General features: G+C 55.7%; 199 protein-coding genes, 1 pseudogene and 1 riboswitch (2 of these 201 cut by a window edge). Of the genes and pseudogenes, 110 read left to right on the top strand and 90 right to left on the bottom strand.

What is annotated here, in order from left to right; all coding sequences use genetic code 11:
• The 3 genes from HALTITAN_RS01445 to HALTITAN_RS01435 all read left to right on the top strand — a co-directional run.
• Positions 1 to 773, top strand: the 3' portion of a protein-coding gene (locus tag HALTITAN_RS01445) for a LysR family transcriptional regulator (protein WP_009286034.1). It extends 151 nt beyond the left edge of the window; the window shows 773 of its 924 coding nt (coding positions 152-924); its start codon lies beyond the left edge, outside the window; its stop codon occupies positions 771 to 773.
• 190 nt (positions 774 to 963) lie between these two features.
• Positions 964 to 2535, top strand: a complete 1572-nt coding sequence (locus HALTITAN_RS01440; protein ID WP_009286033.1) for a Re/Si-specific NAD(P)(+) transhydrogenase subunit alpha — start codon at positions 964 to 966, stop codon at positions 2533 to 2535.
• Between the two features lie 16 nt (positions 2536 to 2551).
• The gene (locus HALTITAN_RS01435) at positions 2552 to 3994 is read left to right on the top strand and encodes an NAD(P)(+) transhydrogenase (Re/Si-specific) subunit beta (RefSeq protein WP_009286032.1); all 1443 of its coding nucleotides are present in this window, start codon (positions 2552 to 2554) and stop codon (positions 3992 to 3994) included.
• A 213-nt stretch (positions 3995 to 4207) separates the two neighbouring features.
• Here the strand turns inward: HALTITAN_RS01435 and HALTITAN_RS01430 are convergent, their stop codons facing one another.
• Both HALTITAN_RS01430 and HALTITAN_RS01425 read right to left on the bottom strand, forming a co-directional pair.
• A complete protein-coding gene (locus tag HALTITAN_RS01430; RefSeq protein WP_039857441.1) occupies positions 4208 to 5710 on the bottom strand; it encodes a sensor histidine kinase in 1503 nt (500 codons plus the stop codon).
• The gene (locus HALTITAN_RS01425; protein WP_051051791.1) at positions 5707 to 6423 is read right to left on the bottom strand and encodes a response regulator transcription factor; all 717 of its coding nucleotides are present in this window, start codon (positions 6421 to 6423) and stop codon (positions 5707 to 5709) included. The genes HALTITAN_RS01430 and HALTITAN_RS01425 overlap by 4 nt, the downstream gene beginning before the upstream one ends.
• A gap of 175 nt (positions 6424 to 6598) precedes the next feature.
• Here HALTITAN_RS01425 and HALTITAN_RS01420 point away from each other — a divergent pair, with 175 nt between their 5' ends.
• The 6 genes from HALTITAN_RS01420 (at position 6599) to katG (ending at position 14072) form a co-directional block, all read left to right on the top strand.
• Complete coding sequence (locus HALTITAN_RS01420; RefSeq protein ID WP_051051790.1) at positions 6599 to 6937, top strand: pentapeptide MXKDX repeat protein; 339 nt, start codon at positions 6599 to 6601, stop codon at positions 6935 to 6937.
• A gap of 65 nt (positions 6938 to 7002) precedes the next feature.
• On the top strand, positions 7003 to 7884 hold the full coding sequence (locus HALTITAN_RS01415; RefSeq protein ID WP_051051789.1) for a cytochrome b/b6 domain-containing protein: 882 nt from the start codon (positions 7003 to 7005) through the stop codon (positions 7882 to 7884).
• Positions 7877 to 8677, top strand: coding sequence for a molybdopterin-binding protein (locus HALTITAN_RS01410; protein ID WP_051051784.1), 801 nt, complete (start codon positions 7877 to 7879; stop codon positions 8675 to 8677). Before HALTITAN_RS01415 ends, HALTITAN_RS01410 begins: the two co-directional genes overlap by 8 nt.
• Before the next feature lie 180 nt (positions 8678 to 8857).
• Complete coding sequence (locus HALTITAN_RS01405) at positions 8858 to 10624, top strand: ABC transporter transmembrane domain-containing protein (RefSeq protein WP_009286030.1); 1767 nt, start codon at positions 8858 to 8860, stop codon at positions 10622 to 10624.
• 28 nt (positions 10625 to 10652) lie between these two features.
• Positions 10653 to 11651, top strand: coding sequence for an aldo/keto reductase (locus HALTITAN_RS01400; RefSeq protein ID WP_039857439.1), 999 nt, complete (start codon positions 10653 to 10655; stop codon positions 11649 to 11651).
• 267 nt (positions 11652 to 11918) lie between these two features.
• Positions 11919 to 14072, top strand: a complete 2154-nt coding sequence (gene katG / locus HALTITAN_RS01395) for a catalase/peroxidase HPI (RefSeq protein WP_009286028.1) — start codon at positions 11919 to 11921, stop codon at positions 14070 to 14072.
• A 426-nt stretch (positions 14073 to 14498) separates the two neighbouring features.
• On the opposite strand, the gene HALTITAN_RS01390 is transcribed toward katG, so the two are convergent.
• Positions 14499 to 16949, bottom strand: a complete 2451-nt coding sequence (locus HALTITAN_RS01390) for a DUF3604 domain-containing protein (RefSeq protein WP_152419210.1) — start codon at positions 16947 to 16949, stop codon at positions 14499 to 14501.
• Between the two features lie 119 nt (positions 16950 to 17068).
• Here HALTITAN_RS01390 and HALTITAN_RS01385 point away from each other — a divergent pair, with 119 nt between their 5' ends.
• The 4 genes from HALTITAN_RS01385 to HALTITAN_RS24410 are packed head-to-tail and all read left to right on the top strand — an operon-like array spanning position 17069 to position 20746.
• Positions 17069 to 17995 (top strand): tripartite tricarboxylate transporter substrate binding protein, encoded by a 927-nt coding sequence (locus HALTITAN_RS01385; RefSeq protein ID WP_039857438.1) that lies wholly within the window; start codon positions 17069 to 17071, stop codon positions 17993 to 17995.
• A complete protein-coding gene (locus HALTITAN_RS01380) occupies positions 17992 to 18468 on the top strand; it encodes a tripartite tricarboxylate transporter TctB family protein (protein ID WP_039857435.1) in 477 nt (158 codons plus the stop codon). The genes HALTITAN_RS01385 and HALTITAN_RS01380 overlap by 4 nt, the downstream gene beginning before the upstream one ends.
• An 8-nt stretch (positions 18469 to 18476) precedes the next feature.
• On the top strand, positions 18477 to 19982 hold the full coding sequence (locus tag HALTITAN_RS01375; protein ID WP_039857432.1) for a tripartite tricarboxylate transporter permease: 1506 nt from the start codon (positions 18477 to 18479) through the stop codon (positions 19980 to 19982).
• Positions 19979 to 20746, top strand: coding sequence for a GntR family transcriptional regulator (locus HALTITAN_RS24410; RefSeq protein WP_009286024.1), 768 nt, complete (start codon positions 19979 to 19981; stop codon positions 20744 to 20746). The genes HALTITAN_RS01375 and HALTITAN_RS24410 overlap by 4 nt, the downstream gene beginning before the upstream one ends.
• Positions 20747 to 21065: 319 nt before the next feature.
• Here the strand turns inward: HALTITAN_RS24410 and htc1 are convergent, their stop codons facing one another.
• From htc1 to HALTITAN_RS01350, 4 genes are all read right to left on the bottom strand, one after another.
• Positions 21066 to 23051, bottom strand: coding sequence for a methyl-accepting chemotaxis protein Htc1 (htc1, locus tag HALTITAN_RS01365; RefSeq protein WP_039857430.1), 1986 nt, complete (start codon positions 23049 to 23051; stop codon positions 21066 to 21068).
• A 201-nt stretch (positions 23052 to 23252) separates the two neighbouring features.
• Positions 23253 to 23909, bottom strand: a complete 657-nt coding sequence (locus HALTITAN_RS01360) for a nucleotidyltransferase family protein (RefSeq protein ID WP_051051780.1) — start codon at positions 23907 to 23909, stop codon at positions 23253 to 23255.
• Positions 23899 to 24867, bottom strand: coding sequence for an XdhC family protein (locus HALTITAN_RS01355; protein ID WP_039857429.1), 969 nt, complete (start codon positions 24865 to 24867; stop codon positions 23899 to 23901). Before HALTITAN_RS01355 ends, HALTITAN_RS01360 begins: the two co-directional genes overlap by 11 nt.
• Positions 24867 to 27137: a xanthine dehydrogenase family protein molybdopterin-binding subunit gene (locus HALTITAN_RS01350; protein WP_009286022.1), complete on the bottom strand. Its 2271-nt coding sequence runs from the start codon at positions 27135 to 27137 to the stop codon at positions 24867 to 24869. Before HALTITAN_RS01350 ends, HALTITAN_RS01355 begins: the two co-directional genes overlap by 1 nt.
• Before the next feature lie 209 nt (positions 27138 to 27346).
• Here HALTITAN_RS01350 and HALTITAN_RS01345 point away from each other — a divergent pair, with 209 nt between their 5' ends.
• Entirely contained in the window at positions 27347 to 27826 is a 480-nt protein-coding gene (locus HALTITAN_RS01345) for a MarR family winged helix-turn-helix transcriptional regulator (protein WP_022521534.1), read from the top strand.
• 44 nt (positions 27827 to 27870) lie between these two features.
• Here the strand turns inward: HALTITAN_RS01345 and HALTITAN_RS01340 are convergent, their stop codons facing one another.
• The 4 genes from HALTITAN_RS01340 to HALTITAN_RS01325 are packed head-to-tail and all read right to left on the bottom strand — an operon-like array spanning position 27871 to position 31354.
• The gene (locus HALTITAN_RS01340; protein ID WP_027957174.1) at positions 27871 to 28536 is read right to left on the bottom strand and encodes an N-carbamoylsarcosine amidohydrolase; all 666 of its coding nucleotides are present in this window, start codon (positions 28534 to 28536) and stop codon (positions 27871 to 27873) included.
• 50 nt (positions 28537 to 28586) lie between these two features.
• The gene (locus HALTITAN_RS01335) at positions 28587 to 29336 is read right to left on the bottom strand and encodes a maleate cis-trans isomerase family protein (protein WP_445533562.1); all 750 of its coding nucleotides are present in this window, start codon (positions 29334 to 29336) and stop codon (positions 28587 to 28589) included.
• Positions 29337 to 29378: 42 nt separating this feature from the next.
• Positions 29379 to 30197: an alpha/beta fold hydrolase gene (locus HALTITAN_RS01330; RefSeq protein ID WP_009286020.1), complete on the bottom strand. Its 819-nt coding sequence runs from the start codon at positions 30195 to 30197 to the stop codon at positions 29379 to 29381.
• Entirely contained in the window at positions 30194 to 31354 is a 1161-nt protein-coding gene (locus HALTITAN_RS01325; RefSeq protein ID WP_009286019.1) for an FAD-dependent monooxygenase, read from the bottom strand. The genes HALTITAN_RS01330 and HALTITAN_RS01325 overlap by 4 nt, the downstream gene beginning before the upstream one ends.
• Positions 31355 to 31817: 463 nt before the next feature.
• Here HALTITAN_RS01325 and HALTITAN_RS01320 point away from each other — a divergent pair, with 463 nt between their 5' ends.
• The 5 genes from HALTITAN_RS01320 to HALTITAN_RS01300 all read left to right on the top strand — a co-directional run bounded on the left by HALTITAN_RS01320 (position 31818) and on the right by HALTITAN_RS01300 (position 38182).
• Positions 31818 to 32306: a (2Fe-2S)-binding protein gene (locus HALTITAN_RS01320; RefSeq protein WP_039857427.1), complete on the top strand. Its 489-nt coding sequence runs from the start codon at positions 31818 to 31820 to the stop codon at positions 32304 to 32306.
• A complete protein-coding gene (locus HALTITAN_RS01315; RefSeq protein ID WP_236614913.1) occupies positions 32299 to 35310 on the top strand; it encodes a c-type cytochrome in 3012 nt (1003 codons plus the stop codon). Before HALTITAN_RS01320 ends, HALTITAN_RS01315 begins: the two co-directional genes overlap by 8 nt.
• A 21-nt stretch (positions 35311 to 35331) precedes the next feature.
• On the top strand, positions 35332 to 35520 hold the full coding sequence (locus tag HALTITAN_RS01310; RefSeq protein ID WP_022521540.1) for a hypothetical protein: 189 nt from the start codon (positions 35332 to 35334) through the stop codon (positions 35518 to 35520).
• On the top strand, positions 35513 to 37021 hold the full coding sequence (locus tag HALTITAN_RS01305) for a sodium:solute symporter family protein (protein WP_022521541.1): 1509 nt from the start codon (positions 35513 to 35515) through the stop codon (positions 37019 to 37021). The genes HALTITAN_RS01310 and HALTITAN_RS01305 overlap by 8 nt, the downstream gene beginning before the upstream one ends.
• 129 nt (positions 37022 to 37150) lie before the next feature.
• The gene (locus HALTITAN_RS01300; protein WP_039857426.1) at positions 37151 to 38182 is read left to right on the top strand and encodes a 2,5-dihydroxypyridine 5,6-dioxygenase NicX family protein; all 1032 of its coding nucleotides are present in this window, start codon (positions 37151 to 37153) and stop codon (positions 38180 to 38182) included.
• A gap of 54 nt (positions 38183 to 38236) precedes the next feature.
• Here the strand turns inward: HALTITAN_RS01300 and HALTITAN_RS01295 are convergent, their stop codons facing one another.
• From HALTITAN_RS01295 to HALTITAN_RS01285, 3 genes are read right to left on the bottom strand one after another with little or no spacing between them, the layout of a single operon-like run.
• A complete protein-coding gene (locus HALTITAN_RS01295; RefSeq protein ID WP_009286015.1) occupies positions 38237 to 39172 on the bottom strand; it encodes a 5-oxoprolinase subunit C family protein in 936 nt (311 codons plus the stop codon).
• Entirely contained in the window at positions 39169 to 39873 is a 705-nt protein-coding gene (gene pxpB / locus HALTITAN_RS01290) for a 5-oxoprolinase subunit PxpB (RefSeq protein ID WP_039857937.1), read from the bottom strand. The genes HALTITAN_RS01295 and pxpB overlap by 4 nt, the downstream gene beginning before the upstream one ends.
• A 44-nt stretch (positions 39874 to 39917) precedes the next feature.
• The gene (locus tag HALTITAN_RS01285) at positions 39918 to 40670 is read right to left on the bottom strand and encodes a 5-oxoprolinase subunit PxpA (RefSeq protein WP_009286013.1); all 753 of its coding nucleotides are present in this window, start codon (positions 40668 to 40670) and stop codon (positions 39918 to 39920) included.
• 392 nt (positions 40671 to 41062) lie between these two features.
• On the opposite strand from HALTITAN_RS01285, the gene HALTITAN_RS01280 reads away from it, so the two are divergent.
• The 4 genes from HALTITAN_RS01280 to HALTITAN_RS01265 all read left to right on the top strand — a co-directional run bounded on the left by HALTITAN_RS01280 (position 41063) and on the right by HALTITAN_RS01265 (position 45213).
• Positions 41063 to 42046: a LysR family transcriptional regulator gene (locus HALTITAN_RS01280; RefSeq protein ID WP_009286012.1), complete on the top strand. Its 984-nt coding sequence runs from the start codon at positions 41063 to 41065 to the stop codon at positions 42044 to 42046.
• Between the two features lie 36 nt (positions 42047 to 42082).
• Positions 42083 to 43066: a TRAP transporter substrate-binding protein gene (locus tag HALTITAN_RS01275; protein ID WP_027957166.1), complete on the top strand. Its 984-nt coding sequence runs from the start codon at positions 42083 to 42085 to the stop codon at positions 43064 to 43066.
• Positions 43067 to 43234: 168 nt separating this feature from the next.
• Positions 43235 to 43798 (top strand): TRAP transporter small permease, encoded by a 564-nt coding sequence (locus tag HALTITAN_RS01270; RefSeq protein ID WP_027957165.1) that lies wholly within the window; start codon positions 43235 to 43237, stop codon positions 43796 to 43798.
• Positions 43799 to 43908: 110 nt separating this feature from the next.
• Complete coding sequence (locus HALTITAN_RS01265) at positions 43909 to 45213, top strand: TRAP transporter large permease (RefSeq protein WP_009286009.1); 1305 nt, start codon at positions 43909 to 43911, stop codon at positions 45211 to 45213.
• An 89-nt stretch (positions 45214 to 45302) separates the two neighbouring features.
• Here the strand turns inward: HALTITAN_RS01265 and HALTITAN_RS01260 are convergent, their stop codons facing one another.
• Complete coding sequence (locus HALTITAN_RS01260; RefSeq protein ID WP_230804376.1) at positions 45303 to 46385, bottom strand: HDOD domain-containing protein; 1083 nt, start codon at positions 46383 to 46385, stop codon at positions 45303 to 45305.
• A 196-nt stretch (positions 46386 to 46581) separates the two neighbouring features.
• Between HALTITAN_RS01260 and HALTITAN_RS01255 the strand changes: the two genes are divergently transcribed.
• The 9 genes from HALTITAN_RS01255 to HALTITAN_RS01215 all read left to right on the top strand — a co-directional run bounded on the left by HALTITAN_RS01255 (position 46582) and on the right by HALTITAN_RS01215 (position 57733).
• Positions 46582 to 49257 (top strand): bifunctional diguanylate cyclase/phosphodiesterase, encoded by a 2676-nt coding sequence (locus HALTITAN_RS01255; protein ID WP_039857934.1) that lies wholly within the window; start codon positions 46582 to 46584, stop codon positions 49255 to 49257.
• Between the two features lie 102 nt (positions 49258 to 49359).
• Positions 49360 to 50085, top strand: coding sequence for an HAD family hydrolase (locus tag HALTITAN_RS01250; protein WP_009286006.1), 726 nt, complete (start codon positions 49360 to 49362; stop codon positions 50083 to 50085).
• Entirely contained in the window at positions 50078 to 50788 is a 711-nt protein-coding gene (locus HALTITAN_RS01245; RefSeq protein ID WP_050712999.1) for a UTRA domain-containing protein, read from the top strand. The genes HALTITAN_RS01250 and HALTITAN_RS01245 overlap by 8 nt, the downstream gene beginning before the upstream one ends.
• A gap of 116 nt (positions 50789 to 50904) precedes the next feature.
• On the top strand, positions 50905 to 51939 hold the full coding sequence (locus HALTITAN_RS01240) for a putative 2-aminoethylphosphonate ABC transporter substrate-binding protein (RefSeq protein WP_009286004.1): 1035 nt from the start codon (positions 50905 to 50907) through the stop codon (positions 51937 to 51939).
• Between the two features lie 46 nt (positions 51940 to 51985).
• Positions 51986 to 53110: a putative 2-aminoethylphosphonate ABC transporter ATP-binding protein gene (locus HALTITAN_RS01235; RefSeq protein WP_081742640.1), complete on the top strand. Its 1125-nt coding sequence runs from the start codon at positions 51986 to 51988 to the stop codon at positions 53108 to 53110.
• Positions 53107 to 54801, top strand: coding sequence for a putative 2-aminoethylphosphonate ABC transporter permease subunit (locus HALTITAN_RS01230; protein WP_009286002.1), 1695 nt, complete (start codon positions 53107 to 53109; stop codon positions 54799 to 54801). Before HALTITAN_RS01235 ends, HALTITAN_RS01230 begins: the two co-directional genes overlap by 4 nt.
• Before the next feature lie 63 nt (positions 54802 to 54864).
• Complete coding sequence (locus HALTITAN_RS01225) at positions 54865 to 56025, top strand: 2-aminoethylphosphonate--pyruvate transaminase (RefSeq protein ID WP_009286001.1); 1161 nt, start codon at positions 54865 to 54867, stop codon at positions 56023 to 56025.
• Entirely contained in the window at positions 56025 to 56843 is an 819-nt protein-coding gene (gene phnX, locus HALTITAN_RS01220; protein ID WP_009286000.1) for a phosphonoacetaldehyde hydrolase, read from the top strand. Before HALTITAN_RS01225 ends, phnX begins: the two co-directional genes overlap by 1 nt.
• Positions 56840 to 57733 (top strand): EamA family transporter, encoded by an 894-nt coding sequence (locus HALTITAN_RS01215; RefSeq protein WP_009285999.1) that lies wholly within the window; start codon positions 56840 to 56842, stop codon positions 57731 to 57733. The genes phnX and HALTITAN_RS01215 overlap by 4 nt, the downstream gene beginning before the upstream one ends.
• Positions 57734 to 57834: 101 nt before the next feature.
• On the opposite strand, the gene HALTITAN_RS01210 is transcribed toward HALTITAN_RS01215, so the two are convergent.
• The 11 genes and pseudogenes from HALTITAN_RS01210 to HALTITAN_RS01165 form a co-directional block, all read right to left on the bottom strand.
• Entirely contained in the window at positions 57835 to 58596 is a 762-nt protein-coding gene (locus tag HALTITAN_RS01210) for a hypothetical protein (protein WP_039857423.1), read from the bottom strand.
• A gap of 328 nt (positions 58597 to 58924) precedes the next feature.
• A complete protein-coding gene (locus HALTITAN_RS01205) occupies positions 58925 to 59866 on the bottom strand; it encodes a tetratricopeptide repeat protein (protein WP_009285998.1) in 942 nt (313 codons plus the stop codon).
• Positions 59867 to 60140: 274 nt separating this feature from the next.
• A complete protein-coding gene (locus tag HALTITAN_RS01200) occupies positions 60141 to 60542 on the bottom strand; it encodes a hypothetical protein (protein WP_039857421.1) in 402 nt (133 codons plus the stop codon).
• 121 nt (positions 60543 to 60663) lie between these two features.
• Positions 60664 to 61392: an RHS repeat-associated core domain-containing protein gene (locus tag HALTITAN_RS24405; RefSeq protein WP_009285997.1), complete on the bottom strand. Its 729-nt coding sequence runs from the start codon at positions 61390 to 61392 to the stop codon at positions 60664 to 60666.
• 144 nt (positions 61393 to 61536) lie between these two features.
• On the bottom strand, positions 61537 to 62169 hold the full coding sequence (locus tag HALTITAN_RS01190; protein WP_009285996.1) for an ankyrin repeat domain-containing protein: 633 nt from the start codon (positions 62167 to 62169) through the stop codon (positions 61537 to 61539).
• Entirely contained in the window at positions 62147 to 65773 is a 3627-nt protein-coding gene (locus HALTITAN_RS25885) for an RHS repeat-associated core domain-containing protein (protein ID WP_236614923.1), read from the bottom strand. Before HALTITAN_RS25885 ends, HALTITAN_RS01190 begins: the two co-directional genes overlap by 23 nt.
• A gap of 102 nt (positions 65774 to 65875) precedes the next feature.
• A pseudogene (locus tag HALTITAN_RS25880) lies at positions 65876 to 67900 on the bottom strand (type VI secretion system Vgr family protein); the annotation flags it as partial.
• Positions 67901 to 68102: 202 nt separating this feature from the next.
• Complete coding sequence (locus HALTITAN_RS01180; RefSeq protein WP_039857419.1) at positions 68103 to 68846, bottom strand: sulfite exporter TauE/SafE family protein; 744 nt, start codon at positions 68844 to 68846, stop codon at positions 68103 to 68105.
• A 102-nt stretch (positions 68847 to 68948) separates the two neighbouring features.
• Positions 68949 to 69755, bottom strand: coding sequence for a 5-deoxy-glucuronate isomerase (gene iolB / locus HALTITAN_RS01175; RefSeq protein WP_009285994.1), 807 nt, complete (start codon positions 69753 to 69755; stop codon positions 68949 to 68951).
• 86 nt (positions 69756 to 69841) lie between these two features.
• The gene (gene iolG, locus HALTITAN_RS01170) at positions 69842 to 70837 is read right to left on the bottom strand and encodes an inositol 2-dehydrogenase (protein WP_039857417.1); all 996 of its coding nucleotides are present in this window, start codon (positions 70835 to 70837) and stop codon (positions 69842 to 69844) included.
• Positions 70838 to 70880: 43 nt separating this feature from the next.
• The gene (locus HALTITAN_RS01165) at positions 70881 to 71744 is read right to left on the bottom strand and encodes a MurR/RpiR family transcriptional regulator (protein WP_039857416.1); all 864 of its coding nucleotides are present in this window, start codon (positions 71742 to 71744) and stop codon (positions 70881 to 70883) included.
• Between the two features lie 238 nt (positions 71745 to 71982).
• Here HALTITAN_RS01165 and HALTITAN_RS01160 point away from each other — a divergent pair, with 238 nt between their 5' ends.
• The 9 genes from HALTITAN_RS01160 (at position 71983) to HALTITAN_RS01120 (ending at position 83387) form a co-directional block, all read left to right on the top strand.
• Positions 71983 to 72933, top strand: coding sequence for a sugar ABC transporter substrate-binding protein (locus HALTITAN_RS01160; RefSeq protein ID WP_009285993.1), 951 nt, complete (start codon positions 71983 to 71985; stop codon positions 72931 to 72933).
• Between the two features lie 54 nt (positions 72934 to 72987).
• Complete coding sequence (locus HALTITAN_RS01155) at positions 72988 to 74118, top strand: ABC transporter permease (RefSeq protein WP_009285992.1); 1131 nt, start codon at positions 72988 to 72990, stop codon at positions 74116 to 74118.
• Between the two features lies 1 nt (position 74119).
• Positions 74120 to 75010, top strand: a complete 891-nt coding sequence (locus HALTITAN_RS01150; RefSeq protein ID WP_027957147.1) for an ATP-binding cassette domain-containing protein — start codon at positions 74120 to 74122, stop codon at positions 75008 to 75010.
• 9 nt (positions 75011 to 75019) lie between these two features.
• Complete coding sequence (locus HALTITAN_RS01145; protein WP_039857415.1) at positions 75020 to 75817, top strand: TIM barrel protein; 798 nt, start codon at positions 75020 to 75022, stop codon at positions 75815 to 75817.
• Positions 75818 to 75917: 100 nt separating this feature from the next.
• On the top strand, positions 75918 to 77876 hold the full coding sequence (locus HALTITAN_RS01140; protein WP_009285990.1) for a bifunctional 5-dehydro-2-deoxygluconokinase/5-dehydro-2-deoxyphosphogluconate aldolase: 1959 nt from the start codon (positions 75918 to 75920) through the stop codon (positions 77874 to 77876).
• Position 77877: 1 nt separating this feature from the next.
• On the top strand, positions 77878 to 79725 hold the full coding sequence (iolD, locus tag HALTITAN_RS01135) for a 3D-(3,5/4)-trihydroxycyclohexane-1,2-dione acylhydrolase (decyclizing) (protein ID WP_039857414.1): 1848 nt from the start codon (positions 77878 to 77880) through the stop codon (positions 79723 to 79725).
• A 31-nt stretch (positions 79726 to 79756) separates the two neighbouring features.
• Positions 79757 to 80659: a myo-inosose-2 dehydratase gene (gene iolE, locus HALTITAN_RS01130; RefSeq protein WP_039857413.1), complete on the top strand. Its 903-nt coding sequence runs from the start codon at positions 79757 to 79759 to the stop codon at positions 80657 to 80659.
• A 28-nt stretch (positions 80660 to 80687) separates the two neighbouring features.
• Positions 80688 to 82190, top strand: a complete 1503-nt coding sequence (locus tag HALTITAN_RS01125) for a CoA-acylating methylmalonate-semialdehyde dehydrogenase (RefSeq protein WP_009285989.1) — start codon at positions 80688 to 80690, stop codon at positions 82188 to 82190.
• A gap of 75 nt (positions 82191 to 82265) precedes the next feature.
• Entirely contained in the window at positions 82266 to 83387 is a 1122-nt protein-coding gene (locus HALTITAN_RS01120) for a Gfo/Idh/MocA family protein (RefSeq protein WP_039857411.1), read from the top strand.
• Between the two features lie 67 nt (positions 83388 to 83454).
• Here the strand turns inward: HALTITAN_RS01120 and mgtE are convergent, their stop codons facing one another.
• The 3 genes from mgtE to HALTITAN_RS01110 form a co-directional block, all read right to left on the bottom strand.
• The gene (gene mgtE / locus HALTITAN_RS01115; RefSeq protein ID WP_009285988.1) at positions 83455 to 84810 is read right to left on the bottom strand and encodes a magnesium transporter; all 1356 of its coding nucleotides are present in this window, start codon (positions 84808 to 84810) and stop codon (positions 83455 to 83457) included.
• A 116-nt stretch (positions 84811 to 84926) separates the two neighbouring features.
• Positions 84927 to 85073: a hypothetical protein gene (locus tag HALTITAN_RS25700; protein ID WP_169331544.1), complete on the bottom strand. Its 147-nt coding sequence runs from the start codon at positions 85071 to 85073 to the stop codon at positions 84927 to 84929.
• 123 nt (positions 85074 to 85196) lie between these two features.
• Positions 85197 to 86213, bottom strand: a complete 1017-nt coding sequence (locus HALTITAN_RS01110) for a 1-aminocyclopropane-1-carboxylate deaminase (protein WP_009285987.1) — start codon at positions 86211 to 86213, stop codon at positions 85197 to 85199.
• A 203-nt stretch (positions 86214 to 86416) separates the two neighbouring features.
• Between HALTITAN_RS01110 and HALTITAN_RS01105 the strand changes: the two genes are divergently transcribed.
• Positions 86417 to 86923 (top strand): Lrp/AsnC family transcriptional regulator, encoded by a 507-nt coding sequence (locus HALTITAN_RS01105; RefSeq protein WP_039857409.1) that lies wholly within the window; start codon positions 86417 to 86419, stop codon positions 86921 to 86923.
• Positions 86924 to 86930: 7 nt separating this feature from the next.
• Here the strand turns inward: HALTITAN_RS01105 and HALTITAN_RS01100 are convergent, their stop codons facing one another.
• The 7 genes from HALTITAN_RS01100 to hemP form a co-directional block, all read right to left on the bottom strand.
• Positions 86931 to 87305 carry a YbaN family protein gene (locus HALTITAN_RS01100; protein ID WP_039857407.1) on the bottom strand — a complete coding sequence of 125 codons (375 nt, stop codon included), beginning with the start codon at positions 87303 to 87305 and terminating at the stop codon, positions 86931 to 86933.
• Between the two features lie 111 nt (positions 87306 to 87416).
• A complete protein-coding gene (locus HALTITAN_RS01095; protein ID WP_039857406.1) occupies positions 87417 to 88178 on the bottom strand; it encodes an ATP-binding cassette domain-containing protein in 762 nt (253 codons plus the stop codon).
• Entirely contained in the window at positions 88172 to 89212 is a 1041-nt protein-coding gene (locus tag HALTITAN_RS01090; protein WP_051051776.1) for a FecCD family ABC transporter permease, read from the bottom strand. Before HALTITAN_RS01090 ends, HALTITAN_RS01095 begins: the two co-directional genes overlap by 7 nt.
• On the bottom strand, positions 89209 to 90132 hold the full coding sequence (locus HALTITAN_RS01085) for a heme/hemin ABC transporter substrate-binding protein (RefSeq protein WP_051051775.1): 924 nt from the start codon (positions 90130 to 90132) through the stop codon (positions 89209 to 89211). Before HALTITAN_RS01085 ends, HALTITAN_RS01090 begins: the two co-directional genes overlap by 4 nt.
• Entirely contained in the window at positions 90129 to 91184 is a 1056-nt protein-coding gene (locus HALTITAN_RS01080) for a ChuX/HutX family heme-like substrate-binding protein (protein ID WP_039857403.1), read from the bottom strand. The genes HALTITAN_RS01085 and HALTITAN_RS01080 overlap by 4 nt, the downstream gene beginning before the upstream one ends.
• A gap of 31 nt (positions 91185 to 91215) precedes the next feature.
• Positions 91216 to 93192, bottom strand: coding sequence for a TonB-dependent receptor domain-containing protein (locus tag HALTITAN_RS01075; protein ID WP_009285986.1), 1977 nt, complete (start codon positions 93190 to 93192; stop codon positions 91216 to 91218).
• A gap of 119 nt (positions 93193 to 93311) precedes the next feature.
• Positions 93312 to 93494 (bottom strand): hemin uptake protein HemP, encoded by a 183-nt coding sequence (gene hemP / locus HALTITAN_RS01070; protein WP_022521613.1) that lies wholly within the window; start codon positions 93492 to 93494, stop codon positions 93312 to 93314.
• 193 nt (positions 93495 to 93687) lie between these two features.
• Here hemP and HALTITAN_RS01065 point away from each other — a divergent pair, with 193 nt between their 5' ends.
• Positions 93688 to 95823 (top strand): PhoX family protein, encoded by a 2136-nt coding sequence (locus HALTITAN_RS01065; RefSeq protein ID WP_039857400.1) that lies wholly within the window; start codon positions 93688 to 93690, stop codon positions 95821 to 95823.
• A gap of 108 nt (positions 95824 to 95931) precedes the next feature.
• Here the strand turns inward: HALTITAN_RS01065 and HALTITAN_RS01060 are convergent, their stop codons facing one another.
• Positions 95932 to 96267 (bottom strand): hypothetical protein, encoded by a 336-nt coding sequence (locus tag HALTITAN_RS01060; protein WP_039857399.1) that lies wholly within the window; start codon positions 96265 to 96267, stop codon positions 95932 to 95934.
• 187 nt (positions 96268 to 96454) lie between these two features.
• On the opposite strand from HALTITAN_RS01060, the gene HALTITAN_RS01055 reads away from it, so the two are divergent.
• The gene (locus HALTITAN_RS01055; protein WP_039857398.1) at positions 96455 to 97348 is read left to right on the top strand and encodes a LysR substrate-binding domain-containing protein; all 894 of its coding nucleotides are present in this window, start codon (positions 96455 to 96457) and stop codon (positions 97346 to 97348) included.
• 15 nt (positions 97349 to 97363) lie between these two features.
• Here HALTITAN_RS01055 and HALTITAN_RS01050 read toward each other — a convergent pair whose 3' ends face one another.
• The 3 genes from HALTITAN_RS01050 to HALTITAN_RS01040 form a co-directional block, all read right to left on the bottom strand.
• Entirely contained in the window at positions 97364 to 97852 is a 489-nt protein-coding gene (locus tag HALTITAN_RS01050) for an Lrp/AsnC family transcriptional regulator (RefSeq protein WP_039857397.1), read from the bottom strand.
• Positions 97853 to 97917: 65 nt separating this feature from the next.
• On the bottom strand, positions 97918 to 98562 hold the full coding sequence (locus HALTITAN_RS24400) for a hypothetical protein (protein WP_051051773.1): 645 nt from the start codon (positions 98560 to 98562) through the stop codon (positions 97918 to 97920).
• Between the two features lie 31 nt (positions 98563 to 98593).
• Complete coding sequence (locus HALTITAN_RS01040) at positions 98594 to 99886, bottom strand: aspartate aminotransferase family protein (RefSeq protein WP_009285984.1); 1293 nt, start codon at positions 99884 to 99886, stop codon at positions 98594 to 98596.
• A 284-nt stretch (positions 99887 to 100170) separates the two neighbouring features.
• Between HALTITAN_RS01040 and HALTITAN_RS01035 the strand changes: the two genes are divergently transcribed.
• Entirely contained in the window at positions 100171 to 101097 is a 927-nt protein-coding gene (locus HALTITAN_RS01035) for a 2-hydroxyacid dehydrogenase (RefSeq protein WP_009285983.1), read from the top strand.
• Positions 101098 to 101161: 64 nt separating this feature from the next.
• Here the strand turns inward: HALTITAN_RS01035 and HALTITAN_RS01030 are convergent, their stop codons facing one another.
• The 9 genes from HALTITAN_RS01030 to HALTITAN_RS00990 all read right to left on the bottom strand — a co-directional run bounded on the left by HALTITAN_RS01030 (position 101162) and on the right by HALTITAN_RS00990 (position 113098).
• Positions 101162 to 102622: an NAD-dependent succinate-semialdehyde dehydrogenase gene (locus HALTITAN_RS01030; protein WP_039857395.1), complete on the bottom strand. Its 1461-nt coding sequence runs from the start codon at positions 102620 to 102622 to the stop codon at positions 101162 to 101164.
• Between the two features lie 63 nt (positions 102623 to 102685).
• Positions 102686 to 104347: an ABC transporter ATP-binding protein gene (locus tag HALTITAN_RS01025; RefSeq protein ID WP_039857394.1), complete on the bottom strand. Its 1662-nt coding sequence runs from the start codon at positions 104345 to 104347 to the stop codon at positions 102686 to 102688.
• 4 nt (positions 104348 to 104351) lie between these two features.
• The gene (locus HALTITAN_RS01020; RefSeq protein ID WP_009285981.1) at positions 104352 to 105260 is read right to left on the bottom strand and encodes an ABC transporter permease; all 909 of its coding nucleotides are present in this window, start codon (positions 105258 to 105260) and stop codon (positions 104352 to 104354) included.
• The gene (locus HALTITAN_RS01015) at positions 105257 to 106213 is read right to left on the bottom strand and encodes an ABC transporter permease (RefSeq protein ID WP_039857393.1); all 957 of its coding nucleotides are present in this window, start codon (positions 106211 to 106213) and stop codon (positions 105257 to 105259) included. Before HALTITAN_RS01015 ends, HALTITAN_RS01020 begins: the two co-directional genes overlap by 4 nt.
• A 103-nt stretch (positions 106214 to 106316) precedes the next feature.
• Positions 106317 to 107957: an ABC transporter substrate-binding protein gene (locus HALTITAN_RS01010; protein WP_009285979.1), complete on the bottom strand. Its 1641-nt coding sequence runs from the start codon at positions 107955 to 107957 to the stop codon at positions 106317 to 106319.
• A gap of 129 nt (positions 107958 to 108086) precedes the next feature.
• Entirely contained in the window at positions 108087 to 109361 is a 1275-nt protein-coding gene (locus HALTITAN_RS01005; RefSeq protein ID WP_039857392.1) for an NAD(P)/FAD-dependent oxidoreductase, read from the bottom strand.
• A 34-nt stretch (positions 109362 to 109395) separates the two neighbouring features.
• On the bottom strand, positions 109396 to 110070 hold the full coding sequence (locus HALTITAN_RS01000) for a haloacid dehalogenase type II (RefSeq protein ID WP_039857391.1): 675 nt from the start codon (positions 110068 to 110070) through the stop codon (positions 109396 to 109398).
• 168 nt (positions 110071 to 110238) lie between these two features.
• Positions 110239 to 111570 carry an NAD(P)/FAD-dependent oxidoreductase gene (locus HALTITAN_RS00995; protein WP_039857389.1) on the bottom strand — a complete coding sequence of 444 codons (1332 nt, stop codon included), beginning with the start codon at positions 111568 to 111570 and terminating at the stop codon, positions 110239 to 110241.
• Between the two features lie 52 nt (positions 111571 to 111622).
• Positions 111623 to 113098, bottom strand: a complete 1476-nt coding sequence (locus HALTITAN_RS00990) for an aldehyde dehydrogenase family protein (protein ID WP_009285977.1) — start codon at positions 113096 to 113098, stop codon at positions 111623 to 111625.
• Positions 113099 to 113363: 265 nt separating this feature from the next.
• Between HALTITAN_RS00990 and HALTITAN_RS00985 the strand changes: the two genes are divergently transcribed.
• Both HALTITAN_RS00985 and HALTITAN_RS00980 read left to right on the top strand, forming a co-directional pair.
• Positions 113364 to 114233, top strand: a complete 870-nt coding sequence (locus HALTITAN_RS00985; protein ID WP_051051771.1) for a GNAT family N-acetyltransferase — start codon at positions 113364 to 113366, stop codon at positions 114231 to 114233.
• Positions 114234 to 114247: 14 nt separating this feature from the next.
• Positions 114248 to 115543 carry an amidohydrolase gene (locus HALTITAN_RS00980; RefSeq protein WP_039857386.1) on the top strand — a complete coding sequence of 432 codons (1296 nt, stop codon included), beginning with the start codon at positions 114248 to 114250 and terminating at the stop codon, positions 115541 to 115543.
• Positions 115544 to 115646: 103 nt separating this feature from the next.
• Here HALTITAN_RS00980 and HALTITAN_RS00975 read toward each other — a convergent pair whose 3' ends face one another.
• The gene (locus tag HALTITAN_RS00975; protein ID WP_009285976.1) at positions 115647 to 116492 is read right to left on the bottom strand and encodes an alpha/beta fold hydrolase; all 846 of its coding nucleotides are present in this window, start codon (positions 116490 to 116492) and stop codon (positions 115647 to 115649) included.
• A 401-nt stretch (positions 116493 to 116893) separates the two neighbouring features.
• Positions 116894 to 117532 (bottom strand): NAD(P)-dependent oxidoreductase, encoded by a 639-nt coding sequence (locus HALTITAN_RS00970; RefSeq protein WP_039857385.1) that lies wholly within the window; start codon positions 117530 to 117532, stop codon positions 116894 to 116896.
• Between the two features lie 110 nt (positions 117533 to 117642).
• On the opposite strand from HALTITAN_RS00970, the gene HALTITAN_RS00965 reads away from it, so the two are divergent.
• On the top strand, positions 117643 to 118548 hold the full coding sequence (locus HALTITAN_RS00965) for a LysR family transcriptional regulator (protein ID WP_009285975.1): 906 nt from the start codon (positions 117643 to 117645) through the stop codon (positions 118546 to 118548).
• Here HALTITAN_RS00965 and HALTITAN_RS00960 read toward each other — a convergent pair.
• On the bottom strand, positions 118545 to 119243 hold the full coding sequence (locus HALTITAN_RS00960; RefSeq protein WP_236557379.1) for a FadR/GntR family transcriptional regulator: 699 nt from the start codon (positions 119241 to 119243) through the stop codon (positions 118545 to 118547). The two genes, HALTITAN_RS00965 and HALTITAN_RS00960, sit on opposite strands and share 4 nt — an antisense overlap.
• A gap of 276 nt (positions 119244 to 119519) precedes the next feature.
• Between HALTITAN_RS00960 and HALTITAN_RS00955 the strand changes: the two genes are divergently transcribed.
• The 6 genes from HALTITAN_RS00955 (at position 119520) to HALTITAN_RS00930 (ending at position 125401) form a co-directional block, all read left to right on the top strand.
• On the top strand, positions 119520 to 120515 hold the full coding sequence (locus HALTITAN_RS00955; protein WP_009285973.1) for an asparaginase: 996 nt from the start codon (positions 119520 to 119522) through the stop codon (positions 120513 to 120515).
• Positions 120516 to 120592: 77 nt separating this feature from the next.
• Positions 120593 to 121594: a TRAP transporter substrate-binding protein gene (locus HALTITAN_RS00950; RefSeq protein ID WP_022521621.1), complete on the top strand. Its 1002-nt coding sequence runs from the start codon at positions 120593 to 120595 to the stop codon at positions 121592 to 121594.
• Between the two features lie 62 nt (positions 121595 to 121656).
• Complete coding sequence (locus HALTITAN_RS00945; RefSeq protein WP_039857381.1) at positions 121657 to 122178, top strand: TRAP transporter small permease; 522 nt, start codon at positions 121657 to 121659, stop codon at positions 122176 to 122178.
• A gap of 15 nt (positions 122179 to 122193) precedes the next feature.
• Positions 122194 to 123468 carry a TRAP transporter large permease gene (locus HALTITAN_RS00940; protein ID WP_009285971.1) on the top strand — a complete coding sequence of 425 codons (1275 nt, stop codon included), beginning with the start codon at positions 122194 to 122196 and terminating at the stop codon, positions 123466 to 123468.
• A 40-nt stretch (positions 123469 to 123508) separates the two neighbouring features.
• On the top strand, positions 123509 to 123976 hold the full coding sequence (locus HALTITAN_RS00935) for a RidA family protein (protein ID WP_027957123.1): 468 nt from the start codon (positions 123509 to 123511) through the stop codon (positions 123974 to 123976).
• A 24-nt stretch (positions 123977 to 124000) separates the two neighbouring features.
• The gene (locus HALTITAN_RS00930) at positions 124001 to 125401 is read left to right on the top strand and encodes an amidase (RefSeq protein ID WP_009285970.1); all 1401 of its coding nucleotides are present in this window, start codon (positions 124001 to 124003) and stop codon (positions 125399 to 125401) included.
• Positions 125402 to 125414: 13 nt separating this feature from the next.
• On the opposite strand, the gene HALTITAN_RS00925 is transcribed toward HALTITAN_RS00930, so the two are convergent.
• The gene (locus tag HALTITAN_RS00925; RefSeq protein WP_027957121.1) at positions 125415 to 126464 is read right to left on the bottom strand and encodes a LacI family DNA-binding transcriptional regulator; all 1050 of its coding nucleotides are present in this window, start codon (positions 126462 to 126464) and stop codon (positions 125415 to 125417) included.
• A 182-nt stretch (positions 126465 to 126646) separates the two neighbouring features.
• On the opposite strand from HALTITAN_RS00925, the gene ltnD reads away from it, so the two are divergent.
• From ltnD to HALTITAN_RS00875, 10 genes are all read left to right on the top strand, one after another.
• A complete protein-coding gene (ltnD, locus tag HALTITAN_RS00920) occupies positions 126647 to 127582 on the top strand; it encodes an L-threonate dehydrogenase (protein ID WP_009285968.1) in 936 nt (311 codons plus the stop codon).
• A gap of 1 nt (position 127583) precedes the next feature.
• The gene (gene otnK, locus HALTITAN_RS00915) at positions 127584 to 128882 is read left to right on the top strand and encodes a 3-oxo-tetronate kinase (protein ID WP_009285967.1); all 1299 of its coding nucleotides are present in this window, start codon (positions 127584 to 127586) and stop codon (positions 128880 to 128882) included.
• Positions 128879 to 129538, top strand: a complete 660-nt coding sequence (otnC, locus tag HALTITAN_RS00910) for a 3-oxo-tetronate 4-phosphate decarboxylase (protein ID WP_027957118.1) — start codon at positions 128879 to 128881, stop codon at positions 129536 to 129538. Before otnK ends, otnC begins: the two co-directional genes overlap by 4 nt.
• A gap of 28 nt (positions 129539 to 129566) precedes the next feature.
• A complete protein-coding gene (otnI, locus tag HALTITAN_RS00905; RefSeq protein WP_009285966.1) occupies positions 129567 to 130364 on the top strand; it encodes a 2-oxo-tetronate isomerase in 798 nt (265 codons plus the stop codon).
• A gap of 63 nt (positions 130365 to 130427) precedes the next feature.
• Positions 130428 to 131390, top strand: coding sequence for a D-erythronate dehydrogenase (gene denD / locus HALTITAN_RS00900; protein WP_039857379.1), 963 nt, complete (start codon positions 130428 to 130430; stop codon positions 131388 to 131390).
• Positions 131391 to 131494: 104 nt separating this feature from the next.
• Entirely contained in the window at positions 131495 to 132514 is a 1020-nt protein-coding gene (locus HALTITAN_RS00895) for a TRAP transporter substrate-binding protein (RefSeq protein ID WP_051051768.1), read from the top strand.
• A gap of 60 nt (positions 132515 to 132574) precedes the next feature.
• Complete coding sequence (locus HALTITAN_RS00890; protein WP_009285964.1) at positions 132575 to 133138, top strand: TRAP transporter small permease; 564 nt, start codon at positions 132575 to 132577, stop codon at positions 133136 to 133138.
• Positions 133135 to 134412: a TRAP transporter large permease gene (locus HALTITAN_RS00885; protein WP_009285963.1), complete on the top strand. Its 1278-nt coding sequence runs from the start codon at positions 133135 to 133137 to the stop codon at positions 134410 to 134412. The genes HALTITAN_RS00890 and HALTITAN_RS00885 overlap by 4 nt, the downstream gene beginning before the upstream one ends.
• A 63-nt stretch (positions 134413 to 134475) precedes the next feature.
• Positions 134476 to 135933 carry an aldehyde dehydrogenase family protein gene (locus HALTITAN_RS00880; protein WP_051051765.1) on the top strand — a complete coding sequence of 486 codons (1458 nt, stop codon included), beginning with the start codon at positions 134476 to 134478 and terminating at the stop codon, positions 135931 to 135933.
• A gap of 28 nt (positions 135934 to 135961) precedes the next feature.
• Positions 135962 to 136834 (top strand): NAD(P)-dependent oxidoreductase, encoded by an 873-nt coding sequence (locus tag HALTITAN_RS00875; protein WP_039857376.1) that lies wholly within the window; start codon positions 135962 to 135964, stop codon positions 136832 to 136834.
• Positions 136835 to 136847: 13 nt separating this feature from the next.
• Here the strand turns inward: HALTITAN_RS00875 and HALTITAN_RS00870 are convergent, their stop codons facing one another.
• On the bottom strand, positions 136848 to 137516 hold the full coding sequence (locus HALTITAN_RS00870) for a TetR/AcrR family transcriptional regulator (RefSeq protein ID WP_039857375.1): 669 nt from the start codon (positions 137514 to 137516) through the stop codon (positions 136848 to 136850).
• Positions 137517 to 137616: 100 nt separating this feature from the next.
• Here HALTITAN_RS00870 and HALTITAN_RS00865 point away from each other — a divergent pair, with 100 nt between their 5' ends.
• Together HALTITAN_RS00865 and HALTITAN_RS00860 are read left to right on the top strand one after the other, a co-directional pair.
• On the top strand, positions 137617 to 138777 hold the full coding sequence (locus HALTITAN_RS00865; protein WP_009285962.1) for an efflux RND transporter periplasmic adaptor subunit: 1161 nt from the start codon (positions 137617 to 137619) through the stop codon (positions 138775 to 138777).
• On the top strand, positions 138764 to 141871 hold the full coding sequence (locus tag HALTITAN_RS00860) for an efflux RND transporter permease subunit (protein WP_009285961.1): 3108 nt from the start codon (positions 138764 to 138766) through the stop codon (positions 141869 to 141871). The genes HALTITAN_RS00865 and HALTITAN_RS00860 overlap by 14 nt, the downstream gene beginning before the upstream one ends.
• Before the next feature lie 129 nt (positions 141872 to 142000).
• Here HALTITAN_RS00860 and HALTITAN_RS00855 read toward each other — a convergent pair whose 3' ends face one another.
• Positions 142001 to 142762, bottom strand: coding sequence for an SDR family NAD(P)-dependent oxidoreductase (locus HALTITAN_RS00855; RefSeq protein ID WP_022521639.1), 762 nt, complete (start codon positions 142760 to 142762; stop codon positions 142001 to 142003).
• Between the two features lie 223 nt (positions 142763 to 142985).
• Here HALTITAN_RS00855 and HALTITAN_RS00850 point away from each other — a divergent pair, with 223 nt between their 5' ends.
• The gene (locus tag HALTITAN_RS00850; protein WP_217920541.1) at positions 142986 to 144332 is read left to right on the top strand and encodes an aspartate aminotransferase family protein; all 1347 of its coding nucleotides are present in this window, start codon (positions 142986 to 142988) and stop codon (positions 144330 to 144332) included.
• A 21-nt stretch (positions 144333 to 144353) separates the two neighbouring features.
• Here HALTITAN_RS00850 and pdxR read toward each other — a convergent pair whose 3' ends face one another.
• The gene (gene pdxR, locus HALTITAN_RS00845) at positions 144354 to 145856 is read right to left on the bottom strand and encodes a MocR-like pyridoxine biosynthesis transcription factor PdxR (RefSeq protein ID WP_039857911.1); all 1503 of its coding nucleotides are present in this window, start codon (positions 145854 to 145856) and stop codon (positions 144354 to 144356) included.
• Between the two features lie 301 nt (positions 145857 to 146157).
• On the opposite strand from pdxR, the gene HALTITAN_RS00840 reads away from it, so the two are divergent.
• From HALTITAN_RS00840 to HALTITAN_RS00825, 4 genes are all read left to right on the top strand, one after another.
• The gene (locus HALTITAN_RS00840; RefSeq protein WP_009285958.1) at positions 146158 to 147015 is read left to right on the top strand and encodes a transporter substrate-binding domain-containing protein; all 858 of its coding nucleotides are present in this window, start codon (positions 146158 to 146160) and stop codon (positions 147013 to 147015) included.
• A gap of 65 nt (positions 147016 to 147080) precedes the next feature.
• Positions 147081 to 147722 carry an amino acid ABC transporter permease gene (locus HALTITAN_RS00835; RefSeq protein WP_039857373.1) on the top strand — a complete coding sequence of 214 codons (642 nt, stop codon included), beginning with the start codon at positions 147081 to 147083 and terminating at the stop codon, positions 147720 to 147722.
• A 24-nt stretch (positions 147723 to 147746) separates the two neighbouring features.
• On the top strand, positions 147747 to 148412 hold the full coding sequence (locus tag HALTITAN_RS00830; RefSeq protein WP_039857371.1) for an amino acid ABC transporter permease: 666 nt from the start codon (positions 147747 to 147749) through the stop codon (positions 148410 to 148412).
• The gene (locus HALTITAN_RS00825) at positions 148405 to 149172 is read left to right on the top strand and encodes an amino acid ABC transporter ATP-binding protein (RefSeq protein ID WP_039857369.1); all 768 of its coding nucleotides are present in this window, start codon (positions 148405 to 148407) and stop codon (positions 149170 to 149172) included. Before HALTITAN_RS00830 ends, HALTITAN_RS00825 begins: the two co-directional genes overlap by 8 nt.
• A 29-nt stretch (positions 149173 to 149201) precedes the next feature.
• Here HALTITAN_RS00825 and HALTITAN_RS00820 read toward each other — a convergent pair whose 3' ends face one another.
• From HALTITAN_RS00820 to HALTITAN_RS00790, 7 genes are all read right to left on the bottom strand, one after another.
• Positions 149202 to 149963, bottom strand: coding sequence for a M15 family metallopeptidase (locus HALTITAN_RS00820; protein ID WP_197029743.1), 762 nt, complete (start codon positions 149961 to 149963; stop codon positions 149202 to 149204).
• Positions 149964 to 150012: 49 nt separating this feature from the next.
• Entirely contained in the window at positions 150013 to 151287 is a 1275-nt protein-coding gene (locus tag HALTITAN_RS00815; RefSeq protein WP_039857366.1) for a TRAP transporter large permease, read from the bottom strand.
• A complete protein-coding gene (locus HALTITAN_RS00810) occupies positions 151284 to 151775 on the bottom strand; it encodes a TRAP transporter small permease (protein ID WP_051051763.1) in 492 nt (163 codons plus the stop codon). The genes HALTITAN_RS00815 and HALTITAN_RS00810 overlap by 4 nt, the downstream gene beginning before the upstream one ends.
• Before the next feature lie 113 nt (positions 151776 to 151888).
• Positions 151889 to 152923, bottom strand: a complete 1035-nt coding sequence (dctP, locus tag HALTITAN_RS00805) for a TRAP transporter substrate-binding protein DctP (protein WP_009285955.1) — start codon at positions 152921 to 152923, stop codon at positions 151889 to 151891.
• Positions 152924 to 153049: 126 nt separating this feature from the next.
• On the bottom strand, positions 153050 to 153976 hold the full coding sequence (locus HALTITAN_RS00800) for a LysR family transcriptional regulator (RefSeq protein WP_009285954.1): 927 nt from the start codon (positions 153974 to 153976) through the stop codon (positions 153050 to 153052).
• 67 nt (positions 153977 to 154043) lie between these two features.
• A complete protein-coding gene (locus HALTITAN_RS00795; protein WP_009285953.1) occupies positions 154044 to 155306 on the bottom strand; it encodes a D-amino acid dehydrogenase in 1263 nt (420 codons plus the stop codon).
• Positions 155307 to 155467: 161 nt separating this feature from the next.
• A riboswitch (glycine riboswitch) is annotated at positions 155468 to 155569 on the bottom strand.
• 116 nt (positions 155570 to 155685) lie between these two features.
• Entirely contained in the window at positions 155686 to 157359 is a 1674-nt protein-coding gene (locus HALTITAN_RS00790) for an isovaleryl-CoA dehydrogenase (protein ID WP_039857365.1), read from the bottom strand.
• A gap of 244 nt (positions 157360 to 157603) precedes the next feature.
• Between HALTITAN_RS00790 and HALTITAN_RS00785 the strand changes: the two genes are divergently transcribed.
• The 3 genes from HALTITAN_RS00785 to HALTITAN_RS00775 all read left to right on the top strand — a co-directional run bounded on the left by HALTITAN_RS00785 (position 157604) and on the right by HALTITAN_RS00775 (position 158946).
• Positions 157604 to 157897, top strand: a complete 294-nt coding sequence (locus HALTITAN_RS00785; protein WP_027957100.1) for a hypothetical protein — start codon at positions 157604 to 157606, stop codon at positions 157895 to 157897.
• A 21-nt stretch (positions 157898 to 157918) separates the two neighbouring features.
• Positions 157919 to 158215 (top strand): YciI family protein, encoded by a 297-nt coding sequence (locus HALTITAN_RS00780; RefSeq protein WP_022521652.1) that lies wholly within the window; start codon positions 157919 to 157921, stop codon positions 158213 to 158215.
• Positions 158216 to 158418: 203 nt separating this feature from the next.
• A complete protein-coding gene (locus tag HALTITAN_RS00775) occupies positions 158419 to 158946 on the top strand; it encodes an HPP family protein (RefSeq protein ID WP_022521653.1) in 528 nt (175 codons plus the stop codon).
• Positions 158947 to 158948: 2 nt separating this feature from the next.
• Here HALTITAN_RS00775 and HALTITAN_RS00770 read toward each other — a convergent pair whose 3' ends face one another.
• Positions 158949 to 159521 (bottom strand): gamma-glutamylcyclotransferase, encoded by a 573-nt coding sequence (locus tag HALTITAN_RS00770; protein WP_009285951.1) that lies wholly within the window; start codon positions 159519 to 159521, stop codon positions 158949 to 158951.
• A 130-nt stretch (positions 159522 to 159651) separates the two neighbouring features.
• On the opposite strand from HALTITAN_RS00770, the gene HALTITAN_RS00765 reads away from it, so the two are divergent.
• Both HALTITAN_RS00765 and HALTITAN_RS00760 read left to right on the top strand, forming a co-directional pair.
• Positions 159652 to 160506 (top strand): sirohydrochlorin chelatase, encoded by an 855-nt coding sequence (locus HALTITAN_RS00765; RefSeq protein ID WP_039857363.1) that lies wholly within the window; start codon positions 159652 to 159654, stop codon positions 160504 to 160506.
• Positions 160507 to 160620: 114 nt separating this feature from the next.
• Entirely contained in the window at positions 160621 to 162210 is a 1590-nt protein-coding gene (locus HALTITAN_RS00760) for an ABC-F family ATPase (protein ID WP_022521655.1), read from the top strand.
• Between the two features lie 30 nt (positions 162211 to 162240).
• On the opposite strand, the gene HALTITAN_RS00755 is transcribed toward HALTITAN_RS00760, so the two are convergent.
• Both HALTITAN_RS00755 and HALTITAN_RS00750 read right to left on the bottom strand, forming a co-directional pair.
• Positions 162241 to 162843 carry a cell division protein ZipA C-terminal FtsZ-binding domain-containing protein gene (locus HALTITAN_RS00755; RefSeq protein WP_039857361.1) on the bottom strand — a complete coding sequence of 201 codons (603 nt, stop codon included), beginning with the start codon at positions 162841 to 162843 and terminating at the stop codon, positions 162241 to 162243.
• A gap of 40 nt (positions 162844 to 162883) precedes the next feature.
• Complete coding sequence (locus HALTITAN_RS00750; RefSeq protein ID WP_235270518.1) at positions 162884 to 163147, bottom strand: TspO/MBR family protein; 264 nt, start codon at positions 163145 to 163147, stop codon at positions 162884 to 162886.
• Positions 163148 to 163363: 216 nt separating this feature from the next.
• Here HALTITAN_RS00750 and HALTITAN_RS00745 point away from each other — a divergent pair, with 216 nt between their 5' ends.
• Positions 163364 to 164245 carry a helix-turn-helix transcriptional regulator gene (locus HALTITAN_RS00745; RefSeq protein WP_009285949.1) on the top strand — a complete coding sequence of 294 codons (882 nt, stop codon included), beginning with the start codon at positions 163364 to 163366 and terminating at the stop codon, positions 164243 to 164245.
• Here HALTITAN_RS00745 and HALTITAN_RS00740 read toward each other — a convergent pair.
• Both HALTITAN_RS00740 and HALTITAN_RS00735 read right to left on the bottom strand, forming a co-directional pair.
• The gene (locus HALTITAN_RS00740; protein ID WP_009285948.1) at positions 164214 to 165713 is read right to left on the bottom strand and encodes an aldehyde dehydrogenase; all 1500 of its coding nucleotides are present in this window, start codon (positions 165711 to 165713) and stop codon (positions 164214 to 164216) included. The two genes, HALTITAN_RS00745 and HALTITAN_RS00740, sit on opposite strands and share 32 nt — an antisense overlap.
• Complete coding sequence (locus tag HALTITAN_RS00735) at positions 165710 to 166957, bottom strand: M20 family metallo-hydrolase (RefSeq protein ID WP_009285947.1); 1248 nt, start codon at positions 166955 to 166957, stop codon at positions 165710 to 165712. Before HALTITAN_RS00735 ends, HALTITAN_RS00740 begins: the two co-directional genes overlap by 4 nt.
• A 154-nt stretch (positions 166958 to 167111) precedes the next feature.
• On the opposite strand from HALTITAN_RS00735, the gene HALTITAN_RS00730 reads away from it, so the two are divergent.
• The 3 genes from HALTITAN_RS00730 (at position 167112) to aguA (ending at position 171066) form a co-directional block, all read left to right on the top strand.
• The gene (locus tag HALTITAN_RS00730; RefSeq protein WP_009285946.1) at positions 167112 to 168518 is read left to right on the top strand and encodes an aminotransferase; all 1407 of its coding nucleotides are present in this window, start codon (positions 167112 to 167114) and stop codon (positions 168516 to 168518) included.
• 74 nt (positions 168519 to 168592) lie between these two features.
• Positions 168593 to 169939, top strand: coding sequence for a Na+/H+ antiporter NhaC family protein (locus HALTITAN_RS00725; RefSeq protein ID WP_039857355.1), 1347 nt, complete (start codon positions 168593 to 168595; stop codon positions 169937 to 169939).
• Positions 169936 to 171066, top strand: a complete 1131-nt coding sequence (gene aguA / locus HALTITAN_RS00720; RefSeq protein ID WP_051051761.1) for an agmatine deiminase — start codon at positions 169936 to 169938, stop codon at positions 171064 to 171066. Before HALTITAN_RS00725 ends, aguA begins: the two co-directional genes overlap by 4 nt.
• A 73-nt stretch (positions 171067 to 171139) precedes the next feature.
• Here the strand turns inward: aguA and HALTITAN_RS00715 are convergent, their stop codons facing one another.
• Positions 171140 to 172258 (bottom strand): alkene reductase, encoded by a 1119-nt coding sequence (locus HALTITAN_RS00715; RefSeq protein WP_039857354.1) that lies wholly within the window; start codon positions 172256 to 172258, stop codon positions 171140 to 171142.
• Positions 172259 to 172440: 182 nt separating this feature from the next.
• On the opposite strand from HALTITAN_RS00715, the gene HALTITAN_RS00710 reads away from it, so the two are divergent.
• Complete coding sequence (locus HALTITAN_RS00710) at positions 172441 to 173196, top strand: FadR/GntR family transcriptional regulator (RefSeq protein ID WP_027957091.1); 756 nt, start codon at positions 172441 to 172443, stop codon at positions 173194 to 173196.
• A gap of 20 nt (positions 173197 to 173216) precedes the next feature.
• On the opposite strand, the gene HALTITAN_RS00705 is transcribed toward HALTITAN_RS00710, so the two are convergent.
• The 5 genes from HALTITAN_RS00705 to HALTITAN_RS00685 all read right to left on the bottom strand — a co-directional run bounded on the left by HALTITAN_RS00705 (position 173217) and on the right by HALTITAN_RS00685 (position 178536).
• Positions 173217 to 174476 carry an allantoate amidohydrolase gene (locus tag HALTITAN_RS00705; protein WP_083868645.1) on the bottom strand — a complete coding sequence of 420 codons (1260 nt, stop codon included), beginning with the start codon at positions 174474 to 174476 and terminating at the stop codon, positions 173217 to 173219.
• Between the two features lie 52 nt (positions 174477 to 174528).
• Complete coding sequence (locus HALTITAN_RS00700; protein ID WP_039857353.1) at positions 174529 to 175230, bottom strand: DUF1028 domain-containing protein; 702 nt, start codon at positions 175228 to 175230, stop codon at positions 174529 to 174531.
• A gap of 18 nt (positions 175231 to 175248) precedes the next feature.
• Positions 175249 to 176643, bottom strand: a complete 1395-nt coding sequence (locus HALTITAN_RS00695) for a YfcC family protein (protein ID WP_051051759.1) — start codon at positions 176641 to 176643, stop codon at positions 175249 to 175251.
• Between the two features lie 172 nt (positions 176644 to 176815).
• Positions 176816 to 177187 carry a hypothetical protein gene (locus tag HALTITAN_RS00690; protein WP_027957087.1) on the bottom strand — a complete coding sequence of 124 codons (372 nt, stop codon included), beginning with the start codon at positions 177185 to 177187 and terminating at the stop codon, positions 176816 to 176818.
• A 161-nt stretch (positions 177188 to 177348) separates the two neighbouring features.
• The gene (locus HALTITAN_RS00685) at positions 177349 to 178536 is read right to left on the bottom strand and encodes a M24 family metallopeptidase (RefSeq protein ID WP_039857351.1); all 1188 of its coding nucleotides are present in this window, start codon (positions 178534 to 178536) and stop codon (positions 177349 to 177351) included.
• Between the two features lie 366 nt (positions 178537 to 178902).
• Between HALTITAN_RS00685 and HALTITAN_RS00680 the strand changes: the two genes are divergently transcribed.
• Positions 178903 to 180195, top strand: coding sequence for an NAD(P)/FAD-dependent oxidoreductase (locus tag HALTITAN_RS00680; protein ID WP_009285941.1), 1293 nt, complete (start codon positions 178903 to 178905; stop codon positions 180193 to 180195).
• Between the two features lie 197 nt (positions 180196 to 180392).
• Here HALTITAN_RS00680 and HALTITAN_RS00675 read toward each other — a convergent pair whose 3' ends face one another.
• Positions 180393 to 181781, bottom strand: a complete 1389-nt coding sequence (locus HALTITAN_RS00675; RefSeq protein WP_039857349.1) for a glutamine synthetase family protein — start codon at positions 181779 to 181781, stop codon at positions 180393 to 180395.
• A 266-nt stretch (positions 181782 to 182047) separates the two neighbouring features.
• Between HALTITAN_RS00675 and HALTITAN_RS00670 the strand changes: the two genes are divergently transcribed.
• The 5 genes from HALTITAN_RS00670 to HALTITAN_RS00650 all read left to right on the top strand — a co-directional run bounded on the left by HALTITAN_RS00670 (position 182048) and on the right by HALTITAN_RS00650 (position 188157).
• The gene (locus HALTITAN_RS00670; RefSeq protein ID WP_035538738.1) at positions 182048 to 182854 is read left to right on the top strand and encodes a gamma-glutamyl-gamma-aminobutyrate hydrolase family protein; all 807 of its coding nucleotides are present in this window, start codon (positions 182048 to 182050) and stop codon (positions 182852 to 182854) included.
• Between the two features lie 35 nt (positions 182855 to 182889).
• Positions 182890 to 184266 (top strand): aspartate aminotransferase family protein, encoded by a 1377-nt coding sequence (locus tag HALTITAN_RS00665; protein WP_009285938.1) that lies wholly within the window; start codon positions 182890 to 182892, stop codon positions 184264 to 184266.
• A complete protein-coding gene (locus HALTITAN_RS00660) occupies positions 184266 to 185765 on the top strand; it encodes an aldehyde dehydrogenase (protein ID WP_009285937.1) in 1500 nt (499 codons plus the stop codon). Before HALTITAN_RS00665 ends, HALTITAN_RS00660 begins: the two co-directional genes overlap by 1 nt.
• Positions 185766 to 185987: 222 nt before the next feature.
• Positions 185988 to 187442: a Na+/H+ antiporter NhaC gene (nhaC, locus tag HALTITAN_RS00655; RefSeq protein WP_009285936.1), complete on the top strand. Its 1455-nt coding sequence runs from the start codon at positions 185988 to 185990 to the stop codon at positions 187440 to 187442.
• A 163-nt stretch (positions 187443 to 187605) separates the two neighbouring features.
• Positions 187606 to 188157, top strand: coding sequence for a cupin domain-containing protein (locus HALTITAN_RS00650; RefSeq protein WP_027957081.1), 552 nt, complete (start codon positions 187606 to 187608; stop codon positions 188155 to 188157).
• 74 nt (positions 188158 to 188231) lie between these two features.
• On the opposite strand, the gene HALTITAN_RS00645 is transcribed toward HALTITAN_RS00650, so the two are convergent.
• The 3 genes from HALTITAN_RS00645 to HALTITAN_RS00635 all read right to left on the bottom strand — a co-directional run bounded on the left by HALTITAN_RS00645 (position 188232) and on the right by HALTITAN_RS00635 (position 191170).
• A complete protein-coding gene (locus HALTITAN_RS00645) occupies positions 188232 to 188972 on the bottom strand; it encodes a sulfite exporter TauE/SafE family protein (RefSeq protein WP_009285934.1) in 741 nt (246 codons plus the stop codon).
• An 11-nt stretch (positions 188973 to 188983) separates the two neighbouring features.
• Complete coding sequence (locus tag HALTITAN_RS00640) at positions 188984 to 189664, bottom strand: transglycosylase SLT domain-containing protein (protein WP_039857347.1); 681 nt, start codon at positions 189662 to 189664, stop codon at positions 188984 to 188986.
• Between the two features lie 87 nt (positions 189665 to 189751).
• Positions 189752 to 191170 carry an aminotransferase-like domain-containing protein gene (locus HALTITAN_RS00635; RefSeq protein WP_009285932.1) on the bottom strand — a complete coding sequence of 473 codons (1419 nt, stop codon included), beginning with the start codon at positions 191168 to 191170 and terminating at the stop codon, positions 189752 to 189754.
• A gap of 278 nt (positions 191171 to 191448) precedes the next feature.
• Between HALTITAN_RS00635 and HALTITAN_RS00630 the strand changes: the two genes are divergently transcribed.
• Genes HALTITAN_RS00630 through gabT form a run of 3 tightly spaced genes read left to right on the top strand, consistent with a single transcriptional unit; the run spans position 191449 to position 195644 of the window.
• Positions 191449 to 192864, top strand: coding sequence for an APC family permease (locus HALTITAN_RS00630; RefSeq protein WP_009285931.1), 1416 nt, complete (start codon positions 191449 to 191451; stop codon positions 192862 to 192864).
• A 45-nt stretch (positions 192865 to 192909) separates the two neighbouring features.
• A complete protein-coding gene (locus HALTITAN_RS00625) occupies positions 192910 to 194361 on the top strand; it encodes an NAD-dependent succinate-semialdehyde dehydrogenase (RefSeq protein WP_009285930.1) in 1452 nt (483 codons plus the stop codon).
• Between the two features lie 11 nt (positions 194362 to 194372).
• On the top strand, positions 194373 to 195644 hold the full coding sequence (gabT, locus tag HALTITAN_RS00620) for a 4-aminobutyrate--2-oxoglutarate transaminase (RefSeq protein ID WP_039857345.1): 1272 nt from the start codon (positions 194373 to 194375) through the stop codon (positions 195642 to 195644).
• A 105-nt stretch (positions 195645 to 195749) separates the two neighbouring features.
• Here the strand turns inward: gabT and HALTITAN_RS00615 are convergent, their stop codons facing one another.
• The 3 genes from HALTITAN_RS00615 to HALTITAN_RS00605 all read right to left on the bottom strand — a co-directional run bounded on the left by HALTITAN_RS00615 (position 195750) and on the right by HALTITAN_RS00605 (position 197709).
• The gene (locus HALTITAN_RS00615; RefSeq protein ID WP_009285928.1) at positions 195750 to 196547 is read right to left on the bottom strand and encodes a helix-turn-helix domain-containing protein; all 798 of its coding nucleotides are present in this window, start codon (positions 196545 to 196547) and stop codon (positions 195750 to 195752) included.
• Between the two features lie 133 nt (positions 196548 to 196680).
• Positions 196681 to 196977 carry a hypothetical protein gene (locus HALTITAN_RS00610; RefSeq protein WP_039857343.1) on the bottom strand — a complete coding sequence of 99 codons (297 nt, stop codon included), beginning with the start codon at positions 196975 to 196977 and terminating at the stop codon, positions 196681 to 196683.
• A gap of 9 nt (positions 196978 to 196986) precedes the next feature.
• Entirely contained in the window at positions 196987 to 197709 is a 723-nt protein-coding gene (locus tag HALTITAN_RS00605) for an AzlC family ABC transporter permease (protein WP_051051757.1), read from the bottom strand.
• Between the two features lie 498 nt (positions 197710 to 198207).
• Between HALTITAN_RS00605 and hmuQ the strand changes: the two genes are divergently transcribed.
• On the top strand, positions 198208 to 198510 hold the full coding sequence (gene hmuQ, locus HALTITAN_RS00595; protein WP_022521683.1) for a heme-degrading protein HmuQ: 303 nt from the start codon (positions 198208 to 198210) through the stop codon (positions 198508 to 198510).
• Positions 198511 to 198569: 59 nt separating this feature from the next.
• On the opposite strand, the gene HALTITAN_RS00590 is transcribed toward hmuQ, so the two are convergent.
• The gene (locus HALTITAN_RS00590) at positions 198570 to 199496 is read right to left on the bottom strand and encodes a 1,4-dihydroxy-2-naphthoate polyprenyltransferase (RefSeq protein ID WP_039857341.1); all 927 of its coding nucleotides are present in this window, start codon (positions 199494 to 199496) and stop codon (positions 198570 to 198572) included.
• Positions 199497 to 199638: 142 nt separating this feature from the next.
• On the opposite strand from HALTITAN_RS00590, the gene HALTITAN_RS00585 reads away from it, so the two are divergent.
• The 4 genes from HALTITAN_RS00585 to menH are packed head-to-tail and all read left to right on the top strand — an operon-like array spanning position 199639 to position 203995.
• Entirely contained in the window at positions 199639 to 200142 is a 504-nt protein-coding gene (locus HALTITAN_RS00585; protein WP_039857339.1) for a DoxX family protein, read from the top strand.
• A gap of 28 nt (positions 200143 to 200170) precedes the next feature.
• Positions 200171 to 201496, top strand: a complete 1326-nt coding sequence (locus tag HALTITAN_RS00580) for an isochorismate synthase (protein ID WP_009285925.1) — start codon at positions 200171 to 200173, stop codon at positions 201494 to 201496.
• 5 nt (positions 201497 to 201501) lie between these two features.
• Positions 201502 to 203253: a 2-succinyl-5-enolpyruvyl-6-hydroxy-3-cyclohexene-1-carboxylic-acid synthase gene (gene menD / locus HALTITAN_RS00575; protein ID WP_085947136.1), complete on the top strand. Its 1752-nt coding sequence runs from the start codon at positions 201502 to 201504 to the stop codon at positions 203251 to 203253.
• Positions 203243 to 203995, top strand: a complete 753-nt coding sequence (gene menH, locus HALTITAN_RS00570) for a 2-succinyl-6-hydroxy-2,4-cyclohexadiene-1-carboxylate synthase (protein WP_039857332.1) — start codon at positions 203243 to 203245, stop codon at positions 203993 to 203995. Before menD ends, menH begins: the two co-directional genes overlap by 11 nt.
• A 6-nt stretch (positions 203996 to 204001) precedes the next feature.
• Here the strand turns inward: menH and HALTITAN_RS00565 are convergent, their stop codons facing one another.
• Entirely contained in the window at positions 204002 to 205471 is a 1470-nt protein-coding gene (locus tag HALTITAN_RS00565) for an anion permease (protein WP_009285924.1), read from the bottom strand.
• Positions 205472 to 205736: 265 nt separating this feature from the next.
• Here HALTITAN_RS00565 and frdA point away from each other — a divergent pair, with 265 nt between their 5' ends.
• The 7 genes from frdA to HALTITAN_RS00530 are packed head-to-tail and all read left to right on the top strand — an operon-like array spanning position 205737 to position 212352.
• Entirely contained in the window at positions 205737 to 207524 is a 1788-nt protein-coding gene (frdA, locus tag HALTITAN_RS00560) for a fumarate reductase (quinol) flavoprotein subunit (RefSeq protein WP_022521692.1), read from the top strand.
• Complete coding sequence (locus HALTITAN_RS00555; protein ID WP_009285922.1) at positions 207521 to 208273, top strand: succinate dehydrogenase/fumarate reductase iron-sulfur subunit; 753 nt, start codon at positions 207521 to 207523, stop codon at positions 208271 to 208273. The genes frdA and HALTITAN_RS00555 overlap by 4 nt, the downstream gene beginning before the upstream one ends.
• Positions 208274 to 208285: 12 nt before the next feature.
• Positions 208286 to 208681 carry a succinate dehydrogenase/fumarate reductase transmembrane subunit gene (locus tag HALTITAN_RS00550; protein ID WP_027957065.1) on the top strand — a complete coding sequence of 132 codons (396 nt, stop codon included), beginning with the start codon at positions 208286 to 208288 and terminating at the stop codon, positions 208679 to 208681.
• Positions 208682 to 208698: 17 nt separating this feature from the next.
• Positions 208699 to 209094 carry a fumarate reductase subunit FrdD gene (frdD, locus tag HALTITAN_RS00545; RefSeq protein WP_231500587.1) on the top strand — a complete coding sequence of 132 codons (396 nt, stop codon included), beginning with the start codon at positions 208699 to 208701 and terminating at the stop codon, positions 209092 to 209094.
• 47 nt (positions 209095 to 209141) lie between these two features.
• A complete protein-coding gene (gene menB, locus HALTITAN_RS00540; RefSeq protein ID WP_009285921.1) occupies positions 209142 to 210002 on the top strand; it encodes a 1,4-dihydroxy-2-naphthoyl-CoA synthase in 861 nt (286 codons plus the stop codon).
• A complete protein-coding gene (gene menC, locus HALTITAN_RS00535) occupies positions 210002 to 210946 on the top strand; it encodes an o-succinylbenzoate synthase (RefSeq protein WP_009285920.1) in 945 nt (314 codons plus the stop codon). The genes menB and menC overlap by 1 nt, the downstream gene beginning before the upstream one ends.
• The gene (locus HALTITAN_RS00530) at positions 210943 to 212352 is read left to right on the top strand and encodes an AMP-binding protein (protein ID WP_009285919.1); all 1410 of its coding nucleotides are present in this window, start codon (positions 210943 to 210945) and stop codon (positions 212350 to 212352) included. Before menC ends, HALTITAN_RS00530 begins: the two co-directional genes overlap by 4 nt.
• A gap of 13 nt (positions 212353 to 212365) precedes the next feature.
• Here the strand turns inward: HALTITAN_RS00530 and HALTITAN_RS00525 are convergent, their stop codons facing one another.
• The 5 genes from HALTITAN_RS00525 to HALTITAN_RS00505 are packed head-to-tail and all read right to left on the bottom strand — an operon-like array spanning position 212366 to position 217724.
• The gene (locus HALTITAN_RS00525) at positions 212366 to 213766 is read right to left on the bottom strand and encodes an amidase (RefSeq protein WP_009285918.1); all 1401 of its coding nucleotides are present in this window, start codon (positions 213764 to 213766) and stop codon (positions 212366 to 212368) included.
• A 2-nt stretch (positions 213767 to 213768) separates the two neighbouring features.
• Entirely contained in the window at positions 213769 to 215058 is a 1290-nt protein-coding gene (locus HALTITAN_RS00520; RefSeq protein ID WP_009285917.1) for a Zn-dependent hydrolase, read from the bottom strand.
• 18 nt (positions 215059 to 215076) lie between these two features.
• On the bottom strand, positions 215077 to 215931 hold the full coding sequence (locus tag HALTITAN_RS00515) for a FadR/GntR family transcriptional regulator (protein ID WP_039857328.1): 855 nt from the start codon (positions 215929 to 215931) through the stop codon (positions 215077 to 215079).
• A gap of 11 nt (positions 215932 to 215942) precedes the next feature.
• Positions 215943 to 217466, bottom strand: a complete 1524-nt coding sequence (locus tag HALTITAN_RS00510) for a sodium:solute symporter family protein (RefSeq protein WP_009285916.1) — start codon at positions 217464 to 217466, stop codon at positions 215943 to 215945.
• A gap of 15 nt (positions 217467 to 217481) precedes the next feature.
• A complete protein-coding gene (locus HALTITAN_RS00505; RefSeq protein WP_039857326.1) occupies positions 217482 to 217724 on the bottom strand; it encodes a hypothetical protein in 243 nt (80 codons plus the stop codon).
• 325 nt (positions 217725 to 218049) lie between these two features.
• Between HALTITAN_RS00505 and aptA the strand changes: the two genes are divergently transcribed.
• From aptA to HALTITAN_RS00485, 4 genes are all read left to right on the top strand, one after another.
• Positions 218050 to 219423 carry an omega-aminotransferase AptA gene (gene aptA, locus HALTITAN_RS00500; protein ID WP_039857325.1) on the top strand — a complete coding sequence of 458 codons (1374 nt, stop codon included), beginning with the start codon at positions 218050 to 218052 and terminating at the stop codon, positions 219421 to 219423.
• Positions 219424 to 219454: 31 nt separating this feature from the next.
• Positions 219455 to 220951 carry a CoA-acylating methylmalonate-semialdehyde dehydrogenase gene (locus HALTITAN_RS00495; RefSeq protein ID WP_009285914.1) on the top strand — a complete coding sequence of 499 codons (1497 nt, stop codon included), beginning with the start codon at positions 219455 to 219457 and terminating at the stop codon, positions 220949 to 220951.
• Between the two features lie 94 nt (positions 220952 to 221045).
• Positions 221046 to 221666, top strand: a complete 621-nt coding sequence (locus HALTITAN_RS00490; protein WP_039857323.1) for a TetR/AcrR family transcriptional regulator — start codon at positions 221046 to 221048, stop codon at positions 221664 to 221666.
• A gap of 39 nt (positions 221667 to 221705) precedes the next feature.
• Positions 221706 to 222161 carry a nucleotide triphosphate diphosphatase NUDT15 gene (locus HALTITAN_RS00485; protein ID WP_039857320.1) on the top strand — a complete coding sequence of 152 codons (456 nt, stop codon included), beginning with the start codon at positions 221706 to 221708 and terminating at the stop codon, positions 222159 to 222161.
• Positions 222162 to 222167: 6 nt separating this feature from the next.
• Here the strand turns inward: HALTITAN_RS00485 and HALTITAN_RS00480 are convergent, their stop codons facing one another.
• A complete protein-coding gene (locus HALTITAN_RS00480; RefSeq protein ID WP_039857889.1) occupies positions 222168 to 222638 on the bottom strand; it encodes an Lrp/AsnC family transcriptional regulator in 471 nt (156 codons plus the stop codon).
• 125 nt (positions 222639 to 222763) lie between these two features.
• Here HALTITAN_RS00480 and HALTITAN_RS00475 point away from each other — a divergent pair, with 125 nt between their 5' ends.
• Entirely contained in the window at positions 222764 to 223726 is a 963-nt protein-coding gene (locus tag HALTITAN_RS00475) for a nucleoside recognition domain-containing protein (RefSeq protein WP_039857318.1), read from the top strand.
• Here the strand turns inward: HALTITAN_RS00475 and HALTITAN_RS00470 are convergent.
• A complete protein-coding gene (locus HALTITAN_RS00470) occupies positions 223709 to 224335 on the bottom strand; it encodes a LysE family translocator (RefSeq protein WP_009285911.1) in 627 nt (208 codons plus the stop codon). The genes HALTITAN_RS00475 and HALTITAN_RS00470 overlap by 18 nt on opposite strands.
• Positions 224336 to 224899: 564 nt before the next feature.
• Here HALTITAN_RS00470 and HALTITAN_RS00465 point away from each other — a divergent pair.
• From HALTITAN_RS00465 to HALTITAN_RS00455, 3 genes are all read left to right on the top strand, one after another.
• Positions 224900 to 225532 carry a hypothetical protein gene (locus HALTITAN_RS00465; protein WP_039857316.1) on the top strand — a complete coding sequence of 211 codons (633 nt, stop codon included), beginning with the start codon at positions 224900 to 224902 and terminating at the stop codon, positions 225530 to 225532.
• 23 nt (positions 225533 to 225555) lie between these two features.
• On the top strand, positions 225556 to 227487 hold the full coding sequence (locus HALTITAN_RS00460; RefSeq protein WP_039857314.1) for a flotillin family protein: 1932 nt from the start codon (positions 225556 to 225558) through the stop codon (positions 227485 to 227487).
• Between the two features lie 167 nt (positions 227488 to 227654).
• Positions 227655 to 229381, top strand: the start of a protein-coding gene (locus HALTITAN_RS00455; protein WP_009285908.1) for a DNA repair ATPase. 3193 nt of this gene lie beyond the right edge of the window; only the first 1727 of its 4920 coding nucleotides appear in the window; the start codon lies at positions 227655 to 227657; the stop codon falls past the right edge of the window.

The following is a 229381-nucleotide window of genomic DNA, read 5'->3' as shown; positions in this document are numbered from 1 at the left end:
ATCCGCTGCTAGTGCGCACCGAAAACGGTATGCAGCCGACACCCCGGGCACTCGCGCTGCTGCCCGTGGTGCAACAGGCGCTAGCGATGCTTCGACAAGGTCTTGCGCCCCCCGCGATGTTTACGCCTGCCAACAGCACGCGACGCTTTACGCTCGCCACCACGGATTACTTTGAAGAGGTCATGTACCCGCTCTTTTTAAGTCAGCTGCTGGCCTATGCGCCGGGCATTAGCTTTTCCATTGAGCTGATTACCCCAGATGTGCTGAGTGAGGGGCTGGAACAGCGCCAAATTGATATGGTGGTAGGGCTGGATAGCCAAAGCGCGCTGCCAAGCGGCGTGATTCAGACTCCCTGGATGGATGAGGAGCTGGTCTGCTTGGCTGCTACCCATAATGATCGCGTGGGCGATGGGCTGAATATTGGTCAGTTTGCGAATGCGCTCCATGTGGAGCTGGCGGATATTAGCGGACTGCGCCCCAGTAATATCGACAGCTGTCTTGTTCAACACGGCTTAACCCGCCGGGTCATCTCTAAAAACCTCAACTATATCGCCGCGGCACGGGTGGTGGCGCTGACGGAAGCGATCATGACGCTCCCACGTCAAATGGCTGAACGGTTCGTTGCTATGCTGCCGGTGCGTTTGGTGGAGCCGCCTAAAGAGCTCCCCGCACTAAAAATGACGTTGATTCAGCATGGGCTCTATGCCAATGATCCTGCTAACAGGTGGCTCTACCAGGTGCTTACTGAGTTTGCTAACGACTTTAGACGTTAAGGGAACCATCATGCACACTAGTGGATGTTGTAATTAAACAACCCTGTTGTATCAAAGGTTGAATAGTATCTGGCAGCCACCCCGTTAGATCCTAGACTGCTATTAAGGCGTTATCACGGACGCCGTTAAAGGTGCAGGGCCCATTGAGCAACTGCGGCACTGCAATAAGGTTAAGCAAGGGAGAACAAGAGTGAAAATAGGCGCACCGAAAGAGAGTGCCCGGGGGGAAGCGCGCGTCGCGCTGACCCCTGAGAGCGCGAAGCAGATCCAAAAACTGGGCCACGAATGCTTGGTAGAAACCGGCGCTGGCTTGGCAGCGGGCTTTAATGACGACACTTATCGTGATGCAGGCGTTACCGTTGTGGACGGGGCTGATGCGCTCTGGAACGACGCTGAGGTGGTCATTAAAGTCCGAGAGCCCTCTGATGAAGAGGCCGAGCGGCTGCGGGAAGGCCAAACCTTGATTGCCTTCTTCTGGCCAGCGCAAAACGAAGCGCTGCTGGAAAAGTGCAAGTCCCAGGGCGCCACCGTTATTGCTATGGACATGGTGCCGCGTATTTCACGGGCGCAGAAAATGGATGCGCTCTCCTCCATGGCCAATATCGCTGGCTACCGGGCGGTGATAGAGGCGGGCAACAATTTTGGCCGCTTCTTCACTGGTCAGGTAACGGCGGCAGGTAAAGTGCCCCCGGCCAAGGTGTTGGTCATTGGCGCTGGCGTGGCGGGATTGGCGGCGATCGGCACGGCCACCAGCCTGGGCGCCGTAGTGCGCGCCTTTGACGTACGCCCCGAGGTCTCTGAACAAATCGAATCCATGGGCGCAGAGTTTCTGTTCCTCGATTTCGAAGATAGCCAGGACGGTTCCGAAAGCGGTGGCTACGCCTCGCCCTCAAGCCCGGAGTTCCGCGAAAAGCAGCTTGAGTGTTTCCGCGAGCAGGCGGCCGATGTGGACATCGTGATTACCACCGCGCTGATTCCCGGCAAGCCCGCACCTAAGCTGTGGTTGGAAGATATGGTCGAGGCCATGAAGCCGGGCTCGGTGGTGATCGACTTAGCGGCTGAGAAAGGCGGCAATTGCGATCTCACCAAGCCAGACGAGCGGGTGGTGTCGGATAATGGCGTGGTGGTGATCGGCTACACCGACTTCCCCTCGCGCATGGCAACGCAATCATCGCTTCTCTACGCCACCAATATCCGCCATATGTTGACCGATCTGACGCCCGAGAAAGACGGCGTGATCAATCATAATATGGAAGATGACGTGATTCGTGGCGCTACGGTGACTCACGGTGGCGAAATCACCTTCCCGCCGCCGCCCCCTAAAGTGAAAGCGATTGGCGCGGCCAAGCCGAAAAAGAAAGAGAAGGAGCCCACGCCGGAGGAGAAAAAAGCCGCCGAGCATGCGGCGTTCAAGGCGCAAACCAAGCGTCAAATCGGATTGCTGGCTGTCGGCGGTGCGCTCATGCTGCTGCTTGGCCAGGTGGCGCCGACCTCATTTATGCAGCATTTTATTGTCTTTGTGCTGGCCTGCTTTATCGGCTTCCAGGTGATTTGGAACGTGAGTCATTCGCTGCATACGCCTTTAATGGCGGTGACTAACGCGATCTCGGGCATCATTATTCTCGGTGCTATTTTGCAGATTGGCACGAGTAGCGTGATCGTGGGCATATTAGCGGCGATTTCGGTGCTGATCGCGTCAATCAATATTGTGGGTGGCTTCCTGGTGACACGCCGGATGCTGGCCATGTTCCAAAAATCTTAAGCGGCGGAGAGACGATATGTTAGGACAAGGATTCGTATCTGCCGCGGCAATCGCGGCGAGTGTGCTGTTTATTCTGTCGCTGGGCGGCCTGAGTAACCAAGAAAAAGCCAAACGAGCCGTGTGGTACGGCATTGTGGGCATGGCGGTGGCGGTGTTCTTTACCGCTTTAGGCCCGGGTATTGGCGGCTACTGGTGGCTGATTCCGATGATGGTGATTGGGGCAGGCATCGGCGTGTACGTAGCGGGCAAGGTCGAGATGACCGAAATGCCCCAGCTAGTGGCGGCGCTGCACAGCTTTGTCGGTTTAGCCGCGGTGTTTGTGGCCTGGAGCGCGGACTTAGAGCGCCGCCGAGTCATGGCGGCGCAGGCAGTGGATGGCGCCGCACAGGAGTTTTCCGCTTTTGCCGCGCTGGTGGCCACCAAGGCCCCAGACGAACTTACCTTTCTGCAAATTGAGGTGGTTTTCGCCATCTTTATCGGCGCGGTGACCTTCACCGGCTCGGTAATAGCGTTTGGCAAGCTGGCAGGTAAAGTCGACGGTAAACCACGCCAACTGCCTGGCGGCCATTTGCTCAACGCCGGGGCGGCCGTGCTGTCACTGCTATTGGCGATTTTGTACCTCAACGGCGCAGGCTTCTGGACGCTGCTAGTGCTCGCAGCGCTGGCATTCTTTATTGGCTACCATCTGATTATGGGTATTGGCGGTGCCGATATGCCGGTGGTGGTCTCCATGCTCAACAGCTACTCCGGCTGGGCGGCGGCGGCGGTCGGCTTTACGCTCTCCAACGACCTGCTGATTGTCACCGGTGCGCTGGTGGGCTCCTCCGGTGCGATTCTTTCTTACATTATGTGTAAGGCGATGAACCGCAACTTCGTCAATGTGATCCTAGGCGGCTTTGGCGGCAGCACTGGCCCCGCGGCGGAGATCGAAGGCGAGCAGGTGGCGATTGACGCCGGGGGTGTAGCGAGTGCCCTGAACGATGCCGATAGCGTAATCATCGTACCGGGCTACGGCATGGCAGTGGCCCAGGCGCAAAGCGCAGTGAGCGACCTGGTGCGTAAGCTACGTGCAGCGGGCAAAACTGTGCGCTTCGGTATCCACCCGGTCGCGGGCCGCTTGCCAGGGCATATGAACGTACTGCTGGCAGAAGCCAAGGTGCCTTACGATATCGTGCTGGAGATGGACGAAATCAACGACGATTTCCCCACCACCGACGTGGTGATCGTGATTGGCTCCAACGACATCGTGAACCCTGCGGCCGAGGAAGACCCCAATAGCCCCATCGCTGGTATGCCGGTATTGAAGGTATGGGAAGCCAAGCAGGTGTTCGTCAGCAAACGCGGCCAGGGCACCGGCTACTCCGGTATCGAAAACCCGCTGTTCTTCAAAGAGAACACGCGGATGTTTTATGGCGATGCCCGGGATAGCCTGAATACACTGCTGCCGTTGATTGATTAGGCCTTTGCAACTTTTAGCTACCCATGCAACTTGGCTACCCATGCAACTTAGCTAGACGCTAGGTTACTAAGAGCCATTAAGTACTGAGCCCGCGAGCAATCGCGGGCTTTTTAGTTGCGCGACTGCCCATGGGGCGATGTCAATCAGTTCAGCGTCCATGTCGCGTTTCTCCAGCGTATTGACCGCATAGCGGGCGAGTCGAATGCCAACTCGTCAGCCCGGACGGATCGCCCTCTCATCGAGTATCGTCTTCGGCAGCGTGAACCAGATACAGGTGCCTTTTCCCGGTTTGCTCTCGATGACGAGTTGGGACTCGTGGCGCTTCAGCACTTCGGAGACGATGGCGAGTCCCAGCCCGGTGCCTTCACCCCGCTCGCGCCCAATCGTGGTGCGATAGAAGCGCTGTGAGATGAGGGGGATTTCTTTTTCGGGGATGCCGACACCGGTATCTCTGACCCCGATCTTGAGCCGGGTATCGTCGAACTCGAGAATCCGGATCGAGACCGTGCCGCCGGTGTTGGTGGCGGTGATGGCATTGTCGACCATATTGGTCAGCGCGTGATCGATCAGTTCGATGTCGGCGGAGACCTCGGCTATCGCCGCCTGGTTTTCCACACGAAGCTCGATGCCTTTCTCCAGCGCGCGAGGGTGAAATTTACCCAGAATGTCGTTGGCCAGTTCGGCGAAGGAGAACGTGCTTGGGCATAGCGGTCGGCCAGCGATATTGGCGCGAGACATCTGCGAGAGCTGGTCGGCCAGCTGGGCCAGTCGTTCCACGTTGGCGCGAATGGCGTCCAGACCGCTGCGTGTTTCATCGTCGAGAGGCCTGCGATCCAACTGCTTGGCATAGCCCAACAGGGAGGTCATCGGCGTGCGGAATTCGTGGGACAGGTTGGCGATGAGTTCCCGACGCTGGCGGTCGGTATCGTGCAGCGCCTCGACCTGGGCTTCGATGGTGGCCGCCATGTCGTTGAAGGCACGCCCGACCCGGCCGATTTCGTCGTCGATCGACTCGGGACTGCGCTGCCGGTAATCGCCCTCGGCAAAGTGTTGGACGGTGCGGGTCAGCCGGGAAAAGCGTCGCGTCAGAAAAGCGAAGAGGGCCAGCCCCACCGCCAGCGTCAATGCCAACGCCACGCAGCCTGCGATGAGCAGCGTGCGCGAGATGCTGCTCGTTTGCCAGATGTTGGCCATCGAGACGTCTGTGTTCGCCTCCAGTTGCACCATCAGATAGCCCGATTGCTGCTGTGGGCCGTAGGTGATCGGGGCAACCGAAAAAACGCCCTCGTCGCCCCGGCAGGGCATGTCTGCGTAGACCGGCAGCATGGGCATGTCGGAAAGCAGTTCGTCGATAGCACCCCGGTCGATCCGGCGGCCGAGTCCACAGCGGTCGGGGTCGTAAGCGCCAACCACCGTGCCGTCAGTGTCGAGCGCGTAGAGCGAGAGCGCCGGATTGATGGTCATGACCTGCTCTACGGCCGCTCGAGTCGAGGGGGCGTCGACGCCGTCGTCGAGCGAATCCTGCAGTACGCGGGTCAGGTGATGGGCCATGTCGATCTCATTGCGCTGCAGCCATTCGCGTCCCAACTGGTTGAACTGATCGACCGCCACCAGCGTGGTCGTGGTGGAGAGTGCGATCATGCTCACCAGATAGACGAACACGATGCGCGCGAACAGGCTGCGGTAGGTTCTGCGCAGCGATTGGCCGAGGCTCATGGGGCGTTCTCGTCGGAGGCTGATGCCGGGGCGTCGGTGAACCGGTAACCGGTGCCCCATACGGTGAGAATGTACTCGGGCCGCGCCGGGTCTGGCTCTATCTTGCTGCGCAACCGATTGATGTGCGTATTGACGGTGTGATCAAAGCCGTCGAATTCCGGGCCCCATACGGCATCGAGCAACTCGCTGCGGGAAAATCCCTTACCAGGGTGGCGGGCAAAGAACACCAGTAGGGCGAACTCCCGGGTCGTGAGTTGAATCATGTTTCCGTCGAATTTGACGCTGTAGCCGTCGATGTCGATCTCCAGCGCCTTTATCTTCATAAGCGTCGACGACGTACGCGCCTCCATCGCCTTTCGACGACGCAGAAGCGCTTGGATTCTCGCCAATAGGATGTCGGTGTCGAATGGCTTGGTGATGTAGTCGTCGGCACCGATTTCCAGACCGACGACCACGTCCCGCGTTCCGGCGAGCGCCGTCAGCATGATGATCGGAATGGTGGCGTCGTGAGTGCGAATGTCTCGACACACGGCGAGACCGTCGATGCCCGGTAACATCAGATCAAGAACGACGAGCGAGGCATTCCGCCATCGATGCAAGGCTTCTTCCCCGGTCGAAACCCAGGTCGGCTGATGGCCCGCCTGTACGAGAATGCTCGTTAATAGCCGACCGATATCGGGATCGTCCTCGACGCAAAGTATCGGGCACGACATATCGGTTCTCCTTTAAGTGAGCTGTGAATCCTAGCCCAGTGTACCTCGTCAATCATCACGGAAACGTTATCACCGAACGTTATGATTCCGTGATGATTGAGCTGCAATTCCTGTTTATCTTGGGCAAGCCGTGTCGGACCGGACACGGTTTGCCTAGATAAATCAGGAGAGCATCATGACCCGCACGACACCCAAATATCTACTCGCCTTGAGTGCTGTACTGCTGAGCGGCGGCCTTGCCTTCACCACGCTCGCCAGTGCCCAGACCGACAATATGTCCCAGGACTCGATGAGTCAGGACGGCATGAGCCACGACGATGGCATGAGCCACGACGACGGCATGAGCCACGACGATGGCATGAGCCACGACGATGGCATGAGCCACGACGATGGCATGAGCCATGACGATGGCATGAGCCACGACGATGGCATGAGCCACGACGACGGCATGAGCCACGACGATAGCATGAGCCATGACGAAATGAGCAGCGACTCCATGGAGCATGCCAACTAAAAGTTGCGGTCCGGCAACCAGGCGCTGTCTGGTTTGCCGGACGCCTTCGTTTCGAGGTCAATATCATGTCTGAGTCTGTCAAAGCTACGATCGATAGTGACTCGACCGGTAATGTGCCCGGTGCGCCGGCCACACGAGTGATCAAACGACATACGTTGGCGACTCGTCTGTGGCATTGGACGAATCTCGTCTGCCTGATCGTGTTGCTGATGAGCGGTTTGCAGATATTCAATGCACACCCCGCGCTTTATTGGGGGGAGCAATCCGATTTCGCCAACCCTTTCATCGCGATACATGCGCGCACCGCCGAAGATGGCGAGCGCATGGGCGTGGTTCGCATCGCTGGGCAGGCGTTTGACACCACCGGTGTACTGGGGCTTTCCGATGACAACGGCCAGCTACGCGAACGGGCCTTCCCCCGCTGGGCGACGCTGCCGGGGGACAAGTGGCTGACGATGGGGCGCAACTGGCATTTTCTGGCTGCGTGGATCTTCGTGCCGCTGGTTGTCGCGTATCTGCTCTATACCCTGCTGGTGCCCCAACGACGACGGGCGCTGTTTCCAACGTGGGTGCAGTTGAAGAACATTCCGCGGACGCTACTTGATCATGCGCGGCTGCGTTTTCATCACGAAGCTGACTACAACGGTATCCAGAAGCTGACCTATCTTCTGGTGCTGTTCGGGTTGCTGCCAGTCATGATTCTGTCGGGGCTGACCATGGCACCCAGTGTCAACGCCGCCTGGCCGTGGCTCACCGAACTTTTCGGCGGACGACAGAGTGCTCGCACCTTTCATTTTCTCTGTGCAACAGCCCTCATTGGCTTTTTCATCGTGCACATCGCGCTGGTACTGGTATCCGGCGTTTTCAACAACCTGCGCTCGATGGTAAGCGGTCGCTACCGTATCCAGGTAGAAGCGCATGACGGATCGGAGCCTAGGCATGACTGACTCAAACACCAGACTCTCGACATCACCAGCGCCTGACCGCGCTCGACGGCGACTACTGGGTGGCCTGTGCGCGTTGGGGGCTGGCACCTTCCTCACCGGTTGCGATCGACTGTCGGAAAGCGCGCCCGTGCGCGCGGCGCTGAGTAACGTCGAGCAACTCTCTTACAAGGCCCAGCGTCTGATCGCCTCGCGCCAGGCACTCGCCAAGGAGTTCGACGAGAGTCAGATCGCGCCGGTGTTTCGTCCCAATGGCACCACCAACCCGCAGGAGGATTACTATCGTGCCTGGGTCGAGAATGGATTCGCCGACTGGCGTCTGACCATCGACGGTCTGGTCGAAGAGCCGATGACGCTGTCATTGCTGGCGCTTCGGGAAATGGCCTCACGAACCCAGATCACTCGTCACGATTGCGTCGAGGGTTGGAGCTGTATCGGGCAGTGGACCGGCGTTCCTCTGGCGGATCTGCTTGATCGGGTGCGTCCGGCAGATACCGCGCGCTTCGTGGTTTTTCACTGTGCAGATCACACCTACGGTGGGTCGGATCTGTATTACGAGAGCCTCGACATGATCGAGGCGTATCATCCGCAGACGCTGCTTGCCTACGATCTCAACGGCGAACCGCTACCGGTGGCCAATGGGGCGCCGATCCGTCTGCGCGCCGAGCGTCAGTTGGGTTACAAGCAGGCCAAGTACGTGATGCGCGTCGAACTGGTGGAAAGCTTCAAACAGCTCCACGGCGGCAAGGGAGGATATTGGGAGGATAGGGGGTATGACTGGTGGGCGGGCATCTAGGCGATGACCGCCGAGCGCTTGAGGGCTTCACTTTAGGCTCGTCGTACAATCTTTAACATGCTATCTGTTGCCTGAGGTCCCGATACTTCCGCTCGACGGCTGGGCCGACTAGATTCTGTGCAGGGTACTGCTACTCCTGCTATGGTCGAATACCCCCTTATGTATTGAGCAATCGCTACTATGAATCAACGCCCCAATCCCCGAGTGCTGCTGCGTTTGTTGGGTCTACTGCGCCCCTACCGCACGCGGTTGGCTCTGGCTGGCCTAGCGCTACTCATGGCATCGGGAAGCGTGCTACTGCTGGGTAATGGGCTGCGCTTAATCATCGACCGCGGTTTTCTGGACGCGGATGCGCAGGCGCTAGCGCAAACACTGGCTCTGATGCTGGTGGTAGTGGCCGTGCTGGCGTTTGCCTCCGCACTGCGCTACTACCAAGTGACCTGGATTGGCGAGCGCCTGGCTGCCGACCTTCGCCAGCGAGTGTTTGATCATTTACTCACCTTAGAACCCAGCTTTTTCGAGAGCGCAAGCGACGGCCGTGCCGCCGGAGAGATTGCCTCACGATTAACCGCCGATACCAGTGTGCTACAGAGCCTGTTTGGCTCTTCAGTCTCGCTGGCGCTGCGTAATCTGGTCATGCTGGTGGGCGCCGTGGTGCTAATGCTGGTCACTCAACCGTGGCTCTCGGCAATGGTGCTGATAGGTATCCCCGCCACTCTGCTGCCCATCGTGTGGTACGGCCGCCGGGTGCGGCGGCTTTCGCGCACCAGTCAGGATCGCGTGGCCGAACTAGGTCGCTATGCTGAGGAGGCGCTGAGCGGTATTAAAACGCTTCAGGCATTTACCCACGAGGCGATGGATAAAAGCCACTACGGCCAGCGGGTTGAACAGGCCTTTGGCAGCGCTGTAGAGCGCACCCAGCAGCGCGCCTGGTTAACCGGTATCGCCATGCTGGTGGTGTTTACCGCGGTTGGCTTAATGCTCTGGCAGGGCGGTCAGGCGGTGCTAAACGGAACCATGAGTGCGGGCGAGCTATCGGCGTTTATCTTTTACGCCGTGCTGGCAGCAGGGGCCATTGCCACCCTGGCCGAGGTGGCAGGGGATGTACAGCGTGCGGCAGGCGCTGCCGAGCGCTTATTGGAGCTGCTCGATACCCAGCCCGCTATCCAGTCGCCGGTAAATCCGCAGAGCCTGCCAAGCCCTTCGCGTGGTGAGATTACCCTGGAGAACGTCACCTTTACCTACCCTGGTCGGGAAACCCCAGCGCTGAACGGGTTTGATCTACATATCAAGCCGGGAGAACGAGTAGCGGTGGTGGGGCCTTCCGGGGCAGGTAAAAGCACGCTGTTGGCGCTGCTGCTACGCTTTTATGACCCCAGCCAGGGGCGCATTACCTTGGATGATAGGGATGTCCGTACGCTAGATCTTGCCGCCTTACGCAGTGCCATGGGGTTAGTGGCGCAGGAGCCGGTGCTGTTTAGCGGCTCTGTGGCCGAGAATCTTCGCTATGGTGATCCTGAGGCTGATATCGATAGATTACGCATTGCCGCTCAGGATGCCAGCGCCCTCGACTTTATCGATGCGCTGCCCCAAGGCTTTGACACGCCCCTAGGCCCCGGTGGTGTGCAGCTCTCCGGAGGCCAGCGTCAGCGGCTCGCTATTGCTCGGGCGCTGCTCAAAAATCCTGCGGTACTGCTGTTGGATGAAGCCACCAGCGCCTTGGATGCGGAGAGTGAGCGGCTGGTGCAGCACGCGCTGGATCGGCTGATGGTCGGGCGCACCAGCATCGTGATCGCCCATCGGCTGGCGACTGTCATCGCCGCTGACCGCTTACTGGTGCTTGAGGGTGGGAAACTGGTAGCGGCGGGCACTCACGCGGAATTGCTCACCACCAGCGCGCTCTATCGTCATTTAGCCGCGTTGCAGTTTGGCGGTGAAACGTTATAAAACGATTCTTTTAATGATGGGAATACCGATGTCGAGCTTCTTTCAGCGCCTTAATGCCGTAAATGCCCCTTCGATTGGTCTGGGCTGTATGAATCTCTCCCACGGTTACGGCAGCATCGTGCCGGAAAGCGCAGCCCTACGGGCGCTGGATGAGGCCTTTGATATGGGCTATCGCCACTTCGATACCGCCACGCTGTATGGCGCCACGGCCAATGAGAAAGTGGTCGGGCGCGCCCTGGAGGGAAAGCGGCACCAACTCTTTCTGGCCAGTAAATGCGGCATGGCGATGGACCCTGAGTCAGGCAAGCGGGTCATTGATGGCCGCCCGGAAACCCTGCGAAAACAGTGCGAAGCGAGCCTTGCGCGCCTGCGTACCGACCATTTAGATCTCTACTACCTGCACCGCTTGGATCGCCAAGTCCCCATTGAAGAGAGCGTGGGTGCGCTGGGGCGCCTGGTGGAAGAAGGCAAGATTGGTGGTGTGGGGTTATCTGAAATTTCTGCGCTAACGCTGCGCCGCGCGGTCACCGAATATCCCATTGCCGCGGTGCAGTCGGAATACTCGCTGTGGACGCGTAACCCGGAAATCGCCCTGATCGATGCGTGCCGCGAAGTGGGAACTGCCCTGGTGGCGTTTAGCCCGTTGGGAAGAGGCTTCTTAACCGGTGCCATTCAGGATCCAGCGCGCCTAGAGGAGGGCGATATACGCCGTCACATGCCGCGCTTCAGCGCCGACAACTACCCGCATAATCTAAAACTATTTGAACATCTTGCGTCGCTGGCGCGGGCCTTAAACGTCACGCCGGGGCAGCTGGCACTGGCGTGGCTGAAGGCCAAAGGCGACGATATTATCCCCATTCCCGGCACTCGCTCCGCTGACCACATGCGCGAAAATTTAGCCGCGGAAATGCTGCACCTGGATGTCACCAGCTTGTCTCAGTTGAATGCCATGATGATGCCAGACCAAGTGGCAGGCGCCCGCTACAACGAGGCCCAGCAGGCAGATATCGACACCGAAGAATTTTAACCACTGTAGCGCCAGCAGACTGCCGATGTATAAAAGCTATTAGATCGGTCACAAAAAGCAAATTGTGCCTATGAGGGATCTGCTTTAAAACAGTACCAAGTGAGTGAAGCGCCCTTCCCCTGCACAGCAGGCAGAGCGATAGCACTATCGTAAGCGTTAGGGGGCTCACCGTCAGTCGACTTGGTAGCCGCTCTTTTCAACATACCCAAGACGAACGCAACCAAGACAAAAGCCGTTAAGACACACTGAAGTTAGAGGGAGAGAGCTATGAGTGGTAAATGTCCTGTAATGCATGGTGGTAATACCTCCACAGGCACGTCTAACAAAGACTGGTGGCCGGAAGGGATTAACCTGGATATCTTGCACCAGCATGACCGCAAAACGAACCCGATGGATGCTGATTTTGACTATCGGGAAGAGGTCAGAAAGCTCGATTTTGACGCGCTCAAGCAAGATGTTCACGCGCTGATGACAGATAGCCAATCCTGGTGGCCTGCCGATTGGGGCCACTACGGTGGTCTAATGATCCGCATGGCGTGGCACTCTGCGGGTACTTATCGTCTGGCCGACGGCCGCGGTGGCGGCGGTACCGGTAGTCAGCGTTTTGCACCACTCAACTCCTGGCCGGATAACGTTAGTCTTGATAAAGCGCGCCGTCTGCTGTGGCCGATCAAGAAAAAGTATGGCAACAAGATCAGTTGGGCCGACCTGATGATTCTAGCCGGTACTGTTGCCTACGAATCAATGGGACTGCCTGCTTACGGCTTCTCGTTTGGTCGTGAAGACATCTGGCACCCGGAGAAAGACATCTACTGGGGCGATGAGAAAGAGTGGCTGGCACCTTCCGATGAGCGCTACGCGGACGTTGAAAAGCCGGAAACCATGGAAAATCCGCTAGCTGCGGTTCAGATGGGTCTTATTTACGTTAACCCTGAAGGTGTTAATGGTGTGCCCGACCCGCTGAAGACCGGCCAGCAGATACGCGAAACCTTCGCTCGTATGGCGATGAACGACGAAGAGACCGCAGCCCTGACTGCCGGTGGCCACACCGTGGGTAAGTGCCACGGTAACGGCGACGCGGCAGCACTGAGTGCTGAGCCCGAAGCGTCGGACGTTGAAAATCAGGGGTTGGGCTGGGGCAACCCAACCATGGGTGGCAAAGCGAGTAATGCTGTAACGTCTGGCATTGAAGGCGCCTGGACCACTCACCCCACCAAGTTCGACATGGGCTATTTCGACCTGTTGTTTGGACACGAGTGGGAGCTACGCAAGAGCCCAGCAGGCGCTCACCAGTGGGAACCGGTGAACATTAAGGAAGAGGACAAGCCGGTTGATGCCAGCGACCCCTCTATCCGTCACAATCCGATCATGACCGATGCGGATATGGCCATGAAAATGGATCCGACCTACCGCGCCATTTGTGAAAAATTCATGGCGGATCCGGAGTACTTCAAGCAAACGTTCGCTAAAGCATGGTTCAAACTGACCCACCGTGACCTAGGCCCGAAATCGCGCTACATCGGCCCGGAAGTGCCCGCTGAAGACTTGATCTGGCAGGATCCTATTCCGGCTGGTAGCACTGACTACAGCGAAGAAGTGGTTAAGCAGAAAATCGCCGAGGCCGGCCTGAGCATCAGTGACATGGTCAGCACCGCCTGGGACAGTGCCCGCACTTACCGCGGCTCTGACATGCGCGGCGGTGCCAACGGTGCCCGCATTCGTTTGGCGCCTCAGAAGGATTGGGAGGGCAATGAGCCTGCGCGTCTCGCCAGCGTATTAGCAGTTTACGAGAAGATTTCTGCCGACACCGGCGCAAGCCTTGCCGACGTGATCGTTCTGGCCGGTAGTTTCGCCATTGAGAAAGCCGCCAAAGCCGCAGGCTACGACGTTCGCGTACCTTTCCTGAAAGGGCGTGGCGATGCTTCTGCTGAAATGACCGATGGCGAATCGTTCGAGCCGCTAGAGCCGCTGGCTGACGGTTTCCGTAACTGGCAGAAGAAAGACTATGTAGTGAAGCCGGAAGAGCTGTTGCTGGATCGCGCTCAACTGATGGGGCTGACAGGGCCGGAAATGGTCGTGCTACTGGGCGGTATGCGTGTACTCGGCACCAACTATGGTGGCACCAAGCATGGCGTGTTCACCGACCGTGAAGGCCAACTGACCAACGACTTCTTCGTCAACCTGACCGACATGGGCAACACTTGGAAGCCGGTGGACAAAAATGCCTATGAGATCCGCGACCGTCAAACAGATGCTGTGAAGTGGACGGCTACCCGCGTTGACCTGGTGTTCGGTTCTAACTCGCTGCTGCGCTCCTACGCGGAAGTCTACGCCCAGGATGATAACGACGAGAAGTTTGTCAAAGACTTCGTCGCCGCCTGGACGAAAGTGATGAACGCGGATCGCTTTGACATCGCTTAAATATATCGAAATGTATTGAAAGCAAGCAAACCCCGCATCCTCGGATGCGGGGTTTTTTGCGAATAATAGTGGTGTTTTGAATTAACAATAGCCCTTTTATGCCGGGTTTAAGCTAACTCAGAATTTCTGATGCAACAAAAAGGAAAAGGCGTTTTTACAAACAAAGTAGCCAGGGTAATTCCCCATTTTTAGAGGGCAAGCATCGTTACGCGATCATAGCCTTACCGATAACGGGCCGGATTCTATGCGCTTCCATCTCACGTGGCATGCCTGTGTAAAACTCCATTATGCTGACCTTGGTTGCCATTTTTTAGCTAAGCCCGCTGATACAACTTCTCCTACCATCCCTCAGGATAGCCGCCTACAGAGGGGGAGATGCTGACATAAATGCATAAGCCGCGCCTGGTTTCGACGCAGCCATGGCAATTATTTTTGGAACAAATATATAGGGGAAGTCCAAGCCTGGTTACCGTCCTCCAAGTTAACGCAAAGCCAAACTGGGGTATCACCGTCTTCTTCGATCTCTATTTCTTTTTGAAAGTGCGCTGAAGTAGCTAATCCGCCTGCAGGTAGCCGCTGGGCTATTAATTTCCGCTCAAGCCCTCCTGCACTCATTACCACCGGTTTGCCATCCATCTCTTTAAGTGTAAGTGAAAGCTCACCATGATTGGTTGTCACCTCAACTTCAGAGCTCTCTTCTTCAAGCCAAATATCACATCCCATCCGATTGCCAGTGGTAATCGTATTGAAAATCACACTTTTTGACCCGACTTGTTCTAAGGTTTGCTCAGGGTTTAAGCGATTTACTGGTGAAAACCTTTCTATACAACCACCATTGATTAATATTCGCCCCTGCCAGCGAGTATTACGGCCACGGCCACGATATTCTGCGCCTGACCACATGAGACGCAAACGATTACCAAGGTTTTTGTCTTCGTAACCACGCCATAGGGCAACCGTGCTTGTGCCTCGACGCAATTCAATGCTTTCAATACCGACGGGGGCGTCCACTGATACTGAAACTTTCACCTTTTTGTCCGTTATTTGCACAATATCACCCATAGTGCAGACAAAGACTTTTTCGGTTGCACAATCAGGCTCAGCGATAGGGTTGCGGTGAAACAGTGTTCCACCAGCGGTCAGCTCTGCCTTAATGTCTATGGCTACACGCGGGCCCGAGGTGCCGTAGGTATGGCGACGGCGAATCGCTTCAAAGACAGCATCACGTGTATTTTCTTTCATCAGAAAGCAAGTCAAGCCGCCATAGGCACCGAAAAATGAAGCGCCTGGATAAGAGGCACCGGGGCGACCTTTATGTCCATCAGAATTCGCAACGACCCCAACTCGACGACGCATAGGGAAGCCATCGGTTAATATCCATTCGAAACTACCCCACGCAGAGTGTACCTCCACCGCTGCTTCTAACCGGGGATCGTGATCGAAATGAATATTGGCATAGCGGCCTCCAACATGGGCATACATGACGGAGTCCACTGGCTCGTCATGAAGCCTGTTATAAAGGTCAGTCAGTGTATGTGCATCAGTGTCAAGGTCATCATGCTCCGCAACCAATGCGTGAGAACAGCGATATATTCTCGCTCCTTCCTTTCTAAAAAAGACGTTATGATCGCCACCCACTGCTGTATTGCCAGACCACTCGTAACCTGGTAACACAGTAAAAACACCGGGTTCATTCAATGTTTCTGTCAAATGATTGAGCTTTTTCCAGAAAGCCGGTTTAATTTGGAAATCATTAGCCTGGTGGGCTGTCACGTCCAGAAACGACTTGTTTCGAGCGAAATCAAAATAGTGCTCTATGGAGTTGGTGCCGACGGTCTCACCGGTCTGCCCGTGTAGATCCCCCCAGAAATGTGCTGGCCCATCAGTAAGAACCTGCATCGGCCCAGCTTCTACAACGGTTCCGTCTTCAGCAGTAAGCCAAATCCTCAATATCCCCTCTTCTGCGGCTACTCGCAGAGGTTCAATGCGCATCGCTCCACTGGCTGAAGCGAAATCAATGACACTCGGAAGGCCTTCGACGGGTAACGAGCTTTCAATAGCAAAGCGTGTACTGCCTTTTGATGTCGGGTTGCCCCAAAGGTCCTCGGCTTTTAATCCAAGGCAGAAGATGTCGTTTAAGCGTCGGCGCGTCGGCAAAATTGCTAAATACCGATGCGCTGGTCCTGCTCCAACCGTGAACGCCAAATGAGTATCAGGCAACGGAATAAAATTGCCCGTAGCCTGCACGTCTGCCATTACGCGGATAACCCTTGCGCCTTCATAGAAGGTCGACATTAAGAGACCAGGAGAACCTTCAGTCGTGTCGCCCAGCACAATCTCAATCGTCTCACCAGGTTTGAGGTAGCCGCCTCGCTGGTAAATCGTAAGGGTTTCATTCCATGGACGCTGTCCCCCGTTACGGTCATATTTTAGAAACAGCTGTCCATCACCGGATGAGCGCGCCGTAACGTAATTTGGAGCGGTTGGGTCGGTCGTCTGTAGTGACCCAGCGTCTGAGATTAACCTAAGGGCCAAGCGTATCGCGCCTGTATCGTCCAGGCCCAGCTTGCCAGTCGTGTATTGAATACGAAAAGTTTGGTAGCTACGCACTTCAACATGTTCAGGCCCACTCATCACCGCGGTGCCAAACAAGGCAGGATCAGTGCCCGGTGTCGTTAGGAGCTTAGATTCACCTATCATTTCAGGGTCTATATCGAGTCTTCCTAGCATGGGGAACCTTTGATGAGTTGTTTTGAGTTCAATTAAAACTACATAGTAATATAGGGATAAAAAAGTCAAAATAGCAAATTTTTGTTGACATATGCCCGCAAAGCCCTCTATTACTGTGAAGTAATAACAATAAGTCAGCACACTCACGCCAACTCCGCGTAGCAAAAAATGCCCATTCGGCGTCAATTTATGCTTCACCGGCTATGAAGTTGGTTAAAATTCGCACAAAACTTCATAGTAATAACACTATAAACAGGAGTACTGAGATGCGTAAGCTTGTTCAAACAATTTTCATTCTCACTATGATGTCTCTGCCCTTTGCTGCTCTGGCCGACTATCCAGAAAAACCGATCACGCTCATTGTTCCCTATCAGGCAGGGGGATCTATGGAAACCATGGCGCGTGTTTTTGCCGAAGAACTGGGTAATGAATTGAATATAAATGTGCTTGTCAGAACCCAGCCTGGCGCAGGCGGAAAGATCGGCACGACCGCTGCATCTCGTGCTATAGCGGATGGCTATACATTATTATTTGCGCCAGAGTCTACCGTCCTGTGGCCCCCTATTGCTGAAAACGTGAACTATTCGCTGAGTAGTTTTGACCCCATAATTAGGGTTACAGACCTTCCCCAGGCAATCGTTACGTCTAAGAGCTCAGGCATTGAAACGTTCGAAGACTTGCTTGCACTCTCTGCTGCACAAAGCATGAGTTATGCTGATCAGAACTCAATCTCGCGCGCCTTTGTTGATTACATTGCCATGCGTGAACAGGTTGTTTGGGTAGCAGTGCCAACTAAAGGCGGCGGTGAAATGGTTCCCTTTTTGTTAGGGAATAAGGTGAATTTTGCATGGTCTGGCGGGGCCCATAACCGTTACTTAGATCAAATGAATGTTGTTCTCTCCATGACAGCAGCCCCTCAGGAAACGATGCCCGAAGTGCCAACCATGCAAGAAAGATATGGTGTTTCCATGCCTGGAGGCGCGACTATATGGGCTCCAGCCGGATTGTCAGAAGAATTGCGCGCCAAGTTAACAGAGGCTGCTATTACCGCCGCTCATTCCGAAGCCTTCAATGACTTAATGATGAACACGCTCGGTTTTCCTTTAGCGGATCTAACTGGAAGCCAATTAACGGCAGAACTAATGACCATTAATGAAGATTTGGCAGCCATTTATGAGGAGACTGCGCCATGATAGATCAGAAAACTTGTACACAAGATGCTTCTGATCGTTTCGATTTTTTAATAGGTGCAATTACCGTCAGCTTCGCGCTGTTTGTTATTTTCTTGCTGATTCCAGTCGGTGTGGAAACGACCACGTATCACAGCCAGCTTTCTCCTGGTTTTTTTCCTAAACTGGCTTGCATTTTCATTGGGCTATTTGGCGCGATGCTAATGTTTAAGAATCGCCACTGGGCGCTCCGACGAATTCCTCATAACGGCTCCCGTATATTGCTAGAAACTCTCGCTTGGCTTGCGTGGGCCATTGCCACAATGTTGTTACTCATGTATGTAGGATTCGTCGTCACCGCCGCCGTATCATGTTTTACGGGCATCGTATTAGCTGGCCAGCGCCGCTATTTAATCCGATGCGCACTAGGCTCAATATTACTGCCGCTGGCCCTTCAGCAACTCGCATGGCATGCCTTTTATATTCAACTGCCCTGAGGTCATCCATGTTAGATATTATCTTACAGGCATTCGCAGCAGCGTTAGAGCCGATGAATTTACTGTTCATCGCTTTAGGAATTGCCTTAGGCATTGTGATTGGTGTTTTGCCTGGACTCGGCAGCGTAACCGCCATGGCGGTACTGATACCGATAACCTTTTACATGTCCCCGTTAGCTGCCATTGCTTTCCTAGTAGGAGTCAATAAAGGAGGGACATCCGGTGGGGCCATTCCGGCTATTCTGTTAAATTCTCCCGGCTCACCCGAGGCAGCAGCAACGGCCTGGGATGGCTACCCTATGGCTAAGCGCGGAGAAGCTTTTCGTGCAATGAAATTCTCGCTTTTTTCATCGGTTACCGGCGATACGATTTCTGATTTACTACTCATCGTCCTTGTTGTGCCTTTTGCCGCCTTCGCATTGCAGTTTGGGCCAGTAGAATATACAGCTGTATTGTTATTCTCATTTGCATTAATTGCTGGAATTGCAGGAGATTCACCCTTAAAAAGTGGAATAGGTATCTTCTTTGGTATTCTACTCTCAACGATAGGCCTTGACCCCGTTGCCTCCACTTCTCGCTTCACATTTGGTCAACTTAAATTAGAAGATGGCCTCTCACTGTCAGCTTTGGCAATCGGCGCGCTTGCACTCTCATCTGTGGTTATTCAGCTTTCTGATCTCATCACCCGGCGTGAAAAAGATGACTTCGCCTCGAATCAAGCTGATACGAAAGCAGGCCGATCTGTTTCTGCACGTGAATTTTTCTCTTACTGGCGCACGCTAATCCGAGGGGCATTGACTGGCTCTCTTGTTGGGATGCTACCAGGGCTAGGCGTAACCTTAGCCTCTTTTCTATCTTACTCAGCCGCTAAACGTGCTTCCAAAAACGGCGATAACTTTGGTAAAGGAGAGCCCGAGGGTATCATTGCTACAGAAAGCGCCAATAGCGCTGTGGTTGGTTCTAACCTGATTCCAACAATCGCACTTGGCATTCCTGGCAATATCGCGGCAGCATTACTTGTTGGCGCCCTAGTTATGCATGGTGTTGTACCGGGGCCTTTCATGCTGAGCATGCATGGGGAGCTTATTTATGGACTCTTCGCCTCCATGATTTTGGCGAATATTTTCCATCTTATAATTGGCCGGGCGGGTTTATCACTATGGGTGCAGTTTGCTCGTTATCCACGTCGCCTGATTTTGCCGCCAGTGCTCATGTTTTGTATCTTTGGTATTTACCTTCCGGCCCAATCGCTTTGGGACGTCGGTGTAATGTTAGCTTTTGCGGGTCTAGGTATTCTTTTTACTCGTGCGCGAATTTCAATTGTGTGCACTGTCATCGGTTTTCTATTAGGAGGAATGTTTGAAACTTCTTTACGCCAAGCTCTCTTGCTTCATCAAGTAGAAGGGATCTCAATTCTGGCGAGCCCATTAGCACTAGTATTCTTGCTACTTACAATCGCCGTTCTTTCACGTGCAATATGGCGAAGCCAAAAGGAGAGTAACAAATCGGCATGACTAAAAAAAATCAGGATGCTGCCCTGTGCTCTTTATTAATACAGAAACTAAAAGAAGAGCGTCACCGCAATCCACAAGAAACCAAGCGTACTGCACTGCGGCTAGCTTTGATGGCAGCTATACGGGAAGGAAAGGTCAAGCCTGGAGAACGGTTACCATCAGAAAGCGAGCTGGCGAGAAGCCTTGAGCTTTCACTCGGCACAGTGCAAAGCGCACTGGGTCAGTTGCAGGATCTGGGGTTAATCGTGCGTCGACGCGGAGATGGCACTCGCATAGCGGATGCAGAACCGCTAGGCCCTAATATTTGGCATTTCCGCTTCCGTGTTGCCGCCACAAATCGTCCACTACGCCTGACACAGGTCAAGGTCGAGGTACTCCGCACCAATGAACGTGGCCCCTGGAGCGAACACTTGGGCCCCGGGCCTTACGTTGTCATTCGTCGACGTCTCACTGGTGATAACATCAACCTTGGTGCAGAAATGTACTTACCGCAGAGACTGATAAATATAGATGATATTGAATTGAGTGAATTAGAAGGCGTCAATCTTCGCATCTGCCTTGAAGCATTTTTGGGGCAACGCTCTCATCAAGCAAATACGCTCATTGCAATAAACCACCTCTCTCTCCGTCATGCTGCTTTGTTTGAAATGCGGCCTGATAACGCGACATTCTGTGTAACAGCCTGTACATCACTAGGCGATGGTAGCCCGTTCTACTATCAGGATATCTATGCACCTTCTGACTTGTTAATATTAGAAATTTAAAAGCACTGAATAGCCCCAACTTGATGGGCGCCACACTTAAGAGTTCAATCATGCTCACAAAGGGGTTGAACATAATGAACAGGCTTTTCAGCGAAGAGCAGATCATAGGTTTCTTGGGCGAAACAGAGCAGGGGCTTCATTAAGGAGCTATGGCATGAGCAGCGTGATCTTTTACAGGGAGGTGAACTAAGTTCGGCGGTATGAATGCTATGCCAGTGAAACTCTCTATATACTTTTGCATATTGGTCACGAAAGTTTACGAACTTTAAGCTAAAAGGCACCCAAGCGGGTGCCTTTTAGCCTTATTAATGATGAGAAATTAGAACTCTTCCCATTCCGCCACTTCATGCTTTTGCTGAGTGGCCTGGGGAGGGCGGCTAGGTGCTTGAGGTAGTGCAGTGCCTGTCCGCGCTTTATGTGCTGCCGTATAGGGTAGCGCAGAGTTCTCAGCGCCGCCTTCACTGAGCACAAACTCGCTCATCAGTTGATCCAGCCGTTGCGCATTATCGCGCATATTGGTGGCAAGCGTGGCGCTCTGGCTGACCATGGCAGCATTCTGCTGGGTCATCATATCCATCTCTGCCACTGCGGTATTGACCTGTTGGATGCCAGTGGTTTGTTCCCGGGCGCCGGCAGCAATCTCGGCGATCACATCCGACACTTGAGTAACGCTGTGGCGAATCTCCTTCATGCGATCAGCCGCCGCCTTGACAATATCACCGCCTTCTTTTGAATGACTCACGGACATATCAATCAGTGCACGAATATCATGTGCCGCAGATGCCGAGCGACTGGCGAGTGTGCGGACTTCGCTCGCTACAACAGCAAAACCACGGCCCTGCTCGCCAGCGCGGGCAGCCTCCACCGATGCGTTCAGTGCCAATATATTGGTTTGAAATGCAATCGAGTCAATCAAGCCAATAATGTCGCTTATTTTATTGGCCGAATCACTAATCGCGGCCATCTTGGCTTCCATTTGATTCATCGAATCGGTGCCACGTTCTGAGGCATTGGCGGCTTCTAGCGCGAGACTATTCGCCTGTTCGGAGGCCTGGGAAGTATGCGCTACCGTGGAGTGAATTTGCTCCATTGAGGCAGACGTTTCCTGGAGGTTAGCCGCCGCTTGTTCGGTACGCGATGAAAGCTCATGAGTACCATCCGCCATATCGCTGGCATCGGATAATACCGTGCGAGCGTTTTGGCGCACTTCCTGAAGGGTAGACTGCATACGCTCGACAAAGGCATTAAAGCCGTGGGCGAGGTCGCCAATTTCATCCTGGGTTTTGGCTTCTAAACGGCGCGTTAAATCACCTTTTCCTTTGGCAATATCAGCCATGGCACTGGCGGTATGCTTGATGGGGGCAAGTGAGCGCCGCGCCGCATAGGCAACCACCACCAACAGCAATGCCAATAGCAGTCCACCCGCCAACAACAGCGACTGCAGCAGGCTATTAGTCACGGTGGTAAAGGCAGTGATGGGCACGGTGACCCCGACCACCCAGGAAGTGCCTTCCACTGGGCTCCACATGAGCACGGTCTGCTCACCGCTGGGCATGGTTATTTCACCGGAGCCTGCCGTGCCGCTGAGTATTTGCTGACTCAATGCATCCAGGCCTTGGTAGCCCTGCTGGTCGGCATCGGTGTAATTGAGCGACATTCGATACTCTTCAACCGGATGAGCAATGACTTGCCCCTGGCTGTCGATTAGCCAGCCGTAGCTGCCATCGCCAACATTAATATCGGAGGTAATATCAGATACGGCGGCCATGGAAACGGTCATGCCCAGCAGTCCCGCTCGATTGCCACGCTCATCGAATACAGTATCAGCGACAATAGCCGTTGGCAGGCCACTCACCATGGAGATAACCGGATCGCTTAGCAGACTATCCTGAGTGCCGTCAGTCACTAAGGCTTTGAAATAAGGACGTTCGGCTATCTGCAAGTTGACGCCTGCGTGAGTTAGGGTCGCTCCGGATGCGTCAGCAAAGAACAGTGACTCGATGGTGCCCCCTGGTGGGTAGCGCTTTTCGAGCCAAGCGCGGTGAGACGCAAGCGGCACGTCTTCCACCAAACGCTCATCCTGAGCAAGTACGGAGATCCAATTACGGTACCCGGTAATCCAGCGGCTGATTTCATCTGCCCGTGCTTCTACCTGCCGCTTACCGGCATTATCGATTAACGCTGGAATAGCCTGGTTAAGCTGTTGATTGACGACAAAGCCTAAAATGACGGCTACCACTAAGAGAGGTATAGCGACAGCGACCAGCAGTTTCTGCGTCAGTGAAAGACGAGAAATTTTTTTCATTTGTTGCCTCGATATGTTGGCCAGAAGCAAAGCACGAGGATGTTGATGAGTGCTATGCTTTGACTGTTTAATGGTTCCCTGGGTGTTATTCTTACTACCGCTAATCATTAACGGTCGATCCTGCACTTGCTTAAATATTTGATTTTTTTAATATCTTTTTGGCTAATATAATAATGTTAAACTGAAAGTCTGTTTCAGATTTTAATGTAATTTTTGTTGTGGTTTTTGTTGTAGTCTTGTATGCATTTTCGCGCTTCTTGTATTTTTTTGTGATTTTGTTAAATCATCGAGGTAGTCGACGTCAGTGCACACGCCTGGGTCGTTGAGAGAGGCATAAATAACACAGTCGCTATGCTTTTTGATGACAGGACTTGCACCTCTGTCATTTTCTAAAAGTGCCAGTTCGTGCCAGAATTCTCTTCCAAAAACAACAGGGTGCCCAGGGTTTTCTTGGTGTATTGGCTGTACGATACTCCCTGGGGTGGCCATTTTTGTTAATACACCGCATGTCTCTTCACTTACCCAAGGGAGGTCGGCTAACCATACTGCGGCAGCACGATAATGATGTACGCTTTCATCGCTGCAGAGTTGTCTAAAAGCATCGCTAATACTGTAACCAAGGCCTAAATGACTGCGCTGACTAATAATAATGTGATTCGTTGGTGTAAGGCCGAGTGACTGGGCGTTATCTTCGGGTTTGATAACAACGCGGCTATTAGAAAAAGTTTTCTGAATAGTTCGTAAAGTGGAGCTAAGCAGCGTTTCCCCATTGCCTAACTTGGCGACTCTTTTATCGCTGCCAAAGCGGCTTGATTGCCCTGCCGCCATCACGATGACTATGATATCGCTACAAGGCATGGCGTTCTTTTCCGCGAGAGAGGCGAGCAATATCGGCCATCACGGCTAGCGCAATTTCAGCCGGTGTTTTGCTACCCAGATTAAGCCCAATGGGCATGGCAATTCTTGCTACTTGGCTTTCCGTCAGGCCGCCAGAACGTAGCAGTCGTTCGGCACGCTGCTGTGATGTCTGCTGAGAGCCCATAACGCCAATGTAAAAGGCTTCCGTTCGGACGGCTTCGATCATCGCTAAATCATCGATACGCGGGTCATGGGTCAAGGCCACAACGGCGGTATTGGCATGGCAACCGCCAGAGGCAATAAACACTGAGGGCAGTACCGCCTGCACCTCCACTCCGGCGACAGCAAAATTTTGCCTAGGCTCGTCTCTGGGGTCGCAGACAATCACTTCAAACCCAAGCGTTTGGGCAAACAGCGCACAGGGCGCAGAGACTGAAGAGATCCCCGCGATAATCAGCCGTAGCGCAGGGCCTATGCGAATATTGACGCTATCTGTATCGAAAGTAACGGTGGGCTCGGTGTTATTCGATGGGTTAAAGCGCTTGCCGCTGCCATCCAGTGTGATACAGCGGGTTAGCGGTTGGCGACCCAGTAGCGTGGCATGCATCACTTCTAGGTGAGTGAGGTTTTCGGTGTTGGGCGCTAGCCGTTCAACCAACACTTCAAGGCGACCACCGCAGGGTAAACGAATATTCGCTGAACCAGCGTCACCGCCATAGCGCACCCGTTGAACCGGTTCGTTAAACTCACCCTTTTGAAGCCTTGCGATAAAGTCTTCTTCGACACAGCCACCTGACAGTGACCCCAGATAGTCGCCTCTCGAACATGCGACCAGCATGGCACCCGGCTCCCGGGGGGCCGAGCCAAAGGTTTTCAGAACTGTGCATAGCCAAACGGTCAGCCCCTGGTTGGCCCATTTCAACGCACGTTCGATAACCTGTAGATCAAGATGGTGCATTAAATCGCCGCCTCCATGGGGAGTCGAAGGGCGGCTTTCAGTGCATCGCGAATGGTGTCAGGGGTAAAAGGGGGATGGGTAAAGCGTACCCCCGTGGCATCAAAAAGCGCGTTGGCAATCGCGGGAGCGCCGGGCAGTGAGGCGGACTCCCCAACACCGAGTGGGGGCAGTTCAGGGCGATCAAGCAGCATGACGTCGATGGGAGGCAGCTCCGAGAAACGCAGAATAGGGTAGCCGCCCCACTCTCTGCTGGTTGGTAAACCATCCTCAAAGGTTACCCGCTCCTTTAAAGTGCGGCTGAGCATCTGGATCACATTACCATGCACCTGATGGCGAACGCCGGCGGGGTTCACCATTAACCCCGCATCCTGGCCTACATATAAGTTCTCGACGACAACCCGCCCACTCTTCACATTGACTTTTAGCTCAATCACCCAGGCGGCGAGCGCGGCGCCAAAGCCGGGAAATTTACTATGCACGTACTGGGCGTAAGCGAAGCCTCGGCCGTAGCGCCACTCGCCATCGCTACTCGGATTGGCGTTGGCGGTGCAGGGTTTCCAGTTCGCACGTTCGGCTAACGCTTCGACAAGTTCGCAGGCGCGGTTATCGGCTAAGTAGCGTAACCGGTAGGCGACAGGATCTTCACCCGCCAAGTAGGCGAGTTCATCAATATAGCTTTCGTGGGCGAAGGTGCTGGGCAGCGCCGAGACACCACGCAGCCAGGAGGCACGCACCAGCGTCGGGACGTCGTCGCACACTATGTGGCGATGAGGGTAGCGGTAGGGCGGCACCGATGTTCGATCCCCCATTTCAAAGGGGATATCAATCGGTGAGGCAGCACCGGTCAGCAGTAGTGCCAGGGTGGGCGCACTGTTAGAGGGGTAGCGCGTATTAAAGCGATAGCCTGCTGGGCTGCCATCTGCGTTTAAGCCTCCCTGAATGGCCATATACTGAGCAGCCCCTTTAGGCTCCCAGGTGTGCTCCTGCTCACGGGTTAGTTGTACACGAACAGGTCGACCCACCGCCTGAGAGAGCAGCACTGCATCCGCGCCAACGTCGTCGGCGCAGTTGCGGCCATAGCAGCCCGAGGTTTCCATGCGGGTAATGGTGATAACGCCTTCGTCCAAACCGGTAAGGCGGGCGAGGTCGGCGCGCAGGCTGTGTGGATTTTGGGTGCCCGACCATACGTGAAGGCCATCTTCGTTGGCATCGGCGACAGAGCACGAAGGGCCGATGGAGCCATGCAGTTGGAAAGGCCACACATAGTGACGATTGAGCGGATGTTGCGCGGCGGCCAGAGCGCTGTCGAGATCACCTTCTTCGAGGAGTATGCGCTGTTTGCTGGGCAGGTCGAGCAGTGCTTGCTCTATGTTGTCCAACTGAGGCAAGCCTTCGATTGGGCGCCACTGGATCTTTAGCTGTTTGGCTGCGGCAGCAGCCTGCTCTTCACGCTCGGCCACCACGCCAACAAAGTCACCGACCACCACGACGCTTACCACACCTGGCAAATGCGCCACAGAGCTTTCATCTACCGCGATTAAACTGTTGCCAATAAAGTCGCCGCTATCATGGCCTACATAAGGCGGGCGAATCACTCGTCCATGCAGCATGTTGGGCAGACGTAGGTCGTGGATAAAGGTCAATTGCCCGGTGGCCTTGGCGGGTATATCCACGCGGGAGGTCGATTGGCCGACCAGGGTATAATGGCTGACCGGCTTAAGCGGCACCTCATCGGCAAGCTTTAATGCATGACGGGTGCCCCGCAGCAACTCCCCAAAGCTAACGGGTGAGCGGTTATTATCACTTGGCGTAATAGCGCCGTTCTGGCAGCTAAGTAGTGAGCGCTCAGTGTCAAAGTGCTTTGCTGCCAGGGTTAATAGGTACTCCCGCGCCTGTGCCGCAGCTCGGCGTAAAGGCTCGGCAGTGATCTGAATCGATGCACTGGCTATGGTGGGGCCTTGGTTGGGGGCTTCAACGGAGTTGCCCAGCACCATGGTGACGCTGTCGAACGCGACGCTGAGCTCTTCTGCAACAATTTGAGCGAGCGCCGTGCGTATGCCCGTGCCCAGGTCTACGTGGCCGTTGAAAGCCACGATATGACTATCGCTCAGTACGGCAATGAATATCTCAGGCTCATGTGGGGTGAAGTTTGAGTGTGTACCTGGCTGTCCGGGCGCGGGCTTGGGGGGGGTAACCGGGTCGCGATAGATCACCAGAACATCAGACCCATACAGCAGTGACTCTCTTGTATAGTCTGATTTATCAGCCATGTCTGCCTCCCACGCTCGCGTTTACGATGATCAGTGCGGATGAATTTTAGGTGATGAAAGAGCGATAACTAAGGTAAAATTATAGTGTGTACGCCATAAAAGCATGATGAATTGATCCAGCGCAAGGAGTATTTCATACGTTGATGCATCATTTTGTTAACCAGTGCCATACTCGATACACGACGTCGCCAATAGATTAAGGATATGGAATGACAACGGATAGTGCGTTCAAACACTCGTCTTCCGGCGAGCACTCTACGCCTTCAGAGCAAGGGTATGATTTTTCTGAGCAAGTAGGGCATCTACTGCGTAAAGCCTACCAGCGGCATACGGCTATTTTTCAGCGCTACAGCAGCGATAAACAGCTCACGGCCATTCAATTTGTAACGCTATGCACGGTGATGGAGCGCGGCCCCAGCTCGTTAACCGATATCGTCAACGCCACGGCGATTGATCCCGCCACTATCCGTGGCGTCATTAAACGTCTTAAAGCGCGGGGGTGGATCTCGCTAACCACCGACCCCAATGATCAACGCAAAGTCATGGTCGTGATCACTGAGGCCGGGGAGACATTAGTCGAGGCTATGGTGCCCAGTGCCAAGCAAATTAGCGATCAGACCATGAAAAATCTCAACCCGGCAGAGCGGGTTGCCTTAATGCATCTGCTGGAAAAAATGAACGCGGACTGATGACTCAACAGAGACGTCCGCTTCACCTGCGTTTTCGGATACTCCTAACGCTTCATTAAGTATCCCAGTGTTTCATCCAGTCCAATCACATCGCCATATTTGCTATCGATATCAAACAGGTTAGCTTCATGGGGCGCGGGGTGACGGTCACCCACGCAGTCACGCACGACCATCACCCGAAAGCCGTGCTGTACTCCATCAACGGCGGTGGCGCGAATGCAGCCGCTGGTGGAGCAGCCGGTGATGATCAGCGTATCGATACCCATGGCGACCAGCGTGGAGGCGAGCGAGGTGCCAAAGAACGCGCTGGCATACTGCTTGGTCATTACCAGCTCGTCTTCACGGGGTGCCACCTCGGAGCAGAACTCGGCGTAAGGGTTGCCCGCCACCATCGCCCGCATGACCGGCGCCTTCTTGACCCAAATGCCGCCATCGATTTGATCCGGGGCGTGATACAGGATGTTGGTGTGGATAACAGGCGTGCCAGTGCGCCGTGCGGTATTGAGTAGCGGCGGCATATTGGCCACCGCATCCACCACGCCCTGGGCAAATAGCGGCGAACCTGGTGTGGTGTAGCCTTGCATAAAATCAACCACCAGCAGCGCGGGCCTTTTGCCAAAGCCGATGCGCCCATCCCACACGCCTCGGTAGTTGTCCGTGGCAGTGTTATCGCTAACGCCATCGCTGTTATCAGTCGTGTGTGGTGACATGGTCGTCTCCTTAATCAGCACTCTATATCGTCAATAAGTACCTGATCTCGTTAGTAAGCCCCTGACAAGAGGGCGCCCGCGCCCGGTACGATGGGCTCCAGGTCGAGTGCCTTGAGCATGGCGTAGGTGGTCGCAATCGCGGCGGTAACCACCGGCTTGCCGGTCAGGGCTTCGACCTTGGCGACGGCCGGCAGTGACGGCATTTGCACACAGGCTGACAAGACGATGGCGTCCACGTTACTTAAATCGAGACTGGCGACGATTTCGGGGAGATTGGCGGGGTCGTGGCGAGCGACATCCAGGTTATTGGGGATCTCAAGCGCCCGGTAGTCGAGCACGTCAATGCCTTCCTGACGGATGTAGTCCACCACCATTTCGGTCAGCGGCTTCATGTAGGGGGCCACCACCACCACACGTTTGGCTTTCATCACACCCAGAGCATCAACCAGGGCACCGGCGCTGGTGACCACCGGCGTGTCGCAGCCGTTCTCTTCGGTGCGGCTGCGCAGACGCTTTTGCGACTCTCGGTGGTAGCCGGGCCCCATCGCCATAATGGCAACCAGGCAGGCATACCCCATCACATCCACCGCTGCATCGGAGAGCTCCAGGGCGCAGCGATCCGACTCCGCATCCATAGCGGCCAGCTCGTCCTTGCTGACGTTCTTCATGCGCATGCGGCTGGAGTGGAAGGTAAAGCGCTCCGGGCGGATTAACTGCCGTGCCGTAAGCATGGCGGGTATTTCGGTCTCCATGGTGATATTGGAGCTGGGGACGATCTGGCCGATACGGTAGCTTTTGATCTCGTTCTTTATATAGTTGCTGGTCATGGTATTTGGCCTCTCTTAGAGCTCGCTGCACAGGAAGTCTTCAAACGCGGCAAAAAAACCGTCGAAGTCATCCCAGGGAATCATGTGACCCGCTTGTTCCGCGGTAGAAATACGAACCGTCGGTAGAAGGGCGCGTATTTCTGCGCGATCTTCATCCTGGATAACCCCGCCCTTGCCTGCACACATCAGCAACGTGGGCACTTTGATAGCGGGGAAATCCTGGTGGATATCGACGCTGTGGAACTCTTCAAACGCTTGAACGATGGCGGGCTCAAAGCAAGTGTGTAACCACTCGGCGCGTAATCGCAGTTGCTCGTCGCTCCAGGTGGGGCAGTAGTGGCGCATGGTCTCGATATCGGCACCACGTGTGCAGTCGCGAATCGAATCCACGTACCAGGGCAGCTTGCTGGGGTACTCACGGCGTCCTGGCCCTGAAACCGGTGGGTCGATAAGTACCAGTTTGTCGATTCCCTTGGCGCCGCGACTCATGGCGCGTAGCGCAAAGCGCGCACCCATGGAGTGGCCCGCCAGAATGACATTGCTCAGACCCAGCGCATCAATAAAGGCGATCACATCGTCGGCGCAAGTGTCGGTGTCATAATCGAGCTCGGGTCCGGTAGACGACAAGCCGCGTCCACGAACATCCAGCACATAAGTGTCGAAATGCTGGCCGAGCCGCTCGGCCACAAAACGCCAGGTGATGGCTGGGCTGGTAATGCCCGGTATCAGTACCAGCGGTTGGCGCGAAGTCTCGGCGCTGTCGGCAAAGCGCAGGTAGTGCTGACGAATACCATTGGCGTGCACGTTGGCGCCATAGAGATAGATGCTGCTCATGCTGGGCTCCCTTGACTGGTTGGTTGCTTCAGCGGTACTTCAAAGGGGTCATAGGCGAATACCCAGGCCGGGTCTTCGTCTTCCCGTAACCAGGTATTGTCGTGGGAAACCTGCTGAACCCGCGAGGCGCGTTCAAAACGGTTGGTGCGGTAAAGTTCGAATGCCTGCTGGTAGTGCTCGGCGCCTACTTCCTCCAGGCAGCGTACCAGCATGGCGGCATCCTCGATGGCCATGGCAGCGCCCTGGGCCATATGAGGCTTCATCGGGTGGCAGGCATCGCCCAGCAGCACCAGTCGATTTTCATGCCACAGTGGCAGCGGGTTGCGCTCCAGCAAGGGCCATTTGGTGACGGTTTCAGTGCAGTCAATCAGCGCTTGTACGGTGGGGTGGTAACCCTCGAATGCTTTGCGCATCTCTTCCCGTGAGCTGTCGACGAAGGAAGTGCCGTGGTTCCAATCGGGTTCAGGCACGCCGGTCACGTAGTAATACTCCTTCTCGTCGCCGGTCACGAAGTACACCATCATGTGCCGGTCTTCCGACCACCACTTCACGCAGGCTTCGAAATCCAGGTCGTATGCCTTGAGTTTTTCGGCAGAGATAATTGCCCGGTGAGCGACCCAGCCGCTATAGATCGGAGCCTCTGGGCCCAGTAGCTTCTCGCGCAGCCGAGAATTGACACCGTCTGCGCCGATTACCAGGTCGGCCTCTTCCGTCGAACCGTCAGCGAAGGTCATGACGACCTTGTTGCCGCTGTCGTCGACATCGACCAGGCGCTTATCGAAATAGAGGTTGTCCTGGTCGAGCGTGCTGACCATCAATTCGTGCAGATCACCACGGTGTACGGTGATGTAGGCCGCCCCATAGTTTTCGCGAGCAAACTCGCCTAGCGGGATGCGAGACTGATACTCACCGGTCATGCCGTTGCGGCTGAACCAGTAATCGGGGTGTGAGCCCATGGCATTGAGCTTCTCTTCAATACCAATGCGGCGCATCACTTTCATCACGTTGGGGCCAAGGTGAATGCCTGCCCCAAGGCGCGCAAACGCTGGTGCCTGTTCGTACACCTTGGTGGGGTAACCCGCTTTCTGCAGTAGTGCGCCTGCAGCGGCGCCGCCAAGGCCCGCGCCAATAACGGCTATGGTGGGTTTATTGTTCATATCCTGGTTTCCTCGCTGTTTTATTCGACTATCACTCGTTTCTGAATGCGTTCGTGAATGCTATAAAACAACGTATACACCATTTATTTTTTGGTCAAGAATTAGTTTCGAAATTATTTTTTAACGAAAACAAGGCGATATTTTTAAATAAATACTTGAATTTAATGGATTTATTGCTGTTTTTTTGGTTTTATGCAAAAACTTGAACAACGTGTACATTGAGTGCTATACGTTTATTAGGCTTATTTTTATAGCGTACGCACCTTTAATGCTCGATGGGTATTAGCTCTGCACTCAGCTGGTGCAAGTCGATTGGCCGTATGTGAAAGGTAGATGAAAATAGGCTGGTTTAAGGTGCTACGAAGCGTGTTTGGCAGGCAGTATTTATTAGTAATATCTAAGTCATATCCAAGCCCTATTCAGAGCAAGAGGGCGGGCTTAACAATAACGATGATGATCCCCTATGACGCTAAAGCTAACTATCAATGGGCAAGAACGCGAGCTGGCCGTGCCGCCGCAGACACCATTGCTCAATGTGTTGCGTAACGACCTGGCGCTCAATGGACCCAAGTATGGCTGTGGTTTGGGCGAGTGTGGGGCATGCAGCGTATTGATTGATGGCATGGCCGCACGCACCTGCGTGCTGCCCGTGTCCGCTGCCGTTGGCCATGAGGTAACCACCCTTGATGGTCTTTCCCAGGGCGGTGAGCTTGACCCTGTACAACAAGCCTTTATCGATGCTCAGGCAGCCCAGTGTGGCTACTGTTTGAACGGCATGATCATCACTATTCGTGCGCTGCTAAATCATAATACCCAACCCTCTGCGCAGCAGATTCGCACCGCTTTAGAGCATAACCTCTGCCGATGTGGCACCCATGTTGAAATTCTCCAGGCAGCGGAGCGTGCCGTGGTCATTAACGCGGCCGCGTTGCAGGAGGCTTCTCATGAGTGAAGGGTCGATGCTCCATGGCCAGCAAAAACAGGCCGGCATCCCCGCGCTGCTAGCGCAGGCACGTTTTGGTGTCGTCGTGCGTCCACCTTACTACCGGTGGAATGGTGAGCGTTTTGAGAGTGATCGCTTAGTTGGCGTCGATAGCAGCCGCATTGCCTCACTATCTGGATCTATTGAAATTGTGGTGGAAGGGAATTTTGTGGGGGTGGTTGCCGATAGTTTGGCCTTGGCGACCGATGTTGCTAAACAACTGAAGGTTGAGTGGCAGGCCGTTCACCAGACGCCCGAAAAAGCGCCTGAAAGCGATCAAGCGCCCTCTGATTCGCCTCTTGTTATGCCTAGCCAGTCGTACATGCATTCGAACCATGGGTATGGCTGGCCGAGTCGCATGCGCTGGGGCAGTCACCCCAGCTGGGTAATTGCCGATTGTTGCGACCAACAATTGAGTGTGTGGGGGAAAACCGTCACCCCAGCGGCGCTTAAACAGGATCTAAGCCGGTTAACCGCGCTGAATATTAGCCAGATTGAGCTTTATAGCGCCGATGGTAAACACGCATCAAATCAGGCCTCAGGGCTGGGTCGCCATTGCGGTGACGATGCCGCCGTGGATGCGGCGTTGATGTCGCGGGCGGTGGGCGGCCCGGTAGCCGTCTGGCTTGATGCCCGCTACGCCAAAGATGTTCAGGCATTGGGTCAAGCGCAGCGAATTACCTTAAACGCGGATATTGCCAGTAGTGGTGAGATAGCCCGTTATCACTATCAGCAGGCCAATCTCACTGGTGAGGTGGCTGCCGTAGGGTTGTTGTTAAGTGGTAGGGCCGCGATAACACCGTCTAGCGCTGAGGCCTCCACCGGCGAGCAAGACACAACGCCGTTCTCACCCTATGTATTTCGCGACCAATACCTTGCCGCACGCTCCCAGCCAGACTCGCTCTCCACCAATTCCACCTTGATGGGTATACAGCAGACGTTCGCTCGAGAATCTTTTTTAGATGAGGTTGCCCGCGAGAGTGACCAAGACCCTGTCGCGCTGCGACTTCGACATCTTGACGATGCGCGTGGTATTGAGCTGATTGAGTCCGTTGCTAAACGGGCCGAGTGGCAAAGGGCGTTCAATCCATCAGCGGACTCTTTACCCCAGGATCTATTGCGCGGGCGGGGTTTTGCCTACTCTCAACTACCTGACCGTGAACAACGCGTGGAATCGGGAGTGCGCTCTGCCTGGATTGCCGATGTGGAGGTCAATCGCGTTACCGGCGATGTTCAGCTTACCCGTTTGGTAGTTGGTCAGGACGTCGGCTCTGATGTGGATACTGATCGCCTTCAGCAAACGCTACAGGCCCGGGTCTTGGGTGAAGCGCGCCCCCTTTTGGGGCAGGCACCCAGTTTCGACGAGTGGGGTGACGGCAGTCGTACACTGACTAAAAGTGAATATTCAGCAGGATTACCAACCACCCCTTCTTCGCCGAGCCCTGTTGAGGAAGGTGTTAATCAAACCGTCGGTGAAGACGTATTAACCGGTGCGGAGCTATCGCCGGGTGTTGCGGTAATAGCCAATGCGCTTTTTGATGCCACCGGCCTGCGTTTTCGCCAACCACCGTTTACCGCCAAGCGCGTGCGCCAGGCACTCGAAGCTTCGTCCACCGAGGAGGCAGGGAGCCCATCTAAATTGAAACCGCCGCGGTCAACGAAACGGCGCTGGTTAGCCGCCGCAGCGTTTACCACCATTGCGGGCACTGCGGCCATGGCATGGCCGTGGAAAGGGGCCATTGCGCCTGTCTCTCGGCCAGCCGCCAATCTCTATTCTGCCGAGACCATTGAGCGCGGGCGACTCGTTGCGGCTGCAGGTGACTGCGCGGCGTGTCATACCACCGAAGGTGGCGTGACCAATGCCGGTGGGCGTGGGTTTGAGACACCTTTCGGGACGCTCTACAGCACTAACATTACACCGGATGAGGCGACGGGGATTGGTCAGTGGTCTTACGCAGCCTTTGAGCGCGCCATGCGCCACGGCATTAGCCGTGATGGCAGCCACCTTTATCCCGCGTTCCCCTATACGGCGTTTGCTAAGACCAGTGATGCCGATTTACAGGCGCTTTACGCCTACTTAATGGCTCAGCCCCCCGTGTCGACTGAAAAAAAAGCCAATGCGCTCACTTTCCCCTTCAGTGTGCGTAGCTTAATGGCAGGCTGGAATACGCTTTATCATGACGCAACTCCTTTCCAGCCTGACCCCATGCAGAGCGAACTGTATAACCGGGGCGCCTACCTTGCCGAAGGATTAGGCCACTGCAGCGCTTGCCATAGTCCCCGTAATGCCATGGGCGCTGAGAAAAGCGGCGAGGCGTACTTTGCCGGTGCCTTTGTAGATGGTTGGGAAGCACCACCGCTTAATACGCTGTCGCGTGCGCCCATCCCGTGGAGTGAAACATCGCTTTACGACTATCTGCGCCACGGTGAATCTGAGCTTCACGGCGTTGCCTCTGGCCCTATGGCCCCGGTGGTAGCGGGGCTGGCTGAGCTGCCTGAATACGATGTGCGGGCTATTGCCCACTATGTGGCCGCCCAGATGCAGGCGCCCACAAGTAATAGCGATGCGGCCGTGGCAGACGCTACGCAGCGCGTGACCAGTGCAGCTGTTAGCTCAACAGAAATGGAGGCAGGGGAGCGGCTCTTCGAGGGCGCCTGTGCGGCGTGCCATGTCGATTCTGGCGTTCCTACCTTTTCGAGGGCGGGCACTAATCTGGCGCTGAATACCAATTTACACAGCGATCATCCCGATAACGTTATTCAGTCAATTTTGGGGGGTGTCCACGCCGAACACGTTCCCGGTATTGGTAGCATGCCAGGCTTTGCCGACAGCTTTAGTAATACCCAGGTCGCTGATTTGACGACCTATCTCCGAGCGCGTTTTGCCCCAGAGAAAGCGCCTTGGCAAAAAGTAAAACAACGTATCGCAGATATACGCCAGCCTCACCACAACAACACTCACTCTTCTCCCTGACGTAATAAAACGAGGTGGATTATGAAACGCAGTAAATGGATATGGCTAGTATGGGCAGTGGTCCTGCTGAGCTACCTGGTGCCTTATACCCTCTTGAGCGGTGTCGCGCTTTGGTACGGCAGTTTCCTGTTCTGGATGTTGGCAGGGTTGGCCATCATTGCGCTGAATGTGTTTATCACTAAAGATTTTGAGGAGCACAGCAATGACTGAGTCACTTATCTGGTGGTCCATTGCCATCTACTTATTAATCGCTATTGGCATTGCGATTATGTCTCGCCAAGGCCCTTCCGAAAGTATGTCGGGATACTTCCTGGGTAACCGACAAATGAACGGCTTTGTCTCGGCGCTGAGCTACAGTGCCACTACCTACAGTGCCTTTATGATGGTGGGCTTGGCAGGTCTTACCTATGCCGGCGGCGTTGGCGCGCTCGGTTTTGAAATCATCTATTTCGCCGGTGTCTCTCTGGTGGCTGTTTTCGGTCCCAAATTCTGGGCAGTCGGCAAGAAGTTCGGCTATGTGACGCCCAGCGAGATGCTGGGCCACCGCTACAACAGCAAACATGTGGCCATGGCTGTCTCGATTGCCAGTTGTATCTTCCTGATTCCCTACTCGGCCGTTCAGCTCGCGGGTGTCGGTTACCTGTTGCAGGGGATTACTGATGGCGCGATTACCTTTACTACCGGGGTGGTGCTGGCCACGGTGATCGCTATCTTCTTCTCCTATATCGCGGGGATTCGTTCGGTGATGTGGACCGACTCGCTCCAGGCCATCATGATGATTGTTGCCTCAACCCTGGTGGCCTTCCTGGTGATCCAGGGCTTGGGTGGTTTCGGCGCACTATTCGATACGCTGGCAACGGAACATCCGCAGTCACTCACGGTGCCTGGCCCTGGCCTGTTCAGCTTTGTCACTTTCCTGGGGCTCACCATTCCCTGGTTCTTCTTTAGTATCTCCAACCCACAGGTCAGTCAACGCCTGTTTATGCCCTCCTCGCTGCGCTCCATGCGCCACATGCTGATTGGCTTCCTGGTGTTTGGTTTTATCTACACCATGGTCTCTGTGCTTTGGGGTTTCTCTGCCTTAGCCGCTTTCCCAAGTCTTGCAAGTGCAGATTTAGCCACGCCCACGCTGTTGGCCTCGGAGTTTGTACCGCCAGTGCTTGGCGTCATCGTAATGATCGGCATCATGGCCGCCGCCGTCTCCACCATCGATTCGATCATGCTGACCCTGGCGTCCATGGTCTCCCGCGACGTCTATGCGAACGTTAAACCGAACGTCAGTGAAAAGCGCCAACTGCTGGTGGGCAAGTTCGTGGTGCCGGTGATCGCACTGATGGCGCTGGCCTTTGCCGAGCTGCAGCTTGACCTTATTGCGGTGCTGTCGGTGGCTGCTTCCTCTGGTCTGGTAGCCATGGTGCCCGCCCTTATCGGTGCCTTCTATTGGAAGCGCGGTACTGGCGTCGGTGCACTGGTAAGCGTGGTGGGCACCAGCGCCTTTGTACTGCTGATGTATGCCACTGGTAATTCACTGCTGGGCCTGCCCGCCGGTGTATGGGGCATTGTGGTCGCTAGTGTGCTGTTTGTTGGCGTTAGTTTAGCCACCAAGCCTCATCAAGCCACCACGGATGCTTTCTTTGCGGCTATCTCTGAAGAGCTGAGCAAAAAGCGCAGTACTACCACCGATCAAGCGACGAAAGAGGCGGCTGCCTAATTGACGTTCAGCTTTGACCCGATAACACCATAGAGCGCTTGGTGTGCCCAAAGGCGAGCACGAGCGCTCTCAGCTAACACTTCCCGGTACGTTACAGCTGTGCTTTCGCCTGGGGAGTTAGGAGACTTTATGGATCACGCAAGCTTTGCCGAAATTTGCCTCCATCAGCTAAAAATGTCCGGCGTACATGAAGGCGAAAAACTCGTCGTACTGACCCAGGGCAGCGAACGCCTTGATTATGCGGATGCCTTTATGGCGGCGGGGCAGCGTTTAGGCGCCAATATGTACCACATGCGGTTACCCGCGCCGTTACCTACCGGTGGCTGGGCCGTGGGAGCAACGGGGCTTGCAAGCATGCCCGATGCGGTGGAAGCGCTTAAAAACTGCGACATGTTGATCGATTGTATTTTCCTGCTGTTCTCTCCCGAACAAATGGCGATCCAAGCCGCGGGCACGCGCATATTGACGGCGGTTGAACCGCCAGAACTGCTGGCCAGAATGTTGCCCACCAAGGAGCTAAGGGAAAAGGTCGAACTGGCCGCCGCGCTGCTGGAAAAAGCCAAAGTGATGCGCATCACCTCGCCCCACGGCACGGATGTCACCTACCAACTGAATACTTATGAGACGGTTGCTGAATATGCCTGTACCGACGAACCTGGGCGTTGGGATCACTGGCCCTCTGGCTTTGTGTTCACCGGCGGTGATGACGATGGCGTTGATGGCACCATTGTGGTGGCGCCGGGCGATATTCTGCTACCCCAGAACATGTATGTCAGAGAACCCATTACCTACACCATTGAAAAGGGCTGGATTACCGATATACGTGGTGGGCTTGATGCGGAGCTAGTGAAATCCTATATGGATAGCTTTAATGACCCGCGCGGCATGGGCATGAGCCACGTAGGCTGGGGCATGAACCCTAATGCCAAGTGGCACCGCATGGTCCCGGGGGAGTTCCCAGGCGGCATGGGGATGGAACCGCGCAGCTTCTATGGCAACGTGATGTTCTCCACCGGCCCGAACAGCGAACTGGGTGGGTCTAACGATACTGCCTGCCATCTGGATATTCCCATGCGCAACTGCTCGCTCTTCCTGGACGATGAGCCCATCGTCATTGATGGCGATATCGTCGTTAAAGAGCTGCAGATGGCTAGAAACTAACGCGCTTGAGACAAGAGATACTGATAAAGCCCCTGGTTCGGGGCTTTTTTTAATTTAGCGCCAAACCGTTAGCTGATGTCGGTAATCATCTTGCGCCTGGCTGGCGCTAACGGGCGTTAGCCAAACCTGGGTGCCGGGCAAACACTGGGCCAGCGTAGCGCAGGCGATGGGGGTGAGAGCGCCTAGGCGCGGGTAGCCGCCAATGGTTTGGCGGTCGTTCATCAGCACGATAGGCTGGCCGTCCGGCGGTACTTGAACTGCTCCCAGCGGAATGCCTTCGGAAATAATGCCCTTGAGTGAGCCGTGTAGGGCTGGGCCGGTGAGGCGTACGCCCATCCGGTCGGCGCGATTATCCACTGTCCAGGGTTGGTTGAACGCCTGGAAAAGTGCATGGCCACTGAAGGAGGCGATTTGCGAGCCGAGCACGATGGGTAAGCGGCAGCCAGACGCAGGCATGCGCGGGCCCTGGCTTTCAGGAATGCGCCGCACTGCCGGAGCGGTGCCTTTCCAGGTTAACCGGTCGCCCACGTTTATCGGTTTGCCATCTTCATGTAAGCCCCCCAATTGCTCGCGGGCAGTGCAGGCGCGGCTGCCCAGCACTTCTGGCGCATTTAGCCCGCCGGGAAAGGCGAGATAGGCGCGCAAACCCTGGCGCGGTTGGCGAAATACCAGGCGCTGGCCCGGCAGTAGCTTGAAACTGGTATTGGGTGCAAGCGGTTTGCCATCCAACTGGGCGTCTAGATCGGCGCCGGTCAACGCCAGACGCACTTCGCGTTCGGTTTCAAAGCTCAAGCCGCCGCCCATGACGATTTCCAGCGCAGCGCTGTTTAAAGCGTTGCCCAGCAGCCAGTTAGCCCAGCGAAAAGAGATCCAGTCGGCAGCGCCGCCCTGAGTAACGCCTAAGTGGCCGACGCCAAATCGTCCGGCATCTTGAATCAGCGTTAGTGGTCCCGCTTGCTTAACCACCAGCCCCTTGTGTGCTTCATTCATGGGCGCTCCTCCATGGGCGTGGTATCGCCACCATCTGCTTCAAACTCTTCCCGGGAGATCGCTCTAAAGCGCACCTTGTCGCCGGGGCGAAACAGTGGATCGCCACGTTTGGCATGCTCGAATAGCGGCACGTTGGTGCGCCCTAGAATATTCCAGCCGCCCGGCGAGAGCAGTGGGTAGATCGCGGTTTGACGATCGGCAATCCCCACGCTACCTGCTGCGACTTTACGGCGCGGCGTTTTCAAGCGCGGCGTAGCGAGAGATTCGTCTACCAAACCCATAAAACCGTAGCCGGGGGCAAACCCCAGCGCGAACACGCAGTAGTCGTGGTTGCAGTGCTGCGCTATCAAGTCATCAATGCTTAAGCCTGCGCGTTTGGCGACCATGGGTAACTCGGGGCCCACGCTTTCGTTGTACCACACCGGGATATCGTGCAGCTCACCGGCTTGAGTATCCACAGGGGTAAGACCAGAAAGCGCCTTGTGAATAAGTTGAATCGCCTCGCTATGGGTTAACTGCTGGCAGTCGTAATGCAGCAACAGCGTGGTGTAAGAGGGCACTAGATCAATTAACGCTGAACCAAAGGTGCTACGCAACTTTTGGTCGGCAGCGATGACCCAGGCCATATTGGCCTCATCGATGGTGTCGAACAATCGCACCATCAGGGCGTCCATGGCAGCGGTTTCAACACGCATTTCAATACGTCTTTCAGCTCTTCTTTCAGTTCTTTTTTCAGTAATGGGATTCACGCCTGCTCCAACGCCTGAAAGGCCTCGCGAATAGCGCGCACGGCGGCCACTGACTCGGGGTTATCGCCGTGAACGCAGAGCGTATCGCAGGCTAGGTGCAGCGGTGTTCCATCAAGCGCGGTGAGCGGCTCGCCTTTGGCCAGCATTACCGCTTGATTGACGATAGTGTTTTGGTCGTGGTGCACAGCGTTAGGCAGGCGACGTGAGGCCAAGTGGCCGTTGCCATCATAAGCGCGGTCGGCAAAGGTCTCGAACCAGAGGGTAATGCCTATTTGGGCGGCCAGCTCGCGATGTGGTTCGGGGTCGGCGGTGGACATAATCATTAACGGCAGGCTGGCATCATAAGCACGTACTGCGCGCATGACGCCTTCGAGCAGCGCCGGGTTGGCGGCCATATCGTTGTACAGCGCACCATGAGGTTTGATGTAGCTCAGTTGGGTGCCTTCCGCTTGGCAGATGCCCGCCAAAGCCCCCACTTGGTAGAGCACCATATCTTCCGCTTCTTCCGGCGAGCAGGCCATTGAGCGGCGACCAAAGCCCATCAAATCCGGATAACCCGGGTGCGCGCCAATGCGGACGCCATTTTGAACCGCTAGTTTGACGGTGCGGCGCATGACATGGGGGTCGGAGGCATGGAAGCCGCAGGCGATGTTGGCGCAGTCGACGAAAGGCATCGCATCGGCATCCAGGCCGAGGTGCCAGTTGCCGAAACTTTCGCCCATATCGCAATTAAGCAGGGGGATGGCCATAGCGACTCCTATGTCGATGCAGTGGGTGCGCTTGATTGGTTAGCGCTGAATTGTAGTCCACCACCAATATATGAACATGGCTTGCCCAGTGCCAATCGTTTTTGACGATACTAACTATCGGGTGCTTCTATCATATTGTTATTTATTGGAAAAAGGGTTGACGCTTGGGCACGATACGCTTATCACATTAGGAGCGGGGCGTGATAATAACGTTGGTGAGATAGCGCTGCTGGGAGTGGCCTTAAAGTTGCATAGTGGTCTTGAAGTTGCGTAGTGGTGGTCAAGTTGCGTAGCTATCAGGTCGTCATGAGCCGTAGCACTCCGCCGGTCTCTTTGCGTATCAGCACAGCAGTGTTTTTACTCCAGTAAGTCATATTTGTAGGCGAGTCACTATGCTCGATTTTAAAGAACTTGAGGCGTTCGTATGGGCAGTGAGGCTCGGCTCCTTCCGTAAGGCGGCGACCCGCCTGCACCTTACTCAGCCCTCTGTTTCTGAGCGTATTTCACGCTTGGAAACCACGGTAGGAGAGTTGCTGCTGGAGCGTGCCGCCAGGCCTATTCAGCCTACTATGCGGGGCCGCGAGTTCTTTGTGCACGCTGAGCGGATGCTGCACCAGCGTGATGAAGCGATGAAGCTTTTCGATGACGAAGAGGCGTTTTCTGCACCATTGCGGCTCGGCACGATTGAAACCATCGCCCATAGCTGGTTTCCCGAATTTATGCGCCGTTTAACCGAGCGGTATCCGCGTTTGACCATTGAACTGACGGTCGATTACTCGCCGGTGCTCAATGAGCGGCTACTGGGCAACGAACTGGATATTGTATTGGCGATGAATGGCTATTCACCGCAAAAGCAGATCGAGTACGAGTCCTTGAGCCCTTATGAAATGGGCATGTTTGTCTCTCCGCGGCACGTCAAGCAACTGGGCGAAAGTGCCGACACTTGGGGCAAGCAGTTGCCGTTTATTTCATTTGGTAAGCAGGCTCGTCCCTATGCAGAGTTAGTGAGTTATTTGGCAGAGCAGGGAATCGCTAATCCTCGTATCCATAGCGTCAGCACACTAATGACCATTGTACGAATGACCACCGAAGGGTTGGGGATTGGCGCGCTGCCTGTCGCCACTGTGCTGGATGAGTGGCAGCGAGGGGAGCTCTACCGTCTCTCGCTACCGGTGCCGTTACCGGCCATGCACTATGATGTGATATGGCGCAACGCTAACCACCCGCGCTTTTGTCGTGGCGTTGCCCGATTGGCTCAGCAGTGTGCCTGCAGCTATGCTCAGGCGCGCCGTGCCGATATGACAACAACACTTTTCTCCGGGCGCTGGGTTACTGCCAGTGCCTCCTCTGGTACCACCGAAGCAACACACTATTAGCACCATACTATTAATAGAAATAAGAGGGTTCTTATGATGCGCAAGACAATAACGACTTCATTGCTCCTGGCGACCGCCTGCGGTTTAACGGTGACGGCTCATGCCGCGGAATGGACCATGGCCACGCCTTACGGTGATGCCAGCTTTCATACCCAAAACAACAAGCAGTTCGCTGAGGACGTGGCCGAAGCTACCGATGGCGAGTTAACCATTACCGTACATAGCGGCGGCTCGTTGGTATCGCATGGTGAAATCAAGCCGTCGGTTCGCCGTGGCACGATTGATGCGGGTGAAGTATTCCTCTCCGTTCTTTCCAACGATGATCCCATTTTCGAAGTGGATACACTGCCTGGTGTGGCCGGCAGCTATGACGACGCCTACGCGCTGTGGGAAGCCACCAAGCCGATGATCACCGAGCTGTTTGCCTATGAAGGGTTGATTCCGCTCTACGCCGTCGCTTGGCCTGCGCAAGGTATCTATACCTCTGAACCTCTTACTGACCCTGAGCAGTTTGAAGGCTTGCGCGTTCGTGCACCTAACATCAATACCCAGCGCTTTGTCGATAACCTTGGCGGTAGCCCCACCGAGACCGAAGAGTCTGATATACCCACTGCGTTTAGCACTGGCCGGGTGGATGCCATGATCACCTCAAGCTCTACCGGTAACTCCATGGCGGCGTGGGATTACGTGACTGATTACACCGACGCTAACCTATGGCTGCCAAAAAATATCGTCTTCATTAGCCAACGTAGTTTTGATGGCCTGGATGAAGCGACTCAGGACGCTCTGATGGAAGCCGCCGCTGAGGCTGAAAAACGTGGTTGGGAGATGAGCCGCGAAGATAATCAGGCGAGCTTAGAAGCTCTGCAAGAGAACGGTATCTCTGTTTCAGAGCCTAACGAAGCTGTTTCAGAGGCACTCCAGGCAGCCGGTGACAAACTGTTTGAAGATTGGCAGTCGCGTGCTGACGACGAAGCCAAACAGGCACTGGAATCCTATCGCGAGCAGCGCGACAGCTAAGCGCTATTTAGCCTAAACACGGTTTAAGCTAAATACTTTTTAACTAGGCTCTATCGTGATGGTTTCCGCAGGGGCGGTGATTTTGGCGCTGCCCCTGCTTTTGCTACGCGCTTTTCCTAAGTACGTTTTATAAGTACGTTTTCCCGCGTGCTTCGTGAGGCTGCGAACATGACGTTTAAATTCGACAAGCTCTATCGCCTGGGTGCTTGGGGTGCGGCGGCCTGCATGGTTGCCATTTGCACGCTGATAGCGCTTCAGGTGACCTTCCGCCTGGTAGACGCCCTGCTGGTGCTCGTGGGGCTGAGCCGCCTGGGCATCAGTATTACCGGCGTTTCGGAAATCGCTTCTTATCTATTGGTGGGGGCGACCTTTCTGGGGTTGGCATACACCTTTGTGCATCACGCCCATATTCGTGTGACGCTGTTGATTACCCGGCTACCACCGGCAATTCGTGTGTGGTTTGAAGTGTTTTGCCTCATCATCGCCCTGGCGATCAGCTTAATGCTCAGTTACGGCCTCATTGGGTTGGCGAGGGAGAGCGTGCAATACAACGATGTCTCTTCAGGCTTTGTGTCGATTCCGCTCTGGATCCCCCAGCTTGTGCTCGCGACCAGCGTAGGGCTGCTCTGTTTGGCGCTGGCTGAAGCCCTGTTTATGGCGCTACGGATTGCCATTCGCGATCCTGCGAGTTTTCGTGAAGCGACTGCCCCAGATGAAAGCGAGGGCCACTAAATGGTGACGATAGCTATGTCTTGGTTGAGTACGTCGTCTGTGTTGAGTACGCAGCGGTTAACGGGACCACTGTTAACACTGCTTCTGCCGTTTAAATTGGAGAGATCCTTGTGCTGCTACTAAGTCTCGCCACCATTTTCACCCTCGTGGTTCTGCTAGGGAGCGGGGTGTGGATCGCCTTTGCGCTAATCGGCACTGCCTGGATAGCGCTAGAGTTCTTCAGCTCTTTCTCGCCGGGCGCTATTTTAGCCTCCGATTTTTGGGGCGCCAGCTACGGTTGGGATCTCACCGCGCTACCGATGTTTATCTGGATGGGGGAAATTCTGTTTCGCTCTGGGCTTGCGGACAATATGTTTCGTGGCCTGTCGCCCTGGCTGAACCGCCTGCCGGGACGTTTACTGCATACCAATATTATTGGTAGCGGCATGTTTGCGGCGGTGTGCGGCTCTTCGGCGGCCACCTGTGCCACGGTGGGTAAAATGACCCTGCCAGAGCTCGAGCGGCGGGGTTACGACAGCAATATGGCGATTGGCACCTTGGCCAGCGCCTCCACTTTGGGACTTTTGATTCCACCCTCCATTGTGCTCATCGTTTACGGTGTGGTCACCGAACAGTCGATCTCCAGGCTGTTTATGGCCGGTATTGGCCCGGGACTGATGATCCTGGCCATGTTTATGAGCTACCTCATTTTGTGGGCGTTGCTCAAGGGCAACCGTGAAGGGCTTACCGGCGAAGATGAATCCGGTATGAGCTTTGCTGAAAAGCTGCGCAATACCTGGTCGCTGGTACCTATTCTGCTGTTGATCGGCGGGATTATCTTTTCGATCTATGGCGGGTTAGCGTCGCCTACTGAGGCCGCGGCAGTCGGTGTGGTATTGTCAATCGTGATTGCGCGCTTTAACGGTCACTTTGATCGCGACATTTTTAAAAGCTCGCTGTTTGCCGCCGTGCGTACCGCCTGCATGATCGCTTTTATTATTGCCGGTGCGTCGTTTTTAACCTCGGCCATGGGCTTTACCCAGGTGCCCATGAAGCTGGCGCAGGCGATTGGTGAGATGGGGCTTTCACCTACCATGCTGCTGATTGCGCTTACCTTGCTGCTGCTGGTGATGGGCTGTTTTCTCGACGGTATCTCGCTGATCCTGCTAGTCACCGCGATTATCATGCCGCTGGTGAGCGCCGCTGGGTTCGACCTGATCTGGTTCGGTATTTATCTGGTCGTGGTGGTCGAGATGTCCCAGATTACCCCACCGGTGGGCTTCAACCTGTTCGTGATTCAGGGGCTAACCGGTAAAGATATTCTGACCATTACCAAAGCCACGCTGCCGTTCTTTCTTCTCATGCTGTTGGCGATTGCCTTAATGCACATCTTTCCGGGTATCGCTCTCTATCTACCTGAGGCAATGACTCGGTGAGGTGCTTATAAAAGAAAGACGGTTAAGCATGAAGTAGAGAAAACGCCCTGGCCGGAACGCCTGATGGCATGCATGTTCTGGCCAGAGGTTTAAGATTTAGCGCGGGATTGGGGGTTAAGTTTTTTGAAAGCAATGTTTTTGTTGAATCCATCCGGGTCGCTGTACCCTTTACGCAACATCGTTAATGCTTTGTGTTGGGCTTCTCTACGGCTATTGAGTATAAGCGTATGATTTAGCAAGAGCTGCTGAGCATTTTCAAGCAGCTCTTTGGGATCAATAGCCGCGGGGGTGTCAATCATCAGCGTTTTAGCGATCAACTCCATTTTGGGCTGAACTTCTTGTAGAACGCTTTTAAATGAGAGAGAGGGCACATCCGCTGTCGTGCTTATATCGGCTATCAGGGCGGCCAGCTGTTCTTCAGGAGCTTTTGATAGGCAGGCATCCGCCGTGGGGCCGGATAGACGAACACACATATCCATTAAGCTATCGCTTTGATAGCAGGCGTGACTAAAACGTATGGTGTTGACCATCGCCGATGGGAGCCCCCATTTGGCTGCCAGCCATGCCCCAATAACGGTGTGGTCACCACCAAAGTAACGCTGCTCCTCCTCAATAAGCTGGGTATGGGAGATAGCACTATCACTATAGAGTTCGTCTGCTTGCTCGGGGTAAGTCGCACTCAGTGCCAATATGCCAATATCCTGTAGCAGCGCTGCTGTAAACGCATTACCTGCCTGTTTAGGGCACGCTTGTTCAGCAAGTTGGCGCGCTATCAGCGCAGACATGATAGACCGTCGCCAAATATGAGTATGCTGCGGCCCTTTACTGGGGTGCTGAAAAAGGTTAAAGCTCAACACGACCGTTAACGTTGCATCTAGCCCTAGTCGCTGGATAGCCTCCAGGCATGTTTGTGTCGGATTGGCGGAGCGGGTGTGGTGGACGCTATTGGCGAGAGATATTAACCGAGTGGTCAATGCTGGATCGTGTTCAATGGTGTCTGCAACATCGTTGATAGTCGCTTTTGACGATTGCGTTAATCTGAGGATGCGTAATGCGATTGAGGGAAGCGAAGGTAAGCGTTGGCACTTGAGGAAATCGCTGATCAGAAAACCAGGCAGTGCTTCAGTTAGCATTCCATACAGTGCTTCATCCTTGGTCGATGTATTAGTCACGTTATCTCCTGCGCACTTTGTAGCGTAGCCGCCAGCCATTATGAGGCGATACCTAATTTTACCATATATCCAGCTACTGTTGACGTTGTTATAGTTGGAAAAGAGCGGTTTGTGCTTTGTAGGCCGCTATATATACTTTATGAGGTTAGTGGCAGGCGCCCAAGCCGCTTCAGAATTAAAAAAAGTGAGTGCAACAATGCACACAAAGAACGACGCGGCCGATATATTCCGCCAATTGGCAGAAGGCGTAGGGCACAGTGGGAGCCCGCGTTTTTATGCAACGTTGGTGGAACGTTTAGCGACGATACTAGGCGTTGATCATGTGTTAGTCGCCGATGTAACTCAATTGCATCGGGCTGAGACGTTGGCCGTTTGGTCAAATGGCAACTTGCTGAGCAATGTTACTTACACGCTGACCGGTACCCCTTGCGAGACTGTGTTAGGACGCGAAATCTGCCTTTATGACCATGATGTTCAGTCACGCTTTCCTGACGATAAACTGCTTTGTGAACTGGGTGCCGAGAGTTATTTGGGGCGGGCGCTCTATGCGGCGGATGGTTCGCTAGTTGGTTTGTTAGCGGTACTCAAAAACGCCCCCATGCAGTTGGACGATCTAGCCAATGAGATATTGCAAATCGCCGCCGCCCAGGCGGGTGCAGAGCTGTGCCGACAAAAAGCAGAGCAGGCATTAAGAAAGAGCGAAGAGGTCGCGCGGGAAAGTGAACGCCGTTTGGATACGCTGCTCAACCATCTGCCGGGCATGGCCTATCGCTGCCTGAATGACCGCAATTGGACTATGCAACTGGTGAGCCAAGGGGCCGAAACGCTGACCGGGTACCGGCCTGACGAATTACAGGGTAATCGGCTGATCAGTTTTGCTGCCCTGATTCATCCTGATGACCAGGACAAGGTCTTCCATGAGGTACAGTCGGCCATTGCCAACAGATGCCCTTACCGTGTGATCTACCAGCTGCGCCATCGCGACGGTGGTTATCGGTGGATGTGGGAGCAAGGCCAGGCCGTCATAGATGAGGCGGGCGAAATCGTATGCTTGGAAGGGTTTATCTCGGATGTGACCGACCAGCAAGAGTCGCAGCGGGTGCAAAACGCTGTGGTTCAAGTGGCTTCTACGGTCACGACCCAAGTCGGGGATGGTTATTTTCAGCAGTTGATTGTGACCTTGGTCAAGGTGCTGGAAGCCGATGCAGGCTTTATTGCGTTGCTGCATACTTCACCCCAGGGCGATGAAAATGTCTATGGGCAGGCGACGACTGTCAGCATGGTGGTTGATGGGGCTCAGCGAGAACAGCACACCTTTGCGCTGCGAGGCTCGCCCAGCGAGCAGGTAGTGTTGGAGCGTGAAGCAGTCATGCATGATGGTTCGCCGCTGTTATTACCAGGCACACTGCTACCCACAAGAGCATGGATTGGGCGGCGTTTGGATAATGCCAACGGCGAGGCCATTGGCGTGATGATGGTATTTTATCGACAGCCGCTGACCACCAATGCGTTCGCCACCTCTGTGCTGCAAATTCTTTCGACCGGTGCTGCAGCAGAGCTTGAGCGTCGGCGCGACCATCGGCACATGCACCAGTTAGCCTATACCGACAGTACCACCGGTTTACCTAACCGCGTCCGTTTTATGGAGTTGCTAGCGCAAATGTGGCAAGAAGCCCAGCAAGGCGAGCATGGGCTTTCACTGCTGTTATTGGATATCCGCCGTTTTAAAGAGGTCAACGACCTGCACGGTCACCAAGTGGGCGATCAACTGCTGGTGACAGTGGCTGATCGTTTAGCGAAGATCAGCCACTCATACGGCTCGTTGGCGCGTTTGTCAGGGGATGAATTTGCCCTGCTGGTGGCCGATACCACCCCTCGTGACATTGGCAGCCTTGTGGAGCAGCTACGCTTAGTGGTTAAGCCGCCGCTTCATCTGGAGCGGCGTGTTTTTCACCTCGATGTCAGCATCGGTTTTGCTCATTATCCGCAGCATGTGAGCGAGGCGGGCGAACTATTTAACGCTGCCAGCATTGCTCTCCACCACGCCAAGCGGCGCGAAAATAGTATCTGCCCCTACTCCCAAACGATGCGCCACGCGCTACATCGACGCCAACAGATGACCGAGCGACTCAGCGCGGCAATTACTGAACACAAGTTAGAACTCTACTTTCAGCCCCAGGTGAACCTTACCAGTGGTCAGTTGACCGGTGCAGAAGCCCTGTGCCGCTGGCACGATGCCGAGTGGGGTTGGGTGAGCCCCGGCGAGTTTATTCCCCTGGCCGAAGAGCGCGGTTTGATTCGTGCCTTGGGAGACTGGGTGCTGGAAGAGTCCGCAAGGCAGCTACTGGCATGGCGTGAACAGCCTGAGGGTGGGCTGCCAGGGAGGCTATCGATCAATATTTCCGCCCAACAGTTTGCCGATCCTGAGCTGACCCACCACATTGCGCAACTCACCGCCGGCGTTTCGTCGAGCGCTATCGCCCTGGAGCTCACTGAAAGTGATTTTATGCGCGACCCAGATCAGGCCGTTGAGATCACCCACGCCATGCGACAAGCGGGCTATGCTCTCTCTATCGATGATTTCGGCACCGGCTATTCTTCGCTTTCCTACCTACGGCGCTTCGCTGCCGACGCACTGAAAATTGATATTTCCTTTGTGCGTGAAATGCTCGAAAACAAAAATGACCGCACCATTGTTCAGGCCATCATCGCCATGGCAAAAGCGCTAGAGATGAAAACCGTGGCGGAAGGCGTTGAAACGCGCGACCAAGCGAATTTGCTTGCCGCAATGGGTTGCAATGAGGCACAAGGGTACTGGTTTGGCCGCCCGCTGCCTGCCGATGAGTTTGCGACGCAGTGGTTAACTACTTAGACTTCTAGTTTGCTCATCGTCGTCTTCTATTAGCGTCATCGTCCTGTCATCACCTTTGGCATACCCTACGCGCCGCCAACCCGCGATGAAAGGAGTGCTCCCATGCGCCTGGCCCTGTTTGATCTTGACGACACCCTCCTGGACGGAGACTGCAGCGACCGCTGGAATTTATGGATGATAGAGCAAGGCTGGATCAGCGATGCCGAAGCGTTTATGGCGCGGGCGGAGAAAATGCACCAGGCCTATCACGCGGGGAAGCTAAAGCTTGAAGAGTATTTGGCCATGACCCTAGCACCGCTGCGAGGGCGCAGAGTGAGAGATGTGCAAAAAGAGGTCGAGCGCTTTGTTGCCACGCACCTGCAACCGCGTATTTTTGAACAAGCTTGGGCCTGTCTGGAAGCGCACCGCCAGGCAGGCGATACCCTGGTACTGATTTCCGCCTCGTCACGGCATCTGGTCGAGCCGATAGCGACCACTCTGGGTATTGAACACGTGCTGGCGGTAGAGCTAAGCGTGGAGCACGGCGTCAATGAAGACGCGCGCTATACCGGCGGCAGCGAGGGTATTTTTTCTTATCGTGGCGGTAAGGTGCTGCGCTTAAAACAGTGGTTGGCCGAGCAGCAGTTCACCCCTAGCCACACTACTTTCTACTCAGACTCCCGCAACGATTTACCGTTACTGCAATATGTCGATTGCCCCGTGGCAGTTAACCCAGACCCGGTACTGGCCGAGGTGGCTAGCGTTGAAGGTTGGCGGCGCTTAGACTGGCGGACGCCCTCAAGCGCTTCGTCGCCTAATGCTCTGCCAGGAAAATCGGCGCATGTCTGATGCCTACTATTTACAGTTAACCGAACAGCTTCGCACGTTAATCGATCAAAATGCCGCCCTGTGGGAAGGCAAGCTTCCCGCCGAGCGGTCATTGGCCGAGCGCTTTGCCACCACCCGCGTGACCCTGCGCCAAGCGCTTTCTCAGCTAGAAGGGGAGGGGCTGATACACCGCAGCAATCGACGCGGCTGGTTTATTTCTCCCGCCCGTTTGGTTTACGACCCCACCCGTGACGCGGGTTTTAACGACTATGTGCGCGCCCAGGGGCGGCAGCCACGCACGGCCGTTTTGAAGCTGGAAAGCCGCGCTCACCCGCCCGCGGCTCGGGCGCTGGGGCTGCCGGATGACCAGCCGTTTCAGCATATTCGCCGCCGCCGCTACGTGGATGACCGCGCGGTGCTGGTGGAGTCGCTGTGGGTAGTACCCGAGCGTGCCCCAGAGTTGCTAGATATCTATAGTGGGCAATCGCTTTGGGGGCTGTTGCGAGAGCGCTGGGGGCACTACCTGGCCAATCGCTCTATTCGCATGGTCTCAGAAGCGCTTTCGCCAATGGATGCCGAAGAGCTATTCGTTGCACCCGGCACTGCCGGGTTAAATATTAACCGTGCCATTTTAGACGACCAGCAGCGCCCTATTGAGTTTGATGAAGAGCACTGGCTGCACGATTCGCTGTGTATCAGCGTGGAGCTATCCGGTCAGCGCTAGCGGAAACGACCTAGCCGCGGTCATCACCAGTTAAAAAAACGGTCAAACAAGCGTCATCGCAGTGTCATTTAAAGCCTGCAGACTTCTGGTCTATACCAATCAGCCGGGAGACTATCATGATGATGCCACGCCGTTTATTCCCTTCAACGTTGTTAGCAGGTGCTGCTGTTGCGCTTGCTTCCAACGCCCAAGCAACTGAATTAACGGTGTATACCGCCGTTGAGTCGGACGACCTGCAAAAATATGCTGAACGCTTCAACGCGGCCCACCCGGATATCGAGATTAACTGGGTGCGCGACTCCACCGGCGTGATTACCGCCCGCCTGCTGGCCGAGAAAGACAATCCCCAGGCTGACGTGATCTGGGGCCTGGCCGCTACCAGCCTGCTGGTGTTGGAAGAGGAGGGCATGCTGGAGCGCTACGCTCCCGCTGGCGTTGAGAATCTCGACCCCAAATTTGTCGATGTGGCCTATCGTGATGGTGAAGACCCGGCTTGGGTGGGTATGGACGCCTGGGTCGCTGCTATTTGCTACAACACCATTGAGGGCGAGCGCCAGGGCGTGCCGATGCCGACCTCTTGGGAAGACCTTACCCAGCCTGAGTTTGAAGGCCATGTGATCATGCCTAACCCCAACTCGTCGGGTACCGGCTACCTGGATGTAGCCAGCTGGCTGCAGCTATGGGAAGAGGATCAGGGTTGGGATTATATGGATCGCCTACATAACAACATTGCCCGTTACACCCATTCGGGCTCCGCCCCTTGTAGCCTGGCGGCTACCGGTGAAACCGTAGTGGGTGTGTCATTTGCCTTCCGCGGTGCGCGCTTGAAATCCCAGGGTGCGCCTATTGAAGTTATCTTCCCTGAAGAAGGGCTGGGCTGGGATATGGAAGCCGCCGCTATTGTGGCCGGTACCGACAAGCAGGAAGCCGCGCAAACGCTGATGGATTGGGCAATCTCCCGTGAAGCCAACGAACTGTATAACGAAGGCTATGCGGTGGTGGCTTACCCAGGTGTGGCACAGCCGATTGAAAACTACCCTTCCGATATTACTGATCGAATGATCGACGCCGATTTCCAGTGGGCTGCCGTCAATCGTGAACGCGTGCTAGCCGAATGGCAGCGTCGCTACGATGGTAAAACCGAACAATAAGCCGCGATCAGTTGCCCCGGCCGGTTTGCCGGGGCTTGGAGAGGTTATGCACACGACAATGACATCGCTGCTGGCGGCCGACACACCAACGGTGATGACTCCCACTACTCCCCATTTAACCATTGAAGCAGTCACTAAGCGTTTTGGTAGTTTTACCGCGCTGGATGGTATTTCCCTAACCATAAACGAGGGCGAATTTGTCTGCTTTTTGGGCCCCTCCGGATGCGGCAAAACCACCCTGTTACGCACGATTGCAGGGCTGACCCAGCAAACGACGGGCACGCTTATTCAGCGTGACAAGGATATCTCCACGCTGCCCACCCAGGCGCGGGATTTCGGCATTGTGTTCCAGTCCTATGCGCTGTTTCCCAACCTCACGGTGTTCAACAACGTGGCCTATGGGTTGCGCAACCGGCGGGTAGAGCGGTCACGCATCCAAGCACGGGTGGGTGAGCTGCTCGCGCTGGTGAACTTGACGGGCAGCGAAAACAAGTACCCGGCGGCGCTTTCCGGCGGGCAGCAACAGCGCGTGGCGCTGGCGCGGGCATTGGCCACCGAGCCTGGCCTGCTGCTGCTGGACGAGCCGCTTTCGGCGTTGGACGCCCGGGTGCGGGGCCACCTGCGCAGCCAGATTAAAGCCCTGCAGGCGCGCCTCGGGGTGACCACCATCATGGTGACCCACGACCAGGAAGAGGCGCTGACCATGGCCGACCGCATCGTGGTGATGAACCACGGCGTGATCGAGCAAGTGGGTACCCCGGCGGAGATCTACCATCAGCCTGCCAGCGCCTTTGTGGCCTCGTTTATCGGCAGCATGAACTTCCTGGAAGTGACCGCTCAGGGCGATAACCAAGCGCTGCTGGGTACCATGCCCTGCGCCTGCCTATCGCATACCTTAAAAGTGGGTCAAGCCGCCCAACTGGCTATTCGGCCCGAAGCAGTGGCACTTAGCCGTCAAGCGGGAGCGCTGAACGGTGAGGTGATCGGCATCGAGTTTTTAGGTCCCTTTCAGAGGGTCACTTTGCGCCTAACGGACGTTGACCAAACGCTAATTGCCGATGTGCCTAGCCGCGATAGTACCGACTTAAACCTTTACCAGGGGCAGGTTCTAGGCATTCACCTGCCCGCCGAAGCCGCCCGTCTTTATCCCGCCGGGAGCAGCCAGCAATGATCGCCGAGAGCTTTGTAAAATCGGCGACCAAGCCGTCGCTAGAGTCGCTGAACCGCTTGTTGGCGTTACTCGCTGGCGTTGCATTGCTGGTGGTGGGGCTGCTGTTCCCACTCGTGACCATGCTGATCAAGAGCCTGCAAGACCGCGCCGGCGACTTTATCGGCCTGGCTAACTTCGCGCACTATTTTCAAACCCCGGCGCTGGTCAATTCGATTGCCAACTCGTTGCGGGTGGCGTTGATGACCACCGGTGTGGTGGTCGGATTAGCGTTTCTATGCGCCTACGGGATTACCCGTACCTGCATGCCGGGCAAGCGGCTGTTTCGCATGTTGGCGATTCTGCCCATTTTGGCGCCATCGCTGCTGCCCGCGATTAGCCTGGTCTATCTGTTTGGCAATCAGGGATTTCTGCGCGATTTACTGGCCGGCCAATCGGTTTATGGACCCATCGGCATTGTCATGGGCATGAGTTTCTGGATATTTCCCCACGCGCTAATGCTGCTGACCACCGCGCTGACCAACAGCGACGCGCGGCTCTACGAAGCGGCTGAAGCGCTGGGAACCCCTAAGTGGCGTACATTTTTGACTATTACCTTGCCCGGCGTGCGCTACGGGCTGATTTCCTGCCTGTTTGTGGTGTTTACCCTGGCGATTACTGACTTCGGCGTGCCTAAAATTATCGGTGGTCAGTTCAGCGTATTGGCCACCGACGTCTACCGCCAAGTGGTAGGGCAGCAGAACTTTCAGATGGGCGCGGTAGTCAGCGTGATTCTGCTGCTGCCCGCGGTGCTCTCGTTTATCGTTGACCGCTGGATACAGCGGCGCCAAGTGGCGCAACTCTCGGCACGGGCCGTGCCGTGGCAGCCTAGCCCCAGCCCGCTGCGGGATTGGATATTTACACTGCTGTGCTACGCGGTGGCGGGGGCCATTGTGCTGGTGATCGGCACAGCGGTGTATGCGTCGCTGGTGCAGTTCTGGCCCTACAACTTATCGATAACCTTTGAGCATTATACCTTCCAAGGCATGGCCGATGGTGGTTGGGGGGCGTGGTTTAACTCGCTCAAGTTAGCGTTTAGCGTGGCCTTGGTGGGCACGTTAGTGATCTTCTTTAACGCCTGGCTAATCGAAAAGAGTGAAGGCTTTCGCCCGCTGCGCCAAGGGCTGCACTTTATGGCCATGCTGCCCATGGCGGTGCCTGGCATGGTGCTGGGGCTTGCCTATATCTTCTTTTTCAATCAGGCGGGCAACCCGTTTAACTGGCTGTACGGCACTTTGACGATTCTGGTGCTCAACACGTTGGTGCACTTTTATACGGTGTGTCACCTCACCTCGGTAACCGCGCTTAAACAGCTCGACCCTGAGTTTGAAGCCGTCGGGGCCTCACTGAAAGTACCGTTTTGGACAACCTTCTGCCGGGTAACGCTGCCGGTGTCGCTGCCCGCGGTACTGGATATATCGGTTTACCTGTTCGTCAATGCGATGACCACGGTATCGGCAGTTGTGTTCCTCTATAACAGTGACACGCGGCTGGCCTCGGTGGCGGTGCTGCACCTGGATGAAGCGGGCTACTTCGCCAGCGCTGCGGCTATGGCGGTGCTGATTTTCCTTACCTCGCTGGTGGTGAAGCTGCTCCACACCGCACTCACCCATGTTTTATTAAATAACGCCCAGCGCTGGCGCCATGCGTGCTAGCTGACACCTAGACAGCCGCTGTGCTTACTATTAAAGTGTTTTAAAAATCTGGTATATACCAAAATGACCGATAACGTGATCAAGGACATAAAAGACCCCTATTTACTAACCCCCGGGCCGCTGACTACTTCCCATGCGACCAAAGCCGCCATGCTGCGTGATTGGGGCTCCTGGGATGACGACTTTAACCAAGTGACTGCCGGCATTCGCACCCAGCTGCTTGCCATGGCCGAGGCAGCAAGCGACGAGTACGCCTGCGTGCCTATGCAGGGCAGCGGCACCTTTGCTGTTGAGAGTGCGCTGGCTTGCGCCACTGATCCCAACGGTAAAGTACTGGTGCTGATGAATGGTGCTTACGGCAAGCGAGCTGGCCAACTGCTGGATACCATAGGGCGCGTCTATATCACCTTGGATAAAGGCGACTATCTGCCACCCCAGCCCAATGAGGTGGCGGCGCTGCTGGAGCAATATCCTGATATTACAGCGGTATTTTTAGTGCACTGTGAAACCAGCTCGGGCATTTTGAACCCGTTAGAGGCGATTGCAGAGGTGGTGAACGCTCATGGTAAAACGCTCATCGTCGATGCGATGAGTTCCTTTGGCGGCGTACCCATCAGCCTCGCGAAAACACCCATCGATGTGCTGGTTTCCTCTGCCAACAAGTGCATCGAGGGCGTGCCTGGATTTGGTTTTGTGATTATTCGCAAAGCGCTGCTTGAAGCAGGCAAGGGGCGCGCCCACTCACTGAGCCTGGATCTGCACGACCAGTGGTCGTATATGGAACGCACTGGTCAGTGGCGCTTTACGCCGCCCACTCACACCGTGGTGGCCTTTCAGGCCGCACTTGCCCAGCACCGGGAAGAAGGCGGTGTGCCAGGGCGCTGCGCGCGCTATACCCGCAATCGTGATGCGCTGGTAAAAGGCATGCGAGCGCTAGGCTTCAGCACGCTGTTAGAAGACGAATGGCTATCGCCGATCATCACTACCTTCTTAAGCCCAACCGATCCAGCGTTTGAGTTTAACGCTTTCTACGCGGCGCTAAAGGCGCGCGGGTTTTTGATCTATCCCGGCAAGTTGACTGAAGTGGAGAGTTTTCGTATCGGCTGCATTGGTCAGCTAGGCACCACGGTGATCGCGGAACTGCTAAGCGCCATTCAAAACACACTTGCCGAGATGGGCGTTAGCCTTTTTCCAGGCCTATCTTCACAATCAGGGAGCGCCTAATGCAGTATCAATCTCCCCAATGCTTGCAAGCGGTTATCTGTGACTGGGCAGGCACGCTGGTCGACTTTGGCTCCTTTGCGCCTACCCAGATCTTCGTCGAAGCGTTTGCTGAGCTGGGCGTGGCGATTAGCCTGGAAGAAGCTCGCGGCCCCATGGGTATGGGTAAGTGGGATCATATTCGCACGCTGTGCAACCATCCGGACATCGCCGAACGCTTTGTTCAGGCGGTAGGCCACGCGCCTTCTGATGACGATGTAACGGCGCTTTATGAGCGCTTTATGCCGCTGCAGATTGCCAAAATTGCCGACCACTCGGCGGTGATTCCCGGCGCGCTCGACACCTTAACTACGCTGCGCGCCCAGGGGCTGAAAATCGGTTCCTGCTCTGGCTACCCGGCGGTGGTGATGGAAAAAGTCGTCGCTTTGGCTGCGGATAACGGCCTGCAAGTTGATCACGTAGTGGCGACGGATGAGGTGCCCAATGGCCGTCCGTATCCTGCTCAGGCGCTGGCCAATGTGATCGCGTTAGGCATCAGCGATGTGGCAGCGTGTATTAAAGTGGACGACACCACGCCGGGCATTCTTGAAGGGCGCAGCGCGGGGATGTGGACGGTGGCGCTTACCTGCTCGGGCAATGCGCTGGGGCTAACCTATGCGCAATATCAAGCGTTGAGTGATGCCGAGCGCCACGCCGCCCACGAGCGGGTGGCCGCGCAATTTGCCCCCTCAGCACCACACTACTGCATTGAGACCATTGCCGAGCTACCTAGCGTGGTCGATGCCATCAATACACGTCTTCAACAGGGAGAGCGTCCTTGAGTCCAGCCGCGTTTGCTCTGGTGCTGGTCTCGGTATGCATGCACGCCGGATGGAACGTGTTGGGCAAACGCAATGCGCCGTCGTTAGCTTCTTTTACCCTGGCTTACGGCGCGGGTGGGGCGGTGATGCTGCCGCTGGTGTTGCTTGGGCCGTCACTCACTGCATTACCAAGTGCATTCTGGGGCTGGTTGGCGCTTTCGGGATTATGCCAAATGCTCTACATGGGCGGGTTAGCCTGGGCCTACGCGAGAGGGGACGTTAGCGTACTCTACCCCATCGCCCGTGCATTGCCGGTGATAATGGTGCCGCTGGTATCCATTGTGCTGTTGGGTAGTCGGGTGCTGGATCGCTGGGACGGCCTTGGCATGGTGCTAGTCGTGGCAGGCGCGCTCTGCCTGCCGCTTAGCCATCCGCAGGCGCGCAGGGTATCCACCTATCTCACCCCGGCCATGGGGTTTGCGCTACTAGCGGCAGCAGGCACCGTTGGCTACTCGCTGATCGACAAGCAGGCCCTCGGGCTAATGCAGGGGGCAGGGCACAGCGGGTTAACCGCCGGGGCGGTGTTTATGGTGCTGCAAGCGCTGATGACACTAACCTGGTCGGTACCGCTACTGGCATTGCTACCGGCAGAGCGCCGCCGCCTGCCTGCACTCCGCCAGCAGGGGCTGACCATGCTGGTCGTTACCGGGCTGATGATGACCTGCACTTACGGTCTAGTATTAATCGCCATGGCGCTTACCAAAGAGGTGAGTTATGTGGTGGCACTGCGCCAGCTCTCCATTCCGGTGGGCGTGCTAATGGGTGTGCTGTGGCTGAAGGAGCCCGCATCCAGGGCAAAAGCTGTCGGCACTCTGGTGATGTTGGCGGGGCTGGTGCTGGTGGCGCTTTAGACAATTACGCTGGCGGCGCTATTGGCACCGCCAGCGTGAAGTGATCCAGTCGGCCGTCGTCGTTGTTTTTCGGCTGCTAGCGGATTGTCTGGTCTTTGATACTATTGGGCATCCCCAGCCGATTCCGCTTGGGGGCTGTCAGTTGGTTGATAAGCATTGGAATATAAAATGGTCAGGATGATAGCAGTGAATACATATATGAATGTGTTTACTAGTGGGGTTATCAAAGCAAAGGATATCAGGCTGAAGAGTTGGCCCCCAACTAAGCTAGAAAAAAGTTCAATGCAATATTCAAAAATAAATAGCAGAGCGATCAATAAGGCAAGTGAAAAAAATAGCGACCATTGGCAATTTTTAGTCATGTTCAAAGATTCTCTCAACGATATGCTTCTGTCAAGCGCTACACCTACAAAAATAAGCGACAGCCTTAATGTGAAAAACAAAGTGACTAAGAAAAAAGTTAAGGGAATAACGCCCATCAAGATGTTGTACATGATAAGGGTTAATGAAGCTCCGATAAACATGCTTGGTATTATCCATAAAGCCAAAAATCCAATGCTGTACAAAAGATATCTTGTTTCACGCCTTTTAAATTTCAATTTAAAAGGTTCTGGTTGTTCGTCGAGTAAGATTGTCCGAGTTGTGTTTATTGAGATCATAGCCAGAATGGCCATGTCAGCAACAAAGAAAAGTATATATAAAAGTGAGCTGGCACTGCCATATGAAAATCCTGTATAAGCTGATCCGTAGCGCACCAATTGAAGCAAGATATACAAAATTAAAGGCAAGATGACGCCTTTTAATATAGCGCTCCTATGTTGGATCATAAGATACAGTGAACCTAGAGTGAATTTTGCAAACATGCAATTTCCTTAGTTTTAGTGTGTTGTCAAGCAGATAGGTCGGTAAGTTTAAAAAAAAAGCACCTGTAAGAGAGGGGGTAGAATAAGGTGTTTGATTTCAGTAGATAAGTGTGTTGGAGTTATTTTGTTCAGAAAGTTTTTAATTTTGTTAACCTCATACACTTTATATTTGGCAGCTGGGGAAAACGGTAAGACGATGATACTTCTGCAACGCTACTGTTAAGGAAGACCGCTAGATGCCTTCCTTAGTGAGTATTGAATAAGGTAACGCCCCTGTTGTCTTTGCCGGGTGAATTAAGGGTAGAGCTATTTATTGTTCATTTTATGACTAAGGCCAAGTTTCAGTTTCGGTGGGAAGAGGAGTGTCGACTTGCCATTCTTCCACAAGACGATCTCCTTCAGCTATTTGGTCGCTATTGAGGAGAGAGGCGGCAAAGTCACGATTTTCGGCGCCGCTATCATCTCCTAAATCAGCAGCTAAGCTTGCATATACGTAAGCTAGAACGACATTTTCCTCAACTCCTAAACCTTGCCCATACAAAGAGCTTAAGTTGGACAAAGCATGCTTATCTCCTTGCGAGGCGGCATGGTGATACCACATGGCTGCAGTTTCATAGTTTTTCTCCACGCCTAAACCTTGAACATGCATAACGGCGATATTGTATTGTGAACCTTGGCTTCCTTGCTCAGCGGCTAGGGTATACCATTTCGCGGCTTCCTCGTGGTTGTTTGCCACACCTCTTCCGTGGTAATACATGTCTCCGAGATAGTCCTGGGATTTCACTAGCCCCTGCTCTGCAGCTAACTCAAACCACCTTGCTGCTTTCGTATAATCACGTTTTACTCCTCTACCGTAATAATACATTTGCGCTAAGTTCTGCTGCGCTCCTGCCATACCTTGATCTGCTGCCTGGTGGTACCATCTCATTGCTTCTTGAAAGTCTCTCGATACTCCACGCCCATTTTGGTACAGCCAGCCTAAATTATTTTGAGCTATGGCGTCGTTCTGATCTGCAGCTAGCTTTAGCCAGTCAGCGGCTTTCTCAAAATTTTGCTCAACACCTCTACCTCTAAGATACATGCCACCTAAGAGTGCTTGTGCATCTGGATTGCCCTCTTCAGCTAATGGTCTAAAGTTCTTGAGTGCAATAGTGTAATCTTCATTTCGTAAAGCCTCTCTGCCTTCCTCTAGAGAGCTGGCCATTACACTGAATGTTGTCAGTAACAAAGATAAAGGTACTGCAGCTGTGATTTTTTTAAATAAATTCATTCACTTGACCAATTCAGAAGTTAGGATTTTAAGTTTTTTGGCTAAAATAATGATAACTGTACTTTAGTGAGTTTTGCCTTCTTTTGCATCGCCTTATGAAATATCTTTTAGCGCCGATAGTAGATTGCTAGCAATGTTTATCTTGGGGGCATCAAATGCTCCTATCGGTGCAGTGCATATGATTTCAGAGCGATCTCAACGTTCGGCTTAGTACAGAGAAACATCTGCGGCCAAGCCCAGTGCTTGTGAGCGATGCATTATTTACTTGGCTTTATTATTTGTAGCTAGGGATTAGTTTTTTTAAAGCTAGAGCAACTACTCCTCCAAGACCTCCTAGCAACGCGCCGCTCGCCAACATGGAAAGTACCCAAATGTAGTCGCCACTTGCTATATTAGTGATGAAGTATATGTCAAGTGCGACACTGGCCGTGGCGGCTATGAGGGAATGGAGGACTACTCTTTTTTTTGTTAAAAACCCCATCGCCATTCCACATAAAAACATTAAGAGATATGTACAATAAACCATCACTACAAGAAGCAGGATTCTGTTTGAAATAGCTCCATGAGGTATCAAGTTGGCGATGGCTTGATAAGCGTCTTTCGCTAAGCGATATGAGCTAATGCAAAGTAAATAATTAAATATTAAAATCTTTGTTTCTAACTTTATGCTATTCACTTACATTCCTTGGATTTTCTAACATTTGCGTGCCTAAGCCTGGCGTCGTCTCATTCTGCATAAAACATTCAAATTTACTCAACCGTCTACAGTTTATTGCATGTGAATTAGATTTTCAGGGTCAAAATAGTATCTCTAATTTAATCGTCAAGTTTAGCGCCTCCCCTTTGCAAATTTCGTTTACACACATAGACCTTGTCTGAAAATATTTAACAGATGTCGTTGTGCTATTACCATGTTGATCACTACAGACAGCACGCACATCTTTATAATCTGTCCAGAGCCTTTCTAGTCGGCCTTCTGGCTCCAATATTTCCCATTCCACAAACTCCCATTCGGATGGCGGCTGAGCTACTGCTGGGTTTTTAGTATTAAGAGGGTTAGACGCATGTATCCAGACACCAAACGGTTCTAAATGATGCATTTTAGCCCCGAGCAACCTCAGTGGATCCACCATTCCCGTCGGATTGGTAACGTAGCCATACAAATTCGTACCACCCCGCAACCCAATCGGATCCTGACTAATATACCTACCTTGCTGCGGGTCATAATAACGGTGGCGGTTGTAGTAAAGCCCCGACTCTTCATCGTGCCATTGGCCCTGGAATCGGATGGGCTGCGTGACATTGCGCATGGCGCGTTGGTTTTTGACGGCTGCCCAGTCGTCCGGTTCGGCGAGCCACCGGGGTTGGCCGTTGGGGGCGACTAGTTGCATCGGGATGCCCAGGGCGTCGGTGATATAGGCGCTGAGCACTTGGCCTTGTTCAGTATCATCAATACGTAGCATGGGCACAAAACTGCCCGGCTCGTAGACCACCGTGGTGCGTTGGTCGTCCGTTTCTTCGCGCACGATGCGGTCACCGTCCCAGCCGTAGTGGGTGGTGGCGGTTTACCAATACACCCACGCTACCGCCAAGGAAGGCAGCTACATGCCTTCCTTAGCGAGTGTGTCGAATAAGGCAACGTCCATGTTGCCCCAAGCACATGTTAAAGCTCACTCCTCGGATGAGGAAAATAAATAATACAACTCCTCAATATTTTTCTCATTAACGATACGTTCCAAAGAGTAACCTTCAGAGTTGATGTAATGGATATTGGCCCCATGCTCTGCCAGTATTTTAATGCCATCAATATTATTGTTGGCTGCCGCTATTAGAAGGGGAGTGTTATGTTTTTTATCTTCCATGCATTCACTTTCAGGATTAGGGTTGCCGCCAGCCATTAAAAGCATTTCTAAAATTTTATTTCTAGAAATGTATGCAGCCGCAAAAACCGGCGTTTCACCACTAAAGTTTGTGATATTAGGATCTGCACCTTTCGACAACAATTCTTGTGCTAAATATATATCATTATAATATGCACTCATTAACAACAGTCCTGCACCACAAGCATTTGTGGTGTCAGGATCCATTCCTTCATCAAGCAGCTTAAGTGCTAAGGCATTATCTCTAACATCCATTATTGAAAGAATGGCCTGATTAATGGGTGTGCCAGGGTCATTTTCCTTGTCACAAGCGCAATCAGCATGCGATACGCTAGTTATCAATATTGACCAAAAGAAAGCTACGTTGATTACTATTTTTTTCATATTTTGATTCTTTCTCTTAATCCCAAGTGTCAATTTCAAATGACTGCTTTCCTGCAGTCTCGTTACAAACGCGCAAGTTATCTTTGTATCTATTGGGAATAGTCATCAATTTTGACAGATGTCCCGGAATATAATCTTTGTTAAATATTGTTTGGACTTTATCTCCTAGGTCAAATATGGACTCGACTTTTTCAACCTCTGGCGGTAATTCTCCTTCGCCAAGAGCCGTTGCAATAATAGCGCACCCATAAATTCCTGCCGGTGAATCATCATGGGTTGCAGTTGAAGGCGTCAAACCAGCTGCAGTTCTTCCTGCGTTTTCCCACCATTGGCACTGGCCATCCCTCAATACCATTCCTCGCCCTATACATTCCCCCTCCAACCCCAACGGATCCACCATCCCCGTCGGGTTGGCCACATACCCATACAAATTCGTGCCGCCATTCAGCCCAATCGGATCCTGACTAATATACCTGCCTTGCTGCGGGTCGTAATAGCGGTGGCGGTTGTAGTAGAGACCGCTCTCTTCGTCGTGCCACTGGCCCTGGAACCGGATCGGTTGGGTGACGTTGCGTACGGCGCGTTGGTTCTTGACCGCGGCCCAGTCGTCCGGTTCGGCGAGCCACCGGGGTTGGCCGTTGGGGGCGACTAGTTGCATCGGGGTGCCCAGGGCGTCGGTGATATAGGCGCTGAGCACTTGGCCTTGTTCAGTATCTTCAATACGTAGCATGGGCACAAAACTGCCCGGCTCGTAGACCACGGTAGCGCGCTGATTGTCCGTTTCTTCCCGCACGATGCGGTCGCCGTCCCAGCCGTAGTGGGTGGTGGCGGTGGTGCCGTTGGTGTCGCGCACGGTTTTGCTGATGCGTCTTCCCAGGCCGTCGTAACGGTAAGTGGCCTCGCGGGTAGCCCCCAGCTCGCTGGCGTGGATCAGGTGCACTAGGCGATTCGCGCCGTCGTAGCCCAGCGTTAGGCGTTCGCCGTTGGGCTGTTGGCGTTCGACCAGGTTACCGGCACCGTCGTAGCGGTAGCGCGCGCCGTTGAGTTGTGTGAGGCGGTTATCCGTCAGTCCTTGTTGCTTGTCTACCCCCTGCTCTAAGCGATTGCCCGCCGCGTCCACAGAGTAGCGGTGGGCGTGGTCGCCGTGTTGGCTGCCGATCAAGCGCCCGGCAGCGTCGTAGCTGTAGGCGATGACTTTTGAGGCTTGATCGCCTTGCAGCGCCCGGAAGCTCATGCGCCCCAGGGCGTCGTATTGGTAGTCCTGCTGGCTAGTGGTGTCCGGGCTGCGCAGCGTGAGGTGGTCTAGCTGGCCCAGGTTCGTATACCCGCGCTCCAGCACCAGCGGTTGATTGGCGCTGGCACCGGTGCTGAGACGGCGCTGGGTCTCCCGGTGCAGGGCGTCGGGCTCCAGGGCAATTTCCAGATCCAGGCCGGGGGCGCTTAGGCCATGCAGGTGGCCGCTGCCGTAGGTGTGCCAGTTAAGCGCCGGTAGGTCGCCGAACTGGCTGGCTTCGGGGGCGCCGTTGGCGGTGAACGTGTGCTGGTGCTGCCACTGCCAGCCACTCTCACCTGCTAGGCCCGCATGACTCTGCTGTTCGCCGATTAACCGCTGGGCTTCGTCGTAGCGGAATGTGACTTCACCATGATCGTTGGTGACGCTGAGTAGCTGACCATTGGTACCCCACTGGTACTGCTCCGTGCTGGCCGGGGCGTGCTCGGTGGCGGGCAGGTGTCGCGCAGTTAGGCGGCCTGCGTTGTCGTAGTCGTAACGGGTCACCAGCGGTTGGCCGTCGGGGCCGGGGCGGTTGGCCTCGATACGTTCGATCAAGCGCCCGGCTTCATCGTAGCGGTACTGCTGCTCCCGGCCGTCGGGGCCGGTCTCGCTGGCTAAGCGATCCATCTCGTCATAGGCAAAGCGGTAGACCGCGCCATTGCCTAGGGTCAGCTCGCTGAGGCGGCCAATGTCATCATAGGCGGTAAACTGCTGGCTGCCGTCGGCCTCGATGCGCTGCACCGGGCGGCCGTGGTCATCAAAGAAGAATTGCTGCCGAAACCCTTGCGGGCCTTCCAGCTCCACCAGCCGCCCAAGAGCATCCACATGGTGGTGCCAGTGGGTGCCGTCCGGCAGTTGCGTGGCGAGTCGCCGGCCCATCTTGTCGTGCTGGGTGCGGGTGGTCTCGCCCAAGGCGTTGGTGACGCTGGCCAGATAGCCGTGGCGGTCATAGGCGTACTCGGTACGCTGCTGGGAGCAGTCGATTTGGGCGGTGACCTGGCCCAGGGCGTTCCACTCGCGTTGGTGGGTTGCCCCAACCGCATCGGTAATAGTCGTGGGGCGATCAGGCAAAGCATCGTGATCGTAGGCGAAGGCGGTAGTGCCTTCCGGCCCGGTGACTTCCACTGGAAGCCCCTGTTCGTTGCGCGTTATTTGCCACGTTTGATCCTCAGGCCCTTCGATACTCACCGGCTGGCCCAGGGCATCGCGCTCAATCGCCCAGCGGGTGCCGTCCGGGCCGGTCTGTGCAATCACTTGCCCATGCTCATCCCGTTCGATCAGCGTCTCGTGACCCAGCGGATCCACCGTCGCTACCTTGAGACCCGCCCGGTCGTAGCGGAACTCAATGCGTGATCCGTCGGCGCGGGTATGCGCCGTCCAGCGGCGGCCGGGGCCGCTGCCCACAAAGTGGTAGCGCTCCTCCCGGCCCAGGCTGTCGGTGACCAGCGTATGATCCACTTGGTAGCTGTAAGAGCGTGCCAACCCTCCGGCTTCCTGCTGGCCCACCACGCGGCCATCTGGCGCATGACGATCCCAACTGTAGTGGGCTTCCATCCCCCCGGGCACCCGGTGGGCAGTCAGCATATGATTCTGCCACTCGAACTCGCGCACCACCTCGCCGTGGCGATGGCGCACCGCAATCAAATCCCCCACGGGGCTAAACGAGTAGCGCACCAACCAGTCGTCCTGGGCACTGCCGTCGTGCGCTTGCACCAGCTTGACGCCGGTTAAGCGCTGCCCAGCATCGTCGGGCTGGGCGGGAAGCAGGCTGTCGTACACCAACTGGTAGCGACGCTGGGCGCTGTCGATCACCGTGACCAGCAGACCGGCTTCCCAGTAGTACTGGGTGGCATAGCCGTTGCGGTCACGCTCTTCGATTAAGGGCCAGCGAGCAGCGTTATCTTTTGAACTATCACCTGAAGGCGTATCCGTGGTGGACGCCGCGTCTGCTGGATGGGCAGAGGTTGGGCTGGCAAACACATAGTAAAGCCCGCTGGCGTCGCTTAACACGATACGCTCAGGATCACTGCGTAACGTCTCGTCCAGGGCTTGCCAGCGGGGCGCGTTGCTCTCTTCAGCGGTTGAGGCACCCCCACGACGAATCCACAGCTGCTCGGTGGGCGAGAAGCGCGCTTGGCCGGGGGCCAGTGCGCCAAAGGTAATTTGACGCCCCTGGGCATCGTGGACAATACAGGCATCATCGTTCTGGGTAATGGCCAGGGACTCGCCGGGGAGCGACCAGCCCTGACCGAGTACCCCAATCCGCCCGTTGCTGGAGAGATAACCCCGGCTAAATACAAACGGCCGTGGCGCGGGTAGCGCAAAATCGGTCTCGGCGGGCAGCAGCTTGGCGCCCAGCAGCGGGTTCACTGGGCTACCCACCGCGGGTTGGCAGGCACTGCAGTCGTCGGCCAGGCCATCGGTGATATCGATATCGTCTAACGCTAGCGGGGTCGCGGTGGCAATCTCACTGCTCAGCAGCGGTGCCTGGTGCGGCTCGAGGGTGACGTCCTCGCTCTCCTCGGGCTCGGCTTCCCCGGGTAAGCGGGGCAGCACAATGGCGTGGCCCTGGCCGCGCCCAGGGCTACCGCCGGAGTTGATCTTGACCTGGGGGCCGACAATGGTCACGCCGCCGGGGTCGAGCTTGATAAAGCTACCCCCGGCTTTAAGGGTGATCTCACTACCCGCTTCCAACACGATCTGGCTGCCCGCCTTGTGGTGCAGCTCGCGGCCGGTCTCCACCAGTTGCGCCTCGCCGTAGACCTCATGGCGGGTTTGATCGACCTGGAGGTGGTCATCGCCCTTGATCTGGGTGTAGCGCTTGCCGTGTACGGTGAGGTGGTCGTCGTTATGGATTTCGCTCAAGCGGTTGCGGTGCAGCTTGAGGTGGCTGTCCCGACGGATCTCCTCGGTGCGGTCGTTAAGGGTCAGCAGCTCCAGGTCTTTCTGGGCATGCAGCCAGATCTGCTCTTCGCCGGTGGCGTCCTCAAAGCGCAGTTCGTTAAAGCCTTCCGACTTATGGCTCTGGGTGCGGATCACCGTGCGGGTCTTGTTGGCCGGCAGCGGGTAGGGCGGGGTATTCACCGCGTGGTAGGTGCGCCCGGTGACCAGCGGTTGATCGGGGTCGCCCTCTAAAAACGAGACAATGACCTCGTGGCCGATCCGGGGGATCGCCATGCTGCCGTAGCCACCGCCTGCCCAGCCCTGGGCCACCCGTATCCAACAGCTTGCCGTCTCATCAGGATCCGCATAACGATCCCAGGGGAACTGCACCTTGACCCGGCCATGTTCGTCGCAGTAGATCTCTTCACCTTCCGGCCCCACCACAAAGGCCACCTGGGGGCCGTCAACGCGAGGTTTAGGATTGGGCACCGGGCGGAAGGTCTGATCCTTCGGCATGATCACCACGTCGTTGTGGTAGCGGGTCATCAGCTCGCCTGCCTGCGCCGCACTGGCTCCACTCCCATTACCGCCCCGGGCCATGCCGTCCTCTTCCAGGGCCTGGGGCTGCTCGCCGTGGTGCACGACTGAGACCACCTGCCACGCTTGGTTAAGGCTATCGATATCGTGGTCGGTGAGGGTAAAGCAGATGCCGGGAGCGAGTTCAGGCAAATCACTTTCCGCTTCGGCGGTGGTGGCGTCAGCGCGCAGGGACTCTAAGCGGTGGCGGGTAAACGGCTTGCCGGAGGCGTCCTTCTTATAACGCCCTGGGTAATCGAAGTGTTCGTAATCCTCCCGCTGGGCGTGTTCGCCCAGCCCTGGCGCCAGGTGCTCATGGATCTGCGCATAGGGCGGGTTTTTAAAGGTGTAGTCCTTGAGCATCGCCGAGGCGGGGCGCACCCGGTTGGCCTGACGCAACTTACGCACATGGCGTCGGGGCGGTGTGCCCCCAGCGCGGCCGTGGTAGGTACGCTCGCCCACGCTGGGCAGCACCACCGTGGCGTCTGCAAACACCAACTGGTGTTTACCGCCCTCGGCGTTCTCGAACTCATGGAAATAGAAGCAGCCCTCTTCGGCGGCTAAACGCTCGATAAAGGCCAGATCGGTCTCGCGGTACTGCACCAAAAACTCGCGATCCAGAGGCGTGCGAGTAGTCGCAAAGCCGATATCAGTGAGGCTGCGCTCATTAGCGAGCGTCGTGATGGCATCATAGGGGGACGTATCCTGAAAGATACGCGAATTATGGCGCAGCGATAACCGCCACAGCGCGGGACGAATCTCGACACGGTAGAAGCTGCGCCGGTGTCCCCGGTCGCCGCGGTGTAGCTCAGCGATTATCCCATGGACACGACGTAGCGGCTCGCCGTCCTGCCAAATGGTCAGCGTGGCCTCTTGATCCAAACAGTCGCTGGGCGACAGGTCGTGGGTGCGGCTGGCAAACTCAATCGAGAGCGCAAACGGCTCAGACAGCGCCTCGCGATGGGTAAAGCGCACCACGGCGGTGTCATCGGCCCCGGGTAGGGTCAGGGTAAATTGCAGGCCCGTTTTGTCCGCCATCGCACCGCTCCTTGGATCAAGTAAATGAGAAACGATCAGGGTAGCGGGCCGGGGCCAGAGAGCAAGGCCTGGAGTTCAAGTGACAGGGATCTCTTACATGTTTGTAAGAGATCTCTTACAAAATTTTAAGCGATGTCTTACAGCTTAAACGCTTAAAGGATGATCGTATGAAAATGAGCTGCACTCCGTAATGAATCCCGCCCTATTTCAGCGCCTGCCAAATCAGATTAAAACCGACTAAAAACATGGCAAAAATCACCAATCGGTAAAACAACTTTTCATTGACGCGGCTTTGTAGCCACAAGCCGTTGCGTACACCGATCCAGGCGATGGGCACTAGCAGTAGTGATGCCCAGGCGCTGGTAACGTTAATTTCGCCAAGCCACATATAGGGCGCTAGCTTGATCACGTTGACTACGGCAAAGGTCACTGCACAGGTGGCGATAAAGGTCTCTTTCGATAGTTTGCGCGGTAGTAGATACACGTTTAGCGGCGGCGCGCCCGCATGAGCCATAAAGCTGGTAAAGCCGCAAACGCTTGCCGCTGGCAAAGCCCAACGGGGGGAGATCGGTTTCTTGGCAACGGGCTTGAGCAACATGTAAGCGGCGAACAGCAGGGTGATCACGCCGAGAGTCAGGCGTAAGCCCTGTTCACTCAAACTGCCAAACAGCAGCGTCCCTACCGTCACGCCGATAAACAGCCCCGGCACAAAGCGCCAGACCTCAGTGGCGTCCTGCTTGCCCCACCATGCTTTCACCGCAAACACGTCCATCACCAGCAGTAGCGGCAGTAGTAAGCCCGCTGCCTGGGCGGGGCTGATCGCCAGCGCCATTAGCGGTACCGAGAGCGTACCAAAACCACCCGCAAAGCCACCTTTTGAAACGCCGGTCAGGTAAACGGAAAATGCAATTAACAACCAGGCGATGACGGAGTAGTCGGGGAGCATTGAGGCCTCTGGATACGCAAAAAAATGAACCACAAAAAAGCCCCGCATCGGCGGGGCTAGTTAGCATAGCATTAGATAAACGTTAGCGGGCGAAGTGTCGATCTATCCAGCGTTCATCAGCCATTCGTGGTCGGGGTCGGTGTGAAATTTCCATGCCCGCTTGGGCCCCGCCATCACATTTAAGTAGTAGAGCGAGTAGCCATGGGAGGCGCCCACCGGATGGTAACCCTTGGGCACCAACACACAGCAGCCGTTTTCCACCGCCATGGTTTCATCAAGGCTGCGGTCATCGGTGTAAACGCGCTGGAAGGCGAACCCTTGTTCAGGGTTAATGCGGTGGTAGTAGGTCTCTTCCAGATGTGATTCGTGGGGTAAGTTATCCACATCGTGTTTGTGGGGCGGGTAGCTCGACCAGTTACCCGCAGGTGTGAATACTTCGACTACTAATAGGCTATCGGCGGGCTCGGTTTCCGGCAGAATATCGTGAACATGGCGGGTGTTGGTGCCCTGGCCACGGGTGCTTTGCTTGATGTTGTCAGGCGTGATGAGCCGTGGGGCATGGTTGCCATGCCCAGGGGCGGCGCACACCGCTAGCTCTAAGTCTGTGGTCGCTTCCACCGCGTAGCTAACATGGTCAGGCAGGTAAACCGCATAGGGCGGGATCTGTTCAAAGATATCCATGCGCTGGCCGATATCTTCAAAGCGGTGCTCGCCGCAGGTTACCGTGGCACGCCCGGTAAGCAGCACCAGGCAGATTTCCTGATCATCGCTGCTGGCCTCCAGGCGTTGGCCCTTGGCGAGTTTATGCACCCGAAAGCCAACGTGCGTCCAGCCAGCCGATTCAGGGGTCACGTCAATCACGGTGCCTTGGGCATCTGGGGCGGTGGGGCGTACCAGTAGGGAAGCCATATGTCGCTCCTTCTGATGGTTAGCTGCTCTGTTGGCAGCTAACCGTTTACGATATGAAGGGTCTCCACAGACCCGTTTGCGTCTGTTTAGATCGAGGCGTCGAGCAGAATTTTGCGACCTTCACGCAATGAAAGCTCCGCTGCATCGGCTAAGCGCAACGCCTCTAGGCCATCCTGGGCACCTGCGAGTGGCGCACGTTTCTCCTTCCATGCGGCGACAAAGTCGCCAATTTCCAGTTGGTAGGCTTGGGCATAGCGCTCCAGGAAGAACCACTTGGGATTGTCTTCCACTTGGCCTGCTTCACCGGTGAAGCGCAGCCGGGTGTCGCTCTCATTTTGGGCCTGCAGCATGCCTTGGCTGCCAAAGGCTTCGATACGCTGATCGTAGCCGTAGCAGGCACGTCGTGAGTTGCTGATTTGGCACAGCTTTCCACTGGCTGTGGTAAGGGTGACCATGGCGGTATCCACATCACCCGCTTCGCCAATCGCTGGGTCGATAATGCTACTGCCGACGGCAAAGACACTTTCGATGGGTTCATCGAGCAGCCAGCGCGCCATGTCCAGATCGTGAATCATCATGTCTCGGAACAGGCCGCCGGACTCAGCCACGTACTCGGCAGGCGGGGGAGACGGGTCGCGGCTAATAATCGTTAGCGTTTCAAGTGCGCCAATACGCCCTTCGGTAATCGCTTTTTTCAGTGCCGAAAACTGAGGATCGTGGCGGCGGTTAAAGCCTAACGCGCAGGTCACCGGATGTTCACTGAGTACCTGCAGAGCATCTCGTGTGCGGGCTAAATCCAGGGCGATGGGTTTTTCGCACAGAATCGCCTTGCCCGCGCGGGCGGCACGCTCCAGATACTCCGCGTGAGTAGGCGTGCTTGAAGCAATCAGTACGGCGTCAATGGTGTCATCCGCGAAGATTTCATCCACAGAGGCCGCTCGGCTGGCGTACTGCTCGGCCAACGCTTCTGCGGCAGGCTGATGAAAATCGGCCACGGCGGCCAGGGTAACGTTTGGGTGTGAATAAATGGCCTGGGCATGCACTTTGCCGATGCGTCCTGCGCCGATGAGTGCGAGTTTCATGAGCTCTCCTATTTTGTTTTTGCTGTTGGCTTGCTTTTGGTGTTTAGGCCTTACGTTTTTTGTCACGGCCCTTTTCTTTGTCGCGTGTTTTGTCTTGCCGCACGCCCAGGGCAATCGCCAAGGTCTGGGTCAAGCAGAGCGACGCGGTCAAACTCCGGAAACTTTTTACTTCGGCTTCGTTGACCACGAAGACGACATCCGCGAAACGGGCCAGCGGGCTAAGGTTCGAATCGGTAATCACTACACTAGGTAGGCCGCGCTGGTGGGCGTCTTCGCAGGCTTTTTGGCTCTCTTCGGCATAGGGAGAAAAGCTAATCGTTAGCAGAGCGTCGTGTTGGCTCATGGCGCGCAGCTGCTCGCCGTACATTCCCCCCAAACCATTAACCAGCAGCGCAGGCTTATCCACATGGGCCAGGGCATAGGTCATATAGCTGGCGACCATAAAACTTCGCCGTGCGCCCATCACATGAATCGCATGAGCCTTTTCAAAAATATCCAGCGCCTTCTCCAGACTCTCTGGATTAATGCGGCTGGGAAGCTGCTCAAGCACGGCACGGTTGGCGTCAGCGAACTCCCATAACAGCTGGGTGCTGTCGGGTGTTTCCCCGGTGGCGCTGCGTACCGCGCGAATTCGCTCGGTGTAGTTAGGCAACTCATCGACCAGGCGGCTGCGAAACAGTTGCTGCATTTCGGAAAAGCCCTTAAAGCCCAAGCTATTGGCCAAGCGAATTAAGGTGGATGGAGTGACATCCGCCTGTTCGGCAATTTTGGCCACGGTCGCTAAAGCAACCTCCTGGGGGTGATCAAGCATAAAACGCGCGGTTTGCTGCAAACGTTTGCTTAGCGTGGCGTACTCGGCGGTGATCAGCGTTTCCAGCTCACGGTAGCTTTGTGGGGGCTGCGGCATACAAATTCCTTAGCGTTAACTCATGTACCACTCATTCACTCATGTACGGCTGGGCAGTAGCACTGAGCAAAGTGGCTGGTTGTTATGCAGTCTAGTTGATTGAAATAAATATTCCATTTATACAAAAGTATAGAATAAATAATTTGCAATAATTGCTATTTGGAATCTATATTTCATAGCGCCAAGGCATTTAATGCCACTTCCCTACCAACAACGATAACGTTATGAGGAATTCTTTATGGCACGTCTATCTCAATGGCTTCTAGCCTCTGCCGCCACCACGGCATTAATGGCAGGTGCCGCACAAGCACAGGAACAAGAACAAGAAGCGAGCCGTTTCGTCATGGTGACCCATGGTGTCCCCTCTGATCCTTTCTGGTCAGTGGTGAAAAACGGCGCAGAGGCAGCCGCTGATCTCGTAGGCGCTGAGCTGGAGTACCGTGCACCATCGACCTTTGATATGGCCAAGATGCAGCAACTTGTACAGGCAGCGGTGGCATCGGATCCGGATGGTTTGATCCTCTCTTTTACTGACGAAAATGCCCTGGGCGGCGCTGTCCAAAATGCTGTCGATAACGGCATCCCAGTGATCACCATTAACTCCGGTGGCGACGTGGCGAGAGATTATGGTGCCCGGCTGCACATTGGGCAGAGTGAATACGAGGCGGGCAAACAGGCCGCCGAGCGCATGCAGGAACTGGGCGTTGAGAAAGGCGTCTGCGTTAACCATGAGCAAGGCAACCAGGGACTTGATCAGCGTTGTGATGGCTTTGTCGAAGGCTTCGACGGCAATGCCGAGCAGCTAGCGACCACCTACGACCCCACCAATATTCGCAATGCCATTGTTGCTTACCTCAACGAGAACAGTGATGTGCGTGGAGTGCTGACCTTGGGCGCATTGGCCGCTGATCCAATGATTCGGGCCATGCGTGAGCAGGGGGCAACCGATATGTTCACTCTCGGCACCTTTGACCTTTCCCCCGGTATTTTGGAAGCCTTGGATGCAGGTGAACTGGACTTTGCGATCGACCAACAGCAGTACATGCAGGGTTATTTGCCCGTCATGTTCCTAGATCAGTTCGTCAAAAACGGCCTGCTACCCGCAGGGGATGTTGCCACCGGCCCAGGGTTTGTCACTCAAGAAAACGCTGCACAGGTCATTGAGCTGAGTAGCCAGGGCATCCGTTGATAACTACCTAATCGAAAAAGGCTCGACGGTGTCGAGCCTTGGGGGTCGATCGCCATGAATTCTACTGAAACGAAACAGTCGGTTGCGCCAGCAACCGCTCCTCAAGATGAGCGTATCCAGAGAGTCTCTTTCTGGAAGAAGGCGCTTAATCGCCCGGAGCTGGGGGCGCTGGCCGGTGCCGTGCTGGTGCTTGCCTTTTTTATAGCTGCTTCCAGCGGCACTGGGATGTTTACCCCAGCGGGTATTATTAATTTCCTTGAAGTCGCCGCTCAGCTCGGCATTATCGCCACGGCGGCTGCGTTGCTGATGATCGGCGGAGAGTTTGATCTTTCGATAGGTTCGATGATTGGCTTGGCAGGCATTCTGATTGCCATCCCAGCGGTGGAGTATGGCTGGCCGCTGTGGGCCGCAATTTTATTGGCGTTCGCCTGCGCGGGCCTGGTGGGCTGGATTAACGGCAATCTAGTCAATAAAACGGGGTTGCCGTCATTTATCGTTACCCTAGGCTTCCTGTTCATTCTGCGTGGCCTGGCTATTGGTACCAGTCGGTTGTTGACGGGACGTACTCAGGTGGGGGGAGTGCAGGATCATATCCCCGGAGATTGGTTCGCGGCGCTTTTCTCTGGAGAAGTCGCTACGGGACTATTTAGCTGGATGGCGGCAAATGGCTGGATGGCGACCAACTTTGCGGGCAACCCCACGGTCACCGGTATCCCTGTCTCGATTGTCTGGTGGCTGGGTTTAACCGCTGTAGCGACTTGGGTGCTGCTGTGCACGCCTTACGGCAACTGGATCTTCGCCAGCGGTGGCGATGCCAATGCGGCGCGTAATTCGGGCGTCCCCGTCCATCGCGTCAAGATTTCACTGTTCATGTTCACCGCTTTCTCAGCCACCATTTTTGCCTGCATCCAGGTCATGGATACCGGTTCGGCGGACACCATTCGAGGTTTATTAAAAGAGCTGGAGGCCATTATCGCTGTGGTGATCGGTGGCGCTTTGCTGACCGGTGGCTATGGATCTGCCATTGGTGCGGCCCTCGGTGCGCTGATTTTCGGCATGGTGCAGATGGGGATCTTCTACACCGGTGTTAACACCGACTGGTTCCAGGTCTTCCTGGGTGTGATGTTGCTGGTGGCGGTGCTATTCAACAATTACATGCGCAAAAAGGCGATGGAGGCTAAATAACATGACTACACGCACTCCAATGATTGAAATGCGCAGTGTCAGCAAACACTTCGGCAGCGTCATCGCCATCAGTGATATCTCGATGCAGGTCTATTCCGGTGAAGTTATGTGCCTGCTGGGGGATAACGGTGCCGGCAAGTCAACGTTGATTAAAACCCTTTCCGGTGTTCACCAGCCCACCCATGGCGAGATGCTACTGGATGGCAAGCCCGCTCGTTTCAAGTCCCCGGCTTACGCGCTCGACGCCGGTATCGCGACCGTTTTTCAGGATCTGGCCATGGTGCCGTTGATGTCGATTACCCGTAACTTCTTTATGGGCCGCGAACCGACGGTGGGCTGGGGGCCTTTAAAGCGGATTGATTGGAAATATGCCGACCGGGTTGCCAAAGAGGAAATGGCTAAAATCGGTATCGATGTGCGCGACCCTAGTCAGCCGGTGGGAACGCTTTCTGGTGGGGAACGCCAGTGTGTGGCGATTGCCCGTGCCGTCTATTTTGGCGCCAAAGTGCTGATTCTTGATGAGCCCACCTCAGCGCTGGGGGTCAAGCAGGCCTCCGTCGTACTGCGCTACATTGCCAAAGCCCGCGCGGATGGGCTTGCGGTCATCTTTATTACCCACAATGTTCACCATGCTTACCCAGTGGCCGATGCGTTCACCCTATTGTCACGCGGCGGCAGTTTGGGCTCCTTCCGCAAAGAGGAAGTCAGCCGCGAAGAAGTGCTCAATATGATGGCGGGTGGCGCTGAGCTTGAAAGCCTGGATGCAGAGCTTGCGGAATTCCAGCGTGACGATAAAGCCAAGAAGGCCAACTTAGCCGGTCAAGACACTCAGCCTGCCGATGGAACAAGCAGCACTGAGCAACCTTCACCGCGAGCTGCGAGCGGCTATTAAGGAGCCATGATGAATAAACCTACCCCATCATCCCCGTTCACGCTGGCCGTTTGCGCTGAAATGGTGTTCCGCCACTTGCCCGTGTTGGAGCGTGTTAAGCGTATTTCTGAACTGGGTTTTCAGGTCGAAATCTGGGACTGGACTAAGCACGATATCGAGGCACTGGCCAATAGCGGGGCGACGTTTTCATCCATGACCGGCTATGTCACCGGCACCCTGGCGGATGCCGCCGGTGCAGATGAACTGCTACGCACCGCCGCTGAGTCGGTTGAGGTAGCAAAGCGCCTTGGCATTCCGCGCCTTAACCTTCACGGCACCGGTCTAGATGGTAATGGGTTGCCCGTTCAGCCTTGCCAGCAGATGACTGGCGCTATGTGGCTAAAAGCCCGAGACACCCTCAATCGGCTGGCGGATCTGGGCGAGCAGAACGACGTCACCTTTGTGCTTGAAAACCTCAATACCGACGTTGATCACCCAGGTGTGCCGTTTGCGCGCTTGGAAGATGTTCTAGCGCTGGTGGAAAGTGTTGGTCGGCCCAGCTTGCGCATTATGTTGGACGTTTATCACGCCCAAATTGGCGAAGGTAATTTGACTGAATTGATTCGCCGCTGTGGGCCCTACATAGGTGAAGTGCAGGTGGCTGATGTGCCAGGACGCTGCGAACCCGGAACCGGCGAGATTAACTATCCGGCCATTGCCAATGCGCTTAACGACATGGGCTACCGCGGCACCATAGGGCTGGAAGGCTGGGCCTCTGGGGATGACGACCTCGCGCTCGACCGATTCCGTGCCGCCTTCACACTTTAATCCACGGTTGATAAGCCTTATCGATTGCCAGCCAAGACGCTTTTATGCCCAGTGCCATCCTGTGACTAGTACCACGAATTTGTGACGTGGGGAGACATTTATGCTGAATAACAATAGTCAACACCGACCGCTTGACCTGATTTGTCTTGGACGCGTGGCGGTCGATCTTTACGCCGAGCAGATTGGCAGCCGTTTAGAAGACGTGGCCAGCTTTGCCAAGTACCTAGGCGGGAGCTCGGGTAATATGGCCTACGGCACTGCGCGCCTAGGATTAAAATCCGCCATGCTCTCGCGAGTTGGCGACGAGCAGATGGGCAACTTCGTGCGCGAAGAGCTGGAGCGGGTGGGCGTGGATACCTCCGCGCTTCAAACCGACCCCGAGCGCCACACCGGCCTGGTTCTGCTGGCTTTAAAAGACCGTGAAAGCTTCCCGCTGCTATTTTACCGCCGCGACTGTGCTGATATGGCCATCGACGCCGAGGCCATCGACCCTGAATTTATCGCACGGGCCAAGGCGCTGGCGATTACCGGCACCCATCTTTCTACCGATACCACCCGCCGGGCGTGCCGCAAGGCACTGGACGCCGCCGCCCATTATGGCGTGAAGCGGGTGCTGGATATCGACTATCGCCCCGTGCTGTGGGGTCTGACTAACCCTGGCGATGGTGAAACCCGTTTTATCGCCGATGAAAAAGTCACTGCAGATCTTCAACGCTGGTTGCCGGACTTTGACCTGATTGTAGGCACCGAAGAGGAGTTTCATATTGCCGGTGGCAGCACCGACACCTTAACGGCACTGCGTGCAGTACGTGAGGTTAGCCAGGCGACCCTGGTATGCAAGCTGGGGCCCATGGGCTGTGTGGTGTTTGAGGGCGACATTCCTGACCGCATTGAAGACGGCATTCTAGTCAAAGGCGTTCAGGTCGAAGTGCTCAATGTGCTGGGTGCTGGTGATGCCTTTATGAGCGGGCTGCTACGTGGCTGGCTACGCAATGAACCCTGGCAAACCAGCGCGGGTTACGCCAATGCCTGTGGTGCGCTGGTGGTCTCCCGCCACGGCTGTGCCCCGGCCATGCCCACCGAAGATGAGCTATTCGATTACCTGAAACGTCGCGACGAGGTACCCCGTCCGGATATCGATCAACGCCTGAATCATCTCCACCGGGTCACTACCCGAGTGACTGCTCAGTGGCCCGAAGTGTTGGGGTTGGCATTTGATCACCGCCGCCAGCTCACCGATATGGCCCGCGAAGAGTATGCCGACAGTGCGCGATTACCAGCTCTCAAAAAACTCCTGGTCACCGCCGCCGAAGAGGGTGCCAAGCTGGGCGGCATTACCACTCCCGCGATTCTGGTAGACGATGTGCTGGGTCAGGAAGCGCTCAATCAAGCCAGTGGAAAAGGCTGGTGGATTGGTCGACCAGTGGAGCTTCCTGGCTCAAGACCGCTGCGCTTCCAGCATGGCGATGATTTAGGTGCCTGCCTGCGCAACTGGCCTAGAGAACAGATTATTAAATGCCTGGTGTTCTACCACCCCGACGATGAAATCTCGCTGCGCTTAGAGCAGGAGGAGCGGCTGCGCCAGCTCTACCAGGCGGCTTGTGCCTATGGGCTGGAGCTGCTGATTGAAGTCATTCCTCCCGCGAACATGCCCAATGACGATACCACCTTGCCGCGCAGCCTTCAGCGGCTCTATAACCTGGGCATTCGCCCAGACTGGTGGAAACTACCTGCCATGTCAGATGCAGCCTGGCAGGCGGTGGGTGAAACCATTGAGCGCGAAGATTCCTACTGCCGTGGGGTCGTACTGCTCGGGCTTGACGCCCCTATGGACGATATGAAACGCGGCTTTGAAGCAGCGGCCAATCATGCCTGCTGTAAAGGCTTCACCGTTGGCCGCACGCTATTTGCCAGCGCCAGCCGCGACTGGCTGGCTGGGCGTATCGACGACGCCAGCTTGGTAGAGCGGGTCGCCCAGAACTATGCCGAGCTGATAAAGGCGTGGCGGCAATTAAGGCAGGCGCAGCCGCAAACGCTGTCTCACACGGAGGAGGCGTAAAATGAGCACCATTCGACTCACCATGGCCCAGGCGTTGGTCAAGTACCTTGCTGCACAACGTATAGAGGTGGATGGCCAAGAAGTGGCGCTGTTTGAAGGCGTGTTTGCGATTTTTGGTCATGGCAATGTGGCCGGAATGGGTGAAGCGCTCTACCACGTGCAAGACACGCTTCCGACCTTTCGCGCTCACAACGAACAGGCCATGGCCAACGCGGCGATTGCCTTTGCCAAAGCCAATAATCGCCAGCGCTTAATGGCCGCGACCAGCTCGATAGGCCCGGGGGCGACCAATATGGTCACCGCCGCAGCACTCGCCCACGCCAACCGCTTGCCGATCCTACTGCTGCCGGGGGACACCTTTGCAACCCGCGAACCCGACCCGGTACTCCAGCAGGTGGAGCACTTTGGCGACCCTACCATTAGCGTCAACGACTGTTTTCGACCGGTGTCGCGCTACTTCGACCGCATTAACCGCCCGGAACAGCTGCTGACCAGTTTGCCCCAGGCGATAGCCACCCTGCTTGACCCGGAGCATTGCGGCCCTGCGACCCTGGCGCTGCCTCAGGATGTGCAAACCTTTGCCTACGATTATCCGGTGGCCTTTTTTGCTCCCAAGGTGCATCGCATTCGCCGCTCGCCACCGGATGCTTACGAGCTTCGCCAAACCATCGCCGCGCTGCAACAGGCCAAGCGCCCGCTGATTATCGCCGGTGGCGGCGTGCATTACGCCGCTGCCTGCGATGCCCTGGCAGAGTTTGCTAAAGCGCGGGGCATCCCGGTAGCCGAAACCCAGGCCGGCAAAGGCGCGTTGGCCGATAGCCACCCTTGCGCAGTGGGTGCCATTGGGGTGACCGGCAGCGCAGCCGCCAACCAATTGGCGGAGCAGGCGGATGTCATTCTGGCGGTGGGCACGCGGTTGCAGGACTTTACCACCGGCTCCCGAGCGCTGTTTGAAAGCAGCGATAAAACGCTGATCGCCCTCAACGTTGGCCGCTTCGACAGCCTGAAGCATCAAGCGCTGCCGCTAAGCTGCGATGCCTTGGTCGGGCTGGGCCAGCTCGACGCGGCGCTGGGTGAATGGCGCGGCGGCGATGAATGGCGCGAGCAGACCGGCACGCTCAAGCGAGAGTGGGCCGAAATAGTGCGCAACGTGACCGCCGACCAAGGGCTGGCGCTGCCCACCGATGCCCAGGTGATCGGTGCGGTCAATCGTCAGGCAGGCAACGATACCACCGTGGTATGCGCCGCCGGTGGCTTGCCCGGCGAGCTACATAAGCTCTGGCAATGCTCCGGCCCCGGCAGCTACCACGTGGAGTACGGTTTCTCCTGCATGGGCTATGAAATTGCGGGCGGGCTGGGTGTCAAGATGGCCAAGCCCGACAACGAAGTGGTGGTGATGGTGGGCGATGGTAGCTACCTGATGCACAACTCGGAGCTGGCAACCTCGGTGATGCTGGGCCACAAGCTGATTGTGGTGGTGTTGGATAACCGCGGCTATGGCTGTATCAACCGCTTGCAGCAGGCCACTGGCGGGGCAGGGTTCAACAACCTGCTGCAAGATTGCCGCACTGTGGAGGCCGGCGCTCCCAAAACCGATTTTGCCGCTCACGCCAAAGCGTTGGGCTGTGAGTCTGAATCGGTGACCGGTATTGCGGAATTGGAGCAGGCGCTGGTGCGTGCTCGCAGCGCCACCTCGACCTATGTGATTGCCCTGGACACCGACCCGTTACCCAGCACCCAAGAAGGCGGCGCCTGGTGGGAGGTGGCCGTGCCCGAGGTTTCCGAGCGTGAAGCCGTCAATAAAGCCTATCAAGGGTACCGCAAAGCCAAGCAGCGCCAACGCCATTAATACCAACAAACATAATCACAAGGAATACGCTATGCCAACGGTTACTTTAGGCATCAACCCGCTCACCTGGACGAACGACGACTTGCCCAGCCTGGGCGGCGCAACACCACTGGAAACCTGTTTGAAAGAGGGCCGCGAAGCGGGGTTTAGCGGCTTTGAATTAGGTAACAAGTTTCCCCGAACGCCTGACGCCCTGAATCAGGTGCTTAGCGCCCACGACTTGGCGCTTGTATCGGGCTGGTATTCCTCGCAGTTGCTGGAGCGCACGCCTGAAGAAGAGATTGACGCCATTCAGGATCACATGAACCTGCTCAAGGAGTGCGGCGCGAAGGTGATGGTGCTGTGTGAAGTCACCCACTGTGTACATGGTGATCAGGAGTGCCCGCTCTCCCAGCGTCCGCATCTATCCGAGCAAGAGTGGCAGCGCCTGCTGAGTGGTTTAGAGGTGGTGGGCGACTACCTGAAATCCCAGGGCATTCAACTGGTGTATCACCACCATTTGGGCACGGTGATCGAAAGCCAGGCCGACGTTGAACGCTTAATGGATAGCACCGGCGAAGGCGTGGGACTACTGCTTGATTTTGGTCATTTGCGCGGTGCTGGCGGCGACCCGCTCGCCATCGCCAAACGCTACAGCCAGCGTATCCACCATGTGCACTGCAAAGACCTGCGCTTCCCGGTATTGGATTCGGTGCGTAACCGCGACAAAAGCTTTTTAAACGGCGTGCTAGACGGCCTGTTTACGGTGCCGGGGGATGGCAATGTGGATTTTCTGTCCGCCTTAACCCACCTGTGCGAACAGGGATACCAGGGGTGGCTGGTGGTTGAAGCCGAACAAGACCCGGAAGTCGCCCATCCGCTGACTTACGCCCGCCTGGGTTACCGCAACCTACGCCAACTTGCCGAGCAGGCAGGCTTCGACGTTGCCAGCTAAACAGCACCGCTTTTAATCAGGAGCTTGTATGAAGACGCTATCCCACTATCTTAATGGTCAGCTCTCTGCCGGTCAGAGCCAACGTACTTCGCCGGTTTATAATCCGGCCACCGGTGAGCAGAGCGCCCAGGTGGCGCTGGCCACCGCTGATGAAACCCGTGAAGCGGTGCGCATTGCCGATGAGGCCTTTGTCGCCTGGTCAAAAACCTCGCCGCTGAAGCGCTCGCGCATCCTGTTTAAGTTTAAAGCGCTGGTTGAGGAGCACACCGATGAGCTGGCGCGACTGATCTCTAGCGAGCACGGCAAGGTGTTTTCTGACGCCAAAGGCGAAGTGACCCGGGGCCTGGAAGTGGTCGAGTTTGCCTGCGGCATTCCCCACCTGCAGAAGGGCGAGCACTCCATGAACGTCGGCACTGGCGTCGATAGCTACTCGATGATGCAGCCGCTGGGCGTGTGCGCGGGTATCTCGCCGTTCAACTTTCCCGCCATGGTGCCCATGTGGATGTTCCCTATCGCACTGGCCTGCGGCAACACCTTCGTCATGAAGCCTTCGGAAAAAGATCCCTCTACGCCTCTTCGGCTAGCCGAGCTGCTTAAAGAGGCGGGACTGCCGGATGGTGTCTTCAACGTTATCAATGGCGATAAAGAGGCGGTGGATGTGCTGCTCACCGATGAGCGTGTTCAGGCGGTCAGCTTTGTGGGCTCCACGCCGATTGCCGAGTACATCTACGCTACCGCATCAGCCCATGGCAAGCGTGTTCAGGCCCTGGGCGGCGCCAAAAATCATATGGTGATCATGCCTGATGCGGATCTCGATCAGGCCGTGGGTGCCCTGATGGGCGCGGCCTATGGCTCGGCAGGCGAGCGTTGCATGGCGATTTCGGTGGCCGTACCGGTGGGCGAAGAGACCGCCAACCGCCTGCGTGAAAAACTGGTGGCTGAACTGGATAAGCTGACGGTCGGGCCTGGCCTAGTCGATGGCCCAGATAACGATATGGGGCCGTTGATCACCCGCGAGCACCGCGAAAAAGTGGCGGGTTATATCCAAACCGGTGTGGATGAAGGCGCAGAGCTCGTGGTAGACGGTCGCCAGACCACGATTGATGGCGCAGGCGATGGCTACTTTATCGGCGGTAGCCTGTTTGACCACGTGACGCCCAGCATGCGTATCCACTCCGAGGAGATTTTTGGCCCAGTGCTGGCGATTGCTCGCGTGGCCAGCTTCGACGAAGCGGTCAGCATGATCAATGCCCATGAATACGGCAATGGCACAGCGATCTTTACCCGCGATGGCGATGCGGCGCGCCAGTACTGCGAGCAGATCCAGGTCGGCATGGTCGGCGTTAACGTACCGATTCCGGTGCCCATGGCGTTCCACAGCTTCGGCGGCTGGAAGCGCTCGCTGTTTGGCCCGTTGCATATGCACGGCCCGGACGGCGTGCGTTTCTATACCCGTATGAAAACCATCACCCAGCGCTGGCCCAGCGGCATTCGTGAAGAGACCAACCACTTCACCATGCCGACCATGTAAACAGGCTACGGGGCACGACACCAATCAACGCCGGGCCCAGCCCGGTGTTATTGTTTTATAACAGGGATAACCACAATGAAAACCCTCAAAATTGGCCTAATCGGCACCGGCTTTATGGGCAAAGCCCACGCCATCGCCTTTAATGCAGCGTCCAGCGTTTTTGAGCTGCCCGCTAAACCCGTTTGCGAACTGCTGGCGGATGCTGACCTTGCTACAGCAGAGAGCCGAGCCCGGGCCTGGGGCTTTGCCCGCGCCACCGACGACTGGCGCGCGCTGGTGGAAGACAGTGACGTGGATGTGGTGGATATATGCGCGCCCAACTTCCTGCATAAAGAGATGGCCCTTGCCGCCATTGCCGCTGGCAAGCATGTTTACGCCGAAAAGCCGCTGGCGCTGAGCGCGGCAGATGCCGACGAGATGGTCGCCGCGGCTGAAAAGGCGGGCGTCAAAACACTGGTGGGCTTTAACTATATTCGCAATTCCGCTACCCAGTTGGCCCGCCAGATTGTCGCTAGCGGTGAAATTGGTGAGCTGATTCATTTTCGTGGGCGGCACAACGAGGATTACCTGCTAGACCCGCAAAAGCCCCACGACTGGCATACACAGCGGGCGACCGCAGGCGCCGGTGCGCTAGGCGATGTGGGCTCGCATATTCTCAATATGGCCGAGTTTTTAACCGGACAGCGCATTAACGAGGTTTGCGGCCAGCTACAGACCGTTATCGCTTCGCGCCCCAATGCTAACGGTAGCGGGATGGCCCCAGTAGAAAACGACGACCAGGCCCAGGCCATGTTGCGGTTTGACCAGGGGTTAATCGGTAATATCGAGACCTCCCGGGTGGCGGCAGGCCGCAAAATGGGCTTGGCCTATACGCTAACGGGCACCAAAGGCGCCATTGTTTTTGACCAGGAACGCATGAGCGAGCTACAGCTATATCGCCACGGTGATGCCCACGGCAGGCGAGGGTTCACTACCCTGTTAGCGGGCCCGGAACATCCCGACTATGCGGCCTTCAGCCCCGCGCCGGGGCATGGTCTGGGCTATAACGATCAGAAGATTATCGAGGTGCGCGATCTGGTGGAAGGCATCATCAATAACCGCCCCCTCTATCCGGACTTTCGCGAAGCCGCGCGGGTTAATCGATTAATAGAGGCTATCGAAACGTCACATCAGACGGGGCAGTGGGTGACAGTATAGCCGTTGCTTCTACACTAAGCGCTTGGGCCTTTCTATAAAGGCCCAAGCGCCTGCTGGGCAGAAAAAGTCACAGGATAATAAGCGTCGCGAGCCCTAAGAATGAAAGAAAGCCAACCACATCGGTAACGGTCGTCAAAATAACCGCGCCCGATAACGCGGGGTCAATCTGCAGCTTTTTCAACACCATGGGGATGAGTACGCCGGATAAGTTGGCGAGACTCATATTGATAAAGATGGCCAGGGTGATCACCAGCGTGATCATGGCATCGCCAAACCAGAGATGGGAAATCAAGCCGACCACTAATGCCCAAACCAAGCCGTTACTCATCCCCACCCACATCTCTTTGTTATACAGCCATTTTATATTGTTACCCGCAAGCTGGCCCAGCGCCAAACCGCGTATGACGACGGTAAGGGTTTGACTCCCAGCGATCCCCCCCATGCTTGCCACCACCGGCATCAAAATGGCCAGCGCCACAATTTGATCTAATGCCGCTTCGAATTGACCGATAACGAAGGCCGCTAAAAAAGCCGTTAACAGATTAATGCCCAGCCAAATGCCGCGACTTTTTGCACTGCGTAAAACGGGTGTGAAGACTTCCTCTTCGTTACTGACGCCAGACATATGCTTTAACGTCATGTCAGCGTCGTCTTGGGTAATTTCAAGTACGTCGGCGGCGTTTAGCTGGCCTACCAATAATCCATCGCTATCGCACACGGGCACAAAGTGCAGCTCTTTAGAGCGCAGTAACGCCGCCGCATCACTGACTTTCATTTGATCATTTAGAGTAAAAAAGTCATCCATATAATCATCAACCACCGCCTCTTGTGGTTGCTTGATTAAATCAATCAGGGTCAAAGTGCCGAGTAAGCGTTTATCCTTATCCGTAATCATGATCTGTTGCGACTCATCGTCGAGCAGATGGTGGATGCGGATATAGCGCTGCACGGCCTCTAACGACACGCCCTGTTTTACATTGACCGTCTCGGGATCCATATAGCGGCCAACCACGTCATCTTCATAGGCGTGAAGATTCTCAACCTGGGCGCGGATCTCTTGCTCTAGGCTAGCGTAGACGCTGGTTTTTATGGCTTCATCGGCAACATCTAAAACTTCAGCAACTTCTTGAGCATCCAAGCCTTTAACAATTTCTTCTACATCGCTGGCCGATAAGTCTTCGATGTAGTCAGCACGGATGTCTTCGTCAACTTCGGCGAGAACCTCGCCGATAAAGTCGTCGGGAACATACTCCCAAAGGAAATCTCGCGTTTTGGCCGGGAAGGACTCCAGTGTTCGCGCGATGTCTAAGATGTCGAGTTCAGAGAAATACGCTTTTAGTGCCGTTGTGTCTGGGTCATCTAGCAGATTTTGAAGGTGGAGTAGCTGCTCTTCGGAATTGGTGTACTTTTCATCATCGCGCATAGAGTCCGTCCTTGTTGGAAGCTAAGTGTTAAAGAAGTGCAAACTCCTGGCGGCTCGCTTTATGAATGTTATAGACAGGTATGGTTGAACGCCACGCGAACACCATAGGCCATGCGCTACTGGGCAGAAACGGGTGGTACGTCGGTGCCAATCATCTCATCATCGGCGTCGGCCCAGGTGAGCGTGCCGTGGGCGAAATCCAGCGGTGCTGGGTACTGGACAAGCTCGTCAAGGGTGAGGTGGGCGGGAAGCGTTGAAGACATGGCGTATCCGTGAACATCTTATACGCCAAGACTAAAGGGTGTGCATTATTTGTACAGCAGCAACCGCCTGGTCGGCGTTATTGAGGCGCTGGATCAGACGGTTCGAGGCAGGTGTTTTACTCCTTATCCATTTCTAAACAGGAAACTATAGGCATTCAGCGCAGGTACGCCGCCTAGGTGGGCGTAGAGTACTTTGGAGCCGGGCGGGAATTCGCCGTTGCGCACCATGTCGATCATGCCGTGCATGGATTTACCTTCGTAAACCGGGTCGGTAAGCACACCCTCCAGACGGGCACAGAGGCGAATGGCTTCCAGCGTGCCTTCGTTGGGCAGGCCATACTCGGGGCCGCCGTAGCGGGTATCCAAAATGACATCGTCATCGCTAATACCGCCTTCCAATTCCACCAATTCAGCCGTATTGCGCGCGATGCGCAGGATCTGTTCACGGGTTTGCTCAGGCTTGGCAGAGGCGTCAATGCCAATCACTCGCTGGGCACGGCCATCGGCGGCAAACCCCACCACCATGCCCGCCTGAGTGCTGCCGGTGACTGAGCACACCACGATATAGTCAAACGTGAAGCCCAGCTCTTTCTCCTGCTGACGTACCTCTTCGGCAAAGCCCACAAAGCCTAAGCCGCCGTAAGGGTGCTCGGAGCAGCCAGCGGGAATCGGGAAGGGCTTACCGCCCCGTTGGCGCACATCCTCCATGGCCTGCTCCCAGCTGGGGCGAATGCCGATGTCGAACCCCGCGTCATCCAAGCGCACATCGGCGCCCATGATGCGTGACATCTCGATATTGCCCACGCGGTCATACACCGCGTCGGAGTAGTTGACCCAGTTCTCCTGTACCAGCACGCACTGCATGCCCAGATGGGCGGCCACTGCTGCCACTTGCCGGGTCTGGTTGGACTGAATACCACCAATCGATACCAGCGTATCGCAGCCCTGTTCAAGTGCCTCAGGAATCAAGTACTCCAGCTTGCGGGTCTTGTTGCCGCCAAAGGCCAGGCCGCTGTTGCAGTCTTCACGCTTGGCGTAGAGCTCTACTTCACCGCCTAAATGTTCGCTTAGCCGCTTGAGCGGCGTAATGGGAGAGGGGCCAAAAGTGAGTGGGTAACGTGGGAAGCGTTCGAGGTTCATAGCAATCTCCAGCTTTAAAACATTGGGTGCGATATAGGGCGGCTAAGGTTGTTGTGAACAATTGGCGTGCTCTCTACTATTTATAGTAAGTGTTAGCCATGATTTTTGTGTTGCAAAGTTGTCTGTTTTAAAGCAATAAAAGTTGATAAAACATATTTTATGTGGTCTTAAATAGTGTTTATAGATGAATCAGGTAAATAATAGTGCGCTCAAAAATCTCCCGTTCACGCCCTGGGCCTGATGATCAGGCGGCTGAACTAGACCGAACAGATCGGCGTATCCTTAAACTGCTTCAGGACGATGCCACGCTTTCCAATGTGGCACTGGCAGAGCAGGTGAGCTTGAGCCCGGCGGCGTGCTTACGCAGGGTGGAAAGGCTCAAGCGGGATGGGGTAATCAGCCGGGTGGTGGCGCATTTAGACCCGGAACAACTACAGGCAGGTATGGTGGTGTTGATTGGCGTGGTACTGGATCGCTCGACGCCGGAATCCTTCGCCGCCTTTGAAGAGGCGGCCCAGAAGGTATCTGGCTGTATGGAGTGTCACGTAGTAACCGGGGAGTTTGATTATTTTATGCTGGTACGCACCCGGGACAGCCAAAGCTTCAACAGGTTGCACGCTGAACAGTTGCTCTACCTGCCCGGCGTGCGCCAGATCCGCTCGTTTATGGGGCTGCGACAGGTGGTCTCTACCCATAAGGTGCTGGTTTAGGCGTGTGTTAAGAAGAAGACGAAGGCTCTGGCCGAGTAGCCAGCCAAACGGCAATCAGCATCAGTAGAGCGATCACGCCCCAGCGAGTCCAGCCAGGGCCGAGTGACCAAGCGGTGATCAGAGCACTCAACGCTATCATGCTAACAGCCGCCAACTTAGCGTGCCGGGGGATGGCGCGCTCTTGCTCCCAGGTAACCAGCAGTGGCCCGACATAGTGGCGGGAGCGGATCCAGGCCTCAAAGCGCGGTGAGCCTTTGGAGGCACAGTAAACAGCCATTAGCATAAACACGGTGGTCGGCAGCAGGGGCAGGAAAATGCCTAACACACCGATGCTAAAACTCATCCCTGCCAACACGACCCACATGAGGCTGATCAGTCTCATTCTTGCTCCCCAATTGGCACACGGTGATGCATATATTGCCCGTTACGTATGGATAAGTATGGACTTATATGAGGGCTTTGCCACTCGACTCGTTGGCTGCTGAAAGCTGTCTTAAGGCGCCAGGGCGAGCAGAGGCTTGCCATGGGGGCCGCCCTCAATGTGCTGAAGTTCGGCTGCGTAAATCTTCGCAATGGTCGCGGGGTTAAGCACCTGGCTGGGTAGTCCGTGGTCAATACGCTGCCCTTGATGCAGCAACCATACCCGGTCAGCGTAGGTGCTGGCGAGATTAAGGTCGTGGAGCACGCAAACAATGGCCATGCGGTGCTGTGCGGCCCAGCCGCGTAGTTGCCGCATCAAGCGCTGCTGCTGGCCGATATCCAAGGCACTGGTCGGCTCATCCAGCAATAAAATACCACCATCCTTGGCGGTGGGAGAGCCCCTTGAGAGTAGTTGGCAGGCGCCTCGTGCGATCATCACCCGCTGGCGTTCGCCACCGGAAAGCGAGAGTACGCTGCGCTTGGCGAGGTGGGTTAGATCCAGGTCGTCGAGTAGCGCTGCGACCAGTGATTTGGCCGGGTTACTGCCTAGACTCAACAGTTCGTCGGTTTGCCAGTCAAAGCCGGGGAGCTCCTGTTGGGCGACCAGTGCCCGGCGATTGGCAAGTTCGGCGATGGGCCATTCGCGCAAGGGTTTGCCATCCAGATGTAGCGCGCCCTGCTCGGCGTTGCGAAACCCCGACAGCATGCTGAGTAGCGTGCTCTTGCCCGCGCCGTTGGGGCCGACAATGACAAGTAGCTCGCCAGGGCGAATTGTGCCATCCAATGGAGCGATAGTGGGTATGGTGATTAAACCAGCCTGATGGAGCGTTAGCATGCTCGGTTCCTGCGCATCAGTAGGTACAGGAAGTAGGGGCCGCCCAGCAGACTGGTGAGTAGCCCGACGGGTATCTCCGCCGGGGCAGCGACGGTGCGGGCTAGCGTATCAGCGACGACCAGCAGCAGCGCGCCGCCTAACATCGAGGCGGGTAGCAGCAGCCGGTGTCCGGGGCCCAGCCAGAGCCGCAGGCAGTGGGGCACTAGCAGACCTAAAAAGCCAATCACTCCCGTTAGCGCTACACACAGACCTACGCCCAGTGAGGTAGCGACCACTACCCGGCGTTTTAGGCGGCTTGCATCCAGCCCCGCCGCATGCGCGGTAGCTTCGCCTAGCTGGAGCAGGTCGAGTTCACGAGCGCTACGCATTAACAGCCACAGAGCAGCGGCAATCAGTACCAGGGCGAGCGCCGTGGTGCGCCACAGGGCGTTAGTCAGCGTGCCCATGCCCCATAAACTAAGCTGGCGAAGCTGCTCATCGCTAGCGATAAAGGCTAGAACCCCACCGCCAGCCCCGGCTAGGGTGTTGATGGCCAAACCAGCCAGTAACAGGGTCATCACAGCGGCACTGCCGCCGCCCTGGCGCTTGGCAATGCCAAATACGATCAAACAGACGCATAAGGCGCCCAGGAAACCTGCCGCAAACTGACCGTAAAGGCTGCTGGCACCGCTGTCTTGAAAGAGCACAATCCACAGCGCTACAAATAGCCCCGCACCACTGGCAAGGCCGAGCAGGGTGGGGTCGGCCAGCGGGTTACGAAACAGCCCCTGCATGGCGGCGCCGCTACCGGCAAGCATTGCACCGACCGCCACGCCCAGCAGTAAGCGCGGCAGTCGCAGTTGCCACCACACCTGAATACTGAGCGGATCGGCTTGGCCGCGGAGTACTTCCCACGGGGAGATGCCCAGCGCGCCAGAGGCGGCCGCCCAAGCTAAGGCCAGCAGCAGCGTAGCGGTTAATCCGACGAGCACGCGGGTAGTGCGACTAACCGGCAGCCGCACCCGGAAACGGTCAGTGTTAAGAATGGCTATCATGGGCTTAGCTGGGCGGTGCTGTTTTGAACGGAACTGTTTTGGACAGAATTAGCCTGGGCGCTAGTCGGTGCGCCCAATAGCGCTTCAACTTCCTGGTGCAGGGTGAGTAGCTGATCGGGCGTGCGCGGGCCAAAGCCAAGCAGCGCTTGGTCATCAATGACAATCAACTGCTGCTCTCGGCCTGCGGGGGTTAACGCCATACCGGGTAACTGCCATAGCGCGGCTTCGCCACCCATTGCCGCCAAGCCCCGCTCGGAGACAATCACAACCTCCGGTGCTTGCCGGGCCAGGGCTTCGGCACCCACGCTGTGGTAGCCCTGCATCTCGGCGAAGGCATTTGCCAGGCCCACCGCTTCGAGCGCGCTATGTGCTGCGGTATCGCTGCCCGCCGCCCGGGGTGTTAAGCCGCTATGCTGCATGATAAACATCGCGCGGGTCGTCGGTAGGGCGGGCAGGTTGGCTAGCCGGTCAAGTTTCTCGTTCAAGGTGTCTGCCAAGGTTCCTGCCGCGTCGCGACGGTCAGTTAATTGGCCGACGGCGCGGACTTTATCGGCAATGGCATTGAGGGAGGGTGGGGCGTTGATAATCTCTACGCTGACACCGACAGCCGCTAGCTGCTCCAGCACTTCCTTGGGGCCTGCGTGCCCGGCGGCTAACACCTGGTCAGGTTTAACCGATAGGACGCTTTCAGCGGAGAGCTGGCGCAGGTAACCCACCGAGGGCAGCTCCGCCATGGCGGGTGGATGCACGACTGTGTCATCCCGAGCAATGACATTGATATCGGCATCTAACGCGGCCAGGGTTTCCGCGATATCGCCACCAAGCACCACCCAGCGTTCGCTGGCCAATGCGGCCCCGGTGGTTAGCCACCCCATCAGCAGTACTGCCAGTGAGCGGCGCATCAGGCGTTTTGCGTTCATGCCACCGCCTCTTGGCTGCCGAGTACATCCAGCAATTGCCGCCACTCGCGACGCTCAACGCGGCCTTCCTGGCGTTCCGCGTAAAGTTGCAGCACTAGCGAGCCTTCGGCATCGAAGGCTTCAATGCTGGTCACGCCGCCGTCTCGGTTGGGCTTGCTGACTTGCCATACTTGGTCAATCGCAGTGTCATCAAGGTGCAGGGTGAACTGCTCGCCAAATAGATTCAGCCAGCCGTGGGCGCGTTGAGGGGTGGGCAATGTGCCGGTGTGGATCTGCACGCAGCCGGGGCTAGCGACAAACAGCATCAACGGCAGCGCGCGAAGGCTGGCGTGCTGAAGCACTGTTTCCAGGGCATTGACGGGCAGCGTTTGGGTATAGCGTCCCTCCATTAACTGGTTGGCCTCAATACGCTCCAGATGATGGCGCTGGAGGAGGGCAAAGAACTGGTGCACATCGCGCATCGCGCCCCACTCGCTAGCGAGGGTCGGCGCTTCGGGCAGTGGGCGCTTCAAGCGAGGCATGCTCTGGGTAAACGCTGGCGTATCCCGAGTGCCCAAGGCCGCTAAGGCACCCCAGGGACGCGGCAGTGGGTTCTCCAGGGCAAAGCATTTGTGAACGGCGCAGCCATGTTGATTGAATATCTGCAGGCTCCAGCGCCACTGCGCCTCTTGAGTACTGGTGGCAGGCATAGAATCACGAATCAGGCAGGCCCAGTGCCAGCTCGTATAGAGCAAGCGTAGATCCAGGCCACCTGGGTTGAGTAACAGGCCTGTTTGTGGCCCGCCGCTAAGTTCAGGGTAGTCGCCGGTTTGCTCTAGCACGGCCAGCCGGGAACGGGTCAACGCTTTAACCCGCCCCAGTTGGGGCAGGTAGGCGGCGATATCGCTGGGCGAGAGCGGCAGCGTCCATACGTCGCGCCCTAAACGAGCGGCCTGCAGCTCGCCTTCACTGATCGATAAGCGTTCGGCAATCTCAATCGCAGGTAGCCGCGGCTGCGCGGCGCGCGCCGCGTCAAAGGCTTCGATAATCGCGATCTGTTGGGATGTAATCATGACGCACCTCTATCGGGTTGACTGCGTGGATTTACCACTGCCAGTTGAGGGTGGCGAACAGGCTGCGCCCATCGCCCAGGCTGCCGTCGGGGCGGTACCACACCTTGTCGCCAATATTGGCAAGGCGCAGCGAGGTATCCACGGCCGGGGTGATTTGCCAAGCGAGATGCACATCGTGCAACCCATAGCCGGGCAGGCGCTCGTCATCGCCCTGCTTATCGAAAGATTGGGCAAAACGCGCTTGCCAGCCCAGGCGGATATCGCTGTTATACAGAACCACCTCGCTTCCCAGGGTGGCTTCCAACGGTGTTTGACTGCCTAGGGGCTCGCCAGAATCGCGGTCTTTACCGGAGACTTCCGAAAGACCCACAAAGCTTGTAAGAAGCGGGAAGGCGCTGGGCTGCCAGGTCACCCGGGCGTCATAGCCCCACAGCTGGGCGCGCTGAACGTTCACTGCCTGGGTGGTGCCCGCCATGATGTCGACGTGGGTGTCGATAAAATCGTCGGCGCGAGTATCGAAGTAGCTGGCACGAACCTGCCAGTCGCCCTGATGCCAGACCACGCCGCTTTCCCAGGTGTGGCTAGATTCAGGCGAGAGACTAGGGTTGGGAATCCAGTAATTGTCCGGTGTGCAGAAGGCTGGCCCGGCGCAGAAACCGGCAAAGTGGCGCTCGTTGGCGTAAAGCTCGGATAGGCTAGGAGCGCGGAAGGCCTCAGCGTAGCCCGAAAACAGCATCAAGGCGTCATCGGGCCGCCAGGCAAGACGAAAGCGCGGTGACACTTGGTCGTGGACGCTATCGGATTCATTTTGGCCGCTGGCGTCGTAACGGTCGTAGCGGGCTCCCAGGCCAATATCAAACTGCCCGGCGCCGCCATCGGCTAAATAGCGCCCAGCGGTAAGAGTAGTGTCGAGATAGGCTGACTGGGTATCGATATCGGCTTTAGGAAAGCCATTGGCATCGCCACTTGGCCGTTGGCGGGCCTGCTCCAGTTCGGCACCGAACACCAGCGTTTGCGAGAGCCAGCCGTGATCCATAGTGTGGAAGCCGTCGCTCTGAAGCCCGACGCGCTCTAGGGTGCGGTTGGCCTCGGGCTCGTCGATATCCTGCTGGCTAAAGGTAAGCTGCGAAGTGACTTCGGTGGCAGCGCTGGGCTGCCAGCGGTGGCCCAACTGGACGTTGTTGCTTTCCACATCGCGGTCGCGCAGCGGATTGCTGGCATCGGTTGAAAGCTGTTGTGGGTTGGCGGGCTGGGTGGCGCGTTCGTCGTAGTGCTGCCAGCTGATAAATACCCGCTGGTCGTCGTTTGGCTCCCAACCGCCTTTTAGCAGCAGACTATTGAGCGTTGCATCCTCTTCGGCTTCATCGCCCCCGGCGCGGCGAATATCGCCGGATTCACTGCGGCCGATTGAAAACAGGCCATCCACCAGGCCGTTGGCGGTATTGCGGCGGCCGAAGCCAGTCAGGCTCCCCCGCATTTCGTCGCTGGCCGTCGCACCGCCTACGGAAAGGCGTACGCCGCTATCTTCGCCGGGGGCAAGCAGGTCGTTGGCATTCACACTGGTGAAGCTGACGACACCGCCCATGGCATTGCTGCCGTACAAGCTGGAGAGCGCACCGCGTGCTATCTGTACTTCTTGAATCAAGCCAGGGTCGAGAAAGAAGTTACCGATGTGGCCGGTGGAGATATCCTGACGAACGCCATCCAAACGCACCAGCACCCCTTTGCTGCCAAAGCCGCGCATACTTAAGGTTTGGCCATTTCGGCGCCCTTGGCCAGCCACATGCAGGCCGGGTTGGCGGCTAAGTACGTCTTCAACCCGGCTGGCGGTGGCCAGCACAGCGTCATCGCGATCAATAATATCGATAATCAGCGGTGCCCGGGAAAGGTCAGTAGGCGCCCGGGTGCCGGTGACCGTCACTGGGTTAAGCTCGGCGTCGTCTGCTTGGGCGGTTAACAGTGGAAGCAGCGTTAAAAAGAGGCCACCAAAAGCGCGTGTGTGGTTCATAAGCCAGAGATTTCCAACAGGGATAAGTGGAAGAGGTCGCTGGCTGGGTGCGATGGGCTACCTGGCTGGCTTTGCTGTATAAGTCTTTAAATTAATCAGGGGCTGAAATATTAAGAGCTTTAGGCGTTAAGAATTAACTTGCCGCTTTTAGTACGGCGCAACACATAGCGGCGCTGTTCATGGTGGATAACCAATTGATCTGAGTTGCCAAGTAATTCTCTGCTATTCACCTCGTGGGCCACCTCGCGGGTCGTCGAGGCCGACGTATCTCCCTGGCCAGTGCCCTTAGCGGGTAACTGCATGAGAGAGTAACTCCTATGTTAATGATAACTATTAGCGTTAATTTAGCAGAGTTGCAGGCATTCCTCAACAGGTCCTAGCATTCGACCTTTCTTCATATAAATGCAGGCGCTCCGTCATCGTGCTGTCATTAAGCTTCTTTAGTGTCTCCTAACGTTCAATCGTTGACCTACAAACGATCAGGGGGAGACCAAAATGAGTAAAGAGATCGAAGATCATCGCCTGCTTAACCACAGCGGCAACCAACCTTTCGCGGAAGTATTGGCGCGCCATGTATCCCGGCGTGATGTGATGCGCGGTGGTTTGAGCATGGCGGCTGCCTCGATGCTTAGTTTTGGTGGTGCTGCTCAAGCGCTTGCCTCAAGCAGCAACCAAAAAACACCCCTGACACTGGCGTTTGAGGCGGTTCACGGATCCCGCACCGATGCCGTGGTGGTGCCGGAAGGTTATGTGGCCCAAGTCTTGGTGCCGTGGGGCACGCCGCTGAACCAAAATGTTACTTGGCAGCCTGAACAGCCGATGACCGCTGAGCGTCAGGCGGAGAGTGTGGGCATGCACCATGACGGCATGGCCGGTTTTGCCCTGGATACCGACAACGCCTCGCGCCGTTTTGTGCTGGCGCTCAACAATGAGTATATCGACCAAGCAGCGCTATGGGCGCCCCAAGGAGGCCCCACTAATGCGGATGAGGGCCAGCGGCCAGCAGCTGAGTCGCGCACTGAGATCAACGCTCACGGTGTCACCCTTGTTGAGGTCGAAAAGAACGCCAGCGGCCAATGGACGCATGTGCCGGGTTCGCGTTATAACCGTCGCCTCACCAGTGCGACGGTGATGGAACTTTCCGGGCCAGTGGCGGGCAGTGACTACGTCAAAACGCGCTTTTCGCCTGAGGGTACCCAAACCCGTGGTACCAACAATAACTGTGGTAACGGGGTAACGCCCTGGGGCACCTATATTGCCTGTGAAGAGAACTGGCCCAATGTGTTCGTTAATCATGGCGAACGCTTCCAGGACGACGCGCGGATTGGTATTCCCACCGCTAAAAGCCGCTATGGTTGGGATACTTCGGCGGGAGACGCCTCTGAACAGAATGACGAATTTGCTCGCTTCGACATTACCCCGCGCGGCGAGCGTGCTGAAGATGATTATCGCAACGAAGCACGCACGTTCGGCTACCAGGTGGAGGTCGACCCCTATAGTGATGCATTGGCGGTTAAGCGTACGGCACTTGGCCGTTTCCGCCATGAAGGGTGTTGGTTAGGCAAGCTGGAAGCCGGTCAGCCAGTGGTTTACTACTCGGGGCACGATTCCCGCAACGAGTACGTATATAAATATGTTTCTGATGCTGCCTGGGATCCCGCCGATGCCAACCGTCCAGGGGAAGAGTATGATCGTCTTGCCATTGGCAACAAATATTTGGATAACGGCACCCTCTATGTGGCTCGTTTCCATGCCGATGGCAGCGGTGAGTGGCTACCGCTAACGCCTAGTGCTCAAACGCGCGATGGCCGCACGCTGGCGGCGGCGTTGGGGCTAGCCGACGACGATGCGGCAGGTATCATCATCAACACCTGCGATGCAGCGGATTTGTTGGGTGCCACGCCAATGGACCGCCCTGAGTGGGCTTCCGTCGATCCTGCTTCCGGCGAGGTGTATCTCACCCTAACCAATAACACTCAGCGTACCGCTGAAGAGACAACCCCAACTTACACTAATGACGGTGAGCATCTGGAACAAGTAGGTGTTGGTTACGATTTAGCGCCCACCAATGCCGCCAACCCTCGCGCCAATAACGAAGCAGGGCATATTATTCGCTGGCGCGAAAGCCGGTTGCCCAACGCCTTTACTTGGGAAGTGTTTGTGTTTGGCGCGGCCGCTGACGATGCCGATAATCACTCGGGCCTGACAGAAATGAATCAGTTCGCCAGCCCCGATGGGCTCTGGTTCGACGAGCGAGAGGACGGTCAGGGTATCCTCTGGATCCAAACCGATAACGGTTATGATGGAGTAACCGAGTACACCAACGACCAACTGCTTGCCGTGGTACCTAACGGGCTCGACGATATTCAAGGCACCGGCCCGGTAATTAACAGCAGCAACCAGCAGCAGCTGAAGCGCTTTGCGGTAGGGCCGAACGGCTGCGAAGTGACAGGTATTTTTGCCACGCCGGATAAAACCGCGCTGTTTATTAACATTCAGCACCCGGGTAACTGGCCCGCGGATGGTAGTGAGCTAGTGCAAGACGCCACTGTTGCAGCCAGCGGCCAAGTACGCCCTCGGGCGTCAACCGTTGTTATTCAGAAACGCGATGGCGGGCCGATAGGAGTTTAAAAGCAGGCGTTGAGCACAAAGCTTAGTAACTATATGAGATGCTTAAAACGCTATTAAGGGCTTCATTAAAAGCTTCGAACCTGGGAGAGGTTCGAAGCTTTTTTGATTCTAGGCCTGCTGAACTTGCCGCTTTTTCTGCCGGGCTTCTAGCGCGTGAATGGCATCGACCTTCAATGGGAGCTGGTTGGCCCAGAGAATATCTTCTCGACAATGGCCAATATCCAACAGTACGTGGTCATCGTAGGCTAGTAGCGGCAGTATATGGCGGCGGAAAAGCCAACGCCGCCGGTAACGCCACCAGGCCATATCAAGCGCACGAATTAGCCGCATCGACGGCATGGCAGGCATGTAAAAATGCAGTGCTGGTGGCTTGGGTGGCGGCGCCAATTGGCGAGCTTTTTCCCAGGCGTTATGGGCATGTTGGGCTGGGCATTCACACTTCATCGCGCACCTCCTTTTATTCACAACGGCTGTACAGTAAGCGGCGCCTGGGCGCTAACTGGGCAGCTGTGATCAGTGATTAATAAGTGGGAGGGTCGCGACCTCTGGTTATCAGCTTGGTACTTTGCCTTGGATCAATCAAACGAAAAGATCTACACTGAGTGTTAAGTTTTTCTGAAAGGTGGGCGGAATGAATCAACTATCGACCATGGCTCCCAGCCGGGTTGCCTTACCGCTACTGGATAGCGAGGTGCTGCGCACCTTTGTGACAATTGCGGAGAGCGGCAGCTTCACCCGCGCCGCCCAGCAGCTGTTTCGTACCCCTTCCGCGCTAAGCATGCAGATCAAACGCCTGGAAGAGATCCTCGGCCAGACGCTGTTTGTCCGCGAGGCGCGGCACGTACGCCTGACTGCTGAGGGGGAAGTGCTGCTGGGTTATGGGCGGCGGCTACTGAAACTCAATGCAGAAGCCGTGACCCAGTTTTTAGCCCCTACCATAGAGGGGCGTGTAGGGCTGGGGATAACGGACGACGTGGTAGGGCGTATTTTACCCACGGTACTCGCCCAGTTTGCTCGCTCGCACCCGGCGGTGCAGGTTGATGTCGAGGTGGGACGCAGCAAAGACCTGCTCGCCAGGTTGGACGAGGGCGAGCTTGATCTTGCCTTGGTGATGGCTGGAGGGCCTGGTCAGGCGACGCGGGGAGAGATCGTCCACAGCGAACCGCTAGTGTGGGCGGGCCGTGAGGATGGCGTTGCCGTGCAGCGAACGCCACTGCCTGTGACCCTGGCCCAGCAGGGGTGTGCGTGGCGCAGAATTACCCTTAATGCCCTTGATCAAGCGGGGATTGCTTACCGAATCGCTTACTCCTGCGACCACTGTGCCGGGCAGGAAGCGGCCATGCAGGCCGATTTGGCCGTGACGGCTTTCCCTAAAAGCTTGATCCGCCCGCCGCTCAAACGACTAAGTAATGATTCACTACCGCCGCTGGGTGACTACCAGGTATCTCTCGTCAAGCGAGTGGGTAGTGGCGACGCCAGTGAGGTGCTGGCTGAGCGGGTGGTGGAGGCGTTTCGTGAGGGGTGAAGGTAACGCTCTAGGTTAACCCTCCATTAAGGTACGAAGCGGGAGTTGTTCTTTATTGATAGGGGTCTTGATAACGATATAGCTGAAGTACTTTTCAATGCCGATTTCGTCCTCGATGAGTGCCTCCATCACTCGTTGGTAATGGGCAATGCTGCGCGCTATAAAGCGCAGTAAATAGTCATAACCGCCGCTGATAAGGTGGCACTCCATGACTTCATCGACCTGACGAATTTTTTGTTCAAAGCGTAGAAAGTCTTCTCGATGGTGATCTGACAGGGTGACCTCCGTAAAGACGGTAACGCTTTCCATCATTTTCGATAGATTGAGTCGGGCTTGAAACGAAGTGATATAACCAGCGGCTTCCAATCGTTTGACTCGCTGTAGGCAGGGACTAGGCGATAGACCGACAGCATCGGCCAAATGAACGTTAGTCATTCTGCCATCTGCTTGAAGCTGAACGAGAATATTGATGTCGATACGATCAAGGCGAACGCTAGCCACCATGCAAAGTCCTTTATTTGTTAGAGGGCGGTAAAAGACGCCCCGTTGATTTAGTTTGCTACCTTTGTCTAAAGCAATTCGCCGCGTAGAGCAAGTTGATGCTGATAAATAAAATCGCTGAGTGAGATACACGACTGCTTATGGGGCTGGTCGGCTTTGGCATTGCGAGTGATGCGGCAATGCCCCCCACGGCTATTAACTGATGCGGGGCCAGCCGTTAAGAGCAATACGTGTTTATCCGCCTCCATCTCTCGAAGCTTGGAGCGAGCGGCCACAAAGCTACCGGTGGTTTGTCGCTCAATGGCTGAAAGCCCAATACGCTGGTTAAAAGCCAAGAACTCCTGCTCATTTAGGGAAGTGACTACTCTGAGCTGATAGAACTTGCGCAGATAGTGAATAGCGCCAGGCGCATCTTCATAAAGTGAGCCAAAACCTAACGAACTGGCGAATTCAATCCCTTCTTGCCAATCCGCCTCTAGTCCCCAGCGGTTGGCCAGTGCGCGGTAGACAGTGCAGTGCGCCGAAACGGCGCCCATCTGCTCATCCGTTAGTTCATGCAGCGCATGCACATAGTCTGCTAATACCTGCTCCTTTGGTGGCGGGTCGGGCATCATCGCTAACAGTGGCGATAGGCCCCGCACAATGTCTCTATCGCGATCAATCAGAACGCCATGGGCATCCATGCATAGCGTCGTATAGTCGGTCAGTTGCATGACGTCCTGTTCTCCTGGCTATTGCGATTAACTAGTGCGTGGCGCTGGATAATGCTTTGTCTAGGATCTCCAGTGCTTCGTCGGTTTGTTGGTCGCTTGTATTCAGCGGTGCCAAGAAGCGAATGACATTGCGGTAAACACCGCACTTAATCACCAGCAAACCCGCTCCACGGCAGTTATCGATGACCTGTTGCACCAGTGCGGCATCCTCCGGTGTGGCCTGCGGGCCTTTGAGAAGCTCAATGGCAAGCATCGGGCCTTGCCCGCGTACCTCGGCAATCACTGAATGCTTTGTTTGCAGGCGACGCAGTCCTGTTTCCAGACGTTTCCCCATGGCTATACCACGTTCAAGCAGTTGCTCATCGGCAAAAATATCCAGCACCGCCAGTGCCGCCGCGCAGCTCAGCGCACTGCCTCCATAGGTGCCCCCAAGCCCACCAGGTGAGGGAGATTGCATAATCTCGGTATGTCCAACGACTCCTGAGATTGGCAAGCCTCCTCCCAGGCTTTTAGCGACAGTGACTAAGTCGGGCAGAATATTGCTGTGTTCAAAGCCAAACATCCTGCCCGTACGTCCAAAGCCGGTCTGAATTTCATCGGCGATGAGTACAATGCCGTGGCGTTCAGTCAATGCGCGAAGTGCCTGCATAAACTCGACCGGCGCAGGCAGGAAGCCGCCATCACCCTGTACCGGCTCGATCAGGATAGCGGCGACCTGGTCGGGAACGACTTCAGTGGCGAACAGCGTATCCAACTCGGCAAGCACATCCTCACTACTCACGCCTCGCAATGCATCCGGGTAGCTGATGTGGTGTATCGCGGGGGCAAAAGGGCCAAAATTTTGTCGATAGGGTTGGCTCATGCCGGTAAGGGTAGTGCCCAGTAGCGTGCGTCCATGAAAGCCACCGCGAAAGGCAATCACGTTGGGGCGCCCGGTGTAGGAGCGGGCAATTTTGATGGCGTTCTCCACCGCTTCAGCGCCGGAGGTAAAGAGCACGCTTTGGTAGGCGTTGTCACCGCCGACCAACTGGGCCAGTTGGCTAGCCAGTTCTATATAGCCAGGGTAGGCAGCCACCTGGAAACTCATGTGGGAAATACGTTCCACCTGGGCCTGAATCGCCGCCACCACCCGTGGGTGATTGTGGCCGACATTGAGTACGCCGATACCCCCCACGAAATCCAAATAGCGATTGCCGTCGACGTCAAAGACTTCGCTGCCGCGGGCATGGGAAATTACGATAGGATGGGCATTCACCACGCCGCGGGGAATGCACTGCTCGCGCTGGCTTAACAGGGAGTGGGAAGTGTTGGCGTCATTATTCATCTGCGGGCTCCTTAAACGTAGTCACGATTGTCATGTTGTGGTGTGCTGACGTTTTGAGCTTACCGCTGTTAGCAAGCTAGATACGCTTGGCTTGGCGTTGGTAACCGCGTAATCATTCGTATTTGCTAGCTTGTGCAGCATGATTCACTGTCATGGCGAGGGCAGTGTAATCTGCGTCTAAAGCGCGGATTTAGGCGCAGCGCTTTTCTTCATAACCGCCAAAACGGTATCCGCTGCCTCTCAGACCACCGTAGGATGAAGTTTTAGCTTAAGGACACGATGCGATGGCACTGCTATATAAATCTGACCCGGTGCGGGGGGCTCGGTGGAAAGCGCTTTTTGCCCAACATGCACCTGATATTGAGTTCCGCCAATGGCCCGATATTGGCGACCCTAAGGAGATTCGCTATTTGTTAGCGTGGCAGCCTCCGGAAAATATCATGGATTCCCTACCATCCCTTGAAGTGCTATTTGCCACTTCCGCGGGGGTCGATCAGTTTGATTTTGATGCACTGCCTCCAGAGCTGCCGGTCGTGCGTATGCTCGACCCTGCCATTGAGAGCGGAATGATTGAGTACGCCACCTTCGCAACACTGTGGCTGCACCGCCGCATGGGCGACTATGTACGCCAACAGCGCGAGGGGCAGTGGCAGGCGCATATGTTAGTGCCTGCGGCTCAGCGGCGTATCGGAGTCCTGGGTTTAGGCCAATTGGGCAGTACGATTGCCTCGCATTTCGCAGGCTATGGTTTCGCTGTTAGTGGCTGGGCTCGCTCATCGCGACAGGTGCAAGATGTTGCCTGTTATCATGGTGAGGCCGAGCTGGATGAGTTTCTCTCTTCGAGTGATATCCTTATTTGTGTGCTGCCGCTGACCGATGCCACCCGGGGGATTCTCAACAGCGACCTTTTTGCGCGCCTGCCTGAAGGTGCGGCCTTGATCAATATTGGCCGTGGCGAGCACTTGGTTGACCACGACCTGACTCAAGCGCTCGACGATGGGCATTTGAGTGCGGCGGTATTGGATGTGTTGAGTGAAGAGCCGCCCGCCGACGATCACCCTTTCTGGCAAGACGAACGCATTTTGCTGACTCCCCACGTGGCCGCGATGACGCAGCCGGATAGCGCTTTTCCAGTACTGCTGGACAATCTGCGTCGTCATCAACGCGGGGAGCCAATGATTGGCCGTGTTGATCCTCAGCGTGGTTACTAAGGGAGAAGAGAAAACAGCGTGAAGCGCTCGCCATAGCGCGGGCACTTCACGCACGTTATCAGGGCTAGTTCAGCCCGCCCATATGGAACGCTTTCTCTTCCAGATACTCATCAAGCCCCTGGCGAGCGCCTTCACGCCCCAGTCCAGACTGCTTCATGCCACCAAACGGGGCGACTTCCATTGAAATGGAGCCGGTGTTGAGGCCCACCATCCCGAACTCCAGGGCTTCGCCGACCCGCCAGGCCCGGCGTACGCTCTCGGTAAAGAAGTAGGCAGCTAGCCCGTACGGCGTTGCATTGGCAATGCGTAGGGCGTCTTCTTCGTGCTCAAACTGCATAATGGGCGCCACGGGGCCAAACGTTTCTTCCTGTGTGATTAGCATGGCTTCGGTGACATTTTTAATCAGTACCGGCGCCACAAAGCGATCCTGGCCACTGGGAACCTCACCAAGCACCAGTTCAGCGCCATGGGATAAGGCGTCGTCGATATGGCGGGCGACTTTGCTTACCGCTTGGTCGTTGATAAGTGGGCCGATAGTGGTGCCTTCCTCCATCCCATTGCCGCTGCGCAACGCTTCGATTTCAGTCGCGAGTCGGGCGACAAAACGGTCATGAATACCGGATTGAACCAGAATGCGGTTAGCGCAGACGCAGGTCTGGCCCGCGTTGCGGAATTTGCTCGCCATGGCCCCGGCCACGGCGAGTTCCAGGTCGGCATCGTCAAAAATGATCAGTGGCGCGTTGCCGCCCAGCTCCAGGCTGAGACGCTTAATATCGTCAGCGCTTTGACGCATTAGCAGGCTACCCACCCGGGTAGAGCCGGTGAAGGAAAGCTTGCGTACGGTGGGGTTGGAGGTCAGCTCTCCGCCAATCCCTTCGGGCAAACCGGTGACAATATTGATGACACCTGGGGGGAAGCCTGCCTGATCAGCGAGTACCGCCAAGGCGAGCGCCGACAGCGGGGTGAGTTCCGACGGTTTGATAACGATCGGGCAACCGGCTGCTAATGCTGGCGCGCACTTGCGGGTAATCATCGCTATGGGGAAGTTCCAGGGGGTAATCGCACCGCACACGCCCACCGGCTGCTTAAGTATCACAATGCGACGATCCGCACTGGGTGAGGGGATGGTCTCGCCATAGGCGCGGCGTGCTTCTTCCGCAAACCACTTTATAAAACTTGCGCCGTACTGAACCTCTCCTCGTGATTCGGCCAGCGGCTTCCCCTGTTCAAGGGTCATCAATACCGCCAGGTCGTCGCTGTTTGCCAGTATCAAAGCATGCCAGCGCTCCAGCAGCGCGGCGCGCTCTGCCGCAGGGCGGGCACGCCACGCTGGCCAAGCCGCTTCGGCGGATTCGATCGCGCGCCGGGTTTCGCTGGCGCCCATGCTGGGCACCCTGGCTAGCGCTTCGCCGGTGGCGGGGTTAGTGACGGTTAGCGTGGCAGCGCTATCGGCATCACACCATTGCGCGTTGATAAAGGCCTGCTCGCGTAGCAGTTCACTGTTCTTAAGAGCTACAGACGACATTGTTTTTCCTTGTCCTAAAGAGGGTGGTTTTTTAATCGGCTGGCGCCGTTCAACGCCAGCCACTTAGGCTGGCGCGGTTGAGGGCTGTGTATGCGTTGACCATTGGCAAGCCTCCAACCAGCCGGGTTTTAGCTCAGGCACCGAGCCGATCAGCTTGCGCGTGTAATCATGCTGCGGCTGATTGAGAACCGTGCTGCAGGGGCCGAATTCCACGCACTCCCCCTGGTAAAGCACCATGACGTCGTCACACAGTGAACGTACCGTCGATATATCGTGGCTGATAAATAAGTAGGCAACGCCAAGCTCACGGCGCAGTTCGGCCAACAGTTCAAGAATGGCCGCACCGACGACGGTATCTAACGCTGACGTCACTTCATCGCAAAGAATCAGGTCAGGCTCCGCTGCGAGCGCCCGGGCGAGATTGACGCGCTGCTTCTGACCACCAGAAAGCTCGCTAGGCTTGCGGTCGAGCAAAGTGCGCGGCAATTTGACGAGATCCATTAACTCTTCAACCCGACGCTTGCGTGCCTCGCGGCTCATCTGGAAGTAGGTTTCAAGCGGCCGATTGAGCAGCCGCCTGACCGAATGGGCCGGATTGAGCGCGTTATCCGCACTCTGAAAGACGATCTGGATACGACGAAACTGATCCGCTGTGCGCCCTCTCAGCGTCGGCGATAGCTCCCGGCTGTTAAATTGCACTTCTCCCCGCGAGGGGGCTACCAAACCCGCCACTGCACGGGCGAGCGTTGATTTCCCTGAACCGGACTCCCCAATGACGCCTAACGCCTGGCCGCGATCAATCCGCAGCTGGATGTGATCGAGCACGATATTCTCTGGCTCGCCTCTTCGGTTGCAGTGCCCATAGCCCACTTGCAAGTCATCAATACGCAACAGCTCATCACCCGTGGAAGAGGAAACGGGTGAAGATGAGCGGATCTCTGGTCGGGCAGCCGCCAGTAAGCTACGTGTGTAGGCATGGTTCGGCTGCTCCAGAATTTGCGCAATGGGCCCTTGCTCCTGCTCTTCACCGGCTTGAAGCACCAGGACGTGATCGGCAATCTGGGCGACGACAGCGAGGTCGTGAGAGACGTAAAGCGCCGTGGTTCCACGCTCACGCATAACCCGCTTAAAGGCACGCAGCACATCGACCTGAGTGGTCACATCCAGTGCGGTGGTAGGCTCATCAAGAATCACCAGCGCGGGATCGGTAATCAAGGCCATCGCGGCCATCAACCGCTGTAGCTGGCCCCCTGAGACCTGGTGGGGGTACCGGTTGCCGATATGCTCAGGGTCGGGTAATGCCAGTTCGCCAAATAGTTGAATGGCTTTCTGCTGCGCTTGCTGTCGATCCAGAAAACCGTGAATGAGCGCGCCTTCGATGACTTGATCCATGAGCCGGCGCGAAGGGTTGAACGCTGCAGCAGCGCTTTGCGCAATATACGTCACCCGGTGGCCGCGCAGTGCGCGGGTGTCCACCGCTGAAAGCGATAGTATGTCGGTCTCTCCTAGCTGCACACTACCGCCGGCGATACGACAGCCGCGCCGGGCATAACCCATCATTGCCAGCGCAATGGTGGTCTTGCCGGAACCGGATTCACCGATTAGTGCCATCACTTCGCCTGGCTTGAGCGCGAAATTGATCTGGCTGACGATAGTGCGCTCATCCTCACCAGGTGGTGTCGCACGGATATCAAGATCGCGTACGGTCAGCGATTCACCTTGCATAGCGTCACTCCTTCTGGTTGTCGCGGCTGTTCGACAGACTGTCGATCAATAGATTGGCACCGACGGTTAATGAACCAATGGCCAGCGCCGGGGCAATTACTGCCAACGCTCCCTGGCTAAGACCGCCGATGTTTTCACGCACCAGGGAGCCCAGGTCGGCGACGGGGGGCTGTACACCGAGTCCCAAAAAACTCATGCCACTGAGCAGCAGTACGATGAATACAAAACGCATACCCATATCGGTGAGCACGGGTTGGATCATGTTAGGAAAAATTTCTACGGCGGCTATGTACAGCCGTCCTTCTCCCCGGGTACGAGCGACCTGCACGTACTCCAGGGTGGCGAGATTTTTGGCCAAGCTATGGGCAATGCGGAAAGAGCCCGGCGCATAGCTGAGCACTGCCGCCAGGATAAGCAGAGGAATAGAGGTGCCAAAGGCTGACACCATTACCAGGGCCATCATTTTGCTGGGAATCGAAATGAGTGTGTCGAATATCCGGCGGATACTCTCTTCAAGCCAGTGCGGCAGTAACACTGTTAGCATGCCAAAGCCCGCCCCAACCAGAGTTGACAGTAACGCGGCTACCAGCGCCAGCCCCACGGTATAGCGAGCCCCCGTCAATATACGGCTGAGCATATCGCGGCCCATGTAGTCGGTGCCGAGCAGATGGGCAGCACTTGCCCCGCCATATATCTGATCAGATACAAAGGCCCCCATTGGGTAGGGTGCAAACAGTGGCCCGAACATGGCCACTAATAGCCAGAAGCTAAATAAGCCAAGACCGATCCAGCGGGTGAGTTGCAGCCGGGAACGGTTGCGTTGTTTGGGTGAGGTGATCGGCAGGCGACTGCCCGCCATGGCATGTTGATGTGTGTTGCCCTTGGCGGATGGAATTGCCTTGGTGTTATTCATCGGTTTCGCAGCCTCGGGTTAGAGAGGATCGCGCACAGGTCGGCCAGCATGACCAGCAGCAGATAAGCACCGCAAAAAATCATGGCGCAGGCCTGTACCAGGGCGAGATCTCGATTGGAAACCGCATCGACCATCAAGCTGGCGATGCCCGGATAATTAAAGATGGTTTCGACAATAATGACGCCACCGAGCAGGTAAGAGAGGCTAAGTGCCACTGCATTGGCAATCGGTCCGACGGCGTTAGGCAGCGCATGGCGCAGCACTCGACGCATGGGCGGAACGCCTTTGAGCCGCGCCATCTCAACGTAAGCGCTGTCGAGCTGGTCGATTAAAGCGGCCCGGGTCATACGCGCCATTTGAGCGATTAATACGCTACACAGGGTGAGCACCGGCATCGCGTAAACTTTCATGAACGCGCCCAGGCTATCGACGGTGGAGACATAGGAGAGCGCCGGTAGCCAGCCGAGTTGCACGGCGAAAATCAGTACCGCCAGCGTCGCCACCAGAAACTCGGGCACCGCGACCATCGACAAAGTGATCAGGTTCAAGGCGCGGTCTAGAGCGCCGCCCCGACGCATGGCGGCAGCGATACCCATAATGAGCGCCAGAGGAACCGAGATAACGGTTGTAATGCCGGCTAGCAGCAGCGAGTTGGGGAGCCGGTCATTGACCAGCTGTATGACATCTACGCCGTTGCTGGCAGAGCGCCCAAGGTCGCCGGTGGCAAAACCACTTAGCCATTGCCAGTAGCGCAGCAAGGGAGGTTGGTCGAGACCTAGCTGGGCGCGCAGCGCCTCCACCTGCTCCGGCGTGGCAAACTGGCCCAGCACCTGCTGAGCGGTATCGCCTGGCAGTAACGACGTAATCGCAAAAATTACCAGCGATACCAGCAGCAGGGTAATAAGACTGGAGGCTAAGCGACCTAGCACCAGTCCAAAGAGAGAGTCACGCATCTTTCTTCTCCGGCTCAAGGGCCATTGTTATCATCACCAGGGCAGCGTTAGGCGCGCCGGTGATGATATCCATGGCCTGCGATAACAGTAGGGAGAGCAGGAATTAGCCTTTCCACCAGATATGTTCGGCGAACATATAGCCCATGAAACTACCCAGGGGAACGGTTCGATCCATCCCGCCAATGCGCTCATCGTAGCCTTCGACGCTGCTGATGAAGACGGGGATGCCGATACCGCCCTCTTCATGGATCATGGTCTGCATATCGGCGTACATCTGTTTGCGGGTAGCCATGTCGGGTTCACCCCGTGAGGCAATCACTAGTTGATCGAACTGCTCGTTGTGCCAACCGGCTTCGTTCCAGGCAGCGCTTGAGAGAAAGAACTGCGAGAGCAAAATATTCGCCGTAGGGCGCGGGTTGATATTGCCGAACCCAAGCGGGTGCTTCATCCAGTGGTTAGACCAGTAGCCGTCGGAGGGAACGCGGTTGATATTAAGGTTTAGCCCTGCCTGAGCCGCGGACTGCTGCAGAAGCACGGCCATATCTTCCGACGAGGAAGCCGCTGGAGACGCCACGAGCGGGACGGTCGCGCCTGACAGCCCGGCCTTGGCAAGCAAGGAGGCGGCACGCTCTGGATCGTACTCGCGCTGGGGTAGCCCATCGAAGTAGTAGGGAGAGCTGGAGATAATCGGCTGATCGTTGGCAACCTCACCATAGCCACGCAGGGCGACGCGCTTGATCTGCTCTCGGTCGAAGAGATACTTCATCGCCTCGCGGAACTCTGGGCGGCTGGTGGGCTGTTGGTCAAAACGCATTACCAGGTCGGTGTAGTTGCCTGCATTCGTTGCTTTCACCTGGTAGCTGTCACTGGTTTTCAAGCGCTCTGCGGAGTTGCCGCTCACTTCATTAATCATATGCACATCGCCGGAGAGCAGCGCATTGACCCGCGAAGATTCGTCGCTAATCCCCACCATCTCGATGGCATCCAGGTAGGGATAGCCATCGCGCCAGTAGTTCTCGTTACGAACGCCTAGCGAACGCACGCCGGGAGTGAACTCTTGGCACTTAAAGGCGCCGGTACCCAGCCCTTTCGAGAAGTCGGTAGTGCCGTCGGCCACAATCACCAGATGTGAGACAGCCAGGATAGAGGGCAACTCAATATTGGGGGAGGAGAGGTTGAATTCGACGTGCTGATCATCCAGAGCCCTGATACTTTCGATTTGATCGACCATGGAGGCGACCTTTGAGCCGGTGGCGGGGTCTTTATGACGCATGATCGAAAAGATCACATCCTGAGGGGTTAGCGGCTTACCGTCATGGAAGGTAACGCCGCGTCGCAGGGTAAATATCCAGCGGCTGCCGTTATCCATGTTTTCAAATGACTCGGCCAGGCAGGGTTGAGGCGTCAGGCTTTCATCGAACTGTGTCAGACCGTTATAGAACATGTAAGCGCGGGCATAGTCTATGGTCGTCGCCCCCAACGCTGGATCCAGGGTATCTTTCGTGGATGCAGAGTGCGCCGCGACCCGAATACGGCCGCCATACTGAGGCGCCGCGTTGTCGCTATCCGCCGCCCAGGCCGAAGAAAAACCGGGAAATGCACCGGCCGTGGCTGCAAATACGCCCGCCGCGCCAAGGACTTTCATGGCTTCGCGTCGAGACAGCCCACGCTGCATGGCGTTGTAAACCTGCATGCTTTGTTCGGGTGAAACAAACAGGTCGTCGGAGTTTTTTTCGCGTGTCATAAGCCTTCTCCTTACTGCGATTAAGTGTTTTTGTGAGTCTGGCAGCGTTTGTTCAGCTCTTTTTGTAGTCGTCTTTTCTGTTACTGAATTAGATAGTCTGGGTAGTAATGGTCGGGCTGTGGCTATGGCTTAATGCAATCGATCCTGTAGTCGGTACCAGCTACCTACCAGCGGTAAAAACCACGGTTTGCCGAAATGGCCGGGTATGGCTGGCCATTTAGTGTCCTGCCAGGGATGGCTTTGGCGATTGCCCAGGATGACGTCGGCGAGGATATGCCCCATATGCACCGACATCTGTACCCCATGGCCGCTATAGCCCATGGCGTAATACATCCCGTTGTGTTGGCCAGCATGGGGCAGCCGGTCTTGGCTCATATCCACCAGCCCGCCCCAGCAGTATTCGAGTTGCACCCCTTTAAGCAAGGGAAAGGCCTCTTCCAGGCCGCGGCGGAGTATCTCGCCGCTTTTGGCATCTGATTGGCTGCCGGACATGGCAAAACGAGCCCGCCCGCCAAACAGCAGCCGGTTATCGGCGGTAAGGCGGAAGTAGTGTCCGACGATGCGACTGGTGACATAAGAGCGCCGCTGGGGAAGCAACTGGGCACACTGTGCAGCTGAAAGAGGCTCGGTAACGACGATAAAACTACCCACCGGCACCAGGCGGCGGCGAAACCAGCTCAGTGGGCCTGTTTGCGATGCGCCGGTGGCCAGTAGTACGTTTTCGGCGCGAATATCGCCACTGGGTGTGCCTAATCGATACGCTGATTTCTCACGGGTCAATCGGGTCATCGGCGTATGCTCAAAAATGTGCGCGCCATGACTGGCCGCCGCTTCGGCTAAGCCGATACCAAAGCGCCCCATATGCATTTGGCCACCGTTATGCTGTAGCAATCCGCCATAATAGAGCGGCGAATCGACCTCCTCTTTCACAGCGGTTGCGGAGAGCATCTCCACGTCGCTATCCACATCACGGCGAATGGCGTCGCAGGTGCGCGCTAGCTTGTCGTAGTGTTCCGGCTTAGCCGCCAGTTTTAGCTTGCCGTGGCGCAGGTAGTCGCAGTTGATGGTCTCTTCGGCAATCACCTGTTCGACGCTGGAGACCGCCTCGGCGTAGGTGGTGTAGTGGGCAATCGCCCGCTCGCGGCCAAGTTGTTCGACCAGGTTGGCGTAGTCTTGGGCCACGCCGGTGTTGCACTGGCCGCCGTTGCGCCCTGAAGCTTCACCAATGAGTTGGCCCGCCTCCAGTAGCGCTACACGGGCACCGCCTCGGGCTAGCGTGCGGGCAGCGGATAGCCCGGTAAAACCACCGCCAACCACCGCAACATCGTAGTGCTCTTGAGTGAATGCCTGCTGGCCCCCGCTAAAGGAGGGAGCCGTGGACAGCCAATAGGAGTTAAGTTGCATGGGCGACTCCTGCACGGTTCGCGTAATAAACGGCTTAAAGGCCGACGAGTGCTGGCAAGTCGCGGATATCGTTAATTTTGGTGGCTCCATAGCCGTCGCAATAGGGTTCGTGATTGCGTGCCACGAAGGCTTTATTCTTAATACCCATCAGATGGGCTGAAATAAGGTCGTAACGGAAACTTGATGAAACGTGCAGAAGCTCTTCAGGGTGGCAGTCCAAGCTGTCGATCATGGCCTCGAAGGCGGCTAAACGGGGCTTGTAGACTTTAAACGTATCGGCAGTGAAAACCTTGTGAAAGGGCACCTCAAGCTTTTGCACGTTAGCCATGATTTGGCTGTCATCGGCGTTGGAGTAAATCACCAGGGGGATTTTGTCGGCAATTTTCGCCAGTCCCTCAATCACGTCCGGATGTGGGCCCCAGGTGGGTACGGCCTGGTAATACAGCATGCCTTCGTTGTCACGGTATTCGATGCCCCAACGTTTGCAGGTGCGTTCAAGCGCCGCGCAGAGAATCTCAGCGTAGGGCTTCCACTCGCCGAGCACTTCGTCATAACGGTAGGCACCAAAGTCTTGTACGAAGCGTTCCATGCGTTCTGCATCAGGGATACGATCGGCAAAAATTTCGCGCGTCATGCGCCCCATCTGGAAGTTGGTGAGTGTGCCGTAACAATCAAAGGTGATGTACTTAGGGCGCATAATCTCGCTCATGTTGTTTGATCCTCTTTTGTCATCATCGTGGTGGTGGGAGAGTGCTTAGCGCAGCCACTCATTTCATTACAGCATTCTCGAGCAGGCGCCAGACGCTGAAAGTGCGCGCCTGACTAACACAAACGCGCTTTTTTTTTGGCCCATGCAGCACACAATGCGGCGGCCCATTTACATCATTTCTGGCTGGCGGATACGACTGCCATCGGAGAAACGTTTGATGTGGTAAGGCAGGGGATTAACCACCGGCGAGGAATTGGTGGCTAAGTCAGCCGCTAACCTGCCGGCCCCCGGGCCAATGCCAAAGCCGTGGCCGCTAAAGCCAGCGGCGACGATAAAGCCGGGGATGGCATCCACCGGGGAAATGATCGGTATCATATCCGGCGTGGTATCGATCATGCCGGCCCAGGCGCGGGCAATATGGACACCTTGGAGCGCCGGGTACTCTGCCTGCAGGGCAGCCAGGGCGGCACGCGCCTGAGGAAGGTCAGGGGTGGGGTCAAGAACGCGCTGACGCTCAAACGGCGATACCTGGTCAAACTGCCAGCTACCCGCCGCTTCTGGCCCGTTAAAGAAAGACGCGCCAATGCGTATCTGCAGCTTTTTGGCTAATTTACTGCGGTAGGCTGCGTAGAATTTCCGCGCGTAGCGTAGTCCCTGAGGACTAATTTCCACCCGGCCAAGCCCCGGTAGCGCCAAGGTGTAGCTGCCATCAAGACGGCGACGCAGAGCGACCTTGGGGGTAATCAGACAGCCTGGCGTGACTTCCGGCGCGGCGGTGGTTTGTAGCGCGGTGCCCATGATATTGGCTGAGGGTAGTTCAACACCATGGCGACGACAGAAGCGTGAGCTCCAAGCCCCGCCAGCACAGATAACAGTCGAGGTTTTGATCAACCCATGCTCAGTCCAAACGCCACTAACACGCCCCTCATGCAAGTCAAGGCCGCGAACAGCACAGTTTTGATGAATGTAAGCCCCTTGTTCACGGGCCCCAGTGGCGATGGCCGAGCACGCCATTGAGGGTTCGGCCTGAGCATCGTTGGGCGACCAAACGCCACCAATACACGATGAGGTGGTGCCGGGGGCACGCCCTCGGGCTTCATCGGCACTCAGCATATGGCTGATAAAGCCCTGTTCACGGGCCTGCTGGCCCCAGGCTTCCCATTTGGCAAGGCTCTCAGGGCTATCCGTGGTGTAAACGATGCCGTTGCGGCGAAAGCCTACGTCCCGACCTATTTCTGTGGAGAACGCTTCCCAGCGCTCAAGGCTATACATGGCCAGCGGCAGCTCGAACATATCGCGATTTTGTTGACGTACCCAGCCCCAGTTACGGCTGGATTGCTCACCACCAATAAGCCCCTTCTCCAGCAGCGCAACTGACACCCCTTGTCGAGCCAACTCATAGGCTGCGGTCGTTCCCACAATGCCGCCACCGATCACCACCACATCAACCTGCTCGGGAAGTGCCGGGCTGTCGTGCACGGCGTCCACGTTGATAAACATACTTGCTACCTCTAGTTGGTCGATAAAGTAACGATCCAATGCGTTGCGCAATTCACTGGTTAAGGTCGATTAGCACGCTTTTATGCTGCAGGCAGGCCTCAAAGGCGGCCCGGCCTAGGTCTCGGCCCACCCCAGAACGTTTGTAGCCGCCTGTGGGCAGAATGTAATCGTTACTGCGACCGTAGCGGTTAACCCATACCGTGCCCGCCGAGAGGCTTCTTACCGTGCGTAGTGCGCGCCCCAGGTCAGAGGTATGAATGCCGGCCGCCAAACCGTAAACATCGTGTTCGGCCAGCGCTAGCGCCTCTTCTTCATTTTCGAAGGTTTGGATAGTTAACACCGGGCCGAAGATTTCTTCCTTCACGGCGGGGTTGTGGTGGTCATTTGTATGCAGCAGGGTGGGCTGGTAAAAGTGGCCGCCATCATTCCGTTCAAAGCGCTCTCCACCGCTCAGCAGCTCAGCGCCAGCGGCCTGGGAGCGCGCCACGATGGATTCAATGCGCTCCAATTGAGTAGCGGAAATAATAGGCGAAAACCAACCGCCAGCCTGCCAGGTGTGACCAGGGATGAGGGTTTTGAACAGCCCGCTAAGCCGCTCAACCATGGGCTCAAGCAGTTCGCGTTGGATCAATAGCCGCGAGCCTGCGACGCACACTTGTCCTGCGTTGCCGGTAATTGCAGCGGCAAGGGTTTTAGCCGTTCGATCAATATCCGGAATATCCGCAAACACCAGTTGGGGGCTCTTGCCGCCGAGCTCCAGGGTAACCGGTTTGGGCCCGGTTTCGGCACAGGCACCCATGATGGTGCGCCCGGTGACCGTTGAGCCGGTGAAGGTTACCTTGGCCACGTGGGGATGACGGCATAGCGCGTCACCGGTTAACGGCCCATTGCCCTGGATGACGTTGAACACCCCGGGCGGCATGCCCGCCTCGATGGCTAGCTCGGCCAGCCGCACGGCGGTGAAAGGGGTCATCTCTGAGGGTTTGAGCACCACTGTATTACCCGCCGCCAAGGCAGGGGCTACTTTCCAGCAGGTCATGCTGAGGGGGAAGTTCCAGGGGGCGATCGCGCCAACGACGCCTAGCGGCTCGGCAATCTGCATGCCCAGATGGTCGTGGGCGGTCGCCGCGACCTCGCCGCCGTGCTTGTCGGCGAATTCCGCAAAAAAGCGAATACCCTCGGCGGTGTAGGGCACATCCCAGGCCCGCGTTTGATCGATCGGCCGGGTGGAACCAAGCGATTCCAGCGGGGCGAGATAATCAATATCGGCTTCGATCAGGTCTGCCCAGCGGCGCATAATGCGTGCCCGCTCCCTCGGCGCACAGCGTGACCAGTCACCGCGCATAAACGCCTGGTGGGCGCTGGCGACGGCATCATCGACGCGACTGGCATCGGCCAGGGGCAGTTCGGCGTAGACGGTCCCGTCGGAGGGGCGCGATACGCTCAGCGCGCTGGGGTCAGTTACGCGCTGGCCCTGAATAAAGTGCGCACAGGGCAAGGCAATGCGGGCAGGATCGAAACTTGGCATGTTAGTCCTTGATTAGAGAGATTTAATAATAAGGAATGGTGACGGCATCCAATGGGTGTCTTGCTTGCCTACCATCCTAGGTCGGATGCCCCAGCATGGGGTGCTGAGTACAGGGGGCTTGGGCGCAGGGGATGCGCTCACCTATCGTCGCTACAGTTAAATCTGCTGAATTGCTCCCGGTACCCTTTTACGGCGTGGCATCGCGCCGCCCTGAGTGCCAAAGTAGCGACAATCCAATCAATACCAGCGCAAGGAAAATAGTGAGATGACTGACTCCCCTTCGGCGGCTGCTTCAGCTAGTGCTCCCGCCCGTTTTGAGCGTGAGGACTTAACGTGGCGAACAATGACGGTTAACGATCTGGAAGCAGCGCATCGCCTGTCGTTCAACCTCGGCTGGCCTCATCGTGTTGACGATTGGCGCCAGATGCTTGAGGTGGGAGAGGGCGTCGTCCTGGAAAGCGTCGATGGTGAGCTGGTGGGCACTGGGCTCTGCTTTAATCAAGGGGCTGTGGCCACCCTGGGGCTGGTGGTTATTAGCGACGAGTGGCAGGGCCTCGGGCTGGGGCGCGAGATGATGGTACGGCTGATGGCGCTGGCGGGCCCACGAACGCTGCTATTAGTGGCCACGAAAGCGGGCCAGCCGCTGTACCAAAAACTGGGCTTTGAACCGTGCAATTGCATCTGCCAATACCAAGGAGTGGTCACCGGCGCACCGCCTGCGCCGCGTGAGCCGGGTTTACGTCCGATGGCGGCAAGCGATCAGGCGGCTCTGCTCGCGTTCTCACCTGACAGTCCGGCTCATGCGGTGGCCGTTCAATCGGCTAATAGAGGAGTGGTGATTGAAAAGGCGGGCGTGATTGAAGGATTTGCGCTGAAGCGTACCTATGGGCGCGGCGAGCATATTGGCCCCATTCTGGCGCGCAGTGCCGAACAGGCGCAGGCGCTGGTGTTGGCGCTGTTGACGGATGCTGAGGGTGATTTTATACGCATTGATTTAGTCGATCCCGACGACGATAGCTGGCTGAAGGCGTTAGGACTCACTTGTGTCGATCAAATCACCCGCATGCGCTGTGGCGAGGCTGTCGAGAAGGGGCCGTTAACGCGCTTTGGCATGCTGACTCAGGCGCTGGGCTAACGCGGAGGCAGCTTATGAACGCTAATATCGTAGATGCTGCCAAAGCTATGAGCCCCCAGCTCAAAGCCCTGCGACGTGATTTTCATCGCTACCCCGAGCAGGGGTGGATGGAGTTTCGCACCGCCAGCCTTGTGGCTGAACGGCTTAGCCAGTTGGGGTTCAGCGTTCAACTGGGGCAAGCAGTGGTGAGTGAGTGCGCGCGCATGGGCGTGCCAGATGCTCAAACGCTGGACGAAGCCTTGGCACGTGCACGTACTCAGGGTGCCATTGAGCGCTGGCTGCCTGCCTTGGAAGGGGGCTTTACCGGCGTGGTGGGTACACTGGATACCCAGCGGCCAGGGCCAACCCAGGCGTTTCGTTTCGACCTTGATGCATTACCAATCGTGGAGTCCACTGAGGATCATCACCGTCCTTACCAGGAGGGTTTTCACTCGCTCAATCAAGGCTCTATGCATGCCTGCGGCCATGATGGCCACGCCACTATCGGGCTGGGAATGGCGGAACTGCTGTGCCAATTTTCAAGCCAGCTGTGTGGCAAAATAAAATTGATTTTTCAACCCGCCGAAGAGGGCGTTCGAGGCGCCCAATCCATGGTCGAAGCGGGTGTGGTGGATGACGTTGATAGGCTGGTTGCTACGCACTTGGGGCTCGGCCACGCCAGCGGCCGTGTAATATGCGCCGCCGATGGTTTTTTGGCCACCACAAAACTGGATGCGCACTTTTCAGGCAAAGCAGCCCACGCCGGCGGGCAGCCAGAGGTGGGCCAAAATGCTTTGCTAGCGGCAGCCCAGGCTGCTCTTGGTTTGCATGCTATTGCCCCCCATAGCCAAGGCCCTGCACGGATTAATGTTGGTCAACTGCATGCCGGTAGTGGGCGCAATATCATTGCCGATAGCGCGCTGTTAAGGCTGGAAACACGTGGTGCCACAGCGGATATAAATAGCTATATGGAAAGCCGTGCTTTTGAAGTGCTGAAAGGCGCTGCCGCTATGCAGGGCGTTAGCGTCTCTATCCAACGCATGGGTGCTGCCAGTGCCTGTGCCGCCAGCCCAGCCTTGGTAGAAAAAGTTGTTTCTTGTCTTACCGATTATCCTGGAATCAACCAATTAGTAGGGTACGATGTGACGCCAGCGGGCTCAGAAGATGCCACCTCGCTAATGGAAAGGGTGATAGCGCGTGGTGGTCAGGCAACCTATATGATCTTTGGCGCCGATCTTGCTGCCGGTCACCACCATCACTGCTTTGACTTTGACGAGTCAATGATGCCATTGGCATTAGGTGCGTTGATGCAGATAGCTCTTAGTCCTTAATGTGTCGAGATTGACTGCCGTTATTTGTGTGGAGTTGCTGTCTAATCAGCCTCGCTAGGCGCTTATGGCACTTAGCGAGGCTGTTTTGTAGGTTAGAGAAGGGTTAGGCAACTTGTCTTTCCCGCTCGTTGGGAATCAAGAAGCCGCGAAGAATTTTTTCCATCCTTTTGCGTGCGTCGGCATTTTCCAGGTCTAGAAAGTGACCTGCATTGGGTACGACTTCAAAGGCACACCGCGGCATATACTTGTCGGCAATCAGAATGTCTTCTGGTGTTGTGTACTCATCCATTTTGCCATTAACGAAAAGTGTTGGTATCTCAATGTTACCCAGTAGCTGTTCATAGTCGGTGTCGTTCATGGACAGTATCTGCTCGATATGAAAGCAAACCTGCTGTAGCTCTTGTTTATCAAGTCTGGATAGGTGTTTGTAATTTATATATTTTAGTAATCTGGGTAAGTGTTTACCCACCTCCTGATTAAGGAGGTGGGCGGCGGTTTTAACATCGCCAATCTGAATATAATGACGAGCACCCTTGATATACCGCAGCATGCTGTCGTTAAGCTGAGTCGAGAATGACGCCAAAACCGCTTTTTTAATAGAGCTTGGTGACTGGGCTAATGCCATCATGGCGGCATAGCCACCCCAGGAAACCGAAAGCAGCGATGTTGGCTGGAAGCGTTCAATCAGAGCAAGGAGGATGCTGACCTCGTCCTCCTTGGTAATGATGCCTCCGACAGGATTATGGGGTTTTGATTGACCGGCAAAAGGTAAGTCGAAAAGAATGACATTTAACCCATCACTTAAATACTTGACGCAATTAGTAAAAGAGGCGGTCGTAGCGAGAGCGCCATTGACCATAATAATGCTCTCGGTGTTTTTGGGCTGTTGATACATTTCCACATGAATGCAGTGATTGCCTATCGTTATAACCTCAGTATTGGCTTTCATGATCTTGTCCTTGCAGCAATTAGGGGGCAGTTAATGTGAGTTTTAGGCGTGCATGTTTAAGCGCTTAAGCCGAAACTTAGGAAGCTCATTAGCTGTCACGAATTACGCAAGTCAGTATTATTAGTATGTGTTTTTATATGCCGAAGTGTGGCAGTTATCGAATGTGGTGTATGTAGGATATTTCTGATTTTATTTGTAAGAAATTAGCTATTCTTATCTATAATTTGGCTTTTAAGTAATTTTTAATATGTGATTGTTATGTGGTGTATCTATGAGTTTTTTTTGAGTTAGTTAGGGTTGTAAAATATAAGTGAACCAATTTATGGAAAGGAAAGGAAAGGGAAGGGAAGGAAAGGCAATGAGGCGACCCCCCACCTATCGCTGGTGGGGGGGAGATTTGCTCAGTATGCGACGCAGAAACGCTGATTGGTGTGTCGTGGGTTTTCTAACTCATCGATCATGGCGATTGCGTAATCCTGCACGGAAATACGGCTGCTGCCTTCGCTATCGGTCAGTAGCGTATCGCCGCCCAGGCGGAAGTTGCCCGTGCGTTCACCGGAGAAAATCTCAGCAGCGGGGGAGAGAAACGTCCATGCTTGAGCCGTTTGGGTGCGCAGTGTTTCAAGGGCAGCTTGCGCCCCTTCCGCCGTGGCCCGGTACTCTGCTGGAAAACCAGGTGCATCTAACAGCAGCTTACCCGGCGCTACCTCGAGTGTTGCCGCGCCACCCACTATCAGTAGCCTAGGTACCGAAGCTTTTTGAGTGGCTGACAAAATCGAGTGAAAGCCTTTGAGGTAATAGCCGTAAACATCCTCTTGGGCGTGGCCACTAAAGGCGCTGATAACGGCCTCGGCACCGCGTAGCTGCTCGGCCAGTGCATCGGTGTTTAACACATCGCTTTTAATGCTAACGACATTTTCCTGCGGCGCCACCCGTTCAGGGCGAGTTACTAACGCCGTCACATGATGGCCCCGGGAGAGCGCCTCAGTTAATAGGGCGGAACCAATAAATCCGCTAGCGCCAATCAGTGCAATCTTCATAGCAGTACTCCTTAAGTGGGTAGTCGCTGCATTGTCGGACGCTTTATTGATTTGAAAAATAGCGATTAACGTAATTTACTGTTATTGATTTCATAACAGTGGGGCGATAAATGACCACCACCAACGAGTTCGATTTAAACGGTTTGCCGATCTTTGTCGCGCTGGTGGAAGCTGGCAGTTTTACCAAGGCAGCGGAGCGGTTAGGCTGTACGAAAACCCGCGTAAGCCTGCAAATTCGCCAGTTGGAAACGCGCCTGGGCGTTACGCTGTTTTTCCGCACCACGCGGCGGGTTCAGCTCACCCAAGCCGGAGAAGCGCTCTACCATCAGTGTCAGCCGCTGTTGATAGATCTACAGGGGGCGCTGGCTAGTGCCGTGAGTAACACCCAACAGCTGCACGGCGAGTTGCGTATCACGGCCCCCGAAGATTACACCGCTGGGGTGTTGAGCGATGCGGTGGTGGCGTTTAGTCGATTGCACCCTGGGCTGCATATAGAGCTACGAAGTGGCGACCAGATAAGCGATATGGTGCAGGACGGTATCGATTTAGCGTTTCGTTTAGGCTGGCTAAAAGACTCCACGCTACGCGCCCGTCGAATAGGCACTTTTCAACAGCATGTGGTGGCTGCTCCTGATTATCTGAAACGCTACGGCACGCCTTCACACCCCAAGGCGCTGGAAGACCATGCATGGATCGCTTTTACGCCGTTAAAAGCGCCGTTAACCTGGACTTTCCAGCGACGCGATGAGCGGTATGAGGTGCAAATGAGCGCAGGGTTGGCAGCCAACTCAACGGTGAGCTTAGTCGCACTGATGGGCGCTGGCGGGGGGCTTTCAGTCATGCCGGATATGACCGCGGCGCCAGAGATCGCGGCTGGGCGTTTAGTGCGTGTGCTTGAAGAGTGGACACTGCCGGAAGGCGGCGCCTATGCAGTCTATCCGCCAGGGCGGCATATAACCGCTAAAGCGCGCGCATTTATGACCTTTTTTGACGCCTGGTTACAAAGAGAGTCCTAACGGGGTGCTGCACTTAACTCGCTGTCACTTTCATAAGTTAGGTTGGTTTCCCAGCTTTCGCTGCTAACGGCTATCGCTGCATGAATACCGGCGGTATCGCCTGCTTTGAAGGCCGCATAGATAGCTTTATGGTCCTTCAAGGCGGTTTCCGGTAGTGAGCGCATAGAGGTTTCCAGTGCGGCTTCGATCAGTTGCAGCAAGGTTTCGCCGACGCGGATGGTCATGGGGTTATGGGTGCTGTGCAGAATGGCGCGATGGAAGGCAATATCGTGCTTGGAGGTTTGAGCACCCGCGCGGATGGCTTCTTCCATGGCGTCGATACTCTGCTGAATACGTTGATGATCCTCTGCCGTTGCCCCGCTCATTGCTTGAAGCGTGTAAGCCGGTTCGAACATACGGCGAAACTCCAGTACATCCCGCGTCATGCCTCGCGCCAGGATCATCCCGAACGCCATCGGGTCGACGAGCGGCGTGCCTGGCTCGCGGCGAATCATGGTGCCTTGACCCCGTTTGACCTCAACGATCCCTATCGCTTGCAGCATCTTGATGGCTTCACGCACGCTGGATTTACCAATGCCCAGGGTGTGAGTGAGCTCCGTTTCCGAGGGCAGGTAATCCCCTGGCTTGAGGTCGCCTCGTATAAGAGCGGTTTTAATACGCTCTAGCAGTTGCAGCGCAACTGAACTGCGATCCATTGAATCTCCAAAAGAGGTTGTACGGGTCGAGCTAATCTCGGGCTGGCGTTTAAAACTCATGAGGGCCTCGCGTGGCTCATCGGTGTTTCCTGCATTTTATCAATGCCCTAAGCCTAGCGGCTTAAGACAGTCGATTGCATATATTTAAAAGACATATTCTTATCTTCCATTGTTTTATGTGACTGCCTTGCTAATGGTTTGTTCTTTAGTCTAGTCTGAAATCAGACATCTGATGTCTGTTGTTTGTGACGCAAAGCATAAAAGATGAGAACCTGAATGACCAAAAAGCACATCGTGGTATTGACCACGGGCGGCACTATTGCCAGCAAGCCCAGTGATTCAGGCCGAAGCCAGTCAGGGGAGCTAAGCGGCGAGCAGCTGCTGGATCAGGTAGCGCTGCCGCAGGGTGTCGACGTCACGTTAGAGGTGATGTCGATCCTGCAGAAACCCAGTAATGCCGTCACTCTCGCCGATCTTGCTGAACTCCATTGCCAGGGGCGGAGAGCATTGTCGCGAGCCGATGTGGACGGTCTGGTGATTACCCACGGTACCGATACCTTGGAAGAGACCGCTTACTTTTTATCGCTCACGCTGCCAGCGGATAAACCTTGTGTCATCACCGGTTCCCAGCGGGCGCCTCATCAGTTAGGTACCGACGCCTTTAAAAATATCTGCGATGCCATCGTGGCGGCGGTTAGCCCCCAACTGAGTCAGCTTGGCTGTGTCGTGGTGTTCAACGAGTCGCTGTTTGCTGCGCGCTATGCCCGCAAGGTGAGCAGTTTCCAGTTGCATGGATTTGATGCCCCCGGCGCTGGTTCGCTGGGGTATATCGACGGTCAACGGCTCAAGATTTATCACACAGGGACTGCGATTGAGCCCCCCATTGAAGGCTGGGATGTTCCGCTGCCGCGTGTCGATCTACTGCCCGCCTATCTGGATGCCTCGCCAGCACTGCTGAAAGCCTGCGTAGAGAGTGGCGCGAAGGGGGTGGTGATCGATGGCTTAGGCCGGGGCCACGTGCCACCTGGCTGGATGAACGAAATACGAGCATTGGTTAGCGCAGGTGTCCCTGTAGTGGTCGTGAGTAGTTGCGCTCAAGGGCCGGTGAACACCAGTTATGAGTTTAGCGGTAGCCTGGCCGATTTAATGTCGGCTGGGGCGATCGCGCTCAACGATATCAGCGCACGTAAGGCAAGGCTTGCACTTGCCTTGCTGCTGAGTAGTACCCCGCGCGAAGCGCTGGGGGATGCGATGGAACGCTTAATGGCGTGAGCGGCCTTTTAACCTTGCTCAACTGCAATAACAGGAAACTAAAAAGCAATTCCCCATAACTAAATAAGGTGCTGGACATGAAACTAACGCTGACAAAAGCCACTCTCTCCGCTGCTATTGCTGTTGCTTCTCTAAGCGCGGCTCAGCTTCATGCGGCCGACTATACCTTCAGCTTCGCCCACGTGTTGATTGAAGAGACACCGAACGGCCAGGCGGCGCTGCGCTTTAAAGAGGAGGTAGAGGAGAAGTCCGACGGTCGTATCGAGATTAACGTACTGCCGGCCGCTCAGGTGGGTGGCGACGTTGAAATCATTGAGCAGATTCAGATGGGCCTGGTCGATATCGGTATCCCGCCAACGGCCACCCTGGGTAACTTTGAACCGCGCATGCAGATTTTGGATCTGCCGTTCTTGATTGCCGATTACGACACCATGGTGGAAACCCTGGATGGTGAAGTGGGTCGCGAAATCCTCGATACCCTGAATGGCCATAACATGTACGGCGTCAACTTCTGGGGAGCGGGTTTCCGCCATATCACCAACAATGATCGACCGATCGAAACCCCCGAGGATATGGACAGTATCCGCATGCGCACCATGCAGGCGCCGATCATCATCTCCACCTATGAAAACCTGGGCGCTAATGCCACCGCAATGGCCTTCACCGAGGTTTACAACGGCCTGCAGCAAGGCGTGGTGTCGGGGCAGGAAAACCCACTGGCCAACATCTATACCATGCGTTTCCATGAGGTGCAGGATTATCTCTCGCTGACCAATCACGCTTACCACGCCTATGCGGCGGTAATGAACCAGGACTCCTGGGACTCGCTGCCGGAAGATCTGCAGGCGGTGATGCTGGAAGCCTTCGATAACGGTCGAGACACGTCCCGTGCGCTAACGCTGCAGGACGAAGAGACCATCATGGAAGAGATCAAAGACGAAATTGCGATCAATGAGCTCACCCCAGAGCAGCGCGACGCCTTTATTGAAGCCAGCATGCCGGTGCACGAAGAGTATGAAGATATCGTCACCACGGAGTTGCTGCATAAAGTATATGACGCTGTGGGTATCGAGTATTGATCCAACGGGTCTACTAAGGCCTGGCTCCTCTCTTCTTACCCCTTTCAGGGTGTGGATATCTCATGTTCGAAGCGCTCAACAAATGTCTTGATCGCTTGGAAAGTGTGGCGATGGTCGTTTTCATGTCGATTGCGACCATCCTCACTACCATCCAAGTCGTGTATCGCTACGGCTTTAGCGGTTCGCTATTTTGGGCTGAAGAAGTCGTTATTTACTCCATTATCTGTATGAGTTTTGTAGGCGCCAGTATGGGTGTGCGCCATGGCACGCATATTTCGGTGGATGTGCTGAATGCCATTGCCTCGCCTGCTGTGAACCGCTGGCTGCACATGATCGCAGCACTGATCGGTATCGTGTTCGCTGGCTTCATGACCTATTACGGCTTTGTTCTCTATTTCAGCACGTTGGATCGCGGACAGTTAACCGCTGCACTTCGCCTGCCGATGGCATGGTTCTATCTGCCGATTGGCGTTTCCGGTGTACTGCTGATTCTGCGTTATCTATGGGTAATCAATGAAGTCTGGAAAAAGCCTCCGGTGAGTCTCTCCGAAGAGCTTGTGGCTGAGTCGGATAAGCTCATTTAACCCTGGAGGGCGACCATGATTACTGCATTATTACCGATCTTTTTTGCCGTTCTACTGCTCGGGCTGCCCATCTTTGCTTCCTTGGCATTGGCGGTGTTTCTTGCCATTGAATTCTTTGGCGCTACCAATCCGGTAATCGTGCCGATGCGCATGTTTACCGGCATGAACAACTTCTCGCTGATGGCGATTCCGTTCTTTATCCTGGCGGCGGAGCTGATGCGGATTGGCGGGCTTTCCGACCGGTTGATCAATCTTGCCAAGGCGTTGGTAGGGTGGGTGCCAGGGGGCTTGGCAGCGGCCACGGTGCTGTCATGTCTCTTCTTCGGGGCCATTTCCGGTTCAAGCCCCGCCACGGTGGTGGCGATTGGCTCGATCATGTTCCCGGCACTTGTCGCTGCTGGCTACGATAAGCGCTTTGCGATTGGGTTGATCGCCACCGCCGGTACCTTGGGGCCGATCGTGCCGCCGAGTATTGCGCTGATTATCTATGGCTCAGTGACCGGTACTTCAGTGGGGCGGCTGTTTGCAGCGGGCCTGCTGCCTGCCATTGTGATTGCTTCGATTCTCATCGCCTACTGCATCGTCTTTAGCAGCATCAAAGGCTATGAGCGCGCCCCTTTCCCCTCGCTGAGGCAAATCTTGGTAGCCTTTAAAGATGCTGCCTGGGGCCTTGGCCTGCCGGTGATTCTGCTGGGGGGCATCTACAGTGGCGTCTTTACCCCGACCGAATCGGCGGCGGTCGCCTGCGTATATGGCCTGTTTGTCGGCATGGTGGTTTATCGCACCATTAACGTAACGGAACTGGTGGGAACACTAAGAAGCTCTGGATTGATTTCCGCGACGCTGCTGCTGATTACCGCAGGTGCCTCTGCTTTCTCTTGGCTGCTCGCCATTACCGGTACGCCTAGCCAACTGGCAGGTGAGGTGCTGTCGTGGACAGACGATCCGTTTCAGGTCATGGCGCTGTTTAATGTCGTGATGATCGTTGCTGGCTTCTTCCTCGATAGCGCCTCGGCCATCATTGTGCTCTCGCCACTGCTGCAACCGATTGCGGCCCAGGTAGGCGTGGACCCGGTGCATTTTGGGGTGATCACGCTGATCAACTTCTCGGTGGGGATGATTACGCCGCCGGTAGGGTTGAACCTGTTTGTCGCCATGGCGATCTCCAAGATGTCGCTGCAGGAAGTGTTCAAGGCCTGTTTGCCGCTGATTGGCTTGATGCTGTTAGCGCTGATCATCATCACCTATATACCGTGGCTGAGTACCTGGCTGCCCTCGTTAATCTATTAACAGCTGGTTTAATGAAGCTAAACAATAAGGACAACGAACCATGAGCAAAACGATTGAACAAGCGGTGGCGGAGCAGGGCCTTACGTTACCGGCGATTCCAAGGCCGCGTGGCATGTTTCTGCCCTGGTCTCAGTTGGGTAGCCAGCTGTTTTTAGCTGGGCAGATTTGTGAGCGTGGGGGTGATGTTCTCTATCCCGGCAAGGTAGGGACTGAGTTCGATCTTGAAACCGGCAAGCTGGCGGCCCAGGCGTGTGCCTTGAACCTGCTGGCCTCGCTCAGCGATGCCGTTGATGGCGATTTTTCCCGCGTGGTGCGATGCGTGCGCATGAATGGGTTCGTCAATGTGGCGCCGGGCTTTCATGATGTGCCGTTGGTCATTAACGGCGCGTCTGAGCTTTTTGTCGCGCTGTTTGGCGATGCGGGGCGTCATGCTAGAACCGCCATTGGGGTAGCGACACTACCCGGCAATGCGGCGGTGGAAGTCGAAGCGATTTTTGAAGTGCGTTAAGCACCCCACAGAGGTACGTAAAGCATGCAGGATTCACCCATTTTTCTACCGTTGCGTGAGCAGCGCGAGCGGCTGCGGGCGGGCACGCTGACCGCTACCGCGCTGGCCGAAGCGGCAATCGCTGCTTATCAGCAGCGCGGCAAACACGACCAAGCCTACCTCACCTGGAACGGTGAGCAGGCACTGGCAATGGCAAAAGCTGCCGATGCGGTGCTCGCCCAGGGTGGTGATGCGGGGGCGCTAATGGGCATGGCGGTATCGATCAAGGATATCTACGCCGTGACCGGGCTACCCACCTATGCGGGCTCTTCTCAACGCCTGCCGAAGCGCTGGGAGCGTCCCGGCCCGGTGGTGAGCACGCTATTGAAACAGCTGCCTTCTGTGATGGGTAAAACCCACTCCGTTGAGTTTGCCTTTGGCGGCTTGGGCACCAATGCCCATTGGGGAGCACCACGCAACCCCTGGGATGCACATCAGCACCGCACGCCTGGCGGCTCAAGCTCCGGGGCGGGTGTTTCACTGGTGGGCGGTACGGCAAGTTTGGCATTAGGCACCGATACCGCCGGTTCAGTGCGTATTCCCGCCTCAATGACCGGCGTAGTCGGCCTGAAAACCACCGCCGGGCGCTGGTCGACCGAGCAGATCGTACCGCTTTCAAGCACGCTGGATACCCCAGGGTTACTGGCGCGTCGGGTAGATGACCTTGCCTTTGCGTTCGATGCGTTGGATGGCGGCCTTAGCGGTCAGGATGATCGAATGCCAGCAACACCGACGCTTGCCGGGTTGACCTTTGGAGTACCAGAAACGTTTTTCTGGGACGACTGCAGTCCAGGTATCGCGGAAACCGTACGCGGTGCCATTAAGCAGCTGGAAGCCGCCGGGGCGCGAATAGTGACCCTCGAGTTGCCCGGCATCGACGAAGCGTACGAACTCTTCAAGCTGGGCGGTGTGGCTGCGCCGGAATTGGCAGCGTTTCTAAACACCGAGCTACCCGAGATGATTGACTCCCTGGATCCTAACGTCGCCGCCCGCGTTAAAGCGGCAGATGACATGCCTGCCTGGGAGTATGTGCGTCGTCGCACGGTGCTGGACTCGCTTGCCGCCTCTGCTGCCGCTCGCATGGCCGATGTAGATGCAGTCCTTACTCCCACGGTAGCGATTACCCCGCCCACTATCGAAAGTCTCGAGCCAGAAGGCGCCTATCCCAAAGCCAACATGCATGCTCTGCGCAACACCGTGATCGCTAATTTCCTAGGCCTGTGTGCCTTAACGCTGCCGGTTGGGAAAGACGCTGCCGGTATGCCCGTTGGCCTGCAAGTGCTGGCGGGGCCGTGGCAAGACGCCAGCCTGCTGGCAATCGGTCAGGCAATTGAAAACGAGCTGGGATCAGGCTTGGAGATTCTTGGTCAACCGCCAGCGATATGAGCGCTGAGGTAGCCTAAGTACTCCCGCCGGTTTGGAGCGTAAAGCCCACATCGTGCTGGCGGCGGTAGACGTTCTTGCCGCTTAGTCGGCGAATGAGTTCTTTGGCGGCTAAGCGGCCCATCTCTTCTCTGGGTGAAAGAATGGTAGTGAGCTGAGGGGTTACATGCTGACCAAGGGGCAGGCCGTTAAACCCGGCAATGGCGATATCCCCTGGCACGCTTAGCCCTTGACGTTGAGCCGCCAGCAGGGCGCCTGCCGCCAGGTCGTCGTTGGCAAAGTGAATGGCTTGGGTATGAGGGTATTGCGCGAGCACTTGGGCCAGTCCTTCAGCGCCCGCCTGTAGGCTGCCCAGGGTATCTAGTTCCAGTAGTGGGGCGTCGATTCCTTTCTCCTTTAGTACCGCTTTATGGCCTTCGTAACGCATGCTGGCGCGATAATCCTGCGAGAGCCGGGCGCCTACATAAACAATCTGGCGGTAGCCTTTTTCGATAAGATGGCCGGCCATGCAGCGGCCTGCCGCCACGTGATCCAGGCCAACGTTAAGATCCATGCCTTTGCCCAGCTCCATCACCTCCATAATGGGGTGATCCCAGTTCGCCAGCAACGTATGACACGCCTTGTTATGGCGCAGCCCAGCGGTGACCAGTGCAGAGCATGACCAGCCCAGAAAAGTACGTACCAACTGATACTCGCGGTCTAGATCGTAGTCGGTGTTACCTAGCAGTATCTGGTAGCCCTCGGCTTCCAGCGTCTCCTGCAGCCCCTTGATGACTTCCACAAACACGCTATTGATCAGTGACGGCACGATCACGGCAATCAGCCGCGAGCGGGAGGAGGCCAGACTACCGGCTACCAAGTTGGGTACGTAGCCCAGTTTCTCTACGGCTTGTAGAACACTCAGGCGTGCACTATCGCTGACCTTATCAGGGTTGTTCAGTGCTCGAGATGCGGTAATCGGTGATACCCCTGCCGCTTGCGCCACTTGGCTGAGCGTGACTTGGTCGGAGCTTCGGCGCTGCCTAGCAGGGCTGGGAGAGGCAGCGTTGGGCGAGTCTTTAGACATTGGTCGCACGTCCCTGATTTTCAGCTTGTCGTAACGCCAACAATAATCTAAAACGAATGGTAGCGCTATCATGACAGCGCTACCATTTAGCTTCTAATTGCACCGCGACGATAGCAACAAACACAACAACGTTCTCAGTAACAGTCTCAACCACCGTCTCAACAACAAAGAGGTGCCGTTAGGTGAGCCAACACGATAAGCAATCACTTCAAGTAGGTCTTATTGGCCTGGGCGCCATGGGCATGGGTACGGCCACCGCTATGCTCAAGCAGGGCTTTAATGTGACCGGGTGTGATATTTCCGCTGGGGCACGCGATGCCTTCGTGGCAGCAGGGGGGCAAAGCGTAGCCACTCCTGCCGAGCTTGCTCACTGCCATATCGTGTTGGTGGTTGTCGTTAACGGGGCGCAGGTTGAGCAAGTGCTGTTCGGTGAGCAGGGTGTGGTAAGCCACTTGGCTCGAGACAGTCTGATCATACAGTGCGCCACGGTGGCGCCCAGTCAGGCCAAACAGCTTGGTGAGCGTGTGGCGGCAGAGGGCTTGCTGCTGCTGGATGCGCCGATTAGCGGCGGTGCTGCTAAAGCCAAAAGTGGTGAACTATCGGTAATGGCATCCGGGGCAACGGAGGCATTTACCTACGCCGAAGCGGTGCTAAACGCCATGGCTGCCAAGGTTTATCGCCTTGGCGATGCGCCTGGCGTTGGCTCAAGTATGAAACTGGTCAATCAACTGCTGGCAGGTGTGCATATCGCCACCGCTGCTGAGGCCATGGCGCTGGGCATTCGCATGGGGCTCGACCCAGAGGTGATATATGACGTCATTACCCACTCGGCGGGCAACTCCTGGATGTTCGAAAACCGCGTGCCGCATATCCTGAGTGGTGACTACACGCCGCTTTCGGCGGTGGATATCTTCGTCAAAGATCTCAACATTGTGCATCAAACCGGCCGCGAGCTGGCATTGGCAACACCGGTAGCGTCCAGCGCTCTGCAGCAGTTTACCGCTGCCAGCGGTGCAGGTTTTGGTCGCGAAGATGACTCGGCAGTGATTAAAGTCTACCAGCGGTTATCGGGCATCGCGTTGCCAGAAGCTGCCAACGACGCCCAGGGAGCCGAATAAAATGGGGATGGGAGCGAGCATCGTACTGGGCGCCATTGCCGATGATTTCACTGGGGCGACCGACCTTGCCAATAACCTGGTGCGCGGCGGTATGCGCTGCCTGCAGGTGATTGGCGTGCCCCAGCAAGAGGTTGACCTCACTGATATCGATGCAGTGGTCGTGGCGCTGAAATCGCGTTCCTGCCCAGTAGACGAAGCCGTGGCGGACTCACTGGCTGCCCTTGAGTGGCTTCGCCAGCAGGGCGCCCGGCAGCTGTTCTTCAAGTACTGCTCCACCTTTGACTCCACTGAACAGGGCAATATCGGCCCGGTGGCGGATGCGCTGCTGGAAGCCCTGGACGCGTACCAGACGGTGATGGTGCCCGCCTTCCCGATTAACGGCCGTACGGTCTATCAGGGCCATTTGTTCGTGGGTGATCGCTTACTCAACGACAGCGGTATGCAGCACCACCCACTGAACCCCATGCAGGACGCAGATCTCGTGCGAGTGCTCTCCCGCCAAACGCCGCATCCTGTGGGCTTAGCCAACCGGGCGGTGCTTGACCAAGGATCAACGGCAACCCGTGCTCATTTATCTGCGCTGGAAGCACAAGGCGTTCGCCATGTGATCTGTGATTCCCTGGATGAGCAGGATCTGGACGTACTTGCCGAAGCGACGGTTTTACTGCCCTTGGTTACCGGCGGTTCAGGGCTAGGGCAGGCGTTGCCCGCCCAGTACCGCGCCCAGGGTTGGCTAGACACGATCAATGAGCCGGGGCGTTTATCGCCTGCCTCGGGCGGAGCGCTGGTGCTCTCCGGTAGTTGCTCCCGGGCCACGCTGGCACAAGTAGCGGATTTTCTGGCCAAGTACCCTGATGGTGGCTTCGCCCTGGATCCCTTGGCGTTGGCCGAAGAAGGACAACAGCAGGAGCAGGCGCTGGCCTTTGCCCGCAAGCGCTTATCTCAAGAGGCGCCGGTACTGCTCTATGCCTCGGCTGATACTGAAAAGGTTAACGCCGCCCAGCAAGCCCTTGGAGTTGCGCATGCGGGGGCGTTAGTGGAAAAAGCATTGAGCCAACTGGCAGTGACGCTGGTTAACGAAGGCGTGGGCCGGTTGCTGGTCGCCGGGGGCGAAACCTCCGGCGCGGTGGTCTCGGCGCTGGGTATTACCACCCTGCGCATTGGTGAGCAGATCGACCCCGGCGTGCCCTGGACGCAAGCCCCAATGGCGGGTCGCGAAGCGCCGCTGTCGTTGGCGCTGAAGTCCGGCAACTTTGGTGGCGTCGACTTCTTTACCCGGGCGTTTGAGGTGCTGGTATGAGCATCCACTTGCATCGCCATCCCCAAAACAGTTTGCGGGAGCAGATCAGCACCCTGGGCAAGTCGCTGTTTGACCGCGGCCTGACCATGGGCTCCAGCGGCAATATCAGCGTACGGCTAGACGATGGCGGCTGGCTGATGACACCCACCAACGCCTGCTTGGGGCGGCTGGATCCTGCGCGGATCTCCCATCTGGATAACAGCGGCCAACTGCTGAGTGGCGATAAGCCTACCAAGGAGCAGTTTTTGCATATGGCGATGTACGAGGAGCGCCCGCAGTCCGGCGCGATTGTGCACCTGCACTCCACTCACTCGGTGGCGGTCTCTTGCCTGCCGGGAGTAGATCCCTGCGACTGCATACCACCACTCACTGCCTACTACGTGATGCGGGTGGGGAAACTGCCGCTGGTGCCGTATCACATTCCTGGCGACCCCAAACTGGGCGATGCAGTGCGGGGGTTAGCGGGCAAACACAGCGCGGTATTGCTGGCCAACCACGGCCCGGTGGTGGCGGGTAAAAACCTCGAGGCAGCGATCTACGCCACCGAAGAATTGGAAGAAACCGCCAAGCTCTACCTACTACTACGGGGTGAAAACCCGCGAGGGCTAACGCCGGAACAGGTGGCGGAGCTGGAAGCGCGCTTTCCACGGGATTAACGACGTACTTAACAACAAGAGCACCACGATGATTCGATTAGCCGCCAACCTCAGCATGCTGTTTAACGAGCACGCCTTTATGGATCGCTTTGCCGCTGCTGCGAAGGCGGGCTTTAAAGGCGTTGAGTACCTGTTCCCGTACGCCTATGCCGCCGATGAGTTAAGCGATGCGCTGAACAAGCACCAACTGGAGCAAGTGCTGTTTAATCTGCCGCCAGGCGATTGGGATGCAGGTGAGCGGGGCTTGGCGAGCCTGCCGGGTCGAGAAGGGGAGTTTCGTGACTCGGTGATTGAAGGGCTACGTTACGCCGAGGCGCTCAACTGCCCTCGGGTGCATGCCATGGCGGGGCTGCTCCCGGAAGATGCCGATGCCGCGACCCAGGCTGAACACCACGCCACCTATATCCGCAATCTGCGCTTTGCTGCGAGTGAAGCGGCCAAGGTTGGTCGAGAGATACTGATCGAGCCGATTAATACGCGCGATATGCCCGGCTTTTTTCTCGCTCGCCAGGCCCAGGCCATGGCGGTATTGGAAGAAGTAGGGGCAGAAAATCTAAAGCAACAGTTTGATCTCTACCACTGCCAAATTATGGACGGCGACCTGATTCGCCACCTTGAACGCCAGTTCAGCGCCATCGGGCATATTCAAGTCGCAGGCGTACCTGGGCGCCACGAGCCGGATGTGGGGGAGGTGCATTACCCGGCCATCTTCGAGCGCTTAAGCGCGCTGGGCTATAGCGGCTGGATCGGCTGCGAGTATCGGCCTAAGGCCGACACTCGCACGGGGCTGGGGTGGGGCGAGGCGTGGGGCCTAACCACCCACTGATCGGCACTCACTAATCTGCCCCAACTGAATGAACAATAACAACACCACAACAGGATCCTCACGATGCATATTGCCATTACCGGTGCTGCCGGGTTTCTCGGCCAGCGTTTAGTCAAGCAACTGCTTGAGCGTGGTGAGCTTCGCCAGCAACCGATTACCCGGTTAACGCTCCTTGACCAAGTGGAAGCGCCGCAGCCCGCAGCGGGGAGCGTTGCGGTGACATCAGTGGCGCTGGATATTACCCAACCTGGCGCGCTGGATAGCGTGTTAGAGCAGCGACCCGATGTGATCTACCACCTGGCGGCGGTGGTAAGCTCCGCCGCAGAAGCCGATTTGGAACTTGGCATGCGGGTTAATTTCGATGCCACGCGGGCGCTGCTGGAAGGCTGCCAGGAGCAGGAGCTATCCGATACTCGCTTGATTATGGCCAGCTCCGTGGCGGCTTATGGCGGTGAGTTGCCGGAGGTACTGGATGATATGACGGCACTCCATCCGCAAAACTCCTACGGTGCACAAAAAGCCATGTGCGAGCTGCTCATCAACGATTACAGCCGCCGTGGGCTCATTGATGGGCTAGTGCTGCGCCTGCCGACGATCGTGATTCGCCCCGGCCGCCCTAATGCTGCGGCCTCCAGCTTCGCTTCCAGCATCCTACGCGAGACGCTCAAAGGCGAAAAGGCGGTTTGCCCGGTGCCTACCGAGCTGCCGATGTTTGTGATGTCACCGGGCAGAGTGGTGGCGGCGCTGATCCATGGTGCGGAAGTACCGAGCGAAGCCCTGGCCCCTTTTCGTGCCTTTATGCTACCCGGCATTACCGTCACGGTGGCCGATATGCTGGCAGCATTGCGCGATGTGGCCGGCGAGAAAGCGCTTTCGCTGGTACGCCATGAGCCTGACCCGCGCATTGAAGCCATTGTGGCGAGCTGGCCTGCGCGTTTTGACACCGCGAAAGCCAAGCAGCTTGGTTTTGTGGGCGACGACAACTTTAAACAGATTATTGATGCGTTCGTTACTGAACCGTCGTGAGTTCCGGCCTGCCACCCGAGGTAGGCAAAAGCCTGGGGCGACGCTACCAATAGCGTGTGTCGCTCCGCACTCCACCCTCACAACAACATAAAGAGGGCACTTCAATGACTAAGCAACACTCTACAAAGACACCCACAATTACACGCCATGCCCTGGTGGCGGCGATTAGCGGTATTGCAACCGTCGGTATTGCACTACAAGCCCATGCGGCTACGGAAGTGAACCTGGGGCACACCCTTTCTGACAGCTCCCACTACTCAGTGGGTGCAGATGCCTTTAAAGAGGCGCTGGAGCGTTTGTCTGATGGCGAGTTCACGGTAACCGAGCACACCTCAGGGTCGCTGGGCGGCGAGCGGGAGATGATCGAAGGTTTGCAAATTGGCACCGTCGATGTGGTGATTACCTCCACCGGCCCGCTAGGTAACTTCGTTCCCGAAACCTATGTGCTCGACCTGCCGTTCCTGTTCGAAAACTACGACCAGGCGCGCTGCGTGCTGGATAGTGAGCTTGGCGACGAGCTACTGGAAAAAATGGCTGATCACGATTTGGTCGGCCTGGCTTGGACAGAAAATGGCTTCCGTCACCTGACCAATAGCCAGCGAGAAATCGCTACACCAGCAGATGCCGAGGGCCTGCGCGTTCGCACCATGGAGAACGAGGTGCATCAGGAGGCTTTCCGCCAGATGGGTGCTCGGCCAACACCGATGGCCTTCCCGGAACTGTTCACGGCACTTCAGCAGGGTACCGTCGATGGTCAGGAGAACCCGATTACGGTCATCGTCGCCACCAACTTCTGGGAAGTGCAGGACTACCTATCGCTAACCGGGCACGTCTATTCGCCGGCCATCGTGCTGGGGTCGCCGATTCTGCTAGATGGCTTAAGTGACGAAGAGCGTGGCTGGTTTAGGGAAGCCGCTGTCGCATCTGCTGAAGCAACCCGTGAAGAGGTCTCGCGGCTAGAGCGTGAAGGCGTGGCGCTGCTGGAAGAGAATGGTATGACGGTAAAGACCGACATTGATGTTGCTCCTTTCCAGGAAGCGGTTCAGCCCGCCTATGAGATATTTACTTCTGAGTACGGCACCGAAATGCTGGAGCGCATTCAGGACAAAGCCAGCAGTTGCTGAGCGCTTCTTCCTCCCCGGCCTTCGGCGTAGCCGGAGGCCGCTTTGGCATGGTGATCTCTTATGCTAGCGGTATTTCTTCGTTTTGAGCATCAGTTAACCCGGCTTGCAATGCTGATTGCAGTGGTCATGCTGGCGATATCGGTAACCCTCAGCTTTTATCAGGTGCTCACCCGCTTTGTGTTTAACGCCCCTTCTACCTGGACGGAAGTCGCCTCCCGCGCTGCCATGATCTGGTGCGTATTTATGGCCGCTGCCGCCACCTTTCGGGGCGGTTACATGATGGCGGTGGAGGTCGTTTATAAAGTGGTACCTGCGCGTTTTCTCACTCTTTTAGAGGTGCTCATTGTGGTGTGCTGCCTGCTGGTGCTTGGGGTGCTGATCCATTACGGCATCCAAATGACGATGCGGGTGAGCAATCAAACCATGTCGGGAATGAATATTTCGATGTCGTGGGCCTATGCGGCGATTCCCACGGGTTCAAGTTTTGCCATTGTGGCTGTTGCGGCTCGGCTTTTAGCGCAGCTCAGTGGACGTGAAAAGGTAGGGCCGGAGAATAGCGAAATTACTCCTGAGAAGGCGTTGGTTGAAGATGGCCATCTCCCTAAAGGAGGGGCGCAGTCATGAATATGGTTATTGGCCTGTCGCTGATCATTCTATTCACCTTCGGCGTGCCGATCGCGATTTCGATTATCCTGGCGTCAATTATCGGCATCGAATTCTTTACTCGCTTGCCACTGTTGCTGGTGCCGCAGCAGATGTTTATCGGTATTGATAAATTCCCGCTCATGGCGATCCCATTTTTTATTCTTGCCGGGAATTTGATGGCCGCAGGGGGCATCTCCCAGCGCTTGGTGGACTTAGCCAAATCTATCGTGGGGAAGGTGCAGGGTGGCTTGGCCATGTCCTGCGTACTGACCTGCATGATGTTTGCGGCGGTGTCAGGCTCCAGTGTGGCCACCACCTTCGCGATTGGCGCCATCCTGATTCCGGCGATGGTAAAACATGGCTACCCTAAGCCCTTGGCTGCCTCCATTCAGGCGTCATCCGCTGAGCTGGGCGTGCTTATACCCCCGTCGATTCCTCTCATTCTTTATGGCGTGAGCACCGATACGTCCATTGGGCAGCTGTTCCTCGCCGGCATTGGCCCCGGCATATTGATTGGCAGCGCGCTGATACTCTTTCTCTACCTGTTCTGCAAGGTGCGCGGTTACGGCAAGGACGACTATAAAGACAGCACCGGCTTTATGATCTCGGTAAAGCGTGCCTGGGTGGCTATGCTGATGCCGGTGGTCGTGATTGGCGGTATCTATGGCGGGATATTTACCCCGACTGAAGCCTCCGCCGTGGCGGTATTTTTTGCCCTGATCGTGGGCGGTTTCTACTACCGTGAACTGAAGGTCGATGACCTGTGGCCGATTATGCGCCAGAGCGTTGTCTCAACAGCTGCTGTCATGCTGATTATTGCCGCCGCCTCGCTCTTCAGCTTTCTGCTAAGCCGAACGGGGCTGCCCGCGCAAATTGCCACTCTGGTCACCAGCACCATCAATGATCCTCTGATGTTTTTGCTGGTGGTCAATGCATTGCTGTTGGTTGTCGGCATGTTTATCGAAACTTCCGCCGCTATTCTGGTGTTGGCACCGATATTGACCCCGATTGCAATGCAGTTTGGCATCCACCCCGTCCATTTTGGGCTGGTGATGGTGGTTAATCTGGCGCTTGGCATGATTACGCCGCCGCTCGGCGTAAACCTCTTTGCTGCCTGTGCGGTTGCCAAAATCTCGATCGATCAAATGCTGCCATGGCTGGTGCGCTTTGTGCTGGTGGTATTGGCCTGCCTAATGGCGATTACCTATATGCCGTGGATTTCCATGGGGCTGGTGACTGCTTTTTACGGTTAATTTTTTACTGAATCCTGTCGCTTTTTAGCATTACCCGAACAATGACAATTAAAGGAGTGCGATATGCAAGATGCATTAGTGTTACCGCCTCAGCAGGCGCTGATTGGTGGTGAGTGGGTTGATACGGCCACTACCTTACAAGTAGAAGCACCAGCTTCGTGTGAGCCTTTGGCACGTATAGCACGTAGCCAGGAGGGTGACGTAAAGGCAGCCGTTAAGTCGGCACACCAGGCGTTTTCCGGCCAATTGGGCGAGTGGGCGAGTTGGTCTGCCCGGCAGCGCAGCGAATGGTTGCTACGCTTTGCAAACATTATCGAGGCGCATCACGAGCAACTGGCACAGCTTGAGTGTGCTGATACCGGGAAGCCTATGACTCAAGCCAGGGGCGATATTGGTGCCTGCGCACGCTACTTTCGCTTCTATGGCGGTGCGGCGGACAAGCTTCACGGTGAAACCATCCCCTTTGAGACCGACTTCGCGGTCATGACCCTGCGTGAGCCCTACGGCGTGTGTGCGCAAATTATTCCCTGGAACTACCCATCGCAGATCTTCGGGCGCTGCGTAGCGGCGGCGCTGGCCGCGGGTAATACCGTTGTGCTCAAGCCCGCGGAGGATGCCTGTTTAAGCGTACTGCGTTTAGCGCAACTGGCAGTGGATCATGGCCTTCCGGCGGGTGCACTCAACGTGGTGCCAGGGCTTGGTGCTGAAGCGGGCGCTGCCCTTGCTGCCCACCCAAACATTGATCATCTCTCCTTTACCGGCTCGCCAGAGACCGGCACCCATGTCGCCCAGGCGGCCGCGCAGCACCATGTACCCGTCACCCTGGAACTTGGCGGTAAGTCTCCCCAATTAGTGTTTGCTGATGCGGATCTTGATGCCGCGCTTCCTGCGGTGGTGCGCGGCATTATTCAGAATGCCGGGCAGACCTGCTCCGCAGGCAGCCGTTTGCTGGTGCAGCGGGAGATCGCTGAGAGCGTGGTTGCTAATCTCTGTGAGCGCTTCTCTGCTTTGCGCTGTGATGCCGGCGAAGCGGACGCTGACTGCGGCCCACTGATCAATGCGCGTCAAAAAGCCAAGCTGGAAGCGCGCTTGGCGGCCGCCGAAGCCGACGGTATTCGCGTGGCAGCAAAAGGTCAGTTAGCGGCAAGCGCGCCAAGCGGCGGCCACTTCGTAGTGCCTCAACTACTCACCGATATTCCCGAAGGGCATGAAGTGCTTCAAGAAGAGCTGTTTGGCCCAGTGCTGGTGGTGCAGGTGTTTGAGGACGAAGCGGAAGCTCTGGCGCTGGCTAATGCCACCGATTTTGGACTCTGTGCCGGTATTTGGACGCGCGATGGTGGCCGTCAGCTCCGTTTGGCCAAAGGGATTCGTAGCGGCCAGGTATTCATCAACAACTACGGGGCCGCCGGTGGTGTAGAGCTACCATTTGGTGGTGTTGGCCGTTCCGGGCACGGTCGGGAAAAAGGCTTTGAGGGCCTGCGAAGCTACACTCAGATTAAAACTATCGCGATTAAACATTAACGGACGAACCAGCTTTAAGGTGATAACAATGACATCAGTCAGCCAAGTAGGCATCGTCGGCGTGGGCCTGATGGGCCATGGGATTGCGAGTAGCCTGCTACGCGCAGGCCATCAGGTCAGTTTTCTGAACCACTCCGGTAACCAGCCAGTAGATGAGCTATTGGCAGCCGGTGCCATCGCGTTGAATACAGGACGAGAGGTGGCCCAGAGTGCTGAGGTGGTGATTTTATGCGTCACCGGCTCGCCTCAAGTAGAAGCCGTGTTGTTTGAACCCGACGGCGTATTAGCGGGGTTAAAGCCCGGTTGTGTCGTGGTGGATTGCTCCACTGCGCTGCCCAGTTCAACAGAAAAGGTCGCTGCCAGAGTCACAGAGGCTGGCGGGCGCTTTATGGATGCCGCCATGACGCGCACCCCCAAAGAAGCGGCTGAAGGGCGGCTCAACTTGATTGTCGGTGCGCCGAAGGCACTGTTCGATGAAACGCTGCCTCTGCTGCAGGGCTTTGCCGAAAATATTGCCCATGCGGGCGATGTGGGCGCGGGGCATACCCTTAAACTGCTGCATAATTTTGTTTCGCTTGGGTTTTCTGCGGTATTGGCGGAGGCCACTGTCGCTTCACGTAAAGCAGGCATCAGCGATACCGCCTTGCTTGAAGTGCTTGGCGCAGGTGGTGGCGGTGGGGTAGTACTCGAGCGGCTGCGCCCCTATATCGCTGATAATGACCCTTCAGGCTTTAAGTTTAGCGTTGCCAATGCCAGCAAGGATCTTGGTTATTACCACACGATGACCGAAGACCTTGCCGTGGAGGGAGGTATCGCTGAAGCCGTCCGCAACCTGTATAAATCGGTAGAGGATCAAAGCCTGCCAATACCCGCACTAATCGGTGTGCTTGAGCAGCGTTAAGGTAGAGGGTGACTCAACCGTTATTATCTCTACAGGGCGTCCCATACGCCGCCAAAAACACATCCACGGCGCTACTGACCTGATGATGCAGCTCTTCATCGCTGGGGAGGTGGCGAACGCCCATGCGGACTTCTGTGACCAACATGCCTTGCCACATACTGCACAGGTGGCTGGCGGCAAGCGTGGGTGTGCCAAGCGTTAAATGCCCGGTTTGGGCTAGTCCCTCCAATTTCTCCTGCAGCCACTGCTTAGTGGCCCAAGGGCCTGCCTCAAAAAAAGCCTGTAGCAGCTCAGGGTGCTGCTCTCCCTGAGTGTTCATCACCCGCTCAACCGCCAAGACATGGGGTTCCAACAAAAAGTGCACTAAGCTCATGCCGACTTCGATCAATGATTGGCGAACCCCCTCGTGGGTGTCGGGCAGTTTATCTAATCCCCTGCGGATGATTTCGGTTTCGCGACGTATCACACTGCCAAACAGTGCCTCTTTGGTCACAAAGTGGCCGTAGACTGTGACTTTGGAAACCCCCGCTTCCCGGGCAACGGCTTCCATCGTTACCCCCTCTAAACCGTGGCGAAAAAACAGACACGTCGCCGCATCCATCATGGCATCCCGTTTAGCCATATCCTTGGGTCGTCCAGCGCGGCGCTTTGGTTCAGGCGATGTATGTTGGGGCTCTGTCATTCGGTGCAATCCGGGCTATTGAGTAAATAAATATTGAACGTGAGCGTACAAATATTATAGTGAACGGTATCGTTCAAGAATAAACCATTTCGAGGCGAACATGGGCACTCCTCTAAAAACTTCCTGGAACCACCGGTTTCGCGGCACGCTGGCGGCGCTGTTGATGGTAGGTGGCACACTGGCGACGGTGTTTTCTCTCTCCAGTCAGCACAGCAGTGCTCAACAGACCCGCCAGCAAGGCGCTGATAACGCCCTGTTACAGGTGTCGACCAAGGCCCTGGAGCAAGCCGAGCAACTGCAACGCGATGTGCGCTTAACCGGACGTGTGGTGGCGCGCCAGTCGGTATCGCTGGCGTTCGAACCCGCGGGGCGGGTCAGTGCTGTGTCAGCAGACAGAGGCGATGCTGTTGAACAGGGGGATGTGCTTGCCACGCTGGATACCCGTCGATTGGAAAGCCGCTTAGCAGAGGTAGCTGCACGCAGTGAAGAAGCCCGTGCCAGCCTCGCCCTGGCTCAGCGCCAGGAGGAGCGTGAAGCGCAGCTAAACCAGAATAACTTTGCCAGCCGCACGGCGCTGGATCAGGCCCGGACAGATCGACTGACCCTCCAGGCTCGCCTGGCGGCGCTGGCAGCCGAGCGCGATAGCCTTACCGCCGATTTGGATGACAGCACGTTAAAAGCGCCCTTCGGCGGACGAGTGATCGAGCGCCATGTCAGTGTCGGCAGCTTGGTGAGTAGCGGCACTACCGCTTTCGATCTTATCGATGTCGAGCAGTTAGAAGCGCATCTTGGCCTACCCGCAGCGCTGGCCGCGACGTTTACGCCAGGTGAAGCCGTTGAGCTGATGGTGAATGGTGAGGAAGTCAGCGGTAAGGTACGTGCTCGGCTCCCCCAGGTTGATAGCGACAGTCGCACCCAGACGCTGGTGGTGTCGCTGGAAACCCCAGACCATGCCGTGCCCGGCGATCTGGCAGAGCTGCGCTACAAGATCACAGAGCCCGCAAACGGATACTGGGTGCCGTTGGATTCCCTGCAAGCCGCCGACCGTGGCCTGTGGAACGTATTGGTGGCCGAGCCGTTAGAGAACGATCACTACCGTGTGGCCCAGGCCAGCGTGGAGCTATTGCATAGCGAAGGAGACCAGGCCTTTGTACGCGGCACGCTGGCGTCGGGCATGCGGCTGATTACCGGTGGCACCCACCGTGTAACGCCAGGTCAGCAGGTCACGCTAAGCGAGGAAGTGGCCTATGAAGCGCCTTGAGTGGTTATTTAACCGTCGACTGTTAGCGCTAGCCCTGGGCCTTCTCGTTGTCGCCGGGCTGTCGGCCATTCAAACGCTGCCACGCGCGGAAGACCCCCATTTGGTGGCGCGCATGGCCACCGTGCTTGCGCCTTTTCCTGGCGCCACCCCCGAGCAGGTCGAAGCTTTAGTGGCGCGTCCCATTGAGGATGAGCTACGCACCATCGCTGAGATTAACGTGCTGGAATCCACCTCACGCCAGGGCATTGCGGTGATTAGCCTTGAGCTTGAGGATGCCGTGACCAATGTAACGCCGGTGTGGAGCCGCGTGCGCGACAAGCTGGCCGATGTCGCCCCTACCCTGCCTGACGGCGTGCAAACGCCGGAACTGCTGGATGATCGGGGCTACGCATTTAGCATCGTGGCCGCATTGCGCTGGACACTGGATACCCCGCCCAATCCCCAACTGATGGAGCGCTACGCCGAGCGTTTGGAAGCAGCGTTTAGAAACGTCCCTGGCACAGAGTATACCCACCGCTTTGGCGTGGCGGGGGAGCAGGTTGAGGTGAGGGTTAACCCGCTTGAACTGAACGCCTTGGGGCTCTCCGTCGGGCAATTAGCGGCCACTATTGAGGCAAGCGATGGACGACGTACCGCTGGTGAAGTGGTCACCGACGGCCACCGGCTGACAGTGGGGCTAAGCGGTGAGTTTGATGCGCTCGATAGGCTACGCGAGATAGAAGTGACGACTCGGCAGGGGCACACCGTAAGACTTGGCGAGTTGGCTGAGCTACGCCGGGGCGTGCAAGACCCGCCCGCCGCAGTGGCACTGCTTAACGGCGAACGAGCGGTGTATGTCGGCGCACGCATGGCGCCCGGCCAGCGAATTGATAGCTGGGTGGAAAAAGCACAAGAGCAGTTGGCGGTGTTCGCCGATGAGCTGCCTGTCGGTATCGCGGTTGAAGAGGTTTTCGAACAGGCCAGTTACACCAACCAGCGTTTAAGTGACGTGGCTGGCAGTCTGCTGATGGGGTTAGCGCTGGTGGTAGCGATCCTGTTCATCACCATGGGCTGGCGCTCGGCGGTGACGGTGGGGTTGGCGATCCCCGCCACGGCTCTGCTCACCCTGGCGTTCTTCAAGCCGCTGGGTATCGATATTCACCAGATGAGCATTACCGGTATTATCGTGGCGCTGGGGCTGATGGTCGACAATGCCATTGTGATGACCAACGCCCTGCGCGAGCGCTTTTTGAAAGGTGATTCAGCGCTTGCCGCTACCCGGGACACATTACGCCACTTAGCGGTGCCGCTGCTGGCCAGCACCTTAACCACCATATTGGCGTTTATGCCGATTGTGTTGATGCCAGGCCCTGCGGGGGAGTTCGTGGGGCCCCTGGCCATGGCGGTGATGGTCGCACTGGTAAGTTCTTATCTGGTTTCGCTGCTGCTGGTGCCTGCGCTGTCACCCATGCTGTTAGCCAGGGTCGCTGATAAACCTCCAACGCCTCGAAATAACGGCGTCAGTGGGATGCTCAAGCGCGGCTTCCGCCGTACGGTACGCAGCGCGCTGCGTCACCCCTGGGCCGCCATGATCATCACCCTGTGTGTGCCCGTGGGTGGCATGGCGTTGATGCCCACGCTGGACGTGGCGTTTTTTCCTCCCGCAGACCGCGACCAGTTTCACATCGAGGTGCGCCTGCCCCCCGCCAGCAGTATGGCCAACACCGAAGCACTGGCCCATGAAGTCGATGCCATGATTCGTGAGCTGCCGGGCATCACCCGCGTCTCGGCGTTTGTCGGTGAAAGCGCACCAATGATGTACTACAACGTGCTTACCAATGAGGATCACAACCCGGCATTTTTGCACCTAATCGTGGACACAGCGTCTTTACAAATCACTAATGAACGGGTGCCCGCCTTACAGCAGGCGCTTGATCGGCATTTCCCCCAGGCCCAAAGCGTAGTGCGCAAGTATGAGCAGGGGCCGCCGTTTAAAGCCCCGATTGAGCTACGTGTCTATGGTGATGATCTATCAGTGCTGTCATCGCTGGGACTTGAGCTAGCGGGCTTAATGCATCAACTGCCTCAGGTGACCCATGTGCGCGCTGGCATGCAGCGTGATTTGCCCAGGTTAACCCTGGATATCGACCACACCGCACTGAGTGATGCGGGGCTAGCGCCGCAGCGGCTAGCGGAACAAGTAGGGGCCGCGCTCTCGGGGCAATCGGCAGGCATGTTGCTGGAGGACACCCAGCAACTACCGGTGCGGGTGCGCTACGCCGATGAGTGGCGCACTAACGCCGAACAGCTGGCGGCGCTGCGCCTGGTCAGCGATCAAGTAGCTGAGGGACTGCCACTGGCGGCGGTGGCAGAGGTGTCACTCACGCCTGCCTGGAGCGTGATTACCCGCCGTAACGCTGAACGGATGCAGTTGGTACAAGGGTACCTGGTGGCCGACGCTCTTCCGGCGGTCTCCATGGCTCAGTTGGATGCCAAGCTTCAGGCAGCGTTGGCGTCGGGGGCGTTTCAATTGCCCCCTGGTTACCGAATCGAAACCGGTGGTGAAGCCGCCGAGCGAGATGATGCCGTGGGCAAGTTGCTTGCCTCGGTGGTGCTGCTGGTCATAGCCATGGTGGCCACCGTGGTATTGGCATTTAACTCCTTTCGGCGGGCCGCCATCGTGTTTATTGCCGGCGCCCAGGCGATGGGCATGGGCATTGTGGCGCTGCTACTAAGCGGGCATGCGTTTGGCTTTGTGATTATCGTCGGCATTATGGGGCTGGTAGGGGTAGCGATTAATGCCACTATTATCATTATTGCTGCCTTTGATGACGATGAAGCCGCCCGCCGAGGCGATATCGATGCCATGCTGGCGGTGATCAGTGGCCCCACCAGTCGGCATATTGTTTCGACCACGGTCACTACCTTTGCAGGCTTAATTCCGCTGATGTTGGCTACCGGTGGGCTATGGCCACCATTCGCGCAAACCGTTGGTTTTGGACTGCTCTTAGCGACGCTAGTGTCGTTTTTCTTTACCCCTGCGCTTTATCGGCTGTGGGTATCGAGATCGGCTGACGTTGAGCCTCATGACCGCACGACTATTTTACAAGGATGAGTAAAATAGAATGTATCAACAATCGGTCAAAAGCGTAATGAAGCGAGTGGATAACGCCCTTTATCTAGTCAAAGAGCAAGGGCGGTATCGCGTTTCAACGGGTGGCCTATTAAAATCGGCGCAGCAGGCTTAAGCCGGGTCGCGATCAACCGCAAACGCTGACCATGCCTGACGAACGGTCATAATTTCCAAGCGATTGATGTTGATATGGGCGGGCAGCGTGGCCAAGTAGTAAAGCTGCTCGGCGATATCTTCTGCTTGAAGTGGCGTCGTACCCCGGTAAAGTGCATCCGAAGCGGCCTGGTCGCCTTTAGTTCTGACCAGCGTGAACTCGGTTTCTGCCATGCCGGGCGCCAGGTCAGTGACTCGCACGCCAGTACCTAACAGATCGCAGCGTAGGTTGTAGCTGAACTGCTGAACAAAGGCTTTCGACGCGCCATACACATGCCCGCCTGGATAGGGCCACTGTCCCGCTACGGAACCGAGATTGAGAATACTCGCGCCTTTACCGGTTTTCAGCAGCAGCGGCAGCGCCGCGTGTGTCACATTGACCAACCCCGTGATATTGGTGTCGATCATGGTGTGCCAATCCTCCAGCGCCACCTTTTGCGCCGGTTCCGGTGCCAGGGCTAACCCCGCATTATTGATTAAACACGTCAGCGGCAGAAACGTTTCCGGTAAGTTGCTAATGGCGTCAGTCACCGCGTCACTATCGCGGACATCCAGCGCCAGCGTTAGCACGGGAACCTGCTTGGAAAGCTCCTCTTCAAGTGCTTTGAGGCGCTCTACGCGTCGCCCGGTTAAAATCAATGACCAGCCCGCTTTGGCAAAGCGCTGGGCAGCCGCTTTACCAAACCCTGACGTCGCTCCGGTAATAAGTACGCTAGGCATTGCAATCTCTCCACGTTATTTAAATGATTAAAAGGCGATGGGGCGAGTTCTGACATCACTGTAAGCAACGCTGGTTCAAGCCTTTAGAGCCAGTTCGTGCCCGTTACTGTGACATCACTCGTCTGTCCCTCTGGTATGTAACGACTGGCCCTACAGCCTAAACGGTTGACTCACTAGGCTGGCAAGCACGCTATTTCTTAACGGATTACTTAAGGTGCTTGCTATGAATACCAATATTGCCGCTTCACATCCACCCGAAAGCGGTGTGGATAATACTTATGTACACACCTTAGATCGCCAGTATGTGTTCCACTCCTGGGCACAGCAAGGCAGTTTAGACCCCATGGTGATTGCAGGGGCTGAAGGGTGTCGCGTATGGGACTATGTGGGGCGCTCGTATCTGGATTTTAGTAGCCAGTTAGTCAATACCAATATCGGCCATCAGCACCCCAAAGTGGTGAGCGCGATTCAAGCCCAGGCCGCGAGCCTATGTACCATTGCCCCCGCCCATGCCAACTTGGCTAGGGGCGAAGCGGCCAAGCGCATTATCGCCAAAGCGCCCGCTGGGTTTAGTAAGGTGTTTTTCACCAATGCGGGCGCGGATGCCAATGAAAATGCCATTCGTATGGCGCGTCTTTATACCGGGCGAAGCAAAATACTATCCGCCTACCGCTCCTATCACGGCAACACCGGTTCAGCGATTGCTGCCACCGGTGATTGGCGGCGGGTGCCCAATGAGTATGCCAGCGGCCATGTGCACTTCTTCAACCCTTACCTTTATCGCAGTGAGTTTTGGGCGCGCAATGAAGAGGAGGAGTGTGAGCGGGCGTTGCAACACCTGCGCCGGGTAATTGAGTGCGAAGGTGCTAATGCGGTCGCGGCCATCCTGCTGGAAACCATTCCCGGTACGGCTGGCGTACTGTTACCTCCGAAGGCGTATCTTCAGGGTGTTAGAAAACTCGCCGATGAGTTCGGTATTGTACTGATTCTAGATGAAGTGATGGCTGGCTTTGGTCGCACAGGGCGCTGGTTCGCTTTTGAACACTACGACATGGCGCCGGACTTAATCGTCTTCGCCAAAGGGGTGAACTCGGGCTATGTGCCTGCCGGGGGCGTGATTATCTCTGAATCCATCTCACGCTATTTCGATGACCACTTCTTTGTCGGCGGTCTGACGTATTCCGGCCACCCGCTGGCAATGGCGGCGATAGTCGCGACCCTGGATGCGATGGAAGCAGAGGGCGTGGTTAAAAACGCTGACGCGGTGGGTAATGGCCCGTTAGCCGCAGGGTTGCAACAGCTTGCCGAGCGATACGCCATCATTGGAGATTGGCGGGGCGTTGGAGTGTTTCACGCTTTAGAGCTCGTCAGCGACCCGGTTTACAAAACACCACTGCCAGGGGCGGCAGTGTTGCAACTCAAGCAGCAATTAATGGAAAACGGACTGCTGGTCTTTACCGTTGAGAACCGCATCCATGTGGTTCCGCCGTGTATCGTAACGGCCGCTGAAGTAGAGGAGGGTTTAGCCATCTTGGATCGCGTGTTGAAAAACTGTACGGCATCACGCTAGATTGGTTTTTAAATGCCCGTTTTAAGTGCCCGTTGTTAAAGTACTCAGGGCGTTATCGTAGGCGAGGCCCAGGCGCTGTATGCCTGGGTCGATACGCTCCCTCTCGATGGCGCCAAACCCTAGCCGGAAAAAGCGCCGCGGCGGGGCGGCATCGAAGAAGTGCTGGAAGCCGGGTTCAATGAGCACACCCCGCTGGGCGGCATGCCAGGCTAGCCGCTGAGTGTCGATGCCCGCATCCGCTTCCATCCAGAAGGCGCTGGAACGACTGCTGCTGTGGCTGAGGCAGCCGGGCAATGCCTGATCAATAGCGAGCCGCATCGTGTCGCGCCGCCGGTCGATCTCCTCCACATGCAGTTTGAGGTAGCGCTCGTAATAGCCTTGAGAAATAAACTGTGCCAGCTGGTGCTGTAACGCGGCGGGTGGGTGACGGTACATCATACGGCGCAGCGCTCGCAGCTCGTCGATCACCTCGGCATCGGCCACGACATAACCCATGCGCAGACCAGGCGAGAGCGCCTTGGATAAGCTGCCCATGTAGATAATTCGGGCGCTCTGCGCGCTGGCTTTGAGGGCTGGCAGTGCGAACTGGTCGCCATGAATCTCGGCGTCGTAGTCATCCTCAATCACGATTTGGTCGTGATGGGGTAGCTGGGCCAGTAGAGCTTCGCGCCTCTCGCGGCTCATGGTCACACCTGTGGGCACCTGATGACTGGGCATGACGTACAGATAGTCACACTGCTGAGACCCCTCAAGACGCATGCCTTCCGTATCCACGGTTTGCAACTGCAGGCAGGCACCGCGCTGGGCAAACACATTCATTGCTTCGCGGTAACCGGGAGATTCTAGCGCCACGCGAGTGCCCCGATGGCAGAGCAGTTGCGCGATCAGATAGAGTGCATTTTGCGTTCCCATGGTGATCAGAATCTCTTCTGAGCGAGCAAAAATTCCCCGGCGCGGCAAAATACGTTTGCGCAATTGCTCAATCAGGAGCGGGTCGTCCTGGTCAATACGATCGCGCAGCCAGGGTTTATCGCGTTGCGAACTCAATAAGCGCCGAGAAACATCTCGCCACTGGGCTAACGGAAAAAGTCGCGTATCTAACTGGCCGTAAATAAACGGGTAGGCATATTCCGACCAATTACCGGGTTTGAGAATGCCTTGGTAGTTAGTAGGGCGCTGAGCAATGCGTTTGTGCCAGTTTGGTGCGCTTATTGTGCCGTTATTGGTTTCGGTTAACGCTGTTAGTGATGAATTAAGCGTTGATTGAGGGTCGTTATAATCAGGGTGTAAATAGTAGCCGCTACGGGGGCGACTTATTAAATAGCCATCCTCGACCAGCTTTTCGTAAACAATCGCCACCGTATTACGCGAAATACCCAGCTGTTGCGAAAGCTTGCGGCAGGAGGGCAGCGCATCCTCGCTGGGTAAACTGCCCATACGAATCGCTTCTAACAGCGTTTTGCGTAATTGTTCTTGCAGGCAGGCGCCAGCGTTAGGGTCGACCTCAAGACACAGCGATGTCATGCACATCTCCTCTTCAAAACCCTGGCCGTCTAGCCCATTCACTCAAGCATCTCTCCTTAAACAAAAGCATCTTTCGTGCCAGTTCTGTTGTCGGCAGCGGCTATCGGTAACTGTCCTTTTAATTTGCGCTAACTGGCTCTAATCGCAGAGAGGATAAAAATCTAGGGTGAAGTCAGCTTCTGCATATCGCCCAACTGTTTGCAGACCCACTGCAAACGCAAAGGCGAGCGATGTTTTGACTGCTTTTTCTAAAACCTATTTTTTAAAAGCGTATTTTTGAAAACCTAGGGGATATCAGACGATGAAAAAAATAGCTGCCTTAGCCTCCGCAATAAGCATCGGCGCGCTTGCTTTAAGTGCGTCACTGACCGTTTCCGCTGCGGATTTAGATGAAATAGAGAGCCGTGGCTATATGAGCGTGGCCACCGAAGATAACTACGCGCCGTTTAACTTTATGAGTGGCAGCGACCCCGATGGCTTTATCAAAGATATATTGATTGAACTGGAGGAGTACGCTGACTTCGAGATCCGCCAGGATATTTTGCCTTGGACGGGGCTTTTGGCCTCGGTTTCATCGGGCCAATACGACATGGCACTTACCGGCGCGTCGGTGACCGACGAACGCCTGCGGGTGTTTAACTACGCGCCGCCGTTTGCATCGGCACAGCACTTTTACATTAAGCGGGCAGGTGATGACCGTATCAACAGCATTGAAGACTTAAGTGGTATGACGCTGGGTGTTCAGGCGGGCAGTGCACTGCTATCGCGCCTGCCAGAGTTGGAGGTCATGCTGGAAGAGAGTGGTGGCGAGCTGGGCGACGTAATGCAGTATGAGGCCTATCCAGAAATCTACGCTGACCTGGCCAACGGTCGTGTCGATTACGTGATTAACTCCATCGTGCCGGTTAATGACCTGATCAGTGAACGCCCTGACGTATTTGAAGCCGGTCAAGCGGTCTCCGGTCCTGGCTATGTTGCCTGGCCGATGCCTAAAGACAGCCCACAACTGCTGGCCTATATCACCGACTTTATGAGCCACCTGCGTGATTCTGGCCGCCTGGCCGAGCTGCAGGAAAAGTGGTTTGGCGAGTCCTTTGATGACCTGCCGACAACCCCTATCACCTCAGTGGAAGAGTTCCACGAAATGGCCGGTATGTAAGCCATCACATTCGCCTGCCGCCCAGCCTGGGCGGCGGTTTTCTTATCGCGAATTAGGGGGTGAGCATGGACAGTAGCGCATGGGGGCTTCTCATCCAGGGCGCCTGGACAACGCTTTGGATATCCGGCATCTCCATTGCCATCGGTGTGGTAATGGGGCTTTTGATTGCATTGCTTAGGGTGGCCAAAATTCCCGTTTTGCATCAATTGCTAGGCGTCTACATTAGCTTGGCGCGGGCAACGCCGCTGGTGACGCTGGTGCTGTTTATCTTCTTAACCGCGCCGACCATGGGCGTTAACCTCAACCGCAATGTGGCCGGTATTATCGCGTTAACCCTCAATACCACTGCTTTTAACGCTGAAATCTGGCGCTCTGCCTTTAACAACTTCTCCAAAGAGCAGCGTGAAGCGGCCCTGGCCATCGGTATGACACCGTGGGTCTATTTCCGCCGTATTATGCTGCCGCAAATCACCATTACCAGCCTGCCGGGCTTGGTGAATGAGATGTCGTTTCTGATTAAAGGCAGCCCGGCCATTGCGGTCATCGGAGTCGTCGACCTGACCCGCGTGACCAACCGTATTTCGGCGGTCACCTATGACCCTTTGCCGCCAATTTTAGCGGCCGCGGTGCTGTACATGCTGATCATCAGCCTGCTTGTCTGGCTTCAACGTCTGGCTGAGCGCAAAGCCAGCCGGTTGGCCGTCTAACTTGGCCATTAAGGGGGAGCCTCTATGAGCAATTGGGACATTCTTTGGTCGTCGTACGATGTGTTTTTAAGTGGTTTTTATAACACCTTAAAGCTATTTGGTTTATCCGCTGTCTTGGCTTTTTTAATGGGCAGCGCCATGGTGTTTTTATTGGAGGGTTCCCGCCCACGGTTAAAGGTTCCGCTGCGGATTTTTATCGATGGCATGCGTATGCTGCCATTTTTGATCCTGGCCTACCTGCTGTATTACGGCTTACCTAGTGCAGGCATCCGCATGAGTGCCTGGACGGCCGGGATTATCGCCCTGGTGATCTACCATGGGGCTTACTTCGCGGAGATACTGCGCGGTTGCCGTTCCACGTTTGCCCAAGGGCAGGTAGAGGCAGCAATCGCCCAGGGATTTTCCCAGCCCAAGATGTTTATGCGTATTATCTTGCCGCAGCTGATTTTGAAAACCCGCGGCTTATTGGGTAATCAGTTGATTATCCTACTCAAAGACACCGCCTTTCTGGTGATCATCACCGTGCGCGAACTCACCGCGGCGGCGAGCAGCCTGTCGAGCACCTACTTCATTCCCATGGAAGCGTTCATCGTGGTGATCGGCTTCTACTGGCTGATCAGTATTGGTTTAGAACTATTTATCAAAATGATTGGCCGTTTTGGCGCCAAGCGAGGATTCGAAAATGCCTGAGACCGCCGCTGTTAGTATTCGTAACCTTTCCAAAAGCTTCGATGGCACCGAAGTGCTGCGGGATGTATCGCTGGAAGTTCAGCCCGGCGAAGTGGTGAGTATTTTGGGCTCATCGGGTTCGGGTAAATCTACCCTGCTACGCTGCATCAACTGGCTTGAGCAACCCGACCGGGGCGACATCCGTATTGCCGGTGATCGTATCGGCGTGAGTGACACTGGAAAACCCATGTCGCGCCGTGAGCTGGCAGGCATGCGCGCGCGCTTGGGCATGGTGTTCCAGGGCTTTAACCTCTGGCCTCACCTGAGTGTGCTGCGTAATGTCACCGAGGCGCCAATTCATGTTCAGGGGCTAAGCAAAGCCGAGGCTGACGAGCGAGCCATGGCGCTGCTCGAAAAAGTCGGCATGGCCGACAAGCGTGAACAATATCCCTACACACTCTCTGGTGGTCAGAAACAGCGGGTAGCGATTGCGCGGGCACTCGCCATGCAGCCTAAGGTGATGCTGTTCGATGAGCCCACTTCAGCCCTCGACCCCGAGCTGGTGGGGGAAGTGCTTGGGGTGATCAAAGACCTCTCCAAAGAAGGCTACACCATGGTACTGGTGACCCACGAAATGGAGTTTGCCCGGGCAGTCTCCGATCAAGTGGTCTTTCTCGACAAAGGCATCATCATTGAAAAATCCCACCCCAGCGAGTTCTTTGAGAACCCTAAAACCGACCGAGTACGGCGCTTTCTGGAACTTGAAGCGCCTGCGGTGTGAGCACACTGAATCTGGCGCTGGCTAGATCATTACCCCAACTGCCTGCGCCAGCGGTTCTCTATGGTATCCAGCTCTGCCGGGCCGTAGTGCGCATGATCATGCGGCCCGTAGTAGGCCCATAATTGATCGCCATAATCGAAGTGCCACCACTCGCTGGGCAGGTTGGTGAAGCCTTGTTGTTGCAGGGTGTGATAGAGCAGGCGGCGGTTATCCCGCGCCTTATGTTGCTGCGGGGTAAGCATTTCCAGCTTTTCGAAATAGTCGCTATGGGAGGCGGGAAGCGCCTCGTCAAACAGGGTGCCCATATCCAGTGGCAGGCCATCGGCATCACAAAGCGTGACATCGACGGCGCCGCCGGTGAGGTGCGGGCTGGGGGCTAAAGGGTCGCGACTGGGTACCGATACGAACTCTCTTGTACGCTCCAATAGCTCCGCTTCGCTGAGGTCTGGATGGTGGTGGTGGATGGCTTCATGCAGGGTATCAAACAAGTACTGCTGCACCCGCCATGGCCGCCAGCCATCCAGTACGATCAACCCGATGCCCTCGGGTAAGCTACGTGCCGCAGCGAGTAGCGCCCGATAAACCCCCTCACGAACGAAACACTCCGGCACCGCACCCGGAATACCCAGCCGAGCATAGGCGGGGAACACGCTGACCGGTGCCGGGGCGAGGCTCATCGGTACCAAGCGCTCGCCGTTATCTTCAATAGGCGCGCGGCGCAGCTGTTCCCAGCAGGGAGCTGAATGGCTGGGTATAGGCGGCAAGGCCTTCAATAGTGTGCTCAAAGGCATTATGTTATCCAAGCAGAGTGTTATCCAAGCTGGTTATTAAAACTAGTTGTCAAAACTGAGTAGGCAGCCACAGCGTCAGCGATGGAAAAAGGATTAATAGAATAAGCACCGCAATCGCCGTCAGCACAAAGGGCCAAATGGTTCTAAATAGCGACACTATCTCAAGCCGACTAACCGCGGCGGCCACGAACACACAGGCGCCCAGCGGTGGCGTGATCAATGCAATGGTAATGTTCAGTGTGATGATGACGCCCAGATGAATGGGGTCTATACCCGCCATCATAGCCACCGGCGCAAAGATCGGCGTCAGTAGCATCAATGCCGACACCTCCTCCATAAACATGCCCGTGATGAAGGTGATTGCACTAAGCAGTAATAAAATAACCACGCTATTGTCCACGTAGGGTGATAGCAGGGATACAAACTGCGCAGGTACTTGCGCATAGGAGAGCAGCCAGCTAATCGTCGCCGAGGCCGCCATGATGAGAAAAATCGCCGAGGTTAAGCGTGCCGTATCAAGGATGGCTTGCCAGCACTCTTTAAAGCGTAACCCTCCCAGGACAAAGCCACATAAGGCCACATACAGCGCTGTCAACGCGCCCGATTCTGTAGGCGTCACAAAGCCCAGCACGATGCCAGCAACAATAATAAAGGGAGCGATAAGCGCGGGCAGAGCGGCCGCGAAGGCTATGCCAAGTTGGCCGATTGAGGGCAACTGGCCACTTTTGGGTAATCGGTGGCGCCAGGCATACCAGGCGTTCATGCCCATAAAGGCAACCCCCAGCAGCAGACCTGGTACTACGCCCGCCAGAAATAGATCGCCTACTGAGGTGTTGGTCAGTGAGGCGTAGAGGATCATAAAGATACTGGGTGGAATAATCGGGCCGATCAGCGAGCTACCGGCGGTCAACCCAGCGGCAAAAGCCCTTGAGTAGCCCTCCTTCTCCATGGCAGGTACTAACAGCGACCCCAGTGCCGAGGTATCCGCCACCGCTGAGCCATTGACGCCTGCGAAGAAAACGCTCGACACCACGTTGACGTGGCCCATACCGCCCCGCAAGTGCCCCACTATCAGGCGGGCGAACCCCATCAGGCGCTCGGTTAAGCCGCTGACGTTCATCAGGTTGCCAGCGAAGATGAATAACGGAATAGCCATCAAGGAGAACACATTGATACCGCCAAAGAATTGCTGGGGCAGCATACGTGGAATCATCGAGGGGTCGACAAACAGAAAGCCTACTATCGCCGTGGTCAGCAGTGCGATGAACAGAGGAAGCCCAAGCAAAACGTGGCCGAGGAAAACCGCCAACATAGTCACAATCATAAGGTGTCCTCGACAGTTTTAAGTGGCGCGGGGCCATAGAGAAGCGCATGCCAAGCCAGTAATAAAAAGCCAACGGGTAGCGAGAGGAGGGGCACCGTGCGGCTAATGCCAAGCCCTGAGGTGGTAAACATGCTGACCGAGAGTGCATAGCGATAGCTGACCCAGGCACCCCCCGCTGCAATCAGCAGGGTGAGTAGCCACTGGTACACGTTCAGCAAACGCGCGAGAGGGGGTGGCAGTAGCTTCTCCAACAGACCAACGCGCATGTGACCCCCTTCCGACCAGACGGTGCCAGCCGCGAGCATCACGGTGGCGATAATCAAAAATCGCGATATCTCATCTGTCCAAATAGGGGCACCACCGGCGATGTAGCGGGCAAACACCCCATACAATATGGCCGCAACATTGAGGCATAGCAGCGCGCCCGCCAGGGTTAGGGACACCGGGCGGCTGATCGCCAGTAGACGGGATCGAAGCGTATTAAACATGGCAGCCTTCCAGGAAGCACAGAAACGTTAAGCACTAGAACATTCAGTACTGGGATATTAAGTACTGGAAATTAGGGGGCCGGTAAGGTACCAGCCCCTGTTGTTAACAGCCGTTAGTCGAGCAGTTCGCTCATGCCTGCATCTTCCAGGGCCATATCGATCCAGCGTTGCTCGATATCACGTTCTTCGAGCCACTCAAGATAGGCGGGCTGGCCAATGTCGCGGAAAGCGGTGAGCTCCTCTTCAGAAGGGCGAATCACTTCCATACCTTGCTCTTCCAGGTAGGCGATACGTGCCTCAACCTGTTCCTCGTTGTGCTCACGGGCATTGTGATTAGCTTCGGAGACGGCCTCCATAAAGGTGCTGCGAAGCTCATCGTCCCAACCTGCGATCATGTCGCTATTGCCCACCAGGAACTGATCGGAGTATTGGATATTGGCTAGGGTCAGGTAGTCCTGCACTTCGTAGAGGCTGCCCAGGATGATATACATCGGCGGGTTCATCTGGCCGTCGGCCACTCCTGTACGCAGTCCCATGTAGGTCTCTGTCCAGGGAATGGGAGTACCGGAGGCACCGAAGGATTCATAGAGGGCTACCTGGCTGGGATCCATGGCCCGGAAACGCAGCCCTTCGAAGTCGTCCGGGTGGCTGATAGGCCGTTCATTGTTGGTGAATGCCAGGAAGCCCCCCTCTTCGACGACCGCCAGCATATCGATACCGGCACGCTCCTGCAGAGCATTGCTGACTTCCTGCCAATACTCTCCTTCATCGAAGAAGCTACGCGCCGCCGCAAAGTCGTCGAACAGAAACGGAATAGCGCTGACGAAGATCTCATCAACGAGAGGAGAGACGCCTGCAAATGACGCCACGTTGAGCATGGGCGTATTCATGGTTTGTTCCATGCGCTCCTCTTCATCACCCAGCATGCTATTCGGGTAGAGCTCAAGCTGTATCTCACCGTCAGTTTTTTCGTCTACCAGCGTTTTAAGGTTCTCTGCAAAGACGTGGACAGCATTCTTTTCGGGATCTGGGGCACCGTTGTAACTCAGATTAATGGTGGTGGCTGCAAGAGTGTTTCCTGCCATCATGGCAGAGCCAATCAGGCAAGCCGAGATGAGTCGTTTGGGTGAAAAGTGCTGAGTAAACATCGTAAGTCTCCTGGTTTATTGTCGTGAGCTATGAGGCGCTAAGGGCGCGTTATTGGATTTATAAGGAGTGCTTACTAGAAGACTATGTATTGAGGTGTTGACTATGCAATACCTAAACTGTGGCTTTTATTGCAACAGTCGTGGTGCATCGGCGGAGAAAAAGCGCATGCCTTTGTGCAAATGATCGATGCAAGTGATTGAGGCGACCGGGAGTTCCTGCCCTTTCAGGCTAACAATTTGTGCCCGCGTACCGTTCATCACCGGGTACTGCATGGGTAGTGTGAAGATCTCACCGCGCTCAATCTCATCCGCTACGGTGAGTTCGGGCATAAACGTAACGCCGATGCCTGAGCGGACGAAATTCTTTAACACCGAAACAGAGTTGGTGTGCAGGCGTGCTTCAAGATGAATGCGCTCCTGGTGGGCCACCATATTGACCATTTGCCGCATACCAAAAGGATTGTCCATTAACGCCAGGGGCCACCCCTTTAAGTCATGCAGGGTTACCGGGCGGTTAAGATCACTTAGTGGGTGATTGGGGGGCACAATCACATCGAGCGGCTGGCGCGTTTCCACGTGGCAGAAAAGTTGCGGGTCTACCGGCGGTGCATAAAGTAGCGCTATATCCACTTCACGATCTTTGAGTAACGACATCGCTTCGTTGACACCCGCCATGCGAATTTCGACATTGATACCGGAAAACGCTGACATAAAAGTGCCTAACGGTGCGGCGATCAGGTCAGCGATAAACCCTTCTCCCACGGCAATACGAACTTCTCCTTTCGTTAGGCTTTGAAGTGCCATTAGCTGGGAGAGCACCGCTTCTTCTGAAGCCCGCTGGGCATGAAAATGGTGCACCAGTAGCTGGCCCGCTGCGGTTGCGCGCATCCCTCTTCCGTGCCGCTCGCATAGCTGGGTATCCAGCTCTTCTTCTAGTGCTTTTAGTTGGCGGCTAACGGCAGAAGCATCGACATTCAGGTGGGCCGCGGCGCGCCTGAGCGAGCCGCGGCGAATCACTTCATTGAGGTAGGTTAATGCACGCTGGTTAAGCATAAAACACGCCTGTGGTGGAGTGTTTTATATCTTACCGGAAGCCTGCCCGGACATGTCACGGTTGGGATTAGATTAGCGGTTGGGTGGCTTGCTGAGAGTGGGCGTTTTTATCCTCTACCGCATCTGCGAGCATATCCGCGGTGACGGCAGAGAGGGTCCAGCCCAGGTGGCCGTGGCCGGTGTTGTAAAACACTGTGGGTAATTTTCCGCGGCCGACTTTGGGCAACATGTTAGGGAGCATCGGGCGCAGGCCTGCCCAAGGTACTACGCGGCGAGTGCTGACGCCGGGGAAGCACTCTTCCACCCAGCGGATTAGCGGGCGGATACGGTTGTCGCGGATATCGCGGTTATAGCCGTTAAACTCAGCGGTGCCCGCAATACGGAAGCGGTCATCGCCCAGGCGGCTGGTCACTAACTTGGTCTCATCATCGAGCAGGCTAACGGTGGGCGCTGCCTGTTGGGAGGCAGCGTCATCGAGCTGCACGGTGATCGAGTAGCCTTTGACCGGGTAGATATTGACCCGATCGCCTAGCTTGGCAGCCAGAGCACGGCTGCCCACCCCAGCGCATACCACCACGCTATCAAAGGTTTCGCGCACCGGGTCACCGTCAGCCTCGCCTTCAAGCGTGGCGGTGATCCAGGCGTGCTGTTGATCGGCGCCGATATCCTGGACGCTGTGACCATATTTAAGCGTTACGCCGCGACGCTCGGCGGCTTGAGCCAAGCCGTGGGTGAACTTATGAATATCGCCTGTGGCGTCGCTTTCGGTATAGAAGCCGCCGTAGTAGTTGCCCGCCATCGTCGGTTCGATGGTGCGCATCTCGTCAGGGGTGACTGCTCGGCGCTCCAGGCCGCCTTTGCTGAGCAGCTTGGAGACCTTGGCGGCGTGGTCATAACCCGCTTTGTCGCGGTAGATATGCAGAATGCCTTTCTGCTTGAGGTCAAAGCCGATCTGCTCGTCTTTTGCCCACTGAAACAGGTGCTCTCTGGCCGCAATGGCCAGCCGCGTGGTCTCGGTGGTGTTGGCAGCGTAGCGGGGTATCGAGGCGATAAATTCGCCAAACCAACTGAGCTTGTGCCAGCTTGGGCGGGGGTTAACCAGTAGCGGGGCGTCGTTTCTGAGCATCCAGCGCAGGCCCTTGATCACGGTTGGCCAGTGGTTCCACACTTCGGCGTTGGAGGCCGAGAGCTGACCGCCGTTGGCGAATGAGGTCTCCATGGCGGCGTAACGATGCTTTTCAAAGACGGTGACGTCATAGCCACGTTTGGCCAGGGCGTAGGCGCTGGTAATGCCGGTGATACCACCACCGATAACGGCAATACGTTGCATAACTCTCTCCAGGTTGTATGAGCGTCGGGAATACCACCTAACGGCGTAGCTGTTGGCGTACCCCTTCCGTCATGGAACCTGAGAGATTCACGCATCCGTTGGGTGCGCTTGCTCCTTCGGTGGGCTGAGTGACGCAGTCATCAGCCGCTCTTCGGAAAGTTAAGGTAATAGCGGTCCGGTTGCCTGAGAGTTTCCGGGGCTGTTGCTCCTTCGGCGCTGGCGTCATCGACGAGTGATGCACCAAGCTCTCCCACTATCACGTTGTTGCTGGCTTTTAATGTAAATAGTTTTTTAATGTGATTAGTTTTACGCGATCAGTTTTAGCATGGAAGACGACCATAGTCGTGAACGCTTATTCCAAGGACTCACTCCAAGGGTTTTATTCCACGGGCCGGGCACGCTGGATGATTGCCGCGCAATCCAGACCAGTAGGTAGCGTGCCTGTATTGAGGCCACTGCGGTCGGCAAGCCGACCAGCGCAGAATGCATCGGCCACATAAGCGGGGGCGTGCTGAACCAGCAGGGCGCCCTGTAACGCTAGGGCCATGCCGTCCGCCAGTTGGCGGGCGCGGTACTGGAGCGTTTGAGTATCCTGCATCTGCCGCTGTAATTGGTGGATAAAACGGTCAAGATGCCCATTGGCGCCCTGTGAAAGGCCGAGTTCGGCGAAGTAGGCGTCGAGTACTTCGGGCTGTTTTTCAATCGCGCGCAGGATATCCAAGCACTGCACATTTCCGCTGCCTTCCCAAATGGCGTTGATGGGCGACTCGCGAAACAGGCGCGCCATTATGTGGGTCTCCATGACGCCGCTTCCACCAATCACCTCCATTGCCTCGTATGCGTGGTGGGGCGTGCGTTTACATATCCAGTACTTGCCCACAGGGGTGGCGATTCGCGAAAGCAGGCGCTCATGCTCGTTGTCCTGATGATCCATGGCGCGGGCCATACGCAGCATTAAGGTGGTGGCGGCTTCGCTCTCAATAGCCAAGTCAGCGAGCACATTTTGCATCAGCGGCTGCTCGCTGAGCCGCTTCCCAAAGGCATGCCGATGAGAGGCGTGATGAATGGCCTGGGCGGTGGCTTGGCGCATTCCGGCAGCTGAACCAATCATGCAGTCGTAGCGGGTCATGGCGACCATCTCGATGATGGTGCGCACGCCGCGGCCTTCATCGCCCACCATCCAGGCAAAGGCGCCCCGCAGCTCGGTCTCGCTGGAAGCATTCGATACATTGCCCATTTTACGTTTTAGCTGCTGTATATGAAGCGGGTTCTTACTGCCGTCGGGCCGCCAGCGTGGCAGCAAGAAACAGCTCAAGCCACTGGGCGCCTGGGCGAGTACCAGAAATGCATCGCACATTGGCGCGGAGACAAACCATTTATGCCCCACCAGCTCAAAAGCTTCCCCCGGCCCGCCTTGATCAATCGGGTAGGCGCGGGTGGTGTTCAAACGCACATCGGAGCCGCCCTGCTTTTCGGTCATTGCCATGCCCAGAGTGAGGCCCTGTTTCTCGAAATAGGGGACGTTGCGCGGGTCGTAATGTGGGGCGGTGATTTTATCGCCCCAGCTCTCAAGCAGGCTGGGTTGATGGCGCAGTGCGGGCAGGGCTGCAAAGGTCATGGTAATCGGACAGCCGTGGCCCGCTTCTACCTGGGCCTGTAAAAAGTAGTTGGCGGCCCGATAAACATGCGCACCGGGCCGAGGGGTTCGCCAGGGGCTAGCATGCAAGCCGTGCTCTATCGCCGTTTGCATAAGCTGATGATAGGCGGGATGAAACTCGATCAAATCGACCCGATGGCCTTGCTGGTCGTGGGTCACTAACTGGGGGGAGTAACGGTTGGCCTCAACCCCCAAGGCAATCGCCTCAGCAGAGCCCGCCCACTGGCCAAACGTCTTGAGTGGGGCATCGTCGTCAGACCCGCTTTCACGGTTAACGCCTTCCTGAAGAACGCGATCAGCTGTGTAGCTATTGTAGCTTTCCAGCGGTGGCGGCTGGTTTTCTACCTGGTGAGTGCTAGCTTGGAGTTGATCGGCCAGGGGGTAATGATGGTTCATGGCAGGCACCTAGCGCGTAACGACGATAAGGGTGATTGTTTAAACGAACGTTTTACGGCTCATATATTTTGGAGCGTTTATGAGAGCATAGTTGCTGGACGGAGTAGTTGCTGGACGGAAAAGTCGCTAAAAACGGAAGGCGAAGAGGGGGAGGGATGGATCCTGCTTTGCTCAGTCAGCGTATTTAACCGACAATGCCGCTTATCCTTCTCAGTCACGGGTACTATCGATGCAAGCAAACGCGATGCAGACAAACGGCTTTTTTGACGAAATTGGCGAAACTATCGGTGAAGCCATCCGCGTGGTGGTGGAGTTTCTGCTGGGCATTTTCACCAACTTCTTCGGTGCGTTCGGCGATTTCATCGATGGCCTGACGCGTTCGCTGGGAATCAGTGATTCCTTTTTCAGCATTGCTGTCTTAGTGATTGGGCTGCTGATTCTGTGGGGCGGTTTGCGCGCTTTTCTGCGAGGCTCGATAATCGGCGGTATTGTACGTACCGTATTGGGGCTGTTTATTCTTTCGTGGTTGATGATGTAGACACACTGAGAGGAGGAGTAGATGAAGCAGTTTGCGTTGATCGCCTATGATTACACCGATGAGGGGGCCTTAAACCGCCGCCTGGCTTGTCGCGAGCTGCACCTGGAAGGACTGCGTAATCTCTATCGGTCGGGTAATTTCGTAAGTGGTGGGGTAGTGCTGAACGATGAAGGTAAAATGATCGGTTCAAATGCACATTTCAGATTTGCTACTCGAGAAGATTTAGAGGCTTGGCTGGCGCAAGAGCCTTATATGACTGAGCGTGTCTGGGAGCAGGTCGATATACGCGAAGTTAAGCTGTTTGATCCCTCTATATAGTATGACGAACGAGCTCGGGTATTGTTTATAAAAAATGTCATAAAATAATGCCCCCGTTTCTCTCCTTGGTTAACACCCCATACACTGATGATGAGCAATCGCGTTGCCCTTGAGTCAGTTTCATCAAGGGCATGATAGATTGTCATTTGCTTATTTGGTGCATTTTGGCATCATTTGCACTCATTTTGTGCAAAGCGAGTGTAATGAAAACTTATCTTGGCAAGATGCGGGGGCAGCCAGTCAAGCGTGCCCGGGTAGGCTGGCAGGATGCTTTTTGGTCATGGGTCGGGGCCTTTACCGGTATGGCGGTCATTTGCTGGTTAAGCTCGGCGTGGCTGTCACAACAACTGCTCATCGTAGGCTCCTTCGGCGCAACCTCGGTGCTCATCTACGCAGCACCTGAAAGCCCTTTTGCCCAGCCCAGCCATGTACTCTTTGGCAGCGTGCTCTCCGCGGGTATTGGCGTTGCTTGCTACCAACTGCTGGGAGCGACCCCCCTCTCAATGGCTCTGGCCGTATCACTGTCGGTGCTGGGTATGCAGCTAACCCATACGGTTCACCCACCAGGAGCCGCGGCGGCTCTGATTGCGGTAGGCGGGGGTGCCAGCGTTCATCAACTGGGGTGGTGGTATCCTCTTTTGCCAATCGGAGCGGGCAGTATAGTGATGCTGGTAATCGCCATATTGGTCAATAACCTTGCCCGTCACCGCCGTTATCCGCGCTACTGGTAATGTTAAAATTGGCTCAGCTGTTGTTCCAGAGCAAAGATATGGGCATCTTTGGCGCCTAGTTCCCGCAGCGCCACGGCGAGGTTGACCAAGTAGTCGCGGTTGGGGCCGCTGGGCCCATGGGCGTTGGCAATTTGCTGGGCGATCTCATCAAGCGGCGCGTCGCCCAAAAAGGCCGGATTGTCATCGCTGGCCAGATAAATAAGCCCTTCGCTCTGTTCGGTTCCGTTGCCTTTCTCGTCCATAAACGTCAGCGGTACTTTTTCCCGCAAATAGCCGTTCTTCTCCCGCACATCCAACGGCGCGAGCACTTCCGGGGCAATGCGGTAGGCCATGCCGTGGCAAATCGAATCTTTGGCGCGGATCAGCGTTGCCACCCGCCCAGGCGCTTCAGGCGTGCCGCGGTGATCATGGGAGCCCTGCCAAAATCGCCGCTCCCAGCCGTGTATATACGCCGGGCGGCGCTCCAGGTAGGCAAAGTCAGCCTTCCAAATCAGTGAGCCGTAGCCGAATAGCCATATCGCCGCATGGCCTTCGAAGAAGTTTCTTTGCTGGTTAAGTGCAGTGGTATCAAGCATCGGTATCAGGCAGCGTTTTTAAGGCACATTTTTCAAGTAACATGGGGGCCAACGACGGTGTAAAACCACCATCTTAACATGTCACGGTTGATCACCCACACGATTGCCAAGACCACGACTGGAGGCAGCCATGCGCGCGATTTTTCTGGTGGATAACGGCTCGCTACGAGCGCAGGCAACGCTGAATTTACGCCGCGTGGCGGCTTCGCTTAGCGGGCTTGTAGGCGAAACCGTGCAGGCGGCCTCGCTGCTGCACTCCAATAAGATTCCTGCGGATGAGGTGGGAGGTATTCCCGCCACTACCCTTGGCCCCGCCGCTGAATGCAGTGCCGAACAGGGGGCAACGGAGATTATCGTGCTGCCGTTCTTTTTTGGCCCCAGCAAAGCGCTGACGGGTTATCTCCCCGAGCGCATGGCCACGCTGCAGGAGCGCTTTCCCCACGTTAAGGTGCGGGTAGCCCAGCCCTTAGTGGATGAGTTCGGCGATAACGACCTGCGTTTAGCCCATCTGCTGGCCGATAACGTGCGCGACAAGCTTCGCCCAGGTACTAAACCGCATGTGGCGCTGGTGGATCACGGCAGCCCGATTCCTGAGGTTACCGCCGTACGCAACCGCCTGGCGGGGCAGCTCAGCGTGCTGCTAGCCGATGACGTAGCGTGTGTTGCCGCTGCCTCCATGGAGCGGCGCGAGGGCGATGAGTACCGCTTTAATGAGCCACTGCTGGAAAACTTGCTGGCGCTACCCGAGTTTAAGATAGGCTCGGTGATCCTGGCGATGCTGTTTCTTTCGCCGGGGCGCCACGCCGGGGAGGGCGGCGATATTGCCGAGATTTGTGCAGCGGCTGAACAGCAGTATCCAGGGCTTTCCGTTACCACGACGAAGCTGGTGGGGGAGCATCAAGGGATCGTTGATATATTGCACTCGCGGCTGCGCCAAGCGCTTGATGATGAACGCTTTCTACTCGATATCCCGGCAATCGCCTGACGCCACTAGGGTTTGATGGGTGAATACACGCCTAATAGCGCGTAGAATCGCGAGCCTTTCTATTCGTTGTAAGCTGTCGTCGTTACTGACAATGCGCTAACCAGGGCTCCTTTTGTGATCGCTACCGCCAATATCACCATGCAGTTTGGGGCCAAGCCCCTGTTTGAAAATGTCTCCGTTAAATTCAATAACGGCAACCGTTACGGCCTGATTGGCGCGAACGGCTGCGGCAAATCCACCTTTATGAAAATTCTCGGTGGCGATTTGGAGCCCACTTCCGGCCAGGTGATGCTGGATAGCAGTACACGGCTGGGTAAGCTGCGTCAGGATCAGTTTGCGTTTGAAAACGAGCGGGTGATCGATACCGTCATCATGGGCAATGTAGAGCTCTGGTCGGTCGCCGCTGAGCGTGAACGCATTTACTCCCTGGCAGAGATGAGCGAAGAGGACGGCATGGCCGTCGCTGACCTGGAAGTGCGCTTCGCCGAGCTGGACGGCTACACCGCCGAGCCCCGCGCAGGCGAACTGCTGCTAGGTCTGGGCATTCCCATTGAGCAACACACGGGCCCGATGAGCGAAGTTTCTCCCGGCTGGAAGCTGCGCGTGCTGCTCGCCCAGGCGCTATTCGCTGACCCGGATGTACTGTTGCTGGATGAGCCGACCAACCACCTGGATATCAACACCATCCGCTGGCTGGAAGATATTCTTAAAGCGCGCAGCAGCACCATGATCATCATCTCCCACGACCGCCACTTCCTGAACAGCGTTTGTACCCATATGGCGGATCTGGATTACGGTGAAATCACCCTGTTCCCGGGTAACTACGATGATTACATGACCGCCGCCACCGCCGTTCGCGAGCGTCAGCACTCGGATAACGCCAAGAAAAAGGCCCAGATTGCCGAACTGCAGCAGTTCGTGAGCCGCTTCTCCGCTAACGCCTCGAAGGCTAAGCAGGCTACGTCTAGAGCGCGTCAAATTGATAAAATCAAGCTGGAAGATATCAAGCCTTCCAGCCGCGTAAGCCCCTTTATCCGCTTTGATCAGGCGAAGAAAATCCACCGTAATGCCGTCAACGTGGACGGCATTACCAAGAGCTATGAGGGCGACAAGCCGCTGTTCGAGCGTCTTTCCATGACCGTGGAAGCCGGTGAGCGCATTGCTATTATCGGCCCCAACGGCATCGGCAAAACCACGCTGCTGAAAACCCTGGCGGGCGAGTTACACCCGGACGCGGGCGAAGTGAAGTGGACCGAAGCCGCTGAAGTGGGGGTTTTTGCTCAGGATCACAGCGACGACTTTGCCGTCGATGCCACGTTGTTTGAGTGGATGTCAGCATGGACTCAAGGTGGCGAGCAGGTGGTTCGCGGTGCTCTGGGGCGGATGCTGTTTTCCAGCGACGATATTGGAAAATCGGTGAAGGTCATTTCCGGTGGCGAGCAGGGGCGCATGCTGTTTGGTAAGTTAATCCTTACTCAGCCCAACGTAATGCTGATGGATGAGCCGACTAACCACCTGGATATGGAGTCTATCGAGGCGTTGAACCTGGCCCTGGAGAACTACCCCGGCACGCTGATGTTTGTGAGCCACGACCGTGAGTTCGTCTCGTCACTGGCCACGCGCATTATTGATATGCAGCCGGAAGGCATTGTCGATTTCAGCGGCAGCTACGATGACTACCTGCGCAGCCAGGGGGTCGTGTGACGTTGTTTTTGTCAGCATAGCTCTGTAAATCTATTCGCCGATAATTTGCTCAAAGGTGCTGTCGGTGGCGAGTTCGCGCTCGTCATTGAGCATTTTGCCGCTAAACACCGTCTGCATCTCTTTGGCGAGTTCTACGTAGACATGCATTTGTTGATTACGTCGCTTACGTAGCGGTGGTTTCACTAATAAGCTAATACCCTTGATGGGCTCATGAGTTTCCCCGCGCAGCAGGTCAGGCATTTCCCCCGGTGGAAAGGCGTTGGCGATAGTGACTGGGTTGGAAGGCTGTTGGCCGTCGATTAAAAATATCTTCTTAAGCGCGTCGTAGTGAGCGTCTTTCTCCCGCAGCCACTGGGTAAGGCGCTCGTCTGAATCTTCACTGGGTTGATCAAAGATTATAAAAAGCGAATGCTGCTTCACTTTTTTAGTTTGCTTTGAGGGTGCAGGGGTGTCAGGTTCTTGAGCTTTTTCAGAGTTGTCTGCTTGTACCGGACGAGGGGCAGCGGCTTTCGCTTTCGCTGCGCGCCGTCGGCGGCGCCAGGGCACAATGACATATATAAATATCGCTGTTGCCATTGCGCCTAATACCAGCGATGCGAAGGCGAGTACTATTATAGTAGTGGTGCGATCCATACTCTCAGAATCCTTTTTTTAATCAGCGCTCAGGCTTTATTTAGCCGACGACAGTTTGTTTACGCCCAAAGAACAGCCACGACCACGCGGCATTGACCATAAGCTGCAGCGCGTAAGCCGCTAAGCTTGCTGAGCGCCATACTGAGTCATCCGCCATATAAATACGCCAAGCGACGATAGCCATCAACAAATACAGTATGCCCCAAGCGATGGGGAAAGCGATATTCGGTGGTGTCCAGCTTGGCTTACTTAGTTCGCGGAACCAGCCATCAGGCCGAAAGCGCGCACCCAGTCGTGGCGGCAAGGCCGACGAGCAGTAGAGACACCAGCAGCGCTAATAGCGAAGCAAGCATTCATTACCTGTATGTTCAAACGAAAGAATCAATAGCCTAGCAGCGTTTATCCAAGAGGCTCAACACAAAGTAATCACGAGCCGTAATGAGTCAATTGTATTGCCTGAGTTTACCGTGTTCGCGCAAGGCAGTATTGTTTTGTCAAACAACCTAATGAAGCGCTACTCATGAAATACTGCTCAACAACCGATGATATCGATAGTACCTTTCTGGCAAGTGCGGGAAGTGCAGCTTGGCATCGGCATATGGCGAGCTTGGTACGCTCATCGGGACAGCGCGATTTCCCCGTTCGTCTGGAGCAAGTGCTGCGCGCGCTAACCGGTTTCGATACGATTCTGATCAATACCTACAAAGGGCGTCACAGACCACTACTGATTCACGACGATTACCCGTCTGAAAATCGCCCTCAAGCGATAGATCGCTACCTCAGCGGTGCGTATTTATTGGATCCTTTTTTTACCGCCATGAGTGGTGGCCTGGATAGCGGTGTGCACCGGTTGCGGGAGCTAGCCCCTGATCGTTTTGAATCCAGTGATTACTATGCTCACTATTATCGCGCGTTAGGATTGGCGGATGAGGTGGGTCTCTTCGCACGTGTGGGGGATGATGTCTTGATGGTGGTATCGCTGGGCTTTCAGGCAGAAGCTCCCTTGAAACGACGTGCATTGCAGGTGTTGAAGAATGTGGTGCCGATGATCGAAACCTTGTTGATGGAGTTCTGGAAATGGCAGGGCGTCCTCTTCCAGCCGACCTTGGAAAAGGACGCCCCGGTGGAAGCTGCCTTCGTAAGCTTTGGCCGAGAGGTTTTAACGGCACGTGAACAGGAAATCGTTCGTCTGTTGCTCGCAGGGCACTCCACCAAATCGGCGGCCCGGGAACTGGATATCAGCGATGGCACTGTGAAGGTACACCGCAAGCATATTTACCAGCGTCTGGATGTCTCCAGTCAATCGCAGTTGTTCCAGCTATTTCTTGAACACGTGGCCCTCATTTCCCGGCAGTTGAGAGGCGAAGGTGCTAGGTTTGTAGCGCCATCCAGATGGTTTTGATCTCGGTATACTCGTCAAGCGAGTGAAGCGATTTATCCCGCCCATTACCGGATTGCTTAACCCCACCGAACGGCACTGTCATGTCCGGGCCTGCCCAGTTGTTAACGTAGACTTGCCCGGAGTGCAGCTTGCGTGAGACGCGCATAATACGATCAATGTCCTGGCTCCAGACGGCGGCAGCCAAGCCGTAGTCGCTGTCGTTGGCAAGTGCCAAGGCCTCTTCTTCGGTATCGAAGCCAAAGACAGACAGCACCGGCCCGAAGATCTCTTCGCGACCTATCGTCATGGCTGGGGTGACATCGTCAAACACGGTAGGGGGAATAAAGAGTCCAGGGCCATCTAACGGCTGCCCGCCCGAGCGTAGCGTGGCGCCCTCTTCCTGCCCCTGACGGATATAATCAAGCACTCGTTGGTATTGAGTGTCATCCACCATCGCCCCCATAAAGCTTTGCGGGTCGAGTGGATCGCCTGGTTGCATGGCAGCCGCAGCGTCCACCACTTTCTCGACGAAAGCGTGGCGAATGCTGTTTTCCACCAATAGCCGCGAGCCAGCGATACAGACTTCACCTTGGTTATGAAAAATCGCCGCGGCCGCGTGCTGAGCTGCGGCGTCTAGATTTTTGCAGTCGGCAAAGATGATGTTGGGGCTTTTGCCGCCGCACTCTAGATAAACGCGTTTTAAATTGGACTGGCCTGCGTACTGCATAAGCTGTTTGCCCACTGGAGTGGAGCCGGTAAAGGAGAGGCAGTCGACCTCCATCGACAGGGCTAGCGCTTTACCCACGGTATGGCCATAGCCGGGGAGTACTTGAAACACCCCGGCGGGCAGGCCCGCTTGTTGGCTTAGCTGGGCAAGGCGTAGCGCCGATAACGGCGATTTTTCTGACGGTTTGAGAATAACGCTGTTACCCGCTGCCAATGCCGGTGCAATCTTCCAGGCGGTCATCATTAGCGGGAAGTTCCAGGGGACGATGGATATCACCACCCCGAGTGGCTCGCGCACAATCAAGCCCAGATGTTGGTCTCCCGTCGGGGCCACCTCACCGTAAAGCTTATCGATACTTTCGGCGGTATAGCGCAGGCAGCCGATGGCGCCGTCAATATCCCCCAGCGCACTGGTAATCGGTTTTCCCATATCCAGAGTGTCTAGCAGGGCAAGCTCGTGCCTATGGGCCTGCATTAACGCCGCCAGTTCAAGTAACGTGGCTTTGCGCTGAGCTGGCGCGCGGCGCGACCACTCCCCCCGGTCAAAGGCCTGTCGAGCTGCGTGGGTAGCGAGCTCGGCATCGGCGTCATCGCAGCTGGCGACCTCTGCCAACACTTCACCGGTGGCTGGGTTCACCGTGGATAGGGTGGCGCCGCGCTGTGCATCGACAAAGGTGTCGTTGATATAGGCGCGGGTTTCAAAGGAGAGTGTGTCTGCCAGTGCTTGCCACTCGGCCAGGTTCGTTGGGGCAGTTGTGCTCATTGGGTAACCTCAAGGTCGTTAGCGTTATGCAGTAGCGCGTCGCACAGCACCTGGGTGCCAAGTGCACACTGCTCTGGCGTTGAGTACTCGGCTTCGTTATGGCTAATGCCATCGCGGCAGGGAATGAAGATCATCGCGGTGGGCGCCACCCGTGATACATACACCGCATCATGGCCCGCCCCACTGAGCATACGGCGGTAAGCAATGCCGCGTGCCTTTGTGGCCTGCTTGATGGACGCAATGCACTGCTCGTTGAAGGCCACTACTGGGGAGTTCCAGAGGCGTTGCGGCGTTACTTTGACACCAAAGGCCTCTACCAAGGCCTCTAGCTCGCTATAGAAGCGAGCCTCCAGCGCGTCTAGCTGATCATCGTGCACATGACGTAGGTCGACCGTCATGGTGACCTGGGCGGGAATCACGTTGCGAGAAGGCGTATCGATCTCCAGACAGCCAAAGGTGACCTTGCTGTCGCCACTGGTGTCGCTGGCGGCGATAGCGTATAGCCGGTCAATGAGCCGGGCGGCAGCGGCCAGGGCGTCGTGACGATATGCCATGGGGGTGGTGCCCGCATGGGCAGCGTTGCCTTCGATCGTCAGGTCAAACCAGCGCATCCCTTGCACCCCGGTGACCACACCGATATCTAAGCCCTCCTCTTCAAGCACCGGCCCCTGTTCGATATGCAGTTCCAGAAAACTGGCTAACCGAGGCTCGCCAATAGGCAGGCTTCCCTTCATGCCTGTCTCCTCAAGGGCCTGTTCAAAACTGATCCCCTGTTCGTCCTGGCGAGCGAGGGTCTCCTCCACAGTAAACACCCCCGCATAGGTACCGGAAGCCATCATTGCAGGGGCAAAACGGCTGCCTTCCTCGTTCGTCCAAACGATCAGTTCCAGAGGTCGTTCGGTCACGATTTGGTGATCGTGTAGGGTGCGAAACACTTCCAGTCCCGCGAGAACCCCCAGTACACCGTCGAAACGACCTCCTTTCGGCTGGGTATCCAGGTGGCTGCCGACAGCGGCGGGCGCCAGATCCTCACGTGCGCCGGGCCGCCGGAAAAAAAGATTACCCACTGCATCACTGCGAACGTGGCAGCCAATATCGGCGCACCACTCGATCAATTGCTGCCGACCGGCGGTATCTTCGGGGGTCAGTGCTAAGCGGTTGCTGCCGCCATTGGAGGTAGCGCCGATCTCTGCCATGGCCATTAAACTTGACCACAATCGCTGGCCATCGATGGAAACTTGCATGGCGTGTCTCCTGTTGTGTTTGTTGGGTTAAGGAGATCCACCATAGGAGGCCTTTCGCGCAGCCGATATACCCCAATGGGGATATATTCCCGACACTGTTTTCCCCGCTAGCCTGTGAAGTCACCTCAACAACGGCTTCCTAATAAGCGAGGGTATGACGATGACTCAACAGCAGGCGAAAGGCTCTTACGACGCGAAAGACCTTTGGCAAAAAGATAAAAATCACTTTATCCATCCCTTTACCGACTTCAGTGTGTTCCACGAAAACGGCTGTGACTTAATTACCGACAGTGATGGTATCTATGTCGAAGATGCACACGGCAACCGCTTTATCGATGGGATTGCCGGCCTGTGGTGTGTCAATGTGGGCCACGGCCGTGCCGAAATTGGCCAGGCGATGGCCGAGCAAGCCACACGCATGGCCTACTTTTCCACTTTTAATAATCTCTCCAATGCCCCGGCCACCGAGCTGGCGGCCAAGCTCTCAGAGCTTGCGCCTGCCCACTTGAACCATGTGTTTTATAGCTGCGGCGGGTCAACGGCAAACGATGCCACCATCCGGCTTGTGCATTACTACTTCAATCGCTTGGGCAAGCCTTCGAAAAAGCGGATCTTGTCGCGCACCAATGCCTACCACGGCACCACCTACATGGCGGCGAGCCTGACCGGTATCGCCAGCAATAACTGGCAGTTCGATACACTTGATCTGGTGACCCATCTGAGCGAAGCCAACTGCTATCGCCGCCCAGAGGGGATGAGTGAGGCCGAGTATTGTGATCACCTGGTCGATGAACTCGAGCAGACCATTGACCGGCTAGGGGCGGATAACATAGCGGCCTTTATTGCTGAGCCAATCATGGGCGCGGGGGGCGTATTGGTGGCACCACAGGGCTACCATTCCCGCGTGCAGGCCATATGCCGTGCCAACGATATTCTGTTCATTGCTGATGAAGTGGTGACAGGCTTTGGACGTTTAGGGCACTTCTTTGCCTCAGAAGCCGTGTTTGAAACCCAGCCCGATATTATCAATGTGGCGAAAGGGCTTTCGTCTGGGTATGCCCCATTAGGTGCAACGCTGATATCTGACGCCCTGTATGCGGTACTAAGTACTCCTCAAGGCCCCGGCGGGGTATTGAGCACCGGCTTCACCTATTCCGGGCATCCCGTGAGCTGTGCTGCAGCGCTTAAAAATATCGAAATCATTGAGCGTGAAGGCATTTGTGAGAATGTTCGCGAAGTTGGCCCCTATCTTGAATCCAAGCTCAAAACGCTCGCCTCTCATGAAACGGTAGGTGATATACGTGGCAGTCATTTCATGATGGCTATTGAAAATGTGGCTAATAAAACAACCAAAGAATTACTCCCCGTTGACGCGCGCGTAGGTGACCGCGTGGCCGCTGAAGCACAGAAACGTGGTTTGATTATTCGGCCGGTTGGTCATCTCAATATCATCTCGCCGCCCCTGATCTGGACGCGTCAAGTAGTCGACGACGTCGTTGCTATTCTCGACGAAGCGTTTGCCGCCACCACGCGCTCACTTAAAGCGGATGGTTACCTATAAACACTGCTATTCGGGACGGGCGTTAGCGCCCGTCTTCAGTAGTGACCTACGACAACGATAAAGGGGAATAACCAATGGAAGAGTATGGAGTTTTAAGCCTTATACCCACGTTAGTGGTTTTAGTCATGGCGATTATTACCAAGCGCACGATTGAGTCACTTCTGGCAGGAGCGCTGGTAGGCTTATTAATGTTTCAACCCCTCAATGTCATTACCCAAGGGTCGGATATACTGCTATCGGTATTGGGTAATGACACGGTGACGTGGATTATTCTGGTGTGCGGGCTATTTGGTAGCTTGATTGCCTTGCTGGTAAAAACCGGAGGGGTGTTAAGCTTTGGTGATGCCGTTACCCGACGCATCCATACCCGCCGACAAAGCTTGTTAGCTACCTGGGGGCTGGGACTAATAATTTTTGTCGATGACTATCTCAATGCGCTGACCATTAGCGCTTCCATGAAGAAAATCACTGATCGCTTTAACATATCCCGTGAGAAGTTGGCCTATATCGTTGACTCCACTGCAGCGCCGATCTGTATTCTCGTACCGTTTTCCACCTGGGCTGTGTTCTTTGCAGGTTTGCTGGAAGAGAACAATGTCGCTGGTAACGGCATGGAGCTGTACATCCAAGCCATACCGTTTATGTTTTACGCCTGGATAGCGGCGGCGCTGGTGCCCCTGGTGGCACTGGGCATTATCCCCAACCTTGGCCCGATGCGAGCAGCGGAGGCCCGCGCTGAAGCTGGCCAGCCGCAACCAGATGGCGCTGATGACAGCGCGCTGGAAATAGAAGATACAGGCAAAAAACGCCCTCATCTGCTCAATTTTCTGCTTCCCATTGCGACGCTGATTTTCTTCACCTGGTATTTTGAGATTGATGTGCTGCGCGGCGTGATTGTGGCGCTTGCAGTGACGCTAGTGCTTATCGCGGTGCAACGGCTATTAAGCTTTAACGATACGTTTGATACCGCGCTAGATGGTTTCAAAGCCATGATTATGCCACTCGGCACGCTGGTGGCTGGGTTTGTGCTTAAGGAGGTCAATGACCTACTTGGCTTAACCAACTATGTGATCGAGAGTGTTCAACCTTTAATGACCGCGGGTATGCTACCGGCGGTTGTCTTCGTCACCATGGCCTTTCTCGCTTTTGCGACCGCCTCCTTCTGGGGACTGTTTGCCGTGGCGATGCCTATCGTATTACCGCTTGCCAGTAGTATGGATGCGCATATGCCGCTCGTGGTGGGGGCTTTAATCTCCGCCAGTGCCTTTGGCAGCCACGCCTGCTTTTATGGTGATTCTACCGTCCTTTCTGCCCAAGGGGCGGGGTGTACGCCAATGGCCCATGCGTTAACGCAACTTCCCTATGTCCTAATAGCCGCTGCCGTGGCAACCGGCTTCTTTATAGTGGTGGGGAATATATGAAACACGCGCCGACCTTTCCTACAACGGCCACCGAACCTCTGGCGCATGAGCTAACACCCAGAGCATTAGGCTTTTCAATGCCAGCGGAGTTTGCCCCCCATTCTGCCTGCTGGATGCTGTGGCCCCAGCGCCCCGATACATGGCGCTACGGTGCGAAGCCCGCTCAGCAAGCCTTTGTGGATGTGGCTGTGGCGATTGCTGAGAGCGAGACGGTCTTCGTGGGGGTTAACGATGAGCAGTATGAAAATGCCCGCAACCAGTTGCCTGCGCATATTCGGGTGGTTGAGTTGTCCAGCAATGATGCTTGGATGCGCGATGTCGGCCCCACCTTCATTACCCATCCCGATGGGCGACTCGCCATGGTGGACTGGGAGTTCAATGCCTGGGGCGGGTTGAAGGAGGGGCTCTACTTCCCATGGGACAAAGACAAGCGGGTTCGCTGTAAAATCAGTGAGATGCTGGGTATTCAACGATTCGAGGCCCCGCTCGTATTAGAAGGAGGAGCCATTCATGTGGATGGTGAAGGTACGCTCATTACCACGGAAGAGTGCTTGCTGAATCCTAATCGTAATCCGGAGATGAGCCGCGCCACGATCGAACACTGGCTGCAGGAGTATTTAGGTGTCAGTCACATCATCTGGTTACCGCGTGGCTGTTATCTCGACGAGACCGATGGCCACGTTGACAACCTGTGCTGCTTTATTGCGCCAGGCCATGTTGCGCTAACGTGGTGTGAGGATGAGCAAGATCCCCAGGGCGCTATTTGCCGGGAAGCCTTGCGTGTGCTGGAAAACGCCACGGATGCTCAAGGTAGGCGGCTCACTATTCATAAGCTGCCCCAGCCAGGCCCTCTACATATTGCCGAGGATGAGGCCAGTGGGATTGATCGCCTCAACAGCTCGCATCCCCGCTTACCTGGGGATCGCATGGCAGGCTCTTACGTCAACTTTTATATTAGTAACTCGGCCATTGTGATGCCCTTGCTGGATCCTCGTTACGATGAACAGGCCAAAGGCATTCTATCCCGGTTATTTCCCACGAAGAGGGTGATCGGCGTTGCGGCAAGGGAAATACTGCTTGGCGGCGGGAACATTCACTGCATAACTCAGCAGCAACCACGCGTATAGGTGTTTCGCAGGAAAAACGCCCTGTTCAGCCACAGGCTGAACAGGGCGCGGTGATAAAAGTCACCCTTGGCCGTTACTGAATACGGTCATAGCCGTTATCCATGAACGGATAGTCAGTGTATCCCTTCTCATCGCCGCCATAGAACGTTTCGTGATTCGGCTTGGTCAGTGGGGCGTTGACGCGGAAGCGCTCCGGCAAGTCGGGGTTGGCGATGTAGGGGCGGCCAAAGGCCACGGCATCAGTGGTGTTTTCGCTAATGCGGGCCTCAGCGCGCTCTGCATCGTAGTTACCGCAGTAGATCAGGCTACCGCTAAAGCGCTCACGCATCTGCTCACGGAAACCGTCAGGGAAGGTGATATCGCCACCGGCCCAGTTGGGCTCGTTCAGGTGCAGATAGGCCAACCCACGCTTTGAAAGCTGCTCAGCCATGTAGAACGCCATCGCTTCCGGCTCGTCGTCGGTCAAACCAAACAGTTCGATAAACGGCGTCATGCGGATGCCGACCCGGTCAGCCCCGTAAACGTCAATCACCGCATCAACCACTTCCAGCGGGAAGCGAGCCCGGTTTTCCAGCGATCCGCCATACTGGTCGGTACGCTTGTTGGTGCCCGTCGCCAGGAACTGGTTAAGCAAGTAGGCGTTCGCGGCGTGGACTTCGACCATGTCAAAGCCGGCACGCTTGGCGCGTTCGGCCGCTTGGCGATAGTCGGCAACAATGCCTGGGATCTCGTCGGTTTCCAGTGCACGTGGCGTGCTGGTGGGGTGCTGACCCGCGGTGCCATCTTCAAACTCTACGAAACACAGGGCGCCTTCGCCTTTCAAGGCACTCGGTGCTACCGGCTGTTGGCCGTCAGGTTGAACCATTTCGTGAGAAACTCGCCCAACGTGCCACAGTTGCAGAGCAATACGGCCACCTTTGGCGTGTACTGCGTCAACAACGCCTTTCCAGCCTGTTTCCTGCTCATCCGTCCAAATACCGGGTGTATACACGTAGCCACGGGCAGTGGGAGATATGTTGGTGGCTTCGCTGATGATCAGTCCCGCTCCTGCGCGCTGGCCATAGTAAGCTTCCTGAATTTCATCCGGTACGCTATCGGGTGTACGCGCACGTGTCAGTGGCGCCATAACAACCCGGTTAGGAATCGATAGGCTACCCAGTTGGAGGGGAGTAAACAGTGTTTCGAAAGCCATCAATTAAGCTCCTTTTGAATGCTTCGATGAAATAGTACGCACAAGAATAGACCAGTTTACTAGTTAGTGCCAGCCAGATATTTTTAAACGTATTTATGCGCTAGATAACCTTTTATGTGGCATCCAAACTCGCGATCTCTCTGGTACTCTTGCTGCTTATTACCAAGGATGTTGTTGATAGCATGTTAAAAAACGCCCCTCAGCGCCGCCCTTATCAGGTGGCGGAAACCATTAAATGCTGGATCGTGGACAGGCACCTAAAGCCGGGTGACCGGCTACCTAGCGAGTCGGAACTGATGGAGACCCTGCAGGTGTCGAAAGGGACAGTGCGCGAGAGTACGCGAGTACTGGAAGCCCAGGGGTTGGTCGAAACTCGCACAGGGCCCGGAGGCGGCGCTTTTGTGCGTGAGATGAGCGAGGCCAAAGCGGTATCGCTATTAAGTAATTACCTGTTTTTCAAAGAGATATCAATCAAGGATATCTACCAGATACGCTTGGCGTTAGAGCCTGAACTAGCCGCTTCGTTAGCCGGTAAAGTGGCTGCCAGTGATATGGTGCGTTTACGTGAAAGCCTGCATAGTTACGCAGACCCTGCGGACGATAGTGAGACTGAGCGTCAGCAACATCTTGATTCGCTGCATTTCCACCTAATGCTCGCTGAACTGGCCGGTGGCAATCAACTGCTGACATTTATTATCCGCTTCACCATACAGGTGCTCTCAGATCTGACGATTTATCACCGTCTCTATGAGCCAGTTACCCACGATTTAGGACAGACTGGCTGTCGTTATCATGCAGAAATTTTGGATGCCATTGAGCTTGGCGATGCCGAAAGCGCCTATAACATCATGCGCGAGCATATGCTTGATGCCCAACAAGTGATGAATCAGCAGGAGGCTCAGGTACGCCGAGGCTTTTTACCTGAGCCACTAGCGTAACGGGCTGAGGGCGGAAAACGCTATGGACGTGGCAGCTGCTGTAAAAATGCCATGATCACTCGCGTCGCGACTTCGCCGTCTTCGGCGGTAATAGCTTCGTCTGGGTGGTGGCTAAGCCCATCTTTACAGCGTACAAACAGCATGCCGATATCGGTTAATGCCTGCATCGCTAAGCCATCATGCCCAGCGCCGCTAAACATTCGCTCTGCCGGTTGGCCAACCTGGGTGCACGCCTGTTCGAGGGCGGTCATCATCCAGTCTGCACAGGCCACCGCATCGGCGCTGTAAGTGTTTTCAATATTAATGGTTAATCCGCGGCGAGTGGCGACTTCCGTTAAGGCAGCTGTTACGACGTCTCGCCCTTGCTGGCGAATGCTCGCTTTGGGTGAGCGCAGCTCTATCGTGAACGTTACCTGAGCAGGTATAACGTTGACCGCATTGGGGTGGACATCGAGCCTGCCCACCACGCCGACCAACTCATCGGTATTCTGCAGTACGCTATCGATGGCAAGCACCATTTCCGCCGCGCCGACTAGCGCGTCATGACGTATGCCCATCGGTGTAGTGCCTGCGTGTCCGGCCTTGCCGCTTAGCGTGACTTGGTGGCGTTCAATGCCTGTTAAAGCCGTAACGATCCCCACGGCATGATCGCGCTGTTCCAGGATTGGCCCTTGTTCAATATGTACTTCTAAAAATCCCAAGGTGTTGGCAGGGTCGCGGGCGGTAGCGGGGATATCCTCAGGTGTGCAACCGAAGGCTATTAATGCCTCTCGCAGAGAGATTCCCTCGGCATCCTGGGCTTCCAGTTGGTCAGGTGTCACGCTCCCGGCCAGCGCTTTACTGCCGACCAGCGTGGTAGGGAAGCGAACGCCCTCTTCGTCGCCAAACGCGACCACTTCTATCCCGAATGGCAGCGTCACGCCTTCGCGTTTAAGTGCCTCCAAGGCCAATAGCGGTAGGGCCACGCCCAGCATGCCGTCGTATTTGCCGCCTTCTATCACTGAATCTTGATGAGATCCCATAATGAAGGTTTTCTCACCCGCTTGAGCCTTGGGGCAGCGACCCACAAGATTGCCTGCGGCATCCAGTTGGGGAGTAAGCCCCGCGTGTTCCATCCAGCGACTGATTAACGGCAGTACCTGACGATGCGCCTGGGAGCAGAACAGTCGCGTGACACCGGGGCCTGGCTCAGAGTATTGGGCAGCTTCGTCCAGGCGTTCAATCAATGCCGTTCCCAGTTCGCCTTGGTTAAAAGCAGTGTGAGCAACCGTGTTGATCATAAACTCTCCAATAGGTGCTGGCAGAGGGGCCAGCAAAAGAGTAGAAATGCTTTTAGCGCAGCGGCAGTTGACGCCAAAAGGCTTGAAAGTTCTCGGCCATAAACTCATCGACTAACGCCCGCAATGCGCCGACGACGTCCTCCGACCAGTCGATGCGCAAATCGATAGGCGCTTGATGAAAAGATTCGATACGCAGCGCGGCCGAGCGCGCACCGCGCTTATCGCCACCCGCTGATAGAGCAGCATCAAGAGCATCAATCAGATGCGTAAGCAGATGTTGGTCGTGATGAATAGGGAAGCGGGGCGACTCGTCGCGCTGAATGGCAGCGCTGCTATTAGTGGCGCTAAGGCGTAAAAATTGCTCTGCAAAAATCCTCACGACCTCGGTGCTCTGCAGCATATTCCCAGCGGCAGCGACGCTAGGGAAGCAGGTTTCAGCCACTTCCGGCACATTCTCTGCACCTGAATGTGCTGATGTGCGGCCGTGAGAATCCATCACCAAACATTGGCGCGATCCCGAGTCGTTGTCTTCGCTAATGGCGGCGCGAAGCGCCTGCCGGGCGCTGGCGCCTGCGGCAAGTGCTTCATATATCCGAGCTGGGTACCACGGGTTGGTAAAGCGCCCTTGGGTGGCGCATGCCCCAATGCCTCGCCAACAGTGATGTACATAGCCTCCCACCGCCACTCCGCCTGTAGCGGTGATAGCCGCGACGGTGCCTGTGGCAGGATTGCAATGAACGAGAGAAAGCGTCATCGCGGTTTCCTCTATTGTTCAGTAACCCACCAAGTGGCCAATCACCAACCCTACCCAGGCTAATACATACACCAACGCCATAAAGGGCATAATCGCCTTCAACCACTGGGCGTATGAGACGCGCCCCAACGCCAGCATGGCGAGTGTGCCGCCAGACGTGGGAACAATCAGGTTCGTTAAGCCGTCGCCGACTTGGAATGCAGTGATCATCAGTTGACGGCTCATACCCACAAGATCCGCCACTGGAATCAGAATGGGCATTGTCACCAGTGCCTGACCAGAACCGGAAGGGATAAAGAGGTTGATAATACCCTGCACCACACTGGCCATAATCGCGGAAAATATTGACGGAATGCCGTCGATCATAGCGCTCAGCGAGTTAACGATGGTGTCAATAATCACTGCTTGCTCAAGAATGACCTGAATAGAGGCCGCCGCCCCGATCACCAGCGCGCCTGCGGTTACGCTGGCTGCACCCTCCATCATCTGTTTAACAATACCGTTGGCCGATAGGCCGTTTAAGGCGCCAATGATGATCGCCAGGAGCAGGAAAGTACCTGCAATTTCATTGATATACCAACCGCGAGTGAACACGCCAATGAGCATAGCGACTAGTCCACCCACAAACACGACCATCGTAAGAATGTTGCGTTTGGTGAGAGAGTATTCGCTAAGCGGCTTGCTCAGTGCTTCCGCGTTATCCGGCTCTTCAAACTCCATTTTGACGACGCGTTTGCAGATATACAGCGAGAGCAGTGCAAGTGACGAAAGCACCAGCAACGTACGTAGCCAAGCGCCAGAGAAGGTCGGCAGTTCCGCGATCCCTTGAGCAACCCCCACGGTATAGGGATTGATGGGCGAGAGCGCAAAACCAATCCCAATACCACCAACGGCCATAGCGGTACCCACCAAACTGGAGCAGCCAATGGCGCTGGCGATGAGAACCGCAATGGGGACTAATGCAATGTTGTTTTCAAACCCGACGGCGACACCAAAAAAGCCGTAGATAAAGGTACCGACGACAATAATCACGTTACGCCGCTCAACGCCAACACGATTAACCGCTACGCCGATCGCGTTCTCTAACGCGCCGGTCTTTTGCAGAATATGAAACAGACCACCGGCGATAAAGACGATAAATAAATACTGCGAGGCGGAGATAAGCCCTTCAGGAATCGCCACAAAAATATTGAAGAGTGGGATGTTGGCAACGTCTTCCAAGTAGGCAAAAGAGCCCGGCACCACCACCGTTCGGCCATCTTGGGTAACACGTTCAAACTCACCAGCGGGGATAATGAAGGTCAGAAAATAGGTAGCAACCAGAATAATAAAGATTAGCACCATGGGGTCGGGAACCGCCTGATACCACTTTTTACGCGAGCCAGAGGCTGCCGCGGTTTGTTGTTCAGCCATGAGGATACCCTGTCTTGTGATGTGTCTCAGCGTTGACGCTCGTTGGCGCCTCACTTTGAATTTATCATGATAAATAGCAGGGTCAAGCAAGGCTGAATTTTCAAACGGCAGGAACACGCCGATTAGACCGATTTGGAGGCCTTAATCGCACGCTTGTTTGTGGAAAAGGGAATTAACGTCGTTGCCAAGGCCAGCGCCGTTTGGCAGGAGTGTCGATCTGCTGGAGCGCACTAGAGAGTGGCAACATAATGGCACCCAGTTGGCGATAGCAGATCGCGCTGCTGAGCACCCCTGGGCACTGTTTGAGTAGCAGCTCGCACTGTTGCGAGGCGATATAGAGCTGTTCGGTGACGGCTGGGGCAAACAGCGGCTTGGACTGTTGGCAGCAGCGAGTGAGCTCCCGAGACAGCATGGAAAGCATGCTGGTATCCATCCAGCAGGGCAGCGGGTCTTCCAGGCGGCCGGCAATAGAATGCTGCACCGCTTCAAAAGAAGTGCGCAAAAATATGACCGTTTGGCGAAGTTGCCGCTGCTCGCTAGTCATTCCACTGCTCCCTCACGCTGGTGGCTTCCTGTGGGCATAATGTGGGCATAGACCCGACCATCTACTCTATGAAATAAAGAGAGTGTTTCTCATTTGCATCTTGGTTGACGATAGCGCTACTCCATCGACCTGTCAATGCTATGGCTATAAGGCGCAGTGGTTTATGAGCCCGCCTCAAACAGCTGCCAGTCGTTATTGGTCAGCGGTTGGGCTCCGTTTTCAGTAACCACCACGGTGTCGCTTATTCCAACGCCCCACTGGCCGGGCACACGTAGGCAGAGCGGCAGGTGAAACACCATGTTGGTTTCAAAAGTACGGGCCTGCCCTTTGGCGATAAAGCCGGTGCCCTCCACCCAGCTAGGCGGAAACTGAGCGCCCACGGCATAGCCAAAGACACCGGAGAAAAAATACTGGTCACGCTGGGGGGCGAGTAGGGCATCAGCCGCCTGGGCCGCGGCATCAAAGGTATTGCCTGGACGCATGGCGTCGCAGAGCGCTTCAAACAGTGAGCGGCAAAGATCCCGAGTGGCGGAGAGAGCCGGGTTTGGAGCACCCGTCACGGCAGTCCGCATCATGGGTGCCGTATAGCGTTGGTAAGCGGCACCGAACTCTAGGAAAACCGGTTCGTTAGGCTGTATGACACGCCGCTTATGGTTGACGTGAATCACACCAATACGATGCCCACTGGTCACAATTGGCTGGAGGCTCATAAACTCGCTGCCGTTTTCGAGCAGCGCTTTGGCGCCCACGGCGGCAATATCGTTGTCGGTCATGCCGGGGCGAATACTCTGTATCGCGGTCTCTAACCCGAGAGCGGTGATTCGTGCGCTCTCTTGCAGCATTTCAAGCTCGGCGGGGCTTTTTACGATCCTAATCGCATCGACCACTGTGCCTGCTTCGCTAAAACGCTCACGGCCGATAGTCTGCATCAGCGCATCAATGACGCCAAAGCGTAGCCCGCTGCTCCAGCCATCAATACCAATTTTCGAGCAAGGGGAAAGCAGGTCTGCCAGTGGCGTGATGATTTCATCCAAGTTTTCCCAGCGGTAACCGATGATCTCATCGACCCGAGCGGTAACTACTGCCGCACCGGTTTCAATCGAGGCGACTTGTAGCACTAGCCGCGCTTGGGTGCAGACTAGGCAAGCGTGCACCGAGACTTCAAAAGTGTGGTAGCCGGTGAGGTAATTGATATCGGCGGGGTCGGTTAGCAGCAGCGCATCTAATCCATGCTCTGCCATGGCATTGCGCACCTTATCCAGGCGCACCTGGTATTCGGCAGCGGGAAAAGGCAGCTCACTTTGGGCGAGCGTTTCCGCAAGGGCTGTGCGGTAGTGGTGGTAATCCATAGCGACCTCCATTAATAGGTAAGGTCAGTATAGGCACCTGCTTTAAGCTCGCTTTTATCTGCCTCAACGCTAGCGGGTGAGCAGGAAAGTCTCCTGCGAAAAGTAGAAAACGGCGCAACCGGTTTGCTTGAAAGCTCGCCTTCATAAGGGCTGTATATAAGGGGTGGTATATAAACGTGAGGTAACTTTTTCTAGTGTAATGGTCGTGCCTTTTTTATGAGTTAGTGTTGCTATTTTAATAACATTTTTTGAAGGGGAAAAAAGTGTTTTTCCTCTACAGCCCCTTTATATGCTGATGCTTGCGCATTATTGCAGCGATCTATATGATCAGATTGGTTAAAATAATCAACAAAAGGAAGGTGGTAAATGCAACCTCAAGCTTCTTCTGGTCATGTGGCTTCCTACTATGCGGCATCGTCAAACTCCACATCACACAGGCCCACATTGGAGAGGGATGTGGAGTGTGATGTCTGTGTCGTAGGGGCTGGGTTTACGGGTATCTCAGCAGCGCTGCATTTGGCGGAACGCGGTCACCGAGTGGTGGTGCTGGAAAGTGTGGCGATAGGCTTCGGAGCTTCCGGTCGCAATGGTGGGCAGATCGTTAATAGCTATAGCCGTGATATGGATGTTATCGAAAAACAGAACGGCGCTGAAACCGCCCGAGCGCTGGGGGCTATGGCATTCGAGGGTAACCAAATTATCCGTCAGCGCATTGAAAAGTATCAGATCAACTGCGACCTAAAAGAGGGCAACCTTTTTGCCGCCTGTAATAAGAAACAGTGGGAAGGCTTAAAGGATCAAAAAAGCTTATGGGAACGCTATGGTCATCAGGAGCTTGAGCTGCTGGAAGGCGAAGAGGTCAAGCGAGAGATAGGCAGCGAACGCTATGTGGGCGCCTTGGTGGATCACTCTGGTGGGCATTTGCATCCCCTCAATCTGGTGCTGGGGCAGGCGGCGGCGCTGGAGTCGTTGGGTGGAAAGATTTTTGAACATTCCCCCGTGACAAACGTGGAACATGGCGAACCGGTAATACTGCATACCCCCAAGGGCCGAGTGACCGCTCAGCGGGTGGTCATGGCTGGCAATGCCTATTTGCAAGGGTTGCTACCCAAGCTGGAAAGCAAAGCGATGCCTTGCGGCACCCAGATCATTACCACTGAGCCGCTGTCTGCAGAGTTGGCCGCACGATTACTGCCTAACGATAAAGCGGTCGAGGATTGTAATTACCTCTTGGATTACTATCGCTTAACCGCCGATAACCGTTTGCTGTATGGCGGAGGCGTGAACTATGGCGGGCAAGAGCCCACCAGTATCGAGGCGGCTATTCGGCCAAAAATGCTATCTACCTTCCCAGAGCTTGACGATGTTCGCGTCGATTACGCCTGGAGCGGAAACTTCTTGCTAACACTCAACCGCCTGCCGCAATTTGGCCGCATTAATAGCAACGTTTACTACGCGCAGGGGTATTCTGGCCATGGGGTAACGTGCTCCCATCTGGCTGGCAAGTTAGTGGCAGAAACGATTAGTGGTGAAGAAGCGCGTTTTGAAGCCTTTGCGCAGATTTCCCACCTGCCCATGCCCGGTGGGCGTCTGTTACGTGTGCCGCTTTCCGCGATGGGAGCATGGTTCTACGCCATGCGTGACCGGTTGGCGGTTTAGGGCCTGTTGATCAGTTTGATGATGGTTTGAAAGTGGGCTGGCGGATATGTTCGTCAGCCCGTTTTTATTTGCCGCGGATGCTCACGGATAACACGGAATAAAAAGCTAATAGAAGGGCAGGATAGGAGGGTAAAGCTGGCAAAAATAACAAGAGAGGCGGCGAGCGCCTCTCTCTGTTCTATCAGCGGTCTAACAACTCATACGTGGCGCAGGTACCAGTCGTACTCCATGGCGCTGACTTCACGCATGGTGTCGGCGCGCTCTGCTTGGCGGTTGGCAATGAATACGTTAATGAAGTCTTCGCCAAGTTGTTCAGCGAGTACGCGGCTGTTGCCCAGCAAGTGCAGCGCATGAGCCCAGCTGTTAGTTAACTGAGGTGCAATTTGCTCATAGGCGTTGCCGATGATGGGTTCGGTAGGTGCAATCTGCTGGTTTAGGCCATGGTGGATGGATGCCAGCACGGTGGCCAGTAAAAGGTAGGGATTTACGTCGGCACCCGCTACACGATGCTCTATTCGTCGGGCTTCTTTTGGGCCAGCGGGAACGCGTATTGCCACGGAGCGGTTGTCGTAACCCCAGGTAGGTGCCATGGGCACATAGAGCCCTTCCTGAAAACGGCGGAAAGAATTGAGATTGGGAGCCAACAGTGCCATGGAGTCTGGCATCAGTTCCAACAGCCCTCCTACAGCGTGTTGCAGTGCTGTGCTCTCCAGCGGGTCGTCGCCGTTTTCGGCAAAGATATTATGCCCGTTGCTATCTACCAGACTGACGTGAACATGGGTGCCGCTACCGGCTTCTAGACCGTAAGGCTTGGCCATAAAGGTAGCCTCAAAGCCATGCTTTAAGGCAACGCCCTTGATCAGTCGCTTGAGCAGCACCGAGTGGTCGCAGGCACTTAACGCATCATCCGTATGAATCAGGTTGGCTTCAAACTGACCTGGTGCGCACTCTTTCAATACCGTATCCAACGGCAACCCCTGCGCCTGGGCGGCACACTGCAAGTCATTGATAAATTCAGCGTACTCGTCTAGCTCCAGCATCGAATAAAGCTGGCTTTGAGTAGCCCGCTCGCCGCTGGAAGGGGATTGAGGTGGCTGAATCAAGTTTCCTTCGTCGCGTAAACGATCGACCAGATAAAACTCTAGTTCAAGGGCGACGACGGGGGTTAAGCCACGGTCGGAGAACTGCTCGAGAATACGCCGCAGTATTTGGCGAGGATCGGCAAAAAACGGCGAGCCATCCATCTCCTCCATGGTCATCAATAGCTGGCCATACTGGTTGTTATCCATCCAGGTGACCGGGTTGAGTGTGCCGGGAATGGCGCGACATACGCGGTCACCGTCACCGCTGGAAAGCCCAAGCCCGGTCTCTTCCACGGTGTTGCCATTGATGTCCAACGCAAATACTGAAGCCGGCAGATAAATGCCTTTTTCAAACACTTTGGCGAGGTTGTCGCAAGGAATACGCTTCCCTCGGATGACACCGTTAAGGTCGCTGATCAACAGGTCAATAGTGGTGATGTCTGGGTGCCGGTCGAGAAAGTCCGAAGCTACGTTTTGAGCGTCTGTGTCATTGGCAGAGGACATACGTTGTACCTTATTTTTATGCCGTGTTAGTTGTGTTTCTGCTAACAGTATCCTTGCGGTGTCGATCGTTTCTGTCAATTATTTAATAACAAAAATCGTATAAATATTTATGCTCCGTGATGTATGTATTTATTTATTGTATTTTTATCAGTTATTTAGCGTATTTTTTGGCAAAAAAGTCATTTTACGCTTGGAAAATAAAACGAGCCACGCTATGTTGAGTTGAGTGTTGAATAAAACATAACAACCGACAAAGTGTATTGACTATGCAAGCAACGCATTCTTCGCGCCCCCTGGTGGGTGTTATCGCCTGCTGCCGAGAGGTGGAAGGTCATCCTGCTCAGATAGTGACCGATAAATTCCTACAGGCGCTCTACCACTACGACGTCACGCCGGTGATTCTTCCTGTGTTAGCCGCCGATATGTTAACGCCTGATCAGCGTGCCGAGCAGGCCATCGCTCTGTTGGGCAGCCTGGATGGCTTGATGCTAACCGGCAGTTACACCAACGTCGCTCCTAATCGCTATGGTGCCGAGCGCGCCCCAGAGAATACCCGGGATGACGCACGGCGCGATGAAGCGGCGCTTTGCTGGGTGCATGAGGCGTTACGTCAGGCGTTGCCTTTATTTGGCATTTGTCGAGGCTTTCAGGAAATGAACGTCGCCCTGGGGGGCACGCTTCACCAAGCCGTACAAACGCTACCAGGCATGCTCGATCATCGTGAGCCGCCCGCTGATGACATGGCGGGCCATTATGCACCCTCCCATACGGTAAAAATTCGCGCTAATGGTGCCCTGGCGGCGCTCTATCGCGGCGAGCATGCTGAGGTGAATTCACTGCACCAGCAGGGGATTGATCAGCTTGCGTCGGGGCTGGAAGCAGAAGCCTGGGCACCGGATGGGTTAGTCGAAGCGGTCTCCGTGCGCGGCGCCGCCGCGTTCGCACTAGCTGTTCAGTGGCATCCGGAGTGGCGCCCTAAAGAACACCCTTTCTATGATGCACTCTTTCAGGGCTTTGCGACGGCCTGCCGTCAGCATCGTACCCAACGCGCCGCCCAGCTTGCTGCCGGCTGAACGCTTGTTGCAACGATTTGAGCAGGAACTGACCTATGCAGACCCAGGATTACCAGGCGTTGGATCGCCAACATCACCTTCATCCATTCACCGACTTTAAATCGCTCGGCGCAGAGGGTAGCCGCATCATCACTCATGCCGATGGGGTATACATTTACGACAGCCAGGGCAATCGTATTCTTGATGGTATGGCGGGACTTTGGTGCGTCAATCTCGGTTACGGGCGTCAGGAGTTGGTTGAGGCAGCCACCGAGCAGATGCAGCAGCTGCCGTATTACAACAACTTCTTTAAAACCACCCACCCACCGGCAGTGAAGCTGGCCGCCAAGCTAAGTGAGTTGGCTCCCGAGCATATCAATCATGTGTTCTTCACTGGATCCGGTTCCGAAGCCAACGATACCGTGCTGCGCATGGTGCGACGCTATTGGGCGATCAAAGGCAAGCCGGAAAAGCAGTGGATCATCTCGCGTGAAAATGGTTATCACGGTTCTACCGTGGCGGGTATGAGCCTTGGCGGCATGGCGCCGATGCATGATCAAGGTGGCCCTTGTGTGCCGGGAATTACCCATATTTGCCAGCCTTACTGGTTTGGGGATGGTCGCGACATGAGTCAGGAGGCCTTCGGCAAGCAGTGTGCCCAAGCGTTAGAAGAGAAAATCCTGTTATTAGGTGAAGACAACGTAGCGGCTTTTATTGCCGAGCCGGTGCAGGGCGCAGGTGGTGCGATCATTCCGCCGGACAGCTATTGGCCTGCGGTGAAAGAAGTGTTGGCTAAGTACGATATTTTGCTGATTGCCGACGAAGTCATTTGCGGCTTTGGGCGTTTAGGCGAGTGGTTTGGCAGTACTCACTATGGGCTAACACCTGACCTGATGCCGATTGCCAAGGGGCTGTCGTCGGGCTATCTGCCCATTGGCGCGGTGCTGGTGGGAGATCGCGTGGCCGATACATTGATAGAAGAGGGAGGTGAGTTCTTCCACGGCTTTACTTACTCCGGCCACCCGGTCTGTGCGGCTGTTGCGCTTAAAAACCTCGAACTGATGGAAAGTGAGCAAGTGGTCGACAACGTTCGCAATGACCTGGGCCCTTATCTGGCTAAACGCTGGCAGGAACTGGCTGAACATCCGCTGGTGGGTGAGGTGCGTTCGTTAGGCTTGATCGGCGCACTGGAACTGGTCGCTGACAAGAGCACTGGCGAGCGCTTCGATAAATCCCTTTCCGTAGGCAATCTGTGCCGTGATTTGTGTTTCGAAAGCGGGCTAGTGATGCGCTCAGTGGGCGACACCATGGTGATGTCCCCGCCGCTCATCATCACGCACAGTGAAATTGATGAACTGGTGAGCAAAGCGCGTTTGGCACTGGACAAAACAGCCGAAAAGCTGGCGATAACACACCCCATGGAGAGTGCATAATGGCGGCAGATAACACGAAAACCCTAGCCGACTGGCAAGCAAAAGCAGCGTCACTGAGCTTTGAAACGCGCGCTTTTATCAATGGCGAGTTTGTGGCTGCCGCAGATGGCAGCACACTGACCAGTATCAACCCTGCCTCCAGAAATGTTCTTGCTGAAGTGGCCAGCTGCGATGCACAAGATGCTGAGCGCGCGACGCAAGCGGCCCGTGCAACCTTTGAAAGCGGTGTCTGGTCACGTTGCCACCCGAGTAAGCGCAAGCGAGTGCTGCTGCGCCTCGCGGATTTGGTAGAGACGCACCGCGATGAGTTGGCGTTACTCGATACGCTCGATATGGGTAAGCCGATTTCCAGCTCGCTAGGGGATTTGGCAGGCACTGTAGCGTGCTTACGCTATCAGGCGGAATGTATCGACAAGCTTTATGGCGAAGTGGCACCCACTGGAGATCGTGCGCTAGGGTTGGTGCTACGCGAGCCAATGGGGGTCGTGGCGGCTATTGTGCCATGGAATTTTCCACTGATGATGACGTCCTGGAAGATTGCCCCGGCACTGGCCGCGGGCAACAGCGTGATTCTCAAACCGTCGGAAAAATCGCCTTTGTCGGCGCTGCGCTTGGCGCATCTTGCCCAGGAATCCGGTATTCCTGACGGCGTATTTCAGGTTTTACCCGGTTACGGCCATACGGTGGGCAAAGCTCTGGCGCTCTCCATGCAGGTAGATTGTCTGGCGTTTACCGGCTCCACGGCTGTGGGTAAACAGCTCATGCAGTACGCTGGACAATCCAACCTGAAACGCGTGTTTCTAGAGTGCGGTGGCAAAAGCCCTAATATCGTTTTCGCTGACTGCCAATATCTCGATGCCGTCGCCCAAAGCGCTGCGGAAGCTATTTTCCACAACCAAGGCGAAGTCTGTATTGCCGGTTCGCGACTGTTGGTGGAAAACAGTATTCGCAAGGATTTTGTGGCCCGCGTGGTGAAAGCTGCTGAGCACATGCAGCCAGGAGACCCGCTCGACCCGGATAGCTTTATGGGCGCCATGGTCGATGAAGCGCAGTACCAACGGGTACTTGATTATATTCGCCAGGGCGAGAGCGAAGGCGCCACGCTGAAGCTAAGGGGTGAAGCCAGCGATTCCAATGGGTATTTCCTGGCGCCGACGGTTTTCGATGATGTTACTCCCGATATGCGCATTGGCCGCGAAGAAATCTTTGGCCCAGTACTGAGTGTGTTCGGTTTCGACAGCGAAGAGCAAGCGATTGCACTGGCGAATGATAGTGACTTTGGACTCGCTGCTGGTGTTTGGAGCCAGGATATTGACCGCATTATGCGGGTCTCGCGGCGCCTGCAATCCGGCCAGGTATATGTGAATAACTGGGCGGGTATCGATCAGACAGTGCCTTTCGGCGGCGTGAAGCAGTCGGGCAATGGGCGCGATAAATCGCTTCACGCGCAGGAGAAATACTGCGAAGTGAAGACGGTGTGGATGTCGCTAAGCGTTTGAACCATCGAAGTTCGTAACGAGCTTCGCCTGGGTACTTCACTCTTTATTGATTCGATTCAATAGCGCTAGGTGTCACGGCAAATGCCGTGCCCCCTCGCCGAGGGGGCCTTGTGCCTGAAAAACCAATAAAAACAAGCATAACAATGATCGGAGTCGCCATCACTGCAATGATTTCCTAACGGAAATACGACGACCAATAATCAAACATTAAGTGAGAACATTATGTCGACTGACCACACTGCTAAGGAAGACCAAGAAACTCCCCGCCCAAGTTTAAAAGCGACCATGATACCGATTGTGTTTATGGCGGCATCATTGGGCGTATTTATTGGTTACTTCGAGACGGATCCGCACTTGCCACTTTTTTTGAGTGCGATTGTAGCGACGATAGTGGCTATTACGACGGGTAGCCGCTGGAAGCATCTCGAAGCGGGTATTTTACGTTCCATAGGCCTGACCACACAGGCGATTGTGATTCTAATCATTATCGGCACCATTATTGGCTACTGGATTGCCGGTGGGATTGTGCCCACCATGATCTATTACGGGCTGAGCATTTTGGCACCAGACTACTTTTTGGTTGCGGCGTGCTTGATCTGCTGTTTGGTATCGTTGGCTGGTGGTAACGCCTGGACGGCGGCAGGCACTATTGGTATCGCCCTGATGGGCGTCGGTGAAGGGCTAGGCCTTAATCCGGCGATGGTAGCAGGTGCTGTGATCTCTGGGGTTTATTTTGGCGACAAGATTTCTCCGCTTTCCGAAACTACCAACATGGCGCCAGGTGTGGTCAGTGTCGACCTGTTTGAACACATTCGCTATATGCTCTACACCACGGTTCCGGCGCTCGCGGTGGCGCTAGTGCTTTACACCATTATTGGCCTGAACATGACGCCTTCAGGTGATGGTGCGGCACAAGTAGCCGAGTTGCAGCAGAGTCTAGATGAACTGTTTATGATCAGTCCCTGGCTGCTGCTGGTGCCTGCGGCAGTTATCGTGATGATGGTCAAGAAGGTGCCGGCCATTCCTGCCCTTTCTGTTGGTTCGCTGATGGGTATTGTTTGCGCGATTGTGGTTCAGGGCGTACCTCTAGGTGATAGCTTTACTATTTTTGTGGAAGGCTACGCGGTAGACACTGGAAACACCACGGTGGACGACCTGCTGACCAACGGCGGTGTTAGCGCCATGATGTGGACTGTTTCGCTGATCATTATCGCGATGAGCTTTGGCGGGATTCTTGAGTCGGCGGGGTTCTTTCGTACCATCGTGGAAAGTCTGCTCAAACTGGCCAAGACCACTGGCAGCCTGATTGCTACTACAGTGGCGACATCGATGGCCGCTAACGTAGTGGGTTGCGATCAGTATCTAAGTATTATTCTTCCTGCCCGCATGTATGCCAGCGAGTACAAGCGTCGCTCGCTGAAACTGAAAAACCTGTCTCGCACGGTAGAAGATGCTGGCACCATGACGTCGCCTCTGGTGCCTTGGAATACCTGTGGTGCCTTTATGTTTGCCACGCTGGGCGTCAGTGCTTTCAGTTACGCGCCTTATGCCTTTCTAGCGCTGCTTAGTCCGTTATTTGCTATTCTTTACGGCTTTACCGGCTTCCGAATTGCTTACGAAGACGAGCCGCAAGAGGCTGAAGTGGTCGTGGGATTGGCTGATGCTCGAAGTACTTGAGCTGACCACGACGATGCACACCGACTAAGCGAATTATCTTTTGTAGAAAGCGATCATTTAATTAAGTTTTTGCCCCACAGCCGTGGGGTTTTTTTTGCGCTATTATGTGCCCGTCAATAGACCAACAACGTAATTTACTTATTGATAGGGAGTGAAAAAAAGCATGTCGGATGACGTGGGTGCGAGCTTGCGCTCCTTGCGCAAGCAGCGAGGGATTTCACAACGTGAACTAGCAAAGTTGTGTGGGGTTACCCACTCAAGTCTTTCGCTAATAGAGCAAGGAAAAGTTAGCCCATCCGTCAGTTCCCTGAAGAAAATCCTAAACGCCTTCTCTATGAGCGTCGGTGATTTTTTTACGATGGATCTGGATAGTCAGGAGCAGGTGTTCTATTCGGCGGATGATTTGGTTGATATTGCCTCTGGTGATATTTCCTTCAAGCTTGTCGGGGCAAATCGTCCTAACCGTGCCTTGGCTTTTATGGTTGAGCGATACTTACCGGGTGCTGATACTGGGCAAGCCATGATTACTCACTATGGTGAAGAGGCTGGTGTTGTCGTGGAAGGTGAGATTGAAATCATTGTTGGAAGTAATACGAGGCGCTTAGGGCCAGGTGAATCATACTATTTCAAGACAAGCACTCCGCACCGTTTCAGAAACATTGGCGATGTTCCCTGCAAAATAATTAGCTGTGCTACGCCAGGTAAGGCGTTCTGATAATACTGGTTTGTATTGTGCGGCAATTGTCGCAGTAATGATGTCGTGCAAATCGTTTGGGCACGGCCTCAACGCTAGCGAGTGAGTAGGAAGATCCCCTGAAAAAAGTAGAAGACCCCAATACCGGTCACGATCCAGCGCGTCCAGGTGCGGAAGTTGGCATCGGTGAGGCGGTGTAAAATGCGGTTGCCGGTGTGGGTGCCAAAGATCGCAAACGGCGCCGCTAGCAGCACAATGCCCCATTCGCCGGTACTAAGCGCCATGGCGGCGCCGAGATAGAAGATGATTTTAATGCTGTGCGCCACTACCTGAATCATTGCCTTGGTCGCCACGACTTGGCGACGATCCATGCGTGAGCGCACAAAGAATATATCGATTAGCGGCCCGGAAACCCCTGCGGCTATCGTCAAACTGCCAGAGGCGATGCCGCAGCACAGTGCGTGGCTGGCGCGGTTGGCATCCAGGTGAAACCAGCGCTTGGGCAGCCATACCAAAATCGGCATTAGGCCAATCAAAAGTGAGACGCTGGCGGCATTGGGGCTGTAGTTGAACAGCAGAAGCAGGCCCGCGGCGCTTAGTACACCCAGCGTCATAAAAGCGACGATAGGCCAGACAATATAGCGTCGCGATAGCCATGCTCGCGACCCATTCGCGGTGAGCTGTATAACGCCGTGCACCGCCATCGCCGTGCCCGCGGGAAAGATCAGCAGCAGAAACCATAGCAGTACCAATCCGCCCGCCATACCAAACACCCCGGAGAGCATCGAGGTAAAAAACACCACGCTAACCAGGGCAGCACCCATCCATAGTGACATCGTCAGCTTCCTTAACTACGACAGAATGGCCAGACCTGGTAAAACTTGCGGCATTGAAACTCCGCTTCGCAAGCATTGAGCTGGGCTTGGTAACGGTTAGCGCGAGCAGCTACTTGTCTCCCCGCACTCAATACCTGTGGTTTGCCGCGGAAAGTTCCCCGCTGGTAGCCGCCCGCGCCTTCGTGGTAGGCGTAGTAGAGGTGCTCAGGATTGGTTAGCGATATGCCTGCTTGCTGCTGGGAACGACGGTTGTACCAGCCAATAAAATCCGTGGCGTGTTTCATATGAGTACGCCGGGCAAACAGACTGCCCGCTTGATCCTCATACTCCCCCCAAACGGGGTCTTGGGCCTGGGCGTAGCCTTTGGCAGAAGAGGGCCGGGGGCCGGGGATAAAGCCTAGATAGTACTTGCGATCCGGGCGGATATGGCTACGAAACGAAGACTCCTGCTGAATAAACGCCATCTGGGTGGCGATCGGTGTGCCCCACTTCTCCTCTGACTCCTGGGCATAGTCGTACCAGCTTGGCTGCTCGCGGAATATCTCGCAGATATTGCTTTGATCCTGAGGCGGGTTGGGCGCAAAGGTGGCGCAGCCCGAGAGCAGGAGCACAAGACTTAGTGATGCCCAGAGGCGAAGCCTAGCGAAAGCAGCCGAAGAGGCGACGATGAAATTATCAACAGGGTGACGCATAAAAGTCCTTGTGTATAAACCGTTCAAAGCTTGTGGATAAGGTGTTGAGAAACACTTCCTTCCTTACCTGTGCGCTATTAATAACGCCTAGCGCAGCAGTGCTTCCAGGCTGCGACGCAGGCGCTGTGCTTCACGCACCAGCGTTTCCCCTGATAGCATGCCGACGCCCATTACTAAGCCGACGCGCGGATCGGTTGGTGCACACACTGGGCTTAATGGACGCACAATTAAATGCTCTTTCAGCAGTGACTGAGCGATTCCCACATCGTTAACGCCCGGCTCAAACTCGACGCAAAGGCTAATAGCACTGCTCGGTGGCGAAACGCTGCGCACCTGCGGCAGCGAACGTAGTTGATCATGCAGCACCTGTTGGCGCCCTAGATAGTCGCGTTGAATGCGCCGACACCAGGCATCCAAATCACCATCAAAAATAAATTGTGCTAGTACGGCCTGATCCAGCATGCGTCCTTCGCGGAATAGTTCACTGCGCAAGCGGTTCATTGGCCCCGCTAAATGACGCGGTACCACTAAATAGCCTAAGCGCAGTCCTGGAAACATCATCTTGGAAAACGAGCCCACCAGCAAGTGGCGCTCCGAGTGCGGGTCAAAGAGCAGATTGGAGTGGTCGTCGCGGTTAAACTCGTAATCATCTTCGACAATATACGCGGGCGCTAGGGCATCGCATAAGCGCTGTTTATCCACCGCACTGGTAGGCACGCTGAGCGGGTAATGGTGCGAGCCGGTCAAGTAGGCCAGTTTGACCGGGCCAGGAGCAGGCGGAAGCATGTGCCCCTGACCTGGCAGCCACGCCACCGGTTCGATTTCCAAACCTGCGGCGGTAAAGACGTTGCGCGCTCCCCAGTAGCAGGGCGACTCCATGGCAACAGTGTCGCCCACATCAGCCAGTGCCACGGCGCATAGCTCAATGCCGTTATGGGTACCGTCAGTGATGATGATCTGTTCCGTGTCGCAACTAATATTGCGCCAGCGCGCCAGAAAATCGCGTATCGCGCGCTTTAATGGGCCGTAGCCACCGGTGGAGTAGGAGAGCAGCAGGGCGTTTTGCGGCACCGTCACGCTGGCGTAGAGCTGCCGCCATTTACGCATCGGGAACTGGGCGATATCGGGAATGCCGGGCACGAAGGCGCCGCTTTGGATCATGCTAGCGCCTGGGCCATCCAACACCCGCTGGGCGCGTGATGAGAGCTGTGCATTGCCATGCAGAAGAGGGCTTGGCGTAACGGGGCGGCAGGTCCAGGTGCCTTGGCCGTGGGCGGTTTTAAGCAGTGCCTCCTCGAGTAGCGTATGGATCGCCAGCGCCAGGGTTTGGCGGGCAACGCCAAGGGCATCTGCCAACTGGCGATGGGAGGGCAGACGCAGCCCGGCAGGCCACTGCTGGGTAATGGCTTGTCGCAATGCTTGCTCAATACGCACCTGCTTACTCAACCGTTCCGGTTGGAGTGCATAAAGCTGTACAAGTTGGTGCACGACCTCCTTTCGATCCATCTGGACTCCCCTTAATCCCGCTTAACCCGCTAACGGCGGGCACTTAGACGAAAGCCGTATGAAAATAGTGCACCCTTTCGGTGCGCATGAAAAGTGGTCTAGTCGAACGCAAAAGTGGTGCGTTCGCGTTTTCTCTCCCGCCTGCTAGCGTGTGGCCATCCTGTTTGGCGAAACCGTTAAAAACATGCCTATTCAAAGAGAGGCTGTTAAAACAGGATCAGGATACTGCGCCCCTGAGCGCCTACGACAACATCCAATAACTCGCAGGACAATTTCAAATGACCACATCCTCATCACAACAGGAAGGGCTCGTCCGGGTACTCGCCCGTGGCGATGTATTAGCGCTGGCCTTCGGTGCCATGATCGGTTGGGGCTGGATTGTACTCACCGGTACCGCCATTCAATCCGCTGGCAGCCTAGGCGCCATTATAGCGTTTATTATCGGCGGTTTAGCGATTGTCTTGGTTGGCCTTACCTATGCTGAACTTGCCGCTGCGATGCCCAAAGTCGGTGGCGAGCACGTCTACAGCTACCGCGCCTTGGGCCACTTACCTTCTTTCTTGTGCACCTGGGCGATTATTCTAGGCTACCTAAGCGTGGTGGCCTTTGAAGCGGTAGCACTTCCCACAGTGATTGAACATCTGGCGCCCAACTATGCCGTCGGTCATCTGTGGACGATTGCCGGGTGGGAAGTTAAAGCCACCTGGGTAGCGGTAGGTGTAGGTGGCTCGTTGGTCATGATGATCATCAATTACTTCGGTGTGACCACCGCGGCCCTGCTGCAAAAGGTAGTGACTGGGTTAATTCTGCTGGTGGGGGTCATGTTTGTCACCGGTTCGCTGTTTGAAGGTGAAACCATCAATATGATGCCGCTCTTCACCCAGGCCGATAGCGGCGTGTTTGCAGGCATTGTGGCGGTACTGGTGATGGTGCCGTTCCTATTTGTGGGCTTTGACGTTATTCCCCAGGCGGCGGAAGAGATCAACCTGCCCTATAAAGCCATTGGCAAAGTACTGATGATGTCAGTCATTCTGGCGGTGGTGTGGTATGCGCTGATTATTCTGGCGACCAGCCTGGCGCTCAACAGCACTGAACTGGCGGCCAGTTCACTGAGTGTGCCGGACGCCATGGGAAGCCTGTTTAACGCCGCGTGGGCCAGCAACTTAATGGTCATGGCGGGTATTGCGGGCATTATTACAAGCTGGAATGCCTTCTATATTGGCGGTTCCCGGGCAATCTATGCCCTCGCTAAAGCAGGCATGCTACCTGCGCCGTTTGCCAAGCTGCATCCTCGCTACAGAACCCCTACTAATGCCATCTTTATGATGGGCTTTCTCTCCTGTTTGGCGCCCTTCTTTGGCCGCCCAGCATTGGTGTGGATCGTTAATGCGGGTGGCTTGGGCATCGTATTGGCCTACCTGTTTGTGGCGATCTCCTTTGTGTTGCTACGGGTGCGCGAGCCGGATATGCCCCGCCCATTCAAGGTAAGTAACGGCAAGCTGTGCGGCACCCTCGCTATCATTCTTTCTTTCGGTATGGCGTGCCTCTACCTGCCCGGTAGCCCGGCGGCACTGAGCGTCGCGGAGTGGACTATCTTTGCTGGCTGGGCGGTGCTGGGCATCGTGCTTTACGTGCATGCGCTGCGCACCTACGGGCGTGACTACAGCGATCGCCATATGCAAGTGGATCTGTAAGCCGTCCTACGAGATTTCTGGACTTAAGCTTTTTAGGAGCAACGTATGAGCTTTATCGAACAGTGGTTGCACGATGCGGTTCCAGCCCTGGTGGGTGGCGAGTGGCGTACAGGTCAACAAACCTTTGCGGTGTATAACCCCGCCACCGGTGAAACCATTGCCCGGGTGGCGGATATGGGCGCCGATGATACCCGTGACGCCGTGGCCGCCGCCTACAACGCTGGCGCTGCCTGGCGGGCCACGCCGGTCAAGCAGCGCTCGGCACTGCTACGGCGCTGGTTTGAGCTTATTAACGAACACGCCGACGACCTGGCCCGTCTGATGACCCTGGAGCAGGGCAAGCCGCTGACGGAAGCCAAAGGCGAAGTCACCTACGGTGCGTCGTTTATCGAGTTCTTCGCCGAAGAAGCCAAGCGTATGGCAGGAGAAACCCTACCAAGTCATGGCGCGGACAAACGCTTATTGGTTCTGCGCGAGCCGGTAGGTGTGGTGGCGGCAATTACCCCATGGAACTTCCCGCTGGCGATGATTACTCGCAAGTGCGCCCCGGCCCTGGCGGCGGGCTGCACCGTGGTGATCAAGCCCGCCGAAGCCACGCCGCTCACCGCGCTTGCCGCCGCTTACCTGGCGCTGGAAGCGGGCCTGCCTGCAGGCACCATTAACGTGATTACTGCCTCAAAACCGGCAGCGGTGGGTGAGGTGCTCACCACGGATTCACGGGTGCGCAAAGTCTCGTTTACCGGCTCCACCCCGGTGGGTAAGCACTTGCTTGCCCAGTGCGCCAGTACAGTGAAGAAGGCCGCCATGGAGCTGGGGGGCAACGCGCCGTTTATCGTGTTTGACGACGCCGATGTAGATGCCGCTGTTGATGGCGCAATCGCCTCCAAATTCCGCAACGCTGGGCAAACCTGCGTATGCACCAATCGCTTCCTGGTGCAGGACGGCATTTACGATACGTTTGTCAGCAAGCTCACCGAGCGAGTGAACGCACTGAAGGTTGGCGATGGCCTGGCGGATGGCAGCATTATCGGCCCGCTGATTAACCAAGCAGCGGTCGATAAAGTGCAGCGCCATGTGGACGACGCAGTGAACCAGGGTGCTCGGCTGCTCTGCGGTGGTAAGCCTCACGCCGCAGGCGAGCGCTTCTTCACTCCCACGGTGCTGGCGGATGTGACCACCAAGATGGCCGTGGCCGACGAAGAGACCTTCGGCCCGGTCGCGCCGGTGTTTCGCTTCCAGCGCGATGAAGAAGCCATTGCCATGGCCAACGATACACCCTTTGGCCTGGCGGCTTACTTCTACGCTACGGATTACCGCCGCATCTGGCGCACCATGGAGCAGCTGGAGTACGGCATGGTCGGTGTGAATGAAGGGTTGATCTCCACCGAGTTGGCGCCGTTTGGCGGCGTTAAAGAGTCCGGGTTGGGTCGCGAAGGCTCCCACCACGGTCTTGATGAATTTACTGAACTTAAATATGTCTGCGTTGGCGGTTTATAAGGAAAGCTATGATGACTAACCAAGAATTGAACGACCTGAAAAACCGCTACGTGGCTAACGGTGCTGCCACGCCGACAACCCAGTTTGCCGAGCGCGCTGAAAATGCTGAGCTGTGGGATGCCGACGGCAACCGCTGGATCGACTTCGCGGGCGGTATTGGTGTGCTGAACTTGGGCCACCGCCACCCGAAAATCGTCGCCGCCGTTGAAGCGCAGCTCAAGAAAGTTATGCACACCAGCGCCGCGGTCATTTCCTACGCGCCCTATGTGCAGCTGTGCCAAAAGCTTTGCGAACTAAGCCCGGTGCGCGGCCCTGAGCGCAAAGCGATGCTGGTCAACACCGGTGCCGAAGCGCTGGAAAACGCCGTGAAGATTGCCCGCGCTGCCACTGGCCGCACCGGCATTATTACCTTCGACGGCGCTTTCCACGGACGCACCATGATGACCCTGGCCATGACCGGCAAGGTGCTACCGTACAAGAACGACTTCGGCCCGATGCCGGGCGACGTGTTCCGCGCCCCATTCCCGAATCCGCTGCACGGCATCAGCGAAGAAGCGTCTTTGGATGCCATTCGCACGCTGTTCAAAACCGATATCGCCCCGCACCGTACAGCGGCCATCGTGATTGAGCCGGTTCAAGGTGAAGGCGGCTTCTATATTGCGTCACCGGATTACCTTAAAGCGCTGCGCGCGCTGTGCGACGAGCACGGCATTCTACTGATCGCCGATGAAGTGCAGTCCGGCTTCGCCCGCACCGGCAAGCTATTTGCCCTCGAACATAGCGACATCGAAGCGGATATTCTCACCACCGCCAAAAGCCTCGCTAACGGCATGCCGCTGTCGGCTGTTGTGGGTACCGCCAAGGTAATGGACGCCTCCGGCCCCAACTCGCTAGGCGGCACCTACAGCGGCAATCCGCTCTCCTGCGCGGCAGCGCTGGCGGTGATCGAGGTGATCGAAGAGGAAAATATTCTTGAGCGCAGCGAGCAGATGGGCAAGATGCTCGCGGAGCGTTTTGCTGTTTGGGAAGAGCGATTCCCCGCCGTTGCCCACGGCCGCCAGCTAGGCGCCATGGCAGCGTTCGAATTGCTCGATAGCGAAGGAAAACCCGATACAGCGCTAACCGGTGCGCTCTGTGCCAAAGCCCGCGAGAAAGGCCTGATCCTTCTCTCCTGCGGCTTCTACGGCAACAGCATCCGCATTCTGGTGCCGCTAACCGTCTCTTCCGCGGTGTTGGAAGAAGGGCTCAGCATTATCGAGCAGTCCCTGGAAGCGCTTAGCTAATACTCTTCTAAGCATCACAAAGCCCGCCCTCGTCAAACAGTGAAAGCTGTTGGCGAGAGCGGGTTTTTATTTCATGGTGGGGAAAGTTTTGGGGTTGCAGTGTGATTATGAGCCACTACCCCTACAGTTTTGTTTAAACCTAGATAACCACTGAGTGGGAGTAAGACCGAAGGCTTTCTTGAAGTGATTTGTCATATGGCTCTGGTCATTGAAACCAGCTGAAACTGAGGCGTACGACAACGAATAACCATGGGTCAAATAGCGTTTTACGAACGCAAGACGCCGCATGGTCAAGTAACGGTATGGGCTTGTTCCATATAATGCCCTGAAATCTCTTGATAAACTCCACTTTTCACGGCCGCTCACCAACGCTAAATCATCAAGTGTGATATGAGAATCCAATGAATCGTGGATATATTCTCTAGCCTTTTCTGCAGCGTTATAGTCGTATGCCACCCTACCTCTTTTGTGACCGGCAACAGCAGAGAGAACATTGGCTAGTTCGAAGACGATATCTTCCCCTTCAAGCTGCTCATGAGCAGTTTGGAGGTCATTCATAAGAAATTCTGTGGCGGCATAAAGCCGAGGGTCTGTGCTAACGCCACCCTTTATGTAGGGTAAGGTGCGGCCACCAAGCACCGCTTGAAGAGCAAAGGGTTCAATATACATGATGCGGTAGTGGAAGCCGTCATTCGTTCCAGCCTCACCGTCGTGGAGTTCATCAGGATGAATCACAATGGTATTGCCAGGTAAGCTAGTTCTTTTTTCACCTCGGTAATTGAAGCAATGAACCCCTGCAAGGGTTCTACCTACAGCATACGTATCGTGCCGATGGGGCTCGAAAGCAACGCCAGAAAAAAAGGCTTCAAATCTTTCTATCTGTGTATTAAAAGAATTTAGCATAGGCGGTAAGTTATCGGCTTCTGTCTGACTGCAGGATTATCATGCAACGGAATATATGAATAAGTAAAGCTAGTGAGCCAATTTTGACAGTTTATATAGCCTGTCCTTGAAGCGCTCTCGTATTGCGGGCTATTCAGCTCAATACGTAATATAGAGTGGTGGCGACGACTGTTGTTAGGAATAGTCCACTTTTTAATATAACTGCCAATATGCCTACTGCAATAAAAGAAAAAATAGATAGGTTAAGCCCGTTAGCCATCTCTGGTATCACGATGTAAGTGATGAAACAAATAAAAATAGAAGTAGGCAATATTTCCTCAATTAGATACTGGGCTTTTGCGCCGAAGTTAATCGTGAACAAAGAGGGCAGAACTCTTACCATGACACTTGTAAGTAGAAGAGCCAAAATCACCAAAAAATTATCTGCCATATTTGTTCCTCAATATTTTCTATTCAGTAGATAGGAGATAGTGGATAATAGAATGATGGAGGGGATCCAAAAGTAGATGCCACCAAGGGTGTAATAGAAAAGCCCGCTTATTAAAAAGCCTAACGTTGCCTTTGGAACAGTTATCAAACCACTTTTATAAGGTCGGTTTTGAAGATACGAGATGGCAAGAAAAAGAAGCACCAAGCTCGCAGGAATACTGGCATTGATGTCGTCAGGTAAAAGGTTGGGAAACAGCCCAGCTATAATGCCGCCTGCTACCCCAAAGAGTATCCAGGACAAGAAAATGGTGAAGCGAATTATCAGCATGGCTCTTTGGTTATGTCCCTGCTCAATAGCGTACGCTTCGTCGCCGAGTACATGGGACGCAAAAACCTTAAGCAACTTGTTTTTTGGTAATTTTTTTGAGCATGAAAGCGAAATTGCAAAATATCGGCTATTGATCATAGTGGTAACGAAAGCAATAGTTAAAAAACTGGCCCCAGACTCAGAGAGAGGTAGAGCGGCAAACTGCCCGCTCCCAGAAAAGCCTAGTAGGCTTACGAGAAAAATTTCGACAATGCTCCAGTCTGCTTTGTAAGCAGTAAAGCCGAATAGCATGCTAACAGGTGCTATTGCAAAGATGGCCGTTAATAGCAGCGGAAGCAGAACCCGATACTCTGCTGTATTTGAAGCAGAGAGCACTTTTTTGGTGTTTAAATATTTATTCATCATTGCCAATCACTTTTTCCCAAAATGTGAATTTTTTAGTTATGGCTAATGGGCTTACAGCAGAACATTGAAGCTAGCTGCTATGCTGGAAGCGTATGAGAAAAGTTGATAAGCGTATTGTAAGATCGTGCAGGTTTGTTGAGAGCGGAGTGAGTCTAGCCGTTATGGTTTTTCAATATTTTGTTTTCGTGCGTTGGCTTGGGCATCGCTGGCTGGCGAGTTTATCCACAATCACTTGGCTGGCTTCTTTGGTCGGGTTCAATGGCGAATACGGGCAACGTGGGGCCCGCCGCGGCTGCGTTAGCAAACGGCGCGTGATCATGAATGCGTACTCGCGTTTGAACCAAACGACCTGGATAGGTGCCTTAGCCATTAATAATACTGATACCTGACGGTTGAGAGCTATTCGTCACTATGCCATGACGTTACCATCAAGGTAGCGTTTGCGTAATCAATCCAGCAGGATCAACTCTGCAGGAACAAACCAGTAGGAGAGTAACGATGTATATCGCGATGAACCGTTTTCGGATTGCCCCAGGCCGCGAAGAGGATTTTTTAGAGGTGTGGCGTAACCGCGACTCTCACTTGGATGAAGTGCCGGGCTTTAAACAGTTCAAGATGCTGCAGGGTGAAAGCCAGGAAGATCACACCGTGTTTATCTCCCACAGCGTGTGGGAGTCGGAAGAAGCCTTCCGCGCCTGGACTAAGTCAGATGCGTTCCGGAAGGCCCATGCCAATGCCAAGTCACCCGAAGGTATTTATCTTGGCCCACCAAAGTTTGAAGGTTATGAGGTGGTGCTGTAAGCCGTGTACGGCTAAACGAAGCAGGTTGTCAGCGGGGTGGTTGCCCCGCTTTGGGGGCTTTAAAACAATGCCAAGCCAATAGAGAGCAGTACGCTATAAAGCAGCGTTGAAATGGCCGTTTTCTTCAGCATATTGGTTAGCATCTCGCCATCACGGGTATGGCTTAACGTTCTGGCTGCGTCAGTCAGTGGCTTGGCCACCAGCAGGCAGCTCCATCCCACCCACGACACCGGCAGCGCAACTAAATAGTTCAAGGTAAGCAGCAGCGCCAATCCCAGCAGCGCCCAGTGGTAGCGAATCGCCTTAGTGCGGCCAAGGCGCACCGCCACGGTGATCTTGCCGTTACGCGCATCGCTTTCGATATCGCGCACGTTATTCACATTGAGCACGGCGGTTGCCAGCAAACCGCAGGCGGCAGCAGGTAAAAACGGCAGCCAGCTTAGTTGCTGTACATGTAGATAGTAGGTGCCCAATACGCCAAGCAGACCAAAAAACATAAAGACCGCAATGTCCCCAAACCCTCGGTAGCCATAAGGGGTGCCACCTAGACCAACGGTATAGGTCACTGCTGCCAACAGGGCCGCAGCCCCTAAGAGAATGAAGATGAGGATTTGCCCCCACTGATTTCCAAACGCGGCGACCAGCAATAATAGCCCCAGTAACGCGGCAACCGTGGCCGCAATGATCATTCCCGTGCGCATTTTTTCCGCGCTAAGCAAGCCAGAAGAGACCGCTCTTGCAGGCCCTATACGCTGTTCGTCATCAGCACCCGATGCAGCATCACCGTAATCGTTGGCTAAATTAGACAGCACTTGAAGCGCAATGGCGGTCAGTAGGGCAAGCACAAGTACTGCCATATTCAGAGCATCCACACTCGCGGCTAGCCCACTGCCCAGCAGAATGGAAGCACAGGCTAGCGGTAGCGTTCGGGGGCGAGCAGCTAATACCCAGGCTTGGTAGTGGCGGCACTTACTATTTTGACCCATTCCGTTGATATTCCTGTTGACCGTTTTCATTTAATAAACATTCGGCAATGTATGATTAAGTGCGGAAAAGTAGATCTAAGTCAAAATATGCCGCGTCATCTTGTCCCACACTGCAAGCACCCCTTGAGTAGGAGTTTACGCGATGATTGGCGACTTATTTAGACATAACAAATATATGGCGGTAGTTTGGTTACTGCTACGGCTCTATTTAGGCATCACCTGGCTAACCTTGGGCATCGGTAAAATGATCGGTGGCTTTAACGCCGAGGGCTTCTTAAGCAATGCTGTTGCCAACCCTGTGATGCGAGAGGGAAGCGCGGTTTACCCTAATTATGTTGCCTTTTTAGAGAATTTTGCGTTGCCCAATGCGGATGTCATTAATCTCATTATACCGTTGGGAGAAGTGTTAGTGGGCCTGGGTTTGATCGTTGGTGTACTGACCTCGTTTGCTGCGTTTTTTGCCATCGTGATGAACATGTCGTTTTTGATAGCAGGCACGGTGTCCACTAATCCATGGATGATTGCGCTGACTTTCTTTTTACTGGTGGCGGGTGCCAATGCAGGGCGGTTTGGCGGTGATCGGTGGGTGCTACCCTATATGAAAAAAAAGCTAGGCTTGAAGTACCCGGCAGCTGCTAGCAGGTAATTGAAAACGCTGCTCTAACAGGCGAATTATGCACTCTACACACCCTATTGAAGCACTCAAACATCAGCTTGATGCGCTTCGTCATACGGATAAAAAAGGGTTTATGCGCCTAAATACGCCCTGTCAGGTCGGTAACCTGATGGGGTGGTTAAACGTGCAGAGCGTTTACCCTCTCCTTTATTGGCAATCCCGTGATGCTGGCGCCGTTGAGTATGCTGCGCTGGGGATTGTTAAGGCGTTTGGTTCCTTAGCGGCGCTACAGGCTGATCTTGCTGTGCTGGCCGATAGTGGTGGCGAACAGCCGGACTATTTCGGTGGCATGGCCTTCGACCCCGGTACGTCAGGGTGGCAGCACTTTCCTGACTGCCACTTTTTGCTGCCGCGTATAGAGCTTAGACGCCACCAAGCTGGGGCGACGCTATCACTCAACCTGCGCTTTGATGATCGCTGCCCAGAGGCCGAGATAGCCCAGGCTCGTGCCTGTTTGGCTGCCCTGGAAGAGGAGCAGCCGCTGCCTTGCTTGCTGCCGAATGTTTATCAGCGTGAAGACCATCCTACGCAGAAAGAGTGGACGGCGTCGGTAGAGCAGGTCACCCATCCTGATCACCTGAGTCACACACCCAAGGTGGTGCTCTCACGGGAGACGTGCCTAACCACACCTGAAACGCCCAGCCCTTGGGCGCTGCTAGCACGCTGGCAGGCCGGTGCCGCCGACTGTTTTCACTTTGGCGTCCAATTTACTCCCCATGAAGCCTTTATCGGCTGCCCGCCGGAACGGCTCTACAAGCGTAAAGGTAGGCATTTAATGACCGAGGCGCTGGCGGGTACCACACGTCGTGGGCAGGATACCCAGCAAGATCAAGCGCTTGCCGATGAACTGCTGGCCGATAAGAAAAACAGTCTGGAAAACCAGTGCGTATATCAGCAGCTTTTGACCCAGTTTGAGCCGCTCTCCTCTCACGTCCAGATGGGCGAGGCGCATATTGTTAAGCTGCGCTCGGTGCAACATATCCGTCGTCTGATTCACGCCGAGTTGCACCGAGACGTCACCGACCAGCAGTTGCTGGCAGTGCTGCCGCCTACCCCAGCGGTAGGCGGTGTTCCCCGCAAGTCGGCACTGGCATTTATTCGCCAACATGAGCGCCATCGACGCGGTTGGTATGCGGGCGTTTTCGGCCGAATCAGTCACACCAGCAGCGATCTGGCGGTGGCCATTCGCTGCGCCCATATCGGCCCAGAAACAATTCGCCTTTATGCCGGTGCAGGCATTGTGGCAGGCTCACAGCCAGACGAGGAGTGGCACGAACTGGATACGAAAATTGCTGACATTATGTCGCTGCTTGGGATGGGATAACGTAGATGACAGCACTGACATCGGACGGTTTTGTGAAGAGTGGTTTTATGGAAGAGTACGCCACCTTTAATCATGTATGGGCGGCACTAATGCTGGAGGAACTCTACCGCTTAGGCGTGCGCGATGTAGTCCTGGCGCCAGGCTCCCGTTCATCGCCTTTGACTATGTCCGCCAGCGAGCATGCCGGGCTGCGCTGCCACTGCCATTTTGACGAGCGTGGACTGGGGTTTATGGCGCTGGGCATTGCCCGGGGCAGTCAGCACCCGGTCGTTATTATCACTACCTCAGGCACCGCCGTGGCCAACCTTTACCCGGCGGTGGTGGAAGCCAAATTGCTCGGCGTCCCGCTTATTGTACTCTCTGCCGACCGCCCCATTGAACTGCTGGGTAACGGCAGCAATCAGGCGATTGACCAACGGGATATTTTCTCCCGCCACACCATTGTTCACCACGACCTGCCGCCGCCGGATGCTGAGATAAAAGCAGCGTTTCTACTCAGTACTGTTGATCAAGCTGTTGATCAGCAACGCCGTATGCCCGGGCCGATTCACATTAATTGCCGTTATCGCGAACCGCTTTACCCCGGCAACTGCCTGGTGGATACCGGTGATTATCTCGCCCCGCTAAGGGACTGGCTGACGACTTCAAAACCGTGGAGTGATTGGTCATTCAGTACTGCGGTTCCAGCGCTCAACAACGAGTGGGTAACGTTTGCCCAGCAGCGTGGCCTGATTGTGGTTGGCAGGGTTGATGACTCCCAGCAGGCGCAGCAGATTGTTGAGCTATCCAAGCAGTTGGGTTGGCCGCTACTGGCCGACATACAGAGCCAAATTCATTTTGACCCTCAAAATCTGATTCACTTTGATCTAACGCTGCATGATGAGCGTTTCTGCGCTGAACTCGCCAAAGCCGAGGTACTGCTGCAGTTTGGTGGTCGGTTAATTTCGAAACGGCTAACGCAATTTATTGCCCAACAACCGTGGCAGGATGCCTGGTTGGTTGATCCGCTGCCCCAGCGGTTGGATCCCGACTACTGTGTTAAGCGCCGTTTGATATGCTCGCCCGCCGACTTTATAGCCGCTTTGCCAACGATACCTGAACAACCTCCCTGCCATCAGCTGGCCAGCCTCCAACGACGCACTAGTCAGCTTGTGGAAGAGCGCTGTACAGCATTCTCAGAGGTGGGAGTTTGTCACCTTTTAGCGCAGGTGGCTGAAGGGCAGTTGTTTATAGGCAATAGCCTGCCCGCGCGGCTAATGAATATGCTGGGTACGCATCGCCAAACGCCGGTACGGGTATTTGCCAATCGCGGGGCTTCCGGTATTGATGGTCTTATTGCCACGGCTTACGGCCTCAGTTGCACATGCTCAGAGCCGACTACTATTGTGCTGGGGGATACCAGCGCACTGCATGATCTCAACAGCTTGGCGCTGTTAAAGCAGGCCACGCAGCCTCTGGTGGTGGTTATCCTCAATAACGATGGTGGCAGTATTTTCCATATGCTGCCGGTACCTAAAGAAGACGATCTGCTGGAGCGCTATTATCGCCAGCCCCACGGCTTGCACTTCGAGCATGCGGCGAAGATGTTTGGGCTTGGCTACTTCGCGCCAGAGTCACTGGATGCCTTTATGGCGGCCTACACTCAGGCTTTGCAGGCGGGCGTTACGTTGATTGAGATTAACGTGCCCCATCAGCAGGTGGCCAATGATCTCAAGCATCTTGGCGCAGCGATTCGAGGGGAGCCGCGTGAGCAGTAAACCTCAGGCGCCGACTCTGGTAATGCTCCACGGTCTGTTGGGCGATGCTCAGGACTGGGGTGAGGTCATCGCTGACTTGGAAGGCATCAACTCCCTCGCGCTGGATTTACCCGGCCACGGCCAGAATCACCACGTGCAGGTAGGCTCTTTTGAGGCCTTTCACCACTGGCTTGGCGATACACTGATAACTCACGGTGTTCGCCATTACTGCCTACTGGGTTACTCCCTGGGCGGGCGCTTGGCGCTGTACCATGCCAGCCGTCAGCCACCGGGGCTGGAAGCACTCTGGCTGGAGAGTGCCCACCCAGGGCTGCCCGCCAGTGAGCGCTCTGCCCGAATTGCGCACGATGAGCACTGGGCAACACGCTTCGAGCAGGAACCATTGGAAAACGTACTTGCCGACTGGTACCAGCAGCCGGTGTTCGCCGACTTAACCGAGGTTCAGCGCGGTCGGCAGATTCAACGTCGGCTAGCGAATCATGGGCCAGCTATTGCCAGCATGCTGCAATCAACTTCCTTGGGTCAACAGCCTACGCTTTGGCAGTGGCTGGAAAGCACCTCGCTACCGGTGGGGTACTTTTCGGGGCAGCGGGACATCAAGTTCCACACTCTGGCGTCTCATCTGGCAACAATGGCCCCGCGCCTGCGCCATATTACGCTGGAAGGGGGCCACAATCTTCATGCTGAGCAACCTGAGATGATTGCTCAGCAGCTCAATGCCTGGTATCGCACGCTAGGCTAATGTTTATCAGCTGATCACCATTAACCAGGGCAGGCCGACCACCAGCCAAATTACCAGAAATAGCAGCCCGAAGATCGCCCCTAGGCGCCAAAAGAGCGCGCTGGGCAGGTAGCCGCTGCCGTAGTAAACCGGGCTTGGCCCTGTGCCGTAGGGGGTCAGAATGCCCATAAAGCCAAGTGTGGGTAGCAGTAGCAGAACAAACATCTGCATATCCAGACCGGCAATGCCTGATGCCGCTGCCAGAATCACCGGTAGCAAGGCGGTAACGTGGGCAGTAACACTGGCAAAGAAGTAGTGCAGTAGATAGAAAATGACCACCAGCGCCACCATGGCCATTAGGGGGTTGAAGTGGCTTATTTGCCCGCCAACCACATTGCCAAACCAGTTAACGAAGCCGACTTGGCTGAGCCCGCCCGCTAGTGCCACCAGGGTGGCAAACCATACAAAGGTATTCCAGGCTGCTCGGTTATCGAGAATATCGCTCCAGGTCACAATGCCGGTTAACAGCATGCCGCAGATCACCACCAAGCCTACCAGCGACCCAGAGATAATATCGCCCGCAAAAATCCATAGCAGCAGGGCGGTGACCACCATAATGACCAGCATTATTTCATGGCGGGTCAGTGCTCCCAGCTTGGTTAACTCTTGCCCCGCCCAGTCGGAGATTTCATTCCCCGCTTTCACTTCGGGCGCGCATAGCCAGTAGCTCAGCAGCGGCACCAGCAGGAGCAGCAGAATGCCGACAGGTGCTACTGCCATAAACCACTGCCCCCAGTTGATATGAATACCTGTCGCGCTCTCGGTTAGCGCGATCGCCAATAGATTGGGCGCCAGAGCGGTCAAAAATAGCGAACTGGTCACACAGGTGGAAGCCAGCGCGGTCCACATCAAAAAGCTGCCCATGCGCTTCATGCTGGGGGCATTGGGGTGCGAATCGTAAAGCGGCGGCAGGTTGCGAATCACGGGGTAGATCGTGCCTGCGCTACGTGCGGTGTTCGAGGGCGTAAACGGCGCCAGAATGCCATCGGCAATCATCACCGCGTAGCCAAGAGTCAACGTACGTTTTCCCATTGCCTTGACCAGCCAAAGCGATATTCGCCTGCCGAGTCCGGTTTTTTCATACCCCAAGGCAAACATAAATGCGCCGAAAATCAGCCATACGGTGGAATTGGTAAAGCCCGACACCGCCCATGAGAATGCCTGGTTAGCAGCACTGAATCCGTCAGTCGCCAGTTGCTCCGGAGAGAACAGCACCCACCGGGAAAGTAGTGCCACCAGGGTAACGCCGACCAGGCCCACCACTGCGCCCGGCAATGGTTCAAGAATAAGGCCAACCACACAGCCGAGGAAAATGGCGAAAAAGTACCACGCATGAGGCGCAAGCCCCAGGGGAGTGGGTATCAGCGCGACGATGATAGCAACTGCTAGCGGCGCTAACAGTTTCCATCGCGGTGAGGGTTGAGCATCGGTCGTCATGCGGCACCTCTCTTCAGTGTTGGTAGTGTGCTCTTTTTGCTTGGTGGGCAGTGGTCTGCCCGGCAGTGAGTGATTTGAAGAGTAGGCGGTGCAGCACTAGGGTAAAAGTGATGCTAGCTCGATTCCTCCCTTTCTTGATGTACATCAATAGTCCTTTGGACTAATGAACAGGGCCTTCCCCTTGTATGGTAAGTTCGAATAGACAAGACGGCAGCGCAGATTGCCGCCAGTACCACCTTTGACTTGGCTAATGAAGGGGCTTTTCATGCAACAGCGAGATTTTGATATCGTCATTGTTGGTGGGGGTGGTGCAGGCTTACGCGCTGCTATCGGGGCTGCCGAGCAGGCCAAAGAGCAGGGCACTCCCCAGCGCATAGCGCTGCTGTCCAAGGTTTACCCCATGCGTTCCCATACCGTGGCGGCTGAAGGTGGCGCTGCCGCCGTCACCAGTGCCGAAGATTCCCACCAAGCGCATTTCGACGACACGGTGTCAGGCGGTGACTGGCTGGTTGAGCAGGGCGTCGTCGACTACTTTGTTCATCACGCTTATCAAGAATTGGTGCAGATGGAGCGCTGGGGCTGCCCCTGGAGCCGTAAAGGCGATGGCCAAGTGCAGGTGCGCCGCTTCGGGGGCATGAAAACCGCACGCACCTGGTTTGCGGCCGACAAAACCGGCTTTCATATGCTCCACACCCTGTTTCAGACCTCGCTGAAGTACCCAGAGATTGAGCGTTTTGATGAGTTCTTTGTGCTCGATCTGGCGGTACACGAAGGTGCGGTTATTGGCGTTATAGCCCTGCAGATCGCTACCGGTGAACTGACCCTGCTGCGCGCTAAAGCGGTGATTCTCGCTACCGGCGGCGCAGGGCGCTTGTTCCGCTTCAATACCAACGCGGGAATTGTCACCGGCGACGGCATGGCGATGGCCTATCGTCACGGTGTGGCGTTGCGGGATATGGAGTTTGTCCAGTACCACCCCACCGGCCTGCCCGGTTCTGGCATTTTGATTACCGAAGCGTGCCGGGGCGAAGGCGGCATTCTGCTCAATAAAGAGGGCTACCGCTATCTGCAGGATTACGGCCTGGGCCCAGAAACTCCGCTTGGCAAGCCGGAAAACAAATATATGGAACTGGGGCCACGGGACAAACTCTCCCAGGCCTTCTGGCAAGAGCAGCAGGCGGGCCGCACCGGCAAGTTTGGCGACAGCGATGTGGTCTATCTCGACCTGCGCCACTTGGGTGAAAAGTACATTCTGGAGCGCCTACCGTTTATCTGTGAACTGGCTAAATCCTATATCAATGTTGATCCGGTGAAAGACCCCATTCCCATTCGCCCGGCGGTTCACTACACCATGGGTGGGATTGAGACCGACCCTCAGTGCGAAACCTCCATTGCCGGGCTTTACGCCGCCGGGGAGTGTGCTTCAGTTGGTTTGCACGGTGCCAACCGCCTGGGCTCCAACTCGCTGACCGAGCTGCTGGTATTTGGCCGCTTAGCCGGTGAACAAGCGAGCCAGCGAGCGGCCAAAACCGAGTGGGCTGATGAGCGCTTGCTGGAAGCCCAGGGCGATCGCCAACAAGCCAAGCTGTTGCGGCTCTGTGACGGAACCGAGGGGGCAGAGAATTGGGTAGCACTCAAGCACGCCATGGTGCAAGCCATGGAGAGTGGCTGCGGTATTTACCGCACTGAAGAGGGCATGCGCCATTCGCTGGATACCATGCGTCAGCTACGTGAGCGCTTTAATAAGGTTCGCGTTAATGATACCAGCAAGATATTCAATACCGAGCTACTGGAATGTCTTGAACTGGAGTGTGGCCTGGATATTGCCGAAGCCTCTTGCTTAGGGGCGCTTGAGCGTCGTGAATCCCGTGGTGCCCATCAGCGCCTGGATGAAGGTATGCAGAAACGCGACGACGTTAACTACCTCAAGCACAGCCAAGTGTTTTATCAAGGCGATGCCCATGCCGAGCTACACTGGCAGGATGTCGATGTGCGGTTTTCCGCCCCGGCGGAGCGGGCTTATGGCGATGCGGGCAAGGGGGGCAAGGCATGAACACCCAGCAGATCAGCACCAAACAAATCAGCGTTAAACGCTATTTGCCAGACAGTTCGGCTGAGTCCTACTGGCAGCAGTACGAACTGCCGGTGGACGACAGCACCTCTTTGCTGGATGCCCTCAACCACATTAAAGAACAGCTCGATAGCACGCTGAGCTACCGCTGGTCGTGCCGGATGGCGATTTGCGGCTCCTGCGGGGTCATGGTGAATGGCATTCCCAAGCTCGGCTGCAAAACCTTCCTGCGCGATTATGAAGGCGAGATCCGCATCGAGCCGCTATCCCACTTCCCGGTGCAGCGGGATTTGGTGGTGGATATGGAGATATTCCTTGAGCACCTGGCCGCGGTTAAGCCCTACCTGATTGATGACAACCCGGTAAAACCGTATGACCCCCAGGCGCCGGAAACCTATCAGCAGTCCCCTGAGCAGCTCGCCCGCTATAAGCAGTTCGCTAACTGCATTAATTGTGGCCTCTGCTACTCGGCCTGCCCGCAGTTTGGCTTGAATCCTGAGTTCCTTGGCCCGGCGGCGCTAACGCTGGCCCACCGCTACAATCTGGATAGCCGCGACCACGGCAAGAAGCAGCGCATGGCCGAACTTAACCGCCACGAAGGCGTTTGGAGCTGCACCTTTGTGGGCTTCTGCTCCAAGGTATGCCCCAAACACGTTGACCCCGCCGCTGCGGTCAATCAGGGCAAGGTCGAAGCGGCCAAACACACACTCATTGCGCTGTTTAAAGGGTAGGGGAGGAACGTCATGGATAAATCATCATCGCAACGCCTGCCGCCACTGAAACGCAACTGGTGGCTGAAACACCGCTTTTTTAAACTCTACATGCTGCGCGAAGCCACTGTGCTGCCGCTGGTGTTTTTCACGCTCTGCTTACTCGCCGGTATGGTTGCTCTTCTTCAAGGGGCAGAAAGCTGGCAGGGGTGGATCGCCTTTATGGGCTCCCCCATCGTATTAGTGCTGAATCTTCTAGCGCTGGCCGCCAGCCTGTTTCACGCCGCCACCTTCTTTGTGCTGTTCCCACGGGTAATGCCGCTGCGTATCGCCGGGCATAGCCTGCCTGATCAGGCTATTGTTGCCGGGCAGTGGGCAGGGGTAGTGGCGGTCGCACTGCTGTTTTTCTGGCTATTCGGGAGGGCGTAATTATGGAAAAACTAGCCATGAATAAACCAAGCATGGGCAAAAACAGCGCTCAGCATAAACAAGCCTTTGATGAGCCGCTCTGGTGGGGGCTGTTTAGCGCGGGTGGCGTCTGTTTTGCCGTCTTTCTGCCTGCCGTGATTCTATTTATCGCCGTTCTACTGCCCCTTGGCCTGCTGCCCGCCGAGGTGCTGAGCTATGAGCGGGCATCGGCACTGCTGTTCAGTGTACCGGGCTTTCTGTTTGTGGGGGCGGTAGTTTGCTTGCCGCTTTTTCATGCCGCCCACCGCCTGCGCCATGGGATGTTTGATATCAGCGTGGGCAATGACGCACTCAACAAAAAGCTAATGTACGGTGGTGCTGCGCTGGTAAGCATTGTGGCGCTGGGTCTAGTCGTCGCAGGTATGCTGGGTTAAACGGCTCGCTGTCAGCATTTCGCCCCAACAGATAAGAAGAGATAGGCATGATTAACGGACTCACTGAAACGGAACTCTATGCGCCGGTAGAGTGGCAGGATCGCTCCGATGGCTATCAGGATATTTTGTACCACACCACTGCCGATGGCATTGCGCGCATCACCATCAACCGGCCCGAGGTGCGCAACGCCTTTCGCCCGCTGACGGTTAGCGAGATGGCCCAAGCGCTGAATCGCGCCCGCCACGACAGCTCTATAGGCGCCATTCTGCTCACTGGCGCAGGCGACAAAGCGTTCTGTGCCGGCGGTGACCAGCGCATTCGCGGTGACTATGGCGGCTACCAGGATGAAGAGGGCACCCACCACCTCAACGTGCTGGATTTCCAGCGCGATATTCGCACCTGCCCCAAACCAGTAGTGGCGATGGTGGCGGGCTACGCTATCGGCGGCGGCCACGTGCTGCATCTAATGTGCGACCTGACCATTGCCGCCGAGAACGCTGTCTTCGGCCAAACCGGCCCTAAAGTCGGCTCTTTTGATGGCGGCTACGGCGCCTCGTATATGGCGCGCATTGTGGGTCAGAAAAAGGCCCGGGAAATCTGGTTCCTGTGCCGCCAGTACAGCGCCGCCCAAGCGCTGGAAATGGGGCTAGTCAACCACGTGGTGCCGCTAGACGAGCTAGAAAAAGAGAGTGTGCGTTGGTGCCGCGAGATGCTGCAGCATAGCCCTATGGCACTGCGTTGCCTGAAAGCTGCACTCAATGCCGATTGTGACGGACAGGCCGGGCTTCAAGAGCTGGCGGGTAACGCCACCATGCTCTACTACATGACCGAAGAGGGGCAGGAAGGGCGTAACGCCTTTAACGAAAAGCGCCGCCCGGATTTTTCCCGCTACCCGCGTAACCCGTAATGCAGCTGGCGCTTTACCGCTACTCCCTCCCGTTCCGTCAGCCGCTAATGTTTAAAAGAGAGCGGTTGGCGAACAGAGAAGGGCTGTTAGTTTCCATTAACGGGCAGTGGGGCGAGATTGCCCCGCTACCTGGCTTCTCAACGGAAACCCTGGCGGAAGCTGAAGCCGAAAGTCTGGCTTGTTTGGCTGCTTTGAGCCGAGGCGAAATAGTCTCCCCAACGCTGCCATCGGTGCAGTTTGGGTTTGACTGCGTCCAACGCTCTTGGCCACTCAATCTTCCTGAGCCTTTGCCGCCCTACCCACTGCTCCAGGGTGCACCTGCCGCGCTGATCCAGTCTCTTTCAACCACCGATTGGCAAGCCTCGCTACCGTCTCGGCTCAAGCTGAAAGTGGCACGCCATGCTATGGAGGAGGAGCTGGCGCTGATTGAACAACTTGCCGCTCGGCTGCCCACCACCAAGCTGATTTTGGATGCCAACGGCGGCTGGACGCGGGAAGATGCCCAGCGCTTCTGTGAGCGCCTCCCCCTTAAACAGATCGACTACCTGGAAGAGCCCTGCGCTGCCTTTGCTGACACCATCGCCGTGGCAGAAGCAACGGGGGTGGCCATTGCCCTGGATGAAACGCTATCCCGCCGGGAAGAGTGGTACTGCCACCCACAGCTCAAAGCCTTGGTAATCAAACCCACGCTAATCGGCTCGCTAAGCGACTGCGAAGCACTCGTTCAACGGGCACGGGCGGGTAATCTTCGCGTGGTGGTCTCCTCCAGCTTTGAATCCGATCTAGGCCTTGTGCAGCTTGCCCGCCTGGCAAGCGAGTGGGCGCCTGATGAGCCGCCTGGGTTGGATACCGGCCATTGGCTTGCCGGACGTGTGACTAATCTAGCGGGTGAGGTGATGACAGAAAACGTGCACTGTCTTTCTAAAATGGAAAATTTAGCGTGATAGATACCTGCCCCATTCACTACTGGGCCAAAGAGACCCCTGAGCATATTGCGGTAGAGGCTGGCTCCGTGTGTCTTAGCTACCGAACGCTTAATCGCCGGGTGGCGTCTTTAACGCAGCAACTGAAGCGCGCAGGTTTTGTGCCCGGTGATCGCTTAGTGGTGCCCGCCAAAGGCTCGCTTAAATCCTTGCTGTTGGCGTGGGCCTGTCTGCGGGTTGGGGTTGTTTTCTGCCCGTTTAACCCAGCATTCCCTGTTACCCAGCAGCTCAATTTAGCTGAGCGCTTGCAGGCTGGCCGCGTCTGCCAAACGGAAAGTGACAATGATTACTCTTCACAGCTAACCTCTTCACCGCTAACGCCGATCACCCTGGATTTCCTGGCGGAAGCTGGCTCAGGTGAGCCGCCAGCGCTCGATGGCAGCCAGCTGTGTAACACCATTTTTACCTCTGGTTCCAGCGGTACGCCCAAGGCGGTGCTGCATCGTGTGGCCAATCATTTAGCCTCCGCCCGCGGTTCGGCGTCGTTTATTCCCGTTGATCAAAACAGTGGCTGGCTGTTGTCGCTGCCACTGTTTCATATCGGTGGCTACGCTATTCCGTTCCGCGTTTTTCTTGCTGGTGGGCGGGTGATTCTCGATGACGATCCGCAAACGCTTCCCGCGCGCCTTGAACAGCAGTCAATCACCCACCTTTCACTGGTGCCCACCCAGCTCTGGCGACTGCTGAAAGCGGGCTTTACCCCCCAGCGCACTCAGTTGCGGGAGCTGCTACTGGGCGGCGCGGCGATACCCGCGCCGCTGGTGGTGAAGATGACATCACTGGGGCTGACGCCGAAGGTTAGCTATGGGCTATCCGAGATGGCCAGCCAAGTTTGCACCGGCATACCCACCTCGCCGGGCGTTGTCGGTAGGCCGCTGCCAAGCCGTGAAGTGAGGGTGGTTGAGGGTGAGATACAGGTACGCGGCGAAACCTTGTTTTGCGGTTATTTGAATAAGGGCGAGATTGATCCAGCCCTCAACGACGAAGGCTGGTTTGCCACCCGCGACAAGGGCCACTTCAATGCGGAAGGCGCGCTGGTGGTGGAAGGGCGGCTCGATAATGGCTTTATCTCCGGTGGCGAGAATATCCAGCCAGAAAGCATCGAACAGCGGTTGGTCGACCACCCCCACATCGCCCAGGCGTTGGTTGTAGCAGTGCCCCACCCCGAGTGGGGCGAGCGCCCGGTGGCGTTTATCGATTGGCACGGTGAGGCCGTCCAAGAGCAGGCGCTAAACACCTGGGTTCGCGAAGCACTGCCTGGCTTTATGGTACCCGATACCTGGCTGGCCTGGCCGCTAGGGGTGGGCTTTAAACCCTCCCGTAAACAGTTTGCTGAGCTGGCGCGAAAACAGTTGGTTTATAAGTAGCCAGCTAGTGTGGTTATGCTATTCCTGGTGGTGTCAGTGGCGGCAAGTAGCGCTCCAGCAGTTGGGCAGCATGTAATACCTTAAGGTCTTGATATTTGTCTGCTACAAGGTGCAAGCCTACCGGCAGCCCCTGGTTATCCAGCCCGCAAGGCAGTGATGCGGCGGGCTGTTGGGTAAGGTTGAAGGGATAGCTAAACGGCGTCCAGTCCATCCAGTCTTTATAGCGCTCGCCCGGTGGCACGTTGTGGCCCGCGGCAAAGGGCGCAATGGGCATCGTAGGCGTGACCAGCAAATCATAGCGCTGATGAAACTCCGCCATCTGCGCCGTTAATTCGCTGCGCTCACGCCGGGCGGCGAGGTAGGCGGAAAGCGATACATCCTGCCCGCGCCGTGCGATATCCAGAAACCCAGGGTCGAGTGCTGCCTGCTGTTGTTCGTTGAGTTTTTCGAGCGCTTGGGTGGCGCCCGCAAACCAGAGCGTATTAAACGTCTTAAGCGGATCACTAAAGCCAGGGTCAATTCGATCTACCGTCGCGCCCAATGCTTCTAAATGGGCCACGGCTTCCTCAACCCGCTGCGCAATATCCGGGGCTACTTCTACATAGCCAAAGTCAGCGCTAAAGGCGATGCGCCAGCCGCGTAGGTCAACAGGGGGGGGCGTTAGCCAGTCTGGCCCGAGTGGGTTGCCGGAATAGCCATCCCGCACATCCGGCTGCGCTATCACGCTAAGCATAAGCGCGCTGTCAGCGGCGGTGCGGGTCATAGGGCCTAAATGAGAAAGCGTACTCATGGTGCTGGCGGGCCACTGAGGCACCCAGCCAAAGGTGGGTTTAATACCAAAGGTACCGGTGAAGCTGCATGGGATGCGAATAGAGCCCCCCGCGTCGCTGCCCTGGTGAAGCATACCAAGGTTAAGTGCAGCGGCAGCCCCTGCACCGCCTGATGATCCTCCTGGCGTTAGTTGGATATTCCAGGGGTTTCGGGTAATGCCGTGTAGCGGGTTATCGGTGACGCCTTTCCAGCCAAACTCCGGCGAGGTGGTCTTGCCGATCACGATAGCCCCGGCGTTGCGTAGATGGCGGCTGATCGGTGCATCCACCTCCCAAGGGCCATCCGGTGACGTGGTTGTCGAGCCCAGCCGTGTAGGCAGGTCTTTGGTTAAGGTTAAATCCTTGATGGTGACAGGTATTCCGTCCAGCGGGCCAAGCGGCGTACCTGCCTGCCAGCGCTGTGCAGATTCTGCTGCCAAACGCCGGGCTTCTACCTCGTTCACACAGGTAAACGCATTTACCTTGGGGTTATCGCGGGTAATCCGTGCCAAGCAGTCATCAATCAGAGTTTCTGGCGAGAGAGAACCCTCGCCAAAGCGCGCCAATGCGTCGACTGCCGTGAGTGTTTCAAACGTCTCGGCCATCGTTACTCCCCTGTTCCGCCAACGCTGCTGACGATGCCAGCGGCATTCAGCATGGCGTGGAGCAACACATTGCAGCCTGCGTGGACATGCTCTGGTGTCGCACTTTCGATCTCGTTGTGACTGATGCCATCCTTGCAGGGAATAAAGATCATCGCGGCGGGAGCAACACGGCCGACAAACATCGCATCGTGGCCTGCACCGCTAATGATATCCATATGGGAAAGTTCGAGGTGCTCTGTACTTTGGCGTACTGCGTCCACGCACGCTTTGTCGAAGTATTCAGGGGCGAAATTGGCAGTGGGTTCCAGGTGGTATTCAAGGCCATGGCGCTGGCAAATCTCTTCAACAGCGGCGGCGACTGCCTGACCCATTGTCTCAAGCGCTTCAGGCTCCCAGTGGCGCATATCCAGGGTCATTTTGACCTGACCGGGAATCACGTTACGCGAACCGGGGTGCAGCGTCATACAGCCCACTGTGCCACGCCCGTGGGGCTGATGATCAAAGGCGATACGGTTGAGCGCTTGGGTGACTTCGGCTGCGCCCATCATGGCATCCCGACGTAGGTTCATCGGTGTAGGGCCAGCGTGGGCTTCAAGCCCTGTCAGGGTTAAATCAAACCACTTCTGTCCAAGCCCACCGATAACCACGCCTATGGTGGTATCGGTATCTTCTAAAATCGGGCCCTGCTCGATGTGTGGTTCAAAGTAGGCCTTGATCTCGCTTGGCGAGACGTTATCGCTTCCGCGGTAGTGAATGGCGTCCAGGGCATCGCTTACCGTGACGCCATCGGCGTCGGCGCGCGCCATCATGGCGTCAAACGCCAGCTCGCCGGTGAATACGCCAGAGCCCATCATGCAGGGCGGAAAACGGCAGCCCTCCTCGTTAGTCCAGGCCACGACTTCGATAGGGGATTGGGTGGTGATGTTGTGCTGGTTAAGGGTGCGAATCACTTCCAGGCCGGAGAGTACGCCGAAGCAGCCGTCGTACTTGCCGCCGGTAGGCTGGCTATCCAAGTGGCTGCCTGCCATTACCGCTTTAGCGTTGGGGTCGCTGCCTTCACGGCGGGCAAAAATATTGCCGATATTATCAATCCGTATCGTGCAGCCCTCGGCTCTGCACCACTGGATAAATAGATCACGCCCCTTACGTTCTAGATCGGTAAGCGCCTGACGATTAACGCCGCCTTTAGGGGTGGCGCCCAGCTTGGCCATCTCCATTAATGCTTCCCAGAGGCGGTCACTGTCTGTACGTAGGCTGGTGATATCAGGTGTTGGCGAAACGTAGGTGTTCATCTCAGTATCCTCGCAAGGTTAAACGGACAGGTTTTCCGTTGGTAAATCATGTAGCTTGGAGCGATGGTTCTGAATATTGGGAGAATCATTGCTGATCAGCATTTGCGCGGCCATTTCCGCTTCCAGCGCGCTCATATGGTGCTCGGCATCGGCCATATGTTCGGCCATTACCTGACGCACACGCTGGATATCTTCAGCGCGGTAGGCTTCCACCAACTGGCGGTGGTAGTCCTGATTGGCGTGATCGAACTGCTTGCGTTCGGGAACGTAGGCTTTTTTGATCACCACCAAGTCGCGCAGCATGTCGTTTAAAAACTGGCACATAAACGCGAGCAAAGGGTTGGGGCAGACGCGGGCCAGCAGTTGGTGAAATTCGAGCTCCAAAAAGCGCTGGTGTCGGTGATCCTCTGCATCGCTCGCGCAACAGGCACAGGCCGACATATTGGCTTCCAACTGCTGGAAGTCGTGCTCGGTGAGCTTTCCCACCACTGATGCCGCCAGCTCTACTTCCAACAGTTTGCGCAACTGGTAAACTTGCTTGCCATCCAGTTGCTGGAAATGCAGAAAGTTACGCAGCATACGGCTGGCGGGTTCCATGCCTGGCTGATTAATCACCGCGCCCCCTTTAGGCCCGGTTTTTAAGGTGATCAGCCCCTCAACCTCAAGGATCTTGAGCGCTTCGCGCACAGTGGCCTTGGCGCTACCGTAAAGCTCCATCAGCGCTTTTTCGTTCGGCAGCCGATCACCTTCCCCTAATGACTCGGCGGCAATCCAGCGCTTGATATCATCGCTAATCAGTTCTGCAAGCTTGGGCCGGCGCTTAGCGGCTGAACCAGTGGTTGAAACTGTCTTTGAAACAGGGGATTGAGTCATCAACCCACTCCTTATTTGTAGTTAGCGGCGCTGGTCGTTTCTTGGGTGTATGCAGGCAAGCGTTCGGGGTGGTACTCGGCATCATAGTCGTAGCGTGCCTGGGTAAAGCGTTCTACTACCGCCGTATCACGACGATGCAGCCCATGGCTTAGGCCCACAAACAGCACAGTGTTCAGCAACAGTCCCCAAATACCCGCGTGGTAACCAAAGGGGGCGCTTAGCGGGCCAAAGGTCATCAGTAGTACACAGGCAACACCGGCCCAAAGCCCAGCGAGAGCCGCAGTGGGGTGGGCTTTTTTCCAGGTGATAGCGCCAATGGTAGGAATAACCAGTTGTGCGGTACCTGCCAGCGCAGCAATGCCGATAGTCACCAACACACCGGGAACGGTTAGCGCCATGATATAAGCTGCCAGAGAGAAGCCTACTAACGATAAACGACCGATATAAACGATCCGTGCTTGGCTTGCTTCACGGTTCACATAGCGCTTATAGATATCCATCGTCACTACGGTGGAAACCGCATGAATCTGCGAATTCGCTGTAGACATGGCTGCAGACGCGCCCGCCGCCATAATCAGCGAGGCAAGCAGGTAAGGGGCATACTCCATCAGCATGATGGGCAGAATTTGATCGGGATTTTCTACATTGGGCTCAAGCAGCACGCCGGAGTAGCCAGAGAGTACCGAACCCACATAGGCAAAGGCGGCTAAGCCAAGTAAAAAGGGCATTAAGTTGAACAGCTTGCCATGTTTGACCGAGTACATGCGTAACCAGATTTGTGGGCCCATAAAAGCACCAATAGCCGTAATGGCGAACAGCGAGAACCACATGGGGTATCCCATGGTGCCGTTAGGCCCTGGCATGGTGAGGTGTTCAGGAGATGTTTGCTGAAGCTGGCTAAATAGCGCTGCTGGACCGCCTACTTGGGTGGAAATATAGTAGCCTGCGTACATCATGCCGAAGAACAGCAGAGCTCCATAAATTACGTCGGTCCAGGCGATAGCACGAATGCCGCCAATCCATACGTAGATAATAATAATGAAGTAGAACAGCAGCGCGGCGAGCCAGAAAGGAATCAGCCCACCCGAGGCGACTTCGATTAAGTAGGCACCGCCAGTTAGCTGTATTTGTAGATAGGGTACGGTAAAAATCAGTGTGATAACGGCAACGGTAATACGCAGCGCTTCGCTGTTATAAAAGTCACCTATTAAGTCTGAGGGCGTTAAATAGTTAAATCGTTTGCCTAAATACCAAACCCGTTTACCAATCCAGTAATACATAAAGCCAAATAGCAGGTTCCAGGCTAACGCGGTCAGAAATACCGGCCCATTGGTATAGAAGGTGGCATTAGAGCCGAGGAACGCAAACGCACTCCACCATGTCGCCGCCACGGTGAAAAATACCGCAATACTGCCCATGGCGCGACCTTGAACAAAAAAGTCTTCACTGGTTTCTTGCGATTGGCGTGCTGATAGAACCCCCACCATCAAGGGGATAATCATAAATGCCGCAATAATTAATAGACTGCCGGTCATGTTTAATCCCCCGTCTTAGTGTTGTTTAGTGGCGCTTTCCGGTGTCGATGTTGGGCTGCCCCAGTTGGTGAAATAGGCCACCAAAAAAAGCGCCGTTAGCACAAACCACCAAAACAAGTTCCACACCAACAGGAAAGGGATACCCATCAACAGGGGCTCTATCTGGTTAGCCAGCATAATGACGGGGCTTTCCAGCATAAAGAAACTGAAAAGCATGACGCTGTAAATCGACAGCTTGAGGGGAGTTAAATACTTCATAGCGAGTTTGCCCTATGTCCATAGTGAATTGTTTATATTGAGTTTGTGAGCGGTATTTTCAGTACGCAGCCACCAACAGCGAGCTTCTTGGAAGCAACGTTATCGGTGCCAAGTACTGGCTGGGCGTGCTCCATGGATTTGTTGTATTTATTCGTATAAATATAATGATTAGGTGCTTTTTTAACCGGCGTCAAGTTCAAGAAGCACGTCAAGATGCCTTGTTACGTATAGATTCTCTAACGTGAACAAAAGAAAAGCATAATTTTATAAACGTGTTTGCTGGCGCATGCTGAGACCAAGTCTTATAGCGATGGAGCTGGACAGCATGTTTGGAATAAAAAGCAAAACGAAGCCTGAAGCATCGAGCTCTTCTATGGAGGAGGTGTCTTCTAAAACGGCACTTAATCAGCACTACTGGATGCCGTTTAGTGCCAACCGCGACTTCCATGCCCACCCGCGTGTGATCACCGGTGCGGAAGGGCGCTACTACATTGATGACCAGGGTCGTAAGCTGTTCGATTCACTTTCCGGGCTATGGACCTGCGGCGCGGGCCACAACCGTGAAGAGATTCAAAAAACCGTAGCGGCGCAGCTAGGTAGCCTCGACTTTGCGCCTGGCTTTCAAATTGGCCATCCGTTGGCGTTTAAACTGGCGGAAAAGGTGGCCAGCCTTACGCCAGCCGGACTGGATCATGTGTTTTTCACCAATTCGGGGTCAGAAGCCGCAGATACCTCGGTCAAAATGGCCAAGGCTTATTGGCGGCTAAAAGGTAAGCCAGAGAAAACGCGCATGATTGGCCGCGCCAAGGGCTACCACGGGGTAAACATTGGCGGCACCAGCCTGGGTGGGATCGGTGGCAATCGCAAACACTACGGTCAGTTGATGGATGTAACCCACCTGCCGCACACCCTTCAAGCGGGTCACGCCTTCACCCGTGGCCAAGCGGAAACCGGTGCCGAGCTTGCCGATGCATTGCTCGATCAAATCGCCCTACATGATGCTTCCACCATTGCTGCGGTGATTGTTGAGCCGATGTCCGGCTCGGCGGGGGTGATCGTTCCGCCGAAAGGTTACCTGGATCGGCTGCGTGAGATCTGCACTGCCCACGACATCCTGCTGATTTTTGACGAAGTGATTACCGCCTTTGGGCGCAGCGGCGCGACCACAGGCGCCGAAGCCTTTGGTGTCACGCCGGATATCATGAACGTAGCGAAGCAGATCACTAACGGTGCCATACCCATGGGTGCTGTGATCGCTTCCAGCGAGATTTTCGACACCTTTATGCATGCAGGCGGCCCCCAGCACGCCGTTGAATTTCCCCATGGCTACACCTACAGCGCCCACCCGGTGGCCTGCGCTGCGGGATTGGCCGCTCTAGAAATGATGGAGCATGAGAACTTCCCCGCTCAGGTTAGCGCTATCGCGCCTACCTTTGAGCAGAAGCTGCACGCTCTGAAAGGTCGCAATCATGTCGTCGATATTCGTAACTACGGCTTGGCCGGGGCGATTCAGTTAACGCCCCGCGATGGCGACCCAACGATTCGCCCCCGCGATGCGCATATGGCGCTCTGGGAAGCGGGCTTTTATGTGCGCTACGGCGGCGACACCCTACAGTTTGGCCCGCCCTTTGGCACCACCGAGGCCGAGCTAGAGCGGCTGTTCGACGCTGTGGCGACCACCTTGGATTCGTTGGCATAAGTGACTGATCTAAACTTCAGAGAGTTTAAATATGAGTAATGTTTCCCACCTGATTAACGGTGAATTAGTTCAAAGCCAGCGCACGCTGGATGTCACCAACCCCTCAACGGGCAAGGTGATTCGCCAAGTGGCTGACGCTGATGCCGCTGACGTAGAGCGTGCAATTGCCGCTGCCCAGGCCGCATTTCCCGCTTGGCGCGATACGCCGCCCGCCAAGCGTGCCCAGGTGATGTACCGCTTTAAGCAATTGCTCGAAGATAACGCTAACCGCTTGGTGCAACTGGTTAGTGAAGAGCACGGCAAAACTCCCGAAGACGCCATGGGCGAACTCAAGCGCGGCATTGAGAACGTCGAGTACGCCTGTGGGGTGCCAGAGCTGCTCAAAGGAGAGTATTCCCACAATGTAGGGCCGGGCATTGATGCCTGGTCAAACTTCCAGCCATTGGGTGTGGTGGCAGGTATCACCCCGTTTAACTTCCCCGCCATGGTGCCGCTGTGGATGTACCCCATGGCGATTGCCTGCGGTAATACGTTTATATTGAAGCCTTCGGAGAAAGACCCTTCGGCGGCCATGGCAGTAGCCGAACTGCTTCAAGAAGCGGGGCTACCCAAAGGTGTAATGAATGTAGTCCACGGCGGTCGCGAAGCGGTGGAAACGCTGCTGGATGCCAAGGCCGTTAAAGCCATTTCCTTTGTCGGCTCAACGCCAGTGGCTGAGGCGATCTACTCTCGTGGTTCCGCCGCGGGTAAGCGCGTTCAGGCGTTAGGTGGGGCGAAGAACCACGCCGTGGTGCTGCCGGATGCCGACCTGGAAAACGCCGCCAACACATTAATGGGCGCAGCGTTTGGTAGTTGCGGCGAGCGCTGCATGGCGATCTCGGTAGCGGTATGCGTGGGCGACGAGACCGCAGACCGTTTGGTTGAAACCCTACTTCCTAAAATCGCTCAATTAAAAGTCGGCCCCGGCACCAAGCGGGATCTGGATATGGGGCCGCTGGTGACCGCTGAGCACCGGGATAAAGTCCTCGGCTACATCGAAGATGGCGTAAAGGCTGGCGCGACACTGGTTGCCGATGGTCGCGACCTTCAAGTCTCAGGCTATGAAGAGGGCTATTTCGTGGGCGGCTGCTTGTTCGATAACGTCACCGCCGAAATGCGCATCTACCAGGAAGAGATCTTTGGGCCGGTGCTTTGCGTGGTGCGCGTGGGTAGCCTGGATGACGCCATGCAACTGATCAACGACCACGAGTATGGCAACGGCACCTGCCTGTTCACCCGCGATGGCGAAGCCGCCCGCCGCTTTACCGATGGTATCGAGGTTGGCATGGTGGGCGTGAATGTGCCGCTCCCGGTGCCCGTGGCGTACCACAGCTTTGGTGGTTGGAAGCGCTCGCTGTTTGGGGATCTTCACGCCTACGGGCCGGACTCGGTGCGCTTCTATACTCGCCGCAAGGCGGTCTCCCAGCGCTGGCCGTCGGTGAGCGAGGCCACCCGGGCCGAGTTCTCGTTCCCCAACAATCAAAGTTGACGTCTTAGAGTAACTAGGACATCTTCTCAGCACCGTCGCTCTGCGATGGTGCTTTTTTTGGTGCGTACTTCAGACGTATAGGGACGAGAACAGCGTGGCGAGAACCCAGGACGAAATTCGGCAAACCAACGTAAAAAAGATTCTCCAGGCGGCAGAGCAGTTGTTTGCCGAAAAGGGCTATGCAGGTGCTTCCATGGGCGAAATCGCACAACTGGCAGAGATCCCCAAGTCCAATGTGCACTACTACTTCTCGACCAAAAAAGCGCTGTATCAAGATGTTCTGTTAGAGCTTCTCGATGTGTGGAAACAGGACGCGCTCTGCTTCGAGCTCTACGATGATCCTCGTGTCGTGCTTTCCACCTATATTCGCGCCAAGATGAACCACTCCCGCAACCGCGCCCACGGCTCGAAAGTTTGGGCGGCCGAAGTCATGCAGGGCGCGCCGATTCTTAAGGAGCGCCTGCGCGACAACCTTTACGAATGGGCCAAGCTTAAGGAGTCGAAAATTCGCGAGTGGGTCGAGTCAGGTCAAATCAACCCCGTCGAGCCTTCCTACCTGCTCTATATGATTTGGGCATCTACCCAGCACTACGCGGATTTCGACTACCAAATCTACCTGCTCAACGACGACCAACCGCTGGATGACTTACAGTTCGAAAAGGCCGTGCAGTCGGTGACCTCGGTGATTTTAAAAGGGATTGGGCTGACGGCTTAAGGGCGCCTGCACACTAGCTGAACCAGGAAGGAGTTACTGATGGGCAATAACGGACAGCCTGTTATCGGGGTGGGCGCTATTGTGCTTCGCCCGGACGGAGCCGTGCTGCTTGGATACCGCGATAAACATGGAGAGTCGCCGTGCTGGTGCTTACCCGGCGGTCATGTTGATGCGGGGGAGTCATTTGAGACGGCAGCCCTCCGTGAAATGGCAGAAGAAACAGGCATTACCGAGTGGCAACGTGTGAAGATCCTGGTGATAACCCAACACCTGAGTAGCTCAGTCTCTACAGTTACCGGTGCAGTGTTAGTTACGGTGAAGCAGGATGCCGAAGCAGCATTGCTTGAGCCAGAGGTGTTTACTCAATGGCGTTGGTTTAGCCCCGGCGCTCTTCCCTCGCCGTTATTCGCGGCAAGTCAGGCGGTATTGTCATATTGGCTTGGCGATGAGTCGCCAAGCGGCTGGGAGACATATCCTATCGCTCAAGCAGAGTGAATTTTGCTATGTAGAGCGCAAGCTTTCCATCGGCACAGACGTATCAAACTTATGCCGCTTACGCGACAGTAACGTGCGGAACTTGCGCAGGTTGTCGTCGCCATAGAGCACGCGATCACAAAAGCTGTCGTACTCATCTAAATCAGCGACTGTCACGATCAATACAAAATCACACTCTCCGGTTACCTGATAGCACTGCTTTACTTCAGGGGCGCTCAGCGCTGTTGTTAAAAAACGCTGGTAGAGTGATTTGTTATCCCGCTCCATGGTGACTTCTACCACCATGTGCAAGCACTGCCCCAAGGCGTCAGGATTGAGTAGTGCTACCTCCTGCTCAATTATTCCAGCGTCGCGTAATCGATTAACGCGCTTTAAACAGGCAGAGGGTGAAAGCCCTATCTCGTCCGCTAGCGCTTGGTTGGTCAGGCTGGAGTTACGCTGAAGCTGATCAAGGATTCGTCGATCAATGGCGTCCATGAAATAAAATGTCATTTCTGCGCTCATAAAGAACGAATAGTGATTGTTAGTGCGGAATTGAAAAGAATATTCTGCGCCAGCCCCATTATCATAACCGTTGTTCAAATGATGGCAACGGGGGCTTGATGCAGATAAAAATTCATCATCTATGGGCTTGGGTAACTCACCTATTACAAGACGCGTTGCGCGTGTACCTGACGCTGCTCAAAATCCTGATTCCAGCATTGCTTATCGTCAAAGCATTAGAGCTCTTGGGTGTTATCGGCTGGCTGGGAACGGTATTAGCTCCCTTAATGAGCATACTCGGTTTGCCCGAGCAGTTGGGCGTTGTGTGGGCGGCGGCGCTCTTTACCAACTTGTACACCGCCATTGCGGTATTTCTCCAAGTAGCTGGTGATATGCACTTGAGTGTCGAGCAAGTGACAGTGCTGGGTGCATTAATGCTGGTAGGGCACTCAATTCCTGTTGAAGGGGCCGTTGCCAAGCGCGCTGGCGTACCTTGGTGGGTTACGTTAGTCCTGCGCGTAGGTGGGGCTTTGCTGCTTGCTTGGCTCTTGCACTGCTTCTATTCGTATTTTGGTTTGTTGCAAGCGCCAGTAGCATTGGTATGGCAACCAAGCTTGTCGACAGCGCCAACGCTAAGCAGTTGGGCTATTGCACAGCTTGAAACGCTAGCGCTTATCTTTGTGATTATTTTAGCGCTGATTGTGCTCCTAAAACTTCTGAAAAAGCTCGGCCTGGAGCGCTGGATTCATCTTGGTTTGCTACCGCTACTCAAGCTATTAGGCATTGGCCGTTCGGCAGCGAATGTAACGGTGATTGGTTTTACGTTGGGATTAAGCTACGGCGCGGGGCTGCTGATTCGGGATGTGCAGAACGGGGTGCTTAGCAAGCGTGATAGCACGCTTGCACTGTGCTTTCTCGGCCTCTGCCATAGCGTTATAGAAGACACGCTGCTGATCTTGATGCTGGGGGCCGATATAGCGGGCATTTTATGGGCACGGCTACTCTTTGCCGTTATTGTCACCGCTATGATTGCCCGTTGGCCCGCAACCACAATCAATAGGGCGCTACACCGGCTGCCGTAAGCGTAAAATGGATAGGCCCAATCCGATAAAAGCACTGCCCATCAGGCGATTGACCCATGTCACCCGCGAGCGACTGCTCAGCCAGCGGGCAAGATGCTTGGCAAGAGTGCCGTAGGTCATCAAGGTGACAAAGGAGAGTGCCATGAAGGTACCTATCATGATGGAGAACTGAGGAAGCAAGGCGCGCTGCGTATCCAAAAACTGTGGAAAAAGGGCAGTGAAGAACAGGATCGCCTTAGGGTTGCTCATGGCGACCAGTATGCCTTCACTGACAGTGCGCCATCTGGGAGTGGGTTTTGCCGGGCTGGTTGAGACCGCAAGGGAGGTGTTGCTGCGCCACTGACGAATGCCCAGGTAGATCAAGTAGGCTGCGCCGCCCAGTTTAAGCAGGTTGAACAGCACTTCCGAGGCGTTCAACACCACCCCCAGCCCCAAGACTGCTGCACTGGCCAGTATGAGTAGGCCAGTGATATTGCCCAGCGACGAAAGCGCCACGCGCTTGGCTCCTCCTGCCATGCCATTGCGCACCGCGACTAGAAAAGCGGGCCCGGGGCTGGCAATGCTGACCAGTGCCACGGCAACAAAAAGCAACCAAGTGGAAAGCAGCATGGGCGCATCTCCTGACGGGGTTGAAGTGACTCATCGCATTAATCCTAATGGATAACACCCGTGTAGACGACTAAAAAGCGTATTTAAGGTGTGGCGAATAAAATGAATGTGTTTCGCGCAATATAGGACTTGTCCTTTCGGTTTCCGGGTCAGGAAGTGGTCGGGTCGGCGACTCAAACTCTCAGCAAGCCTCTAATATCTCTTTTGACAGAGACTCCCCGTTCAGTGTGCGTGCGTACTGTGACAGCTAAACTTTGCTGGCGACCAAAAGGGCGGTCAGCGATCTTAGGCAATTCTGCCCAAAATACCGGATTTTGTAAGACATTCGCTATTGGGTTTGTAAGATATCTCTTAAAAATCGATGACTGAATTGATTTTGCTAGGAGATGCTGTAGTTTTTCCCGGCGTTGCTATCAGGGTTAAAGTCCTAAGCAATAAATGGCATCGACTTAATACGACTTTTTATAGAAGAGCCCTTTCTCAACAAGATGAAAAAGGGCGATCCCTCATGGCGGCATTCAGTATTGATGGCGCTTGTGTTTAGCCTTACTGGGTTTCAGGCGCATGCCTTTATTTATTTCGATTATTACCAGCTTTCCTACCGTCATCTTTACAGTACTGCTAAGTGTCGCCGTTCTTTACTGGTTAGTTTCGCTATCGGGATTGGTCGATAGCGACGTAGTCGAGGGTGATGTTGGCGAAGGCGGTTCGCTGGCGCTGGGTGGTTTACTGGCAACGCTGGGCTTGCACGGCGTTCCCCTGCCGCTAGTGATTACGCTGCTGGCATTAACCGGCTGGCTGTTTAGCTATTTCGCAATGTTGTTGTTAGGAACACACCTAAACCCAGGCCTGTTGCTGTGGGTGTTTAATGGCGTCGTGCTGATATTAGGGTTTGTTGTCGCCACTATTATCACGTCCTTGCTGATTCGCCCTATGCGGCCACTTTTTCGCCCCGCTCAGCACCTGCCTATTGAACAGCGTTTGACAGGTAAGCAATGCACGGTTCGCTCGGCAGAGGTGACAAAAGAGAAAGGCCGCGCCGATGCGCATATCGATGGTGACCATCTTATTTTGCAAGTGCGAAGCGACTCAGCGCTGGTGCGTGGTGAGCGCGCCATCATTATTCAGTACCTGTTTACTGAAGATGCGTACTGGGTGGTATCTGAAAAAGATTTTGAAGCCGGCTTAGCCGATTAATTGCCTTGGTGCAGGAGATAAAGATGGATTTGTCGTGGATCATGCCACTACTGGTTAGTGTCAGTGTGATTGTTATTGCACTGCTTGCAATACTGGCACTGTTTAAAGCCTTTTATCGAAAAATAGATCAAGGTCAGGCGTTAATCGTCAATGACCTCTCCACGACTCCTAAGGTTTATTTTACTGGCGCCATGGTGCTGCCCGTTGTTCACCGTTCCGAAACCATGAAGGTGTCGGTGATCACCCTGGAGCTCAATCGTACCGGGAAAGAGGGGCTGATTTGCCGCGATAATTTGCGTGCCGATATTAGCGTAGCATTCTACCTACGCGTCAATGCCACTGCCGAAGACGTCTTGCGCGTTGCTAAATCCGTTGGCGTAGGCCGCGCCTCCGATCGCGATGCCGTTAATGAGCTGTTTAACGCCAAGTTCAGCGAAGCATTGAAGACCGTCGGTAAAAAGATGGACTTTATGCAGCTCTTCGAAGAGCGCCAGCAGTTCCGCGACGCCATTGTTGAGACCATTGGTCAGGATCTTAATGGCTATATTCTCGAAGACGTTGCGATTGATTATTTAGAGCAGACGCCGAAAAGCTCTTTGGATCCGAACAACATCCTGGATTCAGAAGGTATCAAATGTATCACCGAGATTACCGCCCGGCACAATGTTGAGACCAACCGCCTGGAGCGCGACCAAGAGCTGGAAATCCAGCGCAAGAATGTATCGGCTCGCGAGGCTGCATTAGAGCTTGAGCGAACTCAGGCCGATGCCGAGGCGCGTCAGCGTCGTGAAATCGAAAGCTTGCAGTCTCGTGAGCAGTCCGAAGCCGAGCAGGTGCTTCAGCAAGAACGTGCGAAAAGCGAAGCCGCGCGGATTAAAACCGACGAAGAGCTAGCGATTGCCGAAGAGAACAAGCAGCGCCAGATCGAAATGGCGACCAAGGCCCGCGAACGTGCGGTACAGATCGAAGAGGTGCGCATTCGTCAGGCAAAAGAGCTTGAGGATGTGACCCGTGAACGTGCGGTAGAAATTGAACGAATCGGTATGGAAAAAGCGCTGGAAGAAGAGCGCAAAGAGATTGCCGACATTACCAGCCAGCGTATTGCAGTTGAGCGCAGCGTGGCGGAAGAAGAAGAGAATATTAACGATGTGCGCAACCGCGCCGAGGCGGAGCGCCAGAAGGTCACTCGCTTGACCGCTGCTCAAGCCGAAGCGGAAGAGCGCAAGCTCAAAGAGGTGCGCGCCGCGGAAGCAGTCTTCGAGCGCTCCAAGCTGGAAGCGGAGGAAGCGGTTATTCGCGCCCAAGCCGATCTGGATGCGGCAGAGAAGAAATCCGCCGCAGAAGAGAAGCAGGCACGCGGTCACCAAGCGCTTGCCGCCGCAGACGGGCTGGCCGAAGCGCAAGTGCTGGAAGCGCGTGCTCACGCCCAGCGCAGTGAAGGCTTTGCCCTTGCCGAAGTTAAAACGGCCAATGCGAAAGCTGACGAAGATGCCGGGCTGGCGGAAGTGCGTATTCTTGAACAGCGCCTTGAAGCCGAGGCCATGGGCGAGGAAAAACTGGGCACTGCAAAAGCGCAGTCCAGAGAAGCAATGGCCAAAGCCGAAGCGAATGGCTTGGTCGAGAAGCTGCGCGCTTACGACAATATGTCCGAAGAGGCTCGCCACTTCGAAGAGTTCCGTATGAACCTGGAGGTTCACGAAAAAGAAGTCATGGCGCAAATCGAAGCTCAGCGCATCGGTATGCTCGAAAATGGCAAAGTAATGGCTGCCGCGATGCACAATGCCAAGTTTGAACTGATTGGTGGCGACAGTGATGTGTTTGAAAAACTCACCGCTGGCCTAGGCTACGGTAAAGCAGTTCAAGGCGTGCTTGATAAATCACCAGCACTGCAAGCTACCCTTGCGGGCTTGGCAAATCGTGCCATGAGTTCTGGCAAATCTTCCGAAACTGCCTAAAGGATAGGGCGGCTCTCTATGGGGAGAGCCGCCCTACCTTTGTCGTTAGTGTCGCGCCAAGCGGCCGGTGACCTATCCAGGCAGTTTTCGTAAAAGCCTAAGACCGCAACTGTCACTCAATTGCGGTCTTTGCTATTTCTAGTGAGCACTTTTCAGGATGAATACCTATGTTGAAGGAGCATGCTTCGGTTGAAAATATCGTCAGAGAAAGCACCGCATTCGAGACGATTCAGCGGCGGTTGAGAACCCAGGGCGGCGAACTGGGCGCTTCGATCGGAGAGCTGAACGCCGCCCGCGCTGACGTTTTCGGTAGCAGCAGTATGGCGCTGCTGGGCAGGGCCAGGGTACGTACCGAAAATAACGCCATTGCTCGCGATATGGTACGCATTGGCGAGCAAATTTTGTTTGGCTTTAATGTTCAATTAGGGCTGCGCAAAGAACTGGAAGCGAGCGATATTTTTGCGCTCTACCACCTCAAAGATGATGAAGAGGGGCTTGAGTTAAGTGAAGCGCCACTGGCGAATAGCTTCCTCACCGAGAGCCGCTTTGTTCAGGATTTCAAAGAACTCCAGAAATACTACAGCCATGCCACGCTGGTTCAACTGGTCACCCTTAACAATAAGCTGCTAATTGCTTTTCAAATCGGTGAAAAACTAAGCGACCTGCGCGTCTTCCGGTGGGAGTTAGCCGCCAGCGGCGAGGTGAGCCGCTATATCGATAATCGCGGCGAGCGCGACCTGATCTTGCCTGACCGCTTCGCTTTTTCCTGGCAAACCGCAGGCCGGGATATGCAGGAGCAGGGTCGCGCGCCCCATCTGAATATCCTTGATACCGTCTTCGTGGACAACCTGCGCGGACACATTACCTTCAAGATTGAGAACAACACCAGCAGCGGCGAGGGTGTCTTTAGCGACCCGGTGGAGTCAGACTCCCAGTCGCTGGACGATGCCAGCTTTGAATATGCTGATCTTGGTGCGGTGGTGCTGATTCGTATTTTGCCCTTCAATGAGCAACAGTGGCGCTACTACCTTTTCAACCGTGCTGAGCAGCACGTTAAACGTGTCGATGCCATGGCGGGCTCCGTCGTTGAGCTGCCGGAAAACCACGGCCTGATTTTTCCCTCAGGCTACTACTTAAATACGGGTGAGTTGACCACCTACGAAGTACCCGAGGAAGATCTGCGCTTCAAGCGCATGGTGCGGTCGCCAAACGGCGAAGATGTTCTCTACACTTTCTACGCGCCGCAAACCGGGCAGGTGGTGCTTTATCGCTACAACTTGATCCGCAAGCAGGTCGATACCCCCATGGTGGGGCACGGGGCGGCGATACTTGAAAACGGTCACCTAGCGATTTTTTACGCTGAAGACGAGCCTACGCTGGTTCATCCTATCCAGGTATGGGCGACGCCCTTTATGTCGGAGCGCTTCCATGCCCAGGATGCGGTGCGTAACGACACGCCACTAGGCCGAATTGGTAACCCGGATCTAGTACGCGGCATTGCCGAGCTCAATAGCATCGTGCAGCTCGCTAACGAGCAGCAGGCGTCAGAACGGCACTTTAACGCCATCATCCGGCGGGTTGACCGCACGCTGAACCAGTTCCACTGGATTGGCGAGGATGATTTTCAAACGATCCAGGCCGCGCTTGAGCAACTGAAGCACACCGCTGAACTGATGCTCGATGAGTATGAGAAAGTCCAGGCGATTCGTGCCCAGACAGCCCAAGCGCTCGATGAGGTTGAAAAACAGCAGGCGACGCTGCTTCGGGAGTTAAAGCCCAGCAGTTGGAAAACCCCCGATCTATTTGTTACCTACCTGAAGCACTTACGCGACCATCGTGGGCGCCTGATGGCGTTGCGTGAGCGCCGCTACCTGGATGAAGAGCGCCTGCAAAC

This window comes from Vreelandella titanicae BH1, assembly GCF_000336575.1.
Classification (GTDB): Bacteria; Pseudomonadota; Gammaproteobacteria; order Pseudomonadales; family Halomonadaceae; genus Vreelandella; species Vreelandella titanicae.
This window is presented reverse-complemented; position numbering and strand designations above follow the sequence as displayed.

What these genes read in the sequence shown, in the direction of transcription:
- HALTITAN_RS01435 (WP_009286032.1), top strand. Translation starts at nt 2,552, where the DNA reads ATGTTAGGACAAGGATTCGTATCTGCCGCGGCAATCGCGGCGAGTGTG.
- HALTITAN_RS01430 (WP_039857441.1), bottom strand. Translation starts at nt 5,710, where the DNA reads ATGAGCCTCGGCCAATCGCTGCGCAGAACCTACCGCAGCCTGTTCGCG.
- HALTITAN_RS01425 (WP_051051791.1), bottom strand. Translation starts at nt 6,423, where the DNA reads ATGTCGTGCCCGATACTTTGCGTCGAGGACGATCCCGATATCGGTCGG.
- HALTITAN_RS01420 (WP_051051790.1), top strand. Translation starts at nt 6,599, where the DNA reads ATGACCCGCACGACACCCAAATATCTACTCGCCTTGAGTGCTGTACTG.
- HALTITAN_RS01415 (WP_051051789.1), top strand. Translation starts at nt 7,003, where the DNA reads ATGTCTGAGTCTGTCAAAGCTACGATCGATAGTGACTCGACCGGTAAT.
- HALTITAN_RS01410 (WP_051051784.1), top strand. Translation starts at nt 7,877, where the DNA reads ATGACTGACTCAAACACCAGACTCTCGACATCACCAGCGCCTGACCGC.
- HALTITAN_RS01405 (WP_009286030.1), top strand. Translation starts at nt 8,858, where the DNA reads ATGAATCAACGCCCCAATCCCCGAGTGCTGCTGCGTTTGTTGGGTCTA.
- HALTITAN_RS01400 (WP_039857439.1), top strand. Translation starts at nt 10,653, where the DNA reads ATGTCGAGCTTCTTTCAGCGCCTTAATGCCGTAAATGCCCCTTCGATT.
- katG (WP_009286028.1), top strand. Translation starts at nt 11,919, where the DNA reads ATGAGTGGTAAATGTCCTGTAATGCATGGTGGTAATACCTCCACAGGC.
- HALTITAN_RS01385 (WP_039857438.1), top strand. Translation starts at nt 17,069, where the DNA reads ATGCGTAAGCTTGTTCAAACAATTTTCATTCTCACTATGATGTCTCTG.
- HALTITAN_RS01380 (WP_039857435.1), top strand. Translation starts at nt 17,992, where the DNA reads ATGATAGATCAGAAAACTTGTACACAAGATGCTTCTGATCGTTTCGAT.
- HALTITAN_RS01375 (WP_039857432.1), top strand. Translation starts at nt 18,477, where the DNA reads ATGTTAGATATTATCTTACAGGCATTCGCAGCAGCGTTAGAGCCGATG.
- HALTITAN_RS24410 (WP_009286024.1), top strand. Translation starts at nt 19,979, where the DNA reads ATGACTAAAAAAAATCAGGATGCTGCCCTGTGCTCTTTATTAATACAG.
- htc1 (WP_039857430.1), bottom strand. Translation starts at nt 23,051, where the DNA reads ATGAAAAAAATTTCTCGTCTTTCACTGACGCAGAAACTGCTGGTCGCT.
- HALTITAN_RS01360 (WP_051051780.1), bottom strand. Translation starts at nt 23,909, where the DNA reads ATGCCTTGTAGCGATATCATAGTCATCGTGATGGCGGCAGGGCAATCA.
- HALTITAN_RS01355 (WP_039857429.1), bottom strand. Translation starts at nt 24,867, where the DNA reads ATGCACCATCTTGATCTACAGGTTATCGAACGTGCGTTGAAATGGGCC.
- HALTITAN_RS01350 (WP_009286022.1), bottom strand. Translation starts at nt 27,137, where the DNA reads ATGGCTGATAAATCAGACTATACAAGAGAGTCACTGCTGTATGGGTCT.
- HALTITAN_RS01345 (WP_022521534.1), top strand. Translation starts at nt 27,347, where the DNA reads ATGACAACGGATAGTGCGTTCAAACACTCGTCTTCCGGCGAGCACTCT.
- HALTITAN_RS01340 (WP_027957174.1), bottom strand. Translation starts at nt 28,536, where the DNA reads ATGTCACCACACACGACTGATAACAGCGATGGCGTTAGCGATAACACT.
- HALTITAN_RS01330 (WP_009286020.1), bottom strand. Translation starts at nt 30,197, where the DNA reads ATGAGCAGCATCTATCTCTATGGCGCCAACGTGCACGCCAATGGTATT.
- HALTITAN_RS01325 (WP_009286019.1), bottom strand. Translation starts at nt 31,354, where the DNA reads ATGAACAATAAACCCACCATAGCCGTTATTGGCGCGGGCCTTGGCGGC.
- HALTITAN_RS01320 (WP_039857427.1), top strand. Translation starts at nt 31,818, where the DNA reads ATGACGCTAAAGCTAACTATCAATGGGCAAGAACGCGAGCTGGCCGTG.
- HALTITAN_RS01315 (WP_236614913.1), top strand. Translation starts at nt 32,299, where the DNA reads ATGAGTGAAGGGTCGATGCTCCATGGCCAGCAAAAACAGGCCGGCATC.
- HALTITAN_RS01310 (WP_022521540.1), top strand. Translation starts at nt 35,332, where the DNA reads ATGAAACGCAGTAAATGGATATGGCTAGTATGGGCAGTGGTCCTGCTG.
- HALTITAN_RS01305 (WP_022521541.1), top strand. Translation starts at nt 35,513, where the DNA reads ATGACTGAGTCACTTATCTGGTGGTCCATTGCCATCTACTTATTAATC.
- HALTITAN_RS01300 (WP_039857426.1), top strand. Translation starts at nt 37,151, where the DNA reads ATGGATCACGCAAGCTTTGCCGAAATTTGCCTCCATCAGCTAAAAATG.
- HALTITAN_RS01295 (WP_009286015.1), bottom strand. Translation starts at nt 39,172, where the DNA reads ATGAATGAAGCACACAAGGGGCTGGTGGTTAAGCAAGCGGGACCACTA.
- HALTITAN_RS01285 (WP_009286013.1), bottom strand. Translation starts at nt 40,670, where the DNA reads ATGGCCATCCCCCTGCTTAATTGCGATATGGGCGAAAGTTTCGGCAAC.
- HALTITAN_RS01280 (WP_009286012.1), top strand. Translation starts at nt 41,063, where the DNA reads ATGCTCGATTTTAAAGAACTTGAGGCGTTCGTATGGGCAGTGAGGCTC.
- HALTITAN_RS01275 (WP_027957166.1), top strand. Translation starts at nt 42,083, where the DNA reads ATGCGCAAGACAATAACGACTTCATTGCTCCTGGCGACCGCCTGCGGT.
- HALTITAN_RS01270 (WP_027957165.1), top strand. Translation starts at nt 43,235, where the DNA reads ATGACGTTTAAATTCGACAAGCTCTATCGCCTGGGTGCTTGGGGTGCG.
- HALTITAN_RS01255 (WP_039857934.1), top strand. Translation starts at nt 46,582, where the DNA reads ATGCACACAAAGAACGACGCGGCCGATATATTCCGCCAATTGGCAGAA.
- HALTITAN_RS01250 (WP_009286006.1), top strand. Translation starts at nt 49,360, where the DNA reads ATGCGCCTGGCCCTGTTTGATCTTGACGACACCCTCCTGGACGGAGAC.
- HALTITAN_RS01245 (WP_050712999.1), top strand. Translation starts at nt 50,078, where the DNA reads ATGTCTGATGCCTACTATTTACAGTTAACCGAACAGCTTCGCACGTTA.
- HALTITAN_RS01240 (WP_009286004.1), top strand. Translation starts at nt 50,905, where the DNA reads ATGATGATGCCACGCCGTTTATTCCCTTCAACGTTGTTAGCAGGTGCT.
- HALTITAN_RS01235 (WP_081742640.1), top strand. Translation starts at nt 51,986, where the DNA reads ATGCACACGACAATGACATCGCTGCTGGCGGCCGACACACCAACGGTG.
- HALTITAN_RS01230 (WP_009286002.1), top strand. Translation starts at nt 53,107, where the DNA reads ATGATCGCCGAGAGCTTTGTAAAATCGGCGACCAAGCCGTCGCTAGAG.
- HALTITAN_RS01225 (WP_009286001.1), top strand. Translation starts at nt 54,865, where the DNA reads ATGACCGATAACGTGATCAAGGACATAAAAGACCCCTATTTACTAACC.
- phnX (WP_009286000.1), top strand. Translation starts at nt 56,025, where the DNA reads ATGCAGTATCAATCTCCCCAATGCTTGCAAGCGGTTATCTGTGACTGG.
- HALTITAN_RS01210 (WP_039857423.1), bottom strand. Translation starts at nt 58,596, where the DNA reads ATGTTTGCAAAATTCACTCTAGGTTCACTGTATCTTATGATCCAACAT.
- HALTITAN_RS01205 (WP_009285998.1), bottom strand. Translation starts at nt 59,866, where the DNA reads ATGAATTTATTTAAAAAAATCACAGCTGCAGTACCTTTATCTTTGTTA.
- HALTITAN_RS01180 (WP_039857419.1), bottom strand. Translation starts at nt 68,846, where the DNA reads ATGCTCCCCGACTACTCCGTCATCGCCTGGTTGTTAATTGCATTTTCC.
- iolB (WP_009285994.1), bottom strand. Translation starts at nt 69,755, where the DNA reads ATGGCTTCCCTACTGGTACGCCCCACCGCCCCAGATGCCCAAGGCACC.
- iolG (WP_039857417.1), bottom strand. Translation starts at nt 70,837, where the DNA reads ATGAAACTCGCACTCATCGGCGCAGGACGCATCGGCAAAGTGCATGCC.
- HALTITAN_RS01165 (WP_039857416.1), bottom strand. Translation starts at nt 71,744, where the DNA reads ATGCCGCAGCCCCCACAAAGCTACCGTGAGCTGGAAACGCTGATCACC.
- HALTITAN_RS01160 (WP_009285993.1), top strand. Translation starts at nt 71,983, where the DNA reads ATGGCACGTCTATCTCAATGGCTTCTAGCCTCTGCCGCCACCACGGCA.
- HALTITAN_RS01155 (WP_009285992.1), top strand. Translation starts at nt 72,988, where the DNA reads ATGAATTCTACTGAAACGAAACAGTCGGTTGCGCCAGCAACCGCTCCT.
- HALTITAN_RS01150 (WP_027957147.1), top strand. Translation starts at nt 74,120, where the DNA reads ATGACTACACGCACTCCAATGATTGAAATGCGCAGTGTCAGCAAACAC.
- HALTITAN_RS01145 (WP_039857415.1), top strand. Translation starts at nt 75,020, where the DNA reads ATGAATAAACCTACCCCATCATCCCCGTTCACGCTGGCCGTTTGCGCT.
- HALTITAN_RS01140 (WP_009285990.1), top strand. Translation starts at nt 75,918, where the DNA reads ATGCTGAATAACAATAGTCAACACCGACCGCTTGACCTGATTTGTCTT.
- iolD (WP_039857414.1), top strand. Translation starts at nt 77,878, where the DNA reads ATGAGCACCATTCGACTCACCATGGCCCAGGCGTTGGTCAAGTACCTT.
- iolE (WP_039857413.1), top strand. Translation starts at nt 79,757, where the DNA reads ATGCCAACGGTTACTTTAGGCATCAACCCGCTCACCTGGACGAACGAC.
- HALTITAN_RS01125 (WP_009285989.1), top strand. Translation starts at nt 80,688, where the DNA reads ATGAAGACGCTATCCCACTATCTTAATGGTCAGCTCTCTGCCGGTCAG.
- HALTITAN_RS01120 (WP_039857411.1), top strand. Translation starts at nt 82,266, where the DNA reads ATGAAAACCCTCAAAATTGGCCTAATCGGCACCGGCTTTATGGGCAAA.
- mgtE (WP_009285988.1), bottom strand. Translation starts at nt 84,810, where the DNA reads ATGCGCGATGATGAAAAGTACACCAATTCCGAAGAGCAGCTACTCCAC.
- HALTITAN_RS25700 (WP_169331544.1), bottom strand. Translation starts at nt 85,073, where the DNA reads ATGTCTTCAACGCTTCCCGCCCACCTCACCCTTGACGAGCTTGTCCAG.
- HALTITAN_RS01110 (WP_009285987.1), bottom strand. Translation starts at nt 86,213, where the DNA reads ATGAACCTCGAACGCTTCCCACGTTACCCACTCACTTTTGGCCCCTCT.
- HALTITAN_RS01100 (WP_039857407.1), bottom strand. Translation starts at nt 87,305, where the DNA reads ATGAGACTGATCAGCCTCATGTGGGTCGTGTTGGCAGGGATGAGTTTT.
- HALTITAN_RS01095 (WP_039857406.1), bottom strand. Translation starts at nt 88,178, where the DNA reads ATGCTAACGCTCCATCAGGCTGGTTTAATCACCATACCCACTATCGCT.
- HALTITAN_RS01090 (WP_051051776.1), bottom strand. Translation starts at nt 89,212, where the DNA reads ATGATAGCCATTCTTAACACTGACCGTTTCCGGGTGCGGCTGCCGGTT.
- HALTITAN_RS01085 (WP_051051775.1), bottom strand. Translation starts at nt 90,132, where the DNA reads ATGAACGCAAAACGCCTGATGCGCCGCTCACTGGCAGTACTGCTGATG.
- HALTITAN_RS01080 (WP_039857403.1), bottom strand. Translation starts at nt 91,184, where the DNA reads ATGATTACATCCCAACAGATCGCGATTATCGAAGCCTTTGACGCGGCG.
- HALTITAN_RS01075 (WP_009285986.1), bottom strand. Translation starts at nt 93,192, where the DNA reads ATGAACCACACACGCGCTTTTGGTGGCCTCTTTTTAACGCTGCTTCCA.
- hemP (WP_022521613.1), bottom strand. Translation starts at nt 93,494, where the DNA reads ATGCAGTTACCCGCTAAGGGCACTGGCCAGGGAGATACGTCGGCCTCG.
- HALTITAN_RS01065 (WP_039857400.1), top strand. Translation starts at nt 93,688, where the DNA reads ATGAGTAAAGAGATCGAAGATCATCGCCTGCTTAACCACAGCGGCAAC.
- HALTITAN_RS01060 (WP_039857399.1), bottom strand. Translation starts at nt 96,267, where the DNA reads ATGAAGTGTGAATGCCCAGCCCAACATGCCCATAACGCCTGGGAAAAA.
- HALTITAN_RS01055 (WP_039857398.1), top strand. Translation starts at nt 96,455, where the DNA reads ATGAATCAACTATCGACCATGGCTCCCAGCCGGGTTGCCTTACCGCTA.
- HALTITAN_RS01050 (WP_039857397.1), bottom strand. Translation starts at nt 97,852, where the DNA reads ATGGTGGCTAGCGTTCGCCTTGATCGTATCGACATCAATATTCTCGTT.
- HALTITAN_RS24400 (WP_051051773.1), bottom strand. Translation starts at nt 98,562, where the DNA reads ATGCAACTGACCGACTATACGACGCTATGCATGGATGCCCATGGCGTT.
- HALTITAN_RS01040 (WP_009285984.1), bottom strand. Translation starts at nt 99,886, where the DNA reads ATGAATAATGACGCCAACACTTCCCACTCCCTGTTAAGCCAGCGCGAG.
- HALTITAN_RS01035 (WP_009285983.1), top strand. Translation starts at nt 100,171, where the DNA reads ATGGCACTGCTATATAAATCTGACCCGGTGCGGGGGGCTCGGTGGAAA.
- HALTITAN_RS01030 (WP_039857395.1), bottom strand. Translation starts at nt 102,622, where the DNA reads ATGTCGTCTGTAGCTCTTAAGAACAGTGAACTGCTACGCGAGCAGGCC.
- HALTITAN_RS01025 (WP_039857394.1), bottom strand. Translation starts at nt 104,347, where the DNA reads ATGCAAGGTGAATCGCTGACCGTACGCGATCTTGATATCCGTGCGACA.
- HALTITAN_RS01020 (WP_009285981.1), bottom strand. Translation starts at nt 105,260, where the DNA reads ATGAATAACACCAAGGCAATTCCATCCGCCAAGGGCAACACACATCAA.
- HALTITAN_RS01015 (WP_039857393.1), bottom strand. Translation starts at nt 106,213, where the DNA reads ATGCGTGACTCTCTCTTTGGACTGGTGCTAGGTCGCTTAGCCTCCAGT.
- HALTITAN_RS01010 (WP_009285979.1), bottom strand. Translation starts at nt 107,957, where the DNA reads ATGACACGCGAAAAAAACTCCGACGACCTGTTTGTTTCACCCGAACAA.
- HALTITAN_RS01005 (WP_039857392.1), bottom strand. Translation starts at nt 109,361, where the DNA reads ATGCAACTTAACTCCTATTGGCTGTCCACGGCTCCCTCCTTTAGCGGG.
- HALTITAN_RS01000 (WP_039857391.1), bottom strand. Translation starts at nt 110,070, where the DNA reads ATGAGCGAGATTATGCGCCCTAAGTACATCACCTTTGATTGTTACGGC.
- HALTITAN_RS00995 (WP_039857389.1), bottom strand. Translation starts at nt 111,570, where the DNA reads ATGTTTATCAACGTGGACGCCGTGCACGACAGCCCGGCACTTCCCGAG.
- HALTITAN_RS00990 (WP_009285977.1), bottom strand. Translation starts at nt 113,098, where the DNA reads ATGCCAAGTTTCGATCCTGCCCGCATTGCCTTGCCCTGTGCGCACTTT.
- HALTITAN_RS00985 (WP_051051771.1), top strand. Translation starts at nt 113,364, where the DNA reads ATGACTGACTCCCCTTCGGCGGCTGCTTCAGCTAGTGCTCCCGCCCGT.
- HALTITAN_RS00980 (WP_039857386.1), top strand. Translation starts at nt 114,248, where the DNA reads ATGAACGCTAATATCGTAGATGCTGCCAAAGCTATGAGCCCCCAGCTC.
- HALTITAN_RS00975 (WP_009285976.1), bottom strand. Translation starts at nt 116,492, where the DNA reads ATGAAAGCCAATACTGAGGTTATAACGATAGGCAATCACTGCATTCAT.
- HALTITAN_RS00970 (WP_039857385.1), bottom strand. Translation starts at nt 117,532, where the DNA reads ATGAAGATTGCACTGATTGGCGCTAGCGGATTTATTGGTTCCGCCCTA.
- HALTITAN_RS00965 (WP_009285975.1), top strand. Translation starts at nt 117,643, where the DNA reads ATGACCACCACCAACGAGTTCGATTTAAACGGTTTGCCGATCTTTGTC.
- HALTITAN_RS00960 (WP_236557379.1), bottom strand. Translation starts at nt 119,243, where the DNA reads ATGGATCGCAGTTCAGTTGCGCTGCAACTGCTAGAGCGTATTAAAACC.
- HALTITAN_RS00955 (WP_009285973.1), top strand. Translation starts at nt 119,520, where the DNA reads ATGACCAAAAAGCACATCGTGGTATTGACCACGGGCGGCACTATTGCC.
- HALTITAN_RS00950 (WP_022521621.1), top strand. Translation starts at nt 120,593, where the DNA reads ATGAAACTAACGCTGACAAAAGCCACTCTCTCCGCTGCTATTGCTGTT.
- HALTITAN_RS00945 (WP_039857381.1), top strand. Translation starts at nt 121,657, where the DNA reads ATGTTCGAAGCGCTCAACAAATGTCTTGATCGCTTGGAAAGTGTGGCG.
- HALTITAN_RS00940 (WP_009285971.1), top strand. Translation starts at nt 122,194, where the DNA reads ATGATTACTGCATTATTACCGATCTTTTTTGCCGTTCTACTGCTCGGG.
- HALTITAN_RS00935 (WP_027957123.1), top strand. Translation starts at nt 123,509, where the DNA reads ATGAGCAAAACGATTGAACAAGCGGTGGCGGAGCAGGGCCTTACGTTA.
- HALTITAN_RS00930 (WP_009285970.1), top strand. Translation starts at nt 124,001, where the DNA reads ATGCAGGATTCACCCATTTTTCTACCGTTGCGTGAGCAGCGCGAGCGG.
- HALTITAN_RS00925 (WP_027957121.1), bottom strand. Translation starts at nt 126,464, where the DNA reads ATGTCTAAAGACTCGCCCAACGCTGCCTCTCCCAGCCCTGCTAGGCAG.
- otnK (WP_009285967.1), top strand. Translation starts at nt 127,584, where the DNA reads ATGGGGATGGGAGCGAGCATCGTACTGGGCGCCATTGCCGATGATTTC.
- otnC (WP_027957118.1), top strand. Translation starts at nt 128,879, where the DNA reads ATGAGCATCCACTTGCATCGCCATCCCCAAAACAGTTTGCGGGAGCAG.
- otnI (WP_009285966.1), top strand. Translation starts at nt 129,567, where the DNA reads ATGATTCGATTAGCCGCCAACCTCAGCATGCTGTTTAACGAGCACGCC.
- denD (WP_039857379.1), top strand. Translation starts at nt 130,428, where the DNA reads ATGCATATTGCCATTACCGGTGCTGCCGGGTTTCTCGGCCAGCGTTTA.
- HALTITAN_RS00895 (WP_051051768.1), top strand. Translation starts at nt 131,495, where the DNA reads ATGACTAAGCAACACTCTACAAAGACACCCACAATTACACGCCATGCC.
- HALTITAN_RS00890 (WP_009285964.1), top strand. Translation starts at nt 132,575, where the DNA reads ATGCTAGCGGTATTTCTTCGTTTTGAGCATCAGTTAACCCGGCTTGCA.
- HALTITAN_RS00885 (WP_009285963.1), top strand. Translation starts at nt 133,135, where the DNA reads ATGAATATGGTTATTGGCCTGTCGCTGATCATTCTATTCACCTTCGGC.
- HALTITAN_RS00880 (WP_051051765.1), top strand. Translation starts at nt 134,476, where the DNA reads ATGCAAGATGCATTAGTGTTACCGCCTCAGCAGGCGCTGATTGGTGGT.
- HALTITAN_RS00875 (WP_039857376.1), top strand. Translation starts at nt 135,962, where the DNA reads ATGACATCAGTCAGCCAAGTAGGCATCGTCGGCGTGGGCCTGATGGGC.
- HALTITAN_RS00870 (WP_039857375.1), bottom strand. Translation starts at nt 137,516, where the DNA reads ATGACAGAGCCCCAACATACATCGCCTGAACCAAAGCGCCGCGCTGGA.
- HALTITAN_RS00865 (WP_009285962.1), top strand. Translation starts at nt 137,617, where the DNA reads ATGGGCACTCCTCTAAAAACTTCCTGGAACCACCGGTTTCGCGGCACG.
- HALTITAN_RS00860 (WP_009285961.1), top strand. Translation starts at nt 138,764, where the DNA reads ATGAAGCGCCTTGAGTGGTTATTTAACCGTCGACTGTTAGCGCTAGCC.
- HALTITAN_RS00855 (WP_022521639.1), bottom strand. Translation starts at nt 142,762, where the DNA reads ATGCCTAGCGTACTTATTACCGGAGCGACGTCAGGGTTTGGTAAAGCG.
- HALTITAN_RS00850 (WP_217920541.1), top strand. Translation starts at nt 142,986, where the DNA reads ATGAATACCAATATTGCCGCTTCACATCCACCCGAAAGCGGTGTGGAT.
- pdxR (WP_039857911.1), bottom strand. Translation starts at nt 145,856, where the DNA reads ATGACATCGCTGTGTCTTGAGGTCGACCCTAACGCTGGCGCCTGCCTG.
- HALTITAN_RS00840 (WP_009285958.1), top strand. Translation starts at nt 146,158, where the DNA reads ATGAAAAAAATAGCTGCCTTAGCCTCCGCAATAAGCATCGGCGCGCTT.
- HALTITAN_RS00835 (WP_039857373.1), top strand. Translation starts at nt 147,081, where the DNA reads ATGGACAGTAGCGCATGGGGGCTTCTCATCCAGGGCGCCTGGACAACG.
- HALTITAN_RS00830 (WP_039857371.1), top strand. Translation starts at nt 147,747, where the DNA reads ATGAGCAATTGGGACATTCTTTGGTCGTCGTACGATGTGTTTTTAAGT.
- HALTITAN_RS00825 (WP_039857369.1), top strand. Translation starts at nt 148,405, where the DNA reads ATGCCTGAGACCGCCGCTGTTAGTATTCGTAACCTTTCCAAAAGCTTC.
- HALTITAN_RS00820 (WP_197029743.1), bottom strand. Translation starts at nt 149,963, where the DNA reads ATGCCTTTGAGCACACTATTGAAGGCCTTGCCGCCTATACCCAGCCAT.
- HALTITAN_RS00815 (WP_039857366.1), bottom strand. Translation starts at nt 151,287, where the DNA reads ATGATTGTGACTATGTTGGCGGTTTTCCTCGGCCACGTTTTGCTTGGG.
- HALTITAN_RS00810 (WP_051051763.1), bottom strand. Translation starts at nt 151,775, where the DNA reads ATGTTTAATACGCTTCGATCCCGTCTACTGGCGATCAGCCGCCCGGTG.
- dctP (WP_009285955.1), bottom strand. Translation starts at nt 152,923, where the DNA reads ATGTTTACTCAGCACTTTTCACCCAAACGACTCATCTCGGCTTGCCTG.
- HALTITAN_RS00800 (WP_009285954.1), bottom strand. Translation starts at nt 153,976, where the DNA reads ATGCTTAACCAGCGTGCATTAACCTACCTCAATGAAGTGATTCGCCGC.
- HALTITAN_RS00795 (WP_009285953.1), bottom strand. Translation starts at nt 155,306, where the DNA reads ATGCAACGTATTGCCGTTATCGGTGGTGGTATCACCGGCATTACCAGC.
- HALTITAN_RS00790 (WP_039857365.1), bottom strand. Translation starts at nt 157,359, where the DNA reads ATGAACCATCATTACCCCCTGGCCGATCAACTCCAAGCTAGCACTCAC.
- HALTITAN_RS00785 (WP_027957100.1), top strand. Translation starts at nt 157,604, where the DNA reads ATGCAGACAAACGGCTTTTTTGACGAAATTGGCGAAACTATCGGTGAA.
- HALTITAN_RS00780 (WP_022521652.1), top strand. Translation starts at nt 157,919, where the DNA reads ATGAAGCAGTTTGCGTTGATCGCCTATGATTACACCGATGAGGGGGCC.
- HALTITAN_RS00775 (WP_022521653.1), top strand. Translation starts at nt 158,419, where the DNA reads ATGAAAACTTATCTTGGCAAGATGCGGGGGCAGCCAGTCAAGCGTGCC.
- HALTITAN_RS00770 (WP_009285951.1), bottom strand. Translation starts at nt 159,521, where the DNA reads ATGCTTGATACCACTGCACTTAACCAGCAAAGAAACTTCTTCGAAGGC.
- HALTITAN_RS00765 (WP_039857363.1), top strand. Translation starts at nt 159,652, where the DNA reads ATGCGCGCGATTTTTCTGGTGGATAACGGCTCGCTACGAGCGCAGGCA.
- HALTITAN_RS00755 (WP_039857361.1), bottom strand. Translation starts at nt 162,843, where the DNA reads ATGGATCGCACCACTACTATAATAGTACTCGCCTTCGCATCGCTGGTA.
- HALTITAN_RS00745 (WP_009285949.1), top strand. Translation starts at nt 163,364, where the DNA reads ATGAAATACTGCTCAACAACCGATGATATCGATAGTACCTTTCTGGCA.
- HALTITAN_RS00740 (WP_009285948.1), bottom strand. Translation starts at nt 165,713, where the DNA reads ATGAGCACAACTGCCCCAACGAACCTGGCCGAGTGGCAAGCACTGGCA.
- HALTITAN_RS00735 (WP_009285947.1), bottom strand. Translation starts at nt 166,957, where the DNA reads ATGCAAGTTTCCATCGATGGCCAGCGATTGTGGTCAAGTTTAATGGCC.
- HALTITAN_RS00730 (WP_009285946.1), top strand. Translation starts at nt 167,112, where the DNA reads ATGACGATGACTCAACAGCAGGCGAAAGGCTCTTACGACGCGAAAGAC.
- HALTITAN_RS00725 (WP_039857355.1), top strand. Translation starts at nt 168,593, where the DNA reads ATGGAAGAGTATGGAGTTTTAAGCCTTATACCCACGTTAGTGGTTTTA.
- aguA (WP_051051761.1), top strand. Translation starts at nt 169,936, where the DNA reads ATGAAACACGCGCCGACCTTTCCTACAACGGCCACCGAACCTCTGGCG.
- HALTITAN_RS00715 (WP_039857354.1), bottom strand. Translation starts at nt 172,258, where the DNA reads ATGGCTTTCGAAACACTGTTTACTCCCCTCCAACTGGGTAGCCTATCG.
- HALTITAN_RS00710 (WP_027957091.1), top strand. Translation starts at nt 172,441, where the DNA reads ATGTTAAAAAACGCCCCTCAGCGCCGCCCTTATCAGGTGGCGGAAACC.
- HALTITAN_RS00705 (WP_083868645.1), bottom strand. Translation starts at nt 174,476, where the DNA reads ATGATCAACACGGTTGCTCACACTGCTTTTAACCAAGGCGAACTGGGA.
- HALTITAN_RS00700 (WP_039857353.1), bottom strand. Translation starts at nt 175,230, where the DNA reads ATGACGCTTTCTCTCGTTCATTGCAATCCTGCCACAGGCACCGTCGCG.
- HALTITAN_RS00695 (WP_051051759.1), bottom strand. Translation starts at nt 176,643, where the DNA reads ATGGCTGAACAACAAACCGCGGCAGCCTCTGGCTCGCGTAAAAAGTGG.
- HALTITAN_RS00690 (WP_027957087.1), bottom strand. Translation starts at nt 177,187, where the DNA reads ATGACTAGCGAGCAGCGGCAACTTCGCCAAACGGTCATATTTTTGCGC.
- HALTITAN_RS00685 (WP_039857351.1), bottom strand. Translation starts at nt 178,536, where the DNA reads ATGGATTACCACCACTACCGCACAGCCCTTGCGGAAACGCTCGCCCAA.
- HALTITAN_RS00680 (WP_009285941.1), top strand. Translation starts at nt 178,903, where the DNA reads ATGCAACCTCAAGCTTCTTCTGGTCATGTGGCTTCCTACTATGCGGCA.
- HALTITAN_RS00675 (WP_039857349.1), bottom strand. Translation starts at nt 181,781, where the DNA reads ATGTCCTCTGCCAATGACACAGACGCTCAAAACGTAGCTTCGGACTTT.
- HALTITAN_RS00670 (WP_035538738.1), top strand. Translation starts at nt 182,048, where the DNA reads ATGCAAGCAACGCATTCTTCGCGCCCCCTGGTGGGTGTTATCGCCTGC.
- HALTITAN_RS00665 (WP_009285938.1), top strand. Translation starts at nt 182,890, where the DNA reads ATGCAGACCCAGGATTACCAGGCGTTGGATCGCCAACATCACCTTCAT.
- HALTITAN_RS00660 (WP_009285937.1), top strand. Translation starts at nt 184,266, where the DNA reads ATGGCGGCAGATAACACGAAAACCCTAGCCGACTGGCAAGCAAAAGCA.
- nhaC (WP_009285936.1), top strand. Translation starts at nt 185,988, where the DNA reads ATGTCGACTGACCACACTGCTAAGGAAGACCAAGAAACTCCCCGCCCA.
- HALTITAN_RS00650 (WP_027957081.1), top strand. Translation starts at nt 187,606, where the DNA reads ATGTCGGATGACGTGGGTGCGAGCTTGCGCTCCTTGCGCAAGCAGCGA.
- HALTITAN_RS00645 (WP_009285934.1), bottom strand. Translation starts at nt 188,972, where the DNA reads ATGTCACTATGGATGGGTGCTGCCCTGGTTAGCGTGGTGTTTTTTACC.
- HALTITAN_RS00640 (WP_039857347.1), bottom strand. Translation starts at nt 189,664, where the DNA reads ATGCGTCACCCTGTTGATAATTTCATCGTCGCCTCTTCGGCTGCTTTC.
- HALTITAN_RS00635 (WP_009285932.1), bottom strand. Translation starts at nt 191,170, where the DNA reads ATGGATCGAAAGGAGGTCGTGCACCAACTTGTACAGCTTTATGCACTC.
- HALTITAN_RS00630 (WP_009285931.1), top strand. Translation starts at nt 191,449, where the DNA reads ATGACCACATCCTCATCACAACAGGAAGGGCTCGTCCGGGTACTCGCC.
- HALTITAN_RS00625 (WP_009285930.1), top strand. Translation starts at nt 192,910, where the DNA reads ATGAGCTTTATCGAACAGTGGTTGCACGATGCGGTTCCAGCCCTGGTG.
- gabT (WP_039857345.1), top strand. Translation starts at nt 194,373, where the DNA reads ATGACTAACCAAGAATTGAACGACCTGAAAAACCGCTACGTGGCTAAC.
- HALTITAN_RS00615 (WP_009285928.1), bottom strand. Translation starts at nt 196,547, where the DNA reads ATGCTAAATTCTTTTAATACACAGATAGAAAGATTTGAAGCCTTTTTT.
- HALTITAN_RS00610 (WP_039857343.1), bottom strand. Translation starts at nt 196,977, where the DNA reads ATGGCAGATAATTTTTTGGTGATTTTGGCTCTTCTACTTACAAGTGTC.
- HALTITAN_RS00605 (WP_051051757.1), bottom strand. Translation starts at nt 197,709, where the DNA reads ATGATGAATAAATATTTAAACACCAAAAAAGTGCTCTCTGCTTCAAAT.
- hmuQ (WP_022521683.1), top strand. Translation starts at nt 198,208, where the DNA reads ATGTATATCGCGATGAACCGTTTTCGGATTGCCCCAGGCCGCGAAGAG.
- HALTITAN_RS00590 (WP_039857341.1), bottom strand. Translation starts at nt 199,496, where the DNA reads ATGGGTCAAAATAGTAAGTGCCGCCACTACCAAGCCTGGGTATTAGCT.
- HALTITAN_RS00585 (WP_039857339.1), top strand. Translation starts at nt 199,639, where the DNA reads ATGATTGGCGACTTATTTAGACATAACAAATATATGGCGGTAGTTTGG.
- HALTITAN_RS00580 (WP_009285925.1), top strand. Translation starts at nt 200,171, where the DNA reads ATGCACTCTACACACCCTATTGAAGCACTCAAACATCAGCTTGATGCG.
- menD (WP_085947136.1), top strand. Translation starts at nt 201,502, where the DNA reads ATGACAGCACTGACATCGGACGGTTTTGTGAAGAGTGGTTTTATGGAA.
- HALTITAN_RS00565 (WP_009285924.1), bottom strand. Translation starts at nt 205,471, where the DNA reads ATGACGACCGATGCTCAACCCTCACCGCGATGGAAACTGTTAGCGCCG.
- frdA (WP_022521692.1), top strand. Translation starts at nt 205,737, where the DNA reads ATGCAACAGCGAGATTTTGATATCGTCATTGTTGGTGGGGGTGGTGCA.
- HALTITAN_RS00555 (WP_009285922.1), top strand. Translation starts at nt 207,521, where the DNA reads ATGAACACCCAGCAGATCAGCACCAAACAAATCAGCGTTAAACGCTAT.
- HALTITAN_RS00550 (WP_027957065.1), top strand. Translation starts at nt 208,286, where the DNA reads ATGGATAAATCATCATCGCAACGCCTGCCGCCACTGAAACGCAACTGG.
- frdD (WP_231500587.1), top strand. Translation starts at nt 208,699, where the DNA reads ATGAATAAACCAAGCATGGGCAAAAACAGCGCTCAGCATAAACAAGCC.
- menB (WP_009285921.1), top strand. Translation starts at nt 209,142, where the DNA reads ATGATTAACGGACTCACTGAAACGGAACTCTATGCGCCGGTAGAGTGG.
- menC (WP_009285920.1), top strand. Translation starts at nt 210,002, where the DNA reads ATGCAGCTGGCGCTTTACCGCTACTCCCTCCCGTTCCGTCAGCCGCTA.
- HALTITAN_RS00525 (WP_009285918.1), bottom strand. Translation starts at nt 213,766, where the DNA reads ATGGCCGAGACGTTTGAAACACTCACGGCAGTCGACGCATTGGCGCGC.
- HALTITAN_RS00520 (WP_009285917.1), bottom strand. Translation starts at nt 215,058, where the DNA reads ATGAACACCTACGTTTCGCCAACACCTGATATCACCAGCCTACGTACA.
- HALTITAN_RS00515 (WP_039857328.1), bottom strand. Translation starts at nt 215,931, where the DNA reads ATGACTCAATCCCCTGTTTCAAAGACAGTTTCAACCACTGGTTCAGCC.
- HALTITAN_RS00510 (WP_009285916.1), bottom strand. Translation starts at nt 217,466, where the DNA reads ATGACCGGCAGTCTATTAATTATTGCGGCATTTATGATTATCCCCTTG.
- HALTITAN_RS00505 (WP_039857326.1), bottom strand. Translation starts at nt 217,724, where the DNA reads ATGAAGTATTTAACTCCCCTCAAGCTGTCGATTTACAGCGTCATGCTT.
- aptA (WP_039857325.1), top strand. Translation starts at nt 218,050, where the DNA reads ATGTTTGGAATAAAAAGCAAAACGAAGCCTGAAGCATCGAGCTCTTCT.
- HALTITAN_RS00495 (WP_009285914.1), top strand. Translation starts at nt 219,455, where the DNA reads ATGAGTAATGTTTCCCACCTGATTAACGGTGAATTAGTTCAAAGCCAG.
- HALTITAN_RS00485 (WP_039857320.1), top strand. Translation starts at nt 221,706, where the DNA reads ATGGGCAATAACGGACAGCCTGTTATCGGGGTGGGCGCTATTGTGCTT.
- HALTITAN_RS00480 (WP_039857889.1), bottom strand. Translation starts at nt 222,638, where the DNA reads ATGGACGCCATTGATCGACGAATCCTTGATCAGCTTCAGCGTAACTCC.
- HALTITAN_RS00475 (WP_039857318.1), top strand. Translation starts at nt 222,764, where the DNA reads ATGCAGATAAAAATTCATCATCTATGGGCTTGGGTAACTCACCTATTA.
- HALTITAN_RS00470 (WP_009285911.1), bottom strand. Translation starts at nt 224,335, where the DNA reads ATGCTGCTTTCCACTTGGTTGCTTTTTGTTGCCGTGGCACTGGTCAGC.
- HALTITAN_RS00465 (WP_039857316.1), top strand. Translation starts at nt 224,900, where the DNA reads ATGCCTTTATTTATTTCGATTATTACCAGCTTTCCTACCGTCATCTTT.
- HALTITAN_RS00460 (WP_039857314.1), top strand. Translation starts at nt 225,556, where the DNA reads ATGGATTTGTCGTGGATCATGCCACTACTGGTTAGTGTCAGTGTGATT.